Source organism: Spirosoma sp. KCTC 42546, assembly GCF_006965485.1.
GTDB lineage: Bacteria > Bacteroidota > Bacteroidia > Cytophagales > Spirosomataceae > Spirosoma.
The window spans coordinates 2,363,819-2,594,504 of the sequence record NZ_CP041360.1; the positions used below are offsets into that span (position 1 = coordinate 2,363,819).

At 47.0% G+C, this 230,686-nt stretch carries 191 protein-coding genes (2 of these 191 cut by a window edge); 107 read left to right on the forward strand and 84 right to left on the reverse strand.

The window, feature by feature from the left end; translation table 11 throughout:
- Positions 1-132 carry the start of a hypothetical protein gene (locus EXU85_RS09530; RefSeq protein WP_142771857.1) on the reverse strand. Its footprint begins 393 nt before the window's first position, so only the first 132 of its 525 coding nucleotides appear in the window; its start codon is at positions 130-132; its stop codon lies off the left edge, out of view.
- A 62-nt stretch (positions 133-194) separates the two neighbouring features.
- Between EXU85_RS09530 and EXU85_RS09535 the strand changes: the two genes are divergently transcribed.
- Both EXU85_RS09535 and EXU85_RS09540 read left to right on the forward strand, forming a co-directional pair.
- Positions 195-494, forward strand: a complete 300-nt coding sequence (locus tag EXU85_RS09535; RefSeq protein ID WP_142771858.1) for an iron-sulfur cluster assembly accessory protein — start codon at positions 195-197, stop codon at positions 492-494.
- 122 nt (positions 495-616) lie between these two features.
- Positions 617-4,474, forward strand: a complete 3,858-nt coding sequence (locus tag EXU85_RS09540) for a HAMP domain-containing sensor histidine kinase (RefSeq protein ID WP_142771859.1) — start codon at positions 617-619, stop codon at positions 4,472-4,474.
- A gap of 74 nt (positions 4,475-4,548) precedes the next feature.
- On the opposite strand, the gene EXU85_RS09545 is transcribed toward EXU85_RS09540, so the two are convergent.
- Positions 4,549-5,142, reverse strand: a complete 594-nt coding sequence (locus EXU85_RS09545) for an HNH endonuclease (protein ID WP_142771860.1) — start codon at positions 5,140-5,142, stop codon at positions 4,549-4,551.
- Positions 5,143-5,457: 315 nt separating this feature from the next.
- On the opposite strand from EXU85_RS09545, the gene EXU85_RS09550 reads away from it, so the two are divergent.
- On the forward strand, positions 5,458-5,829 hold the full coding sequence (locus EXU85_RS09550) for a CoA-binding protein (protein ID WP_142771861.1): 372 nt from the start codon (positions 5,458-5,460) through the stop codon (positions 5,827-5,829).
- 91 nt (positions 5,830-5,920) lie between these two features.
- On the opposite strand, the gene EXU85_RS09555 is transcribed toward EXU85_RS09550, so the two are convergent.
- The 7 genes from EXU85_RS09555 to selD all read right to left on the reverse strand — a co-directional run bounded on the left by EXU85_RS09555 (position 5,921) and on the right by selD (position 11,576).
- Positions 5,921-6,928 (reverse strand): 3-oxoacyl-ACP synthase III family protein, encoded by a 1,008-nt coding sequence (locus EXU85_RS09555; RefSeq protein ID WP_142771862.1) that lies wholly within the window; start codon positions 6,926-6,928, stop codon positions 5,921-5,923.
- 104 nt (positions 6,929-7,032) lie between these two features.
- On the reverse strand, positions 7,033-7,284 hold the full coding sequence (gene purS / locus EXU85_RS09560; protein ID WP_142771863.1) for a phosphoribosylformylglycinamidine synthase subunit PurS: 252 nt from the start codon (positions 7,282-7,284) through the stop codon (positions 7,033-7,035).
- Between the two features lie 85 nt (positions 7,285-7,369).
- Positions 7,370-8,023 carry a CDP-diacylglycerol--serine O-phosphatidyltransferase gene (pssA, locus tag EXU85_RS09565; protein WP_142771864.1) on the reverse strand — a complete coding sequence of 218 codons (654 nt, stop codon included), beginning with the start codon at positions 8,021-8,023 and terminating at the stop codon, positions 7,370-7,372.
- A 101-nt stretch (positions 8,024-8,124) separates the two neighbouring features.
- Positions 8,125-8,766, reverse strand: coding sequence for an MBL fold metallo-hydrolase (locus EXU85_RS09570; RefSeq protein WP_142771865.1), 642 nt, complete (start codon positions 8,764-8,766; stop codon positions 8,125-8,127).
- Between the two features lie 107 nt (positions 8,767-8,873).
- Entirely contained in the window at positions 8,874-9,575 is a 702-nt protein-coding gene (locus tag EXU85_RS09575; RefSeq protein WP_142771866.1) for an SAM-dependent methyltransferase, read from the reverse strand.
- A gap of 72 nt (positions 9,576-9,647) precedes the next feature.
- Entirely contained in the window at positions 9,648-10,430 is a 783-nt protein-coding gene (locus EXU85_RS09580; protein WP_142771867.1) for an alpha/beta fold hydrolase, read from the reverse strand.
- Between the two features lie 93 nt (positions 10,431-10,523).
- Complete coding sequence (gene selD, locus EXU85_RS09585; protein WP_142771868.1) at positions 10,524-11,576, reverse strand: selenide, water dikinase SelD; 1,053 nt, start codon at positions 11,574-11,576, stop codon at positions 10,524-10,526.
- 325 nt (positions 11,577-11,901) lie between these two features.
- Between selD and EXU85_RS09590 the strand changes: the two genes are divergently transcribed.
- From EXU85_RS09590 to EXU85_RS09600, 3 genes are all read left to right on the forward strand, one after another.
- Positions 11,902-15,306 (forward strand): carboxypeptidase regulatory-like domain-containing protein, encoded by a 3,405-nt coding sequence (locus EXU85_RS09590; protein WP_142771869.1) that lies wholly within the window; start codon positions 11,902-11,904, stop codon positions 15,304-15,306.
- A gap of 76 nt (positions 15,307-15,382) precedes the next feature.
- Entirely contained in the window at positions 15,383-16,261 is an 879-nt protein-coding gene (locus EXU85_RS09595; protein ID WP_142771870.1) for a glycerophosphodiester phosphodiesterase family protein, read from the forward strand.
- A gap of 92 nt (positions 16,262-16,353) precedes the next feature.
- Positions 16,354-17,613 carry a ComEC/Rec2 family competence protein gene (locus EXU85_RS09600; RefSeq protein ID WP_142771871.1) on the forward strand — a complete coding sequence of 420 codons (1,260 nt, stop codon included), beginning with the start codon at positions 16,354-16,356 and terminating at the stop codon, positions 17,611-17,613.
- Positions 17,614-17,621: 8 nt separating this feature from the next.
- Here EXU85_RS09600 and EXU85_RS09605 read toward each other — a convergent pair whose 3' ends face one another.
- The gene (locus EXU85_RS09605) at positions 17,622-18,617 is read right to left on the reverse strand and encodes a patatin-like phospholipase family protein (protein WP_142776659.1); all 996 of its coding nucleotides are present in this window, start codon (positions 18,615-18,617) and stop codon (positions 17,622-17,624) included.
- A 261-nt stretch (positions 18,618-18,878) separates the two neighbouring features.
- Between EXU85_RS09605 and EXU85_RS09610 the strand changes: the two genes are divergently transcribed.
- Positions 18,879-19,853: a polyprenyl synthetase family protein gene (locus EXU85_RS09610; protein ID WP_142771872.1), complete on the forward strand. Its 975-nt coding sequence runs from the start codon at positions 18,879-18,881 to the stop codon at positions 19,851-19,853.
- A 60-nt stretch (positions 19,854-19,913) separates the two neighbouring features.
- Here the strand turns inward: EXU85_RS09610 and EXU85_RS09615 are convergent, their stop codons facing one another.
- Entirely contained in the window at positions 19,914-20,705 is a 792-nt protein-coding gene (locus tag EXU85_RS09615) for a sterol desaturase family protein (protein ID WP_142771873.1), read from the reverse strand.
- 218 nt (positions 20,706-20,923) lie between these two features.
- Here EXU85_RS09615 and pafA point away from each other — a divergent pair, with 218 nt between their 5' ends.
- A complete protein-coding gene (pafA, locus tag EXU85_RS09620; RefSeq protein WP_142771874.1) occupies positions 20,924-22,576 on the forward strand; it encodes an alkaline phosphatase PafA in 1,653 nt (550 codons plus the stop codon).
- Between the two features lie 68 nt (positions 22,577-22,644).
- On the opposite strand, the gene EXU85_RS09625 is transcribed toward pafA, so the two are convergent.
- Positions 22,645-23,412 (reverse strand): biotin--[acetyl-CoA-carboxylase] ligase, encoded by a 768-nt coding sequence (locus EXU85_RS09625; RefSeq protein WP_142771875.1) that lies wholly within the window; start codon positions 23,410-23,412, stop codon positions 22,645-22,647.
- Positions 23,413-23,515: 103 nt separating this feature from the next.
- On the opposite strand from EXU85_RS09625, the gene rsfS reads away from it, so the two are divergent.
- Positions 23,516-23,911 carry a ribosome silencing factor gene (gene rsfS, locus EXU85_RS09630; RefSeq protein ID WP_142771876.1) on the forward strand — a complete coding sequence of 132 codons (396 nt, stop codon included), beginning with the start codon at positions 23,516-23,518 and terminating at the stop codon, positions 23,909-23,911.
- 220 nt (positions 23,912-24,131) lie between these two features.
- Entirely contained in the window at positions 24,132-26,162 is a 2,031-nt protein-coding gene (ftsH, locus tag EXU85_RS09635) for an ATP-dependent zinc metalloprotease FtsH (protein ID WP_142771877.1), read from the forward strand.
- A 55-nt stretch (positions 26,163-26,217) separates the two neighbouring features.
- Here ftsH and EXU85_RS09640 read toward each other — a convergent pair whose 3' ends face one another.
- The 15 genes from EXU85_RS09640 to EXU85_RS09710 form a co-directional block, all read right to left on the reverse strand.
- Entirely contained in the window at positions 26,218-26,709 is a 492-nt protein-coding gene (locus tag EXU85_RS09640; protein ID WP_142771878.1) for a metallophosphoesterase, read from the reverse strand.
- Between the two features lie 99 nt (positions 26,710-26,808).
- Positions 26,809-28,506, reverse strand: coding sequence for a fatty acid--CoA ligase (locus EXU85_RS09645; protein ID WP_142771879.1), 1,698 nt, complete (start codon positions 28,504-28,506; stop codon positions 26,809-26,811).
- Positions 28,507-28,676: 170 nt separating this feature from the next.
- Positions 28,677-29,918, reverse strand: a complete 1,242-nt coding sequence (locus tag EXU85_RS09650; protein WP_142771880.1) for a NupC/NupG family nucleoside CNT transporter — start codon at positions 29,916-29,918, stop codon at positions 28,677-28,679.
- A gap of 229 nt (positions 29,919-30,147) precedes the next feature.
- On the reverse strand, positions 30,148-32,490 hold the full coding sequence (ppk1, locus tag EXU85_RS09655) for a polyphosphate kinase 1 (RefSeq protein WP_142771881.1): 2,343 nt from the start codon (positions 32,488-32,490) through the stop codon (positions 30,148-30,150).
- 67 nt (positions 32,491-32,557) lie between these two features.
- Positions 32,558-34,558 carry a DNA topoisomerase (ATP-hydrolyzing) subunit B gene (gyrB, locus tag EXU85_RS09660; RefSeq protein ID WP_142771882.1) on the reverse strand — a complete coding sequence of 667 codons (2,001 nt, stop codon included), beginning with the start codon at positions 34,556-34,558 and terminating at the stop codon, positions 32,558-32,560.
- A gap of 373 nt (positions 34,559-34,931) precedes the next feature.
- Entirely contained in the window at positions 34,932-35,336 is a 405-nt protein-coding gene (locus EXU85_RS09665) for a hypothetical protein (protein WP_142771883.1), read from the reverse strand.
- Positions 35,337-35,427: 91 nt separating this feature from the next.
- Positions 35,428-36,639 (reverse strand): alanine dehydrogenase, encoded by a 1,212-nt coding sequence (locus tag EXU85_RS09670; protein ID WP_142771884.1) that lies wholly within the window; start codon positions 36,637-36,639, stop codon positions 35,428-35,430.
- A 97-nt stretch (positions 36,640-36,736) separates the two neighbouring features.
- Positions 36,737-37,156: a tRNA (adenosine(37)-N6)-threonylcarbamoyltransferase complex ATPase subunit type 1 TsaE gene (tsaE, locus tag EXU85_RS09675; protein ID WP_142771885.1), complete on the reverse strand. Its 420-nt coding sequence runs from the start codon at positions 37,154-37,156 to the stop codon at positions 36,737-36,739.
- A 186-nt stretch (positions 37,157-37,342) separates the two neighbouring features.
- Positions 37,343-38,725, reverse strand: a complete 1,383-nt coding sequence (locus tag EXU85_RS09680; protein WP_142771886.1) for a RagB/SusD family nutrient uptake outer membrane protein — start codon at positions 38,723-38,725, stop codon at positions 37,343-37,345.
- An 8-nt stretch (positions 38,726-38,733) separates the two neighbouring features.
- Complete coding sequence (locus tag EXU85_RS09685) at positions 38,734-41,934, reverse strand: TonB-dependent receptor (protein WP_142771887.1); 3,201 nt, start codon at positions 41,932-41,934, stop codon at positions 38,734-38,736.
- A gap of 507 nt (positions 41,935-42,441) precedes the next feature.
- Positions 42,442-44,172, reverse strand: a complete 1,731-nt coding sequence (locus EXU85_RS09690) for a RagB/SusD family nutrient uptake outer membrane protein (protein ID WP_142771888.1) — start codon at positions 44,170-44,172, stop codon at positions 42,442-42,444.
- Between the two features lie 85 nt (positions 44,173-44,257).
- Positions 44,258-47,509, reverse strand: a complete 3,252-nt coding sequence (locus EXU85_RS09695) for a SusC/RagA family TonB-linked outer membrane protein (RefSeq protein WP_371731996.1) — start codon at positions 47,507-47,509, stop codon at positions 44,258-44,260.
- Between the two features lie 202 nt (positions 47,510-47,711).
- The gene (locus EXU85_RS09700; protein WP_142771889.1) at positions 47,712-49,469 is read right to left on the reverse strand and encodes a phospho-sugar mutase; all 1,758 of its coding nucleotides are present in this window, start codon (positions 49,467-49,469) and stop codon (positions 47,712-47,714) included.
- Positions 49,460-49,885 carry a PIN domain-containing protein gene (locus EXU85_RS09705; protein WP_168207766.1) on the reverse strand — a complete coding sequence of 142 codons (426 nt, stop codon included), beginning with the start codon at positions 49,883-49,885 and terminating at the stop codon, positions 49,460-49,462. The genes EXU85_RS09700 and EXU85_RS09705 overlap by 10 nt, the downstream gene beginning before the upstream one ends.
- Positions 49,872-50,090: a hypothetical protein gene (locus tag EXU85_RS09710; protein ID WP_142771891.1), complete on the reverse strand. Its 219-nt coding sequence runs from the start codon at positions 50,088-50,090 to the stop codon at positions 49,872-49,874. The genes EXU85_RS09705 and EXU85_RS09710 overlap by 14 nt, the downstream gene beginning before the upstream one ends.
- Before the next feature lie 223 nt (positions 50,091-50,313).
- Between EXU85_RS09710 and EXU85_RS09715 the strand changes: the two genes are divergently transcribed.
- Positions 50,314-51,117, forward strand: coding sequence for an SGNH/GDSL hydrolase family protein (locus EXU85_RS09715; protein ID WP_142771892.1), 804 nt, complete (start codon positions 50,314-50,316; stop codon positions 51,115-51,117).
- Positions 51,118-51,192: 75 nt separating this feature from the next.
- On the opposite strand, the gene EXU85_RS09720 is transcribed toward EXU85_RS09715, so the two are convergent.
- Entirely contained in the window at positions 51,193-52,494 is a 1,302-nt protein-coding gene (locus tag EXU85_RS09720) for a DUF4249 domain-containing protein (RefSeq protein ID WP_142771893.1), read from the reverse strand.
- Between the two features lie 192 nt (positions 52,495-52,686).
- On the opposite strand from EXU85_RS09720, the gene EXU85_RS09725 reads away from it, so the two are divergent.
- The gene (locus EXU85_RS09725) at positions 52,687-53,700 is read left to right on the forward strand and encodes a serine hydrolase (protein WP_142771894.1); all 1,014 of its coding nucleotides are present in this window, start codon (positions 52,687-52,689) and stop codon (positions 53,698-53,700) included.
- A 246-nt stretch (positions 53,701-53,946) separates the two neighbouring features.
- Here the strand turns inward: EXU85_RS09725 and EXU85_RS09730 are convergent, their stop codons facing one another.
- Complete coding sequence (locus EXU85_RS09730) at positions 53,947-54,663, reverse strand: hypothetical protein (protein ID WP_142771895.1); 717 nt, start codon at positions 54,661-54,663, stop codon at positions 53,947-53,949.
- 377 nt (positions 54,664-55,040) lie between these two features.
- On the opposite strand from EXU85_RS09730, the gene EXU85_RS09735 reads away from it, so the two are divergent.
- The 4 genes from EXU85_RS09735 (at position 55,041) to EXU85_RS09750 (ending at position 60,692) form a co-directional block, all read left to right on the forward strand.
- On the forward strand, positions 55,041-57,437 hold the full coding sequence (locus EXU85_RS09735) for a TonB-dependent receptor (protein ID WP_142771896.1): 2,397 nt from the start codon (positions 55,041-55,043) through the stop codon (positions 57,435-57,437).
- A gap of 290 nt (positions 57,438-57,727) precedes the next feature.
- Complete coding sequence (locus tag EXU85_RS09740; RefSeq protein WP_142771897.1) at positions 57,728-58,126, forward strand: hypothetical protein; 399 nt, start codon at positions 57,728-57,730, stop codon at positions 58,124-58,126.
- A gap of 19 nt (positions 58,127-58,145) precedes the next feature.
- Entirely contained in the window at positions 58,146-59,327 is a 1,182-nt protein-coding gene (locus tag EXU85_RS09745; RefSeq protein ID WP_142771898.1) for a DUF4249 domain-containing protein, read from the forward strand.
- Positions 59,328-59,351: 24 nt separating this feature from the next.
- Positions 59,352-60,692: a DUF4249 domain-containing protein gene (locus tag EXU85_RS09750; protein WP_142771899.1), complete on the forward strand. Its 1,341-nt coding sequence runs from the start codon at positions 59,352-59,354 to the stop codon at positions 60,690-60,692.
- A 70-nt stretch (positions 60,693-60,762) separates the two neighbouring features.
- On the opposite strand, the gene EXU85_RS09755 is transcribed toward EXU85_RS09750, so the two are convergent.
- From EXU85_RS09755 to EXU85_RS09765, 3 genes are all read right to left on the reverse strand, one after another.
- Positions 60,763-61,824 (reverse strand): NAD-dependent epimerase/dehydratase family protein, encoded by a 1,062-nt coding sequence (locus tag EXU85_RS09755; protein ID WP_142771900.1) that lies wholly within the window; start codon positions 61,822-61,824, stop codon positions 60,763-60,765.
- Positions 61,825-61,913: 89 nt separating this feature from the next.
- The gene (locus tag EXU85_RS09760) at positions 61,914-63,866 is read right to left on the reverse strand and encodes a KUP/HAK/KT family potassium transporter (protein WP_142771901.1); all 1,953 of its coding nucleotides are present in this window, start codon (positions 63,864-63,866) and stop codon (positions 61,914-61,916) included.
- Positions 63,867-64,799: 933 nt separating this feature from the next.
- The gene (locus tag EXU85_RS09765; RefSeq protein WP_142771902.1) at positions 64,800-66,338 is read right to left on the reverse strand and encodes a TROVE domain-containing protein; all 1,539 of its coding nucleotides are present in this window, start codon (positions 66,336-66,338) and stop codon (positions 64,800-64,802) included.
- Between the two features lie 154 nt (positions 66,339-66,492).
- Between EXU85_RS09765 and EXU85_RS09770 the strand changes: the two genes are divergently transcribed.
- The 8 genes from EXU85_RS09770 (at position 66,493) to EXU85_RS09805 (ending at position 75,332) form a co-directional block, all read left to right on the forward strand.
- Positions 66,493-67,275 (forward strand): FHA domain-containing protein, encoded by a 783-nt coding sequence (locus tag EXU85_RS09770; protein ID WP_142771903.1) that lies wholly within the window; start codon positions 66,493-66,495, stop codon positions 67,273-67,275.
- Between the two features lie 86 nt (positions 67,276-67,361).
- Entirely contained in the window at positions 67,362-68,306 is a 945-nt protein-coding gene (locus tag EXU85_RS09775) for a hypothetical protein (protein WP_142771904.1), read from the forward strand.
- A gap of 5 nt (positions 68,307-68,311) precedes the next feature.
- Positions 68,312-68,914, forward strand: coding sequence for an FHA domain-containing protein (locus EXU85_RS09780; RefSeq protein ID WP_142771905.1), 603 nt, complete (start codon positions 68,312-68,314; stop codon positions 68,912-68,914).
- Between the two features lie 3 nt (positions 68,915-68,917).
- Positions 68,918-69,724 (forward strand): PP2C family serine/threonine-protein phosphatase, encoded by an 807-nt coding sequence (locus tag EXU85_RS09785; protein ID WP_142771906.1) that lies wholly within the window; start codon positions 68,918-68,920, stop codon positions 69,722-69,724.
- Positions 69,714-70,502: a caspase family protein gene (locus tag EXU85_RS09790; RefSeq protein WP_246859488.1), complete on the forward strand. Its 789-nt coding sequence runs from the start codon at positions 69,714-69,716 to the stop codon at positions 70,500-70,502. Before EXU85_RS09785 ends, EXU85_RS09790 begins: the two co-directional genes overlap by 11 nt.
- Positions 70,503-70,533: 31 nt before the next feature.
- The gene (locus tag EXU85_RS09795) at positions 70,534-72,549 is read left to right on the forward strand and encodes a serine/threonine-protein kinase (RefSeq protein ID WP_142771907.1); all 2,016 of its coding nucleotides are present in this window, start codon (positions 70,534-70,536) and stop codon (positions 72,547-72,549) included.
- A 9-nt stretch (positions 72,550-72,558) separates the two neighbouring features.
- A complete protein-coding gene (locus EXU85_RS09800; RefSeq protein ID WP_142771908.1) occupies positions 72,559-73,479 on the forward strand; it encodes a lipopolysaccharide assembly protein LapB in 921 nt (306 codons plus the stop codon).
- A gap of 35 nt (positions 73,480-73,514) precedes the next feature.
- Entirely contained in the window at positions 73,515-75,332 is a 1,818-nt protein-coding gene (locus EXU85_RS09805; RefSeq protein ID WP_246859490.1) for a LamG-like jellyroll fold domain-containing protein, read from the forward strand.
- A gap of 7 nt (positions 75,333-75,339) precedes the next feature.
- Here EXU85_RS09805 and EXU85_RS09810 read toward each other — a convergent pair whose 3' ends face one another.
- Both EXU85_RS09810 and EXU85_RS09815 read right to left on the reverse strand, forming a co-directional pair.
- On the reverse strand, positions 75,340-76,131 hold the full coding sequence (locus EXU85_RS09810; protein WP_142771909.1) for a hypothetical protein: 792 nt from the start codon (positions 76,129-76,131) through the stop codon (positions 75,340-75,342).
- Positions 76,128-76,715, reverse strand: coding sequence for an RNA polymerase sigma factor (locus tag EXU85_RS09815; RefSeq protein ID WP_142771910.1), 588 nt, complete (start codon positions 76,713-76,715; stop codon positions 76,128-76,130). The genes EXU85_RS09810 and EXU85_RS09815 overlap by 4 nt, the downstream gene beginning before the upstream one ends.
- Before the next feature lie 274 nt (positions 76,716-76,989).
- Here EXU85_RS09815 and EXU85_RS09820 point away from each other — a divergent pair, with 274 nt between their 5' ends.
- Positions 76,990-77,415: a hypothetical protein gene (locus EXU85_RS09820; RefSeq protein ID WP_142771911.1), complete on the forward strand. Its 426-nt coding sequence runs from the start codon at positions 76,990-76,992 to the stop codon at positions 77,413-77,415.
- A 126-nt stretch (positions 77,416-77,541) separates the two neighbouring features.
- Entirely contained in the window at positions 77,542-78,861 is a 1,320-nt protein-coding gene (locus tag EXU85_RS09825; RefSeq protein ID WP_142771912.1) for an exo-alpha-sialidase, read from the forward strand.
- Here EXU85_RS09825 and EXU85_RS09830 read toward each other — a convergent pair.
- On the reverse strand, positions 78,858-80,192 hold the full coding sequence (locus EXU85_RS09830) for an Nramp family divalent metal transporter (protein ID WP_142771913.1): 1,335 nt from the start codon (positions 80,190-80,192) through the stop codon (positions 78,858-78,860). The two genes, EXU85_RS09825 and EXU85_RS09830, sit on opposite strands and share 4 nt — an antisense overlap.
- A 182-nt stretch (positions 80,193-80,374) precedes the next feature.
- Here EXU85_RS09830 and EXU85_RS09835 point away from each other — a divergent pair, with 182 nt between their 5' ends.
- The 9 genes from EXU85_RS09835 to EXU85_RS09875 all read left to right on the forward strand — a co-directional run bounded on the left by EXU85_RS09835 (position 80,375) and on the right by EXU85_RS09875 (position 92,559).
- The gene (locus tag EXU85_RS09835) at positions 80,375-81,028 is read left to right on the forward strand and encodes a metal-dependent transcriptional regulator (protein WP_142771914.1); all 654 of its coding nucleotides are present in this window, start codon (positions 80,375-80,377) and stop codon (positions 81,026-81,028) included.
- 91 nt (positions 81,029-81,119) lie between these two features.
- Positions 81,120-82,196, forward strand: a complete 1,077-nt coding sequence (locus tag EXU85_RS09840; protein WP_142771915.1) for an LptF/LptG family permease — start codon at positions 81,120-81,122, stop codon at positions 82,194-82,196.
- Positions 82,197-82,298: 102 nt separating this feature from the next.
- The gene (locus EXU85_RS09845) at positions 82,299-83,225 is read left to right on the forward strand and encodes a DMT family transporter (protein ID WP_142771916.1); all 927 of its coding nucleotides are present in this window, start codon (positions 82,299-82,301) and stop codon (positions 83,223-83,225) included.
- Between the two features lie 14 nt (positions 83,226-83,239).
- Entirely contained in the window at positions 83,240-84,682 is a 1,443-nt protein-coding gene (locus EXU85_RS09850) for a DUF6056 family protein (protein ID WP_246859492.1), read from the forward strand.
- Positions 84,683-84,695: 13 nt separating this feature from the next.
- Complete coding sequence (locus EXU85_RS09855) at positions 84,696-86,447, forward strand: hypothetical protein (protein WP_142771917.1); 1,752 nt, start codon at positions 84,696-84,698, stop codon at positions 86,445-86,447.
- A 745-nt stretch (positions 86,448-87,192) separates the two neighbouring features.
- Positions 87,193-88,767 carry a hypothetical protein gene (locus EXU85_RS09860; RefSeq protein ID WP_168207767.1) on the forward strand — a complete coding sequence of 525 codons (1,575 nt, stop codon included), beginning with the start codon at positions 87,193-87,195 and terminating at the stop codon, positions 88,765-88,767.
- Between the two features lie 34 nt (positions 88,768-88,801).
- Positions 88,802-89,824 carry a glycosyltransferase family 2 protein gene (locus EXU85_RS09865; RefSeq protein ID WP_210422457.1) on the forward strand — a complete coding sequence of 341 codons (1,023 nt, stop codon included), beginning with the start codon at positions 88,802-88,804 and terminating at the stop codon, positions 89,822-89,824.
- A gap of 169 nt (positions 89,825-89,993) precedes the next feature.
- Positions 89,994-91,037, forward strand: a complete 1,044-nt coding sequence (locus EXU85_RS09870) for a glycosyltransferase family 2 protein (RefSeq protein WP_142771919.1) — start codon at positions 89,994-89,996, stop codon at positions 91,035-91,037.
- On the forward strand, positions 91,027-92,559 hold the full coding sequence (locus tag EXU85_RS09875) for an MBOAT family protein (RefSeq protein ID WP_142771920.1): 1,533 nt from the start codon (positions 91,027-91,029) through the stop codon (positions 92,557-92,559). The genes EXU85_RS09870 and EXU85_RS09875 overlap by 11 nt, the downstream gene beginning before the upstream one ends.
- Before the next feature lie 71 nt (positions 92,560-92,630).
- Here EXU85_RS09875 and msrB read toward each other — a convergent pair whose 3' ends face one another.
- From msrB to prmC, 3 genes are all read right to left on the reverse strand, one after another.
- The gene (msrB, locus tag EXU85_RS09880; RefSeq protein ID WP_142771921.1) at positions 92,631-93,140 is read right to left on the reverse strand and encodes a peptide-methionine (R)-S-oxide reductase MsrB; all 510 of its coding nucleotides are present in this window, start codon (positions 93,138-93,140) and stop codon (positions 92,631-92,633) included.
- 57 nt (positions 93,141-93,197) lie between these two features.
- Positions 93,198-94,175 carry a MoxR family ATPase gene (locus tag EXU85_RS09885; protein WP_142771922.1) on the reverse strand — a complete coding sequence of 326 codons (978 nt, stop codon included), beginning with the start codon at positions 94,173-94,175 and terminating at the stop codon, positions 93,198-93,200.
- A 110-nt stretch (positions 94,176-94,285) separates the two neighbouring features.
- Positions 94,286-95,134: a peptide chain release factor N(5)-glutamine methyltransferase gene (prmC, locus tag EXU85_RS09890; RefSeq protein ID WP_142771923.1), complete on the reverse strand. Its 849-nt coding sequence runs from the start codon at positions 95,132-95,134 to the stop codon at positions 94,286-94,288.
- Positions 95,135-95,301: 167 nt separating this feature from the next.
- Between prmC and ribD the strand changes: the two genes are divergently transcribed.
- Positions 95,302-96,363, forward strand: a complete 1,062-nt coding sequence (gene ribD, locus EXU85_RS09895) for a bifunctional diaminohydroxyphosphoribosylaminopyrimidine deaminase/5-amino-6-(5-phosphoribosylamino)uracil reductase RibD (protein ID WP_142771924.1) — start codon at positions 95,302-95,304, stop codon at positions 96,361-96,363.
- Positions 96,364-96,400: 37 nt separating this feature from the next.
- On the opposite strand, the gene EXU85_RS09900 is transcribed toward ribD, so the two are convergent.
- The 3 genes from EXU85_RS09900 to nagA form a co-directional block, all read right to left on the reverse strand.
- Positions 96,401-96,910 carry a hypothetical protein gene (locus EXU85_RS09900; RefSeq protein ID WP_142771925.1) on the reverse strand — a complete coding sequence of 170 codons (510 nt, stop codon included), beginning with the start codon at positions 96,908-96,910 and terminating at the stop codon, positions 96,401-96,403.
- Positions 96,911-96,924: 14 nt separating this feature from the next.
- Complete coding sequence (locus EXU85_RS09905; RefSeq protein WP_142771926.1) at positions 96,925-99,876, reverse strand: TonB-dependent receptor; 2,952 nt, start codon at positions 99,874-99,876, stop codon at positions 96,925-96,927.
- A gap of 908 nt (positions 99,877-100,784) precedes the next feature.
- Positions 100,785-101,963 (reverse strand): N-acetylglucosamine-6-phosphate deacetylase, encoded by a 1,179-nt coding sequence (nagA, locus tag EXU85_RS09910; RefSeq protein WP_142771927.1) that lies wholly within the window; start codon positions 101,961-101,963, stop codon positions 100,785-100,787.
- Positions 101,964-102,167: 204 nt separating this feature from the next.
- Here nagA and EXU85_RS09915 point away from each other — a divergent pair, with 204 nt between their 5' ends.
- On the forward strand, positions 102,168-103,439 hold the full coding sequence (locus EXU85_RS09915) for a 3-phosphoshikimate 1-carboxyvinyltransferase (RefSeq protein ID WP_142771928.1): 1,272 nt from the start codon (positions 102,168-102,170) through the stop codon (positions 103,437-103,439).
- A gap of 165 nt (positions 103,440-103,604) precedes the next feature.
- On the forward strand, positions 103,605-104,408 hold the full coding sequence (locus EXU85_RS09920; RefSeq protein WP_142771929.1) for a phytanoyl-CoA dioxygenase family protein: 804 nt from the start codon (positions 103,605-103,607) through the stop codon (positions 104,406-104,408).
- A 13-nt stretch (positions 104,409-104,421) separates the two neighbouring features.
- Here the strand turns inward: EXU85_RS09920 and EXU85_RS09925 are convergent, their stop codons facing one another.
- The 3 genes from EXU85_RS09925 to EXU85_RS09935 form a co-directional block, all read right to left on the reverse strand.
- Positions 104,422-104,805: a DUF1398 family protein gene (locus EXU85_RS09925; RefSeq protein WP_142771930.1), complete on the reverse strand. Its 384-nt coding sequence runs from the start codon at positions 104,803-104,805 to the stop codon at positions 104,422-104,424.
- Positions 104,806-104,882: 77 nt separating this feature from the next.
- Positions 104,883-105,656 carry a helix-turn-helix domain-containing protein gene (locus EXU85_RS09930; protein WP_142771931.1) on the reverse strand — a complete coding sequence of 258 codons (774 nt, stop codon included), beginning with the start codon at positions 105,654-105,656 and terminating at the stop codon, positions 104,883-104,885.
- Complete coding sequence (locus EXU85_RS09935; protein ID WP_142771932.1) at positions 105,653-106,552, reverse strand: hypothetical protein; 900 nt, start codon at positions 106,550-106,552, stop codon at positions 105,653-105,655. The genes EXU85_RS09930 and EXU85_RS09935 overlap by 4 nt, the downstream gene beginning before the upstream one ends.
- A 231-nt stretch (positions 106,553-106,783) precedes the next feature.
- Between EXU85_RS09935 and EXU85_RS09940 the strand changes: the two genes are divergently transcribed.
- Together EXU85_RS09940 and EXU85_RS09945 are read left to right on the forward strand one after the other, a co-directional pair.
- Positions 106,784-107,833, forward strand: coding sequence for an NAD(P)H-binding protein (locus EXU85_RS09940; protein ID WP_142771933.1), 1,050 nt, complete (start codon positions 106,784-106,786; stop codon positions 107,831-107,833).
- Between the two features lie 83 nt (positions 107,834-107,916).
- Positions 107,917-108,261 carry a DUF4260 domain-containing protein gene (locus EXU85_RS09945; RefSeq protein WP_142771934.1) on the forward strand — a complete coding sequence of 115 codons (345 nt, stop codon included), beginning with the start codon at positions 107,917-107,919 and terminating at the stop codon, positions 108,259-108,261.
- 31 nt (positions 108,262-108,292) lie between these two features.
- Here EXU85_RS09945 and EXU85_RS09950 read toward each other — a convergent pair whose 3' ends face one another.
- Genes EXU85_RS09950 through EXU85_RS09960 form a run of 3 tightly spaced genes read right to left on the reverse strand, consistent with a single transcriptional unit; the run spans position 108,293 to position 110,643 of the window.
- Positions 108,293-109,315, reverse strand: coding sequence for an AraC family transcriptional regulator (locus EXU85_RS09950; RefSeq protein WP_142771935.1), 1,023 nt, complete (start codon positions 109,313-109,315; stop codon positions 108,293-108,295).
- A complete protein-coding gene (locus tag EXU85_RS09955) occupies positions 109,316-109,897 on the reverse strand; it encodes a Uma2 family endonuclease (protein ID WP_142771936.1) in 582 nt (193 codons plus the stop codon). It abuts the gene before it with no gap.
- Complete coding sequence (locus EXU85_RS09960) at positions 109,894-110,643, reverse strand: helical backbone metal receptor (protein WP_142771937.1); 750 nt, start codon at positions 110,641-110,643, stop codon at positions 109,894-109,896. The genes EXU85_RS09955 and EXU85_RS09960 overlap by 4 nt, the downstream gene beginning before the upstream one ends.
- 121 nt (positions 110,644-110,764) lie before the next feature.
- Between EXU85_RS09960 and EXU85_RS09965 the strand changes: the two genes are divergently transcribed.
- The gene (locus EXU85_RS09965) at positions 110,765-111,616 is read left to right on the forward strand and encodes a GLPGLI family protein (RefSeq protein WP_142771938.1); all 852 of its coding nucleotides are present in this window, start codon (positions 110,765-110,767) and stop codon (positions 111,614-111,616) included.
- A 38-nt stretch (positions 111,617-111,654) separates the two neighbouring features.
- Entirely contained in the window at positions 111,655-114,633 is a 2,979-nt protein-coding gene (locus EXU85_RS09970) for an outer membrane beta-barrel family protein (RefSeq protein WP_142771939.1), read from the forward strand.
- Between the two features lie 144 nt (positions 114,634-114,777).
- On the opposite strand, the gene EXU85_RS09975 is transcribed toward EXU85_RS09970, so the two are convergent.
- The 4 genes from EXU85_RS09975 to EXU85_RS09990 form a co-directional block, all read right to left on the reverse strand.
- Positions 114,778-115,020 carry a type II toxin-antitoxin system HicA family toxin gene (locus EXU85_RS09975; RefSeq protein WP_142771940.1) on the reverse strand — a complete coding sequence of 81 codons (243 nt, stop codon included), beginning with the start codon at positions 115,018-115,020 and terminating at the stop codon, positions 114,778-114,780.
- Positions 115,017-115,226, reverse strand: coding sequence for a type II toxin-antitoxin system HicB family antitoxin (locus EXU85_RS09980; RefSeq protein WP_142771941.1), 210 nt, complete (start codon positions 115,224-115,226; stop codon positions 115,017-115,019). Before EXU85_RS09980 ends, EXU85_RS09975 begins: the two co-directional genes overlap by 4 nt.
- A gap of 78 nt (positions 115,227-115,304) precedes the next feature.
- Positions 115,305-116,375, reverse strand: a complete 1,071-nt coding sequence (locus tag EXU85_RS09985) for a M42 family metallopeptidase (RefSeq protein ID WP_142771942.1) — start codon at positions 116,373-116,375, stop codon at positions 115,305-115,307.
- A gap of 85 nt (positions 116,376-116,460) precedes the next feature.
- On the reverse strand, positions 116,461-116,886 hold the full coding sequence (locus EXU85_RS09990) for a helix-turn-helix domain-containing protein (RefSeq protein WP_142771943.1): 426 nt from the start codon (positions 116,884-116,886) through the stop codon (positions 116,461-116,463).
- Between the two features lie 134 nt (positions 116,887-117,020).
- On the opposite strand from EXU85_RS09990, the gene EXU85_RS09995 reads away from it, so the two are divergent.
- The 10 genes from EXU85_RS09995 (at position 117,021) to argB (ending at position 125,803) form a co-directional block, all read left to right on the forward strand.
- Positions 117,021-117,710, forward strand: coding sequence for a ClpP family protease (locus EXU85_RS09995; protein WP_142771944.1), 690 nt, complete (start codon positions 117,021-117,023; stop codon positions 117,708-117,710).
- A 290-nt stretch (positions 117,711-118,000) separates the two neighbouring features.
- On the forward strand, positions 118,001-119,233 hold the full coding sequence (gene clpX / locus EXU85_RS10000; RefSeq protein ID WP_142771945.1) for an ATP-dependent Clp protease ATP-binding subunit ClpX: 1,233 nt from the start codon (positions 118,001-118,003) through the stop codon (positions 119,231-119,233).
- Positions 119,234-119,385: 152 nt separating this feature from the next.
- Positions 119,386-119,982 carry a hypothetical protein gene (locus EXU85_RS10005; RefSeq protein WP_142771946.1) on the forward strand — a complete coding sequence of 199 codons (597 nt, stop codon included), beginning with the start codon at positions 119,386-119,388 and terminating at the stop codon, positions 119,980-119,982.
- A 96-nt stretch (positions 119,983-120,078) separates the two neighbouring features.
- Complete coding sequence (locus EXU85_RS10010) at positions 120,079-120,678, forward strand: hypothetical protein (protein ID WP_142771947.1); 600 nt, start codon at positions 120,079-120,081, stop codon at positions 120,676-120,678.
- 166 nt (positions 120,679-120,844) lie between these two features.
- Entirely contained in the window at positions 120,845-121,465 is a 621-nt protein-coding gene (locus tag EXU85_RS10015) for a hypothetical protein (RefSeq protein WP_142771948.1), read from the forward strand.
- Between the two features lie 23 nt (positions 121,466-121,488).
- On the forward strand, positions 121,489-122,208 hold the full coding sequence (locus EXU85_RS10020; RefSeq protein WP_142771949.1) for an alpha/beta fold hydrolase: 720 nt from the start codon (positions 121,489-121,491) through the stop codon (positions 122,206-122,208).
- Between the two features lie 153 nt (positions 122,209-122,361).
- Complete coding sequence (locus EXU85_RS10025; RefSeq protein ID WP_142771950.1) at positions 122,362-123,504, forward strand: aspartate aminotransferase family protein; 1,143 nt, start codon at positions 122,362-122,364, stop codon at positions 123,502-123,504.
- 18 nt (positions 123,505-123,522) lie between these two features.
- Positions 123,523-123,900 carry a GxxExxY protein gene (locus tag EXU85_RS10030; RefSeq protein ID WP_142771951.1) on the forward strand — a complete coding sequence of 126 codons (378 nt, stop codon included), beginning with the start codon at positions 123,523-123,525 and terminating at the stop codon, positions 123,898-123,900.
- A 49-nt stretch (positions 123,901-123,949) separates the two neighbouring features.
- On the forward strand, positions 123,950-124,915 hold the full coding sequence (locus EXU85_RS10035) for an N-acetylornithine carbamoyltransferase (RefSeq protein ID WP_142771952.1): 966 nt from the start codon (positions 123,950-123,952) through the stop codon (positions 124,913-124,915).
- Positions 124,916-125,014: 99 nt separating this feature from the next.
- A complete protein-coding gene (gene argB / locus EXU85_RS10040; RefSeq protein WP_142771953.1) occupies positions 125,015-125,803 on the forward strand; it encodes an acetylglutamate kinase in 789 nt (262 codons plus the stop codon).
- Positions 125,804-125,898: 95 nt separating this feature from the next.
- Here the strand turns inward: argB and EXU85_RS10045 are convergent, their stop codons facing one another.
- On the reverse strand, positions 125,899-126,432 hold the full coding sequence (locus EXU85_RS10045) for a C40 family peptidase (RefSeq protein ID WP_246859493.1): 534 nt from the start codon (positions 126,430-126,432) through the stop codon (positions 125,899-125,901).
- Positions 126,433-126,701: 269 nt separating this feature from the next.
- Positions 126,702-127,136 carry a cytochrome B gene (locus EXU85_RS10050; RefSeq protein WP_142771954.1) on the reverse strand — a complete coding sequence of 145 codons (435 nt, stop codon included), beginning with the start codon at positions 127,134-127,136 and terminating at the stop codon, positions 126,702-126,704.
- A gap of 93 nt (positions 127,137-127,229) precedes the next feature.
- Here EXU85_RS10050 and EXU85_RS10055 point away from each other — a divergent pair, with 93 nt between their 5' ends.
- Entirely contained in the window at positions 127,230-127,532 is a 303-nt protein-coding gene (locus EXU85_RS10055; protein WP_142771955.1) for a DUF4286 family protein, read from the forward strand.
- A gap of 55 nt (positions 127,533-127,587) precedes the next feature.
- Here EXU85_RS10055 and EXU85_RS10060 read toward each other — a convergent pair whose 3' ends face one another.
- Positions 127,588-129,966, reverse strand: a complete 2,379-nt coding sequence (locus EXU85_RS10060; RefSeq protein ID WP_142771956.1) for an RND family transporter — start codon at positions 129,964-129,966, stop codon at positions 127,588-127,590.
- Positions 129,967-130,275: 309 nt separating this feature from the next.
- Between EXU85_RS10060 and EXU85_RS10065 the strand changes: the two genes are divergently transcribed.
- The 5 genes from EXU85_RS10065 (at position 130,276) to EXU85_RS10085 (ending at position 137,400) form a co-directional block, all read left to right on the forward strand.
- A complete protein-coding gene (locus EXU85_RS10065) occupies positions 130,276-131,499 on the forward strand; it encodes a hypothetical protein (RefSeq protein ID WP_142771957.1) in 1,224 nt (407 codons plus the stop codon).
- An 8-nt stretch (positions 131,500-131,507) separates the two neighbouring features.
- Positions 131,508-132,437 (forward strand): GEVED domain-containing protein, encoded by a 930-nt coding sequence (locus tag EXU85_RS10070; protein WP_142771958.1) that lies wholly within the window; start codon positions 131,508-131,510, stop codon positions 132,435-132,437.
- Positions 132,438-132,554: 117 nt separating this feature from the next.
- Entirely contained in the window at positions 132,555-133,133 is a 579-nt protein-coding gene (locus EXU85_RS10075) for a hypothetical protein (protein WP_142771959.1), read from the forward strand.
- 323 nt (positions 133,134-133,456) lie between these two features.
- Complete coding sequence (locus EXU85_RS10080; RefSeq protein ID WP_142771960.1) at positions 133,457-135,808, forward strand: glycosyltransferase family 4 protein; 2,352 nt, start codon at positions 133,457-133,459, stop codon at positions 135,806-135,808.
- 101 nt (positions 135,809-135,909) lie between these two features.
- Complete coding sequence (locus tag EXU85_RS10085; RefSeq protein WP_142771961.1) at positions 135,910-137,400, forward strand: glycoside hydrolase family 130 protein; 1,491 nt, start codon at positions 135,910-135,912, stop codon at positions 137,398-137,400.
- A gap of 94 nt (positions 137,401-137,494) precedes the next feature.
- Here the strand turns inward: EXU85_RS10085 and EXU85_RS10090 are convergent, their stop codons facing one another.
- The 3 genes from EXU85_RS10090 to EXU85_RS10100 are packed head-to-tail and all read right to left on the reverse strand — an operon-like array spanning position 137,495 to position 142,865.
- Positions 137,495-138,013, reverse strand: a complete 519-nt coding sequence (locus tag EXU85_RS10090; protein ID WP_142771962.1) for a DUF1735 domain-containing protein — start codon at positions 138,011-138,013, stop codon at positions 137,495-137,497.
- A gap of 24 nt (positions 138,014-138,037) precedes the next feature.
- Positions 138,038-139,546: a SusD/RagB family nutrient-binding outer membrane lipoprotein gene (locus EXU85_RS10095; protein ID WP_246859494.1), complete on the reverse strand. Its 1,509-nt coding sequence runs from the start codon at positions 139,544-139,546 to the stop codon at positions 138,038-138,040.
- 22 nt (positions 139,547-139,568) lie between these two features.
- Positions 139,569-142,865 (reverse strand): SusC/RagA family TonB-linked outer membrane protein, encoded by a 3,297-nt coding sequence (locus EXU85_RS10100; protein ID WP_142771963.1) that lies wholly within the window; start codon positions 142,863-142,865, stop codon positions 139,569-139,571.
- Between the two features lie 639 nt (positions 142,866-143,504).
- Here EXU85_RS10100 and EXU85_RS10105 point away from each other — a divergent pair.
- From EXU85_RS10105 to EXU85_RS10120, 4 genes are all read left to right on the forward strand, one after another.
- On the forward strand, positions 143,505-146,735 hold the full coding sequence (locus EXU85_RS10105; RefSeq protein WP_142771964.1) for a SusC/RagA family TonB-linked outer membrane protein: 3,231 nt from the start codon (positions 143,505-143,507) through the stop codon (positions 146,733-146,735).
- Between the two features lie 23 nt (positions 146,736-146,758).
- On the forward strand, positions 146,759-148,306 hold the full coding sequence (locus tag EXU85_RS10110; protein ID WP_142771965.1) for a SusD/RagB family nutrient-binding outer membrane lipoprotein: 1,548 nt from the start codon (positions 146,759-146,761) through the stop codon (positions 148,304-148,306).
- 510 nt (positions 148,307-148,816) lie between these two features.
- The gene (locus tag EXU85_RS10115) at positions 148,817-149,341 is read left to right on the forward strand and encodes a hypothetical protein (RefSeq protein WP_142771966.1); all 525 of its coding nucleotides are present in this window, start codon (positions 148,817-148,819) and stop codon (positions 149,339-149,341) included.
- Positions 149,342-149,374: 33 nt separating this feature from the next.
- The gene (locus EXU85_RS10120) at positions 149,375-149,752 is read left to right on the forward strand and encodes a hypothetical protein (protein ID WP_142771967.1); all 378 of its coding nucleotides are present in this window, start codon (positions 149,375-149,377) and stop codon (positions 149,750-149,752) included.
- 73 nt (positions 149,753-149,825) lie between these two features.
- Here EXU85_RS10120 and EXU85_RS10125 read toward each other — a convergent pair whose 3' ends face one another.
- The 6 genes from EXU85_RS10125 to EXU85_RS10150 all read right to left on the reverse strand — a co-directional run bounded on the left by EXU85_RS10125 (position 149,826) and on the right by EXU85_RS10150 (position 155,929).
- Complete coding sequence (locus tag EXU85_RS10125) at positions 149,826-151,307, reverse strand: sorbosone dehydrogenase family protein (RefSeq protein ID WP_142771968.1); 1,482 nt, start codon at positions 151,305-151,307, stop codon at positions 149,826-149,828.
- A gap of 101 nt (positions 151,308-151,408) precedes the next feature.
- On the reverse strand, positions 151,409-152,485 hold the full coding sequence (locus EXU85_RS10130; protein ID WP_142771969.1) for a plastocyanin/azurin family copper-binding protein: 1,077 nt from the start codon (positions 152,483-152,485) through the stop codon (positions 151,409-151,411).
- A gap of 27 nt (positions 152,486-152,512) precedes the next feature.
- Entirely contained in the window at positions 152,513-153,517 is a 1,005-nt protein-coding gene (gene meaB / locus EXU85_RS10135; protein ID WP_142771970.1) for a methylmalonyl Co-A mutase-associated GTPase MeaB, read from the reverse strand.
- A 137-nt stretch (positions 153,518-153,654) separates the two neighbouring features.
- Positions 153,655-154,335, reverse strand: a complete 681-nt coding sequence (locus EXU85_RS10140; protein WP_142771971.1) for a 2-C-methyl-D-erythritol 4-phosphate cytidylyltransferase — start codon at positions 154,333-154,335, stop codon at positions 153,655-153,657.
- Between the two features lie 71 nt (positions 154,336-154,406).
- Positions 154,407-155,450 carry a tRNA preQ1(34) S-adenosylmethionine ribosyltransferase-isomerase QueA gene (gene queA, locus EXU85_RS10145; RefSeq protein ID WP_142771972.1) on the reverse strand — a complete coding sequence of 348 codons (1,044 nt, stop codon included), beginning with the start codon at positions 155,448-155,450 and terminating at the stop codon, positions 154,407-154,409.
- Positions 155,451-155,581: 131 nt separating this feature from the next.
- On the reverse strand, positions 155,582-155,929 hold the full coding sequence (locus tag EXU85_RS10150) for a hypothetical protein (protein WP_142771973.1): 348 nt from the start codon (positions 155,927-155,929) through the stop codon (positions 155,582-155,584).
- 145 nt (positions 155,930-156,074) lie between these two features.
- On the opposite strand from EXU85_RS10150, the gene EXU85_RS10155 reads away from it, so the two are divergent.
- Positions 156,075-157,064: a gluconolaconase gene (locus EXU85_RS10155; RefSeq protein WP_142771974.1), complete on the forward strand. Its 990-nt coding sequence runs from the start codon at positions 156,075-156,077 to the stop codon at positions 157,062-157,064.
- 106 nt (positions 157,065-157,170) lie between these two features.
- Here EXU85_RS10155 and EXU85_RS10160 read toward each other — a convergent pair whose 3' ends face one another.
- Positions 157,171-157,812, reverse strand: a complete 642-nt coding sequence (locus tag EXU85_RS10160; protein WP_142771975.1) for a DUF1080 domain-containing protein — start codon at positions 157,810-157,812, stop codon at positions 157,171-157,173.
- Positions 157,813-158,081: 269 nt separating this feature from the next.
- Between EXU85_RS10160 and EXU85_RS10165 the strand changes: the two genes are divergently transcribed.
- From EXU85_RS10165 to EXU85_RS10175, 3 genes are all read left to right on the forward strand, one after another.
- Positions 158,082-160,013: an ATP-binding protein gene (locus EXU85_RS10165; protein WP_142771976.1), complete on the forward strand. Its 1,932-nt coding sequence runs from the start codon at positions 158,082-158,084 to the stop codon at positions 160,011-160,013.
- Positions 160,014-160,108: 95 nt separating this feature from the next.
- Positions 160,109-160,981 (forward strand): PE-PGRS family protein, encoded by an 873-nt coding sequence (locus tag EXU85_RS10170; protein WP_142771977.1) that lies wholly within the window; start codon positions 160,109-160,111, stop codon positions 160,979-160,981.
- A gap of 108 nt (positions 160,982-161,089) precedes the next feature.
- On the forward strand, positions 161,090-162,271 hold the full coding sequence (locus tag EXU85_RS10175; RefSeq protein WP_142771978.1) for a sodium:proton exchanger: 1,182 nt from the start codon (positions 161,090-161,092) through the stop codon (positions 162,269-162,271).
- A gap of 44 nt (positions 162,272-162,315) precedes the next feature.
- Here EXU85_RS10175 and EXU85_RS10180 read toward each other — a convergent pair whose 3' ends face one another.
- Positions 162,316-162,627 carry a hypothetical protein gene (locus tag EXU85_RS10180; RefSeq protein ID WP_142771979.1) on the reverse strand — a complete coding sequence of 104 codons (312 nt, stop codon included), beginning with the start codon at positions 162,625-162,627 and terminating at the stop codon, positions 162,316-162,318.
- Positions 162,628-162,708: 81 nt separating this feature from the next.
- Here EXU85_RS10180 and nhaD point away from each other — a divergent pair, with 81 nt between their 5' ends.
- Complete coding sequence (gene nhaD, locus EXU85_RS10185; RefSeq protein ID WP_142771980.1) at positions 162,709-163,995, forward strand: sodium:proton antiporter NhaD; 1,287 nt, start codon at positions 162,709-162,711, stop codon at positions 163,993-163,995.
- A gap of 86 nt (positions 163,996-164,081) precedes the next feature.
- Here nhaD and xrtN read toward each other — a convergent pair whose 3' ends face one another.
- The 6 genes from xrtN to EXU85_RS10215 form a co-directional block, all read right to left on the reverse strand.
- A complete protein-coding gene (xrtN, locus tag EXU85_RS10190; RefSeq protein ID WP_142771981.1) occupies positions 164,082-165,215 on the reverse strand; it encodes an exosortase N in 1,134 nt (377 codons plus the stop codon).
- Positions 165,202-167,865, reverse strand: a complete 2,664-nt coding sequence (locus tag EXU85_RS10195) for an XrtN system VIT domain-containing protein (RefSeq protein WP_142771982.1) — start codon at positions 167,863-167,865, stop codon at positions 165,202-165,204. Before EXU85_RS10195 ends, xrtN begins: the two co-directional genes overlap by 14 nt.
- Positions 167,866-167,984: 119 nt before the next feature.
- Positions 167,985-168,284: a transcriptional regulator gene (locus EXU85_RS10200; RefSeq protein WP_142771983.1), complete on the reverse strand. Its 300-nt coding sequence runs from the start codon at positions 168,282-168,284 to the stop codon at positions 167,985-167,987.
- Entirely contained in the window at positions 168,281-168,916 is a 636-nt protein-coding gene (locus EXU85_RS10205; protein WP_142771984.1) for a hypothetical protein, read from the reverse strand. Before EXU85_RS10205 ends, EXU85_RS10200 begins: the two co-directional genes overlap by 4 nt.
- Positions 168,917-168,956: 40 nt before the next feature.
- Complete coding sequence (locus EXU85_RS10210; protein WP_142771985.1) at positions 168,957-169,325, reverse strand: diacylglycerol kinase family protein; 369 nt, start codon at positions 169,323-169,325, stop codon at positions 168,957-168,959.
- Between the two features lie 15 nt (positions 169,326-169,340).
- Complete coding sequence (locus EXU85_RS10215) at positions 169,341-170,060, reverse strand: DUF1361 domain-containing protein (protein ID WP_142771986.1); 720 nt, start codon at positions 170,058-170,060, stop codon at positions 169,341-169,343.
- A gap of 159 nt (positions 170,061-170,219) precedes the next feature.
- Between EXU85_RS10215 and mazG the strand changes: the two genes are divergently transcribed.
- Both mazG and EXU85_RS10225 read left to right on the forward strand, forming a co-directional pair.
- On the forward strand, positions 170,220-171,059 hold the full coding sequence (mazG, locus tag EXU85_RS10220; RefSeq protein ID WP_142771987.1) for a nucleoside triphosphate pyrophosphohydrolase: 840 nt from the start codon (positions 170,220-170,222) through the stop codon (positions 171,057-171,059).
- Positions 171,060-171,107: 48 nt separating this feature from the next.
- Positions 171,108-171,845 (forward strand): metallophosphoesterase, encoded by a 738-nt coding sequence (locus tag EXU85_RS10225; RefSeq protein ID WP_142771988.1) that lies wholly within the window; start codon positions 171,108-171,110, stop codon positions 171,843-171,845.
- Positions 171,846-171,885: 40 nt separating this feature from the next.
- Here EXU85_RS10225 and guaB read toward each other — a convergent pair whose 3' ends face one another.
- Positions 171,886-173,358 (reverse strand): IMP dehydrogenase, encoded by a 1,473-nt coding sequence (gene guaB, locus EXU85_RS10230; RefSeq protein ID WP_142771989.1) that lies wholly within the window; start codon positions 173,356-173,358, stop codon positions 171,886-171,888.
- A 251-nt stretch (positions 173,359-173,609) separates the two neighbouring features.
- Here guaB and EXU85_RS10235 point away from each other — a divergent pair, with 251 nt between their 5' ends.
- Complete coding sequence (locus EXU85_RS10235) at positions 173,610-173,996, forward strand: hypothetical protein (RefSeq protein ID WP_142771990.1); 387 nt, start codon at positions 173,610-173,612, stop codon at positions 173,994-173,996.
- Positions 173,997-174,471: 475 nt separating this feature from the next.
- Positions 174,472-174,792 (forward strand): hypothetical protein, encoded by a 321-nt coding sequence (locus EXU85_RS10240; RefSeq protein ID WP_142771991.1) that lies wholly within the window; start codon positions 174,472-174,474, stop codon positions 174,790-174,792.
- A gap of 395 nt (positions 174,793-175,187) precedes the next feature.
- Here the strand turns inward: EXU85_RS10240 and EXU85_RS10245 are convergent, their stop codons facing one another.
- Positions 175,188-175,610, reverse strand: coding sequence for a DUF2141 domain-containing protein (locus EXU85_RS10245; protein ID WP_142771992.1), 423 nt, complete (start codon positions 175,608-175,610; stop codon positions 175,188-175,190).
- A 40-nt stretch (positions 175,611-175,650) separates the two neighbouring features.
- Here EXU85_RS10245 and recJ point away from each other — a divergent pair, with 40 nt between their 5' ends.
- Together recJ and lptB are read left to right on the forward strand one after the other, a co-directional pair.
- A complete protein-coding gene (gene recJ, locus EXU85_RS10250; RefSeq protein ID WP_142771993.1) occupies positions 175,651-177,393 on the forward strand; it encodes a single-stranded-DNA-specific exonuclease RecJ in 1,743 nt (580 codons plus the stop codon).
- A gap of 113 nt (positions 177,394-177,506) precedes the next feature.
- A complete protein-coding gene (lptB, locus tag EXU85_RS10255; RefSeq protein ID WP_142776667.1) occupies positions 177,507-178,238 on the forward strand; it encodes an LPS export ABC transporter ATP-binding protein in 732 nt (243 codons plus the stop codon).
- Positions 178,239-178,249: 11 nt separating this feature from the next.
- Here the strand turns inward: lptB and recO are convergent, their stop codons facing one another.
- A complete protein-coding gene (gene recO / locus EXU85_RS10260) occupies positions 178,250-178,942 on the reverse strand; it encodes a DNA repair protein RecO (RefSeq protein WP_142771994.1) in 693 nt (230 codons plus the stop codon).
- 90 nt (positions 178,943-179,032) lie between these two features.
- Here recO and EXU85_RS10265 point away from each other — a divergent pair, with 90 nt between their 5' ends.
- On the forward strand, positions 179,033-179,869 hold the full coding sequence (locus EXU85_RS10265; RefSeq protein ID WP_142771995.1) for a fumarylacetoacetate hydrolase family protein: 837 nt from the start codon (positions 179,033-179,035) through the stop codon (positions 179,867-179,869).
- A gap of 107 nt (positions 179,870-179,976) precedes the next feature.
- Here the strand turns inward: EXU85_RS10265 and EXU85_RS10270 are convergent, their stop codons facing one another.
- Both EXU85_RS10270 and EXU85_RS10275 read right to left on the reverse strand, forming a co-directional pair.
- Positions 179,977-181,068: a 5-(carboxyamino)imidazole ribonucleotide synthase gene (locus tag EXU85_RS10270; RefSeq protein ID WP_246859618.1), complete on the reverse strand. Its 1,092-nt coding sequence runs from the start codon at positions 181,066-181,068 to the stop codon at positions 179,977-179,979.
- A gap of 154 nt (positions 181,069-181,222) precedes the next feature.
- Positions 181,223-181,927, reverse strand: coding sequence for a head GIN domain-containing protein (locus tag EXU85_RS10275; RefSeq protein WP_142771997.1), 705 nt, complete (start codon positions 181,925-181,927; stop codon positions 181,223-181,225).
- Between the two features lie 337 nt (positions 181,928-182,264).
- On the opposite strand from EXU85_RS10275, the gene EXU85_RS10280 reads away from it, so the two are divergent.
- On the forward strand, positions 182,265-182,963 hold the full coding sequence (locus EXU85_RS10280; protein ID WP_142771998.1) for an ABC transporter ATP-binding protein: 699 nt from the start codon (positions 182,265-182,267) through the stop codon (positions 182,961-182,963).
- On the opposite strand, the gene EXU85_RS10285 is transcribed toward EXU85_RS10280, so the two are convergent.
- The gene (locus EXU85_RS10285; RefSeq protein ID WP_142771999.1) at positions 182,928-183,770 is read right to left on the reverse strand and encodes an aminotransferase class IV; all 843 of its coding nucleotides are present in this window, start codon (positions 183,768-183,770) and stop codon (positions 182,928-182,930) included. The genes EXU85_RS10280 and EXU85_RS10285 overlap by 36 nt on opposite strands.
- A gap of 146 nt (positions 183,771-183,916) precedes the next feature.
- On the opposite strand from EXU85_RS10285, the gene EXU85_RS10290 reads away from it, so the two are divergent.
- On the forward strand, positions 183,917-185,359 hold the full coding sequence (locus EXU85_RS10290; RefSeq protein ID WP_246859495.1) for a TolC family protein: 1,443 nt from the start codon (positions 183,917-183,919) through the stop codon (positions 185,357-185,359).
- A gap of 85 nt (positions 185,360-185,444) precedes the next feature.
- On the forward strand, positions 185,445-186,857 hold the full coding sequence (locus EXU85_RS10295) for an efflux RND transporter periplasmic adaptor subunit (RefSeq protein ID WP_142772001.1): 1,413 nt from the start codon (positions 185,445-185,447) through the stop codon (positions 186,855-186,857).
- Positions 186,858-187,140: 283 nt separating this feature from the next.
- Here EXU85_RS10295 and EXU85_RS10300 read toward each other — a convergent pair whose 3' ends face one another.
- From EXU85_RS10300 to EXU85_RS10310, 3 genes are read right to left on the reverse strand one after another with little or no spacing between them, the layout of a single operon-like run.
- A complete protein-coding gene (locus EXU85_RS10300) occupies positions 187,141-188,313 on the reverse strand; it encodes an ATP-binding protein (protein ID WP_142772002.1) in 1,173 nt (390 codons plus the stop codon).
- A 58-nt stretch (positions 188,314-188,371) separates the two neighbouring features.
- Positions 188,372-189,604, reverse strand: coding sequence for a hypothetical protein (locus EXU85_RS10305; protein WP_142772003.1), 1,233 nt, complete (start codon positions 189,602-189,604; stop codon positions 188,372-188,374).
- Positions 189,601-192,069: a DUF2339 domain-containing protein gene (locus tag EXU85_RS10310; RefSeq protein WP_142772004.1), complete on the reverse strand. Its 2,469-nt coding sequence runs from the start codon at positions 192,067-192,069 to the stop codon at positions 189,601-189,603. The genes EXU85_RS10305 and EXU85_RS10310 overlap by 4 nt, the downstream gene beginning before the upstream one ends.
- Before the next feature lie 234 nt (positions 192,070-192,303).
- On the opposite strand from EXU85_RS10310, the gene EXU85_RS10315 reads away from it, so the two are divergent.
- Positions 192,304-193,308, forward strand: coding sequence for an NAD(P)H-dependent glycerol-3-phosphate dehydrogenase (locus tag EXU85_RS10315; protein WP_142772005.1), 1,005 nt, complete (start codon positions 192,304-192,306; stop codon positions 193,306-193,308).
- A gap of 98 nt (positions 193,309-193,406) precedes the next feature.
- Here EXU85_RS10315 and EXU85_RS35625 read toward each other — a convergent pair whose 3' ends face one another.
- Positions 193,407-193,562: a hypothetical protein gene (locus tag EXU85_RS35625; protein WP_198174729.1), complete on the reverse strand. Its 156-nt coding sequence runs from the start codon at positions 193,560-193,562 to the stop codon at positions 193,407-193,409.
- 177 nt (positions 193,563-193,739) lie between these two features.
- On the opposite strand from EXU85_RS35625, the gene EXU85_RS10325 reads away from it, so the two are divergent.
- From EXU85_RS10325 to EXU85_RS10345, 5 genes are all read left to right on the forward strand, one after another.
- Positions 193,740-194,327: an RNA polymerase sigma factor gene (locus EXU85_RS10325; protein ID WP_142772006.1), complete on the forward strand. Its 588-nt coding sequence runs from the start codon at positions 193,740-193,742 to the stop codon at positions 194,325-194,327.
- A gap of 101 nt (positions 194,328-194,428) precedes the next feature.
- Positions 194,429-195,442 (forward strand): S1C family serine protease, encoded by a 1,014-nt coding sequence (locus EXU85_RS10330; protein ID WP_142772007.1) that lies wholly within the window; start codon positions 194,429-194,431, stop codon positions 195,440-195,442.
- 111 nt (positions 195,443-195,553) lie between these two features.
- The gene (locus tag EXU85_RS10335) at positions 195,554-195,835 is read left to right on the forward strand and encodes a hypothetical protein (RefSeq protein ID WP_142772008.1); all 282 of its coding nucleotides are present in this window, start codon (positions 195,554-195,556) and stop codon (positions 195,833-195,835) included.
- 133 nt (positions 195,836-195,968) lie between these two features.
- Positions 195,969-196,217: a MoaD/ThiS family protein gene (locus tag EXU85_RS10340; protein WP_142772009.1), complete on the forward strand. Its 249-nt coding sequence runs from the start codon at positions 195,969-195,971 to the stop codon at positions 196,215-196,217.
- Between the two features lie 39 nt (positions 196,218-196,256).
- Positions 196,257-196,667, forward strand: a complete 411-nt coding sequence (locus tag EXU85_RS10345) for a molybdenum cofactor biosynthesis protein MoaE (protein ID WP_142772010.1) — start codon at positions 196,257-196,259, stop codon at positions 196,665-196,667.
- Positions 196,668-196,758: 91 nt separating this feature from the next.
- Here EXU85_RS10345 and EXU85_RS10350 read toward each other — a convergent pair whose 3' ends face one another.
- Positions 196,759-197,877 carry an endonuclease/exonuclease/phosphatase family protein gene (locus EXU85_RS10350; protein WP_142772011.1) on the reverse strand — a complete coding sequence of 373 codons (1,119 nt, stop codon included), beginning with the start codon at positions 197,875-197,877 and terminating at the stop codon, positions 196,759-196,761.
- 189 nt (positions 197,878-198,066) lie between these two features.
- On the opposite strand from EXU85_RS10350, the gene rimP reads away from it, so the two are divergent.
- The 13 genes from rimP to EXU85_RS10415 all read left to right on the forward strand — a co-directional run bounded on the left by rimP (position 198,067) and on the right by EXU85_RS10415 (position 213,732).
- Complete coding sequence (gene rimP, locus EXU85_RS10355; protein ID WP_142772012.1) at positions 198,067-198,579, forward strand: ribosome maturation factor RimP; 513 nt, start codon at positions 198,067-198,069, stop codon at positions 198,577-198,579.
- An 89-nt stretch (positions 198,580-198,668) separates the two neighbouring features.
- Entirely contained in the window at positions 198,669-199,913 is a 1,245-nt protein-coding gene (nusA, locus tag EXU85_RS10360) for a transcription termination factor NusA (RefSeq protein WP_142772013.1), read from the forward strand.
- A 157-nt stretch (positions 199,914-200,070) separates the two neighbouring features.
- Positions 200,071-203,517 (forward strand): translation initiation factor IF-2, encoded by a 3,447-nt coding sequence (gene infB, locus EXU85_RS10365; protein WP_142772014.1) that lies wholly within the window; start codon positions 200,071-200,073, stop codon positions 203,515-203,517.
- A 254-nt stretch (positions 203,518-203,771) separates the two neighbouring features.
- Positions 203,772-204,125, forward strand: a complete 354-nt coding sequence (locus EXU85_RS10370) for an S-adenosylmethionine decarboxylase family protein (protein ID WP_142772015.1) — start codon at positions 203,772-203,774, stop codon at positions 204,123-204,125.
- 5 nt (positions 204,126-204,130) lie between these two features.
- Entirely contained in the window at positions 204,131-205,432 is a 1,302-nt protein-coding gene (locus EXU85_RS10375) for a DUF4178 domain-containing protein (protein WP_246859496.1), read from the forward strand.
- A gap of 2 nt (positions 205,433-205,434) precedes the next feature.
- On the forward strand, positions 205,435-205,632 hold the full coding sequence (locus tag EXU85_RS10380; RefSeq protein WP_142772017.1) for a hypothetical protein: 198 nt from the start codon (positions 205,435-205,437) through the stop codon (positions 205,630-205,632).
- A 13-nt stretch (positions 205,633-205,645) separates the two neighbouring features.
- Positions 205,646-205,852: a DUF350 domain-containing protein gene (locus tag EXU85_RS10385; RefSeq protein ID WP_142772018.1), complete on the forward strand. Its 207-nt coding sequence runs from the start codon at positions 205,646-205,648 to the stop codon at positions 205,850-205,852.
- A complete protein-coding gene (locus tag EXU85_RS10390; protein WP_142772019.1) occupies positions 205,845-207,392 on the forward strand; it encodes a polyamine aminopropyltransferase in 1,548 nt (515 codons plus the stop codon). The genes EXU85_RS10385 and EXU85_RS10390 overlap by 8 nt, the downstream gene beginning before the upstream one ends.
- Positions 207,382-209,040 (forward strand): NAD(P)/FAD-dependent oxidoreductase, encoded by a 1,659-nt coding sequence (locus EXU85_RS10395; RefSeq protein ID WP_142772020.1) that lies wholly within the window; start codon positions 207,382-207,384, stop codon positions 209,038-209,040. The genes EXU85_RS10390 and EXU85_RS10395 overlap by 11 nt, the downstream gene beginning before the upstream one ends.
- Entirely contained in the window at positions 209,040-210,083 is a 1,044-nt protein-coding gene (locus EXU85_RS10400; RefSeq protein ID WP_142772021.1) for a hypothetical protein, read from the forward strand. The genes EXU85_RS10395 and EXU85_RS10400 overlap by 1 nt, the downstream gene beginning before the upstream one ends.
- Positions 210,080-210,784 (forward strand): metallophosphoesterase, encoded by a 705-nt coding sequence (locus EXU85_RS10405; RefSeq protein ID WP_142772022.1) that lies wholly within the window; start codon positions 210,080-210,082, stop codon positions 210,782-210,784. Before EXU85_RS10400 ends, EXU85_RS10405 begins: the two co-directional genes overlap by 4 nt.
- Positions 210,785-210,959: 175 nt before the next feature.
- Entirely contained in the window at positions 210,960-213,059 is a 2,100-nt protein-coding gene (locus EXU85_RS10410; RefSeq protein WP_142772023.1) for a BatA domain-containing protein, read from the forward strand.
- Positions 213,060-213,210: 151 nt separating this feature from the next.
- The gene (locus tag EXU85_RS10415; protein ID WP_142772024.1) at positions 213,211-213,732 is read left to right on the forward strand and encodes a hypothetical protein; all 522 of its coding nucleotides are present in this window, start codon (positions 213,211-213,213) and stop codon (positions 213,730-213,732) included.
- 11 nt (positions 213,733-213,743) lie between these two features.
- On the opposite strand, the gene EXU85_RS10420 is transcribed toward EXU85_RS10415, so the two are convergent.
- Positions 213,744-214,781, reverse strand: coding sequence for a chemotaxis protein CheB (locus EXU85_RS10420; RefSeq protein ID WP_142772025.1), 1,038 nt, complete (start codon positions 214,779-214,781; stop codon positions 213,744-213,746).
- 285 nt (positions 214,782-215,066) lie between these two features.
- On the opposite strand from EXU85_RS10420, the gene EXU85_RS10425 reads away from it, so the two are divergent.
- Positions 215,067-218,114, forward strand: coding sequence for a CheR family methyltransferase (locus tag EXU85_RS10425; protein ID WP_246859497.1), 3,048 nt, complete (start codon positions 215,067-215,069; stop codon positions 218,112-218,114).
- 176 nt (positions 218,115-218,290) lie between these two features.
- On the opposite strand, the gene EXU85_RS10430 is transcribed toward EXU85_RS10425, so the two are convergent.
- Positions 218,291-218,755: a response regulator gene (locus EXU85_RS10430; RefSeq protein WP_142772026.1), complete on the reverse strand. Its 465-nt coding sequence runs from the start codon at positions 218,753-218,755 to the stop codon at positions 218,291-218,293.
- A 287-nt stretch (positions 218,756-219,042) separates the two neighbouring features.
- Between EXU85_RS10430 and EXU85_RS10435 the strand changes: the two genes are divergently transcribed.
- The 10 genes from EXU85_RS10435 to EXU85_RS10480 all read left to right on the forward strand — a co-directional run.
- Positions 219,043-219,405 carry a hypothetical protein gene (locus EXU85_RS10435; protein WP_142772027.1) on the forward strand — a complete coding sequence of 121 codons (363 nt, stop codon included), beginning with the start codon at positions 219,043-219,045 and terminating at the stop codon, positions 219,403-219,405.
- 77 nt (positions 219,406-219,482) lie between these two features.
- Positions 219,483-220,064 (forward strand): bifunctional nuclease family protein, encoded by a 582-nt coding sequence (locus tag EXU85_RS10440; protein ID WP_246859501.1) that lies wholly within the window; start codon positions 219,483-219,485, stop codon positions 220,062-220,064.
- Between the two features lie 548 nt (positions 220,065-220,612).
- Positions 220,613-221,185: an RNA polymerase sigma factor gene (locus tag EXU85_RS10445; RefSeq protein ID WP_142772028.1), complete on the forward strand. Its 573-nt coding sequence runs from the start codon at positions 220,613-220,615 to the stop codon at positions 221,183-221,185.
- Positions 221,186-221,392: 207 nt separating this feature from the next.
- Positions 221,393-222,442, forward strand: coding sequence for a sensor histidine kinase (locus EXU85_RS10450; RefSeq protein ID WP_142772029.1), 1,050 nt, complete (start codon positions 221,393-221,395; stop codon positions 222,440-222,442).
- Entirely contained in the window at positions 222,439-223,506 is a 1,068-nt protein-coding gene (locus EXU85_RS10455; protein ID WP_142772030.1) for a sensor histidine kinase, read from the forward strand. The genes EXU85_RS10450 and EXU85_RS10455 overlap by 4 nt, the downstream gene beginning before the upstream one ends.
- 245 nt (positions 223,507-223,751) lie before the next feature.
- Positions 223,752-225,083, forward strand: coding sequence for a glycosyltransferase (locus tag EXU85_RS10460; RefSeq protein WP_142772031.1), 1,332 nt, complete (start codon positions 223,752-223,754; stop codon positions 225,081-225,083).
- A gap of 388 nt (positions 225,084-225,471) precedes the next feature.
- Positions 225,472-226,980, forward strand: a complete 1,509-nt coding sequence (locus tag EXU85_RS10465; RefSeq protein ID WP_246859502.1) for a glycoside hydrolase family 43 protein — start codon at positions 225,472-225,474, stop codon at positions 226,978-226,980.
- A 281-nt stretch (positions 226,981-227,261) separates the two neighbouring features.
- On the forward strand, positions 227,262-227,909 hold the full coding sequence (locus tag EXU85_RS10470) for an RNA polymerase sigma-70 factor (RefSeq protein ID WP_142772033.1): 648 nt from the start codon (positions 227,262-227,264) through the stop codon (positions 227,907-227,909).
- Between the two features lie 53 nt (positions 227,910-227,962).
- Positions 227,963-228,961, forward strand: a complete 999-nt coding sequence (locus EXU85_RS10475) for a FecR family protein (RefSeq protein WP_142772034.1) — start codon at positions 227,963-227,965, stop codon at positions 228,959-228,961.
- Positions 228,962-228,988: 27 nt separating this feature from the next.
- On the forward strand, positions 228,989-230,686 hold the 5' end (the start) of the coding sequence (locus tag EXU85_RS10480; RefSeq protein ID WP_142772035.1) for a TonB-dependent receptor. The gene runs 1,785 nt beyond the window's last position; the window shows 1,698 of its 3,483 coding nt (coding positions 1-1,698); its start codon is at positions 228,989-228,991; its stop codon lies off the right edge, out of view.

Sequence of the window (230,686 nt, forward strand, 5' to 3'; positions counted from 1 at the left end):
ATAACGAGCCTGAATGTTGTACCGATGATGATCGGCCTCACGCTCCAGTAATAGCTTTACTGCCAGATACATACCGTATAAAACTAACCCTGCCGGTACAATTAATTTTAGAAAGTCACTCAATAGGTCCATAGAAAGAAGGAACGTTGTTCCGCAAAAATGGGTAAATTTGAAAAAAGGGTTTATAGTAATTTATGCTGATAATCGATAATCCCGTTCGTGTTAGACCCGAAGCGCGTCAACAAATTCTGGACACATTACAAGCCAATAAAATTCCCGGTGAATATGGATTACGCGTCGGTGTTCGAGGGGGCGGTTGTGGGTCATCCTGGTTATTGGGGTTTGACCTCCCTGGTCCCACCGACGAAGTGTATAACGTTGAAGGGGTGCAGGTCATTATTGACCGGAAACATTTACTTTATGTGCTAGGGGCTGAAATTGGCTATGAAACGGGTGGTTATACTGTCGAAAAATCGCCCGCTGATAGCCATTAGGTAAGAGCCATTTGATAAACTTATCACTGCTATTTGTCAATGCCTGTCGACTGGAGCCTATTATCTGAAAACTTGGCATGATTTTAGGGAATGCTTTTGACTAAGACCATACTGCCCATTTAGTGAAGCGCATTGAAAAACATATTTTCCTGCTATTAGCAGCATTAGCCGCAGGCTTGTCGGTCTTGTGCTTTCTCTTGCTGGAACAGAACGCGCCAGGGGCTACTGATGAGCAATATGTGAGTGCTGTTCAGCAACGGGTAAAAGAAGAAATGCAGGTCAGTAATGCTGATTTAGACAGTGTAGCTGGCTTATTACAGCGGAACCCCAAGCCAACGTTCACCAATCTATTTAAGCTTCCAACTCAATATCCTTATTTTGTATTTCAAAATAAACAACTAGTCTATTGGTCCGACTACCGGTTTATTCCAGAATTTGCACAGTTAACTTCTGCAACGACAACACCTAAACTGATTGATTTTGAGCAGGGACGTTATTTAGTTAGCCATAAACGTGTGGCCGTAGGAGCGGAATTGCTGGATGTTTTTTCACTAGTCAACATCTATCGGTATTATCACAGTAATAATGCCTATTTACAGTCGGGCTATAATCCAAATTTGTTTGCGCTTGATCCTCAGTCTATTACTGATAAACGACAACGCGCCTACCAGGCAATTTACGATAATACATCCGCTTTTCTGTTCTCGGTGGAACCTCCCAAGGTAGATGCCTATCGGAACCATTCTACCCCAGTCAATACAGTTATTCTGGCTTCGCTAGCTATGATTTTTCTGGGGATGTACGTCATGCAATTGATGTTTCGTCTAAAGAAGCAACATCAGTATGAATTGGGGTTTATTGGGCTGGCCGTTTACTTATTGCTATTGAGGGCCGTGATGCTCTATTTGGGTGTACCGTTTTTATTCATCGAAACGGATCTGTTTAATCCCAAGTATTATGCCTCGTCTGTTCTGGTACCATCTCTGGGGGACTTACTGCTCAATGCATTAGTGATTGCGATACTGGCATTCTACTGGGTCAGGTATTATTACCGTTCGAAAACCTATATGTTTTTGCTGCACCGACCTCAGTGGCTCAAACTGGTGCTATCGGTAAGCTGTGTTGTGATCAGCTATATGGTATTTTCGCTCTGTTACATTGAGCTAAACAATATTTACGAAAAGTCTCAGTTTACACTCGACATCACGCTTAACATCCACTTTTCGTTTTTAAAAGTTGTGTGCCTGGTGGTTTTTATTACCATATCGTGCATCTATTTCCTGGTGATCCATTTATTGGCTAGCCTTTTTTTGCGGTACAACCGGATTAATCATGTTGGCATTGGTCTCTTGCTTATTGTGGCAGGAACAGCGCTAGGTGGGGGAATTTGGCTTGTTCTGGGGGGGGCATTAGATCCTGTATTTCTCCTGAATGGCGTCTACTTCCTGCTCATTTACATTAGCCAATTGCCGAAAACCCTTTATACATTTCGGTACAAAACCTCAATATACCTATTCCTGGCAGCATTCATTTGTGCTGTAATGACATCTTATGTAGTTTATAATCAGGAAATTAGGAAGCAGCTAAATCATGAACAGGAGTTTGCCACACAACTCCTGGCCGAAAATGATGTATTTGGGGAATTCTTAATGAGTAAAGCGCAGGAGTCCATTCAAAAAGACGCTGAAATTGGGCGTGCTTTACAAACAGATACCTTATTGGTGCGGGAGCGTATTCAGCAACGGGTAAAAAGCCTTCACTTAGATAAGTACTTTGATAAATATGATATTGAAGTGTTTTCATTCCGGGCAAATGGGCGCCCACTCGACATAAGCCCGAATCCTATTTCATTTACAACCTTAACAAATCGGTACCGGAAGACCAACTATAAAACAGAATATCCAGGCGTATATTTTATAAATGAAGTTGATAATCAATTTGTTAAGCAATACGTTTGCTTTGTAGCTATTCGCCAGCCTAGCACTGTGTCAACAGTAAGCCGGCCCTTGAGTACCTCCTCGTCTGATACATTGGGGTATGTTGTCCTGGATCTCCGGCTGCGTAATGAACGGCCCAAAAGTGTTTATCCTGAATTATTGGTTGATACTAAGTTTACGCAGAACCCGGACACGCAAGAATATAGTTATGCGTTCTTTTCCGGTCCGGCATTAGGCCGTTCATCATTTGGGACGGCACAACATCGGCTGCTCTATAGTGGCCCTGGCAGTTATAATTATGATCGGAAGCTGGAGCTATCCATGCTCGATAATCCGGCGCTGTTTTCGACTGGAGTTGCCAGTAATCAATTTCAGCACGTTGCCCAGCGCGGGCAGGATGGGCGGATTGTGGTGGTATCATCACCGGAATATCCGTTCAGAAACATCTTTTCCAATTTCTCCTTTCTGTATTTATTATTGGTTATGACGGTTATCCTGGTCATTTTAGGGTATGCCATCAATTACCGCTTCTCCAAGTTTAATATTAACTACTCGACCCGGATTCAAATTCTGCTGAACCTGGCCTTTTTTCTGCCGTTGATATTTGTCATTCTTATCATCTTGGGGGTCATAAGTTCCAATTATGTTGATAATCAGAAAAATACATACATCAGCAACACGCGGAATATTGCTACGAACTTCCTGGCGTATTTAGATGAGCACCTCGATACAAAAAAGCGTAGTAAAGCATCCATGGAGGAGGAGTTGAGTAAAATTGCCCGCGACGCCGACATTGACATCAATCTGTTCGATACAAAAGGTCAGCTCTATACGTCCACGCGTCCACTCATCTATGAAAGCGGGTATCTTTCCAAACGAATTAACCCGGAGGCCTACATTCATATAATTGAGGACAAAGAGAATCAGATTTTGCTCGATGAGTCACTGGGAAGTAAGCAGTATAGAACAGCCTATGCCGGAATTAAATCGTATGATGGTCGATTGCTAGGTGTATTGAGTATTCCGTATTTCTATGCGCAACCTGAACTCGATCGGAAAATTATTGAGGTTATTGCTACCTCGCTCAGCATATTTACGGCGCTGTTTTTATTCTTCCTGATCCTGTCCTATTTCGCATCACACATGCTGACGAAACCCCTTCGGTTACTGACGCAGAAAATCAGGAAAACCAATTTAGAACTTCCCAATGATCCCTTACCCTGGCAATCTGACGACGAAATTGGTCTGCTGATTCGGGAATACAACCGAATGTTACTCAAACTGGAAGAGAGCAAGCTGGCACTGGCCCAAACCGAGAAGCAGTCGGCCTGGCGCGAAATGGCTAAACAAGTAGCTCACGAAATCAAGAACCCGCTTACACCCATGAAACTTACGTTGCAGCATTTGCAGCGGACGTTTCCAAATTCCAAAGATTCGTCGGCAGGAGCCAATGATCCGGCCCGTCGGATCATTTTGAGAACGTTTGATTCGTTGCTGGACCAGATTGATAACCTGAGCGATATTGCAACCTCGTTCTCCGAATTTGCGAAAATGCCTTTGCCCAAGAAGGAAGTTTTTGAAATGACGGGGGTGTTCAATAAAACAGCTGACTTGTATGCTGATGACAAGCGGATTATACTCCGGCGACAGGTAACGGATGGGCCAGTAATGGCGATGGGCGATCGGCAGCTAACGGGAAGCATGCTGACCAACCTGATTATCAATGCCATTCAGTCGGTTCCCCCCGATCGGAAGCCTGTTATTGATCTGAAGCTCTATACCAACAGCGATGCTGTTCAGATTGAAATTCACGACAATGGCGCTGGCATTCCGGAGGCCATTCAAAGCAAGGTTTTCCTGCCAAATTTTAGTACAAAACGGGGTGGGTCGGGTCTAGGGCTGGCTCTTGCTAAACGGGGGGTTGAGCATGCAGGAGGTACTATCTGGTTCGAAACCGTTGAAGGCGTTGGTACTTCATTCTTTGTATCACTCCCACTAGCGGGCGTTCCTGGACCATTAGTTGGCGAATCGGTTAATTATTGAAGTCAGTAAGTGGCTAATCAGCGAAAGCAGCAATTCAGCCTCTGCAACTTACTGACTCTACTTCAGGTATCAACTTATTCAATGGTAACGTGCTTCCAGTTTTCGCCCGATCGGATACGATTCAGTTGCGTATGCGTAATGCCAAACTGCTTTGCAATCATTTTTAGCCGGTTTTTATCATTAAGCAACAGCTTTTTAATGATTTTGACTTTGCTTTCAGTAAGCTTGTAATTGCGGGTTTGACGAGGTAGTTGGCGGTTTTTCAGGCTGGGGTTATTCCGATTGTGCTCAATCATTTCGTCTTTCGTTACCCAGCGCAGATTTGGATAGTAATTATTCTGCTTATCGTGATCGAGGTGAATAACGAAGGTCTGCTCAGGCTGATCGCGTTTAACGAAGTGTTCGGCTACTAATTTGTGGACGTACCGATTAAACGTTTTCCCTCCTGAACGAATGTTAAGGGACCGATAGCCCTGAATGACAGACCCTTTAATTGGTTTTCCGGCGGCATTGCCAGCTACACTACCAGCAGGCGTAGTAGGAGCAGATTGAAAACTGCGTAGCCTTCCATAATTTGAGACCTCATAGCGGGGAGGATTCTCAATTCCTTCAAACACAATTGGTGTCCACTTTTCATTCCAGAAGCTTTGGTTCCCTTTGGCATCCATGACCGAAGTAATTTTTAATGTTTTTGTTTAGCTGTGAAGTACAATTGAACAGGCCAAACTCAGTTAATGAGTGCTTAACAACCGTATGGCAAAATAGTTGTCAGTTTATTGATATATTGATTGTACTGCCCAGGTGAACCAGTAAAGTAGAATATTACCAGCATAAGCTATTGATACTGACCGGATTTTGCGCAGAAGTAACGTTAATCTTTGATAAATTTTTATCCAGAATACGTTACATCCCGAAACCGCTTGTATAGTAGATTGGTTAAGAATGTATGGGACTGTACGCCTAATGTGCATGCCTATGAGACAATGGAAGCACACACAAAGAAAACCTTGGTTGTTGGAGCCACCGAAAAGGCGGGTCGCTATGCAAATTTGGCCGCCTATAGTTTGCTTCGTCACGGCCACGAAATTGAACTGGTTGGCTTACGGGAAGGCCAGATTGAGGGAAATCCGATTCGAACAGGGCAGCCAGTGCTCGAAGATATCGATACCGTCACGATGTATGTTGGGCCACAAAACCAACCCAACTTATACGACTATATCAAAAGCCTGAAGCCCCGCCGGGTAATTTTCAATCCAGGTGCCGAAAATCCAGAATTTGAGAAACAGCTTCAGGCTGAAGGTATCCAACCCATTGAAGCCTGTACACTCGTCATGCTGTCGGTAGGAACGTATTAGTTAAATGGTGGAGTAGTTGTATTGGTGAAGTATGTGTGGTTGTGATTTTACTTTTAGCACTTACTCCACATACTTCACCAATACAACTACTTTACCATTTAATTAATGCAGATGCCCAGGTAAAACCGCTTCCGAAGGCCGCCAGGCAAACTAAATCACCGGGATTAATGCGCCCCTGTTCAAAGGCTTCGGTCAGGGCAATAGGAATAGAGGCCGCTGTAGTATTACCGTACTGATGAATATTATTAAATACTTTCTCTTCCGGTAAATTCATCTGCTGACGAACATAGTCCGAAATGCGGATATTTGCCTGATGCGGGACTAATAGGGCAAGATCGTCGGATTTATAGCCGTTTGCCTCAAGACTCTCGTTTATTACCTCCATGAACCGCACTACAGCGTGTTTAAAAACGGTATTACCATTCATCGTCACGTTATAGTTGCCATCGGTTAGCGTACTTTCGGTGAGCCAACGCCCTTCCCGACTGCTGCCCGGATCGCGCACATATAGTTCTTCGGCATAGCGCCCATCAGCGTGAAGGTGGGTAGATAAAACCCGGTGCTCAGGGTCTGTCGTGGCCTGTACAACGGCCGCTCCGGCACCATCACCGAAAATGACAGCAACTCCCCGGCCCGCATTACTTTTATCTAAAAATGTTGACTGGATTTCCGAGCCGACCACCAGAATGGTTTTATACATTCCCGTTTTAATGAACTGGTCGGCTATTGATAGCGCATATACAAAGCCCGAACACTGGTTCCGAATGTCGATTACTCCAATGCCTTCTAGCCCTAATTCGCGCTGCATCAGAAAGGCCGACCCAGGGAAATAGTAATCCGGTGTTATAGTTGCATAAACAATCAGGTCAACGTCTTTGGCCACCAGATTCGCCCGATCGAGCGCCATACGGGAGGCCGCCGTTGCCATACTGGCATTCGTATCTTTTCCGTGGGTAAAGTACCGACGTTGTTTAATACCCGTCCGTTCCTGTATCCAGGCATCGGAGGTGTCCATATACTGGGTGAGGTCATCGTTCGTAACAATGGTATCTGGAACGTAGAAACCTAACCCTTTAATACTTGAATAAATTGTATTCATTCGCAGTTAGCAAAATAGTGGGCAAAAATAGTACTTTTTATGGTGTAAATTCTCTCGAATAAACCATGGGTACTACTTATGCCGGAAAAAGACAACGGTTGTCTTTAGGCTGTGTGCAAATCGAATGAGTACTCTTCCATAATCAAATTCGCAAGCAATTGACGGCAGGCTGCATCGACGGTTGTCCGGGCCTGATCTTCGGTTTCCGCATCCACTTCGAGCCGGATATGCTTTCCAATACGAACATTGTCGATGGTGTCCATCTGAAGATTATGAAGTCCCAGTTTAACGGCTTTGCCCTGTGGATCCAGAATTTCCGAACGGGTCATAATGTTAATTTCAGCGATGTATTTCATTGTAAAGAGTGAACCGGAACGCCGGAGCGGAGTGAAAGAGTGGAAGAGCGAATTGGGGAGTGTATAGATTTCACTTTTTCGCTTCTTAGCTCTTTCGCTCTTTGGTAAAAAGTGAAAGAATAATGTAAAGTAGAATAATAAGCGGGATGGCTGCAAACTGCAAAAATAACAGGAGTAGTATAGATGCGATCAGAAAACTGTATTTAATCTGATTATCAGCCCAGCCAAACGACTTGAATTTGAGCGCAAAGAGAGGTATTTCTGTCACCATCATAAACGAGAAGGCAATCATCATACCCAGGCCAATATCGTTTTTCCAGATGGCATCGAACTGAGGCTGATAGCGTTCCATAAGCGGAAACGCAGCAATCAGCATTGTATTAGCGGGCACGGGTAAGCCAAGAAAAGATTCTGACTGGCGGGTATCGATGTTAAAATTCGCCAGGCGTAAAGCAGCCAGAATAGCAATCAGAAAAGCACCGTACGAAATTGAGCCGAGTCCCTGAAACCACCCAAGCTGAAAGACGATTGCAGCCGGTAAAACACCAAAGGTTACGACATCGGCCAATGAATCCAGTTCTTTCCCAAATGGGCCCGATACTTTCACTAACCGGGCTACGAAACCATCCCCAAAATCGAGAACAGCTGCAAGCATTATCAACCAGGAAGCTGTTTCCAGATGCCCACGTAAGGTCATGACCAATCCGATACAACCACACAGCAAATTGCCACAGGTCATAGCGTTAGGTAAGTGTTTGAAGAGAGATTTCAATTATAAATGATGAATTAATTATGAATTATAACTGATGAATTGCTTAGTAGAGATTTACAATTCATCATTTATAATTGTTTAACAAACGGATTTGTTCGCTTTTCGTGGCCAATGGTGGTTGGTTCCATATGACCGGCATATACTACATAGTCGTCAGGCAGTGTAAAAAACTGGGTTCGAATACTGTTTATGAGGTCGGCATGGTTACAATACGGAAAGTCCGTTCGGCCAACACTTCCCCTAAATAACACATCACCTCCAATCACGTACCGTTCTGCATGGTTTACAAAGGCTACATGCCCCGGCGCATGTCCTGGTACAAAGATGACATCTAAAACGGTATTGCCGAATCGAAACTGGTCACCTTCCTTGAGAAAGGCATCGATTTCGGAAGGTTCGTAGCCACGTAGGCCAAAGAGGGCGCAACGCGTTGGGACATCGTTATAGATGACCATATCCAGCTCGTTGAGGTAGGCTTTAACCCCGAATTTGCGCTTTATATAAGCAACACCAAAGACGTGATCGAGATGAGAGTGTGTGAGGAGTAGGTACTTAAGATTGAGTTTATGATCCGTTATGAATCGTGCCAGCGCTTCTTTTTCAACCTGTTCGTAGCAGCCGGGGTCAATGACAACAGCCTCGCCAGTCGCATCGTCGGAAATGACGTATGTATTTTCGTGAAACGGAGAAAACTCGAAAGCTTGAATCATGAACTAGTTGGTAAGTTTGGTAAGTCGATAAGTCAGTAAGTGGCTGACGCCTAAGTAATCTATATGCGTCAGCCACTTACTGACTTATCGACTTACCAACTAATTTCCTACAAAAGTAGAAACACTGTTGGTTTTTTACGTAAATCGGGGACCTGCGATTTCCATTCCCGGATAGTTAGTGTACGAATGAAGGCATCAGGTGCAGTGAGGTTGCTGGCTACGCACAAGCGTGTGTTTGGCTGACAATTGGCCAGTACATCCGCAAATAGTGCATCATTTCGGTAAGGGGTTTCCATGAAAATCTGGGTCTGTTGCCGCAGTTGCGCTTCTTTTTCAAGGTGCCGTACCGTACGAGCGCGGTCTTGCCGGTCAATGGGGAGGTATCCATGAAACACAAACGACTGCCCGCTCATGCCTGATCCCATTAGAGCAAGTAAAATAGACGATGGACCCACAAGTGGCTCTACTCGCCAACCCAACGCGTGTGCCATACCAACAACTACAGCCCCGGGATCGGCTACGCCTGGGCAACCCGCTTCCGACAATACACCTGCATTCCGTCTGCGTTCCGTTAACTCCTGAATCTGTCGGCGAGTGTCGGCAGGGGGAGTGTCTTTATCGAGGTCAAAAAACGTGGTTTCGTCAATAATACGTTCCGTTTTCAACCCGCTAATGAATCGTCGGGCCGTGCGGACGTTTTCGACAAAATACACGTCGGTTTTTTCAATGATCCCTTGTATATGAGCAGGCAACACCTGACCAGCGGTATCGTCGGCAAGTAAAGTAGGGATTAGGTAGAGGGTTGGCATAATATGTTTTAAACGCAAAGGGCGCTAAGGTAAGCGCAAGGTACGCAAGGAAAAGCTTAGCGCTCTTTGCGCTTACTTAGCGCCCTTTGCGTTTAAAAAAGCCATTAATGTCTCCACAAACTCAACTGGTTTTTCGGCTTGTACCCAGTGGCCTGCACCCTGAATGGTTTCGATTTGGGAATTTGGGAAAATACGTTTGATGGCCGGAATATCTTCATCTACAATATAAGGCGACTCGCTCCCCCGGATAAATAAGGTTGGATCCGTCACAACACTTGGGTTGGTCAGTTCCTCACCAATTCCATGCAGTTCGCGTTCGATGACGGGTATGTTAATACGCCAGTCAAATCCCCCCTGCTCGTTACGGTACAGGTTTTTAAGCAAAAACTGCCGTACTGGTACTATTGGCTCATATTGCTGTAAAATGGCATCTGCATCAGTGCGCCCTTTGATACCAGCTAAATCAATGGCTTTTAAACCGCGTAAAATTTCGGCATGGTGAATTGGGTAAAACTTAGGGGCAATATCGACCACAACGAGTCTTGCAAATGTGCCAGGATAGAGCATGGCATACTGCATTACCGTTTTTCCCCCCATCGAATGGCCAACCAGGTTAGGTGTACCCAGGTTTTGATCAATGAGAAACTCGCGCAGATCAGCTGCCATAGCCTGGTAATCCTGATCATTGGCACGGGGCGACTGACCATGATTACGCTGATCGAGGAGAAACACCCGGTAGCCTTGTGCGGCAATAGTTTTGCTGATGGTTAACCAGTTGTCGGAAGAACCAAACAGGCCGTGCAGAATAACGATGGCCGGACCGGTCTCGCCGGTTTGACGGAAGAATAATTTCATAGAATGGAGGAGGGGAGAAAGGGAGGAGGGGGACGAAAGGGTAGGGGCTACTTTCCTTTAGTCCCTTTCTTCTCCTTGCTTCCTTTTCTCCGATTAATTTACATACACCACTTTTTCCCGCTGTTCGACTAATGCACCGAACGATTGTAGGATAAACCCGTTTTCGGAGGCTACTCGTTCAAATTCTTCGGCGCTGTTGGGCTCAACGGCAATGAGCAGACCACCGGATGTTTGTGGATCAGCCAGAATATAGCGTTGCGTTTCGGTTAGTTCACTGATTTTATGCCCATAACTGTCCCAGTTGCGGACGGTACCGCCCGGAAAGCTTTTCTGGGCCAAATACTCCTCAATCATGGGCAGTTTAGGTACAGCATCGAACTCAATAACCGCGCTTAAACCCGATCCTTCGGCCATTTCTGTCAGGTGCCCTAGCAGACCAAACCCTGTTACGTCGGTTAATGCCTTCACGTAAGGCAGTTTGCCTAAAACGGCTCCAAAACGATTCAGTTGCGCCATTTGACTAGGCGCTGTGTTGGCATGTTCGGGTTTTAAAATCCCTTTCTTCTGAGCCGTTGTCAGAATTCCGACGCCAAGTGGTTTGGTCAGGTATAACTGGCAACCTTCAGTAGCTGTATTGTTTTGCTTGAGGTGGTCGATTCGAACTTTACCCGTTACGGCCAGCCCGAAAATTGGTTCGGGGGAGTCGATGCTATGGCCACCCGCCAGGGGTATACCTGCTTCGAGACAAATGGCCCGAGAGCCCTCGAGGACAAGACCCGCAACTTCGGGAGGGAGTTTATCCAGTGGCCAGCCCAAAATAGCAATCGCCATGATTGGTTCGCCCCCCATTGCGTAGATATCACTGATGGCATTTGCCGATGCAATCCGACCAAAGTCGAATGCATCATCGACAATTGGCATAAAAAAGTCGGTCGTACTAATAATCGCTTCGCCATTGCCCAGATCGAGTACGGCAGCATCGTCACGGGAATCGTTTCCGACCAGCAGGTTTTTGTAGAAAGGCTGAACAGACGTTTGATTGGAATGCAGAATCTGATCCAGGATTTTGGGCGAAATCTTGCAGCCGCAGCCCGCACCGTGGCTATATTGGGTGAGCTTGAAAGCTTGTGTGTCGGTTACTTGCATAAGAGGACAAAACTAAGATGTAAATGGCGTTGGGTAGCCAAAGCAGGTGGATATAATTACACATTTATTTACTGAATGACGATGTGTATAGGCGGAGCTATCTAAATGGTTCTCTGAGCTTAACAATATGGTAATGCCTAATATAGAACGTAAGCATTTTAAAATGATATTATTTGTAGAATTTTGTCTATTGTTTTCGGTATGGTGGTACTTTTTAAAGATGCCTTGCTTTTTTGCCTTAAAAAAAATAGCATATTTGTCATTAAATTGAGAAAACGTCTGATGGACGAACGTCTCATTACTTACTAACAAAACAAACACTTCTATGTCTAAAAAATTACTGCAATTTCGAGTGGCTTTCGTGCTAATCGGCAGTATGCTATTGGCGGTGCTCAGCGGGAGCATAGCGATGGCACAGGTAACCACAGCCGTCATTGATGGCCAGGTGACCGACGATAAAGGCGGGGTTCTGCCTGGCGCCACTATTGTCGCTATTCACCTGCCATCGGGTAGCCGCTATGGTACAACTACTAATGCATCTGGCCGTTACACGATTCCTGGCGTCCGTGTAGGTGGTCCTTTCAAAGTAACCGCTACGTTTGTTGGCTTTAAGGATCAGGTTGTAGACGGTGTCTTTACAAACCTGGGTACTTCGGCCGACGTAAGTTTTAAAATGGCTGATAACAGCACAGCCTTATCGGAAGTAGTTGTAACGAGCAATCGGAATGGTATTATTAGCTCGAATCGCACGGGTGCTGCTACCTCCTACGGTCGGGAAACGATCAATACAGTTCCAACGATTGGTCGTACATTGACTGACATTACCAAATACAATGCGTATGGTAATGGTCAATCATTTGGCGGTCAGGACCCTCGTTTCAATAACATCACGATTGATGGTGCAGTGTTTAACAACGGCTTCGGCCTGGGTTCGTCTGCTATCGCGGGTGGACGTACGGGTACAACGGCTGTTTCTTTAGATGCGTTAGACGAAATTCAGCTTAACGTTGCCCCATATGACGTTCGCCAGACTGGTTTTTCAGGTGCTGGTATCAACGCTGTAACCCGTTCTGGTACGAACGATTTTTCGGGATCGGTATATTATCTGTTCCAGAATAACAGCTTAGCTGGTAAAAAAGCTGATGGCCGGGATCTAGCCCCAGTAACTATTGATAAGAAAACATCTGGCTTCCGGTTAGGTGGACCAATCATTCCAAACAAGTTGTTCTTCTTTGTGAATGTAGAACAATTCAAGAGCAGCGTACCCGCTCTGGATTGGGTAGCTAGCCGACCAGGATCAACTGCCGGTAACGTATCGCGCGTAACAGCCGAAGATTTGGAAGATCTGAGCGCGTTCATGAAAACGAATTTCAATCGTGATCTAGGCGCTATCGATAACTTCAACAACCAGGTAAAAAGCACAAAAGGTTTAATTCGCCTGGATTGGAACATTAACGACAACAATAAACTGTCGGTGCGTTATTCTCACCATGATTCTAAGTCAGATCAGGCCATTAGCAACAGTAGCAGTAGCGGCACGGCTGGTAATGGTAACCGTACCGGTTATGCTTCTTCGGGTTATGCTGGTAACCTGGCGCTTTCTCCACAGAATACGGGCTATCAAATTGCTGATAACACCCGGTCTATTGCTGCTGAATTGAACTCTACATTTGGTGGTAAGTTTGCCAACAAACTGGTTGCTACTTATAACAAGCAGATTGAAGACCGGACGTATTTGACGGGCGTATTTCCAACCGTTGATATTCTGAAAGACGGAACTACCTATACTTCCATTGGTTTTGATCCGTTTACCCCGAATAACAAGTTGAATTACTCTACGCTGAACATTACTGATAACTTCAGCTATTTCGCTGGTAAGCACACGCTTACATTGGGCTTGTCCTACGAGAAATATACATCGAACAACGTATTCTTCCCAGCTTCGAACGGTGTATATGTGTATAACTCGATTGCCGATTTCAAAACGGCGGCCCTGGCTTCTATTAATAATCCAACGGCTACGACGTCACCAGTACCAGTACGGCAATATAACCTCCGTTACTCATTGGTACAAGGTGGTGGAGAGCCATTGCAAACTTTACACAGAAGTACCTACAGCGCTTATGTGCAGGATGAGTTTCAGATTAACCCAACCTTCAAACTGACGGCTGGTGTTCGGGCTGATATTTTCGCTTACGATAACTCAACGGCTGCTGCATTCAACAACCCAAAAGTAGCTGGCCTGACTTATAAAGACGAAAATGGTGCTAATTATTACCTCAATACGGGTGTTTTTCCAAAAGCTCGTCTATTGATATCTCCTCGTGTTGGTTTTAACTGGGATGTAAAAGGGGATAAAAAGACGCAAATTCGTGGAGGAAGTGGCTTATTTGTTTCGCGTATTCCCGAAGTATTGGTGTCGAATCAGTTGGGTAATAATGGAGTAAATACAGGCGTATTGACTAGACTAAATAGTACGACTATTGCCTCCGCTACTGATGTTCCCTTCGCTACTGATCCCAGCAAATTGCCTGCCGGTGTCTTGCCCGCGATCAATACTGATGTTACGAGTCTGAGCGGCTATGCTGTTAACGCAACAGATCCGAATCTGAAATATCCTGTGGTTTGGAAAACGAATATTGCTATTGACCAACGTCTGCCCTGGGGCTTGATTGGAACATTGGAAGTAATTTATAACAAGACAATCCAGGCTCTTCGGTATATTGATGCTAACTTACAATCGCCAACCAGCCAGCTTAGTGGTCCTGACACACGTGGTCGGTATCCTGCACTGGGCGTAACCGGTACAGCAGCGATCAACACAGCTCGTTATATCAACTACCCTACTAACACCAACGCGTTTGTGCTTAAAAACACAAAAGAAGGTAGTTCCTATACGTTCACGGCTAAACTTGAGAAACCAACAAGCCGAGGTTTTGGTGGTATGTTAGCCTATACATACGGTCTGTCGCGCGATTTGATGTCGGTTGGTAGTACTGTCGTTGGTAACACACCTACTGTGGCTGGTCAGAACTTCCTAACTACTTCGTTTGGTGATAATGACCTACGTCATCGGATTATCGGTTACCTGAACTATCGACTGAACTACGGTGGTAAGTTTGGTGGTTCGACTACCTTTACGTTGGGCATGCAATCGACTAGTGGTTATAAAGGATCGTACATCTATGGTAGTGACCTGAATGGTGACGGTCAAACAAACGACCTGATTTACGTTCCTAAAACAGCTTCTGAGTTGACATTCGCTCCACTAACAGTTGGTTCTGGAGCTTCTGCTGTAACGTATTCGGCTGAACAACAACAAGCAGCTTTCGATGCCTATATTGAGGGTAATGATTACCTTAAAACGCGTCGTGGTCAGTATGCTGAACGTAATGGTGGTTATGCTCCCTGGTTGACCCGCTTCGACTTCACTGTACTTCAAGAGTTCTACGTAGCAGTTGGATCGAAAGGAACAAAGCACACGATTCAATTCCGTGCCGATATTCTTAATGTTGGTAACTTGCTGAACAACAAATGGGGTGTAGGTTGGGTTTCGACAACGGCTAACCCATTGGCAATCGCTAGTGTTAGTGCAGCAGGTTTACCTACCTACCGGCTTGCTACGCAGAATTTGAACGGTCAAATAATTCTGCTGAAAGATTCGTGGGTTAAAAGCATCACGATCGATAACGTTTGGCAGGCTCAGCTTGGCGTTCGTTACTCGTTCTAATCCCATTAGTAATCGAATGAAAAATCCCCCGCACAGCGATTGTGACGGGGGATTTTTGCTTATTTAGATTTACGCTATGAAAATAACTATTTTCTTTTTACTGGTTTGCTCAATGGCAACTGAAGTGATGGCGCAAGAGCAAAACCGCTTTCATGACAATAAGATGATTGATGCCTTCTTCCAGTATAAACCAGACCGGAAGCGACCACTTATTCTGGCCCATCGGGGAGGGCCGGGGGCGTCGGATACCGAAAATTCGATTATCACATTCGACAAAACAACAAAGGTTCTTCCTGATGCTATCATTGAAATGGATGTGCGTATGACGCGAGACAGCGGCTTTGTGTTGTTGCACGATGCAACCTTAGATCGGGAGTCTGACGCCAAAGGCCCGGTAGCCGAACAGACAATGGCCGATCTGAGAAAAATTAAGCTCAAAACGCTCGCTGGTGAACTGACGAATCAGTCGATGCCCACCTTTACGGACATCCTGAGCTGGAATAAAAATCGCTATATGTTAGCGCTGGATGTGAAGCCCGGAACAGATCCGCTTCGTGTAATGAAGGAGGTACAGAAGTACAAGGCTGAGTACTCTGTTTTTGTCATTTGTTATTCGATGGCCGATGCGCAGCGTGTACGTGACCAATATCCGGTGCTTTGGCTGGCAGTTGGGATAAACAGTATAGCTGACCTTGAGCGACTGGAAGGCAGTAAACTGGCATCATCAGGAAGACTGATCGCGTTAACACCACAGAAGCTTCAGCCAACTACTTACTATGAACGGTTGCACAAACTCGGAATTCCCTGCTCGATTGGTACATATGGTCCTAACCAATTAGATGAAAAGACAATAGCAGAGGCTACGACTGGCTATCGGGACTTATTCCGGCAGGGTGGCGATATACTAACGACTGATCGCCCAGTTGATGTTTCCGTTTTGTTTTTAACTAAGTAATCTTGTGAAAATTTAAACACAGAGACACAGAGCACAGAGATAAAAAACATTTGCATTTAAAATTCTGTGTCTCTGTGTTTAAACCACTTTGTATGCAAGTCTCTCAGCTGTTAGCTTTCACTGTACTGTTCTTGTCGGCGACTAATACGTTCGCGCAACAGGTAGGGGAACCGCTGCCCGTTTGGCAGACGGGACAACTTGATATTCATCATATCAATACGGGGCAAGGGAATGCCACCTTTCTTGTGTTTCCTGATGGAGCAAGCTTATTAGTTGATGCGGGCGCTATTAGCCCGCTTGACTGGCGAACGAACAAGCCTCGAAACATTCCGATAAAGCCTACAAATGAGCGTCAGGCGGGCGAATGGATCGCTCGTTACATACGTACAGCCTTACGCTTTAAAGCCAACCCAGCGATTGATTACGCCATCATCACGCATTTTCATGACGATCATATGGGGTCACCGATAAACGCTGCCAGGCGGGCCACAGGTGGATATGCGCTAACGGGTATCACAGAAGTGGCTGAATACATTCCCATTCGTAAGATTCTGGATCGGGGCTGGCCTGATTACGCCTACCCACGATCTCTGGCCAATGATTCGATGGTCACTAATTACCGCCGATTCCTGAATTGGCAGATTCAGCATAAAGGGGTAGTTGTAGAACCGTTTCAGGCAGGGCGCAACAACCAGATTATGGTAGTCGGGCAATCTAAGTTAGGCCAAGAATATCCGGTTGAAATTAGAAACTTAGCCGTTAATGGAAGAATTTGGACGGGTACTGGTAACGAAACCCGGTCGCTCTTTCCCGACTTAACGCCGTTGAAACCTACAGAGTATCCAAACGAAAATATGTGCAGCATTGCATTTCAAATTCGTTATGGCGATTTTGATTATTTTTCGGGAGCTGATATCCAGGGTGTCCTTCAGTTCGGTACGCCTGCCTGGCATGATATAGAAACACCTCTGGCTAAAGTGGTGGGATCTGTAGACGTTCAATTACTTGATCACCATGGCTATGCTGATTCTGAAAATGGTGCTTTGTTGGCAAGCTTACGCCCTCGTGTGTTGGTAATACCGTCCTGGGCGTCTTCACATCCAGGCCGCGATGTACTCGAACGTATCTTCTCCGAACAGATATACTCTGGAGAGCGTGATGTATTCGCTACTAATTTACTAGACGAAGCCAAAACCGCTATTGGCGATCTCGTTCATCGACTAAAAAGTGAGTCCGGCCATATTGTCATACGCGTTGAGCCCGGTGGCAAATTCTATCGGGTGTTAGTTTTAGATGATACAAACGAGTCGTTTACTATAAAAGCAATCTGCGGACCTTATCCGTCGCGGTAACGGGATGGTCAGGGCAAAACCGTGGGATTGTCCGTTTGCCGATTCCACTTCAACATATCGGTTCCCGCCTGATATCCCTGAACAATCATCTTTCCGATGTCGTCGGATGTAAATTTCATCAGGTTTAAATAAAGAGGTTCCGTCGGTCGAATAATGGTTAGGTTAAGGCTGCGACCATGAAGTTTTTCGCGTTCGGAGAAGCGTTCGGCCCAGGCAATGTCGTTGTTTACCAGTTGATTAACGGTAATGTCTTTTACCCGATCCATTAAGTTCAGTAGATTCCGGTAATTAAACTTCTCGTTGTAGATTTTCTTGGCGTGACAGGCGATACAGGCAATATCGGTAGCCCCATCCTCAATAGCTACACGTAAAGGAGCTACTTCGCGTAGGCCACCATCTAAGAACGCCCGCCGATGGTCGCCCCCAATTTGCACGGCTGGCATCAGAAAGGGGAGCGAACTACTGGCAAACACATAATCTAAAAAATTGGGGTCGTGGACATCGGCATAACACATATCGCCCTGAATAATATCTACCGCGCCAACTTTAAGTGATACAGGCCCGGTTTTAATCGCTTCCAGATCAATATGACTACGAATTAGATTCTGGATAGGGGAGCTATCCAGTAAACCATCGAAACGACTCGTAATCGTGTTGTATCCCATTCTGAACCGCGACCGAATGACAGCTACATCATCGGGTTTGGTAATATTCCGAATCCAGAACTCAATCAGGTATTTTCCTACTTTTTCCCAGTCAACCTTACCGTTTTCTGCATGCTGACGTGCCGCTTCGTTTGCAATAAAGGTGGCATTCAGACTCCCAACGGAAATGCCATATAATTGATCGGGTACAAAGCCGGACTCAAAGAGTGCCATAACCGCTCCAACCTGAAAGGCGCCTTTCAATGAGCCACCGCCCAGCACAAGAGCACGTACGGGAGATTGGGGGGTAGGTTGAACTGTAGTTGATTTTGGAAGTGATGGAGTCGGATTATCAATCATATCAGGCAAAAAATAGAGAACGTTAGCAGCACACAATTCGGGTAAGTTGAGACTTTTTAAGTAATAAACAAACGAATTGATGTACGGATAGTTATGAAAAGGTTGCCCGGTTTTCTAAACGGCTTTTTCGGCGTCTGCTCTTTACTTGCTATAATTGTCAGAAAATTAGTAAGTAAGTTGATAAGTCAGTAAGTGGCTGACGCGAGAGCAATGCATACATCTGCTACTTACTGACATCAATTTACCGACTTACCAACTATAATGCCCCTTACCGTCGCTGATATACAGGCTCCTATTGCTGTCGAAATGGAATTGTTCGAACAGAAGTTCCGGGGGTTGATGAAGAGTGACGTCATGCTCCTCGATCAGATTACGAAGTACATTGTGAAACGGAAAGGCAAACAGCTTCGCCCAATGTTCGTGTTTCTGATGGCGGGTGTTTGTGGACAAATTAATGAATCGACCTATCGGGGAGCCTCTCTCATTGAATTGTGCCACACTGCTTCTCTTGTCCATGACGATGTTGTTGATGAGTCCAACTATCGACGTGGTTTCTTTTCCATCAATGCTCTATGGAAAAATAAAGTAGCCGTTCTTGTTGGCGACTATTTGCTGACGCGTGGTCTCTTTCTGGCCGTTGATAATAATGATCATGATCTGCTTCGGATTGTTACCATGGCTGTACGTGAGCTGAGCGAAGGTGAATTGCTTCAGATAGAAAAAGCCCGGCGATTAGATATTACCGAGGCTGTTTATTACGAGATAATCCGCCAAAAAACGGCTTCCCTGATTGCGGCTTGTTGTGCCGTAGGTGCACAATCGGTCGGTGTTAATAAGACTCTGGTTGAGAAGGCACGGGTTTTTGGGGAAAAAGTTGGAATCGCCTTCCAGATTAAGGACGATCTGTTTGATTACGGTACCGCCGAAGTTGGGAAGCCGCTGGGTATTGACATCAAGGAGAAAAAGATGACGCTGCCACTTATTTATGCACTTAATAAGGCTGGCTTCTTCGAGAAACGACGCATAATAAACATCATCAAAAACGAGAGCGAAAAGCCCAAAAAAGTCAATGAGGTAATTGCCTTCGTCAAGAATTCAGGCGGCATTGAGTACGCGACTCAGGCAATGAATCAATATGTTGCCGAAGCCCAGGAGTTGTTAAACGCCTTTCCTGACTCGCGCTATCGGCAGTCCTTACACCAACTTGTGCAGTATACTATTGATAGAAGTAAATAGTATATAGTATTAGTAGTGAGGAGTTGCTGATGCAACCCAATAACGGGCGTCAGGAACTCCTCACTCCTCACTACTAATACTATTTTTCGTTTTCTCCCCAAATAGTCGATGAAAATCCGGACTTTCTGTTTTCATCCACTTATCCCAAAAAGTGAAGTATAAACCATAGTTGAACCGAAACTGGGTGTGGTGCAGGCTATGGTGCGTCGCGCCGATTAGCCAGCGTCCTAGCCAGTGATTGTCAAAGTTTTTTGGGTAGATTTCAGTATTCAAGTGGTTGACCGCGCTTGACAGGGTCATAATCAATAAAATAATCCCTACTGCCGAAATATGCAGAGGCAACACAAATGTCATTATCGGAATGACAATGGCCTGTAATGTACTCTCAATCGGGTGAAACGAGAAAGCGGTCCAGGGTGACGTTGTAATACTATCATGGTGCGTTCTGTGAACCCATTTATACACGCCCGGTCTGTGCATCCAACGGTGAAGCCAGTAATAATAGGTTTCGTGGATAAACAGAACTAGTATAATGCTGACCGGATACCACAGCAGTGGATAAGCATGAAAGTTTACATAGATTTTAGTATAGCCTGCCTGATAAGCCAGAATGACCCCCATGGCAATAGCCGTAAAGATGAGTGATGTCAGCAGCGACCACCGAATCTCTCGCCAATCCTGACCCGGTTTTCGAGGGCGTGTTTGCACGGCCCTGTGGGCAAACTGGTTTTTCATCGACACCTTGAATAGCCACCAGAATGCCAGCGAAAAAAGGACGTATCGCCCAAAAATAGCGCCGAAAAATAGTAGAGCTGTCAGCCAGAATGTAGCAGAACCAGTAATCTGAATCATACTGTATAAAGAGGATGCGGATATTGAATCCGCTGCTTGTTCAACAGAATCAACACGATAATGTTGAGAAAAATCGCGCTACGTATACACAGATTGTTTTATTTTTTGGATTTGCCCGGATTGGGCTTTACAAAGGCTTTATACCCATCCGTCAATTGCCCACTAATTTGTTTTGTACATTTGTCCGAAAAGTTACTCAATAACCAACGAACGACCTTATGCGTCTGATTTCTTCCGTTTTGCTGTCGTCTTTGCTCACGATAACAGCCTTGGCTCAACCTAAAAAAATACCTTTACCAGCCCGCTCACCGTTAGCTAAACCTAAACTCGTTGTCGGAATTGTAGTCGATCAAATGCGGTACGATTACCTGTATCGGTATTATGCTAAATATGGTACGGGTGGCTTTAGGCGGCTGATGGATGAGGGGTTCAATGCCCGTAATAACCATTATCATTACGCAGCTACGTATACAGGCCCTGGTCATGCAGCTATTTATACGGGATCGGCCCCTGCTCTCAATGGCATTGTTGGTAATGACTTTTATGAGCGGAATATTGGCCGATTACTCTATTGTGCCGAGGATACTACAGTTAGTACGGTGGGTAATACAGGTAGTGCGGGCAAAATGTCGCCCCGGAACTTGCTCGTAACAACGATTGGTGATCAGCTTAAGCTTGCTACCGATGGTCGGGCTAAAGTTGTTGGGATTGCCTTGAAAGATCGGGGAGCCATTCTGCCAGCTGGTCACGCTGCCAATGCTGCCTATTGGTTCGATTCGAAAGATGGTAACTTTATTAGCAGCACATTTTATCAGAAGGAGTTACCTCAGTGGGTACAGGCATTTAACGCCCAGAAACTGCCCGAGAAATTTATTAGTCAGAAGTGGGAGCCTACATTAGCGTTGAACCAATATACAGAAAGCACTTCAGACGATCAATCGTATGAAGCAACAATGCCGGGTGAAGCCAAGTCTGTTTTCCCACATGAATTCGTTGTTCAAACCGGCAGCAGTAAATATGAAGTGCTGCGCACCAGCCCGTACGGAGATCAGATTACGAAAGAGTTTGCGCTGGCTGCGATAAAAGGAGAACAGTTGGGTCAACATGATGTAACCGATATGCTTTGCCTAAGTTTTTCATCACCTGATTACATTGGCCACGCTTTTGGGACGCACGCCATAGAAACCGAGGATAACTACATTCGTTTAGATCGGCAATTGGCTGATATTTTTGCCCAGTTGGATGCAACTGTTGGAAAAGGACAATGGGTAGCCTTTCTATCGGCCGATCACGGCGCTGTTGATGCACCGGGTTTTTCACAGCAATATCGGATTCCGGCTGGTGTAAAGACCTATGGAGAAATTGGCGAAACGGTGAAAGCTACGCTCGAAAAAGCCTATGGCCCAGGGCAATGGATGCTGTCTTATATCAATCAGCAGGTTTATCTGAACCATGCCTTATTAACGGAGAAAAAGATCGCCATGCAGGAGGTTTATGAATTGCTTCGGACTACCTTGCTTAAACAGAAAGCGGTAGTCAACGTGGTTAATTTACATAACTTGGGGGCCGAAGCGTTGCCTCTCTTGCAGGAAAATCTGTTTCGGAATGTTTATCATCCCAATCGTAGTGGCGATTTCTACGTAATGCAATCCCCAGGCTGGATCGAAGGACGGAATAAAGGCACTACACATGGTACTACCTATGCGTATGACACCCATGTACCATTCCTGCTCTACGGCTGGGGTGTAAAACCCGGTCAGACTCTCCGCCGGACACACATTCATGATATTGCCCCTACAATTACGGCGCTACTTGGATTATTAGAACCCAATGGAAGCATTGGCAATCCCGTAGAGGAAGCAATTAAGTAGTGGAGTAAGTGAAATGGGTGGAGTTAGTGCAGTCGATTAGCCTGCTGCACTAACTCCACCCATTTCACTTACTCCACTAAAAAACTTACTTCTTTAAAACTAAAGTATCGTACCTGGCCGTCGATTGCAATTGCAAGACGGCCAGTTGTGTCTATACCAATGATTGTTCCCCGGAAAAGATGCCCATCCGATTCGAACGTATGTTCTTCCTGATACCGATAAAGTAGTTGTAAGTAGTTTATCTTTAGTACGTCACGCTGGCCTGAGCGAAGTTGCAGGTAACGTTGTTCAAGGGTTTCGCAGAGACGGCTCAGTAGACCTGGCAAGTCATACGCATTAGGAAGTGGCGATTGGAGCTGGAGCGAAGTGGCCGTTGAGTAGCCGAATTCGGTTTGATTTATATTCATACCCATTCCCACAATCGACCACTCGATTGTATAACCATGTAAAATATTTTCGATTAGAATTCCGCCTAATTTCTGATCGCCTACGTAAATATCATTAGGCCATTTAATGCGTAGCGTATCGCCAACGAGAGGGGAAAGTGCATCATAAATACCCAGCGAAATGGCTATGTTCAGCCAAAACTGCTCCGTTGCTGCTAAAAAAGAAGGCTTTAGAATCAGTGAAACAGTTAGATTTTGCCCACTTTTTGCTTCCCATTGATTACCACGCTGTCCTCGTCCGGCTGTCTGATTGTCCGTTATGACAAGCATGCCTTCTGGTGGGTCTATTTGGGCAATCAAAGCAGACGCTTCGTCGTTAGTAGACTGACAGCTTGGCAGATATTGGATTATTTGTCCAAGAAAAAGCGTTTTGGGATAGATTTTGTACAAAATATTGTATAGTTTAGTAGTAGAGCTAATAAATGGTGCTTAGGGCCTTATGTCCTTCAGACAAAGTACCCGCTGGTTAGCGTGGCAATGTTAAACCGAAAGCATGAGAATTAACAACAATAAAGACTTTACCGCAGAGCAAATACGTGATTTCGTTGTTCGCGGAATGCAGGAGAAAAAAGGGCAGGACATCGTCGTAATGGACTTGCGGAATGTGAAGAACGCTATCTGTGATTACTTTGTCATTTGCTCGGGTAACTCCGATACACAAATTGACGCCATCTCAACGTCTATTGAAGAAGAAGTTTATAAAGCGAGCAAACAAGATCCCTGGCATAAGGAAGGCAAACTAAACCGGGAGTGGATTTTGTTAGATTATGTAGATGTTGTAGCGCACGTATTTAAAAAAGAGCGCCGATCTTTTTACGATCTTGAACAACTTTGGGGGGATGCTGAAATTCGTTTAATCGAAGACAACGAACTATCAGTAGCTTCCTGAATAACAATCATTGACTAATACGTTTTCTGTAAACAAGTAGCTATCGCTAACAGAATAACCAATAAAACAATGACTCATTATTCATTGCACTTAATTAAAATAGGTTCATAATGGGCCGTTTATCGGACTGACTAACCGTCTGTCCTAACCGTTTCGCGAAAGAAACATTCAATTGCAAAACGGTGTTACTTGTTGAAATCCGTTTGTATAACCTGAAGAAATGGCAGAAAATAATAATAGAAATCCGTTAGTACCTCGTGGAGGGCCTCGTAAGCCTAACTTTCAGGGTTGGATTGTTGCGTTGCTGATTGCCGCCATTCTTGGCATTACGTTCTTTAACAAAAGCTCGGCCACTCGCGAAACAACGCAGAAGCGGTTCGAGGCTATGGTGAAAGATCACGAAGTTGCCGAAGTGACGGTGGTAAATGATAAAATTGCTGAAGTGACACTCACGCAGCAGGCCGCGCAAAGCCCTAAATACCGATCCTTGTTTACCGAAAAGCCTTATTTTGGTAGCGGTCATGGCCCACATTTTCAATTTCAGATAGCATCTGGTGAAACCTTTAAGAAGGATTTAGATGCTATGCAGCAGGGTGTACCCGCTGGTGATAAGGTTGATTATAAATTCGAACAACGCAGCGACTTTGGTAGTATTATTAGCACATGGGGATTCCTGATTGTTATGATACTGGCTATGTATTTCCTGCTGGGCCGAATGTCGGGCGCAGGCGGCCCTGGTGGTCAGATTTTCAATATTGGTAAGTCGAAAGCCGCGTTATTCGATGCGGATAATAAGGTGAAAATCACCTTTAATGACGTAGCTGGCCTGGATGAAGCGAAGGAGGAAATCAAGGAAATTGTTGATTACCTTAAGAATCCAACCAAGTTTACGAAACTGGGTGCTAAAATTCCGAAAGGCGCTTTGCTGATTGGCCCTCCGGGTACCGGTAAAACTCTGCTGGCGAAAGCTGTTGCGGGTGAAGCAGGTGTTCCGTTCTTTTCACTATCGGGCTCCGATTTCGTGGAAATGTTTGTTGGGGTGGGTGCTGCGCGTGTGCGTGACCTGTTTAAGCAAGCGAAAGAGAAAGCGCCTTGTATTATCTTCATTGATGAGATTGACGCGGTAGGTCGTTCACGTGGACGAGGTTCAATGCCTGGTGCTAATGATGAGCGCGAGAATACACTCAACTCCTTATTAGTTGAAATGGATGGGTTTGCCACTGACTCGGGTATTATCATCCTGGCAGCAACAAACCGCCCAGATGTACTTGATTCGGCGCTATCTCGTCCTGGTCGTTTTGACCGTCAAATCAGTATCGATAAGCCAGATATTATTGGCCGGGAGGCTATCTTCCGGGTTCACTTGAAACCAATCAAGTTGTCACCCGACGTTGATCCAAGAGAACTGGCAGCCCAAACACCAGGGTTTGCTGGTGCTGAAATTGCCAACGTTTGCAATGAAGCAGCCCTGATTGCTGCCCGTAGCGACAAGGAAGCCGTCGATATGAAGGATTTTCAGGACGCTATGGACCGGGTAATCGGTGGTCTGGAAAAGAAAAACAAGATTATTTCTCCTGAGGAAAAAGAAATTGTTGCCTATCATGAAGCAGGTCACGCAGTGGCAGGCTGGTTCCTCGAACATGCCGATCCGCTCGTGAAAGTGACCATCGTGCCACGTGGGGTAGCTGCTCTGGGTTACGCCCAGTATCTACCACGTGAACAGTACCTATATCGTACTGAGCAACTCATGGACGAAATGTGCATGGCATTAGGTGGACGGGCTGCTGAAGACCTTATTTTCGGCAAAGTATCGACAGGTGCATTGAGCGATCTGGAACGTATCACTAAACTGGCGTACAGCATGGTGACGATGTATGGTATGAATGATAAGATTGGTAATGTATCATTCTACGATTCAAAACAATCAGATTACGCATTTAATAAGCCGTACTCTGAAGAGACTGCCAAGCATATTGACGAAGAAGTTCGTAAGATTGTTGATATCGCCTATACACGGACGAAAGAGTTGCTGTCTGAGCACCGTGAAGCGTTGGAAATCATCGCTAAGGAATTGCTCTCGAAAGAAATTCTGTATCAAAACGATTTAGTTCGTTTGATCGGGAAACGTCCTTTTGAGCGTGAAACCGTTTATCAGGCCTATAAAAACAAAGGTGTAGCTGAGGAAGTGAAAGAAGAAATCGGTAAAGAATCTAAGCCTGCTGAAACAGAGCCTGAATCGCTGCCGATATAAGTTTTGAGTCTTGACAAAAAAGGGCTTCCCATTCAGGAAGCCCTTTTTTATTGGCTTACTTTTTACCTAGTTCGATCACCTGCATATCTAAAACTCGGCCCGCGTCGAGCGAAAACCGAATGGCAGTTCGCATAACATGAAAGCCCGTTTTCCCGGCCGCGCCTGGATTTACAAAGAGCATATTATTCATCGTTGAATCTCGTGTAACTTTGAGGATATGCGAATGCCCGCATACAAACAGATTAGGGGTGTTTTCCTTGAGTTGTGGGCGAACGACAGGATTATATTTGGGCGGTGAACCACCAATGTGTGTCATCCAAATGGTCAAACCCTCAAGCTCGAAACGCTGGTTAGCTGGTAAATCGCTGCTTTCGCGATCAATGTTGCCCGATACAATTCGAAGTGGTCGAAAGGTTCGTAACTGTTCTGCAACCGATAACGCACCTACATCTCCTGCATGCCAGATTTCATCACATGCCTCAAAGTGAGTGAAAATTTGAGGGTCCAGATAACTATGTGTGTCAGATAATAAGCCAATTCGAGTCATATGAGTTAAACACAGAGGAACGAAGATTTTCACAGAGAACACAGAAAAATAGTCTCTGTGTTCTCTGTGAAAATCTTCGTTCCTCTATGTTTGAAAAAATCACACTGCATGAGTTCCTAAAATAGCGTCCTTCATTTCGCTCCGGATACGCTTTTTGTCAATTTTGCCAACGCTGGTCTTTGGAATTTCCGGCACGAATAAAATCCGGTCGGGAACGTACCATTTGTGAAGATCACCCCGATCTACTTTTTCTTTTAGGCCAGCTTTAATCCCTTCTGCTGTTAGCGTATAGCCTGGCTTTTGAACGATCAAGGCATGTGGTCGCTCACCCCATCGAACGTCCGGAAGCCCAATTACTGCCGACTCCGCGACGCCTTCCACTTGAGAGAGTACGTTCTCCATGTCTAGCGACGAGACCCATTCTCCACCGGTTTTAATAACGTCTTTGGTTCGGTCTGCAATCATAACCCAATAATCTGGTGATATGCTGGCGACATCACCCGTATGAAGCCAGCCACCTTTCCAGAGTTCAGCGCCCCGTTCGGGGTCGTTATAGTACCCTTGTGTGAGCCAGGGACCACGCGCTACAATTTCGCCAAGGGAATGACCATCATGCGGAACGAAATTCCCTTCATCATCCATAAGTCGCATCTCAATGAAGGGAGAAATCCGGCCTGCCCGCGTGCGTAATTCGATCTGTTCTTCCGTTGGTAATGTCTGCTCCTGCTCATTCAGATAGCCAACCGCCATGACGGGCGCTGTTTCAGACATTCCATATCCCGACATAACCGTAATGCCTAAATCGGTAGCGGCCTGAGCTAGCCCTTTCGTAAGCGCCGAACCGCCAATAAGCACTTTCCAACGGCTAAGATTGTCACGGAATTTTTGTGCCGCCGGGCTACTAACGAGCATGTTTAAAATGGTCGGGACACAGTGCGAAAGCGTAACTCCTTCCTTAATCAGTAATTTGAGCAGTAATTCCGGTTCATAACGGCCCGGATACACCTGCTTAGCCGACATCATGGTTGCCAGGAATGGGAACCCCCACGCGTGTACATGGAACATTGGCGTAATGGGCATGTACACATCTGTTGACCCTTTGAAAGGCATCGCTTCATACCCAATAATATAAGCCAACAAGCCCATCGTGTGCATAAACAACTGGCGGTGCGAGAAATAAACGCCTTTAGGATTACCTGTTGTTCCTGTCGTATAGAACGTTGTTGCCCAGGTATTTTCGTCGAAATCCGGGAAGTCATAGTCTGGCGATGCCTCCTTTAATAAGGCCTCGTATTCGCCCGAAAAATAGGCTGGTAGATCGCTAAGGACCTCCAGATCCGTAGGGCCATATACTTTATCACTCAAAACGACAAACTTCTCAACGGTTGAAAGCTGTTCTTTTATAGCAGCCAGAATTGGCAAAAAATCCTCATGAATCAGCACAACCTTGTCTTCTGCATGATTCATCGTATAGAGAATCTGGGCAGGCGAAAGCCGTACATTTACAGTATGCAGAATGGCTCCAACACTCGTAACACCGAAGAAACATTCAAGGTAACGGTGGCTATCCCAGTCTAGTACGGCTATAGTATCACCTGCCACCACACCTAAATTGGCTAGAACATTAGCCAGTTGTCGAACCCGCTGGTTGAATTGAACATAGTTCATGCGAAATAAGTCACGATAAACAATTTCGCGTTGTGGTTCGTATTTAAGCGATTGGGCTAATAGGGACTTTATGAGTAAGGGAGGCTCGCTAGCCTCGGCAGTACGCGGAATTAGTTTTGTCTGGATCATTTTATTCTGGATGGGGTTTAGATCATACATCTGTATGGAAGCACCGGTACTAAAACGTTAGGAATCGAAAGTAGGATTGAATAATGTAAAGAAAAAATAGTAATGAGCAAAAAAGCCCGGCTACTGACGAATCAGAGCCGGGCGGGTATACTATCGAGTGGGCGTTAAAATCAAATCAGTAATCCAGCCAGCGTTGCTGACATATAGCTGGCTAATGTACCACAGATAAGGGCTTTGAACCCTAATTTGGCCAGGTCGCTCCGACGCTTGGGGGCCAACTCACCAATACCTCCCACCTGAATGGCAATAGAGCTAAAATTGGCAAATCCGCAGAGTGCAAAACTAACAATGGCAATTGTTTTAGGGTCGAGAGTGGATTTGACTTTCACTAATTCTAAGTAGGCAACAAACTCGTTTACAACCATTTTTGTCCCCATTAACGACCCCGCAACCTGTATATCTTTACCAGGAACCCCCATTGCCCAGGCAAATACAGAGAATACTTTCCCCAGTAAAAAATTCATGCTTAGGTAGTCTATTCCTAATACATAGAATCCAAGGTGAAACAGTAAACTGTCAATTAAGGCAATGAGTGCAATGAAGCCAATAAGCATGGCAATTACGTTGAATCCTACTTTCAGGCCTTCGCTGGCACCGGAAGCAATTGCATCGAGCAGGTTAGCGTGGACCTTCTTAATTTCAACTTTCACGGTTCCCTGTGTTTCCGAAACCTTTGTTTCGGGCATTACAATTTTGCTGATCACCAGAGCCCCTGGCGCAGCCATGATACTGGCTGCTAACAGATACGGAGCCGGTACGCCCAAGGAGATATAAACAGCCAATACTCCACCGGCTATACAGGCAAAAGAGCCTGTCATACTGGCCAGTAGTTCGGAGTTGGTCATGCCGTTCAAATACGGTTTAATCATGATCTGGGCTTCTACCTGACCCACAAAGGTACTTGCCACGTTCGAGAGCGCTTCAGCTCCACTTACGCCAAGCAGCCACTTCATAGCGCGAGCCATAACGGCAACTACACGCTGCATAATGCCTAAATGGTAAAAAATATTGACCAGAACGGCCACAAAAATAATTGTCGGAATGACCTTGAAGAAGAAAATAAAGTTGTTTTCTGGACCGAAGGCCTTTGTCAGAACATCGGGTTTGACCAGCGATGAGAAAACAAACTCAGCGCCTTTGTTGGCTTTTTGTAAAAGGCGGTCAACATAAAAGCCGAGTGCCTGAAAGAGGTTGCTTCCAAATTCGGTTTTTAGAACAAATAAGGCCAGCCCGAACTGGAGACCTAATCCTACGCCAACAGTGCGGTAATTAATTGCTTTTCGGTTATCAGAGAGAGCGTAGGCGATGCCCAGAATTAAAACAATGCCAATCAGGCCGGTAAAACGATCCATTCAGTGATGATGAAATTACAGTTAGGTGGGCTAAGATACAAAAAGAAGCACACTACGAGTCCACCCTAAAGAGAACAAAATGAAAACTGGCTGATTTAACGAATATTATTCGTTAAATCAGCCAGTTTTCATTAGCCATATTTTGCTTAGATGAGGGTGGTCAGTATAGGCAAAATGTATGACTATGGATTGAGAATCGCATGAGGTCTCTGCAAAATTCATCTGCCCCTTAAATATCCGCAATAGCGCGTTCGGCACCTTCCTGATATTCTTCTTCAATTTTAGCGACCTCTGCTGGTTTAATCTCTGGGTCGAATAGCCGGGCTTCAATTGCCTCTTTCTCCGTCACATCGAAAAAACGCTGGTGCATATTGAATGGCTCACCACCTTCGGGTACCTCGCACTTCTGAAAATCCCCGTCTTCTTTCAATTCGTAGGAATTGACATTGTCGAGCAGGTTGTATTTCAGGATCAGAATAGCTTGCTGTTTCACCCGTAAATCTGCCAGGTAAAACAGCGACTCGATACGTCGGTCGAAACTGCGCACCATGACATCGGCACTACCACTATATACCTTTGGGTCGCCGTTGTTGTGAAAATAATAAATACGGGTGTGTTCTAGAAAATCGCCGACAATAGATCGTACGGTGATGTGTTCGCTCAATCCCTCCCGCTGCGGGCGCAGGCAGCAAATACTTCGCACAATGAGCCGAATGGGTACGCCAGCCTGTGAAGCCTTGTATAATTCGTCAATGACCTGTTTGTCTTCCAGCGAGTTGACTTTAATACAGATACCACTGGGCAGATCGCGTTTGGCATTTTCAGCTTCCAGCCGGATAAGCCGAACCAACTGATCGCGCATATCACGCGGGGCCGTAATCAGGTATTGGTATTCGTTGGGTAATGAGTGGCCTGTGATTACATTGAAAAACTCCGAAATATCGTGTGTATACGTCTCATTGGTCGTCAACAGGCCAATATCGGTATAGAGTTTCGAGGTATCTTCATTATAATTACCCGTGGCCATGTGGGCATAACGCACAACCCGACTCCCCTCACTACGCACAACCAGTAACAGCTTGGTGTGCGTTTTGAAACGGCTAATGCCATAGATCACAAAGCACCCGGCTTTCTGTAAGCGCTGTGCTTCTCGGATGTTATTTTCTTCGTCGAAACGGGCTTTTACTTCGAATAAAACGGATACGTGCTTACCATTTTCAGCCGCTTTCAAGAGGGCTTCGGTGATGCGTGAGCGTTTCGCCAGCCGGTAGACCGTAATTTTGATCGCCAGTACATTTGGGTCTTCCGCTGCCTGTTCGAGCAGTTGCAGTACGGGCTCGAAATTGTTGTAAGGGTGATGCAGTAGTAAATCTCGCTGCTTGATCGTTTCAAAAATATCGTCCGTTTTTTCGCGAGTAAAGCCTAGTGGGAGAACTGGCGCATGAGGACGAGGCATGTCGTCTTTAAATTCCGGGTGACCGATGATTTGCCAGCATGCCGAAAAGTCAAGCAAACCAGCCGACTCGAAAATATTCAGATCGTCAATTTCCCAGCGTTTTTTAAGCAGGTTCAACATCCAGGGCGAATTCGTTCTGGATGCAGTGTTCGTATAGGTTTCTACCTCAACGCGTGTGACACGGCCTAAGCGACGATTCTTGATTTTCTGACGAACTTCATCAATAAAATCGACTTCGTCGTCATCATTTTCATCCAGTGTGAAATCACCGTTACGCGTGATACGAAACAGATTTACCGATAGGATTTCGACGTTGCGGTAGAGCTTTTTAATATTGTGCCGAACGATTTCTTCAATCGGTAAAAAGAGAATAGTATCCTCTCGCTCAAAGGACAGAAATCGTGGTAAATTGGCCGGAATTTGTACAAACGATAAGCGTTGACGGTCATCTTCATCATCTGAATGCTGATTCTGCATATCGATGCTATCGGGACTCTGCGTGACGACTCCGAAGATAAGCACTTTGGCCAGTAACACCGGGAATGTGTGCGTATAATCGTACAACATTGGTGTTAGCGTTGGGTAAATGGCCCGGTCGAAATAATCGGTTGCTTCAGTACGCTCCTCAGCATTCAAATCGTTGTACGTAACTAGCTGAAGACCATTTTCACTAAACAGTGGTAGTAGTTGTTCTGTAAAAACAGTTTGCTGGTCCTGACAGAGTTGATGAGCTGCCGTAAATAAAGCTTTTCGGAAAGGTACTTCACGAAGCCCGGAATAATCGACGCGTTGTTTATGATAATCCAGGTAATTGTACAAACTCCCAACGCGAATCATAAAAAACTCATCGAGATTTGAGGCCGAAATTGCCAGAAACTTCAACCGTTCCATGAGCGTTCGGTGCGGGCTACGCGCCTGATCCAGAACACGTTCGTTAAATTTAAGCCAGCTTAAATCACGGCTGAGGTAATCGCTTTGATCAATTACACTGCTTACTTTTTCACTAACTTTTGCCATTTTATCAGTGACCTGGGCGGTGGTAGTTGACTGACGGTGTGTAAACCGGGAAACTAAATTGCCCAATATAGTTCGGTTCGGATTCAGGGAATAACGCATACTCATTTCAAACTTTGAAGTACAACAAAAAAGCGGACTAAAAAGCCCGCTTTATGTTATCATTCGGTTAAACATCCACTCGGGCATATTTCGCATTTCGTTCGATGAATTCGCGTCGGGGCGCTACTTCATCGCCCATGAGTGTCGAAAACACGTGGTCGGCATCGGCTGCCGATTCCACCGTTACAACTTTCAGGGTTCTTGTATCAGGATTCATGGTTGTGCTCCAAAGCTGCTCGGCGTTCATTTCTCCAAGACCTTTGTAGCGTTGTATACCTACATTCTCTTCTTTACCGCCAGCTGCTAACTCTTTTACCGCTGCTTCGCGCTGGGCTTCCGTCCAACAATACCGCTCCTCTTTCCCTTTTTTGATCAGGTACAAGGGGGGCTGCGCAATGTAGATATAGCCATTGTCGATCAGCGCCTTCATGTTGCGGTAAAACAACGTCAGAATCAATGTTCTAATGTGACTACCATCGACGTCGGCATCGGTCATGATGATGATTTTGTGATACCGGAGTTTTTCCAGGTTCATCACCGTCTCATCATCTTTTTTCTCTAAGCGGATGCCCAGCGCTGTCCAGATATTTTTGATTTCTTCGTTTTCGTAGATCTTATGCTCCATGGCCTTCTCTACGTTTAGGATCTTACCACGTAGGGGTAAAATAGCCTGAAACGCCCGGTTACGACCCTGTTTGGCAGTTCCGCCAGCGGAGTCACCCTCAACCAAATAGAGTTCACATTTTTCAGGATCGGTGTCAGAGCAGTCGGCTAGTTTGCCGGGTAAGCCCATACCGCCCATGAAATCCTTGCGCTCGGTCATGATGCGCTTGTAAGCCAGATCGGCAGCAATCCGCGCCTGAGCCGACACAAGGACTTTTTTAACGATACCTTTCGCCGTATTTGGATTTTCTTCCAGCCAGGTTTCGAGCAGGTCGGCCATTGCCTGACTTACTGCACTGACAACTTCCTGATTACCTAATTTGGTTTTTGTTTGGCCCTCAAACTGGGGTTCCTGAACCTTTACCGAAATAACGGCCGTTAGACCCTTCCGGAAATCTTCACCGCTAAAGGCAACCTTGCCCGAGTTCTTGGGCAATACGCCGGGGTTTTTGTCAGCATAGTTTTTCAATACCCGTGTTAAGGCCGAGCGGAAACCCTGTACGTGGGTACCGCCTTCGTGAGTGTTGATGTTGTTAACATACGAGAGTACGTTTTCACCTGCTTCATAGTTATACACCAGAGCAACCTGTACGGGAGTCGATCCTTTGGTGTTCTCCATGTAAATAGGCTTCATTCCATCAAGGGGGGGGCGTGTTTGGTCGAGATACTCGACAAACTCAACTAGACCTCCTTGTGAATAGAAATCATCATGGCGCACGGGTTCTCCAGCTTCGTCCAGCTCGCGCAGATCGTTCAGGAAAATATGGATGCCTTTATTCAAATACGCTAACTCACGCAGGCGGCCTGCTACAGTGTCGTATTTGTAGACGGTGTCCGTGAATATAGTGGCATCAGGCTTAAAGTGCGTCCGTGTGCCTGTATCCTCGGCATCACCTATGATGCGCACATCATAAAGAGGAATACCTATTTTATATTCCTGCTCAAAGATTTTACCTTCCCGATGAACTTCTACGCGAAGGTCTGTTGAGAGGGCGTTTACACAGGATACACCGACGCCGTGCAGACCGCCGGATACTTTGTAGGTATCTTTATCAAATTTACCACCGGCATGCAGCATGGTCATCGCCATCTGTAGCGCCGAAACGCCCATCTTGGTATTGATGCCTGTTGGGATACCCCGGCCGTTATCCTGTACCGTTACAGAGTTATCCGGATTAATCGTTACCGTAATTTTGTCGCAGTAGCCAGCTAACGCTTCGTCAATGGAGTTATCAACGACTTCCCAGATGAGGTGGTGCAATCCACGCGTACCAACGTCACCAATGTACATGGATGGACGTTTGCGAACAGCTTCCAGGCCTTCTAACACCTGAATGTTATCAGCACCGTAGTTACCTAACGCAGTTTCAACGGGGGCGTCTGCTTCAATTATTTCGTTGGTCATATCAGAATAGGAGCAAGTCTGAAATTTGTTGTTTCAGGCTTAAAAAATAGCCCATTTTTATGTGTCTATACAGATTGTAAAAATACAAAAATAATTCATCTTTTCCTATCGATTTTGGCCCGTATTTACTGAATGTGCTTAAAAATTGCCTAACCATCAGGTAATGGGGTAGTTAATGGCTTTGCACTTGTTTTGATGCCCTTTTAGGCTACTTTGTCAGACGTATTTCGATTGAGTTAGTAACGGGAGAAAATGGAATTTCGCTGTACTTATTTTAGAAAAGCTGTTTCCCGAAAAAGTATTATTAGTAGCTCTAAAACAATCAAGCCGAATCAGATTGATTCGGCTTGATAAAAGGCAGAAAAAGTACTGATTAATCTTCGGGGTATGGAATATACACAAAGCCCGCAAAATCGCCGTGCACGACGAATAAACAGCAATATTCATCAGGCTTTTTATAGTTTTCCTTCCACAAGTCAATTGAGTCCTCGCCGATGAGTTCGCGTTGAATAAACTCATCCAGAAAAGAGGCTTTGTAATTCCATTTATTCTCCAGTTCATCGGCCGCGATGAGCACTTGCCCTATCGGAACATCCCGGCGTGATGCGACAAAAACAGGATACTCTGAAAAGCCGCGCTTACGAATCTGATAGGACGCTTCTTTAAGCTGATCGGATACCTTCACGAAATCCGACGAAATTGTTCCCATCAACTCTTTATTGACATCGTACGAGTTGGCGTCGTCGAGGAGGGTATTTTCGTTGCTATGGTTAATCATGGGAAGAAAGTTTGTAGTTTGACGTTTATAGTTTGAGGTTTGTAGTTAGCAGCAGTTAACTACAAACCTCAAACTATAAACGTCAAACTTCTTAGAATCGGGCGGCCAGCAAGAGGTCTAAATCTTTAAAACGCAGGTTGAACTTGCGGGCGATGTAGGCATTGGTGAGCGTTCCCTTATGGGTATAAACACCTTTCATAAACCAACGGTTCGCATACATCATCTGTTCAATGCCGCCCGTTGTTCCGGTTTCCAGCAAGAACGGTAAGAAGATGTTGCTCAGAGCCATACTCGCCGTGTAAGCAACACGAGCGGCAATATTGGGAACACAGTAGTGAATAACACCCATGTGCTTATAGGTGGGCTGTTTGTGGGTCGTCATGCGCGACGTCTCGAAATTGCCACCCTGATCTATTGACACGTCGATAATAACCGACTCCGGTTTCATCCGACTGATCATTTCCTCCGTAACAACCACCGGACTAAGACCATCCTCAGCCCTCATTGCCCCAATCACGACATCGGCCCGCTGAATGGCTTCGGCCATGGTATCGGTGTCGATGATGGAGGTGTAAACGTGTTGTCCGACGGCATATTTGAGCCGTTGTAATTTGTACAGATGCTTGTCGAATACCTTTACATCGGCACCCATACCGAGCGCCATGCGGATCGCGTATTCGGTTACGGTTCCAGCTCCGAGCATGACGACTTTAGTTGGGGGAACGCCCGTGATGCCGCCCAGAATAATCCCCCGACCATTATCGGCGTTGCTGAGGTATTCACCTGCAATGAGCATGACAGTGCTGCCCGCAATCTCACTCATCGACCGGATAACGGGTAAGCCACCACTCTGATCTTCAATGTATTCGTAGCCAAACGCAGTCAGGTTCTTACTCAGCATTTTCTCGAAGTAAGCTTTGTCGTGCGACGGCAGGTTCAGCGCCGAAATGACTGTACTACCCGATTGAATGTGCTCGAACTCATCCTCGACAAGTGGCTCAATTTTCAGGATAAGATTAGCCTCGTAGACTTCTTTGGGCGATTGGGCAATCTGTGCACCCGCTTCGCTGTATTCATGATCCGGAAATTTGGCTTTTTCCCCCGCGTTTTTCTCCACAATCACATTGTGGCCATTTCGAACCAGAATTGCCACTGCTTCGGGTGTGAGCGCAATGCGGTTTTCCTGAAGCGATACTTCTTTGGGTAATCCAATAAGCAGGCCGTTTCGGCTGGTTTTTACCGCCAGCGGAGCTTCTTTTGGATACAGGGCCGTTTGCTTGGCCAATTCCTCAAATCCAGTCAATGCTTTGATGTTTATGGTTTACGGTTTATCGTTTATGGTGGGCTGACGCAAGAATAACTGATGCGTCAGCCCATCGTAAACGGTAAACCGTAAACTGTTAAACTATGTCAGCTTCAACCATTCGATGACCATCTGCGTCTACCGAAAGTTGAACCTGATAATACATGGAAGGCCAAAGAGACATAATTCGCTCAGGCCATTCAATAAAACAATAATCACCTGATGCGAAATATTCCTCAATGCCGATGTCCAGCGCTTCAGCTTCGTTTCGGAGCCGGTAACAATCGAAATGATACACGGAATGCCCCTCGTGGGTAGTGTACTCATTGACAATTGAAAACGTTGGACTCTGTACCGTACTAACAACCCCTAAGGCTCGGCAAAGAGCTTTAATGAGTGTGGTTTTGCCAGCCCCCATCTCGCCGTCTAGTAACCACACCGGCCGTTGTCGGCCTTCAGCGAGTAGCTGATGGGCTACTGTATCGAGTTCGTCGAGATGGTCAAAATTCAGTGTCATAGGCTTGCGAACGTACTAGCCTGCAAAGATACAGATTTTAGATCGTCTACTTCGTTCTTGTAGGTTGACTTAGTGCATGATTGTACTGATTTGGAAACAAAAACGGGCAATGAGTAAGTCTCGCTTGCTCATTGCCCGTTAGACAACTTCCCGAAAGTTCTAAACTTTCAGGAAGTTCAATGATCGCTAATATCCTTGATTTTGAGGAAAAGTCGTCTTGTTGTTGTAAACATCAATTTCCGATTGCGGAATGGGATACACTACGCGGTAATCAGGCATGGTGATGCCCGTTACTTTGATAGCCGCTACCGCAGTTCCCGTACGAATGAGATCGAACCAACGGTCGCTTTCCAAGGCAAGTTCCAGTCGACGTTCATTAATAACGGCCGTCTGGAAAGCATCTTTCGTGGCGAGTTGCGCACTCGTATAAGCCGTAACGCCTGCCCGTGTTCGTACGCGATTTAACGCTTTAAAGGCGTCACCATCTGCCTGATAACCAACCTGATTGAGTGCTTCGGCATAGAGCAGTAACACATCGGCATAGCGTAAGACCGGGAAATCGTTACCCACATCATTCGTTGACGAAAGCTCGTCATAGAACTTTCTGGGAACGGCATTTATACTACTGGGAACGGGCACCATGACCGTTAGCGGAAGCCGCTTATCACCAGCCGGGTAAGCCGCCCGCAACGATGGCTCAATGGGGTCGCCAATGCTGGTGCCGAACCAGGAACCGTGGCCTTCGCCAATGGTACCACCTTTTTTAAATTTGACAGAAAACAGCAGTTCCGCATTGTTCTTGTTCGTTACCGAAAACACATCGGCAATATTCGGAAGCAGTTGATAGGTAGTCCCATTCGCCAGATCTTTCAGCGTCGAAACGGCCAGATCATACTTCTTTTCGGTTACGTACACCTTGCCAAGCAGACCGGTTGCTGCCCCTGAGGTTGCACGACCGATATCATTGCCTGTGTAGGTTGCGGGTAAACCAGCCGCGGCTGCAATCAGATCTTTTTCAATAGCCGCGTAGATGTCGGTAACTTCATTCCGAATGTAGGAACGAGCTTCGGTAGTTGTTCCCGCTGTGAGAACCAGGGGCACTTTGCCCCATAAACGCACCAGATTGAAATACGACAGCGCTCGAATAAACTGAGCTTCCCCTTTGTAGCGAGCTTTCAGGGCAGCATCCATCGTAACTGCGTCGATCTTGTCCAGAATCAGATTAGACCGGTTAATACCTGTATAAAGGCTGCCCCAGGTATCGCGTAGAACGGTGTTCGTGGTTGGTTCGATGAACCGGTCGATGTTGTACCGAAGTCCCGAACCCGACGACGGGTCGTTATCAAGAACATTATCGCTCCGAGCCTCCACAATTGTATTGTAATCACCACCATACTGGGTTGAGCTTTGGAGTGCATCGTAGGCACCATTCACCGCGTTGTTAAAGTCGGTGGCGGTTTTGTAAAAATTATCGACGTTGGGTTGCGACAGGGGCTTGAGGTCCAGAAAATCTTTCTGGCAGGCTGTCAGACCCACGAAAGCAGTGAGAAATAAGGCTATCTTTTTCATGGTTGCTATTAGAATGACAGGTTGAGACCAACAGAGGTAGTGCGGGCGAGGGGGTAGGTTCCATAATCTTCCCCCGACGATAGGGCGCTATCAGGACGGCTGTTAACCTCTGGGTTGAATCCCAGATACTTGGTAAACGTAAATGGATTTTGGGTAGTCACATACAGGCGGGCACGGCTCAGATGCAACCGACTCAATACCCCAGCGGGCAGCGAATAGCCCAGGGTGATGTTACGAACCCGTACGTACGATCCATCTTCAATATGCCAGGTCGAAATTTCACCGTTCGAACCTGAGGCCAGCCGGTTAGCGCGGTTCACCAGGCTATTGCCTGGATTGTCAGCCGATTGCCAGCGATCCAGAGCACCTCTGAACAGGTTGCCGTTACCCTCCATGTTGTAGATATACCGTCGGATCAGGTTCAGGATTTTATGTCCCTGAACGCCCTGTACAGCTACCGCCAGATCGAACCCAGCGTAGGCAAAGCTTGTGTTAAACCCAAAGGTGTATTTGGGGAAGTAGCTGCCGGTTACGGCACGATCGCTGCTGAAATCAATTTTGCCATCGCCATTGTTATCGCGGAATTTAAAATCGCCGGGACGAGTCGTTGTCGTGTGCGGATAGGCATCGATTTCCGCCTGATTTTTAAAGACACCATCGTAAATCATGGTATAGTATTCGCCAATGGGGTGGCCAATCTGGGTGATAAACTGCGCTCCGGCAACGCCACCCGCTACAATAATCGGATCGCCCGCGGGTCCGAGTGCTTTTACCTCATTGCGGTTGCTGGCAATGTTAGCGCTGGCATCCCACCGTAACCGGCCAAACGTTTGCCGTGTACCCAGTGTAAATTCGATCCCCTGGTTGTTTACTTTTCCGATATTCTGCAACTCCGTACTAAATCCGGAAGCACGGGGCACGGGTACGTTTAGCAGTAAGTCAGAGGTATTGGCATTGTAATAGTCGACCGTCAAGTTTAGTTTGTTGCGCAGGAAACTCACATCAAAACCTACGTCGAGCATCGCCGTTTTTTCCCATTTCAGCTTGTCATTGGCCGAATTACCGGGAGCCAAACCACTCACTACGGTTTCGTTACCCAGAATATAGTTCGAATAGTTGAGCAAGCTGACAGAGCCATAGTTCGGAATCTGGAAATTCCCCGTTAAGCCGTAGCTGGCCCGTATTTTCAGGTCGCTCAGCCAGTTCACTGATTTCAGGAACGTCTCCTGCGATACATTCCAGCCAGCAGATACCGACGGGAAATAACCCCATCGGTTGGCTTTCCCAAAGCGCGAGGAACCATCGGCCCGGATAGCGCCCGATAGCAGATATTTTCCGGCGTAATCATACTGAACCCGGCCCAGATACGACAGCAGCGACCATTCCTGAACGTCGGAACTCCCCGACGTAACCTGACCCGCATTGAGCGTGGTTACTAAATCATTGGGGAAATTGGTCGCCGTTAATTCATTCGCTACCCGACGATCTTTCTGCGACGAGAAACCCGCCAGTGCGGAAATCGTGTGCTGCCCGAACGAGCGGTTATAATTGAGTGTGTTTTCTACCAGCCAGTTTACGAAATTCTGAGCCCGTGAGAAGCCGGTTGGTGTAGAAGCGCCTTTTCGATCCCGTATTTCGAGGGTTGATGGTCGGTAATAATCGCGCTGGAAACTGTTGATGTCGGTACCCACGCTGAGCCGGTACGATAAGCCATCAATGATTTCATACTGCGCATAGGCATTGCCCAGCAACCTGAGCTGACTAAGTTTATCGCTAACCTGATTGGCAATGGCAACCGGGTTCAGGATCGATGTAGCGCCATAACCCCAGGCGTTACCGCCAAAATTGTAGGAACCATCGGCATTGTAGACTGGGAAAAGTGGTGGCATTTGCAGCGCTAATCCCACAACACCTTCGCCCAGATAAGGGCCTTCTGCCTTGATCAGATCATGGTACGAATACGTCGGGTTGAAGTTGATACCCGCCGTTAGCCGACCGTTTTTAACCTCAACATTGGCCCGCATTCCGTAGCGTTTAAAGCCAGAGTTGATAACTACCCCCCGCTGATTCAGGTAGTTGCCCGATAGGTAATATTTGACGTTTTCTTTACCACCAGAGATGGAAAGCGTATGGTTCTGAATCGTAGCCGACCGGAAAATGGCATCCTGCCAATCGGTGTTGGTCAGACCCGCCTGACCGCTTAGATAGGGCACAATTTCGGGCTGGATGAGTGTACTGGGTGCGCCTACGCCCGCATTCCGAATAGTATTCGAGTCGGTTGGTTTCCCGGTTGGGTTTCGATCGAGATAGGCATTGTTTTTGGCCTCGTAGCTCAATTGTGCGTATTCATAGGCATTGAGCATGTCAATCTTTTTCGAAACATTCTGCACGCCTACGTAGGAGTCGTAGTTAATTACGGTTTTACCCTCTTTACCCCGTTTGGTCGTGATCAGTACCACTCCGTTCGAACCACGTGAGCCGTAAATGGCTGATGCAGAAGCATCTTTCAGTACTTCAATACTTTCGATATCGTCGGTATTGACCGTACTCATTACGTTGATCGGGTTATCTGGAAATTGCGTATTTGTACCCCCGGTTGCATATTTCGTATCGCGCGAAAGCGGAATACCGTCAATAACGTACAGGGGATCGTTACCTGCGCTGATCGATCCCGTTCCGCGCACCCGAATGGAAAGTGCTGCGCCCGGTGCGCCTGATGTTTGTGTAACCTGAACACCCGCAATTTTAGCTGCCAGCGCCTGGTCGAAACTGGCAACGGGTTGGTTTGCCAGATCTTTCGCCTTTACCGAGCCAATGGCTGTGGTAATGTCCCGCTTGTTCTGAACACCATACCCCACCACAACCACTTCGCTGAGGGCATTGTCGGTGGCGGTTAGTTTGGCGTTAACAACGCTTTGGTTCCCCACAGCAATCTCAAGAGGCTGGTAGCCGATGAACGAGAAAATAAGCGTTTTTGCGCCCGTGGGTAGATTCAGTTGGTACGTCCCCTGCGCATTGCTGGTAGCACCTACGTTGGTGCCTTTGGCCTGAATGGTTGTGCCTGCCAATACCTCGCCAGTTGTGGCATCGGTTACCGTGCCGGTAATTGTTGATTGGGCGTAAATCAACTGAGTCGACAGAAATAGTAGACCAAATAACACCCATTGTCGGTACCCATGTCGGGTAGATTCTGGTAATGGAGTCATCATAAATGGTAGAATTAGAATTACAGGTTGAATTGATAAAATTGAAAAAGGCATCAACAACTGGTTTGATGACCTACAATAATACTTCGCAAAGCTCGATTTTTTTTAATATAGTATTAATACTTAATGTGAAGAGACATACTGGAGAAGTAGGCCTGTAACGCAAGATAAAGGCATTTTCGAGGCTAAACGGCAGTCTTCTTACGGCTTTTTTATAGATTTTAACTCTCGTTTAGGATAATATATGGATTAAGTAGTTATATAGGGTGTTAGGCGTAGCGCAAGACAAAGCTTTATGTTGATGGTATGGCTATAAATACTAGTAAAGCGAACCCGTTTATCAACTGTATTCTAGACTTTTTTCTTTCAACTACCCAAAATTTATCTCTAAATACTTCCTTATCCCTGATAGATTTATGCCTATGAAGCTTGCTAAGCTGTACTGAGTTGGAACAAAAAAAGGGACTAAGTAAGCGATACTTAGTCCCTCCGAAATAAGGTTGATGACGTTTAATTATATCCTGGATTCTGAGTCAAGGTTTCTTTCCCATCTTTTTTACTGTTGAAAATCTCCTGGATTGGAATAGGGAAATATTCGTGCTGGCCTTTGATAAACTTGACGCCGTTCAGGTAAATCCGTTTAGGAGCTTCGCCAACATAATAGGCGTTTAAAACCTGATCGGCTATTCCCCAGCGCACAAGATCGAACCGACGATGGCCTTCCATGCCGAATTCCAGCCGTTCTTCAAACTGAACGGCTTTGCGGGCCGTAGCCTGATCCGTCCAGGATGCGCTGTACGGTTTAATGACGTAATTAGCTGCAGCTGTTCCATCGGCATTTTTTACAAATCCATCGGGGTTAGCCGCCCGTTGGCGAACCTGATTGACGTAGCCGCGTGCTTTGTTCAGGTCGCCAATTTCCACTTCAACCTCTGCTAACCAAAGCAATACGTGGTCGTAACGAATCATGCGGTAGTTGTTGGCATTCAGGCGAGGGTTACCGGCAAAGGTGTTTGTACCCACATCCGATTTGTACATCACGTGCTTTTTGGGCGAATAAGGGCCACCGTAGGCCTGATCACGAACATAGGCTTTGCCCGGATGAACGCCCCAGTCCAGATAGGGAATACCCCGGCGACCAACCGTCCAGTCCAGCCGTGGATCAACCGGGCCTGCGTAAGGCGTAAATGGCGCTGTTGATTCGACACCCTGATCGCTGGGCAGGTCCGACGCATTAAAGGTGTCTACCAGTGGCAATCCATTGGCATCGGTTTTGAAAGCGTTCACCAGATTTTGCGAAGGCTGGAAGAAACCGCAGCAGGTTGTTACACCACCACCACCATATGGATAGTTCAGGGTAGAGCCAATGTTGCCGTTTTCACCACCTGATGCGCCATCGTTAACTGAATACTGCACCTCAAAAATCGACTCCGTATTGTTGTTGGTTACGGCCTTAAAGTTGTCGTGATACCGGTCCATTAACTTATACTGACCACTGGCCACAATGGCCTCCAGCAGTGGCTTGGCTTCGGCATACTTTTTCTGAAACAAATAAGCCTTGGCGAGGGTAGCACCAGCCGCCCATTTCGTTGGCCGACCAACCTGAGTTTGTTTGGTGGGCAGTACGTCGTAAGCAGCTTTGATATCGGCTATGATATTGGGCCATATGTCGGTGCTATTCGCTACTTTGGTGCTCTCCAGATCGTTCGGATTGTAGATCTTCTCGTCGATGTAAGGCACCATATTGAACATTTTCTTGAGTTCAAGATGGTAGTGCCCCCGTAAGAAACGGGCTTCGGCGATGACTTGGGCTTTCTCCGCATCGGTCATGTCTTTGGCTGCCGCCACAGCCTGTAACACATCGTTTGAGCGGGCGATGCCGTCGTACATACCCCGCCATTTACCCCGAAAATAGATGTTGTCAGACTGGATATTACCCTGTTCGATCAGTGAAATAGGCGGTTGGTCACCAGCAATAGTTCCTTTATAGGCGTCATCACTGGCAACACTGCCATACACCCAGTTATCGGCCCCCACATTGTACGAGCGGTAGGCACCTTCGGCCGTTGCCCAGCCATCCAGAAGGGAATAGGCACCAATTAGTAGAGCATTTACGCCTGTTTTGTTTTGCAGTACACTGACCGCTAAGGCCGCTTTAGGCTGCACATCTAAGAACTTGTCGGAGCAGGAAGTTGCCACTGCCAGACAAAGCGTAGTTATGAATATCGTTAGTTTTTTCATGGCTATGAATGGATAATGAATAATGGAAAATGAAAAGAGACTCTTTGGCCATATTCCTTATTCATTGTTCATTTTACATTATTAATTAAAATGCTAGATTCAGACCTACTAATACCGTTTTAGCGACTGGATATGAACCTCCATCGACGCCGATCTGACGGTCGTTACCAGCCGAATAAGCGCGAAGGTTGATCTCAGGATCCATACCCGAATACTTGGTAACCGTCAACAGGTTTTGTCCCTGTATGTAAACCGACGTAGCGGATAAACCTAGTTTCGACAGTAATCCCTGCGGTAGCTGGTAAGTCAACTGGATGTTTTTCATCCGGAAGTACGAACCGCTTTCCAGGTAATAGGTCGATGGCTGGATACTAACCTGATCGCTTGACCGGAGTTGGGGCAGAACGGCATCCGTTTTGCCGGGACGCCACGACTGATATAGCATCCGGGTGCTCCGGTTTCCGGCGAAGGTTGGGAAATCGGTCCAGTACTTGGTGTAGTTGAAAATCTGGTTGCCGTCAACCCCCTGTCCAAACAATGTTAGTCCGAAGTTTTTGTAATTCAGGCTCAGGTTCAGGCCGTAGGTGAATTTAGGGTGCGGGCTACCGATAATGCTCAGGTCTTTGGTATTGATCACACCATCGCCGTTGATGTCACGGAATTTAAACCGGCCGGCTACGTTCTCTGAGGCTGCATTGCCAAATTGCACAGGTGCAGCTTTAGCTTCCTCGTTAGTCTGGAAAATTCCATCAATCGTATAGCCAAAGAACGAGGCAATGGGGTAGTCCTGCTGGGTTACAACAAAGTTTTGAATCCGCTCATCATTGATCCCAAAATATTGCGTGCTGGGATCGCCATTGGTTTTCGTCACTACGTTACGATAGGTACTAAAGTTGGCACTTACGTTGTAGCTCAAACCGCTACCGCCGAGTTTATCTCCATAGCCAATCATCAGGTCAACACCCCGGTTGCGCATCGAACCGATGTTTTGGAATGGAACTGTAGCAACGCCCTGGGTAAGTGGTGCTTGTACGGGAAACAGCATGTCCGAAGTGGTACGGGTGTACCAGTCGAAACCGATGCTTAGCTTGTTTTTGAGCAACAGCGCGTCAAAACCAATGTTCAAACTGGTTGTGGTTTCCCACTTGGCCTTGGCGTTACCGAACTGGGTCAGCTCGTAGCCTGGAACAGCCGAGGTACGCGTGCCATTGATGTCGTAAAATGACGTAATAGGGTTCGTACTAAACTGCGTGTAGGAGTTGTAGTTGCCAATTTCCTGGTTACCTGTCTGACCCAGACCCGCCCGAAATTTCAGATCATTGATGAGTGTGATTGGCTTGAAGAAATTTTCTTTAGAAACCCGCCATCCCACACTGGCCGCTGGGAAGACTGCCGACCGGAATTCAGGCGCAAAACGAGATGATCGGTCACGACGAACGGTCAGGTCAATCAGGTATTTGTCATCCAGCGCATAGTTAAGTTTGGCAAACTCTGATGCCAACCGCCAGTTCGAAGCGCCACCATTGTTGGTCTGAACGCCTGTACCCGCGCTCAGATAGCGGTTTTCGATGTCATCCACGGCAAAGTTGGTGCGGCTGGCGTCAAAAAACTCAAAGTAGTTTTTAATTGACTCTGTACCGGCAATTAAGTTAAACCGATGCCGATCACCTAGCGACAGATTATAGGTCAGGGTGTTATACCAGGTCCATGTCCATTCATAGTTATTGTTGGTTTGTAGCTGGTTCGACCCTCTGGCTTCTGCCGATTCAATATCGCGGATAGTGTAGTTGCGGTAGTTGAATAGGTTATAGTCGATACCGAAACTCGTGCGAGCAGTCAGGTTAGGCAGAATGTCGACTTCGGCAAATGCATTGCCAAATAACCGGACTTCTTTTTGTACGTTGTCTTTGTTTCGATACAACAGCGCAACGGGGTTGTTTGCGTTGTCGAGGTCACCGCCACGAGTACCGGCAAAATTCCCGGCTACGTCGTACACCGGAATGATCGATTGAATTCGGTAAGCAAACGAAGTGGGGTTACTTTCCGCATTATTCCCATTGGGCTGGCCAAGGCGTTCACCATACGCTACCTGGAAATTCTGCCCGGCCCGAACCCGCTTATTGATATTAAACTCCGTATTTGCCCGCAGTGAATAGCGTTTGTAACCCGTGTACTTCATGATACCTTCCTGGTTGAAGTAGTTGAGCGACATGGCATACCGACCATTCTCATTACCACCCGATACACCCAGCTGATGGTTCTGAATCGGGGCTGTCTGGAAAATCTCTTCCAGCCAGTTCGTTCCTACTTTATTGGCTTTAGTGATCAGCAGGAATTTGGGCGAATTAATATCATTGTTGTAGTTCATATAGGTTCCGTCGGGGTTTTGAGCAACGCGTGGGTCGCTGGCCGAGGCACCCGTTGGTAGAACGTAGTCAGGAATAACAGGAGTTGGTCCATTTCCGAACTGGGAATGGATTGGATTGCCATTAGCACCCACTACCCCCGAGTTGATCCGGGATTCCCAGGTTAGCTGAGCATACTCCTGCGTGTTAAGCATGTCGAGCAACTTGCCATGCCGTTGCGAACCGTAGTAGGTATCGTAGGTGAACTTGGGTTTACCCGCTTTCCCTTTTTTCGTGGTGATAATGACTACGCCGTTACCAGCCCGCGACCCATAGATAGAAGCCGCCGAAGCATCTTTTAGGATCTGCATACTCTCTACATCATTGAGGTTCAGTGTGTTGAGGTTCCCCTTCGTTGGAACACCATCAATAACATAGAGTGGGGAGTTATCATTGATTGTTCCGAAACCACGAATACGAACCATCACGCCACCGCCAGGCGCATTCTCATTGCCAACCTGTACCCCCGCCACACGGCCCTGTAACGCTTGTCCAACGTTTGTGGCCGGAACGGATAGCAACTGTTTGGTATCTACAGTAGCTACTGCACCCGTAATATCGCGTTTCGCCTGAGCACCATAGCCCGTTACGACCACTTCATTTAGGGTTTTAATGTCAGGGGATAAGGCAAGGTTTATAGATGTGCGGGAGCCAATTGTCACATCCTGTGTAGCATAGCCGATAGCAGAGATCGTTAAAATGTCGCGACCCTGAGCCACATTCAATGAAAACTGCCCATTGGCATCGGTAACTACACCGGTTTGCGTTCCCTTTACAACAACGTTAGCACCAGGTAGTGCAGTGTTGTCGTTACCGTCTGTAATACGGCCTGTAATTTTGCGATCCTGGGCAAATGCCCCCACGCACAAGAGCCAGCTAAATAAAAATAGCGGCAGGGTGCGGTACGCTTGTCGTAAAGCGTTCTTCATCATAAGGTTTGGGAGAATATAAGGTAAGTAATAGTTAAAAATACATAGGTACTAATGCTTAAAGAGATTTATAAACAAATTCTAATTAATCTTTAATTAATCTTATTCCTTTATTTTTAATCACAAAAAAAGTCCGCTTGCTTGCGCAATGCGGACCTGGTATTTTATGGATATAGTATAGTCCTAAAGCGTGGTAATGTAAACGTTAGGTCAACTGTAACTCGTCGATTACTCGCTGCACTTTTGCCTTTAACTGAGCGTAGGTATCGTCGAAGGCTTCTTTACTTTCGAGCGGCTCTCGAACACTGACATAGAATTTGATTTTTGGTTCGGTACCCGATGGGCGGGCCGAAACTTTGGTGCCATCTTCGGTAAAGAACTGCAACACGTTCGACGATTCGATTCCCATTTTACCTGCCTCAATGGCCGATGTCTGACCATTCTGCGCATCCAGGCGTGTCAGGGCTTTATAGTCGTCAACGCGAACTACCGGCGAGCCAGCAATGGACTTGGGTGGATTGGCGCGGAAGTCGGCCATCATCTGTTGAATCTCTTCGGCCCCAGATTTACCTTTCTTAGTCAGCGATACCAGTGCTTCGTAATAGAACCCATTTTCCTGATACATCGCCATCAGCATATCGAACAGGCTCTTGCCCTGATCTTTAGCGTAGGCAGTCAGTTCGGCAATGATGGCGCAGGAGGCAATGGCATCTTTGTCGCGTACGAAATCGCCGATGAGGTAACCATAGCTTTCTTCGCCACCACCAATGAACTTCTCTTTGCCTTCCAGTTCACGAATGACTTCGGCAATGTATTTGAAGCCTGTTAGTGTGTTGTAGCAGGTAACCCCGTAATTTTTGCACATCTGGTCGATGAGGTCGGTAGTTACGATCGTCTTGGCTACGAACTCCTTACCAGTCAGTTTACCTGCATCTTTCCAGGCATTCAGCAGGTAATAAATGATCAGACTGGCCATCTGGTTGCCATTCAGCAACTCAAATTCGCCATGATGGTTGCGAGCACCGGCGCCAACGCGGTCGGCATCTGGGTCGGTAGCCATCACGAGGTCGGCGTTTAGTTTATTGGCCAGATCGAGCGCCAGTTGCATAGCCGCCCGCTCTTCGGGATTCGGCGATTTTACCGTTGGGAAATTGCCATCGGGCGTAGCTTGCTCTTCAACAATGTGAACATTATTGAAACCCAGGGCATCAAGTACACGTGGCACCAGCGTGATGCCCGTTCCATGGATTGGCGTGTACACGATGTTCAGATTGGCCTGCCGCTTGATGACATCCGGGTTCACTGCGTTCGACTTGACCCGCTCCACATAAGGCGCATCGATTTCTTCGTCGATCAGGTGAATCCGTTCGGGTATACCATCGAATTTAATCAAATCGACAGACGTGATTTTGTTCACCTCTTCAATGATCGCTTTGTCGTGCGGAGCTACGACCTGACCACCATCGTTCCAGTACACTTTATAGCCGTTATACTCGGGCGGGTTGTGCGAGGCCGTAACCACAATACCACTCTGGCAACCCAACTGCCGAATGGCGAACGACAATTCTGGTGTTGGGCGAAGAGCACTGAACAGATATACTTTGATGCCATTTGCCGAAAAAATATCGGCCACCAAGCGCGCAAACTCCGGGCTCATCCGGCGACTATCATGTGCAATAGCCACGCTGATGTCCTCGCCCGGAAAAGCGGCATTGATGTAATTGGAAAGCCCCTGCGTAGCTGCGCCAACGGTATAGCGGTTCATGCGGTTGGAGCCCACGCCCAGAATGCCGCGCAGACCACCCGTGCCAAATTCAAGGTCGCGGTAGAATGAATCGGTCAGCTCAGTAGTATTGCCAGAATCAATCAGGTGTTGAATCGATTCTTTAGTGGCGGCATCGTAATTGCCGCTAAGCCATTTATCAACGCGTTGCTGAGTAGGGGAGTCAAGGGTTACATCCATTGGTCAAGTGTAATAATTTGGGGTTTATTAATAGTAGACAATCGTTTATCATTAGTAATGAAAACCTCGCATTGGAGAACTACGGTTGCACCGAGTTGCATAGAATCCATTGCTATTAAGCTAAGTAATTGTGTTTGTAAGCTAAGGGCTTCATTGATAATCTCTGCTGTAATGGAAACGACATTCGTATGGGATACCGCAATAAGCTCATCAAATGCGCTTACTACATTCATGTGGTTTGCACGTAAAGGCTTTGTTTTAAACTCTAACCCGGTAAGGACAGAGGTTGTTACGACAACAGCGTGGTTTTGACAATACGTAAGAATGTATTTTACAATAGGTGCAAATTGCAAATGACCTTCAATCAAATAGATGAACGGAGACGTGTCGAGAAAAGCTGATTTAAAACCGTTCATTCGTTCGACTCTCATTTACATATAGCTGGGCATCCTGCTCCCAAATATCCTTGCCTATGCCAATATAGTTGTCGAAATTAGTTTGCGTAGGTACCATGGGTGTAGGTGTGGCCAATATTCGATCTACTAACTGATGAAGGAGTTTTAGCTTTTCATCAGGTTGTAATTTATCCACCTCGTTTAAAATCGCGTCAACGGCTTCCATGAGCTTGATCGGTTTATCGGCCAAAATTACAATTATACTAATACCTCACAAATTCACAGCTCAGATTCGAAGTTATATAGTGCCATTGATCCGTTGCATTGGCGAAGAAAGTCGTAAGTCTTTATGTGTCTTTAATTAATTTTTAATATACTACTTGCAACGCCTTTCAGATGCAAACGTATTAGGTGTAAATAAATGATTTTACATTTTAAATACATCTGTTATGACTATTCTGGTGATTGGTGGTTGTCAGGTCTATGGATACGGACTTACTGATAAAGAGTCTAGTTTTCTAGATCAATTTGTCTATCAGCTTAGCGAACAGGGATATCATCCTGAGGTAACCAGCTACGTTTTTCTTCCATTGGCCGACATTCGCGAAACACTAACTCATCTGGATTTATCACAATTCGATTTACTACTTATTCAGCCTGCCCATTATTACCTGCAGCACCCGCCCACGTTCTGGAAACTATTTAAAACGCCACCCCAGAAAGTGCCAGCACATGCGGGAGCAGGATTACGCATGACTGATCTTGACGCGCTACGAAATCTGCCGCTGTTACCACTCGAAAGAACACCCGCCAGTTGGGTAAAGCGAACAAAAAGCGTTCTTAAATGTTTACTGCTGACTTTAGGCAATCAGGCTGGCCTGGTGAAGCAGTTACTCTACGTGCAGCAGGAATTGACTGCCTTACTAAAGCAATTACAGATCCATCGCCAAAAGGTTTTCTTGTTAACGCCAACCCCGCATCGTGAGCTGGTGAGCCAGTGGTTGCGAAAACAGGGAAGATCCTTAGTCATACACGAAGGCCATCGGTGGGGAATAACTGTGTTAGATACGCATTCGATTATCAAGCCCCAGGAAGAGTTTTATATTTCCGATGATCCGAGTCATCTGAATGCTATCGGCCATGAACTGATGGGGCGGGCCTTATTCGCTTGCTATAACGCAAAACGAAATAGGCTATCTGATGTAGAGCAATCAGTCGAGTTACAGCCTAAACCAGCGATGGAGACTGCTTAGGTTAACAGGCTGTATTTTAAAAACAACTGCTCTGTATTTTTCGGAATACGACCTGTTTTTTCTGATTATTACGAATTAATCCTGCCAGCCAACTGGCTTAAACGGCGTTCGGCTGTCGCTGGGGACACAGATAGCGGTTACCGGTCGGGGAGGGCCGCCCAGGATTCGGATATTGGGGTAGGGGTAGAGCGGTTCGGGGATGGGTTGTCGTAGATTAAGCGAGTAGAACAATTCGGAACCCGGTAATTTAGATTCTCCAGCCGGGTCCGTCTGCCCGAATGGCAGGCCAATAATATCTTTCCGATCGAGCCAATGCCGGACCGCCGACACGGCCGACGCTGTGAAATACCCCACCACCCGTTCCTGACTATTGCTGGTATTCTGAATATTACCCACCGGAGCTGATGGTATGGGATCGGCGATACCGCCCACGTTCTGGGTTTGATCCTGGAAGCGCTTGAAATAGGTGTAGGCTGTTTTAGTCATTGATAATTGCCGGATTTCGACCAGACAGGCGGTACTATCGTAGTAGGGAATCTGGGCAATTTTTCGCTTTGTAATCAACCCACCGTTACTGTACTGGTCATCGAACACGTTGAGCGATGAACTGTACAATATCTCCCAGCATTGGGTACGGCAAGGGTAATCATAAACATATAAACCGCTTGCCAAAGGAGGTTGACTGGCCTCGAAATAATTAGTTGGTACGAAACAGCTTTCAAATGGCTGATCGCCGGATACGTAAAACGTTTTGTCTTTATACACGTGGTCAAGAATGGTATTGACCGCATAAATACCCTGCTGACAACTCCGGCACCAGGATTGTTTTTCCCATAATTTCCACTCCCAGCGGTAATAATTATGCTCCGTGGCCGGGTCTCTCCAGTCGATATACACATCATGCCCGGCCCGATAGCCGCCAGTTAATTGTTCTTCAACGGGCAAACTGGCAGGATTATACTGAGCCGATACCCGGTCAATCGCAGGAACAGCGGGCATAATTTGTGGAGTCGACTGGTAGTGTGTTCCATCGCTGAGGGTAAATCGGAGTTGGTAACTATGGCCGATCTGGCCTTTAAAATCGCTGGGTAACTGGTAACTGCCATCCTCGGTTTCATGACAGGAAATCACAAGCGAGGAATCAACGAGCACCTCAACAGTAGCTTTTGTGATGGGGACGCTGCCAAAACGACCCGTGAGTGGGTCGGCTTTTGAGCGATTGAGCCGAATAACTTGTGGTTCGGGCAGGTTCGTGATTGTTCCATCAACAACCAGCGTGTTCACTGTCCCGTTAATCGTCAGCTCAGCCGGATCAACACAGGCCGTGAGCAGGCGGGTTAAGAGAAAGACAGTAAGGGTAAAAACAAGAAAGCGCATGCGAGCTAAAAAAGGTAATTTAACCAGAATGTTTTGATAAATAACACGCTGGTTTATTTCTGCTCACCGATTAATCTGGAACTCTGTCAAAAATAGTAACCACCCATCTTTCTAAACTGCCAACTGTCAATTATTGACTCTTTACGATTATCGAAAACATAGCTTTGTTAAGCTATCGATCAATCTGTTCCTATGCGTATAAAAAAGAGGTTACTTATCAGCTTAATGCTAATCGGTTTTTTTGCTCGAGCCCAACAAACCCCTGCGTCAAAATCACAAGTTGAAACCTATTTGATGAATGCCCATAAAGATGGTTTGTTCAATGGGAACGTTTTAATCGTTGAAGGCGGTAAGGTTCTTCTGCGAAAATCAATTGGCTTTGCCGATGCTAGTAAACAGGTGATTTTGACTCCAGAATACCGGTTCCATATTGGCTCGATTGCTAAAGAGTTTGATGCGGTAGCAATCATGCTGTTAGTGGAACAGGGAAAATTGACATTGGATGACAAACTCGTAAAGTTTTTTCCAACCTTGCCAGAGTGGGCAAAACAAATCAGCGTCCGTAACTTAATGCAATACACGAGTGGTTTGCCAGAAATAAACTACCAGACAGTTCGTAGCGATGCCGATAATTGGAAAGATCTTATGGCTATCAGCCAACTAGATTTTGTGCCGGGCAGCAGTTATGCTTACAACAACAACAATACGTTCATGCGTCGTCAACTGGTCGAAAAAATCAGCGGCATGCGTTTTAAAGATTTCGTTGAACAAAGGATGCTGAAAAAAGCTGGGCTTAAAGAAGGCATTGTTGATCCAACGGATGCAGATTCGTTGTTGGCCAAATCGTTTAACAATAATTTCAAACAGGATAAGTTACAAGCGCCTATTTCTGGTTGGACCTGTGTTAATCTGGACGACCTTTATAAATGGTCAGCAAGTATTAATGCCTTTACATTGATTAGTCCCGAGTCAACAAATTTTATTTTGACACCTGTTGGACCAGACAGACAAGCCGGCCTTGGCCGGGGAACGATGGACAATAATCGTGTGCTTACCCACATTCACGATGGAGCCGCCTTACGGTACCAGGCACTTCTGATGGTGGATAACGCCAGAGGCAGAACGATTATCTTACTCACTAATCAGAAACATGACAATATATATGACCTGGGTAATGGCATTAAAGCAATTCTGGATAAGTTATGACTAGACCTATTCGCACAAGGTCAATAATTACTGATTATACGTGAACTCAATGGTATTAATGAAGTCCTCACCCCGATACGATTTCATTTGAGAAGTGTACCCATCAGGTTGATACGTGTATTCGTAGCGCCATAACGAAGTTCCTGAACATGATCGTGGATTGGTTAGCAACTTTATAGGAATCACTGCCTATGCAACACAAGTATGTTACTCACACGTACACTCATAGCCTAGCTACTGAGCGCGTTAGTGGCCTTTAATTTTATAAAGCACGCCAAACCGGATTACCGTGGAATTACATTCATTCCGCCCGCCAATCCAGCCACTTTTGTAATTATTCAGGCCATAGGCGTAGCTCGTATAAGCGCCAACCTTTCTATAAAATACAGCCACTTGCACTCGGGGCCTAATATCCGTTTTTATCCCTGTTCGGTCTAAAGAGGTACTGTACGTTTTACCATTATCCGCAGTAGCTTTTCCATGTTCCGTTGAACTCAACAGGTAACCAATATCAAGGCCACCCGTCAGATCCACCGAAATTTGGCGGATTCCTACTCGGTAACCCAGGTAAGGAAACGCATTCAGTTGCTTGTTCGATAGATAGGTTTGCCCGGTGGCTACATCCTGAAAAGTCCCCGTTTTATCATACCCGTTAACGCCCGTAATGGTTGTCTTACTTCGCAGGTTTTCATAGCCTACACTAACACCGGCAATAAAATTACTTCGGGAGATGCGTTGAATCTGGTAGGATGCACCATACGAAAGCCCATTTTTAGCCCCGAATGGATTGTTTGTATAGCCTGTAGTGCCATTAGACGCCAAATTCAGTTGAGAGCTTTTCTCCGCCGAATAGCCCTGAAACGAGAACAAGCCAGAATTTAAGGCCAGGATGGATTCGGTCTTCTGGCCAAAAGTCAGGTTGACCGTTAGGGTTGTTAACAGCAGTAAAAGTAACTTTTTCATAGCAGTGAACTAGATTCTTCTTACTGACCCGCTCTTAGGCTGAATAGTTGGAATGCTAGCGAAGATAGTTTTATGGCCAAACGGCTGTAAATGACCATCTATTCCTAATTCCTGACTGGCTGATTTATCAAAAAAAGTTGAGCTACAGGCCGCCCCGCCGTACGTTAACACAAGTATATAAAAGTTTCGCTATCCTTTATAATTAATGCATGTTGGTTGACTAATATTTTGGTTGAAAAGTACGATACGTGCTAAACGAATCTTAAAATAAAACCAGCTGACAGCGTTTCCCGTCCTTAATACGTCTAGGTTGATAACCAGACAAATTAGCACGCCACGCTAAAGGCAACTGTCCTACACCTTTACCTTTTCTTTTCATGATTCGATCACTACTTGTAATTGTAGTTCTGGCTATTGGAGCGTCGGTAGCCCATGCTCAGATACTGTATACACTTTCCGGTACCGTTCGCGACTCCGCCAGTCATCAGCCCATTGTGCGGGCAGCCGTGGTACTCGACTATGAAAAGTCTACCACCGGTACCTACACAGATGCAGAAGGGCATTTCTCCATTAAAACCCGAATAGGACAGCATATTCTGGTGGTACGAAGTCTGGGCTTTGTTCCGTTTCGGACCACCATCAACCTGCGCGAGAATACCGTCCTCAACGTTCGACTTCCTTCCGTATCCAGTCAGTTAGAAGAGGTTGTCGTCACCAGCAAGGGCTACGACCGAAACGTACGTCAGCCGCTGCTGGGCGTGAGCCAGATTAATATCGCTACCCTCAAAAAGATGCCAGCAGCCCTGGGGGAAGTCGATATTCTGAGGAGTCTGCAAATGCTGCCCGGTGTAACTAGCGTGGGCGAAGCGGCCAACGGGGTCAATATCCGGGGCGGTACCACCGACCAAAACCTGATCCTGCTCGATGATACCCCGATTTTCAACCCGACGCACATGTTCGGGCTTTTCTCGGTCTTTCCGCCCGATGCTGTGGGAGGTCTGGATTTATACAAAGGAAACGTACCGGCTCGTTACGGCGGTCGGGCGGCTTCAGTGCTGGACATTAGTCTTCGAAATCCCGATCTGAATCAGTTTCATTTAACGGGTGGGGTGAGTTTGGTGGCCAATCGGCTAACGGTCGAAACGCCAATTATTAAAGGCAAACTGGCCCTGATGGTATCGGGGAGAGGGGCATTCAACGATTTTCTATTGCGGGCTGTTTCACCTCGTTTTGATAACATCCGGGCTAAATTTGGCGATGGGACCGCCAAGCTATTTTGGCGAGTCAACGACAAAAACACGGTGACAGCCATGGGCTATTACAGCCAGGATTTGTTTCAGACGAATCTACTGGGAAGTCTGGCTAATGTCAATGCTGTAAATACCCAATATGCCCAGCAAACGGCTAACGGTATGGTGCGCTGGTTTCACGCGTTCAATGATCGGCTAAATCTGCAAACAACGGCGCTAGTGGCGCAATACATTCCCCGAATTCTATCGACTGAGGACAGTACCGACAACAAAGTGGTATTGAAACAATCGCTGCTGCAACGACAAGTTAAGTCGAACCTGAACTACCAGTTAGAAAACCAGAAGATCGAGGTCGGTATTAGCGGCACGCACTATCGGCTGAATCCCGGCGAGTTGATACCGGGAAATAGTCTGGCGGTAAACTATCAGAAAACCCCGATTGAAAATGCACTGGAATTTGGGATTCATGCTGAGGATGAGATTAGTTTGACGGATAAGCTGGCCGTATCGGCGGGCCTGCGTTACTCCCATTTCCTGAATCTCGGGCCTTCCGTCGTCCGCCGATACGTGAACGGTGAAGTGGCCGATGCTACAACGGTTGTGGATTCTACGGTGTACGGAGCTGGCCAGGTAACGAAGCAATACGGCGGGCTGGAGCCCCGGCTGGGTTTGCGGTATGCGCTAACACCCAATTCCTCCATTAAGCTGGGCTATAACTTGATGCGGCAGTATTTGCAGGTGATCACCAATACCACCACGCCTTTACCTACATCGCGCTGGAAAACGTCGGATGCGCATATTCAACCCCAGGTGAGTCAGTTGTTTTCGGCGGGTTATTTTCAGAATTCGAAGAATAACATTTTTGAGTTATCGGCCGAGGTATACTGGCGCAGCACGCAGCATATTCTGGATTACAAACCGGGTGCCGATTTCCTGCTGCAACCCTATCCCGAAACACAACTGCTTCCTGGAAAGAGCAAAGCCTACGGACTGGAAGTGATGGTTTCTAAGAAGAAAGGCGAGCTGACCGGCTGGGTCAACTACACCTTTGCCCGCACCCTGAATCAGGTGAACGAAGGGGTTGATTTTCAGCAGCAGATCAACGGGGGCAACTGGTACCGGGCCAACTACGACCGTCCGCACAGCCTGAACATGAGCCTGACCATCAACCAGGGGAAACACCACAGTTTTTCGTTCAACTTCGCCTATAGTTCGGGTCGTCCCTATACGGCACCAGAAGGATTCATTCGCTATCAGGGGCGAACCTACCCGTATTACGACGAGCGCAACCAGTATCGGTTGCCGGATTATCACCGGCTCGACTTCGCTTGGAACATCTACAATCCGAGTATGAAAAACCGGCGCTGGCAGGGGCATTGGACCTTTACCGTCTACAATTTGTATGGCCGGAAGAATGTGTATTCGATCTTCTACCGCACGGAGGGACAGGCCACGAACCCCTACCGACTCAGCATCTTTGGCGCCCCCATCCCGAGTTTGACCTACAATTTCGAGTTCAAGTAACCACTCAACGGTATGCGTCCAATAGCAATACCTATACTGATTTGTTTATGTAGTTGCCTGGGACTCGTTACCTGTGTTGACCCGATGGAATCAACTATAAACAGTTCGCTTAATGTCATCATTGTAGTCCCCATTGATAAGATACATGCTCAGTTTAACCTCAAAAGTCTGTCTCCCTCATTTCGGGGCTACTATACCTCGGGCCATGATGTGTTTATCGAGTTGGAGGACCCCGTCGACCAGCGAAACTACTACCGCTGGGATTGGATTGACTACGAGCCTCAGCACTGGTGTCGCAGAGGTACTTTAAACTCTTTCAGGAGCAGACGCAGAATTCAGGCGGCTTAGCCGATACACCCCCAACGGCGTTGGCTGGAAATGTGCATAATGTAGCGAACATAAAAGAAGCGGTGGTTGGCTATTTTACGGCATCAATGATATCAGAAAAACCGATTTATATCGATCGAAAGGATACCGAGGGATTCCCGTTCGGCAAAGATCCTGCGGGCTATTCGGGCGTGGAGGGCGAAGAACTGTTTTTCGCACTGAACAGTCGCCAGCCCATTCCAGAACCCCGTCCCCCTTATGAGATTCGGATATTCATTGATGGTACACTTCGTCCACCGACTGCCAGTTGCGCGCCTATTGATCAACGAACTCCATTTAAGCCGGTAGGCTGGCCTGACTAACGCACCAACTGACTACATTATGAATACCTTCTTTTCATCATTTCGTCTGTTTTTCTTATTGACTGGCTGGCTGCTGCTGTCCATAGCGGTTTCCTGCGTTGACTCAGTTGAATCAACGGTAAACAGCTCACTCAATGTCATCATTGTAGATGGGACAATTACAGATGTAGCTGAACAACAGGTTATTCGACTTAGTCGCTCACAAGCTGATCGGCTTACCGGTCGATTTGGTTCTGTGCCAATAACCCAGGCCACGGTAACCATTATAGTTGATTCATCGGAAGTTATTTCCTGTCATGAAACCGTAGATGGGAGTTATCAACTCCCCAGCGATTTTAAAGGACAGGTGGGTCATGCCTATCAACTCCAGTTTACATTGAGTGATGATGCACATTATGAGTCGAGTACTGAGGTTTTGCAACCTGTTGCGCCAATTACGCTGGTTCGTGCCCAGTTTAATTCAAACAGCCTGAGTTCAACCCAGCGATTAAACAATGTATATACGGCGGCCCATGACTTTTATGTAGACTTTACTGATCCTGCTGATCAAACCAATTACTATCGATGGGAATGGAAAGACTGGGAACATCAGGAGTGGTGCCGAAATTGCCGGGGAGGACGTTATCAAATCACGAATGACCAGGGTGCTCTGATCGAAGATTGTGTGAATGAGCAGTTCGCGTATCCTGCCTTTGACTACAATTGCCGGACCCAGTGCTGGGAGATTTTGTACAGCAATGACTTAACGCTATTCGATGACCAGTATACCAATGGGAATACCGTTAAAGCCCTGCGGGTGGCCAAGGTTCCCCTCTATTCAAAAGAGCACTGCTTAGTTGAGATTCGACAGACCTCATTATCGAAGCAAGGGTATGCCTATTTCAAACGGCTGAATGACCAGACCCAGAACTCGGGTGGTGTAGCCGGGGCTCAACCCGCTCTGTTGGTGGGAAATATCTATAATCGGGTGAAAAAGAATGAACCCGTAGTTGGCTACTTCAGCGCGTCGGGTGTTTCGTCGATGCGGTACTGGTTAACCCGAAATGACGCAACTGGATTTACACCAGGTCTATTTCAAGCGCTTATGGGCCGCGATCCGGTTAACGAACCAAGTTATTATGGCCGTTATCGCCCACCGTTGGCGGTGTGTGTATCCAGTGAGAGTCGAACGCCGGTTAAACCACTGGGCTGGCAGGAGTAAGTGAATGCCTTTAACACATGTACTATGATTCACACCTCTTTATCAATTCGTCTGTTTTCCCGACTGCTGGTCTGGCTACTGTTCGTTAGCGCTCTGGTTTCCTGCGTCGATCCTGAAGACCTGATACTGCGGGGTACGGTGGATATTATTGTGGTAGATGGGGCCATAACGAACCTGGCTGAAGAACAGATCATTCGGCTTAACCGCTCCAAATCGGACCCCCTCACCGGCCGATTTGGTACCCGGCCCATCACTAAAGCGACGGTCGAAGTGGTGGTCGATTCGGCGCAGGTCATCCCCTGCCATGAAACCGTGGACGGCACTTATCAACTGCCCAGCGATTTTAAAGGCCAGATCGGTCATGCCTATCAACTCCGGTTTACCCTTAGTGATGGCGCCCAATATGTATCAAGTCAGCAGGTTATTCAGGCTGTGCCACCCATTGATAAGGTGACATCTCAGTTTAATCCCAAAAGTATTTTCCCCGCTTTAGCTGGATTTTATACCGCTGGTCATGACCTATTTATAGATACCCGTGACCCTGCCGAAACTCGAAATTATTACCGCTGGGACTGGAAGCTCTACGAAAGACAGGAGTGGTGTAAAACTTGCTACCAAGGTGTTTACGCCATTTTTGGCGATATTACGACCCAGTTAATGGAAAACCCTCCGCCAGCAGGGAACTATTACATCTATACATCCGGCAACAAGAAACTGCTGGAAGACTGTTACTATGAACTGACACCCCCGCCATACTCGCTAAGAAACCCAGTCCCTGAATACAAATACGATTATAATTGCCGGACTAAGTGTTGGGAGATCATTTACAGCCACAACTTTAACCTCTTCAGCGATCAGTTTACAAATGGAGGATTGATCGTAAACCGAAATATAGCCCAAATCCCTTTTTACGACCGTAATCCAGGTTTGGTAGAAATTCGACAAAGTTCACTGACACCTGATGCCTACCGGTATTTTCAACTATTTCAACAACAGACCCAGAATACGGGCGGATTAGCCGATTCTCCTCCGTCGGCTCTGGCGGGTAATGTGCATAATGTAGCGAATAATCGAGAAGCGGTCGTTGGCTATTTCGCAGCTACATCGGTGGCCACGTTTCGTTACTGGCTGGATCGTAAAGATGCGTATGGCGTATCCTTGGGTGGGACTGCTCCAGGTGGTTACTCCGGTCTGCCAGGTGCTGAGCTATTTTACGCGCTTAATCTACGACTGCCTATACCCGAGCCTACTTTTCCAGAAGTGCCCCAGCTTCAGCTCCTTAGCGCACCTTCACGTCCACCAACAGCCATTTGTGCACCCAGCGATACGAAAACTCCTTATAAGCCCGAAGGCTGGCGGGATTAATGGTCAATAAAAAACGCCCCAACTCTAATAGAAGTTGGGTCACTACGTTGCTGCCAACAGAAGTAGCCAGTTACGTCAGAATCGGCTCCAGAGCGGCCCGATTTTCGTTGAGCCAGTCATGAATATCGCTCACAATCTCACGGATGCCGAGTTGGGGTTTCCAGCCGGTGAGGTTTGTTACGTTGGTGTTATCGGTGATGTACAGTCGGATATCGGCGGCTCGGTTTTCGGCAACTTGCGTGATGGGGATAGTTTTGCCCGTTATTTCCTGGCAAATCTGAGTCAATTCCTGCAACGACGCGCTGCTTTCGACACCACCACCCGCGTTCAGAATCTCACCGTTTACTTTGTCGAGGTTGTGTAATTCCCAGTCAATCAGTCTATACAGGTCGGCAATATGAAGCATGTCGCGGGTTTGTTTGCCTGTGCCGCCGTAGCCAATGTAGGCGAGCTTCTGCTCAAAATAGTGTTTGGCAATCCAGAGCACCATAACCCCCTGATCCACCTTCCCCATCTGCCAGGGTCCGGTAATCACCCCGCAACGGTTGATCACCGTTTTCAGTCCGTAAAATTCATTGTATTCCTGAATCAGTAACTCCGACGCCAGTTTCGTAGTGCCGTAAAGCGACCGGGCACCCGTGAGGGGAAAATCTTCGGCAATACCTTTCGACGATACGCCCGGAACGGGTTGGTTGTCGGTCAACACAAAGCGCGTATCGGCCTCTTCGAAATTGAGGGTTTCGATAGTCTTAATCGGATAAACACGGCTTGTCGACAGGAAAATGAAATTAGCTTTATGCTTGAGGGCATAATTCAGACAGTTAACGGTGCCAAATAGGTTGGTATTGATGAGGTAGTCGGGCGTACCATCCAGACCGGCCAGTACCGACGGTTCGGCGGAGGCTTCGATTACGGTATCGACGGCTGGGAGTGCGTCGAAATCTTCTTTGTTCCGAATGTCGCCGTGTAAAAACTCGATACCTGCCGCTTTTAACCGGGCCAGACTCAGTTCCGATCCACGCCGTTTGAGATTATCGAGTGCAAAGATCTGATACTGAGGATAGTTCTGTTTTAATGAAATGGCCAGCGATGAGCCAACAAATCCGGCTCCGCCGGTGATGAGAAGTTTCATATATTGAATGAGTGAATGAGTGAATGAGCGATTGAGTGAATAGCACTTGCATCAGCTATTCACTCATTCACTCAATCGCTCATTCACAATTAAGATGTGATGCGTTTTAGTTGGACGTTTTCTACTGGACGGATAACCAGCGGGACTTTTTCAATTTTAACCGAGCTGCTATCTAAGCCAAACCAGCGGTCTTCGGGCGTGGTGAAGCTTTTGATGCTGAAGTAGATATTCATGATGATCCGCTCACGAGTAGGCAATTCATTCTCGAACGACAGGAATTTCTCCAGCACCACGAAGCGGAAATCGCCGATAACGTTCTGACGGCTAAGTGATTCGTAACGGCTCGTAATATCCACTTCTTTATTTTTTACCATGTCCTCAATTACCTTTCGGAAGAACAGGTTGATCCGTTGCTCGACGCGGAACCCTAATTTAAAGGTCACTTTATAGGCATCGTCAGGCGCAATGGTGTTCACTTTATACTCCATCGTATACGGATCATCGGTTGTATCGACGTGAACGAACCAATAAATATCCGCACGTTTTGGACGTTTCTGGAAGATGGAGTAAATGATCTTCGACTCTATTTCCGACTGCCGGGCCGCATTGCTCATAAAGACAATGTGAGTCGCGTATTTCGGAATACTAATGTCGCGGCTGAGTTCTTTAATGGCTTGTGTGTACTGGTCGATTCGGACGTATTCCGTTAAGCGAAGTTTGATCTGGAACGCCTGTAGCCAGATGTACATGACCCCGGCAATGGTTGCGCCGATTAACACCGATACCCAGCCACCGTGTGGAAACTTGATCAGGTTCGCGACCAGAAAAGAGCCCTCGATACCCAGATAAACCGTCAGGAACAGGACTACCCACCATGCCTGATACTTGTGCGTATAGAGGTAGTATGACATCAGTAGGGTGGTCATCAGCATGGTCAGCGTAATGGCCAGACCATACGCGGCTTCCATATTCGATGATTCCCGGAAGTAAAGGACTACGCCCACGCAGCCTGCCCAAAGCAGGAAATTAACACTCGGAACGTACAACTGACCTTTCTGAACACTCGGGTAACGCAACCGAACTTTCGGCCAGAAATTAAGCCGGATGGCTTCACTAATGAGCGTAAATGAACCACTGATCAGGGCCTGGCTGGCAATAACAGTAGCGGCTGTGGCAATACTGATACCAATGGTCAGGAACCAGGGTGGCATAACCTCATAAAACGGGATACGTTCTTTAAGAGTTTGTCCTTCAATGCTTAACAACCAGGCACCTTGCCCAAAGTAGTTGAGAACCAAACAGGATTTGACAAATACCCAGCTAACCCGAATATTGGCCCGGCCGCAGTGGCCCATGTCCGAATACAACGCTTCGGCCCCGGTTGTGCAAAGAAATACTGAACCCAATAGCCAGAAACCGCCTGGATATTCAGACAATAACCACCAGGCATAATAGGGGTTAATGGCCGCCAGAATTCCCGGAGCCTGCGCAATCTGAGTAACACCCAGCACACCCAGCATCACAAACCAAACGAACATAATTGGTCCGAAGGCAGTACCAACCACACTTGTCCCGAACGCCTGAATCAGGAACAGGATGGTTAGAATCGCAATGACAATTTCAATGATCTGGATGTGGGTGATGGCGGGGTATAATAACCTAAGTCCTTCAACTGCCGAGGATACCGAAATGGGCGGGGTAATAATCCCATCGGCCAGCAAGGCCGACCCACCAATAATAGCCGGTAGCGTTAACCAGCGAGCGTGTCGGCGAACCAGCGCATACAGAGCGAAAATTCCCCCTTCTCCCCGGTTATCGGCCCGCAGGATCAGGATAACGTATTTAACGGTCGTTTGCAGGGTGAGCGTCCATAGTACACAGGAAAGTGCTCCCCGGACTACATCCGCTCGAATCGGATTGTTTGGCCCAACAATAGCCCGGAGTGTGTACAGGGGCGACGTACCAATATCGCCGTAAATGATACCCATTGCCACCAGCAAGCCAGCGGCTGTCACAGTATCTAAATGCTTTTTGTCTTCCATATACTAGGCTTGCGCCTTCTTGTGTACGAGCGGGTAAAAACCGGGCAAAGATAACCTATGTTTGGCTTCGTTAATCGTGGTTTAATCGAAAGTTGCCTATTCGCTAAAATCATAGCAAACTGCTTGCTGGCAGAAAGGAGTGAATGCACGGGCAGAAAACCAGATCGTTCTGGCTACCGTATATATAGAGGCCACTCTCCAATTGGCCGGGTTTTGTTTAATTAGGTGGGTTTTGCAGATGGTCCGCTCATTCAGTGGACCATCTCTTTTTCAGCAATAAACCAAGATATAAAAATGCCAGAAGCTGCATCCATTCAGGACGCAGCTTCTGGAGGTTTCAACTAAAAAATAGCAAGGCGACAAGCGATAAGAGTACGTGGTGCTCTACCTCTGAGCTACATTGGGAAAAGCCCCAATGGCCGGATTCGAACCGGCGTCCGCCCGGTTATCAGTCGAAGTAACTCTAGTCTACGGCACTTGTTAAATTATATGCAGGGCAATTGGTGAACAGAGAAAATGCCTGGGATTCGAACCCAGACTACCCTTGAGGGCTTTTAACCAATCGAACGAAGTAACTCTATTCTACGGCACCTGCATAATGATCAAAAAAGCATGTTTTGGTCTGGAAATTTCTGTAAGTTGACTAAAATGAATACAGGGCAACTATTGATAAGGTACGTGGGTTGCTCTAACCAACTGAGCTACATTGGGTACACACTACCCAATGGCCGGGATCGAACCGGCGACTGACGAAGTAACCCTAGTCTACGGCACCTGTATAATTGGTAAAAAACAGGAGTAACAAGCGGAACGGGAAATGGGGCATTGCTTGCCAGAGTCGAACTGGACCATCTCACTCCACGTTGGAAGCCACATGATTCCTCCCCTTCATGGTGCGAAGTAACCCACTCCTACGACATCCTGTTTAGTCTATCAAAGCGCAATCTGTTCAATTGTGCTTAGCGCCGTTTGACCTTCTTCGAGTGCCTGCAACACATCGAACACTTTGTCCGACCATCCGGCAATCAAATAAACATCGTTCTTTTCTACTCGTAGGGGTGCGTTACCATAGCCCGCCAGATCGAACAAATACAATCGGGCATTGGGGAACATACGTTTGTATGCTGCCCATTTTGCCGATAACGTATTGGTTTGGCTTTTGTTAGCGGTTTTACTGTCCCACAATTGCACATCGGTGAATACCATTACTTTATCTGCCTTGTACCGTTGTTGAATGAGGTCTTCGAGCACCAGATAACCGTTGGTCGAATAACCTACTTCTCCTTCGCGCCGGTAAAATTCGTCCACGTTGGCCAGTACCTGCTGCGTAGGTAGAGCAATGGGTTTCCATCGGTCACCAAACATGCCACTTAGCACGTTCCGGCACTTTGCCTGCAACAGCATCCCCAATAACAAGCCGATATCATATAATAACACTTTACTTTTTGGCGAAATTGCCTTCTGCATTGAACTCGATACATCACAGGCCACAACTACGCTGGTCTGATAGTCGAAACCACGTAGGTTGGCTACGCTGGCATAGATCGCATCTTCGATGGCTTCGAGTACGATGGGTACATGGCCAAGTGGTAACGCCTTCAACTCGCGATAAGCCGACAGAAACCGAAAAGGTAACTGCTTGGCATTCCGAACGGCTTTTTCGCTGGCTAACAACGCGCAAACCGTTTCAACATGCGCCCCGCTGATGCCTGCTTCGAGCATGTTGCGGAGGTTGCGCAACGTGGCCATGTATCCCAACTGCCCACTGGCAATCAGTTCTTCCCATTTTGACCGAACGGAGGCTACTTTCTCCGCTTCCGAAGCAAATTTGGTTTGACCCAGCGCACTTAGCTCAGTTTCCCAGGTGTAGGGCGTCGTCAAGGTTCCCGCTGCGATTTTATCGAAAACAGCTTGCTGAATTTCTGCCTTTGCTTTCGGGTGAACCAGAAACAGCGCATCCCGAAGCTTTACTGCCGTAGTTCGCTCGTATTTGGCAAATTGATATTCATCGAATTTGTTGAACGCCACGGCCAGTCCTTTCTGCATCTGTTTCGAAATGCGGTTGAGTTTTTTTGTTCCGGTACGCTGGTTTGTTAGCTGATAGTAAGCCAGTAATTCCGTAATTTCATCCGGACGCTGAACGGCCCGACCAACGGCCTTTCCCACTAAATCATCGCCATTGTGCACTTTTGCCAACTCACCCAGCAACATAATTGGTGTTGACCGTAGATATAGTTGTTCCCGGACATAAACCGCCAGTTTTGCTACGAACACCGGATTTGCCTGAGCCACCAATGCCTGAATCCGCTGTACTCGCTGATCGGCTTTCTCATACGTGGAGTCGTTCAACATCGTCGTTACCACGGCAGCGTACAACTCCATTTCGGTTGTTAGGGTAAACGCTTTAGCGCCTTCATAGTTGACGCTTTTGATGTCATTGGGATTGGCGCGGTTGAAGATGTTGAATTTCATGATCGTCGATGTTTGTTTTATGAACTTGACGATACAAAGGTTTACCCCATCTGCGCAGTCTTTTTGCGTAGATAAATTTATTTTCAGTTTTTTGAAAAAAAATCAACGGGTGCGTATCCTTTGTAAATTGCTCAACGAATATGTCTTACACACCATGTCTCTTCAATCAACAGCTGCAAACAACGGTCAGTATGAACAACTGATTGATGAGTTAAGCCATTTGCACATGTATACCATTGGTCGGGCGCTGACGAATGCCATCGTTATTGCTAATGGAAAAGTAAGTGGACAACATGCCCGCCTGATTCAGTGTACGCCTGATAGCTTCATTTTTGAAGATCTTGATAGTAAGAATGGCTCGTTTGTCAATGGCATACGCATTACCCGTAAAGTTGTTGATAAGCAGGACACGCTCCGACTTGCTGACAGTGAGTTTACGGTTAGTCAACTAATTGCCCTGTTGGATAGTGAACCCGCAAAGCCAGCAACTTCCGGTTTGCCCGCGGAAGTAGTTAGTAATACTTTTTCTAAACCAGAACAAAATCCTCTGGACTTTACACGATCCTTTGCCGATCTGAAACAGGTATATGAACAGTACCCGAAACTGCGTCGGGATTGCCGGAACCGGGAGAAAATGATTCGGACGGGGAGCGTTATTGTTTCATCCATCGTGAGCGTAAGTGCTGTGTTGTCGACAGGGGGGGCTGCTTTGCCATTGCTTCATATCATGTCAGGTGCAGGGCTGAGTGTATTAATTCCTACCTTGTGTTCTACGCTGTTGTCGACGGATGAGAAATTAGAACTCATTGATAAAGAGTATCGTGAGCGGTATCGTTGCCCCAACCCAACCTGCCGCGATCCATTTGGTACCCGCGAATGGGAACTGCTTGCCCAGCAAAAGACTTGCCGACGTTGTCAGGCTATTTGGGTGCATTAAAAAATACTTTCCATTTATCACTCACCTTTTGCGGTCAGTATCTATTAACTGAAAATAGAACCGCACGCTATAGTCTATTCGCAGCCATGTCGACACCTTCCGATCAAACCGATTTACAAACCGATTCATACAGTATGGCTTCTTCCGCTTCTATCCCCACCAAATCAGGACTGAATACCAAAAAAATGCTGGGTATTTCGGCCGCTACCTTGTTATTGGGAGGGTCGGCCTGGGCTATTAGCCATAAGATTGCAGAACGAAAGGCAACTCCCGCGGACCCGGCCTCGGACCCAACAAGCGGGCAAACTACCGTACCGTTGCCCGAGGACGTTGACGTAGCCGGAAAAACAACCGATGACATGTCGTTTGCGCAGGCATTTGAAACCGCCCGCGCAGAAGTAGGAGTTGGGGGCGTATTTAGCTGGCATGGTCACTGGTACAATACATTCGAGAAAGAGGAGTGGGGGAGTCTTTCGCTGGTGCAACGGCAGGAGTTTACGGAAATGATTACCGGGGAGCACCTGCCCGTAAAACCCTACGAACAGCCTATAGCCCATGCAACTGGCATTCCCTCACAACCGGAAGCCTCTCCTGACCCCACAATTATTGAAGGTTACCTAAATGGGCAACGCGTAATGGGTCTTGATTTTGATCAGGATGGCATTATCGACACCTTAGTTCTGGAAGGAACAGATGGCTATACGTACCGGGTAGTCGATGCCCGTGGCGATGATGGCCTGGATACGCTCCTGCGGTACGATTCGCTTACGGGTGAATTGGTGGAAATGGAACGAATGGATGAGTCCATTATGCTGAGCAACAATCAGTTTAATCAGGGGCTGGAAGCTAGTATGTCGAAAGAAATTGTGGATTCAATCCTGGAAGCAGAGGCTTCTACAGGGCTGCCAGCCGCACCTGTCGAAGACACCGCGCCTGAACTGGCGCATGACCACACGGGCAATTCGGCTGATTTATACGAAGCTGATGATACGTATGTTAATGATGGTGACGTACAGGATATGGATGAATAAGGTGCATGAGTGGATTTAAAACAACGCTAATTAACTGTCGGCAGTGTGGACGACGTATTCTGGTTCGTGCTGCCGACGCCGAACGAGGGTCAATTATGTGTTCACATGTTGGATGTGGAGCCATTAATGAATTACAAAAGCTAGTTCATTACGACGAGTCTATCGTTCAGGGGCTACCCGAGTTTGGGCAGTTAACTTATCTTGGGAATGCTGAATCTAGCTACTCACTCCAGTTTGGACGCAATGTCATCGGTACCTCCGAGACGTGTACGGTTCGGGTGACCCGTTTTGTTCATGAAGGTCGGTGTTTCATTAGCCGTCGGCACTGTACATTGACTATTACGTTTGACAAATGGACAGGTCAACTGCGCTATCAACTTCAGGACGGTGCTATTGATGACACAACTCATACCCACCACTATAGCCTGAATGGTACGCTTCTGAATGGGATACCGCTGCAAAAAAACGAACTTATCGACGTAGATAATGGCGGCATTATTACCCTGGGTGGCGTAGATCGCTTTCGCTTAACCCACTTTCCAATACCACCCGCTATGCTTGATACGTATAAAATAGAGCTAGGTTTTAACCCCGATCGTACTCAGTAAACGATGCAGATTCATCCATCATTGCCCATTGCTTTTTCGCATATCGGTCAACGGACTATCAATCAGGATACGTTGTATCCAGCTAGGCGTACGGCTACCGAGGACACGCAGCTTTTCATTGTTTGCGACGGCATGGGCGGTGCCGATAAGGGAGAGGTGGCCAGCCAGTTGCTCTGCGATTCGATAGTACGTTATGCGACGTCGATGGATTGCCCGATTTTCGATAGTGTCCATATACAGGCTGCGCTTGATCTGGCTTATCAGGCATACTATACCTATCTGAACCAACAGCCACTTGTTAGCCGGATGGGCTCAACACTGGCGCTACTGCAATTTCATAAGCGCGGTGCTACTGTAGCCCATATTGGCGATAGTCGGGTGTATCAGCTACGAGAGGGTAAGATCATTTTTCAGACGCAGGATCATCGGCAGGTAAACGACATGGTTGAGTCCGGAATTATTACCGCTGCTCAGGCACTGACCCACCCCTGGCGGAATCGGTTGAGCCGGGCCGTGGTCGTTAGCGCTGCCGATAAAAATGGACCGATGAACCCGCCGACGCCGGACATTACGGTTCTGACCGACGTTCGAGCAGGCGATTACTTTTTTATGTGTACCGATGGCGTGCTGGAAAAAATAGACGACTATGTACTGAGCACCCTGCTGGCTGGAGATATGCCCGATCAGGCTAAAATAGGATCGTTACAAGCCTTGTGCGATGGGGGGACAAAAGATAACTACTCGGGCTATTTAATTGGCATCAGCCACGTAACACAAACCGAACCCGTTCGGTCAGTCAATGCCTTTTAACACGATGCTGACTCTATTGCTGATTAATATAGGAATGGTATTGGGATATTGGCCATTGCCGGTAAGTGGGCAAACCTATGCGGTTGTGGTAGGCATTGCCGATTATCAGGCTCTTTCCTATTCAACCGGCGATTTACGATTTGCCGACCGGGATGCCCGGCAGGTTGTTGCTTTTTTGCAGAGTAAAGCTGGTGGTAATGTACCTGCCTCGCACATTCGGCTTCTGACCAATCGGCAGGCTACACAAACTGCCATTCAACAGGCATTAATGCTCTTTCGACAGGCGGGGCCAAACGATCGGATTATCCTGTACTTTTCAGGTCATGGCTTGCCCGATAGTTTTGTTCCCTACGATGCCCGACCAGGCAAGCCTGACAACCTGTTAACCTATGCCGCCATTAAAGCGGCTTTTCATGATTCTGACGCGATCACAAAATTATGCATCGCCGATGCCTGTCTATCGGGAGGAATAACCCGACAGCAGGCCAGCCAACGGGCCCTAACGAAACAGGTACGTGACGGAAGCAACGTGGCGATGCTACTGGCCAGTCGATCGACTCAGTATGCCATTGAAGATCGACGCTTAGCAGGAGGGGCCTTTACGTATTTTCTGCTCAGAGGGTTGACGGGGCAAGGTGATCTCGACGGGAATGGAATTGTTACGATTCGAGAGTTACATCGATACGTAGCTCCGCTGGTTAAACAGCGAACGCGAGGCAAACAGACGCCGGTTTTTTATGGTCGATTTTCCGATAATCTGCCTTTAGCGTATCTTTGATTAAGCTATCCACGCTACCTAACCCGCTATTATGAACCAGACGTTTACTTCGTTTCTTGACTTTAAAAAACGCTATCCGATTCGCCCGAACGATGAGGGCACTCTGTTAGGCGTTGGTACATACGGCCGGGTTATAAAGGTTGAAGATCAGCTCGAAACGGAGTGGGTTGCAATAAAAATCAGCGAGTTTAAGGGCAGCGATACCAAGTCGCTAAAAGCCGAAGTTGAACTGGCACAACGGGTGCCCCGGCAGGCAAATATTGCCCGCTACGATGCCTGCCATCGGCTGGAAACCGATACGAGTATTAGTGATTTCGCCATCATGAAATACTACCCGGATGGCAACCTGGCTGACCTGCTTCGGCGCGTAGCGCTGACACCCACGCAGATTTATGATATTACGCGGGGCATCTTACTGGGCCTCCAGCACTTGCACCGCCATCGAATTGTTCACCGCGATTTTAAGCCTGCCAATATCCTGATCTCCCGCGATAATGCTGGGCGGTTTATTCCAAAGATTGCAGATTTTGGCCTGAGTAAATTAGTGAGCGATGACGAACTTGACAGTTCTGATTTCGATCTGAGCGACGGCCGGGGTACGCCATCCTACAAAGCGCCCGAACAAATTGAAGGGAGTCGAGTTAGTTTCAACCTCGATTTATGGGCGTTTGGCGTCATTCTCTACGAAATGATGACGGGCGAAAAGCCGTTCCGGGCCGACTTACGAAACAGCAGCGAGCAGTCGGTGCGACGGGAGGTTGAGAAGAAAATTATAACCGTCGAACTACCGGCTCGCTTGAGTCAGGTTGCCGAACCGTATAGGGCTATGATTCGCCGATGTCTGGTCCGCGACATCCACGAGCGGGTTCGGAAAGAAGATGAATTGCTGGATTTGCTGGACCAGATTCCGCAGTTGATGACGCAGGCCAATACACTACTCAAGCAGGGTGATTATGAGCAGGCGATCGACCTATTTGAGCAGGTGCTGGCTAAGCGAGAACAGCATACCGAGGCCCAGACTAAACTGGACCAATGTACGAAAGCACTTCAGCAGCAACACCTGACTATGCTGCTGAACGATGCCGACAGTTTACGGGAACAGCAGCATTTTGAGCAGGCCAAAAGTCAGTATGAACAAGTGCTTCGGCTCAGCCCAACGAACGAAGTGGCCATTAGGGGGTTAGCTTTGTGCATTGAGCAACTTCGGCCAAAACCGCTGGTTGTTGAGTCGGAGCTGACCGATGTTTATGAGGAAGAACGAACAGATGTTTATGAAACTTCAGCGCTTCTTAGTCCGGCTGTTCCTGTCAATCGAGTAGTTAGCCTACCCATACAAAGCGAAATCTTACCCAAGCCGACAATTCTACAACCGGTTGGTACAACCCCTGTTCAAAATTTTCCCTGGAAGGTAGTTGTCCCCGTAGCAATCGTCGTAGGGGGCTTTATCTGGTATATTAATTTGGGAGGAGCTACCCAGAAATCAGGCCAGAAGCAGGATAGCATCCCAGGGGTGAGAGTTGAATCTCCTGTGGGTAGCCTGAAACCGTCACTTCCCAGCACTAGCGAATCTACGGCCCTAAAGTCAGTTCCGGATGAGTCCCAAGACGCGTTGGACAAGCGGAAACTGCAAAAAAAAGTACTCGCCGAAGAACAGCCCGTTAGCTCTGATCAGCCAAAAATGGCGCTTGTAACGCCTGAAACAGACAAGATAAAACCTGTCGAATCTGTAGAAGAAACCAACGAAAATCGTCTGAAAGAGAAGCAGGATGCGTATGATCAGTTGATTGAGGAGGGTGTTAAAGCTATTTCCAATGGCAATAATAAAGCGAAAGCAATAGCTTCCTTTACAAAGGCCCAGGAACTGGCAAAAGATCAGGACTTGAGTACGACTAAAGCAGATGGCGCCTACACGATCTACCTGAACAAAGCCAATAAAATCTTTGCTACGGATGAGTTTGAGGGGGCCAGCGCCTGGTATCAGGTGGCACAGTCACTAAAAGATACAGAGGAGGTTCGCCGTAAAATTAAACAATGCCAAAACCACTAACTCAACGGTATGCGTAAATTACCCAATCAGTTTATTCTTGTCCTACTGCTATCCTTTATCTGGTCGCCTGCTTTACCGGCAATGGGTCGATCTGCCACAACAACCGCCGTTGTCGATGATGAATATGATCGGTACAAAAAGCGAGGGGATGATTTTTTTAAGGAAGGTAAATACTTCGAAGCCCGCCGACAGTATCAGAACTGCCTCGAAGTCCCCGGTTTTGAAAACGATGCGTATGCGAAAGAACAGATTCAGGAATGCACATTGGGCTTAAAGTTGCGGCAACAGGCCGATGAAGCCATGCAGCAGGGTAAAGGACTGGAATCTATCCGTTTCTTTGGTCAACTCCTGAATCTCAATCCCGATGATGCGCTGACAAAGGCGCAGTTGGCTGATTATTACGAGCGAGAGGGCAATCAGTTATACGATCAACAAAAATATGCTGAGGCCAAAGCGCGCTATATAGAGGCCCTTAAGTATACCACGAAGCAGACAACACTGATGTTACAGATTCGGAACTGCGAAGAAAAAATGAAGCAGATTGCGATCATTCAACGTCCGCCTAAGCTCATTGGGCTAAAAGTAGCTGCGGGCGTAGTTGCGGTAGGAGCCGGGGCTTATGCCGTCCTCTTACGGCATGACTACCAGTCGAAAATGGATGCGCTGAATCAGATTAGTCAAACTGCCGATCCAACGGGCAGTGGCGTCATTGCGAATCCAGATACCTACCGGCAATACGATGATGCCTATAAAGCAGCTCAGGCGGCCCAGCAAAAAAATGGCTTGTTCAAAGCCTGCCTCGGTGTTGCAGCCGTAGCCACCATTGCCGAAATCTACCTGCTGGTTCGCAAACCAAAGCCGCGCATCAATGCGCTGAACTGGAAACCGTCCTCACAATCGTGGGGACTGGCTATTAGCTATACCTTTTGATTTCTCTATCCACCTACTCTTTAATTCTCTTGATAATGAAACGTTTACCTGGTTATATAGCGCTTTTTCATAAAATAAGTCCGGCCTTTTTGTGGTGTCAGATGCTTACATCTGACGCTGCGAGGTTTCTCAAAACCTCATTTGTACATACTGAGTCGGTTTCTCAAAACCGACCCCACATCAAACCATTTTATAAAAAAGCCCTGGTTGGTTATATAAGTTTTTGCCTCCTGATGATGAGCAGCGGAGCGCTCTTGTTGAGTTGCGGTAACTGGGAGATTCCCACGCGTAAATCACAACGGGAATGCGTGAAACCAGCGGGTACGCTTGTTGCGCAAAGCCAACAACTGAAGGTCGATTTTTCAATCAGCGGCAGCACTGGAACCATCGATAAGGTAAACTGGGATTTTGGTAATGGCAGCACTACGGCTACCACCGGTATGACAGTTAGCTACACCTACCCAACCTCGGGTACCTACACGACCAAAGCAACGTTGACAAATTCGTGTAATCAGGAAACCGTGCTTCAGCAGGTGATTTCGGTAAGTAATGCCAGTTTGCCAACCGTAACCATGCAGCCCCCGACCGATATATTGACGACATCAGCAGCGGTGCGAATGACGATCACATCGACAGGTAATTCAACCATTACCCGCTACGGAATCTGTTACTCGGCAACCAATACTGTACCGGACATCAACAAGGATAATGTAGTTGACCAAACGACGGCTTTGCCTATTAATAGCTCAGCACCATTTTCGCTAACGGCTCTCCTGCCGAACACGCTTTATTACGTGCGTAGTTTTGCCGTTAACTCATCGGTATCAACGCCAGGCTATAGTGATGTGCAAACATTTCGGACTGGACAAAACCCCGCTGTTATCGTTAATGGCACGGCTTCAATTGGGACGACAACGGCTTCGGTCAATTTTGTTGTGACGAGCCCCGGTAGTCCAGCCGCTGTGGAGTATGGAATCTGCTATTCGTCGAGCAATAGTACGCCTGATGTTAAAAATTCATCGACGGTAAAAGTGACCAGCCCGGCTCCCAATGCGAATGTTGTGGTTAACCTGAACGACCTGACTCCGAACAAAACGTATTACTACCGCCCGTATGCCATGACTGCTTCTGGCGATGTTATTTATGGTGATGTGATGACGTTCACAACCCAGATAGACGCAGTTACACAGGATTTAGTTGCCTCCGTGTCATTTACCGATCGGTCATTGCTGGATGCCAGCGGGAATAGCAATCACGTCAAATTGGTTGGTGCGCCTACTTTCGTAACTGATCATAAAGGCAGGGCTAACTCGGCGATTTCGTTAAATGGGTCGGGTGATTACTTCTATATGGATGATAATAATACATTAAATCCTGAAGCCCTTTCAATTAGCTTATGGATAAAACCTGTTGCCGCCACTGGGCGGATGCAGATTTATAACAAGGCACGTTTCAGCGATGGCTTGCCGCAAACGTATAGCTCGTTGATAAAACTAGAGAATGATATAGGTCCTGGTCTTACGTTTATAACGGATATTAAGCAAAATAGTAATTGTCAGGGTGGTGTAGGATGGCAGGATTTAATATTTACCAGCCCCGTTACATTGAACACCTGGTATCATCTTGTATTTACCTACAGCGGCCGGTCGGCCCGAATGTATTTTAACAACGTGCTGGTATTCAAAACGGATAATCTGCCTGCCGATAAAATGGATTCGTGCCCAGGTGGCGAGTTGAAATTTGGGGCGCAATACCAATCGCTTCCCTGGTATTTTAATGGCGCTATGGACGATATCCGGATTTATAAACGTGCGATAACGGCTGCTGAAGTTCAAACGTTGTTTAACCAATAAACCCGGGTTACTCTATTTTTTTTACTACCTGTTTTGCCAGCGATTGGAATGGATTGGCCTTGTCGGTACTGATGGTTTTCAGTATCGGCAGGGCCTTTTCTTTTTGCCCGTTCTTCACATAAGCCAAGGCCAGAAACCACTCGGATTTTTGCCGGATTTTTGCGGATGGAGCGCTTAACGCTTTGTTCAATAACGGGATTGCTTCCTTGGGTTGCTTGTTGGCCAGATAGCTTAAGCCCAGAAAATAATTTTTGTAGTGAATTGACTTTTTGTCGGCAGGCAGGGTGCTTAGTTGGGCAATAACCTGGTCGTACTTCCCTGATTTATACGTAGCCAGCGCATCCAGCAACTGGGTTCGGGCATCGGGTGAAAACGTGCCGGATGGAAAATCTTTGACCAACTCATCCGACGAGTCGGGCGAAAAAGTTTCGGCGTAGGCAACATCAGTTTGCCGACTGGTGGTTTGCTGGTAGGTATAATAACCCAGGCCCAGCACTAAAATGACCGAAGCTGCCGCAGCCCAATAACGCCAGCTGATCAACGGCCGAACAGCGGTTTTTGAGTCAGGCGTTGCTTCAGGCGTGGCTATCGTTGCTTTGTACTGCAATTTCGCCCGTTCCAGTGCTCGTTCGATGCCCAATGCCCGGAGCCCCAGCCGGATGTCGCGCTGGCGGTTAACTTCCGCCTGAAGTTCGGCATCGGCCAGCATATCGCTCTCGAACAAAGCCCGGTCTGCTGCCGATAGTTCGTTGGTGAGGTAGGCTTCAATAACCTCGTATTGTTCTTCAGATAAGTTCATAATCCGTTCTTATTAGCCGTTTTCTGATAAAACCCTTTCAGTTTTTCGGCACAGTCGTATCGTTTCGATTTAACCGAGGACTCTTTCATGCCAAGTCGCTCGGCAATTTCCCGCAAGGATAGTTCTTCCACATAAAACCACTCAAGTAGCTTTCGGCATTCATCTTTAAGCTGCTGTAACGACTGTCGAACCGCGTTCACAATCTCCATTCGTTCTAAATCCTTCATGACATCGGCTGTATCAATCGCGTCGAATGATTCAGGCATGGTGGCCCGATTCCGGAACCGGGCCGATTTTAATTCGGTCAGCCACACCCACTTGCAATACTCAAAGACAACCGTAGTGACACGGGTGCCCGCCTGAAACTGGTATTTGCCGGTCTCGATATTGAGCAGGAAATTGAGCAGTCCCTTTTGGAAAGCGTCTTCAGCGTCCATCTCTGTGCCACTGTTGGTCAGCACCCAGTAGCGGAAGGAAGGAAATAATTCTGCGTATACATACTGATACGCCCGCTCATCGCGCCGACGTAAGGCATCGTAAAAATCCTGATCTGTTGCGTAAATAGGTAGTGGTCGGGTTGCCATAAGGTGGTCGAATGGACGAAGATAAACCCCGATAGCATAGTATCTAGTTAACAGCCAATTATTGGTGAATAGGAGATATACTGAAAAGGTAAGTCAAGAAAATTATTTGAGTTTTTTCTACCTAACATGACTCACCTTTTTGTGCTTAGCGCTATAGACTGCCGAAGTTGGGGTACAAACTAACTCAGCGGGTTTCAACACCGAAGTCCTAAAAACTCAGGTGGCGGTAGCCGAAAAGCCAATAGAGTAGGCAACGTTTAAATTCCTGATTACAATGAAAAATTTGTTTCTACTGTCGATGTTAATGCTTGCTCATTCATTTGCCATAGCTCAGTATAAAAAAGATGGTACACCTGATATGCGCTACAACTCCAATCGTCAAATGTATGGTAACAGCTACTGCTCACCCAGCTATGGTACAACAAATCCAAGTATAGACTATCAGAGTAGTTACGTACGGAACGGGACGTATGTTGAACCAAGCTTTCATACGAAATCAAACAATACAAACACAGATAACTGGAGCACTAGCGGAAATACAAATCCACTAACTGGAAGCTTGGGAACAAGAGCAAGGGATTACTCGAATGAGGCCTACAACTATGGTCAGGGACAGGTTATACAAACAGGCCCTCGAGGTGGGCAATACTACCAGAACAGCAATGGTAACCGGACTTATATTCCCAAACGGGAGTACTAGTTAATAGTAGCCGATACGCCCTGTCATCACTGTCCTGACAATAAAAAGCCTAAAGTAAACCAGTTAATGACAGGGCGTATCGGGATTAGCAATCAAAAATCCACACCATTTAATTCTACACCTATCATGGATATTTCGTCAAAATATTTCGCGCAATTCAGTCGCCCCAATCCATATGTATTAAAATATCTCTGGCGGTTTTTACTGGATATTCATCGGGTTGGTAAATTACGAGAATTGCTATCTTTCGTATTGTGGGAAATCAGTCACCGGGTTCGGTTCTATAAGTTTGCCAATCAGTATGTTAGATTCTCGTCTGACCACTATTTGTCATTGGTAGATGAAGCAAATTGCCTGGATGAAAATCCTATTCTTACGTCCTTTTTCGCGAAAGAGGGACTGTGTTTACAACCCGTTGCCATTGATTGGAAGTATTGTTTTCAGGTAGCTGACGGAGCACTTTGGGGATGCCGCTATTCGCATTTAAATGGTCTGTATTGTAGTAAAGACGAAAGCCAGTCGGCTGTGCTTGTTCATGTGTTTGCACAGCCAATCACGTCTTTGTTTTGCAGTCAGCAAGGCGTATTATTTGTCTGTTCTAATGGCACTATTTATCGAAGTGATGATGAGGGTAATTCGTTTACCGCTGTTCTTCAACTCTCTACACCCATCAGTTATTTCTTGTTCAATAACGGAATGACCGAGCTGCCGGATCATACGCTAATGATTGGCGAGTATGGTTCGCTCTGGCATGGAAAGTCTTGGCAAAATCTAGCCTTCCTTTATTACTCGTCCGATGGTGGCATTACCTGGGACGTATCTGATTTTCTGAAGCAGCAAGGCGTAAATAAACATATCCATCTGGTTAAATATTGCACCCGATTAAAGGCAGTGTTACTGACCGATGGTGATAATAAAAAGCAGATGTGGAAGAACGAAACCTTGACTCACTTTGATAAGCAGGCAAAAAAGCAACAGCATGGATGGCAGCTCATCAATAAATACCATCACCAGACAGGCGGATACACGTCGATGGCTGAAACAAACGAGACGGTTCTATTTGGGAGTGATTATTTAGGCGGAACCAATTTTATTGTCAGAACCTCCGACGGTAAACAATTTAAAAAACTGGTATTACCTGATCCTTACCGCCGAAGTCCAGTCATGAACATGGTTGCCCGGCAATCACTGACTGGTCATGAGATTTGGGCTGCCTCCTATAGCTGCCTGTCAGGAGATGCCAAAAGTTTGCTGATGTGTACGAAAGCCGCGGGCAAAACCTGGGCGCGAGTTATTGAGTTTGATGGAACAAAGCATGAAGTACGCTTGCTTAATTCCTCACACAATCCGTCAAGTATGCTCTATGTTTCTGTGACGACGTTTGGGGATCAGGAAAATCAGCACCGGATCTATAAACTGGACTATAAGATACCAAAGGGGTGCTAACCAATCGTATCCCAAAGCAAATACCCATTGAGTCCCATAATTAGGGCGGCCACCGCCCACGACAACGTCTTTAGCCAAACCGGATTGACGAACCGACCCATCTTCGCTTTATCGCTCGTGAACTGCACCAGGGGTACAACGGCAAAGCTGAGTTGGAGCGATAGGATAACCTGACTAAACACCAGCAATTCACTGGTGCCGTGTTCGCCATATAGAATCGTGACTACGAAAGCAGGGACAATAGCAACCAGGCGCGTAATTAACCGACGTACCCAGGGCTTTACTCGTAAATTCAGAAAACCTTCCATCACGATCTGGCCCGCCAGCGTACCTGTCAGCGTAGAGTTTTGACCCGAGGCTAATAAGGCAACTGCAAACAGAATACCCGCCAGCTTAACCCCCAGAATTGGGTCGAGGAGCCGATGCGCGTCCGTAATGTCCGCAACTTGCTGATTACCCGAAAAATGGAACGCTGCCGCCGACAAAATCAGGATAGCGGCATTGATGAAAAACGCCAGAAACAGTGAGACGGTGGAGTCGATAGTCGCGAATTTAATCGCCGACTTTCGCCCCACATCATTACGCCCAAAATCGCGGGTTTGTACAATGCTGGAGTGCAGATACAGGTTGTGGGGCATAACCGTAGCGCCCAAAATCCCGATGGCAATGTAAAGCATGCCCGGATTCGTTATGACATCCGTATGCGGCACCAGGCCCGAAATAACATCGCCTACATTGGGCTGCGAAACCAGCAATTCATACCCGAAACAACCAATGATCAGGAAGATCAGACTGGCCACAATGCGTTCGAGTACCTGAAACCCCTTGTTCTGCAAGTACAGTAGTAATAGGACATCCAGCGATGTAATGAGAACGCCAATGGTCAATGGCAGACCAAACAGCAGGTTTAAGGCTATGGCTGAACCAATAACTTCAGCCAGATCACAGGCGGCTATGGCAATTTCTGCCAGTGCCCATAAGCCAAACCCAACCGGGCGGCTGAAGTGGTCACGACAAGCCTGAGCAAGGTCTCGGCCGGTAGCAATTCCTAATTTTAAGGCTAAGTGCTGAAGCAGGATGGCAAACAGGTTGGAAATCAGTACAACCGATAATAGTTTATAACCATATCGTGCGCCCCCTGCAATATCGGTAGCCCAGTTGCCAGGGTCCATATACCCCACAGCGACCATCAGACCGGGACCTGCGTAAGCCCGCAATGTTTTGAAAAAACCCGCTCCTACGGGTACGTGAACAGAGCTATGTACATCGGCTAATGAGTTTTCACTAGACTCCTGCCGCCAGTTTTTCGTTTGCGTATTGGTTGCCTCCATAGATGTAAGCAATGTTGAGTAGGTTACGAATGGTAAAGCTCACCCATAACGTATCAAATATAAGCATTATTGAAATAAAAATTTAGACTAGTCTAAATTTTTAGAAAGTTTAACATAAAAACTACCTTTGTAAGCAAACTGTTTTGATTTCTTTTGCCGTTCTGCATAAGTAGCCCTAGTCCATGCAATCATTCACCGAAGAAAATTACCTGAAGATGATCTATTCACTTGCCAATCGTAGGCAGGGGGAGGTGAGCACGAATGCATTGGCGGAGATGACAGCAACAAAGGCCGCTTCGGTAACGGATATGTTACGTAAACTTGCTGATAAACAGCTGATTCATTACAAAAAATACCAGGGCGTTCGGTTAACGGAGGAGGGAGAACGACTTGCGCTACAGGTAATCCGGCGACATCGGCTCTGGGAAGTTTTTCTGGTCCAGAAACTCGGATTTGGCTGGGATGAAGTCCATGATATTGCGGAAGAATTAGAGCACATACGTTCAGAAGATTTAGTAGCACGGTTAGATACGTATTTAGGCTGCCCACAGTTTGATCCACACGGCGATCCCATTCCAACGCCCGCCGGTCAGATGCCCGAAACGGGGTATCGTAAACTGTCGGAAGTGGAAATGGGGGAGGACGTTTGCCTGATGGCAGTGCTTGAACACTCGCCTGAATTTCTGAAACACCTCGATCACTCGAATTTAACCCTCGGCTGTATCGTAACAGTTAACCAAATCAACGTCTTCGACAAATCGGTACTGGTTCAGATCACTAGCGGTCAGACGGTGTTCGTTAGCCACGAAGTCGCGAAAAATTTATTGGTGAATTAGTTTACGGTATTCAGTTTGTGGTATTCGGTGGCTGACGCGAAAGCAATACTCATGCGCAAGCCACCGAATACCGTAAACCTTTAAAAGATTTATGAAACTATTAGACGCTTATATACTCAAACGTTTTCTTCAGACCTACATCTTCGTCGTCATGGTGATTGTGCTGGTGGTTGTGATGATCGACTACACCGAAAAGGTGGACAACTTTCATAAGACGCATGCCCCTGGCAACGAAATTCTGTGGGATTATTACCTGAATTTTGTTCCGTACTGGGCCAACTACATCAGCCCGCTAATGGTCTTTATCGCCACGGTTTTTCTCACCTCCCGCTTGGCAGCCCGAACCGAGATTATTGCTATTCTGAGTACGGGCGTTAGTTTCATTCGCTTCCTGTTTCCGTATGTATTGGGGGCATCGGTATTGGCCGTAGCAACCTATTTTATGGTAAACTATGTGATTCCGAAAGCCAACAAAACCCGGATTGCCTTCGAGATAAAATACATCAATGATTCGTTTACTTACTCTGGCCGGAATGTGCATTTGAAAATTGCCCCTAACACCTATGCCTATCTGGAGAGCTACAATAACCTGAGCAACACGGGCTATAAGTTTACCCTGGAGCGGGTAGAAGGCAATCAACTTAAGCAAAAACTCACCGCTGATCACATCGAATGGGATGCCAAGAAGAAGAAATGGGCCATTGTGGATTACAAAATCAGGGATATAAACGGTCTGCACGAGTCCCTAACTCCTGGTACGCGTATGGACACGACACTAAACCTGAAACCCGACGACTTCAGTTCCGATTTTAACCTTTACGAAACCCTCACCCGTCCCGAACTTAACAAGCGTATCGAGTTACTGCAAAGTCGTGGTGCTGATGGGGTTGAGACTTATTTAATTGAGAAATACAGCCGGGATACCCGCCCTTTTGCCATTATTATTCTGACGGTTATTGGGGTTATTATGTCGGCTCGAAAGAGTCGGCGGGGGGTGGGCTGGCAGGTGGCCTTGGGATTCATTCTGGCCTTTACGTACCTGCTGTTTTTTATGCTGGCCAAAGGCATTGCGGAATCCGGTAACCTCAATCCAATTGTGGCAGTTTGGTTGCCAAACGCTATTTTTGCCTGCATCGGGGTATTGCTGTATAATACCATACCGAGGTAATGGTAGTGGAGTGAGTGAAATAAGTGGAGTAAGTATGAGTTGTATGGACTACACTCGTCATACTTACTCCACTTATTTCACTCACTCCACTACTTCACTACTATGCAAAACAAGCCTTCCATTACAGATTATCTGCAACTCCATTTCATTGTCTTGATCTGGGGATTTACGGCTATTCTGGGTAAGTTATTGGCCCCACTCGATGCATCGGCGGTGGTGTTATTCCGTACACTGCTGGCTGTAGTGGGTATGGGATTCGTATTACTCGGACGTCGACAGAGCTTGCTGGTTTCCCCAACTGATCGCTGGCGATTACTGGCAACGGGAGGACTGATTGGGCTGCACTGGGTTATGTTTTTTATGGCGGCTCGCTTAGCCAACGTCTCGGTTTGTCTGGCGGGTATGGCCACCAGCTCGCTTTGGGCTAGTGTGCTGGAACCCCTCGTATTACGTCGGCGGGTGCGAACCATTGAAGTTATATTGGGGGCTGTGGTCATGGCAGGCCTTTACCTTATTTTTCGTTTTGAGTTCGATAAGGTCGTAGGGTTACTGGTTGCGGTATTTTCGGCCATGTTGTCTTCCCTTTTTACAATCATAAATAGCCGCTTTACCCAGCGATACAACGCCCTGGTTATCTCCTTTTACGAGATGATTGGTGCGTCGGTGGGGGCGCTTATCCTGTGGCTGATTGTTAGGGCGAGTGCTCCACCCGATGTGAATCATGTTGTTCAGTATGTACCAGACTCCCTGATGCAATGGGGCTGGCTGCTGGTATTATCCCTGGTGTGTACCGTATATGCTTATACAGTAGGCGTAGGCCTGTTGCGAAAATTCTCACCGTATATGGCTGTATTAACCGTAAATTTGGAGCCGGTTTATGGGATCTTACTCGCCGTATTGATTTTTGGCGATACAGAACGAATGACCCTTGGCTTTTATGGTGGCACACTTGTGATTCTGGTGGCCGTATTGGCGTATCCATTTCTGAATAGCCGATTTACCAAAACACAAGCCACTTTACCCACCTGACTATACCTGTTATTATGCCCGAATCCATGCCGTTGCTGCGTGTCGTTACTAGTTTGTTACTTGCTTTTGTAGGCGTGTTAATCGTACCACTCATTGCTCTGGCAACCTTTAATCACCCATCCCCAACCGACGATTATTGTTTTGCCAATACGGCCATGCAATATGGTTTCTGGGAAGCACAACAGTTGTATTACGATGGCTGGACAGGGCGTTTCTTTCACAATTTTATTGTTCATACCAATCCACTGGTAATTGGCTGGTTTGGGGGCTACAAAGTCGTGCCTGTCATTTTTTTAGCTTTATTGATGGGAAGCTTCTATGCACTCGCCAGCCAATGGCTGTATCGGGTGGCTGGAACAAGTAGTAGGGTAGCCCTGGCTGCTGGACTGTTTATTGGCTTTATGGCAACGTTGGCCAGTATTCCCGAATATTTGTACTGGTATACCGGCTTGGCTAGTTACGGCCTCTCAAGTGCATTGTTTCTATTGCTACTCGCTACCATGCTGGCTCACCAGCGACAGGGATTTAGATTTCAACCGGGTTATTTATTGGTGGAGAGTCTGCTGGTGACTGCCATTATTGGGTCGAGTGAGATGACTATGGTATTGATGCTGTCGGTATTAGGGCTGATAGCATTCGTTGACTTGATTCAGCGTCGGCGGCTGTCCGGGACGATCGTTTGTTTATTTGTAGTAGCTGGTGTATCGGTGTATTACCTGATGAAAGCTCCTGGCAATGCAATTCGGCTGGGAGGCAATCCTAATAGCAGCAATATTCCGTTGACGCTGATTTCTTCATTGCGGTATATGGCTCCTTATATTGCTCAGCAAGTCGTTCGAACACCCTGGTTGCCGCTTTCACTGTTGTACCTACCCCTTGCCTGGCAACTTACAGGGCCGCGGTTGGCCGGGTCATCAACGTCGGGCTTACCTTCTTATCTGCGTGTACACCCTTTACTGGGCATGTTGCACGGCTTTGCCACGATTCTAGCCCTGATCTCATTGCATTTTTACGGTGTTGGAATTGCGCCCATTCCTCGCCTGATCAATGTAGTGAACCTGACCTTTTGGCTTAGTTGGATATATAACTTAACGCTTTGGGTGGCGTTTTTGCGCCCGCGTCTTCAACCCGATCGTTTACTGACAAATGCCCGTTCTGTTGTATATGTCTTGTTGGTCTGGGCACTAGCGTCTGCGTCGGTCGGGCCAGTACTGCCTGTTGTGTACAGTGACTGGCTGAGCGGGCGGGCAGCCCAATACAACCGTGAAATGGAACAACGGTATGCGCAACTAGCCAAGTCCAGTGACCAGACAAGTCTGCTTGCTCCCTTGAGCCACTATCCGGTTTCCTTATTTCTGGAAGATATCCATGCCGATCCCAAGTACCTATGGAATCGTTGCTGGGCTGATTATTTTCACAAAAAAGCGATCATATTGGCGGAGAAGCCCAAACCATAGGCACCGTAATTTTATGAACTTAACGTCTCTACCTAGCTCTCACTTACTACAATCTGATCGGTTGCGAATGTTGGCTTCCGTATTGGTTGGCATCCCCATTCTATGCTTTTGCGTGATTTTGGTAGCCTATGTGGTCAATGTTCCCTGGATTGATGATATAGATGCGTTTTTGAGTTTTATTATCGGTTATATCGATGCGCCTACCCTTAGCGAAAAACTTGACTGGTTAATTCGCCCCAACAACGAACACCGGATTCTGATGGGAAAATTAATCACGCTAGCCCTTTATAAATTGACGGGTATCGTGAGCTATCGTTGGCTGATTTTTGCCGCCTTTACCTTCCTTTTGGGGCTCCTGGGTTTGTTTTACCGCGTATTCCGGTCAATGAATCTACCTCTGATGGCGTTTGTACCTGTCTCATTTCTATTATTTCAACCCCAATATTACCTTACCAGTATGTGGGCCATCACTGCTATGCAGCATCAGGTGGTGATTATGATGTCCTTTTTAACCATTTATTTAGTAGCAAGTGGTGAGCGCAACCGATTTGGAATTGCATTGGGTGTACAGATATTGACATCGCTCTCAATGAGCAATGGGCTGTTTGGGTGGATAGCTGGAGCCGTGTTACTAGCCTTGCAGCGGCAGTGGATTCGGTTGATTATCTGGCTTGTAGTAGGCATCGCCACAATCATCTTGTACTTTCATGATTTCCCGAATGGGCAGGGTAATGAAAACAGTGTTTCTTTCTTTTTAAACTACCCGTATCTGGTATTCTTTGGCTTTTTTACCTTTACAGGTGGCCTATTCGACTTATTTTCCAAAGCCGATATCCTCTGGCGAAGTGTGCTGCCAACGCTGGCGGGTTTCGTTATTATCCTGACTCTACTGGGGCTGCTTTGGAGGATGAATGAACCTTTGCTTGGTAGGCGGATCGGCACCTACGAAACCACAAATCGGGCAACGAAAGCACTTTGGAAACGCCGGTATTTTTTTACAGGCTGCTATATCTTTCTGATGATCAATGCCGTAATCGTAGCCTTTCTACGCCCTCGTTTTGGCTATGATGTGATGCTGATTAGCAACTATATGATTTATCCGGCAGTACTCGTGATTCTGCTCTATCTGAATATACTGAGCGAACGCCGGTCAGAACCAGTAGCCGTGCTCAACCAGTGGGTTTTGCTTAGCCTGCTGATTAGTTTGGTGGTCTGGGGTAACTGGTATCTAGTGAATTTACCGAAAATAGCCTATCGGAAGCATCAGTTGCTAACCTATACCTTTAATCAGAAACACAATAAAACCGGACTTGGGCCAAGCTGGGGGAGTCCTTTTTTAGATCTGGCTCAGCGCACGATGAATGAAACGATTCGGAGGGGCATTTATCAGTATCCTGAAGCCTATTATACGCCATACGAATCACAGCTAATGTCGTTGCCACAAATGAAATCCGATCCAGGCCTAAAACTACACATATCGGGTGGTGGATATAGCTACATAGCGGAAACTGACTACAATGTGCTCCCTCAGCCGATTACTGAGGCTGCGATTGTGCTCCAATCAGCACAGCGGACATACCTTTTTCCGTCCGAACTTCCTTATACGTTTTCTAATTATTATTTGAATCGCCCCATTCGGACTATTAAGGCTGAAATTATTAACCCAACGGTTGCACCGGGGCGCTATCGAGTAGGTATTTTGATTCCGTCGAGTAGCGAACCTGCTATTCGGTTTAGTAACCAAACCCTGACCGTTCCCGAATAACGGAATGCCGAATATACCCTCAACATCAAGAAACTAAGCTGCTACCGATTGGAAAGTATCGTATAAAGCCTCTATATACTGGTAAAGCACTAGTAAAGTAGTTGATTCTCGTTAAATTTTGTAGTTACCAATAGTTACTTCACTTGCTTAATGCCTGTTATTATTAACAGGAAGCTGGGATAGATATAGTTTATTTTGGCACAGCGATGCTCCTCTTCGAAGATTCTTTAAGGCATTTTTAATTCCGGGGTCAAGTTATTATTAAGTACCTTACTGTTCAATTGAGCTTGATGCTCAATTGAACAGGCCTATTGCGTTTATCATACGCTCTAGAGTTTGCCTGGAATCAGTGTTGCCAGCTTATTTTTTTATGAAAATTACACTATGTGGACAACTAATCTGAGCCAATAAGCAGACGAAAGTAGTAGTTATTGACAAGCTTAATCATAGACGATAGATATCAATTAATAAACTAAATAGAAAGATTTTTTTATAAATTTGTGCCCTAAAATTTCAATTTTTTTATTCATCTTGCCACTAATGCATGAGTTCTCTACTTAGCATTGAAATGGTATCCAGTTTTGGAAAATGGTCATTCAAGTAGAATGACTACTATCCTTTCAATACTATGACGTACAAATCCAGGTCGCTTCAGCAAAGTGCCCCTTTTTTAATTCTAGTACCAATTGTTTGTTTTTGGGCTTTTCTCTTTGCATATGCGGCTGATATTCCCTGGATGGATGACATGGAATCGTTCATCTACTTTCAGTTTAGCTTCCTTCGTGCTGATTCCCTATTTACTAAACTAGAGTGGCTACTTAAACCTAATAATGAACATCGCATCCTGTTTGCTAAATTAGTAGCGGCTGGAATGCAAGCTCTGACGGGAAGTGTCAATTTTCGCTGGCTGATTTTGATAGCGTCAGTATGGCTTGTAGGTACTCTCTTTATTTTCTACCGTGTCTTCAAAACCATAAAAGTACCACTCATCGCTTTTTTGCCTGTGGTGCTATTGCTGCTACATCCTCAGTATTACCTGATTACGCTGTCGGCAGTAACAAGCTTTCAACATCAAACGACTGTTGCTTTGGTGTTTGCGGTGGCTTATCTGTTAGCTAAGCCGGGCGCCGGGCGATTAAGTGGGGCGTTATGTATCGAAATACTTGCGTCTTTTTCTATGAGTAGCGGCCTGTTTGGATGGGTAAGCGGTGCTGCAACGCTACTTGTACAACGTCGTTTTAAAGAAGCTGCCTTTTGGATAGGTTTCGGTGCTGTTACTATACTTCTGTATGTACATGGTTTTGCCAACTCACAGGGCAACGACACCAGCATGTCATTCTTTTTGCAACATCCGCATCTGGTGTTTTTAGGCTTTTTTACATTTTCAGGTGCACTGCTCGACTTTTTTCCTTCTGCGCCCATCTTACCCAGAAGCATTCTCCCCACGTTAGCCGGATTTGGACTGACCGGACTATTGCTATGGATGCTAAAACGTATGCTGTTGCCATGGCCCCAGGCAACTACTCAGCCGGATGCAAGGGCTGTTCGCCGTAATTTTCTGGTTGGCGCTTACGGGTTTATCTTGATCAATGCCGTCATTATTGCCTTTCTGCGCCCCCGATTTGGGTACTCGGTAATGCTGATCAGTAACTACACCATGTATTCTTCACTGTTCGCTATTCTGCTATATCTGAACGCATTGAGTGAGTTTAGTGCCTGGGAAATTCAGCGAAAATGGATAACGGCCGGACTAGCTCTTGGGATCACGGTGTGGTGCGCCATGTATTTTCAAAGCTGGACCCGCGTGGCCGAACGGAAGCAAATGTTTGAGGCCTTCTCCTTTAACCAAAAACACAATGGAGTAGGCTTAGGGGCAACCCTGGGAACGCCGTTTGCCCCTGCGGCAAAATGGTGGATGGACAGTGCCGTTGCCATAGGATTCTATAACTATCCTCCTGCGTTCTATACCCCATACGAACAGGATTTACTGAAACCGGTTGCTGGTCATCCCATTCACTCAATTAACCTGCTTATTGATGAACAGCCTGACTTCTTTTCCGTTCAGACAGAGGGGTTGCCGGTGCCAGAACACCTGACGAATGCCTGTTTTATTGCAAAATCATCTGAACGAACGTACCTCTTTCCTGTTCCAACATTATTTAACCCTACGTCTTTTTTTCTGGGGCGTAAAGTGCCTACGTTGAGAGCACAGTTATTGAAAACCTCGCTCTATCCTGGTACCTATCAATTAGGTATTTTAATGACTCCCGTGTCTGGCCCAGCTATTCAATACCTTGATCAACATATTACGATCCGGTAGACTGGGAAACTTACTTAGATAAACTTGTACCATCATGAACGAGATGCCGATGTACTCTTCCTTTGTCTCCGTTATCATTCCCTGCTATAACGAACAGCAGGTACTTAGCGAGACGTATACCCGGCTGACGCAGGTGATGCAAGCCCATTTTACGCGTTATGAATTGATCTTCATTAATGACGGAAGTCGTGATGCGACTCTGCCCATCCTGAAAATCATGGCGGCAGAAGATCCCAACATCTGTATTATTTCGTTTTCCCGAAATTTCGGACATCAACCGGCTGTTTCGGCAGGCATTGCTAACTGTCGGGGCGAAGTGGCTGTGATTATTGATGCAGATTTGCAGGACCCTCCCGAGCTGATTCCTGATATGGTGAAGCTTTGGAAAGAAAAAGACTGTAATGTAGTCTATGCGGTACGAAGCAACCGGGAGGGGGAAACCTATTTTAAAAAACTGACTGCCAAGGCTTTTTACCGGATCATCAATTATTTAGCTGAAGTGCCCTTGCCAGCCGATACGGGTGACTTTCGACTTATCGACCGCAAAATTATTAACGCCTTTAACCAGCTATCCGAGCACAATAAATACATCCGGGGGCTGATTAGCTGGGTAGGTTTCAAACAGGAGCCAATTTATTACCAGAGAGCAGAACGATTTGCTGGAAAGACAAAATACTCGCTGGGCAAAATGTTGAAGTTTGCTCACACGAGTCTACTCTATTTTAGCCATAAACCACTTAGAATGGCTTCATCGCTGGGCGTAATCAGCGTTGGAATAGCTATGGTGCTGTTGGGTTGGGTAGTGTATAATATTATTTTTCTGCCTAATCAGCTTGTGCATGGATGGGCATCATTGCTCATTGTAATTATGTTTTTTGGGGGAATACAGATGCTTACGATCGGTGTACTGGGTGAATATATTAGTTCGATTTTTGATGAAATTAAAAACCGGCCAGAATTTATAATTGACGAACGCATCAATTTTTTGCCTGATACGGTAGAAGAAAAAACGCTGGGTTTGCTAAAAAACCAACCAACAAACTGGCAAGCCATCTAAATCTGGCTATACAAAAATTGACTCTAACCTACCTATCGCTTCAGAGTAGCAAGCTGATTGGTATGCTATTGGGTGAATAGTCTGGCTGATTTTGAGAGTAAGATACCTGGCTAATTTGGCGATCAGATCGTGACCGCTCCTTAAGAAACTAGTGAGTTTTCTCCCCCCAATGTCAAAAAAGCTTACTTTTGCTAATTCTGCCACTGACTCACTAGCTATTGTTTTGCCAAATCCTCAGATTTCAATTATTGCTCCGCTGTTCAACGAAACCGAGTCGTTCCCGCGGCTTGTTGCGCGGCTGAATGCCGTGATGGAGAATTCGCCCCTGACTATTGAAGTCGTACTGATTGATGATGGGAGCCGAGATGATACGGCCGTACAGATGCAGCAACTGGCCCTGACCGACAGCCGGTATCAATGCATATTTCTGTCCCGCAACTACGGTCACCAGATTGCGCTCACCGCAGGTATTGCCAGAGCCTGCGCTACCGAAGCTCTATTTATTATTGATGGTGATTTACAGGACCCTCCTGAATTACTGACGGATTTCTACCAAAAATACAAGGAGGGTTACGATGTAGTGTATGCCGTTCGGAAGAAGCGGAAGGAAAACTGGTTTAAACGATCAGCCTACGCCTTGTTCTACCGGTTTATGCGGTCAATTTCCTACGTTGATATGCCGCTGGATAGCGGTGATTTTTCACTCATCAGTCGCCGGGTGGCCGATGTATTGAACCAGATGCCTGAAGAAAGCCGGTTCATTCGGGGAATGCGGAGCTGGATTGGGTTCCGGCAGACGGGCTTCGAATATGAACGGGATGCCCGCCAGGCGGGGGAGTCGAAATACTCCTTCAAAATGCTCCAGCGACTGGCCTATAATGGAATTTTTAACTTCAGCGAATATCCCGTCAAGATCATCACCCGGATGGGTATGTTTACCTTGGGAATTGCCGGGCTGTATTTGATTCAGACGCTCATCAAACGATTTGTTTACCATGATGTGCCACAGGGCTTTACGGCCCTGTTATTCTTCATTATTCTGTTCAGTGGAATACAGCTGATTGCCCTGGGGCTGATTGGCGAATATGTATTGCGAATATTTTTTCAGGCCAAAGGTCGTCCGCTCTACGTTGTCCGTGAGGTTATTCGCCAGCAACAACGTCAACCCATTCAAGGCTTAAACGGTCAGAAACCGCAGGAGAATGTTATTTAATTCACTACAATTTTTACTGTTCTTTATTGTCGTCACCCTGAGCTACTTCAGCCTGAAGTGGCAAGGCCGGTGGATGCTGTTGTTAGTAGCCAGTTGCTATTTCTACATGGTATTCCAGCCGACCTATATCCTGATTCTGTTTCTAACCATTGTCATAGATTACATTGCTGGTATCTGGATCGAGAAATCAAGCGGAAAAGCCCGCCGATGGCTGTTAATCCTATCGCTGATATCCAACCTGGGTATTCTGGCGTTTTTTAAATACCTCGGCTTCTTTACGGAAAACATTGCGGCCTTGTTCGATGCGTTTCAGATGCCGCACATTGCCGAAACCGTTACCAGGCTGGTAAACCGGGTGTTTGTACAGGTACTACATGTGTTCGGACAAAGTGGCATAGCGTCCTATAAAGACAACATGAGCATTTTGCCCATTGGCCTGTCGTTCCACACGTTTCAGGCTATGAGCTATACTATTGAAGTGTACCGGGGGAATCAGAAAGCGGAGAAGCATTTCGGCATCTACTCCCTTTACGTGATGTTCTATCCGCAGTTGGTAGCTGGTCCGATTGAGCGGCCTCAAAACGTACTGTGGCAGTTTCATGATTACTTCAAATACGATGTTGAGAATGTAAAGGCTGGGCTTATGCAGATGGCCTTTGGGCTCTTTAAAAAGCTCGTTATTGCCGACCGACTGGCTATGCTCGTTGATTATAGCTACGGCAATCCGTCCGAGCAGAATGGCCTGACACTCCTGGCCGCTACGTTTTTCTATACGTTCCAGATTTACTGTGATTTTTCGGGTTATTCCGACGTGGCAATCGGGGCTGCACGGGTTATGGGGTTCGATCTCATGGAAAACTTCCGAACGCCCTATATTGCGCAATCTATTTCGGAGTTCTGGCGACGCTGGCATATTTCGCTCTCGACCTGGTTCCGGGATTACCTGTATATTCCGCTGGGCGGAAACCGCAAAGGTGAATTTCGGCAGTACCTCAATATGCTGATCGTGTTTCTGGCCAGCGGCCTCTGGCATGGTCCCAACTGGACGTACGTGATTTGGGGTGGCCTGAATGGCCTCTACCAGATTCTTGCCGTTCTGCGCGACAAGCTATTGGCAAAAATGGGCTTTTCAATAACACCCCCGAGCCTTGTAACTTCTCCCGTTAATGATACCCTAAGCCGAAAATCGCCGGTGCGGGTGGTTGTTAACACGCTCATCACCTTCGTACTGATTATGCTGACATGGGTGTTCTTCCGAGCCCGCAGCCTGAGCGATGCATTCCTGATCCTGAAACAAATTGCCACCTTGTCTATCCGTGACCAGATTAATAGCCCGATGAATTCAGTGGAAATGTGGTTCAGTATTTTCCTGATCGTATTCCTGTTAGTGAAGGAATATTTTTATCTGACCATCCCAACACGCAGTACCGCCCGATTCGCGATTTTATTCGCGCTGATCACGTTCATGACCTACCTCTTCGGTGTTTTCTCCTCGAACCAGTTCATTTATTTCCAGTTCTGATCAGAATAAACAGGGCACGCAGAATTTCCAATTCGCGAATTGGAAATCTGATATTCTCAGCTGTTATGGCTTTACTTCCCAGGCTCAAACACCAACGCTACGCCATTCATGCAATAGCGTAAGCCAGTGGGCTCCGGGCCATCGTTAAATACATGACCCAAATGCGCGTCACAGACCGAGCAGCGGACTTCTGTTCGATTGCCATCCGCTTCATTATAAACCGCATTTGGGACGATTGGTGCGTAGAAACTCGGCCACCCTGTGTGTGAATCAAATTTGGTAACAGAGCGAAATAACGGGTTGTGGCAGCAGACGCAATCATAAACGCCCTGCCGGTGTTCATCGGTCAATTCACTGCTGCCCGGCCACTCAGTACCCTGCTTTCGGGTAATGGTATACACTGATCTGGGAAGGATTTTCTTCCAGTCCGCATCCGTCTTTTCAACGCGACGGTCGCCGGGTGAGGTTGCACCCGCAGGGCGTTTGTGAGGAGGGCGGGGTTTCGCTATATAAGCCCCGTAGAGCCAAAGCGTTCCGGCTACGAAGGCGGCAATAAGAAGGAAGAGGTACGTTGGTTTCATGAGCGGTTAAAGCATCAAAACCAAAACACCGAACAGGATTTCTCCGTTCATTTGCCTTTACCGACCAATCGCTACTTTACGCAAAATAGAGTCGATGATCTGTAGGGTCGTAACCCCGTCGGCTTCGGCTTCGTAGTTGAGCATAATTCGGTGGTTGAATACATCTGGGGCCACTTCTTTGATATCTTCGGGTAGTACATAATCCCGCCGGTCGAAGTAAGCGAGCGCTTTCGCTGCCAGATTCAGATTAATGCTGGCCCGGGGCGATACACCAAATTGAATATACCGGGATTCATCGCGGAGGTTATATTCCAGCGGTCGGCGGGTGGCGAACACCAACTCGATGATGTAGCGTTCAAGCGTTTCGGAGATAGTGATACCATTGATTTCGTTGCGAATGGCTACCAGTTCTTCTTTCCCCAGTACGGGCTGTACTTCGTAATCGAAATTCATGTTCGACATCCGGCGCATGACTTCCAGTTCATCGTCTTTGTTCAGGTAATCGACAAAGACTTTCATCATGAATCGGTCTACCTGAGCTTCTGGCAGCGGATAAGTACCTTCCTGCTCCACAGGGTTTTGCGTGGCTAGTACCAGAAAAGGGCGATCCAGTACAAAGGTTTCTTCGCCGATGGTAACCTGCTTTTCCTGCATGGCTTCGAGCAGAGCCGACTGAACTTTGGCAGGAGAACGGTTAATTTCATCTGCCAGAATCAGGTTCGCAAAAATAGGCCCTTGTTTTACCTCAAATTCAGCTGTTTTCTGATTGAAAATCATCGTGCCAATCAGGTCAGCGGGTAGTAGATCGGGGGTAAACTGAATGCGTTGAAAATCTAATTCAAGAACCTTGGCCAGCGTGTTGATCGTCAGTGTTTTTGCTAAGCCAGGAACGCCCTCCAGTAAGATATGTCCACCTGTAAATAAGCCAATGAGTAACCGATTGAGCAGGCGTTCCTGCCCAACCACTACCTGGCTCATCTCACTGAATACCTCGCGGATTTTTGTATGGTAGGTGAAGGAAGTGGTTGGCTGCATTAGTTTTTGGTCATTAATAGTCATTAGGTGTCATTTTTGGTCATTAGATGGTTAGTCAATGCTGAAGTAACGAATGACCGTAAATGACACCTAATGACTACCAATGACGTTTAAAACGTTGCCCGGATGCTTCGATCCTTGCCGTGAATATCTTTATAGACCTGAATTTTTGTGAAGCCTCGATCGGCAAACACCTGCCGGGTTGCATCACCGAACCGCTCATTGATTTCAACGTAACAGGACCCATCTTTGGTTAGGTGACGAACGCAGAAATCGGCAACGGCTTTATAAAACACCAGCGGGTCGTTGTCTTCCACAAACAGAGCGAGATCGGGCTCGTAATTCAGTACATTACGATGCATATCAGCAGCTTCTGAACGGGTTACGTAGGGTGGGTTACTCACCACACAATCGAACCGACGACTGAAATCGGTCGGCACATTCAGGATGTCCTGAATCTCAAAGGTAACGTCGGCGTTCAGATGTTCTGCATTTCGTCGGGCCAGTGTGAGGGCTTCATCGGAAACATCCCAGCCTGTTACAACCGACTGTGGCAGGAAACGAGCTAAGGTAATGGCAATGCACCCACTGCCCGTGCCGATATCAACAATGGGTACATCGTCGGTACGGTCGGCAAAGTCGTGCATAATGAGCCTTACTAAATCTTCGGTTTCGGGCCGGGGAATCAGCACATCGGGCGATACCTCGAATTCCAAGCCGCAGAAAATGGTTGTGCCAATAACATGCTGAATAGGCTCCTGGCGGTTCAGTCGCTCCAGAATCTTAAACCAATCGGGTTCGGTACGATTCGGTGGCAGCGGTTTGTCTGTCAATATATCCGTTTTGCGTAGCCCGAAATAATGATCAAGCAACATAAAGGCCATTTCCCGTGCTTCTTCGGGTGGGTAGGCTGTAATATTCTTACTTAGGCGATCGTATAGAGGTTTGGCGGTGGCCATTGGGTTCTGTCGAGTAATTTTGTCAAAAATAGGGAAGTTTACGGTATTCAGTTTACGGTTTGTGGTTTATGGTAGCTGGCGCATGAATAAAAGACGCGTGCGTGCATCGTAGCAATAGCCCAGCGTAAACCATAAATCGTAAACCATGAACGAACTCGCTACAAACTATGAACCAATTCATGCGTCGTGCTCTCGAATTAGCTACCCTTGGTCGGGGTCATGTTAGCCCAAACCCAATGGTTGGCTGTGTGATTGTACACGAGGCTGCGGGCAAAACACCCCGAATCATTGGGGAAGGCTGGCACCAGCGGTATGGTGAAGCACATGCGGAACGAAATGCACTACTGTCGGTTCGACCTGAAGACGTACATCTGCTGCCCGAGAGTACGGCCTACGTAACATTAGAACCCTGTTCTCATTACGGCAAACAGCCTCCCTGCGCGGATCTGCTCATCGAAAAACAGATTGGACGCGTAGTTTGCTGTAATGACGACCCGAATCCGCTGGTAGCGAGCAACGGTTTTGCCAAATTACGAGCAGCTGGTATTCCTGTTGAAACTGGTGTTCTGGTCGAAGAAGGTCGTGAACTGAATGCACGATTCTTTACCTTCTTTGAAAAGAAACGCCCTTACATCATCCTGAAATGGGCAGAAACCGCCGATGGCTTTATTGGCGCAGAAGGTGGAATGCCCGTTAAAATAACTGGTGATTTAGCCAATCGACTGGTTCACCGTTGGCGAAGCGAAGAAGATGGTATACTGGTTGGCACCAACACTGCCCGTGCCGACAACCCCCGGCTAAATACGCGCCTATGGCCGGGCAAGAATCCGACGCGTATTGTGATTGATAATCAGCTTTCGCTGGATAAAAGCCTAAATCTGTTCGATGGCTCTCAACCTACCATTGTGTATCATCAAAGAGAAGGTCAGGTAATAAAAGAGCGCCCCAAGGTCATTCACTCATTCACTCTTTCGCTCGTTCACTTATTACAAGACCTTCACCACCGCCAGATTCAGTCGGTTTTGGTGGAGGGCGGGGCTACGCTCCTGGAGTCGTTTATCGAAGCTGGTTTGTGGGACGAGATGTGGGTCTTCCGCAGTCGAATGATGTTGGGCGAGGGGCGGTTCGCCGATGCGATAAAAGCGCCCGTAGTACACGGTAGGCTGATAAGCCGGGAGATGGTGGGAGACGATGAATTGACGATTTACAAAAACAGCCCTGGAAACTGATCCAGGGCTGTTTTTGTAAATCATAATCTAATGGAAACTAATTCGACTGGGCAACGGGTGCTGCATTCGCCCCAATATCCCCACTGGCCACTACAGTTGTGCCGGATAGTATTTTGACATTGGCGCTGTAGGTAGCAAGCTTGTCATAGAAACCGGCTTCATTGATCGTAAAGTATTTATTACTAGAGAATGAACCCGTAGCTCCACTGATAGCATCCAGTGGTTTGAGGGCAGTAGTCAACTTATCGGCGAGTTTGCCCTGATAAATAGACGAGGTGTAGGATGTTCCTAATGTTGTGTTATAAAGCCCCATCTCTACCAATGTGATTGAAGAGTTGTATTTATAGAACACCACACGCCCATACACTGTGGCACCCGTTGCCGATGTGAGCGTATACGACTTATAGGTCGTTACCGTACCACCTCCCGGCGCAACACTTAAATTCGGTTCGTATTTATTTTGCTCGCAGGAGCTTAAGAAAACAACTGCCGACAGAAGGAGGCCCAGGAGAGGGAAAATGCTTCTTTTATTGAAATATCGATTCATAGCTGGAGTTGCAATTAGAAGTTGAACATCACACGACCATAGTAATAGGCACCGTTAGACCCTTGCTGATTGTTGGAATACAGATAAAAACCCTGATTCTCTGAGCGGAGTATTTGAGGATATTTATCGAAGATATTACTACCGCCAATAGACACTTTCAAATTACGAGTTAGATCGTAGCCAAAGCTTAGGTCAAAAATCGCCTGGCCCGAAAACGTCTGGTCATAAAAATTGCCATCGTTATCGGCAGACACAGACCGCTCTGTCACCGTGCCATAATAGGTGCCCCGGAGCATTGTGTTAAATTTATTGGCGCGAAAAGCAACCGAACCAATCAGCTTTGTTCTTGGGGTTCCCGTTTCAAATTGTCCGATTACATCACGGCTAAGGTATTTTCCTACAACCTGATCTTCGGTCAGATTGGCTACATTCAGGTTGAGCGTCTTCCGGTTGAGTACTGTGTTTTTGCTGAAAATAGCGGCAAGGCTGAATGTGAAGCTTTTGTTGCCTTGTAGATTCATCGTATAATTTCCAACAGCTTCAAGGCCTTTAGAGCGTACATCGGCCCCATTTACGAAAAATTGAGCCTCCCCATCGCCAATTACTTCACCATAGTTATTGCCTACTTCAGACGCGTTGAAATAACTGGTTCTGAAGATACGGTTGTCTACATCAATCTGGTAGGCATCTAACGTTACTTCAAAGCCACGAACCGGCTGATAGGTAAGGCCAAAGCCGTAGGTACGGGATTGTTCCTGTTTTAAGCCTTTAATGCCTAACACCCGGGCCGCTGTACTATTGGTAGGGTAAGTAGTTACATCCAGAGGCTGTGGAATGCCGTTCGCATCCGGCACGAACGCAGTAGCCGTGTGCGTATAGTTTAACTCCTGGAGCGAAGGTGCCCGGAAGCCGCTGGCAATCGAGCCACGGATCGACAGGGTTTTCGAGATCGAATAGCGGGCTGCCAGCTTCCCAATCGTTACACCCCCAAAGTCAGAGTAATTTTCCAGCCGGAAAGCACCTGCCACTAAAAATTTTCGGGTGAGTTCCAATTCAGCATCTAAATAGGCACCCATCGTCGTTCTGAATTCATTTCGTTCATTCTTGGGACCAAAACCGGCAAAGCACTGACAGTTAGACGACAAGGATTTAACAGTGACCTGTTGCCCGGCAAAGACCGATAATGGATTGCCATTAGCATCAACAATAGGTGTGCTACTGGCATCTTCCAGCGGTTTGCCATCGGGTCCAACAAGAAGACCATCTTTGCCTACCGTTAGGACGCCTGCTGTGCCGTAGCTATAGCTTTCTTCCTGACCTTTAATGATTTTATAGTTCTCAATACGCATTTCTGCACCAAAGGCGATATTCAGGCCGTTCATCACTCCTTTGAAATAGCGGGAGAAGTCAAGATTAGTTGAATTCTGGGTGAACTGGTGGGTTCCCAGATTCATGTTCACGGGCGAATTGGAACCCAGAGACGCATTGAACGTATTGACCATGCCAAGCCGCATAGTATTTTTTCCAAACGTATTACTGAAGTCAACTGTGAAATCGCCGATCTTGCTTTTGATACCAACTGTATTGGAAATATCAGACGTGTTTGAGGTCATCTGAGGCCTGAACCCATTGGGATAAAGCAGGTAGTTGAAGCGGTCGGTTTGGGCGGGCCGGCGGAAATAGCAGGAGAAGCCTTCCAGATATTTATACGACATACCGCCAAAACTGTAGAACGAAGTGGTTGGGTTTATCTCAAAACCAGCATTATAAAACATGCTGCCCAGCGTAATGGCTGGCATACCAGCGTATACGGCAAAATCGGCCTTTGTTAATCCGCGTGCGCTCATCAGACCATCTTCTGTTTTCAGCGATGTCATCAGCGAGGTGTTGCCAGCTACCTGGGCGTTTATCAATTCAGGGTTCGTGATGACCGGATTTCCGTTTTTATCAGTTCGGAGGTTGTTCAGATACGTATTGTCGAAGAAACCCCAATCATTTACGAACGGACGCAGTGTGGGTCGGCGCTGAGTGATCTGGCCTGAAATATTAATGAACCCTTTATCGGCAATTTTGAACCCGTAGTTCGCATCAAACTGGTAATTGAATCCATCCGGTTTGCCGTCTTTGGTCAACGCTCCCGCCTGTCCACCCGTATTGGCGTACCCGCCACCCGTCAGGCTAGCCGTTAATTTATTCGTGCCTTTCTTCAGGATGATGTTCACCACACCTGCTACCGCATCTGAACCGTACTGAGCCGCAGCGCCGTCGCGAAGAATCTCCACCCGATCAATGGCTGACACAGGAATCGTCATTAAATCAACCGTAGTAGACGGACTGCCCACCGCCGTTTCAGTAATAAGTAGGGCCGATGTATGGCGTCGCTTTCCGTTAACCAGAACCAATATCTGGTTGGGAGCCATATTCCGTAACTGCACGGGATCGACGTGTGAGTTAAGATCCCCCCCCTGTGAACGGACAGCATTGAAACTGGGCGCCACAAAGGCCAGCATCTGAGCTAAATCAATCTGGGGCAGTGATCCCATTATATCCTTGATCGAAATAACATCTACCGGCACCGGCGATTCAATGATGGTACGACCGACGTTTCGGGTTCCGGTCACAACCAATTCACTTAACTGAGTGGCATCTTCATCCAGCGAAATCGTGAAATTGGTTTCATTCCCAACTTGTATCTCCTTCGATTTAAAACCGATGAAGCTGATCACAAGGACATCGGTGGGCGATGCTTCCAGTGAAAATAGTCCCTGATTATCGGTGACCGCCCCTTTTCGACTATTGCCTTTTACCAGCACATTGACACCCTGTAATAATTCAGAAGTGCCTGTCTGTACCTTACCCGTAATTTTCCTGGCCTGAGCCAATGCGTCCGTTGGAAGCGCAATGGCCAATACAAACAAGGTGACTAGTACTGGTAGTACGTCATGTTTACGTAATTTTCTTTGCATGTTGATTGGGGGAGTTATAGTAGAGAGATTAGTTTATAGATTGGTAATCAGGTAAATATGGAAAAGGGGGTGCTTTTAATCGTTGGTAGGATTGCAGCCATACAGCTATAGAAGTAGCGTACAGCATAGGTAGATGCTGGAAAACTACCTTTCCGAATACAGTAAATTTTTTTGGTTAAATGGTTCAGTGCTGGCTCCCTGGCTGAGGCCTTTCTGTATGATGTTGACGCCCGTTTGGAGCGTAGTGTCGGCCCACTACCGTACGTGTTCCAAACTTGTTTTTTGAGGAATAAATGGGAGAAGTATACAACATAATACCTGGCGTAAAACGTCCTCTTACGGAATTTGTGCTGCTAGTTTCATACTGGTTCATGGCGTAAATGAGATTGATGTTGGATATATATGAATACAGATAAATTTGGGCAATAGCTTAGCTAAAGCCGGTCCTCGGCCTTTGAGTAATTACCCCGTGTATTTGCTTGTAATTGCGTTGCATCCGAGCCCAACTATCGGAACTTGCGGCTTGCAATCTTTCTGAATAGATGAACTCTACTACTTATATTTGACACTAAGAATAGAGAGTATTATTTGTTGTACTTTGTTGAAATAACATATTTAAATAATGAAAAACAAATTATAAGTAAAATATTATACTGATATATTTGAAAAATTCAATATATTAAAGACTATATTCTATTCTCTATAATATACTCCAATGAGATACGACAAATAAAGGCCTTGTTGAGTAATTACATCAAATTGATTTTGATGTAATTACTCAACAAGGCCTTGCAGGGAAATGCGCCGTGGATTTACGCCTTTCAGAATAGATTTTCTTGAGTTGGGTGGTTAGCTTTTGGGATTCCCCCGACTCAATCAGACCCTCAAATCTCTGATTGAGTCAACCGTTAGGCTAGCTGTTTGCCTGATGCCCAGACGCCTTTGGTATGTAGTGTTTTATCTGCTCGAACCAGATTGGCCAGATAACCCGGCTGGATTTTTCCTAATAAGTCACCCAATCCAATAATCTCCGCCGGAATAGTGGATGCCATCCGTAAGGCGTTTGTTAGGGGAATACCCGCCTGCTCAACTGCAATCCGAACGCAATCAATTAGGGTGATTGCCGAACCCGCCAGATTTCCCTCATTATTAACATAACGTCCCGGCCTGGATGGGTCCGGCCCGTTAGGGTCCGGCTCAAAATGGACAACAAACTGCCCTAACTCGAACGTTGGACGAGGTGGATTAGCGAACAACGCGTCTGAAATAAGGAAGAGCCGCTCCCCCAGTAGCCGATAGGCAATGCGGATGGTGGTTGGATTGCAATGGTAGCTATCGGCTATGATGCTGGCCCGAACTGTTGGATGATCAAAAACAGCACCCACCACACCCGGTTCACGGCTTTCGTACCCACGCATCGCATTATAAAGATGAGTTGCTAATGGCATACCATCATTGAAAGCCGCTGTGGCCTGTTGATACGTAGCATTACTGTGGCCAAGTGACAATAGCGTACTAGGGTGTTTGAGTTTCTTTAGCGTTTGGAATTGCTCAGGCGTCAGAATTTCAGGCGCTAGTGTCAGAATCCGAATCACGTCGGCGTTGGTACTGAATAAGGCTTCCAGTTCACCTTCGGCGGGCGTTCGGACGTAGGCCATGCTGTGTGCTCCACGCTTGATAGGATTGAAATAAGGGCCTTCGATATGAATACCTGGAACGCCGAATGGGTTTTCGCTGCGTACAACCTGCACAGCCGCCATCGACTCCTGCATAATAGCCAGCGATGTCGAATGAATGGTAGGCAGTAAGGTGGTGGTGCCATTGCGCGCATGCGAGTCGTAAATATGCCGAACTGTGTCGGGCGTTGGCTGGTCGTTCAGAAATAGATTCGACCCGCCGTACAACTGCAAATCCACAAAGCCCGGAAGGAGGTAATCACCGTTGAGGTCAATAATCGTTGTTCCATTGGGCACAGATGTTGTTTCTGCTGTCGATATTTCCTGAATGCGACCGTTATCAGTACGTACCGACCCGTTCGAAAGCCATTCATCGCCGGTAAAAACGGTGGCGTTAATAAACTGATTCATACGAAAAAAAGCGTTTTCATGCGGGCTAACCAGCCAATGATGACCGGAATCTAGCAGTAATTTCGTTTTTTTGCGAACTATTTCTTTTAAGGATTTTTGGTTTTTGGTATTCGGTTTACGGTAGGCTGGCGCGTTAACAATTCATGCGTAAGCCTTTCGTAAACCGAATACCAAAAACCCAGACTCCTCTAATCTGTTTATCTCTTGAACGCTGTTCGTTTATCTCCTCCCGCTACGCTGACGAAGCCTGGTATTATCCAGGCCACGATTCCCCTCGCTTCGTCGAAAAGTGAAAGCAACCGTGCCCTTATTATCGACGCCCTGACCGGCTTTCAATGTGACCTGAAAAATCTATCGACCGCCCGTGATACACAGACGATGATCCGGTTGCTAAAGTCAGAAGACCAGATCGCCGATGTGCTGGATGCGGGAACGACAATGCGTTTTCTGACGGCCTATTTCGCCGTAACGGGTCAGCAAAAAACAATGACAGGCACCCCTCGAATGTGTGAACGTCCCATCGGCATACTGGTTGATGCGCTACGATCGCTCGGTGCTGATATTACGTATCTTAACAAAGAAGGGTACCCACCCCTACAGCTTAACGGCTTCACTGCGGGAAGCTCGAACCGGATCAGTATTCGGGGCGATGTGAGCAGTCAATATATTTCTGCCCTGGTGATGATTGCTCCGTTGTTGCCGAATGGGTTGACACTGGAGCTAACAGGTGCCATTGGGTCAAGACCTTATATCGAAATGACGCTGGAACAAATGGCTTATTTTGGGGCTGATGTTCAGGCGGATTGGGAGACAAAGACGATCACTATTGCGCCAAAACCCTATACGCCCAAACCGTATGCCATTGAATCCGATTGGTCGGGGGCGAGTTACTGGTATAGCGTAGCCGCATTAGCTAAAGACGAAACGGCCGAAATTACGCTACTGGGGCTGAAAGCCAAATCGTTGCAGGGCGATAGTGCGATAGTCGATATTATGCGTTCCTTAGGCGTCGCGAGTACCTTTACCGAATCCGGTGTTCGGTTAACCAAGGGTAAGGTTAGTGAATCCTTAGCCTGGGACTTCACCGACTGCCCTGATCTGGCCCAGACGGTTGCTGTGTGTGCCGCAGTAAAAGGTGTAATCTTACGGCTTACAGGAGTCGAGAGTCTGAAAATTAAGGAAACCGACCGAATCGCTGCGCTACAGGCGGAGTTGCAGAAAATTGGGGCTGAATTAGTGGAGATTGAGCCAAACCACCTCTACGAAGTTCGTCAATTGCCAACGAGTCATTCACTGCCTGCTACCATCAAAACCTACGATGATCACCGGATGGCCATGGCGTTTGCACCCGTAGCGATGCGTGAGGAAATAATTATTGAAGAGCCAAGAGTTGTGGATAAATCGTACCCAAGTTTCTGGGGGGATATGGCACGAGTGGCCACGGTTAATTTTATACAGGAAGAAGCTATTCGTTAAAATGGGGGTGCACGTGATGTCGGTTTTTAGAAACCGACGTCGCAAGGTTTCTTAAAACCTATACATACTAATTAGAGGTTTTAAGAAACCTCACTAGGTCAGGTTTAAGAACCTGACCTCACAGCAAGATGCGAAAACCTTGAACCTGAAACAATAGAACTAAAAATGACACGCCGGGAGCAATTTGAACAGCAAGGCTATCTTATCGTCCGCAACGTTTTTACACCAGACGAAGTGACTCAATTGCGGCAATCGGCCTACGACTATCGCAATCAGCAGCAGAAACTTGGTTTGGTGGCGAAAGTAAAACAGGCGGCTTCCGTAAAAGGCGATTTACTCAGTAAAGAGAAGCTGGGCTGGGTAATTTACGATCCGCGTATTGTTGCCATTGCCACTGAATTATTGGGCGATACGCCCGTTTACTTCTCGGATAGCACTTACCAAATTGGTACTGGCACCCGAGGGTTTCACCGCGATAATATCGACCGTTACCAGTTCGGCCAGGGTGCCGATTGGGATGGACATTATCCATTAATCCGTTTTGGTATCTATCTTCAGAACCACGATACCTACAGTGGAGGTATCCGATTTAAAAGGGGAAGCCACGAGGCCGCCGACGGTGCCGACGTATTTGCGGACACCCGTGCGGGCGACATTGTGGCCTGGAATATGCGGACGCTCCACAGCGGCAATGCCCGTCGGATGAAAGTGCTGAATAACCTACCACTGCACGTTGGTCTGGAAAATCGTCTGCCCGATTTCCTGTTCCGCGAACAGCAGGGCGAACGTGTCTCCCTATTTTTTAGCTACGGTCTGGAAGGCAAACACCTGGATCGTTATCTGGAGCAGCATATTCAGAAACGGGCTGATATGCAGGAAAACGTACGCTTGTCTGTCTATTCTCCCGAAACGCTCAAAAAAGCTGAGCAGAATAAGGTGAAAGTGCTGGACGTGAAAAAGCTGGTGTAGGTTGGCTAGTGGATCAGACAATTGGAATTTTCTCTTCATAATGCCCGCCTATACCTACGTAAATAACCCGTTTATTGTTACCGGTCAGGATAGCATCGTAGAAGCGAATACCTGATTGAGCAATTTCATTCATAAATTGTGGGTAATCTGTTTTGCCTTCCTGATTGCCCCGAATTGCCTGAATTGTTCCTGCCTGGTCGAAGCGGGTTGCAATGGCTCTGGGTTCCATTATAGTTGGATGAAGTAAGGTCTCACCATCGGCTGATCGGTAGATCATGTTGCCGGATGATACCTCAACAGTGTACGATTGTACACCAGCATCAACGAGTTTCTGGGCTAAATCCGGGTAATTTTGGGCGGTGGCGTAGGCTGCTCTAAGTGATTCTTCGCTTAACATCTTCTCTTTGTTTTGTTCATCACAAAGGTCCGATTTGAGTTTGTGGCACGATTGTAAAAAATCGTTTTTTACTCCTGTTACAAGTCGGGAGAAGCTCGTAGAAATTCAGTCGGAGTTAAGCCTGTGAAGGTTTTGAAGTCCTTAATAAAGTGGGCCTGATCAAAATAGCCAGATTCTAAGCTGATGCCGGTCAGGCTCCTGGTTGTCGAAAAAGCGGCAATAGCCTGTTTCATTCGGACAATGGAGGCAAACCGTTTCGGAGAAGTGCCAACTAGTTGACGAAAGCGCTTTTCAAGTGGGCTTTGGCTAATGCATAATTTATCCGCCAATGAAGTCATTCGGATCGTTCCGTTTGACTGATAGATGTGCTCTAGCGCCAGTGATACAAGTGGATCGACTTTGGGCTTCTGGAGTCTGGAGAGGAGAAAGTGCTCGACAAGTTGAATCCGTTCCTGATCAGTTGTTGCGGCTGCTAACTGGTCTTCGAACAAATCAATATGGGAACGAAGGGCAAAATTGTCCAGTGCCAGACTAGCGTTACCTAGTTCGTGCAAGGGTACATCAAAATACGATGCAGCGCCTGTTTCCGTGAATACAACGAGTAGTGAACTAGTAGCTGGTGAGTTTTTAAACAGACGAAATCCAGTTTGAATACCTGTAATCCCAGATGTGGTTAAGGGCACTTCGGTCGTGTTGTCCACATACGCTAATCGTCCCCGATATTGAAATCCCATCACTACTGACGTGTCAGGTAGCACTTTATACGTCTGCTCATCGCTCACGTCCGAAACGATGAACCGCTTAATGTAAGGCCTTAACTGTTTACCAGGTAGATACTGTTGAAATGTCATGGCTTTTTTACTTCCTGCTGTCGCCCATAGATATAGCGTAGAGCAATGCCAAAGCCCCAGCCTGTTCCATTTGCTGTGATAGACGATTGTGTGTGGGCAGTGCTGTTGACCGTGTAGGCCAGATCGGAGCGTATGGCCTCGCCGAGTCCCCAGTATTTACGCGCATAAACGCCTAGTTCTAACGACGAGGACAAACGGGCAGAATAATCAATTCCAAGCTCCGCAACCCCCGATATAGTTTTGGTTGTGGTGGTATTGTTCAGGTGGAGTGTATCAGCTGTTCGAGGTCTGGTATTGGTATAGTTGTAGCCAATTAACCGGAAATCATCTGCGTTTGCACTACCATTTGGCACAAGCCAAGCGCCTGCCGAGACCCAGAAGCCCGTTCCGTTTTTAGCACGGCTTGCGGAGCCAATACGTCGTTTTACACGTAAAGGTATACCATAGCCGCTATTCTGATAATTGTAAACAAGGGGTCTCGATCCGTTTGCAATCGTGATATTCAGGTGAACAGGCGCAGCGATATAGCCTGTTTCAACTGCCCAGACATTATGGTAGGTATAGCCGAGTAAGGCACTCCAGGTTGTTTTTGTCGATGACGGGTTACTCACCAGTCCATTGAGTGAATTTGTTAGCACACTACCATCATTACGAAATCCACCTTCAAGACTCACATACCAGGTTTGTACCTCTTTGAGCTGATAGGTTTGCAGGTAATCGGATTTGCGCTCCCTCGCAGACCGACGCTCCATGGGGCGCTGATCTGGGTCTTCTGTGAGTACCCGTTGGCGAACAACAGGTGGGGGGGCATAATAATTAGTATCAATCACGATTTCCTGAGCCATTGCTGATACACATAGGCTAAAAAAAAGAGAAAAAAGTGAGATGTGTTTCATGGTAAACGATTGATATGCAAGGATAAGCAAACAGTACGGTTAAGACTATACCAATTACGCAGATTTTTTCGTTTGCGTTGCTGCCCGCCAGAAAGTTCTGACAGAGTTGAGTAACTGGTAGCCAGCTTACCCCACTTTTTCGTAATTGGTCATTCGATTTGCGTAGTTCGTCAGCAACCACCCGGCTGATTCGCCAGACCTTTGTTACGTACTAATTGACGAACAGATCTCATGAATACTACGCCAACAATTCTTGTTCTGGGTGCTACTGGAAGCATCGGTTATGCCGTAACCGCCAATCTGCTGGCCCGCCAGTTGCCGGTAACCATCCTCGTTCGAAACCGGGCTAAAGCCGAAGCATTATTCCCGAATCAACCTACGCTGACGTTGGTAGAAGGCGATGTACAGGATGCCACGTTGTTGAATCGAATTGCTGTAAATCAGGACTTTATCTTTTATGGCATCAATTACCCCTACAATAAATGGTTTGGCAACATGGACACGGCCACCCAAAAGGTGATTGACGCTGCCGCTCAACAGCAAGCGACCATTATTTTGCCGGGCAACGTCTACAATTTTGGGAATACCAAAGCCCCAATCCGGGAGGATAGCAAACCGAATCCCTGCACCCGAAAAGGCCAGTTGCGTGTTGAGATTGAAGCCATGTTAGAGCAGGCTGCCACTGCCGGCAACTGCCGGGTCATGAACGTTCGGTTGCCCGATTTCTGGGGCCCAAACGTACTGAACGAAGGCGTAAAGCCCATCTTTGAAAATGCACTCAATGGCAAAGCACTACCCTGGATTGTAAATGTGGATATTCCACACCAGGCCGTATATACGAAAGACGCGGCTGAAGTTATTGTCCGATTAATGTTGCGGGATTGGGCTACGAAAACACAGTCTTCGGGCATTCAATCGAAGCCGTACGAAGTCTGGAACTATGGTGGAACAACGGTGCCATCCATTCGGTGGTGGTTTGAGCAGATTAACGCCCTAACTGGCAAGCCGTTAAAGGTACAGGTGTACAGTCGCTTTATTGTCAGTGTTCTGGGACTGTTTATGCCTGTGCTACGTGAAGTGAATGAGATGCTCTATCTCTACGAAAATACAATCGTGCTCGATGATCAGAAAGTGCTTTCGCTATTCCCCGATTTCCAGCCTACACCCATGAAACAAGCCTTGATCGAAACATTGACATGGTTCTCTGAGCACGAATTAAAACGGTCGTTTACGGCAGAAGGAGTTTCGGCTTCAGAATTGACACAACTGCCTATAAATTGAATCACCACATCTGTTCTTACAGATTATAAAACTTAGCCGATTCTCTGGAGCGATACTATCAACTCTTGTAAACAAATACGCAAATGAAAACCTTACTAAAATCCGAAGAACTGATCCAATTTCTAGGCGCTATTTACCTGTTCTCCCGCCTGAATTTTGCCTGGTGGTGGTTTCCCGCTCTGATTCTCGTACCTGACCTGAGTATGATTGGCTATATTATCAATCCAGCAATTGGGGCAGTACTATATAACATTGTGCATCACAAAGGACTGGGTATTGTGATTGGTTTGCTGGGCCTGATGACGGGTAATCAGGCGTTAATGCTGGCAGGAGTTATTCTTTTCGCTCACTCCAGTATGGATCGTATGATGGGCTATGGCCTGAAATATTTCGACAGTTTCAAGCACACGAGCTTGGGAGATTTGTGATTAAAGTAGCGTGCGTGGCCTCCTACTTTAATCACGCTACCAGTGCCATTCGATACGCACCCGGTGTTTGGCCCGTCCATTTCTTGAATGACCGAAAAAAGACGCTCGGTTCGGCAAAACCCAGCAGATAGGCAATGTCGGTTGTACTCAGGTAAGGTTCGCGCAGGTGACTGACAGCCAGTTCTTTTCGGGTTTCGTCAAGCAATTGCTGATAGGAGGTGCCTGCCTCTTTTAGGTGGAGTTGGAGCGTTCGGATTCCCATGGCCAGCCGGTCGGCAATGATGGCCAGCGTGGGTTCTTCCCCCTTCATCATCGAAATAATTTCCGATTTCACCCGAGTACTCAACGATGGTAACTTGAGCTTGCTGAGAATGTCGTTCGCATGTTTTTCAAATAGGACCGACAACGTAGGGCTGGCGTTCAGAACGGGCAAATCGAGCAAGCTGGCATCAAGAACAAGTGTCGTTTCGGGTGCATCGAAGGTTAGGCGGGCGGGGGCAAATACGCGCTCATGTTCCCGCGTATCAACCGGACGTGGGTAGGCAAAGTGAATCTCGCTGGCTGAAATACGATGCCCTGTCAATGCCCGCATTGCAGACAGGTAAATCGACAATTCGGAGTTAAGTGCATATTGCGGATAAATAATATCGGCACTGATTATCTGGAGCGATAAGGCAAACTGCTTTCCCGAATTCACAAATTGCCCTGTTGTACGAATACCTTCGCAAACAATATCCTGGTACTGGCACAGTTTATCAAAGGCGCGACCCAATGTAGGGCTGTGCATCATTACATAGGCTAACACACCGATAGCAACCGGATTTACCATTTCACCAAGTTGCAGGGCAATATTGGCGTCGCCCGTGGCCGCTATCACCTCGCGCCAGAGTGCCTGCACCTGCCGAACCAGCACGCGCCCATCGGGATCACGCAGTTGCTCGGGGCTGATGCCTACCGCACGAGCCAGCGCATCAGGATTGGCCCCACGCTGCTGGGCGGCAAATAGAATCAGGTTGATGGAGGCAATGGAGAGGGTGTCGTTGGAGGTTGGCATCTAGCAAAAAATACGTTCGTGGGAAACAAGGAGATCGGGGAAAATACAACTGGGGATTTCGCCCGATTCGTAAACGTCTACTAACGCATACGTACCATTTTCCAACACATACACGTTGACGGCCTTTTCTTTGGGTTGAATAATCCAGTACTCACGTACACCCGATTCTTCGTAGAGATTGTACTTTTCGCTAAAGTCGTTCTTAGCTGTTCGGGGCGAAGTAATTTCAATAACCCAGTCAGGCGCACCTAGACAACCGCTGTCGTCTAATTTAGTTGTATCGCAGATGACACAAATGTCTGGTTGGACAACAGTATGTAGTTGATCTGGTTTGCGCTCATTTCGAATTGGTAAACGCACGTCAAAGGGTGCTGTATAAATCTGACAACCATTGTTGCCCAGATATATGCTAATATCTACCAATAAATGACTTACTGCTAACTGATGCACCCGTTTCGGTGCCGGAGACATCCGATATAATTTCCCTTTGATCAGTTCAACGCTTTCCTCAAACTGCCATTTTAGATAGTCAGCGTAGGTGTACGTTCCGTTGGGGTCGAGTTGGGAGATGTCGGTAATCATACGTTGTTCAGTGCAATTTCGTTACGCAAGTTCCTAAAATAGTCCGACGAGCGCAACAGTCGGCTACCGTACCAGGAAAATAGCTCGCCATCCACGACCATCACCCGTGCCAATGGGCAAATCGCGTTAAACTCTGCCTGGTGTTTTTCTGTGAATGGATACGGTTCCGATGATAGGAAAATCAGATCGGGCTGGGCTGCCCGAAGGTCATCTGTAGTGATTTCAGGATAGCGCGTCTGATCAGCGAAAACGTTGCTAAATCCTGCTATTCCGAGCATTTCGTGAATAAACGTGCCATTGGCCGCTACCATATAAGGCTTTCGCCAGATGAAGTAGGCCACAGAAAGACGTGGAATCTGGAGTAGAGGGATTAGGGAGTCAGTTAGTTGCAAAGCCATCTTCTCCGCTTCTTCATTCTTTCCAACCAGTGCACCTACATCCCGAATCATCGCCAACGCATCTGGCAGTGTTATGATGTCCGTAACATAAACTGGATAGGTTTGCTGAAGTTCTTCTACTTGCTCCCGGTTATTCTCTTCTTTGTTCGCCAGAATAAGATCAGGATTTAATGCCTGTATTTTACTAAGATTCAGGGTTTTAGTGCCACCTACTATCGCCTTATGCTTAACTTTAGTAGCCGGATGGATGCAGAATTTTGTGATGCCAACCAGTTGTTCGTCTACACCCAGATCGAAGAGTAATTCGGTCTGCGACGGAACGATCGAGACAATGCGTTTGGGGGTCATAACGTAGGCATTCGGATGGTAAAAAAACCGACTCAGCGCCGATTTAGCTGCTTTTAACGAGATTTTAGTCGTGAGTTGGAAAATTTGTGCAACGTTTACATCAAGAATTTCTCATTTCACCATGAAACAAGCCATTTTCACCTGTCTCATTACCGGCCTGGTTGCTACGGTATCCGTTGCACAGACCCCTGTATCCGGTAAAATTACGTACGAAGGTATGCGTCAGATTGACCGGTCGCAGATGCGCATGGTCATTAATGGACAGGAAGTTCGACCAGGTGCCCCTGGCGCTCCTGATGCACCGGAAGGGGCACCTGAAGTGATGTCGTTTACGCAGAAACTTGTCTTTGCTGGCACAATGGCCAAAGAAGAACGTGATCGGCCGCAGGGAGGTATGATGTTTCGCCGACAAGGTGCCGATGGTAGCCCCGATGGCGCGGGCGGACCTGGCGGTGGTGATCGGCCCAATCGGGGTGGTGCTATGCGGGCGAATTTCCCATTCGAACAACAGACGTATCTGGATTTAGCCAATCGGCAACGGATTGATGTACTGGTGGTGAAGAAAGATTCTGCCAGCCAGACATACCGCTCTGAAAAACCCATGCCAGCCGCAACCGATTGGCAGGAGAGTGAAAAGACTAAAAAGATTGCAGGCTATGTCTGCCACAAGGCCACTGCTACGCACCGAAAATTGCCTTATACAATCTGGTACACCACTGATCTGCCCTTTACGTATTCGCCCGTTGCCGATCTGACTCCACCCAAAGGTGTGGTATTACTGATTGAATCGGACACGGAATCGTATAAAGCAACAGGAGTTTCAATGGAAGCCGTTGCCGAAGCATCCGTGCAGCCACCTAAAGAGGCTAAAGCTATATCGGCTGACGAAATGGAACAGATCCGGCGAAAAGGCATGGCCGATTTCCGGCAGAAAATGATGCAGAACATGAATATGTCTGCCCCCCGGAATTAAGTAAATACGAATGAATAATGTACAACGTATAATGCAAAATGAAAAACTTACTGACTGTGAAGCCCTTACTCCGAGTTTCGTTATTCATTATTCATTGTGCATTATTCATTAATTTCAGTGCCTCCGCCCAATCTCCGGGTACTATCAAGGGAACTGTAGTCGACTCGGTGACTCGCAAGCCCCTGATGGAGGCATCGGTATCCTTATTACTAGCCCGCGATTCGTCGTTGGTAACCTTTGGGATTACGGATGGGGATGGGAAATTTGAGTTTCCTAAACTGGCCGTAGGTCAATATCGGGTGTTGGTAACGTATGTTGGTTATCGTGGCCGCTCCCGCAGTGTTTCTGTGACCCAGAACGATCCTACAGTCGATGCTGGAACCATTGATATAGTTGCCCAATCACAGACTCTCATGGAAGTTTCGGTGCAGGGCGAACGGGCTCCAATTGCCGTGAAAGGAGATACACTGGAGTTCAATGCAGGCTCGTTTAAAACCCGCCCGAACGCACAGGTAGAGGATTTGCTCAAGAAACTGCCGGGCGTGGAAGTAGACCGGGATGGGAATGTAAAAGCGCAGGGGCAGGCAATCACCAAAGTACTGGTTGACGGGAAACCGTTTTTCGGGAATGACCCCAAAATGGCCACCCGCAACCTTCCCGCCGACATTATCGACAAAGTACAACTCTTCGATCAGGCATCTGAACAATCTACTTTTTCGGGTGTGGATGATGGCGATCGGGAGAAAACGATTAACATCACCACCAAAAAAGATAAGCGTAAAGGCTCGTTTGGCCAGCAAACGATTGGTGTTGGCCCCAAGCCAGGAGACGATGCCCGTTACTCGGGTCGGGTCAGTTATAACCAGTTTAATAATGGTCGCCAGATTTCGATGCTGGGTATGGCTAATAATATTAACCAGCAGGGCTTTACGGCGAGTGATTTAGGGCTTGGTAACAACTTCGGTGGAGCGGGGCAAGGCCAGGGGGGCGGGGGTGGGAGTAACGTGGTACGTGGTGGAGCTGGTGGTGGAAGCGGTAATGGTGCCGGGCAGGTTGGTAGTAATGCCATCACGCAGTCGTGGGCTGCCGGTATTAACTATCGGGATGGCTGGGGTAAAAAGATTGATGTGGTGAGTAGCTACAACGCCAGCAATACCAACACCCTCACCAGTCAGCAAAGCCACCGCGAGAACGTAATTCCCAGTGGTACATCGGGTACAGTGGCTACCCGCGCTGATGCTGGATTTGTTCGTGATCAGGCCAATGGTTCGGATAATACCAATACCAATCACCGCTTTAATCTCCGGCTCGATTACCGACTCGACTCAATGACGACGATTCGGGTGATTCCGAGCTTATCCTGGCTAAACTCAAATTATAATAACAATAGCCAATCGCAAACCTTTACCAATGAGGGTGTTCTGGCCAATTCAAGCCTGACCAACTATAACTCTACCGGTACAGGTTTTACGGGGAATAACTCCTTACTGCTGTTTCGTAAATTTAAGAAACAAGGACGCAGCTTTTCGGTAAACTGGACCATAGGGGCTAATAACCAGGACAATGAGGGTTTTAATAACTCCGTCAATACGTTTAACGGATCATCTACCAGTCTGACATCTGGTGTTATTACGAAAGATACCGTAACGGGGATAACCACACAGAAAATAAATCAGCGCAATAATCAGGAGACGCATTCGATGACCAATACGGTTAACGTTAGTTATACTGAACCGCTATCGCTTCGACAGACGCTTGAGTTTCACTACAACCTGTCGGATAATCACAATACATCAAACCGGGCCGTAAATGATTTTAATGGCACTACAAATCAGTATGATCTGGTGAATTCCAGCTTGAGTAACAACTTTGTAAACGACTACGTAACCAATCGGGGTGGATTGACCTGGCAAACCAAACGACTGAAGTATACCTATGCGTTTGGTGTTGATGCTCAGCAGGCGAGCCTTAACTCACAAAACCTAAGTCGGGAAACAACCTTAAACCGAACCTATTCGAATTTACTGCCCAACGCCTTGTTCACGTATAATTTTGGCAAGAGCCGGCGATTACGACTGAACTACCGCACCCGGCTCAACGCGCCATCGGTGAATCAGTTACAGCCTGTAGCGAACAATACGAACCCGCTTAACATCCAGCTTGGTAATCTCGATCTGCAACCTGAATACAGTCATACGGTATCGTTGAATTATAACCGGTTTGATGCTGCCACGTTCCGGAACATGTTTGTCTTTTTGAATGCGAGCCGGACAGATAACAAAATCGTCAACTCAACGACATTCGACAAATCGGGAGCGCAGACAACCATACCGGTGAATACCAATGGGTATTATACTGTCAATGGATCGCTGGTATTTGGTCGTCCGCTCAAATTAGGAGCGCAGAAAACGAACCTGAACTTATCGACAAACCTGACCTTTAATCAGGGAACGAGTTTTATAAATAATCAATCCAATCAGGCGAAAAACTGGCTGATTGGTCAGGGAGCCACGATAAGTTCAAATTTTACGGAGAAATTAGACCTGAACTTGTCGGGTAACATTAACTGGCAATCGGCCAGGTATTCGCTACAACCGCAACAGAATACGACCTTCCTGAACCAGTCCGTAACGCTCGACGTCTATTACCAATTGCCGCTCAAGTTTACGTTCTCAACCAACGTTTACTACAACCACTACGGAGGTAGTTCGGCCAGCTTTAATCAGTCGTATACACTCTGGAATGCAACGTTGGCCCGGCAGTTGTTCAAGCAAAATCAGGGTGAAATCCGGTTCCAGGCATTCGATTTGCTGAATCAGAATCAGAGTATCGTGCGGAACGTAACAGACACCTATACCGAAGAAGTCCGGAGCCGGGTACTGAACCGCTATTTCATGATCAGCTTCGTGTATAACCTGCGCAAATTTAGTGCGGGCGTTACAGCACCAAGAGATCCATTTCAGGAGCGGAATGGGGGAGGCCAACGGGGGCAGGGTGGCGGCTTCCGCCGGAATTAATTACCAATATCTGTTTAACCACAGAGGCACGGAGAACACAGAGATTTACATTGTTTTTCTCTGTGTTCTCCGTGCCTCTGTGGTTAAAAACTTTGCTTATTTAATATACCGGAAATCCTCCCCGTCTTTCAGCGCCAATAGGGTTTACTCAAACAACTGCTTTGCCAATTCTTCTTTTGTTAAATCGAAATGCTTTGCGATATTTTTCAGGATATTATTTAGAGTGCCTATCTTAATTGGGTCGTGACGCGGAATGGTCTCATAATGTTGACCGTTTTGCATCGTCTGAATTCGGATATGGCTACCCGTTTGCCGAATTACTTCATAACCGAATGGTTTTAGCAACTTTATGAACTCCAGACCTGTCAGATTACGCGGGAACTTCATAGCGCAAATACTTCGTCCTTCACAAAGTGCAGTCGAACCAGTTGCGGCCACTGCGACGGATTGTCGTAGTGACAGTCGACGGCATCCCTAATCATTGTTTTTAGTTCAGCCATTGTATCGCCTTGCGTGAATATGTTCTCACCAACGGCTTGCGCGGTATAGCCGCCTTCGGGATCTTCCTCAACTAAAAAGATTAGTTCTTTCATACGCTTGGCCTGAAAATATGATACAATATAGACAAAAGCGGCTGAATTCTTGTATGGCTGCTTTTGTCTGTTTTTCGGCTATTTAATATACCGAAAATCCTCCCCGCCTTTCAGCGCCAATAGGGTTTCGTACATGAGCTTGATGACGTTCTGCACATCATCCATATGAACGGTCTCAACGGTTGTGTGCATGTACTTGAGTGGCAACGAAATCAAGGCAGAAGCTATCCCCTCGGTTGCATACGCGAAGGCATCGGTGTCTGTACCTGTCGAGCGGCTAACAGCCTGACGCTGGAAGGCAATCTCCTGTTGGTCAGCAACAGCAATCAGGAAATCGAGAACGTTGTTCTGTACGGCAGGGCCGTAGCATAAGACCGGTCCTGCGCCACATTTGAGGTCACCCTGTTCTTTTTTATCGTACTTCGGCGATTGCGTATCGTGGGTTACGTCGGTGCAAATGGCGAGGTCCGGCTTTAGGCGACGGGCAATCATTTCGGCCCCTCGAAGGCCAATTTCTTCCTGAACCGCATTGACAATGTAGAGCGTGAAAGGCAGGGTTACATTGTTTTCTTTTAACAACCGGGCCACTTCAGCAATCATGAAGCCACCCATCCGATTGTCCAGAGCCCGGCCAACAAAATATCGGTTATTCAACTCCATCAGCCCATCGACGAATGTGCAGACGGTACCAACATGAATGCCCATGTCGAGGACTTCCTGCTTGGTTGCCGCACCCACGTCGATGAACAGATCCGTTACTTTAGGGGCTGTATCTTTTGCCAGATCACGGACATGAATAGCTGGCCAGCCGAATACGCCTTCTACCACACCCTGCTTCGTGTGCAGGTTTACCCGCATTGATGGGGCAATAACCGCATCGGAGCCCCCGTTGCGCCGAACATAGAGGTAGCCATCGTCGGAAATGTAATTGACAAACCACGAAATTTCGTCGGAGTGGGCTTCGATTACGACTTTGTAGTCTTTGCCCGGTCCGATAACCCCAACAGCAGTGCCGTAGGTATCCACGATGTATTCGTCGGTATAGGGTTTGAGGTAATCCAGCCAAATCTGCTGCCCTGAGGATTCAAAGCCAGTTGGTGAGGCATTGTTAAGGTACTTGTACAGGAAGCTTTTACTTTGTTCGTTCATTGTGCTTAACTAATGTAAATCCGTTTGCGGTTGAAGGTTATAAAGAATAGTATCTGCGTTCTGTTCCAATTATAAACTAAACGAATCAAAACCCAATCCGTTCGCGCTTCTGCTCAACGCCCATAGAGCGGAGCAATTCCATCGCTATCCGCTCGTCGTATTTGCGTTTCCAGTAGTCCGCTTCCAGGCGAAGTTTGTCTAGCTCGACTTCCTGTTTCTCCACTGTCAGGCGGAGGGTTTCGAGTTCGTGGCTGACGACTGCGTCTGATTTTGGCTCGATGACCTGGGCGGTTACGGCTTCGTCGGAGAGGAGCGTTAGGGGCGAAACGTCCAGAACGCTGGCAATTTGGCTCAGTCGCGAAAGGGTCAGGTCGGTTTTGCCGCGCTCAATATCACCATACGCTGTGGTAGACAGATTAAGCAGATCGGCCATGTTTTCCTGCGATAAACCGCGTTGAAGCCGTTCTAAACGTATTTTTTCGGCCGGGCCACGAGAGGTGATAGTGCTCATATCAAGTAACAACGATAAATTCTAAACCAAAACTGACAGGGTTTTTCGGTAGGATAACGCAATTTTGTAACGAAACGATTCTCGAACTTACACCAATCATTATTGGTTTTCAAATTAACGAAGTAAACCCCATTATGAATAACGAAAAAGAATTCCGCAATTTCGCGGTGCATCACATGGGCCTCAATGGCCTGACAGTAGATGGTTACGTAAAACACACTGTCGAAAATCAACAGGTTGAAAACATGACCCGTTCGGTTATTGAAGAACGGCCAATGAATTTCCGGGAAGTAGACGTGTTCTCGCGCCTGATGGCCGACCGTATTATTTTTATGGGTCTGCCAGTTGATGATAATATTGCCAACATCATTGTGGCTCAGTTATTATTCCTGGAATCGGCTGATCCGAAAAAAGATATCCTGATGTATTTGAACAGCCCTGGTGGTTCGGTCTACGCTGGCCTGGGTATTTACGATACCATGCAGTACGTTCGGCCCGACGTGGCTACGGTTTGTACCAGCCTTGCTGCTTCCATGGGTGCTGTGTTACTGGCTGGTGGCGCTGCCGGAAAGCGTTCTGCTTTACCACACGCCCGGGTCATGATCCACCAGCCATCGGGTGGTGCTCAGGGAACCTCGAAAGATATGCAGGTGACCATGAAGGAAATGCTTGAACTGGAAAAAGATCTGTACCGGATTTTGGCCAGCCATTCAGGCCGTACCTACGAAGAAATCGAACAGGCCTCTGACCGTGATAAATGGTTCCGGGCCGAAGAAGCCAAAGAATATGGCTTGATCGACGAAGTTCTTCGCCGGGAAAAGTAAGCTGAGTTACGAGCTACGGTTTACGACCGCGCGGGCGGCCCCGTTACGATTTTTTGCTGACGCCAGAGTCAAACCGTAAATCGTAGCTCATAAAGCAATAAGTTTGACCGTTTGCTTGCCAGTTAATAACTTTGCTATCGACAAATGGCTCAGGTTCGCCTGAGTCATTTTTTTTCTGCCGAAATTTAGGGTAACAAAGTGTCTTTACGATCTGTTAATTCAAATCGGGTTATAAGCATACCACTCTTATAAATCCGCTAACCCCCAACTTATTCACACTGCAAACGTTCATGCCACAAATTAGTTGCTCGTTCTGTGGACGGCGCAAAAACGAGGTGATGCTGCTACTGTCCGGCATCGACGCACACATCTGTAACTACTGTATCGAGCAGGGGCATCAGGTGGTACTGGAAGAAATGCGCCCCAAAAAGAGCGAACCAACCGAGGTGAAGATCAATCTCATCAAGCCGGTTGATATGAAGCGTCACCTTGACCAATACGTAATTGGGCAGGACGACGCCAAGAAATCCATCACTGTTGCCGTTTACAATCATTACAAACGATTGATGCAGCCAAAAACCGATGATGACGTGACGATTGAAAAATCGAATATCATCATGGTGGGCGAAACAGGTACGGGTAAAACATACCTTGCCCGATCTATTGCCAAAATCCTTGAAGTGCCCTTCTGCATTGCCGATGCTACGGTAATTACAGAAGCCGGTTACGTTGGCGAAGATGTAGAAACGATTCTGACCCGATTGCTGCAAGCTGCCGATTACAATGTTGAAGCGGCTGAACGAGGTATTGTTTATATTGATGAGATCGATAAAATTGCCCGTAAGTCAGATAATCCCAGCATCACCCGTGATGTGAGCGGAGAGGGGGTTCAACAGGCGTTGTTAAAACTTCTGGAAGGGTCGGTTGTGAATGTGCCACCACAGGGTGGACGTAAGCACCCTGATCAACGACTAATCGCGTTGAATACCGAAAATATTCTGTTTATCTGCGGGGGGGCGTTTGATGGAATCGAACGGCATATCGCCAAACGAATCAATACGCGCCCAATAGGTTTTTCCGGAGATCGTCGTTTGAATGACACGCTTGAGAAAGGACATCTGATGCGGTATATTTCGGCCCTTGATCTGAAATCGTTCGGGTTAATTCCAGAACTGATTGGCCGATTACCGGTCCTTACTCACCTCGAACCGCTCGATCGTTCGGCGTTGATGCAGATTTTGACTGAACCCAAAAACGCCATCACCAAGCAATACGACAAGCTTTTCCAGATGGAGGGTATTACGCTTCACTGGGACCCAACGGCATTAAACTACATTGTTGATCAGGCCCTGCAATATGGACTTGGTGCACGGGGGCTGCGCTCTATCTGCGAGTCTATTATTACCGACGCTATGTTTGAGATGCCTTCGCAAACGGGTATAAAAGAGTTAACCGTTAGTCTGGAATACGCTCGTGAAAAATTTGGTAAAACCAGCACGTACCAACTTCGCTCGGTAGCGTAAGTACATACAGATAGCCTCAGAAAACCCTCCACTTCAGAATATAAGTGGCGGGTTTTTTTATGGAATACTGTTTTTTAGAAAACTTGCCTGTCAATGGATAGTTAGTATGTTTATTACGAAAGATTTATTACTTACCATCGACTACATTCCCTATGAGAATTACTACCTGCCAACTTCCTGGAAGTTTGCTATTACTCGCGTTGATTACTTCGTGTAACCGACCAGTTGCCTATTTTCAACCAAACCTTCGTGAGCACAGTGTGGCTACACATACGGCTGCTGAACCTCCGGTTGCCGACCCGACTTCATTGGAACAGGCTCCGGTTGTGGTGGCTAGCCTTGCCCAACAGCCCAGTCAGGCCAACTCTACGCCAAACAGAGTTAATGTGCTGGCTAGCACGAACAAACTAGCTACCCCTAAAACTAGTCAACTGCGACTATATAAGATGCGTACATTATTGGCTTCCACGTCAAGTAAAACAGGCGTTGGCCCTAATGAAACAGCAGCGCCCAGGAAGATGACGTTTGTAGAGCGGTTGATGGTGAAGAAATTGAATACTACAATCAGAAGGCAACTCGCCCCCAATAATCCCGAAAAAACGTGGGCTAGTAAGAGTATCCTGGCTATAGGGGCGGTACTATTGCTGGGGGGTATTTTACTATTGGCCTTCACAACGGGAGGAGGCTTTGCGCTTGGTGCTATTGCAGTAGCTGCGGGTTTAGTTCTTCTATTGGTTGAGCTATTGTAGAGCTGATTTTACTTATTTTTAACAACCTCTTAACAATCGAATAAAGTTGTAGTTGTTGAAGATGATATCTTAATCGTTCACGTTAATTCTCACCTTATGAACACATTCTCCAAACAACTTTTCACGGCACTTTTTGGGTTAGTTATTCTGGCTTCGTGTAGCCGTCCTGTCGCTTATTTCCAGCCCACTGCACGTGAACATAGTGTGTCTACAACTCCTCCAGCTACCCCACTTGTAGCTGATCAAACTCCAGTAGATCAGACCCCTGCTGTGGCTACTAGTCCTGCCCAACAACTTGCCCAGGCAAATTCGACACTGAACGAGGTGGATGCACTGGTAAGTACAAATAACAAACTGGCTGTTAACAAAACAGTGCAGAAACGTCTGAATCGCGTTCGTGCCCTGTTGGCTTCTGCTTCCACTAAAGCCAGCCTGAATCCTACTGAGGTAGCCGCGCCCAAAAAGATGAATTTGATGGAGCGGCTGATGGTGAAAAAAATGAACAAGAAAATCAGCAAGCAACTCGCGCCCAATAATCCTGATAAGGCAATGATAAACTCCGGCACGCTGGCCACGGGTGCTGTTCTCGTTATTGTTGGTTTGCTGCTAATCTTATTAACAACAGGTACGGCCTTTACCGTCGGTGTAATCGCTTTATTAGCTGGAGCAGTTCTTTTGCTGGTTGGCTTGCTGTAACTGGTTTATAATCAGAAGTAGCAGCACAGGATTTTAGCAATAAATCAACTGGCAGAGCAAAAATTTTTGTCTGTAAGCGATTATTTTTTCTTACTTAGTACAACAAATACAAAAAGCTGTAGTTGTTGGGATGATACCTCAATCGTTCAAATTTAACCCCTTTTCTATGAGAGCGCTTTCCAAGTACCTCTTTGCTGCCTGCATGGGCACTGTTATTCTTTCATCTTGTAGCCGTCCTGTCGCCTATTTTCAACCTAGTGCGCGCGAACAGTTTAAATCGACCCAACCTGAAGCAGTTGCTACTGTAACGCCTGTTGAAGCGGTAAAGCCTACGGAAGTGGTGCTCTCGACTCCTGAAGCAACGCCCGCTCCAGCCCCGGCTGAACAGCTTGCGCAAGCTAAACAAGCGGTAAGTCAGGTTGAAGCCTACGTTCGGAATGACAGCAAACTGGCTTCAAACAAAAAACTGACCCAACGGGTGGCTCGTTTGAACCAACTAATGGCCTCAACCAGCGAGAAAGCACTAACGTCGACCAACGTAACGTCTGCCAAGAAACTGACGTTGATGGAGCGGACAATGCTTAAGAAGATGGATAAAAAAATCAAGAGCCATGTTGCTCCTGACCAAGCGAAGGTCATGAATTCCAATGTGCGACTTGGGCTTATTATCGGTATCATTGGCCTGTTGTTGTTGTTACTAGGTGGTGGTAGCGTATTAGGGGTCATTGGCCTTATCGGCTTTATCGTCGGTCTGGTACTTATTCTGCTTGGCGTGATTAACGCATAAAGGAAACAAATCAATTTTTTGGAATGAGCCAATCATCGTCAATTTGTCTCATCCACGGTCACGGCGTAGATGCTTCCATTTGGGATAGCGTCTACGCCGATCTGATTTTGGATGTTCCAGTACTCAAGCCTGATTTCTCCAGAGTAACCAATCATCTGACTATTGAAGCCTATGCGGAGGATCTGTATGGGCATATCAGGACATTACAGGTTGAAAAAGTAGTGCTGGTGGGCCATTCGATGGGTGGTTATATGGCACTGGCCTTTGCCGAGCAACATCCCGAACTGGTACAGGGACTTGTTTTATATCACTCCACCGCCACTGCCGACGATGATGCCCGGAAGGAAGCGCGTCAACAGGCGATTGAGGGTCTGAAAACACAGGGTACGGCTCCTTTTATTCAGAAGCAGTTGCCTAAGATGGTGGCACCCGATTATCCGCCAGAAAAAACGCGGGTATTGGTTGAGCAATTTCTGAGCTTACCGGCCGATGCATTGATTGCCGGTATATCGGCTATTGCCAGCCGCCCCGACCGAACACAGGTGTTACGGGATGCCAAATTTCCGATTTTACTCGTTCTTGGTCGGGAGGATCAACTGATACCCTATGAAAAAACGGCTCAGTTAGCCAGTTTGTCGGATCGTATCCGTGTAGCAACTATTGAGCAGGCTGGCCATTTGAGTATGATTGAGCAGCCAGCTGAATCTGTCCGTGTCCTTCGGTCGTTTTTGGATCGACTCTGAGCGTACAGCAACAAATCATAAAAATGAGGGAGTCTACGGGCTCCCTTTTTGTGTTTTAAGCCCATTTTAAACCGATTATCCGTAAACTTGCAACTCGTTTATGGTCAGGCCCTGATTGAACGAAATGACTCAGGGTATTTAAGCATCAAAAGAATGGCAGAGCTTTTTAACGTTTATCCGTTATACGATATTGAACCTGTTCGCGCGCAGGGTAGCTACCTTTGGGATGTCAATGGCACCCGGTATTTAGATCTCTACGGTGGTCATGCCGTAATCTCGGTTGGACATACACATCCTCGGTATGTACAGGCGCTGACCGATCAACTGCACAAAATTTCGTTTTACTCGAACTCCGTCCGGATTCCGCAGCAACAGGAATTAGCCGATAAACTGGGCGATCTGTCTGGGCACCCGGACTATGCCTTGTTTCTGTGCAATTCGGGGGCAGAGGCTAACGAAAATGCACTCAAACTGGCATCGTTCCATAATGGACGGACAAAGGTAGTTGCCTTCACGAAGTCGTTTCATGGTCGTACGGCGGGGGCTGTTGCCGTTACCGATAATCCGGCTATTGTTGCTCCGGTCAATTACAACCAGCACGTTAGCTTTTTGCCGTACAATAATGCCGAAGCAGCCAAAGCGGGCATTACGTCCGATACCTGTGCGGTCATTGTGGAGGGTATTCAGGGTGTTGGCGGAATTCAGGTAGCCACGGATGAGTTTTTACAAGCGTTGCGTCAGCGGTGCGATGAAACGGGTGCCGTACTTATTCTGGATGGTGTTCAGTGTGGCTATGGTCGGTCGGGCAAGTTCTTTTCGCACCAATTCAGCGGCATCGAAGCCGATATTATTTCGATGGCCAAGGGAATGGGCAATGGTTTCCCAATAGGGGGTATTTTGATCTCGCCCAAGTTTAAAGCCAGTTACGGGCTGTTAGGTACTACGTTTGGTGGGAATCATTTAGCTTGTACAGCCGGTATTGCTGTGTTAGACATCATGAAGGAAGAAGGGCTCCTGGAAAATGCGACCCGAATGGGCAACTATTTCATGGAGGGTATTCGGCAGATTGGTGGCTACAAGGAGTTACGTGGCCGGGGGCTGATGATTGGGATTGAATATGATTTCCCCGTTGATTCGCTACGAAAAACGCTGTTGTTCGAACACAAGCAATTTACGGGGGTGGCCGGTAAGACCATCATTCGCTTGCTGCCATCACTGGCTATTGGTGTGGATGAAGCGGATATGTTCCTGGAAGCGCTGGAGAAATGCCTAAACACAGAGAAAACTGAGGCATAACAGAGCGTACAGAGGAATATGAATGATAACCAGATAACAGAGTCTATTATTGGCTGTGCAATGAATGTACACCGTCGTTTGGGGCCTGGATTATTAGAGTCAGCCTACGAAGAATGCATAGCCTATGAAATGGATAAAGCTCGTATGTTTTTTGAGCGGCAAAAAGCTATGCCAATCGTTTACGACGAAATAAAACTGGATACTGGTTATCGAATAGACTTACTGGTTGAACATAGAATAGTTGTTGAATTAAAAGCAGTTGAAACGCTAACGGATGTTCATCTTGCTCAGATTATGACGTATCTACGATTATCTAATTGCAGATTTGGTCTTCTAATAAATTTTAATGTTACACTACTAAAAAATGGCCTTAAGCGAGTGGTTAATGGATATTGACCTCCGTTTTCTCCGTGTTAATCTCCGTTTCTCTGTGTTTAAAAAATAAATGACCAATTTTCTCTCCCTTGCCGACGTCAGCAATATTGACGCACTTATCCAGTCTGGCCTCGATGCCAAAGCCAATCCTTTTGCCGATCAACTGCTCGGTAAGAATAAAACTATTGGCCTGATTTTCTTTAACTCCAGTCTGCGGACGCGGATGAGCACTCAGAAGGCGGCCCAAAACCTTGGCATGAATGTAATGACCATGAACGTAGGTCAGGATAGCTGGGGGCTGGAAATGGAAGAAGGCGTACTGATGAATGGCGATAAAGCTGAGCACGTTCGCGAAGCAGCCGCTGTAATGGGACGCTATTGCAACATCATCGGGATTCGGGCTTTTGCTGAACTTAAAGATCGGGATAAAGACTATCGGGAGCAGGTGATGCATCAGTTCGCGAAATATGCCAAAGTGCCTATCGTAAACCTGGAATCGGCTACGCGCCACCCTTTACAATCGCTCGCCGACTGTATCACTATTGAAGAAGCGAAACAGAAGTCTTCACTTATACCCGCTCGTCCGAAGGTGGTGCTGACCTGGTTGCCGCATTTCAAACCGTTGCCGCAAGCCGTAGCTAACTCGTTTGCTGAATGGATGAATGCCCGCAACGTCGAGTTTGTCATTACACACCCAGAAGGCTATGAGCTAGCTCCTGAGTTTGTTGGGAATGCCCGCGTAACGTACAACCAGAGTGAAGCGTTTGAAGGAGCTGACTTCATTTATGGGAAAAACTGGTCATCGTATACGCATTACGGGCAGGTACTCACACAGGACCCATCCTGGGCGGTAACAATGGACGACCTAAACCTGACAAACAACGGCCGATTCATGCACTGCTTACCCGTCCGACGTAATCTGAAAGTATCGGATGCGGTGCTCGATAGCCCTCAGTCACTCGTCATTGAGCAGGCTGCCAACCGGGAATGGTCGGCGCAGGCAGTTTTGAAAGAAATTTTAACGAATTTAGGTTAACACAGAGAGACAGAGGATTGCACAGAGCAAGCAGAGCTTAAAATTATTTCTCTCTGTTTACTCTGTGCAATCCTCTGTCTCTCTGTGTTTCAAAAAAACATGGATAACCTTACAGTAATTAAAATTGGCGGAAATGTCATTGACGATCCAACTGCCCTTAAACGGTTTCTTACGGCCTTTGCAGGTCTGTCTGGCTCAAAGCTTCTTGTGCATGGAGGGGGAAAGATAGCTACGCAGGTTGCTGATAAACTTGGTATTGAAACCACTATGGTTGAAGGCCGACGCATAACTGACCAGCCTATGCTCGATGTGGTAACCATGGTGTATGGCGGTCTGGTTAATAAACAGATCGTGGCTAAGCTCCAGGCAATGGATATTAATGCTATTGGCTTAACGGGTGCCGACGGTGGTACGGTTTTGGCCAAAAAACGCCCGGTAAAAGATATTGATTATGGAATGGTTGGGGATATTGAAGAGGTTGACTCGGGCCAGATTCAGTTTTTTCTGCGTCAGGATTTAACACCTGTGTTTGCTCCAATCACCTATAGCGCTGCTGGTGAGTTGCTGAACACCAATGCCGATACAATGGCTTCGGCAATCGCTGTTGATATGGCCGTGCATAACAATGTAACGCTGATTTATTGTTTTGAGAAAAAGGGTGTATTGAGAGATCCTACGGATGACGATAGCGTTATCAATGAGCTTACGCCTGCCCTTTATGCTAACTATAAGACGGCTGGGGCAATTAACAAAGGCATGATTCCAAAATTAGATAATGCCTTTAACGCATTGGGCAACGGGGTGTCGAAGGTAATCATCTGCCATGCGGATGAACTGGCCCAAGCGGTAAATCAGGGGGCAGGAACTACGTTGAAGATAGGGATTTAGTAAAACGTGAAGTGGGTGGAGTAAGTGTAGTACGAACAATGTACCAACTACACTTACTCCACCCACTTCACGTTTTACTAAAAGGAACTAATAACTTATTTCTCTGCCAGCAAATGAGCAACGCGCCGGATGCCCATAAAACGTCGTTGATAATAGCTGGCGTTTAAGTAGTCGTAGCGAACACCACCATTCCAGGCAGAGTGAATGAATTTAACCTGATCGCCAATTACTTCGGTAATTAAACCGACATGGCCAATCCGATTGCCTCCTGCGCTGTGCCCTTTAAAAAGGATCAGATCACCAGGTTGGGCGGCCTCTTTATCAACAGCTTCGCCTACGCTACCTTGGGCAGCACTGGAATGGGGAAGCGAAATTCCAAATTTAGTGAAGCAGAAACGCGTGAAGCCTGAGCAGTCAAAACCGCGGGTGGTTGTGCCGCCCGAGCGATAGCGAATGGAAAGATGCTCTTTAGCGTAGTTGATGACGTCATTAACGAGCGGAATCTGCTCGTAGAAACTTGGCTTGCTTGAAGTTACGGTGGGTACCTCTGTTACGGTAGGTACGGTTTGAGCTTGAACGATGCCAAACGAGACAGTACAAACTACTGTCAGGAGCATTTTTCTCATCATAGAAGTAGGTCAAATCCAAGTTACATAGCATAAAAGTATCGATATAGGGGCAAACTACCTATTCAATGAGGAATATTTTCCACATTTTTTTCCACTTTTTTTGTGCCAGAGTTAACAAGTAACTGACCGTAAACTAATTACTATGATAAATCTTATGTTATTTATTTTACTATCCAGAAAATGCTGACCGTTATCTTAAAATACGTGTGGGTCTATAGCAGTTCATAGACTACAATAGACCCACGGCAAAACGTCATCTGTGGATTGGCTCAGAACCAGCCTGCGCCAATAATACGGAACGGCCAGGGAATGGAAGCCAGAATAAGCAACAGACCCAAGCCATAGAAAATGCCTACCAGACGTTGCTTGGTTGTAGCATCAGAGGCTCGTTTGGAACGGGAGTAGCCAATGGTAATAAGTATGATCGCAATCAACATACCGGTAGTGTGCTCTACACTGTAGAAACGGTAGAGTTTTTCGCTCATCATACTGAAATTCACTTTTGGGCTGATGAACAAAAGAATCAGGCCTATTATCAATTGTGTGTGAATGGAAATTAGGGTGAACAGGTATAATTTGCGGTTGCCATCGGTATAACCGCTACGACCCTGCCACTTGCCAATGGCGGTGATAACAGCAACCAGTAACAGAATAAGGGCTACCCAGCGAAGCCCCGAGTGGGCGTGTACTAATCCAGAATACATAACTTGGTCAGTTTAACGGATAATTTGGTTTCTGAAAGCAAAGAAACAACCAAACCGCCAACTTACCTTGTTGATTGCTTGTTTGTCTTATCTATGATTCTTTACAATACTACCTATAGCGTTGCCAACGAAGTCGCAGAGGATTGGCTTCGCTGGATGAAGCGATTCTTTCTGCCAGCCGCCATAGCCACGAACCTACCCGTCGGGCACCGGGTTTTACGGTTACTGACTGAACTCGATAACGGAGGTACGACCTATTCAATCCAACTTGATTTTGACTCTCTGGAGTCCTACACGACTTATCAGGAGATTCATGCAGATGCCCTGCGCCAGCGGATTCAGCACCGATTTGGCAATCAATTTGTCTCCTTCGATACCTTTTTGGAGGACGCGTAAGAAGAGTGAAGAGTGAAGAGTGAATAATGAAGAATAAACCGAACTCTATTCTTCATTATTCACTCTTCACTCCTTTTCTTTTTTTATCGACCGTCAATAGAAACGCGGGGAGCAGAATCAGATTAGAGGCCATGCCCATCAATAAGGTAATTGATACCAGTATACCCAAGGCAACGGTCCCCTGAAACGTGGAGGCCGCAAAAATAGCGAAGCCGGCAAACAGAATCATGGCTGTATAAAACATGCTGATACCCGTATAGCGTATCGTTTCCGAAATGGCCCGATCCAAGCTAAGCTTCTGATTACGCAGTTCATCCCGGTACTTGGTGATGAAATAAATGGTTCCATCAGACGAGATGCCGAAGGCGATACTGAAAATCAGAATCGTGGATGGTTTAAGGTGAATGCCGCAGAATCCCATAATGCCTGCCGTCACAATCAGGGGTACCACACTGGGCAGAATGGCAATCAGGCTCAGGCGAATGTCGCGAAGCAGAATAATAAGAATGATCGAAACCAGTAAGACGGCTAATACGGTACTCTCAGCAAGGTTTTTAAGCAGGTAGTCATTGCCACGCGTAAACACTACGCTGTTGCCTGTAATGTTCACTTCATACTGTTCATCAGTTGCAACGCGCTTGCCAGTTGCCCGGTCGATATTGAATATAGAATCGGCTTTGGGCTGGAGCTCATTCAACAGTTGCGTGGTGCGAACTGTGCCCACATCGGGCATCTGGAAACTAATCCGGGTATATTGGAACGTAGTATCCATATACGCCTTAAAGGCAGACCCTCCGGCGGCATTCTTTGCGCCTTTCAACTGGGGAACATAGCTCGCTAACTGGCTCAGTTCAAGCGCACCGGGCAGTGCAAAATATTTTGGATCGCCCCCCCGATACGACTGATAAAAAAACTTGATGGCTTCTACCAGCGAGAGTGGTCGTGTAAATTCACTATAGGTATTGAATTCGCGTTCGAGTACCTTGATTTTGGTTAGTGTTTGCGGAGTGAGTACACGTCCGGGGCGTTTTGTATCAATGCTCACTTCAAACGGCATGACGCCCTTGAACCGGCTTTCAATAAACTTTAAGTCGGTATAGATCGGATCGTTCTTCGGTAAATCATCGACTACATACCCAATTGGATTGATGCGTAATGCGCCCACAATGGCAATGGCTGTTAGGATGCCAATGAACGTATATATGGCTGTCCGACGGGTATGAACCAGATGGTTGACCCACGTCAGGAATCCACTCACCTGCCGACGCTCTAAATGCCCGCGTTGTTTCGGAGAAGGAGCGGGTAGATAACTGAATATAATGGGAATCAGAATCAGCGAGACGACATAGGTGGTCATAATGCCAAATGCCGCCACCAGCCCGAATTGCAGTAGGAGAGGGCTACCTGTGAAATAAAACACGAAGAAGCCAATACTGGTAGTCACGTTGGCAAAAAAGGTGGTTTCGCCAACCTTCTCAGTTGCAATAAGTAAGGCCTCGTGCTGGCTCCGCTTTCGATTAAGTTCTTCGTGGTAGCGATTGAGTAGAAAAATAGTGTTCGGGACACCAATGACAATGATGAGGGGAGGAAGCAGACCTGTTAGGAGGGTAATATCGTATCCAAACAAAACGATGTAGCCCAGATTCCAGATGACACCCAAACCCACAACGGCCAGAGCTGCCAGCATGACGGTTAGCGAGCGAAAAAAGTAAACCAGAATCAAGCCCGTCACCAGAAAAGCCAGGCCCATAAACAAGGTCATTTCTTTGCTGACTTTAGCCGAAAATTCCGTGCGGATATACGGCATACCCGACATATGCACCGACCCGTCAGTTCCCAATAATGTATGCTGTCTGCCGAACGAATCGGCTACCGCTTCTACCTGGCGAACCAATGCAATTCGGTTTTTGGTATTCACAACCTTCTGATCGAATGTCACGGCCATCAGATGTGCCCGCCCACTACTGTCGCTTACCAGGCCCCGGTAGAAGGGCAACGAGGCAATCCGTTCACGCAGGCTATCCAACCCTGTCTGTGTTGTAAGTGGGCGTGATACTAAGGGCCGAATCCGGAACGTGTGCGCCGAATCATCGCGGACAATACCAAACAGATTGGCATTCGACACGACATCTTTAACGCCCTCAATTTTTCGGATTTTCTGACTCAGCGTATACCAACTGTTGAAGAATCCAAGCTGGTACATGCTATCAGTTTCAATACACAGCACCATGACACTACCATCCTGCCCAAAACGCGATTTGAAGGCTTCATATCGCTGAAAGTCGGGGTCAGTAACGGGGAGAATTTTAGCTAATTCGTAGGAGAGTTTGACCTTACTGGCCTGATACCCCATAAAGGCCGTACCGAGTAATACGACTACAATTAAGGCTATTCTATTACTTAAAATGTACGATGAGATACGGTGCCAGATCATTCCTGATTAACGCAAAGTAAGTCCGAAAGGTACGCAAAAACACTTTAGCAGATTTTTTCTCATGCGCACAATGGGGTTTTGGGCGTACCTATTCAAGGAATGGTGTAGTAATCTGGCTGACTATTTCGCCGATTTGTCTTAAACTGGATACGGTAATCTTGTGGTATAAACTCATCAAAAGTCTCTTAGTATATACGTATTGGTAATCTAATTAATAAGATCATTACGAAAACGCCTTTTAGTAGAAATCGACTATAGCGAATATTATATAGTGTATCTTGAGTTTTTTAACCAGCTAGCCAGTTATTTATGCCTAAAATCTACGCGAAGCGTTCTGGCCAATTTGGTAGTCGATTTTTCTATCTATTGATCAGTAGTTTAGTTGCTCTACCGTTTGTCGCAACAGCTCAGCTGATTAACCCACCTTTATTTCAGTGTGCAACGGAAAGCCTTTCACCTGCCGACCGGCAGGCCCTTGAAGCTGAAGCTGCCCTGGCTCTTCGCTTAAAACAAGCCTCTGGCCCTTCTTTTGTCTCCCTGACGTATGTGCCCATCAGACCACATATTATCCGAAAATCGGATGGTACAGGGGGCTACAGTATGGCTAGTTTGAATAATGTGATGGCCCTGACCAATAAATATTATCTCCAGAACGGAAATGGCATTCAATTTTATTTTTCAGGTACCACGCCTGATTATATAGACAGTGATGTCTTATATGCTCAGTATCGTCAGAATGCTGATGATGCTACCGTGGCCCCGCGTGATGTGACAAATGCATTAAACCAGTACTACGTTCACCAATTTGACAACGCTAGTCTGGGTGGTTATGCCCAATTCCCCGCGAATACGGTAGCTTCTACCCGTACAATCATTCTGGATGAAGGCTCTGATGACGATATGGGTAATCGATTAATACCCCATGAGTTAGGGCATACCTTTAACTTGTTGCATACTCATGAGCCATTCTATGGGTATGAACGGGTGACGCGTGGCGCCGGGGCCAACTGCACAACCACCGGCGATTTGGTCTGTGATACACCCGCCGATCCCTATGGGCGGTACGCGGGTGCAAATTATGCCTGTATATCTGGATGCCCACCCTCTTATACGTGTACCTTCGTTGACGATCAGAATAATCTCTATACGCCTTCGCCTACCAATCTTATGTCGTATTATTTCCCGTGCGTACATGATTTTACCGCAGGGCAATATGATCGCATTCAGGCTGGTCTGGCCACGCGTCAGAACCACACCGCTTACACACTCGATGCTCCGGAAACAGCCATGGCGGCCCCTTCAACTGTTGTAGCCACTATACAGGGTAGTGGCATCGTAATTACCTGGCAGGATAACTCCAGTACAGAAATGGGCTATTTCATCGAGCGGTCCACTTTGCCCACAACAGGATTTGCCCCAATAGGTGGAGTTGCGCCTAATATCACTACGTTTACCGATAGGTCGTTCACATCCCAAACCCGGTTTACTATCGGATTAAAGCATCTAATACAACTACGGGAAGTATTAGTATAGCAGCTACAGTGGTTGCTCCCGATTGCCGTCCCTCATTTGCGAATGATGGTTGCCCGTATGCAATTAACATAACGGGTGTAACAGTAAACGGCGCAACCTTAAGTCAAAATTCGGGCTGTTCGCCCAGTAGCAGCAGTTACTATACATCATTTACCGCCGTTAGTGGAACCGTTACTGCCGGGCAATCCTCCACCTTTACTGTTACGAAAGGTACATTTAACCCAATGGGTGGCACTATTTGGGTTGATTTAAACAATAATGGCTTGTTTGAAACGAACGAACGGCTCTATCAAATGCCGGGAGTAAATATGGCCAGTACATTTTCGGGTAGTCTGACTATACCGGCCAGTACTACAGCCAGTACGGTCGCCATGCGGGTTGTGGTTGCTTTTTCAACCGTTCCTTCCGACCCATGCGGAAGTTATTCATATGGTGAAACAGAAGATTATGTATTGGTTGTTAAGCCAGCCTGTAGTGCACCCGTTGCCAGCCTCGTTGGAACAACTACTATTACGGCTGGGCAAACGGCTACACTTATGGTCAGTTTAACCGGAGCCGCTCCTTTTTCACTGACTGTTAACTCTAGCAGCAGTCCGCCTATCACCTATACTGGTATTCCTGCGTCGCCATTTAGTTTCACGGTGGCTACAACTGTTAGCACCACCTATACAGTAGAACAAGTATCCATTGGCTGTAGTAGCGGTACCGCCATCGTTACGGTCAACACCTGCACAACAATGTACACCCTTAAAGTAGGTAACTGGGACGATCCCACTGTTTGGTCATGTAACCATATTCCTTCCCAAACGGACCAGGTGCAAATAGGTCATGCTATAGTTGTGCCAACTAGCTTTGTAGCCAGAGCCTTACGTGTTGACTACAGTATCGGGGGACTTTTGACTATTAGTCCAACGGCCCAGTTGCGCTTGGGACCGTAAGCAATGCAACTTGTTTGTTAGGACGATTCCGTGCTACCTGATTACGAGAGAAACTGATCAAGCATCTTTTTACGACATTTGTTGTTAGGGAGTCTATACCCATTAAATGGAAGTACTATGAACATAGCGAAATGGTTTTTCTATTTAGTTGTTGGTTACCTGTCCTGTTCACAATCGTCAACTACCCCCGAGCCAGAAGTAACGATTGATGGACCATACCGGGTAACAGCCACGTTGAATGACTCAACCTGGTATGGGGCCGCTGATGCCTCTAAAACGATTGGGTTAACTGGCGAAACCAGTTGTACCAAAAATAGAATTGACGTTAAGTTCTCCACCGATTTGCCGTTTTCCAATACTACCCCAAAGCAAGCCGCAACCGGTTGTGTAGGCAATTGTGTACCCACTCAAATACTGGTATTTCACAATATTCCGTTGGCTGTTGGAAAGTATCTGGTCTCCGATCTAAACGCATGTGCTGGGGCGGCAGGTGGTGTTTCCTATTTTCTGCTTCTTGGTGGAGACAGCATTATAAAAACATACACCTCTCAGGCAACTAGTATCGGTTGGATTCAGATTACAGGGTATAGTGCAAGCCAACAGGCCGTCCAGGGTACGTTCGAAATTGAACTGACGGATACAACAGCACCTACCGTTCGATTCAAAAACGGTAGCTTCAAAGCCTTACTAAACTAGTAAGCATCAGTTTATTGTACGATTGGAACTTAGCGTTACAGGAATGCCAATTATAGTACACAGTAAGGGGGGACTCTTCTGAAAGACGCTGTCTGCATTCTAGCTGCTACAACTCCTCACTACCTGCCTTCGACTAAAAATTTTATAGGCTATCTTGTAGATTATAGGGAAAAATAAAGTATTAGTTGGATAATAGTTTGTTCGATTGCCTTATTCGGCTCCTAAGCAATTAAATTATACTGTTAGGCCAAACAAAAGGGGGCATTAGCCGATTATAGTTGTAGATTAAATAGCATTCAGTACGATAAACTAACTCAACCGGTATGACAACTCATGTAAACTATAGTGGAATTACGAATCAAGGCGAACCGCGGTTAAAGGTATGGGAGCATAATCCCAAAAATGTAGCGTTTGTCGGTGACTATCTACCCAGACAGTGCGGCATTGCTACATTCACATCGGATCTTTATACTTCATATAATGCATTTATTCCTAATTCCAATGCTTTAGTTATATCAGTAAACGATACCCTTGAGGGCTATGATTATCCGTCAGAAGTCCGCTATGATTTTTATCAGCATGATCAGAACGCGTATCGCAAAGCTGCCGAATTTCTAAATTCAAAAGATGTCGATGTGGTTTGTCTGCAACACGAATACGGCATTTATGGGGGTTCGGCGGGAAGTTATATCTTGACGCTGCTGCGTAATCTAACCATGCCTGTGGTCACTACCTTTCATACCATTTTGAAAGACCCCAATGAAGAACAGTTGGTGGTGTTGAAAAGCATTGCCGATTTATCATCAAGGGTGATTTGTATGAGTGAAAAAGGCCGGGATTTTCTGATTAATATCTACGAGATTCCCGACGAAAAAATCGACGTTATTCCACACGGTATTCCTGATATGCCTTTTGTTGATCCTCATTTTTACAAGGACAAATTTGGCATGGAAGGCAAACAAACGCTATTGACATTCGGCTTGCTTTCGCCCAATAAAGGCATTGAAAATGTAATTCGGGCGCTGCCCCGTATTGTGGAGCAATGCCCCAATGTGGTGTATATGGTGTTGGGAGCTACTCATCCTCATCTGCTCAAACATGAGGGAGAAGCCTACCGCGATAGCCTGAAAAAATTAGCCGCCGATTTGGGGGTTCGGGATCATATCCGATTCTATAACCAGTTTGTTGAGTTGGAGGATTTGCGCGAATACCTTGGTTCTGCCGATATCTACATTACGCCTTATTTGAATCCGGCTCAGATTACGTCGGGGACCTTATCCTATGCTTTTGGCTGCGGGAAAGCGGTGATCTCGACACCTTACTGGCATGCCGAAGAATTGCTGGCCGAAGGCAGAGGAATGCTAGTGCCCTTTGGTGATTCAGAAGCTATTGCTGATCAGGTTATTACGATGCTGACTGACGAACCGGCGCGGCATTCGATTCGGAAGAAGGCGTATATGATGGGCCGTGAGATGATCTGGGAACGGGTTATTCAGTCGTATGCCCATTCATTTACACAAGCCCGGCAGGAACGAATGAGTACCATTAACAGTCAGGTGCCGTATGCAATGGGTGCGCATAGTAATGCCGCATTTAAACTGCCAGCGCTTCGGCTCGATCACCTGTTCCGCTTAACCGATTCAACGGGTATTGTGCAGCACGCACGACATCATCTGCCCTATTACGAAGAAGGCTATTGCACCGACGATAACGCTCGGGCGCTGATTCTGACGCAGATTTTGCAGGAGGCTGGACTAAGCGACGCTAAACTGGCCCGTACCGCCGACAACTATTGTGCGTTCATTAATCATGCGTATACACACGATTATCGACGGTTCCGTAACTTCATGAGTTATGACCGGCGCTGGCTCGAAGAGGTGGGTTCCGACGATAGCACAGGCCGTACCATCTGGGCATTAGGTACCTGTATCGGTCGGGCTACGGATCGGAATACCGTGAGCTGGGCTATGAATCTTTTTGAAAAAGTATTGCCGAGTGTTGTTACAATGACATCACCCCGTGCCTGGGCGTTCTCATTGCTGGGTATTCACGAATATCAGAAGAAATTCAACGATGATCGGCTGGCTAAAACCATTCAGCGGCAATTACTCGATAAGCTGGTGTTTCGTTACACCGAAACCGCCACAGAAGAATGGCCGTGGTTTGAAAACACGTTGTCGTACGACAATGCTGTATTGGTTCATGCGCTGCTACGTTCTGGCGATGAGCGGTTTATCCAAATGGGGCTTACATCACTTCGGTGGTTGATAAACTTACAGACGGCTACCTATGGCCATTTTCAGCCAATTGGCTCAAATGGATTTTATACAAAAGGTCAACCTCGTGCTTATTTCGATCAGCAACCACTCGAAGCACAGAGTACGGTGTCCGTTTGTTTGGCGGCCTTTGAGGTAACGGGCGATGCTGAATGGCAACGGACGGCTATCCGGGTGTTCAAGTGGTTTACGGGCTTTAATGACCTTGGTCTGCCGTTGTATGATCAGCAAACTGGTGGTTGTCGGGATGGGTTGCATATCGACCGGGTCAATCAGAACCAGGGTGCGGAGTCCAGCCTATCCTATTTGATCGCCCTGGCAGAATTGCATCTGGCCCAAAAGAAGCGAGCTGAACCAAAACCGGTGAATGTTGAAATGCCCGCTTTACTGAATGGGTAATTTGTCAACCAGTTGTACCGTTTATCAGTTGGACAGCTACTATATTTGCTCCTATACGAACCGGGGAGTTGTCCGCTCGACTACCTTACTTACTGATACTGATGAGTATAAAAGCCACCCGAACAGGCATTGTTCTGCGGCCCGATCCTACGCGAGTGTTGTTTCGCCCGTTTGAACTGGGCAGCGCTACCCGTACCCTGAAAATTATTGCCCGAGTTGGCAGCATGACCGACGAAGAAGCCGAACAGAAACTCGATGAAGTGATTCGCGAATTCGGTGGGCGTCATTATAAACTCGAACGGTTTTTGTTACAGCGATTTGACCAGATTAAATCGCAGTTATTAACCGATGAGCCACTTACTGAGGACCGAAAGCTGTTGCTAGGGGCGTATTTCACCATGGAATATTCGCTCGAATCGGCTGCACTTTTCAATCCGTCGATGATCTGGCACCCCGATCAGACCAATGTGCCACCCGGATTTAAGCGGTTCATTTTGAGTTTGCGGGCAACGGGAGAGGGGCACGTCTCGTCGATTTCATTCCGTATGGGCTATATCGACGAAAACGGGAAAATTGTGTTACGGAAGCCATCCCGCTATGTCACATCGCCCGATATGGTTCCCAATCATGTCTTTAACCGGTCTGTATTTGAGCGTAAACTCTATGAGTTGCGGCTGGAAAACAGCATTCAGGAAAAAATGATGGCGGGTCTCGGTGATGAATTTAGTCTCCTTGAACTGGAAGCTCAGATTAAACGGGTATCGGCTCAATTTCGCTACAATGCAGAATATGAGACCATTGCGAGCGGACTGTTGGCACTGGCTAAATCGAACTACGAAGTTCACTTTGAGGATGACCAGAGCTTAGATGAGCGGTGCATTTTTCCGACTTCGCCCAATGAAACAAACGGCATTGAGGATGCGCGGTTTGTACAGTTCACGGACGATGATGGTCAGATAACGTACTATGCCACCTATACGGCCTATAATGGAAAAGTAACGTTTCCGCAACTGCTGGAAACCAAAGATTTTACCCATTTCAGTGTGAGTACCCTTAACGGGGCCGAAGTCTCTAATAAAGGCATGGCTCTGTTTCCACGTAAAGTCAATGGTAAATATGCTATGATTTCACGGCAGGACGGGGAAAATATCTACCTGATGTATTCCGATGATTTGTATTTCTGGCAGACGAAAGACATACTGCTCAAGCCGACCTACCATTGGGAATACGTACAGTTAGGCAACTGTGGTTCACCCATCGAAACGGAAGCAGGTTGGCTGGTGCTGAGCCATGGGGTAGGACCTATGCGGAAGTATGCCATTGGCGCTTTTCTCCTCGACCTTAACGACCCCAGCAAGGTAATTGGCCGCACTGCCGAACCAATCCTTAGCCCTGATGAGAATGAACGGGAGGGCTATGTTCCCAATGTGGTCTATAGCTGTGGGGCGCTTATCAACAACGATGAATTGATCATTCCCTATGCCATGGCCGACTACGCCAGTAGCTTTGCCACGGTGAATGTAAAGGAACTTCTGGCCGAGCTAACCGGGGAAACTAAGCCGGCAACGGTTACTAACGAGGTAGTTGCTTAAGCTTTTCGTTCTTCGTTCTCACTCGGCGTAGCCAAGCGAGAACAAAAAAGCCAGTTACGAATTCGTAACTGGCTTTTTTGTTAAAAATCACTCTTTACTTCGTTAGTGAAACGACCAGGATCTGCGTATGATAATTAGCACTAATAACTACATTGCTGGGTACGGTTGTAATGCTAATGGGTATCGCATAAGGGCCACCCGTTGCTGGTACCTGTGTACCAACAACGTTGACGTTCACCGTAGCAATGCGCTGACCGGCTGCCACCGTCACCATAGGATTGGGTAACTGGAACGCAGCTGCTGGTGGAATCGTATACGAAGTTTTATTTGCTGTATTGTAAGCCGTCAGGGCTGCCTGATCAATGGCAACGGTAACAGGAACATCCTGCGATGGCGGATTGGGCGACGCAATATTAATGTCGACTGGAGCTACAAGTGATGTGCTGGTAGCCGAAACCGTTACCGTTTTAAGAATACTTCGGTTGGCCACATAGGGAATTTCGGCTACGTAGCCTGCTCCCGCGAAATCGACAAAGTGTTCGTCGTCTTTAAGGCACGAAGTCAGACCAACTGCCAAACTTGCGGCCACGATAATACTAAATAACTTGTTCATGGTTGTTTGCTTGTTTTGGGTGGCTTACTTTTCCCAGAATATTTTGCTTGTAAACTGATTGATAGTACCTTGAGCGCCTACGTTAAATGCGTTATTGCTATACTCCGAGGTGGGATAAAGCAACCGAAGTGGAATTTGCTTCACTGTGGTGCTTGGGTCCTGCGAGATTGGAATCGTAATGGGTAATCCCAGCCGACGATAATCCGACCAGGCTTCAAAGGGCGCTGTGCTATTTTCCGAAGCCCATTTCTGAGTAATAATCGCTTCGATCTTGTTAGTCGATGCATCCCAGTTTACGTCATTCAAACCCGCTTGAGAGTAATACGCAACTGCTTCAGCTGCGGTACGGCCTACGTTAATGAATGACTCCGTAATAGCTGACTGGTACAAGGTTTTTGGGTCGCCCGTAATCCAGCCCCGTTGTGCGGCTTCTGCCTGCATAAACAGGCTTTCGTGCGATAGTAAAATCGGCGAAGGTTGGTCAACACTCGTTAAAACGCCTGGGCCTATATCCGATACCTGGCTGTTTACCAATACATCGGTAGTGCCAAAGTAGGTGCCATTAAATGTGTTGGTTGTACCCGCAACGGGTCTATAATAGGCACCCAACCGAGGGTCATTTGTACTTTTATAGAACGTGATTCCGTACAGATTTCCTTTGAACTGGTTGTTCAGCGTTGTTGGATTACCATTAATCGCGTAAAATGCCCCGAACAACGGATTCTGCATGTTTTGGGAATTCGTATAGCCTGGGTTTACACTTGCATTTTCGCCCGCGCCCAAAAAGCCATAACCTGAAGCTTTAATAGTGGCTAACTGCGTTTGAATGAACGAAGCGCGGTCGGTTTTTTCCGATTGACGAAGCAGCATCCGTAACTTAAGGGTGTTGGCAAACTTGAGCCACTTATTGATATCCCCCTGGAACATGATATCGTTTGGTCCCGGATTGAGCGTGCCATCACCTTTGCCCAACAGAACTATTGCAGCGTCGATCTGCTTGAACAAGTCGTCATAAATATCCTGTGCTTTGTCGTAAGTAGGTAGAATATTAGCCGTGCCCTGTAAAGCTGATGTATAAGGCACATCGCCGTAGGTATCGACCAAAATCTGAAAATGCAGGGCTTTCATGATTTTGGCCATGCCCTGCAAAAGTGGTTGCCCCAGCGTAGCCGCCTGATTCTCTACATAATTGTAGTTTTTCAGATTGAGGTAAGCGCTTGTCCAGACGCTATTGTTGAACGCTTGGGTGAACTGGTAGTTTTTATCCGATGTAGCAATCGAATAGTTACCACTCCAGTTCCAGTAACCCATCCACAAATTCAGGAAATAAAAGCTACCGGCGGCACCACTAGGCGCATTGCCCGTAAGATACCAACCCGTTGTCGCCAGTGCGTCGGGTAACACCAGTTGTGGTGTTGCCGCTGTTACCTGGTTCGGGTTATTATTAACGTCGAGATAGTCGCTTTTGCAGCCCGCCACTACGGCCAGCAGTACAGCTAGCATGCCAGCTGTTAGTCGTTTTATATAAATCATTGTTGTTTGCTGAATTAAGTTCTTAAAAACCAAAACTGAGCCGGAATCCATAAAGCCGAGTTGGGGGCGTCTGGTATTCGGTTGTGGTACCTACCGCGTTACTGGTATCGTTGGCATTTGAGCCACCCGAAAATTCAGGATCGGTGAATACATTTGTTTTAGGTCGAAGCATAATCAGGTTTCGGCCCGTCAGCGCAATGTTCAGCGACTTAATGAATTTGGTGTAATTCATTATCTTGCTCGGAATGTTGTAGCTCAGCACAACTTCACGAAGCTTCCAGAAGTCGGCACTTGTTACGTAACTATAGGCAGCATTATGGTAGCCAGAATTAGTCCAGAACACGAGATTACCATCTTTGGTAGTCACATTCGTATTTGGGGTGATACTGGCTGTAGTAATGCCATCTGGGTTATTGGTTACAATCACCGAGTTCGGGAACACGAAGTTTTGCCGTCCAGCATAAGTCGACCGGATGCCTGCTCCCGTAAATTCGAGCGCATTTCCCAAAGCGTTATAGATAACAGCACCACCACGGTACTCAACCACAGCTGCCAGAGTCAATCCTTTGAATTTAAAGGTATTGGTTAGGCCGAAGCGATATTTCGGTTGCGTTGTACCCGCATATTTAAGGTTGGGGTCCAGCAGGGGATAGCCCGTTGCGTCAACAACAGGTCGGCCAGTATATTGCCCACTTGCATCGTAGTTAGGGGCTTTCGGATCGGTCGATTGTACTCGCTGGATATCGCTGACAAATAGCGCTGGGTACGCATACCCTTTGGCCGCATATACGTTCGAGGCTCCGCCCGATAAAGTTGGCCGATAGGGGTCAGTTCCGTAAGGAATATTAATGCGGGGTAGATCCTGATACAAGTCCGTTACCTTGCTTTCCAGATACGTGAAGTTGGCATTAACATCCCAGGTAAAACCTCCCGTATTGACTAGCGGTCGGATGGTGCGTAAATCCAGTTCAAATCCCTGGTTTTGCATGGTGCCTGTGTTAATTAATGCCGTGGAGTAGCCCGTTGCCTGCGATATCCCAATCGGAACGGTCTGATTCGTCGTCAGCGTATTATAGTATACAGCTTCGAAATTGAACCGGTCAAACAAGCCTAATTCTATCCCGACTTCCCGGCTGTTCGTGAACTCAGGCTTCAGGTTTGGGTCGTTCTGCTGATTACTTTGTTCGAAACCAGCCTGACTACCAAAGGGGAATCCTGTTCCCGGATTGAACACATTCTGTAATTGATACGGAGCAACGTTAACCTGACCAACCTTTGACAAGCTACCCCGAATTTTGGCGTAACTGAGTACGGTATTGCTTTTTAGGGCTGGAATCACTTCGGTTAGCACAACCGATGCATCAACTGCTGGATAAAAGAAGGAACGATTGCTGGGAGCCAATAAGGAAGTCCAGTCATTACGACCCGATGCATGCACGAACAACGCATTTTTATAACCCAGTGTCAGATCGCCAAATACACCCTGTAACCGGCTTTGGCTGCTGTATTCAGCTAACGTAGCGTTCCCCAATCGGTTGGCAACGTTATACGTGCCTGGCACAACAAGCGCCCCCGCATAGTCGTATGTGGTTCGTAAATATTCCTGCCGGGTCTGTTGGCCAAGAATCAGCTTGGTGGTAAAATCGCCAAAGGTTGGACTCAGGGTAACGAGCAGGTCACCCGTGAAGCGCGTTTTTAACTGAGTAGCATCCTGTACACTGGCATTGGTGTGACCACCTGCCGATGAGGCAATATTGCCCGCTTCCCAGGGATCGCCGGTAGCATAATCCGAGAACGTTACATCGGCAATATGAGCTTTCAGTTGCGAATTATATACCTGACCGCCAACCCGGTACAATACACTTAACCAGTTTGTGAACTTATAGGCTACATCGGCCGATCCCTGAATGGTATACAGGTCCGTAATCTTCCGCGAATTGTCACCCGTTATTTGCCAGTAAGGATTTGGATAATAAGCGTTGTAGTAGCCATTGACATCGCCATAGGGAGAGGTAATGTCGTTGAGTGGATAACTATTCAGCGGAGCCTGTGGCTGCTGATTCAGTACGTTCCAGTACACAGGGCGGTTTTGGTTGAAGTCGCCATTCTCGGTATTCGTATTCTGATACGAAAACTGTACGCCTGCATTGGCGGTAAACTTATCGACCGCCCGACCTCCTTTAATACTGATGTTGGTCCGCTGATACTTATCGTTCGGCACCACCCCTTTCTGATCTACACGCTGTAAACTCAACCCAAAATAATTGAGGTTATCGCCTATGCGGTACGAAATGTCATGCTGTTGCGTAACACCGGTGTTAAAGAAGGCCTTACGGGGATCTTTTGACGGGGCTGAATACGGAATCTTGAGCGTATCGAGCCGAACGTTTCCATTCGCATCCCGAATCTGAACACCGTATCCAAGCGGCTGAATCGAGCCGTCGAACGGGGTTCCAAACTGCTGATTTTCGTAAGGCACGTACGTTCGAGCGTAGTTACGATCATAAAACGGAACGCCTTCACCACCATTAGCGCCAAACTGAGTTTGTAGTCCGGGCATATAGGAAATGCTCTCGAACTGCGTATTGTTCGTGTAGGTAATCTGTGGCTTGTTGTTTTGCGTGCCTCGTTTCGTGGTAATGATGAGGGCGCCATTCGATGCATCGGAGCCGTAGAGAGCGGCTGCGCTCGGTCCTTTTAGTACAGTAGTCTGATCAATATCATTCGGATTAATTGATGTTAAAAAAGAGATGTCTGATATAACGCCATCGACAATCAGTAAGGCCTGATTATTACCGAGAAAGGATCGGTTACCGCGTAAGGTAAGCCGGACGCCCGCTCCTACACCGTTATTGGTTGTATTGATTTGCAGACCCGAAACCTTACCGGTTAATCCGTTGGCCACGTTGATTGGCGCTGCCTGAGTAATTTGAGCATTACTAATACGGGCAATTGATGTCCCGATCTCTCGCTCTGTACGCTGAATACCAAAGCCAGTTACCACAACCTCATTTAGCGTAGAAGCATCAGCAGCTAAAACAACATTGATGGTGCTTTGGCTACCCACAACGATGTCCTGCGATTTGAACCCAACAAATGAGAATGTTAGGGTAGTATTTGGCTCTACGTTGAGCCGGTAATTCCCATTTACATCGGTGGTTGTACCTCGGCTGGTACCCTTTACAACAACACTCACACCTGGCAGACCAGACCCATCATCGGATGATGTCACTCGTCCCGTTACAGCCGCTTCCTGTGCCAGCAATGGCAGATAGGAAAAGAGCGAAAGTAACCAACTTAGAATTAGAACTTTTCTCATAAAGTTGACAGCGTTTAAATTAAGAAAATAAGAAAAATTACAGCCATGTTAACGAAGTGTTAAAATGTAACTAATTGCAAATTAAGTAAATAAATTTAATGCAAAAGGCCTTTCACAACTATGGGGAAGCTTCTAATAAAATTGTATTTTTAGGTGAAAATACTTAGGTAGGTCGATAGAGAATACTTAACCTGTAAAAGGGATAGTAACTAACTAATTTTGGAATTAACTATTTAAACGATATATTATATGGACTGTTTCTGAAAACAACTTATTCTATACTAAGATGGCCATTACCTCATAGCCGTCAGAATCACTAAAAAAAGGCAGCCTGGTACGGGAAAACTAATTTTAGAAAAAATAGGGCGGGGAGATTAATAAATTTTAATTCAATTCTTAATTCAGTACAGTTACTATTAAATTATCATTAAGAAAAGAAAATGTGATGGTTTGGGCCTTATCTACCCTTTTAAGCTATATAGACTTGCTATAACAGAACAATATTTTAGCAATAATTCAACAGACAACTTTTTGTGGTTTGCGTTCTCATATTGATAAAATGGTATCTTTAACGAATTTTTAATACTTTTGGTGTAGTTTTTATACTTAAGTATCACTTCTTAACTTAAACAACGTTCTATGCGTAAATTTTTACTAACACAGCTCCTACTGTGTTTATTCGCTATTCCATTGATTGCTCAAAATCGGGCTATCACTGGAAAAATCACTTCATCAGAAGACGGCTCTCCATTACCAGGTGTTACTATCCTTATAAAAGGAACAACCCAGGGTACAACAACAAATTCAGACGGTACTTTTCAGATTAATGCAGCAAAAGGGGCTGTCATGCAGGTTAGTTTTATTGGCTTTGCAACCGAAAGTGTTAAGCTGGAAAATCAGACCACAGTGAATCTGGCCCTGAAACCCGATGCGTCTCAGCTTCAGGAAATTGTGGTAACGGCTCAGGGTATTCGGAAGAGCCAGCGGGAAATTGGGTATGCTATCTCGAAAGTAGCTACTGAAGACGTAACCGTTGGTCGGTCCCCACAGTTAGCCCAGGCTCTCTCGGGAAAAGTGACTGGTTTGGCTGTTTACAACGTCAATAACAGTGTTGATCCAGCCGTGAAGGTTGTTTTACGCGGATATCGTTCGTTGACTGGTAATAACGAAGCGCTGGTTGTTCTCGATGGTATGCAAACGACCTCGACCATCTTATCAACCATCAACCCAAATGACATTGAGAGTGTGTCCATACTGAAAGGTGGCCAGGCTGCTACCTTGTATGGTTCATCAGGTATCAATGGTGCCCTGATCATCACCACCAAAAGGGGGGCAAAAGGAAAACTGAAAGTGAATTATTCAAACAGCACGAACTTTGAACAGATCAGTTTCCTTCCTCAGATTCAGGATAAATACGGCTCTGGCTCGCACTATGCTACGGCGTTCGGTACAACGGGCTATAAGACAGATTATCTGGAGCGGATGAAAGATAACTGGCGCGCCTACGAAAACCAGCAGTATGGTGATGCCTTTGATGGATCAGTTCGGATTCAGGGACGAACCGCTGAAGATGGTAGCCAGCTTCTTATTCCGTATTCGGCCGTTCCAGATGCACGCCGGAAAGCCTTCAATACGGGTGTTTCGGTGAATAACCAGATTAATTTCCAGGGTGGCGACGAAACCAGTTCGTTCTACATGTCGATTGAGAATCAGTCGGTAAACGGGATTGTTCCAAACGATAAGAGTGTTCGGACGGGTACCCGTCTGTCGGCTACGAAAGAATACGGTAAACTGACGGCCAGCTTTAACGCCGGTTATGTGCAGGGCGTTTATAATCGTACTTCGTTTGATTTCTACAATGGCGTATTAAACCAGCCAGCAAACTTGCCATTGAGCGACCTACGGAACTGGCAGACCAATCCGTTGGCCAACCCAAATGGATTCTATAACGATTACTACAACAACCCATACTTTGAGGCCGACAATGCCCGGCGAAATTATAAGGACGCCAACATTAACGGTAACCTAAGCCTGACGCTCAAAGCAACGAACTGGTTATCCTTGACGAACCGCCTGGGTGTTATGAACAACTCCCGTACCGGTAAAAATACCGTCGGCAAGTTTACCTATTCTGACTGGGCGAAAAGTAAATCATTTATTCCGGCTCCGTTCTTCCGGGATGGTGATGGCACAGGCATTTACCGGGCACTTACCGATACGCCAGGTTCTGTAGAAGACTTTTCAGGTACGGAAAATGTCATTAATAACGAATTCCAGATTCAGCTGTCGAAAGATCTTGGTCCGGTATCGAATCGGTTGATTTTGGGTAACAGCTTGTATCAGCGCACAACGAACAATATTTTGATCGGTTCAAGCTCAATTGTTGTTCCTGATGTCTATAACGTATCGAACCGTCAGGGCATCCTGAGAGGTGGGCAGATTCTTACACAGGAGCGCCGTCTGGGCTATTATGCCGACTATACCGCGAACTATAAAAACTTCCTGATTTTGAACGGTTCGTTCCGTTTTGATCAGACATCGAAGTTCTACAAGCCAAACCGAGATGCTAGTTTCTGGTCATACCCTTATTATGGCGCAGCGGTTTCGTTTATTGCTACCGATGCGTTCCCAAGCATCAAGAGTGAGTTCCTGAACTATTTTAAGTTACGGGCTAACTATAACAAAAACGCCAACGATAATATTCCGTTGTATGGCCTGGATCTGACCTATCCGAACGGAACGAGCTTCCCATATGGGAACACAGTTGGTTTGACGGTTGGTAACACCCTACCCGATCCCAACTTAAAGCCTGAAACAGTTTATTCTTCTGAAATTGGTGGTGAATTTCAACTGCTGAATAACCGCATCAATATTGATGTGTCGGCTTATACACAGAACTCTAAGGGGCAGGTAATTACGGTACGGGTTCCAAACTCGACAGGTTTCCAGAGTTTGTTAATCAATGTAGGCGAGACCAAAAACTGGGGTTACGAAGCTGAACTGAAATACCTGATTGCCAGAGGGGGCAAGTTCTCCTGGGATGCCAGTGTTCGTTATTCCTATAACGATAATAAAGTTATTGACCTGTATCCAGGTATTAATGAATTCCAGATTGGTGGTTTCTCGTATGCAAACACCAACGTAATTAAGGATTCCCGCTTCCCGGTCCTGAAAACAGATGGCTACCAATACGCTCCAGATCAGTCAGGACGTGTTTTGGTAAACGCAACAACAGGCTATCCTTTACGTAATACGTCGTTATCAGCTCGAGGTGGTGTTCTGCCACGGCACATTGCCGGTCTGGGCTCCAAAATGGAATATGGCAACTTCGGCTTTACGTTTAACTTTGAGTATCGGGGAGGTAACGTAATGTTCAGTGATTTGGGCCGCCAGATGACCTTTACCGGAACGGGTAAATGGACCGAAGATCGTGCTCCGCACGTTTTCCCGAACTCCGCTATTCTGAATGCTGATGGCAGCGTGTCGCCTAATACGACGAATGTGCGCGAGGCAGAGTATGCCCTTTGGGTAGATAACTACCGGTTAATCTCTGAAAACTTTGTTACACCAGCCTGGTTCATCAAACTTCGGGATATCAACCTGTCGTATCGTCTGCCACAAAACCTGATGAACAAAACCAAGATTTTCTCTGGAGCTAGCATTGCAATCTACGGACGGAACTTACTCACCATCGTTGACAAGCTGAACTATTACACCGACCCTGAATTTAGTTACCAGGGTAACCCAGATCCGGGTAGTCAGGCTACACAAACTCCCACAACAAACTCATCGGTTGGTATCGGGATCAATACAACGGGCCAGACTCCACCAGTGCGTCAGTATGGGGTAAACATCAATCTTACGTTTTAGTCAACAGCAATATTGAACTTGATATGAAATTCAAAACATTAATTATAGCTGCTTTAGTGACCTTGGCGGGTAGTAGTTGCGATACCAAAAAGTTTCTTGACATCAACACCAACCCGAACCAGTTGCCCACCTCGTTGCCCAACTATGTATTTACCAATGCGCTGAATCAGACGGCGACGAACATAGCTGGCAACACAAATGGACAGGGTTCGAACGAACTCGGTTTCTATTGGTCAGGTCAGTGGTCGCAGGGAAATGGGTATATTATTACGACTACCCAATTTGCCTACCAATTCACCAATGGTGACTTTAACTACTGGGATACCTATTACGACAACCTGGAAGATTATCAGTTTGTAATTAACAATGCTGATGCCAATAACCAGAAGTTCCTGAAAGGACCAGCTAAGGTGATGAAGGCAATGTTATACCAGCAATTGGTTGATCTGTATGGGAACATACCGTATACAGATGCACTAAAAGCTGCGGCTGTACTAGCGCCAAAATTCGATGATCAGAAAGCCGTTTACGCAGCCCTAATCACATCCCTGGACGAGGCAATTGTTGATTTAAAAGCAAATCCGTTTACGGGTGGTTTCGGTACGTCTGACATTGCCTTTGGTGGTAATATCACGAAGTGGGTTCAATTCGCGAATTCACTCAAGATGCGCATACTGATTCGTCAGTCTAAAGTAGCGGGCCTGGAGTCGTACATTAAGACCGAGATCAATAAAATCGTGACTGAAGGTTCAGGGTTTATTACGGGATATGATGCTAGCATCGGAGGGCCATCCTTCTTCCAACCGGCAGCGGGCCAGTTAAACCCCGTTTACGATCGCTGGGGTTACGATGCTACCGGTGCTAAACGGGCCTTGAATAACTACCCACGGCCAACGAAGTTCCTGATCGATGGTCTTAAGGCAGCTGGTGATACACTACGGTTAAAGCGGATTGCCTATGCTACCGGTGGTGAAAACAGTAACACGCCTGGTGTGAGTACGAAAGCTGAAATTGCCGCAAACTATGCGGGCACACCCTTTGGTGCCAGTTCTGGCTACTTACCAGCAAATACCTCCTCTGTAGGGCCGAGCTTGTTAGTGAAAGGTGATTACAATCGTCCGTATATTATCATGACGGCTTCGGAAGTTCAGTTCCTACTGGCAGAGGCTAAACAACGGTATGCGGATGTGACCTTACCAAATACGGCTAAAGCTTATTTTGAAGAAGGTATCGTTCAGTCGTTCCGCGTATTAGGTGCTAACACGGCTGGTGCCGCTGCATTTAAAGGTAGTAAAATTGAAAACTACGACTTTGATTCGTCAACGGATAAGTTAGCGGCTATTGCCATCCAGAAATGGATTGCCTTGACGAACTTCAGTGGTCTGGAAGCCTGGGCTGAATACCGACGGACAAACCTACCGGTTACGCCCCAAAGTATTCAGGTGCCTGATACCAAACGGCCTACACGTCTTTTCTACCCAAATACGGAAGGTGGCTCAAACTCAGCTAACGTGACTGCACAAGGTACCATTGACGTATTTGCTACTAAGTTGTTCTGGGACGTTGACTAACTGGTTCTGTTAGCTGTCTCTTCATAAAAAAGGAGGTCATCATATCGATGACCTCCTTTTTTATGAAGAGAATTGTAGCGTAAGCTGAACTATAGGTCAATCCATCCATAAAAAAAGCGGGCCGATAGAATCGGGCCGCTTTCTGCATTACGCTTTATCCAACTATTAAAATTTTCTTGCTTTAGGAAATCGTATGCAGACTAACAAGGATATATAAGGCAGGATTATAGGAGTGGCCTGATACATACTGTGGTGTTAGGCTGTGGGCAAATACACTTGTGTACTGATTTCTATCAGAAAGTAAACCTTATTCTCATTAAAATCATAGTATGCCTAGACTAATGTATATTTTTCGGTAGGTTTATTAATTTCACGGTAGTAAATCCAATGCGAGGGTACATACTTGCATTGCTTGTGTAGTGGTCTTGTACAGTCGTTGTTTATGCAGAGGTGACACCAAACTTTTTGCCCAAAACGAAGTTATTCTATAAAATTAGCCGACTCAACATCATGAAAGACGAAAAAGATATAGATCGAGACGATGCCCAGCTAAATGGCCGAACGGAAGGCCCATTTAGCACTGACGATACGGATATCGACAGGCCGAATGAGGATAATAGAAACCGGTATCAACAGGAGAACTCGGCCAATGGTACGGATAGCCAGCAGGTGCGTGGTGGCCAGGACGGCCGGAATGACCGGGCTATTGGCAGTACCGATATGGACAGTAAAAATGGCGTACTACGTATGGGCGATAATGCCAATAGTACCCTTGAACTAACGGAAGAGGGATTAAATAGCGCCGTAGCCGATGAGGCTAAAACGAACACAGCTATGGTAGATGTAACAACCCATGGTCCCGATGATTATGCGTCTGCTGATCAGGTACCCGTACCAAAGGCTGAAGAAGAAGCAAAAAAACAGACTGGTAAAAAGGACAGGAAGGAGTTGGCCAGTGAAGAAAAGGCGCGGCAGACTCACGATACTGACCTAGCTGAGACAGGCACCGATCTGAATAATAAACCTACATATTAACTTTTCTTTCTCAACACCTAACAAAGTAACGTTATGAGCGTAAGTAGCAATTCCCGCAAAGAAAGCACTGAGTCATATGCGGCTCAGGCCATGCACAACACCATGGGGATTCCCCCAGCGTTGGCACAACTAAACGACAAAAATCTGGATAACGAATTGCCATCCCGTGTAGCAGACAGTAATGACACCGATGTTCCTGGTGACGTTACCGAAGCGGATGCTGTAATTGCGGAAGTCGACGATGAAAATGGCGCCACAAACGCGGATATCGAAGAATCCAAGCGGGCTTCGTGGGGGCAACCTCCTGTAAATACCGACGAAGGCAACCCGGACTGGGCCACCAGCACAACTGATGAACCTGTTCCGGCAACACGCGCTAATGAGCCCGAGCGGACACTGGGTAACGCATAATAGGTAATTCGATAAGTAACAACAGAATCGGGTTGGTTAAGTCTCTAAAGGCTTAGCCAATCCGATTCTGTTGTTACTTCACCAACTGGTTTAAGGTATAGCATACCAGTCGATTCATGAGCTTTTTTTGTCCATTACTGGCCTGTAAATTGCCAAAGGTAAGTTCATAAATCCGGTTAGGCTTTAACTCGCTTAACGTCAATAATACCGTTTTCCGGTCGTCAGAAAACGCTACGGCCGAAACAGAAACTGTTTGAACATCCATCTGGGGTGACCCATAAGCACGATGGTATTCGTAATAATAACTACGAAAGTGATAGTTCTCCAGGTCACGGGCAGTAGCTTCGTCAACAGGATGGGTAAAGGTCAGGGCAAAGCCAGTTGGAGTTAATTTCATCGCCATTAGGTCCAATGGAACACCGGAACCAGATTTATAGCGAAGCCGCTGAATACCCCGCGTACCAAGCCAGCCATGATCGGTTTGGCCCAGATACAAGCTGCCATCAGGTGCGAAGGCCAATCGATTATTGCCAATCCGCATCGGAACACCATTTGAACCTGCCTTACTGAAAAAGGGTATGCAGGCTCCCTGCATCTGTCCATTCACCTCATCGGGCAGAATACGCAGCAAGTGAGCAAAATCCATATCGCCCACAAACAGTTGATTCGCAAAGGGACCAAATTTGCCGCCTGTATTATCCAATACAATTTGCGTAGGTGAATGCGCCATTAATTCGTGCGGAAAGGCGATACTCTCAACCGTTCGCATACTGTCGAGTGTTTGGACTGACAAGGTCAGTGGGTCGATGTCCGGGAAGCCAGGTCGCCAGACCAGGCTGGTTGGATGGCCGTAAAATTTCCCTTCTTCCACATGATACAGTTTACTGGTGCCAAGCCAGTCCCCCTGATTGTCTGTAACGAATAAACGACCCTGCGCATCGAAACCCAGTCCGTTAGGTGATCGAAAGCCACTGGCAAATGGTTTTAGTTTCCCATCGGGGGTAAGTTTCATAACCCAGCCCCGGTAGGGTACACAGGAATACATCCGTCCTTGTCGTCCCAGCGCATCGTACTGACCCCGAACTTCATCGCGGATACCCGCGCCGTTAGAACCTGTATTCAGACTGATATACAAATTCCCTTTAGCATCACGCACAGGGCCAAACGCAAACTCATGGTAATTACCCGACATGCCAAACTGATCCGTAACAGTCTCATATTTATCCGCTATACCATCGCCATTCGTATCGGTCAGGCGCGTGAGTTCGGGTCGCTGAACAACCAATAACTCCCGATTACTGATCGCTATGACGCCTAGTGGGTCATGTAGGCCTTCGGCAAAGAGTTTCCAGGTTTTAGTTTTAGGCGTATAGAGCATCACTTCGCCCCGGTGGAAACAGGCTGCCATACGCCCGTCGGGCAGAAATGATAAGCCACCTGTTTCGGCCACTAAACCGGGTGGAGTAGGAATCGTTTCTACCTCATAATAATCGGAAATCGTATCTGCTGGGGTGGCCGTGAGCAGCAGGGAGGAAAGTAGGAGGGAGATAAGCATGGGTTAGTTAACAATGTAACATGGATAATGGTCAATGAAAGTGATTGATAGACAAAGGTTTATTAGGGGTAATTATTCATTGTATATTATGCATTATCCATTCAATCTGTTGACACTGTTAAAGTGAACTGACGGGTTCCGGCAGGTAGTCGGATCTCTCCATTCTTTAATTGTCCAACGGATGGCCGAAGCTTTATACCGGGTTGGATCGTCGTAACAAACGTAACGGGTTGTTTACTGGGGCCGACCGAAAACGTTCGTACAAGGCCACGCCCAGTGGGTAACGGTTTAACCAATTCGCGGATTTCCACCCCATTGATGCTATAACGAAATTCAGGGTATCGATTTACCAACTGATAGCCTTTGAACTGGGGTTGTTCCTGGAGGCCAGATCCTATTTTCCAGGGAAAGCCACCCGTGTCCCGAAAATAAATTTCCCCAACGATCTTGGTCAAGCGCTGCCCTTTGCCATCCCACTGTTCGGTATTATCAACGAACCCTCCCGACCAGGCGTAACGCAATCGGCTCTGACCCGCATCAAATACGTACGATTGACCGCCTTCAGATCCGGGTAAGCCTACAGCTATGGCTGCTGGGCCACAATCAGGCATAAAGGTACGGTAAACGGCAGGGAGCTTCAGCGTGTATGGATGGCCCGACATGGCAGGTTGATGGTGCTGATGACCAAAATCGGCCATACGGTCAGGATTCGGGATATTCAAATCCTGATCCGGTGGAGGGAGTCGCTTGGGCTCGTTGGTGGCATAGATTACCCCGTACATGATTGAACCATGGCCGGGATACGTACATACAAAGGGATAGGCCCCTTCGGGTAGGCTAACCACTAATGAATCGACATTGCCGGGTTCAACGCTTATGGTATGCGCCAGTACATCTTCCATGATCGGTACATGATGCTGAGCGGGTCCCTTGTTTCCCAGCGCTAAAGCGAATTCAACTACGCGCAAGCGTGAATTTGGCCGGGTGATAACGAGGTTATGGGCCATATCATCCTTATTTTTGAAGACAAGCTTCAAGTGTGTATTTGGCTTGATAATCAGTCGTTTATGGTCGAATTGCAGGCCGATCGATGTGGAAAGGGTAATGAGCGTATCTCGTTGAGCATGTGCTATCTGAGCAGATAACAGAATACCCACGATGAGTAACAAGTTTGGCATAGGGTTAAAAGCAAAAATCGATTAACTCTAATGATTATTGGTGGATGGGTTGAGCAACATGTCTACGGCGGGTGAGGGGAGGAGTGTACCCGATAGAACCTGGTTCTCAAGCCTGTTGATCAGCTCACGAATACCCGGCTGACTGTAAAATTTCCCTTCGAGTCGCTGCTGTAACAGGGATCGGAACCAGGTCAATTGCTGCTCCTGCCGTCGGCGATTTCCGGCACCGTTTTGGGTTGTCAGTTGATGGTGTTCCTCAATCGTCTGCCAAACGTCGGATATACCGAATGGTTGAGTGTTATGCTCGGGTAGGGCCGAACAGGTTAGTACCGGCGGAAACCAGCCTGTTCCGGTGGGTGGAAATAAGTGTAGTGCATTTTGGTATTCAACGCGAGCGCGGTTGGCGGCTGACCGATTATCACCATCGGCTTTCGTAATGACTAGTGCATCGGCTAGCTCCATAATGCCCCGTTTCATACCTTGTAATTCGTCGCCTGCCCCTGCCAGCATCAATAACAGGAAAAAGTCAACCATGCCATGGACAACGGTCTCAGATTGGCCTACGCCCACAGTCTCCACCAGAATCGTATCGAATCCGGCAGCTTCGCAGAGCAACATGGTCTCGCGAGTTCGGTGAGTGACTCCGCCCAGTGAGTCGCCTGCTGGTGAGGGGCGGATGTAGGCGCTTGGATTCATTGAGAGCGTTTCCATCCGGGTTTTATCGCCTAGTAAACTACCACCCGAACGCTGGCTGGTTGGATCAATGGTAAGCACTGCCAGTCGATGCCCCAAACCAGTAAGGTAAGTGCCAAACGCTTCAATAAATGTACTTTTCCCCACGCCCGGAACACCGGTAATACCTATCCGGATCGAATTGCCTGCTTTGGGTAAAATAGCCTCCAGGACTTGCTGTGCTAACTCCTGATCATCTGCCCGACGACTCTCTACAAGCGTAATGGCCTGACTGAGTAACAGTCGGTCGCCAGCGAGAATGCCGTTAACGTAGTGATGAGCAGGGTGTCGGTGGCGCATTCAGAACCGGGATTTATATGATTAGACTGATTTTTATGATTTTGTTCATTAACTATGATTATAAATCTTATGAATTAAGTATTAATGGCAAGACTCAGATCATTTAAGGCCCGGCAAAATCAGTGGAATCAGTTCAATCATAACAATCCCGGTCGAAGATCCTCAGGCGTTGTAATTTTTATATTTTCGTATGATCCCTCAATGAGTGTTATCGGAAAACCAGCATATTCCATAACGCTGGCGCAATCGGTGAAGAATGCCTGCTCCTCGGTTTTAAAGGCATGCCGGAATGCAGTTAGTTGAAACGTTTGAGGGGTTTGAACCAGACGATACTGACTCCGATCAACAGCCTGACTGACTCCATCGGTCCCAACGACGCGTATTGAATCTTTCACCGGTACGCAGGTTACTGCCGATCCGGTACGGGCAGCCGTTTCGAAACTAGTCAGGATGATTTCTGGCGAAATAAAAGGCCGGACACCATCATGGACTGCTACTAAGCCATCACTCGCTCCAATTGCCTGTAGCCCATTGCGAACCGATTGGAAGCGAGTGGCTCCCCCATTGACGGTCTGGATGGGTGGGTGAAAATTATGGTCTTCACAAAGGGTGTTCCAGATAGACCAGTCGCCTGAAGGAAGAACCAGAATAAGCTGGGAAGCAGGTACTACAGTCAGAAAACGCTCAATCGTATGCTGGAGAATCGGCTTGCCTTTTAGTAACAGAAACTGTTTTGGAATGTCGGATTTCATCCGGCTACCACTTCCCCCGGCTACAATAATAGCAAAAAACGGGTTGTTCACTGGTTGGTGGGTCATAACGAAATGAGGGGCTCAATGGCCCCTCAAAAATAGTAATCATACTGACTTTGACCGCTCTGGTTGTTCGGTTAAATAATCAACATCGCATCGCCGTAGCTGAAGAAGCGATATTTTTCTTTAATGGCAACCTGATAGGCTTCCTTGATGAGTTCATGCCCCCCAAAGGCGCTGGTCATCATGATCAGGATAGACTCCGGCAAGTGCAGGCTTGTCAGCAATGAGTTCGCAATTTTGAAGTCGTAAGGCGGGAAAATAAACCGATCTGTCCAGCCTTCAACGGGCTTCAAACGGCTGTTTGCAGAGACCGACGACTCAATCGCTTTGAGTGATGTAGTTCCGATTGCGCACACACGCTTGCCAGCATCTAAAGCCGTGTTAACGATTTTAGATGACTCTTCGGAAATTTTATAGTTTTCAGAATCAGTTTTGTGTTTGGTTAGATCTTCAACATCCACCTGACGGAAGGTGCCCAAACCAACGTGCAGCGTAATAGGGGCGAAGTGGATACCTTTAATTTCCATCCGTTTCATCATGGCACGGGTAAAGTGCAATCCGGCGGTAGGAGCGGCTACTGCCCCAACATGTTGGGCAAAAACCGTTTGATAGTCATCACGGTCGGCGTCTTCGGCTTCCCGGTTCATGGCGCGGGGAATTGGGGTTTCACCCAGTTCGTCTACTGCTTTCATGAATTCCTCATGATTGCCATCAAACAAAAAGCGGATAGTCCGACCACGCGACGTCGTATTATCAATTACTTCCGCAACCAGGTCACTATCACCGAAATATAGTTTATTGCCAACACGAATCTTACGGGCTGGGTCGACTAGAACGTCCCAGAGTTTCATTTCGCGATTGAGTTCGCGCAGGAGGAATACTTCAATTTTGGCACCTGTTTTTTCCTTATTGCCATAAAGCCGTGCTGGAAAAACTTTGGTGTTATTGATCACCATCACATCGCCATCACTGAAGTAACTCAGCATATCCGAAAATTGCTTGTGTTCAATAGTCTTGGCTTTTCGGTCAACGACCATTAGCCGTGATTCGCCCCGCTCAACTGGGTATTTCGCAATTAGACTTTCGGGTAAATCAAATTTAAACTCGGATAACTTCATAGGATATCAGCACGAAAAAGAACGGTGCGTTTTTTGTAAAGGGCGCAAAGATAGTAAAAAACCCGGAAAAAGTCAAATTTTCCGGGAGATTTTCTTGCAAATATCAGAGAAATGACTATCGAATAGTCATTTTAGTGGCCAATTGGCTGAACAGACCCTTCCGTATTCACATGCGCCCGATCGGTCGTATTAAATTTCGCCATCAATTCAGGAGATACTTCATTCGCATACGTGCCCTGGGCAGATACAAAAACACCTTTCATTCCATTAGATGCTGTGATCGCATATAATGTCATTTCATCACCGGGATCTGAAGTGCCTTCGAACCGGTAAAACTTATCGACATTAAATTCTTCGCTCTTCAGTTTCGTTTCTGTGCTCTTCTCTTCCAAATAGTCTTTTTTAGGACCGAATTCGTGTGTATAGCCTTTTGTGCGGAGATCTTCCATCACTTCGGTCAGGGTGGTCATGTGGTTCATAACGGTAGCGTTTAGTACATTAGTAAAACTCAAAAGAGAGTGGATAGTTTTCGGTCCTATAAAGGCCATTGGCTATGTTGGCGAAACATTTGCCAGAAAAAGGGTATTAGGGATTTATTTCTTCATACGGGATACATAACCAGCTATGATTACTTGCCATCAATCTATCCATAAACTCCTCATACTGACGCTACTTGTTTCTGCCTGTAACACCACCGATCCTGAATTTACGATTCCTGTCCTGCCCCAACGGATTGAGTTTTCGGCTAACCGCCAATATCCGGAGGGAATTGCCTATTCGCCTACGCTCGATCTGTTTCTGATCAGTTCAATAACCCAGGGGAAAATAGGAACTGTGGATCAAATGGGCCGGTATGCCGATTTGATTACTGATGACAAACAACTTATCAGTAGTATTGGGATGAAGGTACGCGGCTCGCTGTTATACGTTTGTAATGGGGATCAGGGTGTTTCGGATAAGAGTACGGAACACACAGCCCTGAAAACAGCCGGATTATTTATCTATGACCTGAGTACGAAACAGAATGTACGTCGAGTCAATCTGGCTGCTCTGCTGCCCAATGAAAATCACTTTGCTAATGACATTGCTTTTGATGCAGCAGGCAGTGCGTATGTGACAGACTCATATGCACCTGTAGTTTATAAAATTCCTGCGGATACAGCGCAATCGGTCACGATTATCAACTCTCCACTGTTTGCAGGTGTAGAAGGGATTAACCTGAATGGAATCGTGTATCACCCCGATAATTACCTGATTGTTGTGAAATCGAACGAAGGAAAGCTGTTTAAAATAGACCTCGCTAACACAAATACGATTACAGAAATAACGGGAGTGAATCTGCCCGGCGGAGATGGTATGTTAGTTTATAACAACGATTTATACGTTGTGAATGGACGAAACCAGGTATCGCAGATTCGAAGTTCAGATGGATGGAAAACGGCTTCGCTAGTTAAAGTCGATACGGTTGGGTATGAGGATGCTACTACGAATGTATTGGTAAACGACAAGGTTTATACATTAAACGCCCGCATTGGTGAGGTCAGCGCAGCCGCAACCGCTAAAGATCCCTCCCAACTTCAGGCAAGTGGTTATAGTATTCAGCAGTTTAAATAGAAAGGAGGAGAGGGAGTAAAGGGAGGAGGGGGAAGAAAGGGAAAAGCAGCATAGCTTCCAATCCCTTTCTTCCCCCTCCTCCCTTTACTCCCTCTCCTCCTTTTCATCAATCCGGCAACACCTTGATCATAATGTCTTTGTAATAAATTTTGCTTTTTGGATCGTGGCCTTGTAAGGCAACGGTGCCCATGCTTAGTTTTTTTGGTGATTTACCGTTACTAATGCTATCAGGTTCAGTGTAATCGTTGATGAGCTTATCATTGATTTTGATCATCACTTTTTTGCCCTGTACAATGATGTGTTCGGTATACCATTCTTCGTCCTTTACAAATACCTCCTTTACATCCTGCACTCCATAAACGCTACCGGTTTTACGCCAGTCAGTATGCGTTTGATTTACCTGAATTTCGTATCCTTTGGAAGGCCAGCCAGTGTTCTGGTAGGCCGTGTGAATAAACATGCCTGAATTGGAGCCGGGCATGGTCTTTACCTGCGCTTTAAACTCAAAATTCTTGAAATTATGATTGCCTACGGGGCCTTCGTAAAACAAGTGAGCACGTGGCCCGGCTACAACGATAGCGCCATCCTGAATGGTAAACGTGCTTGGACTATCTTCAGTGACTTTCCAGCCAGTAAATGTTTTGCCGTCAAAAATACTGACCCAGCCGTCGGCAGATGGGCGAAGGGTGAAACTAAAGCAAAAACCGAGCAGCAGTGTGGCTGCTAACAATGTCAGACGAGTTTTCATACGAATGGGGCGAGTTGTGTTTAGGGTGGCCCAATCACTAAAGCAAACAGACGGTAGAAACTAACGAACATGGCTTGTATATATAGCTTTTGGGGTGAAATCTTTATACCTGGCCTGATTTCAGAATAGCTAGCTGCTAGTAACGGAGTTTATCAATTGGTTAACAAATTGCCTGCTTAACCAATGGCAAATAGCTGATTTAGTGATAAATAATATAAGTTGATTGTTGTAAATTGCCTCCAGTATTACCACCACCCTTGTACGTTAAAATGCTAACTGAACAGTCCACCGATGTCGGATTTGTTGAGCTTCTTGATGCCCTGCCCGATTCGGTAGTCTGGATGCGGGCGTTGCGTAATGAAGCCAATGAAGTTGTAAATTTCCAAATAGACTACGCCAATCAGAAAGCACAAGACCTGACACAAAGTATGTATCAGGTCTGTGTGGGTACGTTGGTGCTGGGCGATAATGACCATATTAAAGCCTTTACGGAGAAGAGTTTTCAGGTCATGTGTCGGGTGCTGGAAACAGGGCAGCCACATGAGTTTGACTTTTTTAACCCACAACTGAACGGCTGGTTTCTGATGAGCCGCTCTAAACTGGGTGATGGTGTCCTTTGCGTTACCCGGGAAATTTCGTCGCTGAAAATTGCCGAACAGGCGCATCGACGGCAAACGAACTTGCTTAATAGCGTACTGGATAGCTCTCTCAACGGAATTATGTCGTTTGCATCGGTACGGGATGATGCTGAGGAAATCATTGATTTTACCTTTCTGTCAGCCAATAAGGCTGCCTGCCGTATGGTCGCTAAACCGGTCGAGGAGATCATTGGGCAGCGGCTCTTATTGATTTTTCCGGGTAATGTCGAATCCGGCCTGTTTGCGAGGTATATTGAAACGGCCGAAACCGGTGAGCCAACACGTACTGAAACCTATTATAGCCACGATGGGCTGGATTTCTGGCTTGATATTTCAGCGGAAAAGCTTGGGGATGGTTTTGTCGTTACATTCACCGACATAACTGTACAAAAGCTCGCGGCTAAGGTTGTAGAGCAGGCGGCTACTGAGTTGCAAACGATTATTGATACATCGCAAACGGGTATTTTTCTGTTCAGCCCGGTTTATAATGACGATGGTGAACTGATAGATTTCCGGTTTCGGGTAGCTAATCGGCAACTGGCTGCTTACGTAGGCCAGCAACCCAAGGCTGTAATTGGTGCATTAGGGAGTACCTGGTTTCCTGAATTCAAAACAAACGGTTTGTTTGATCGATATCGTCAAACCTATGAAACGGGTGAACAAGTACGGTTTGACTTTCACTATAACGGAGATGGCGTTGATGTTTGGCTCGACATTATGGCCACCAAAATGGGTAATGATGTTCTGGTAACCTTTGCCGATTATACACCCCTGAAACGGCTTCAGCAACAATTAGAAAATACGGTTACAGATTTACAGCGTTCGAACAAAAACCTGGAGCAGTTTGCCTACGTGGCCAGTCACGATCTACAGGAGCCGTTGCGAAAAATTCAGGCCTTTGGCGATATTATTCAATCGCAATACGCTTCTGTCATTGATGATAGTGGTGCTGACATGATTCGTCGGATGCAGTCGGCAGCAGCCCGCATGCAGGTGTTAATAAAGGATGTGCTGGCTTATTCTCGTGTTGCTACTATACAGGAAACGCTAAGTTCCGTGAATCTTGGTCAAATTGTCAACGATGTGTTAACCGACCTTGAAACACCTATTTTCGACAAACAAGCCCTAATTACGGTTGATAAGCTGCCAACCGTGCAGGGAGATGCTGCTCAACTGCGACAGCTCTTTCAGAATCTCCTCAGTAATGCACTGAAATTTTCGAAGATAAGCACAACGTCTTCTGTCCCAACGATCACAATTACAAACCGGCGCGTGCATGGACGAATAATGAGCAAAATGGCTATTCCGGCTATCGATGCTGACCGGCTATTCCATCTGATCACCGTAACCGATAATGGAATTGGTTTCGACCCAAATCAGGCCGAGCGGATTTTTCAGGTGTTTCAGCGTCTACACAATCGAAGCGAATACCAGGGTACCGGAATTGGCCTGGCTATTGTTCAGAAAGTTGTTGAAAACCACCAGGGATATGTACATGCCGAAGGCAGACCGGGCCAGGGAGCTACCTTCTCTATACTCTTGCCAGTATCCTCGCAGGCCTGATTAAATTCGGTATGCGTAACTAGCTTTCTTAGCCCATGTTTATCACTTTTGCCTATCTGTTCGTTACTTTGGCAGTTGAATCAACCGGACTATTCATGCGCAATTTCATTTTATTGGTTTTTGGATTGGCACTAGCCTCATGCAAACTCGCTGTTCCCAGCGTGTACGAAGCTCAATTTTCGTCGGATCCAACGTCCGTGTCGGTAACGTCCGGCCAGATTGATGAAGCGTCGGGTATGGTCGACAGTCGTAGCCAGCCCGGTAACCTTTGGATCGAGCAGGATAGCGGTAGCCCGGCCGAATTGGCTTTGTTGGGTTATGATGGGAAAGTAAAAGGAAAAATCAGTATTCCGAATAGTACGAACCGCGACTGGGAAGAAATGACTATTGGGCCTGGTCCGAAGGATGGTACGAATTACCTCTATATTGGTGATATTGGGGATAACAATGCCCAGAATACTCTTTGTCAAATTTACCGGTTGCCTGAGCCCACTTCCGTACAGACGGCCGTATCACAACAGGTTGACCGTATCAACTTCCGCTATCCCGATGGCCCTCGTGATGCCGAAGCGATGTTTGTCGATCCAACGACTAAAGACATTTACATTATATCGAAACGGGAAGAAAAAGTCCATTTATATAGCCTGCCTTATCCACAAAATGTAAATGAGGTGACGGTAGCCAAGGCATATGGCGAACTACCAATAACGTTTGTAACGGGTGCTTCTATCTCTCCTGACGGAGCCGAAATTCTGGTGCGCACCTACACCCAACTCTATTACTGGAAGCGGGATTCTGGCCAGTCGATTGCCGATGCACTACAGTATGGTACCAGCCGTCAGTTGGTTGTCCGCGCAGAGCCGCAGGGCGAAGCCGTTTGTTTTGATAAAGACAACAAAGGATTTTTTACCATCAGCGAACGCGCCAATGCAGCATCGATAAACCTATATTACTACGCCAGGAAATAGTTTATTAGTGGAGTACATGAACGTACGTGCAGTGAGTAGATTAACTATAAAAGGCACATGACCCCACTTCACTTATTCCACTAATCACCTCATTGACTATATTGCTGGATGGATTCATCGATACTGATTATAGTCCTGAGTTTATCGGTTCTGATTTCATACGCTTTTGATTTGTTCAGCAGTCGGTTCAAAACGCCTTCCGTTTTGCTACTCCTGCTGCTGGGCATGCTGACAAGGCAGGCAACCGAGTACTTCAACGTTCAGGTACCTTACGTCAATACCATTCTGCCTACACTGGGTACGCTGGGGCTAATTTTGATTGTGCTGGAAGGAGGCCTTGATCTGGAACTCCACGCCGATCGGCTTAACATTATCCGGCGAACTCTCCTGGCTTCTCTGCTGGCCATTATTGGCGGTACACTCATCATGGCTGGCATGCTGTATCTGCTTCTGAACGATTCGTTTTACCATTGTCTGATTGCGGCCCTGCCATTCTCGATAGTCAGTAGTACCGTAACCGCCCAGACCGCAACGAACTTATTAGGAGGACAGCGGGAATTTGCTATCTACGAATCGGCTTATGCCAGTATCCTGGGAATTATGGCCTATAACTTCCTGGTACTGAGTCGAAATTCAGTGTTGGGGGCTGTCTGGTCGTTCGCTCGTGATACACTGGCAATGGCTATCATTTCGTTAGGCTGCTGTTTCTTGCTACTATACCTGATTGGTCGAATCAATCACCGTATCAAGTTCCTGCCTATCATTTCAGTACTGTTTCTGGTGTATGCGCTCGCAGAAATCAACCATATGTCATCGTTACTGTTGATTCTGATCTTTGGCCTTTTCCTGAATAATACAGATCTGTTTATTCGCGGGCGATTAAGTCAGATCCTGAAAAATGATTTGTTTGAGAAAGAGCTTGATCAACTGAAAAATCTGACGGCAGAAGGGGCCTTTGTGGTTCGCACGTTCTTTTATTTGATCTTAGGCTATGCTGCTGTCCCTCAGAGCCTAATTGATATGGATGCGCTTATTGTCAGTGTATTATTTGTAGCGGCCATTGTTTCCTGGCGCTGGGTGACACTACGGTTAACCTATACCGGGCCTTTAACCCCCTTACTCTGGATTGCACCACGCGGTCTGATCACAATCCTGCTTTACCTGAATATTCCAGAAGACCTGCGTTTGGTGGGCTTTCGGGAAGGAATCCCCATGCTGGTTGTGGTAGTATCCTCGGTGGTAGCCATGATAGGCTTGCTGGGGAATAAATCAGTGAAGAGTGAAGAATGAAAAGTAAAGCAATTATTCTTCACTTTTCATTCTTCACTCTTCACTTAAAGGTACTGCCAGAATTTCCAAAATGGCCGATTGGCAAGATAAGTCAGATCCTGCTCATTGGTAAATGCCTCTCGCTCGAAACTAATATTTCGGTAGGCTTTATAGTGATCCCGGTAGTGAAACCGGCGGATGCAATATTCAATGCCATACCAAATATAGAAGGGCAAAATGCCCAGCTCCGCCTGTTGCCGCAAATGAATTCGTTCATGGTTAAGCAGGGTAGGTCCAGGATTGGCTTGCCGGACTAAAATGAACGGAAACAAAGCCATTCCATCAGGGCGAAGAGAAGGCAGATGAACAACAAACATAGCTTCAGTTTACTTTTACAGATGGCAAACAAGGACAAACGCAAAAGTATTCACTAAGTCCTGGGTTGACAGCTTCCTCTTATGACTTTATTGCTGATTAGTCTCTTTATTATTGGGTACGTTCTCATTACCTTGGAGCACGCTATTACTATCAATAAAACTGCGACAGCTCTCATTACCGGGGTCGTTTGCTGGACGGTGTATGCATTAATGGATGGCCATCCCGAATCGGTTGGGCATCACCTCGGTGAGCACCTTGCCAATACCGCCGAAATCCTGTTTTTCCTGCTGGGGGCCATGACTGTAGTAGAATTGATTGATGCCCACGATGGATTTACCCTTATTACAGATCGGATTGCCAGTCGAAATATCCGGACCCTACTCTGGATCATCAGCCTGCTGGCGTTTTTTTTATCGGCGCTCTTAGACAACCTCACTACCGCCATTGTGATGATATCAGTTACCCGTAAACTGGTGCGTAATACAGAACAACGGCAGATTATAGCGGGTATGATCATCATTGCCTCCAACGCCGGAGGAGCCTGGTCGCCCATTGGTGATGTAACAACAACAATGCTTTGGATTGGCGGACAGATTACTACCCTGCACATTATTCAGTGGTTGATTTTGCCCAGTCTGGTCTCTATGTTGCTGCCTTTGGTCATACTCACTCGCGCTCAGCCCAACACCCAGGTTAAAACAGCATCGCAGGGTATTAGCCGCCCTTATGTTACACCCACCGCCCGGCGCGACCGTCGAACCATGCTGGCCGTTGGGCTGGGAGGGATGTTGTTTGTTCCCATTTTCAAGACGGTTACGCACCTGCCTCCCTATATGGGTATGATGCTGGTGTTAGGTGTAATATGGGTTGTATCTGAATTGATCCACAGCGATAAAGATGAAGCTGAGCGGCAGAAATTCACAGCAGCCTATGCCCTCAGCCGGATTGATGCACCCAGTATTTTGTTCTTTTTAGGTATTCTGCTGGCAGTAGGGGCATTAGAAGCCACTGGCATTCTTCATAGCTTGTCTGAAGCGTTAAATCAGGGAATCGGTAATTTAGATGTAATTGTATTTATAATTGGGATCGTGTCGGCCGTAGTCGACAATGTTCCGATTTTGGCAGCTACGATGGGTATGTATGACTTGCAAACTTATCCGGTCGATGACAAACTTTGGGCATTTCTTGCCTATTGTGCAGGTACTGGCGGAAGCATACTGATTATTGGATCAGCAGCAGGAGTAGCCGTGATGGGGATGGAAAAGCTGGCTTTCGGCTGGTATTTGCGAAAAATTAGCTGGCTGGCGTTAATTGGCTATGTGGCTGGTGCTGTGGTCTATCTAGCCGAATTTGCGTTGGTAAATTAGCCTGAAAATGAGGCTATAAGGGTGTGAAAATAGTTGCTTTTTAGTGTCGTAACAGCTTAGCTTCTAGTATGAAGCGTCCCCAAAACTCAATGCTTTGGGGACGCGGGTTCAAGTATGAACGGCTTGTCAAGGGTTACATTTACTAACATGAATCCAGTTTCGCCCTGTATCATTTTCCCCCGCATGGCGAGTTGACTGACGGTTGTAATCGCGCCGTTACTGAACCACCAGGCGGTATGCAGTACATGCCCTTGTTTACGTAACTCCCCAACATAGGCCGGATGTCCATCAAGTACTGTTTCCCGAACGCGCCCTAATGCATAGCCACTACCGAGCCAACAAGCCATAGGGCTATGATCGGCACTGAACCAGTCCGGCTGAGGTTTCATATAGAGTAATGTGCCCGGTTTCGCAAACTGAATAAACCCATTAGCGAGGGTTTTACGCTGGCAACCTGGCCCATAGTTCCGCAGAATGGAATCTGCTAACTGCCTGGTAGCTTCTGAATCAATTGCCGGTTGGTTCGGTAAAGACGCAAACGCCCTGATACTGATACCAACCACCAATACGCCGAATCCCCAACCTGCCGACTTCACCATATCAAATGGCGATTTTATCGCTGAGGTCTCTACGTCCATCAGACCAGTTTTCTGTACCAGCAAGCGCGCTAATCCCCAGCTAGGCAACCAGGCGTATACGGCAACGCAGGCTAATCCAATACCCTCGTGCGCCCATGAACCAGGCATTGCGCCAAACGCAACCAGCAATACGATCCGAAACAAATTACATAAGATAGTCAGGCTGAAAACGACAGATTCATAGGCTACTACCCAGCTTACTACCACCTTTTTCTGCTGAATGCGCTCCTGCCAAATCAGGGCAAACAAACCAAGCAATAAGGATACACCCGTTAGCTGTAGGCCCATACAGGCTGGATAAACAGCCATTTCAAGAGGCCCCGTATCCGGCCCAGCTTTGATAAGTACATTACCCTCCACCTGTACGTTCAGGCCCGCCAGCCTAAATAGAGAGGCTGCCCAGGCGCTAAGTTGCAGTCGAATTGGAAACGTAAACAAAGCCGAAAAGTAGCGAAGGCCTGGTGAGAGCAGGCATAAAGCAACCAGCCGCCCTGTCCAGCGGTTTCGTCCTGCGTTGCCCGGCCACCAGGCGTAAACCAGGAGCAGAATAGAGAGCAGGGTTGTCAGATCAATGGATAGCATAGTTTTTCTTCCAGACGCCCCAGCCAATCAGACCCGCCAGCATAAGTAATAAAGCCCATTCATGAGGTTCCGGTACGGCTCCTTCCTGCTTAAGGGTTGCGTTGTCAAGCCCCGAATGATCTTTCCTGATCCCAAATCGGTCGTAGTCGGCTTCGGTTTCCAAAACAACCAGACTTGATAAGGGAGAGACGATGTGCGCCTGTTGGGCTTCCTGAATAAGGGCTTCTGTCTGGTAGTTTTTGACAAAATACTGCCGTCCAATCTGATACAATAGATGGTTATAGGTAAACAGGCGGGCTATGTGGTCGGGTGCTACCGATGCCTGAGTGGGTTGACCTGGCGTTTCGCGAATGACAATACCCGCTTCGGGTAAGGCAATACGATCGGGTTCATCAGAGCGACCTGGAAATTGATGTGTTTGGCTATACTTCTGGAGATCGTCTGTATTGCCAGTTGCCATGTTTAGCACCAAGAGTTCGGCCAGTGTTTTCAGATAAGGCGATAACACCAGCTTCGTATCATCCGAAACGAAACAAAAGGTGCGGATGGGTGTCTGCTGTTTCGACAAAAGCCCGAGATTATCGGCAAAGCGGCTTCCTCTTAAGTCACTCAACGTAGGCGACATTGCCGTGCCTTTCGTAATGAGTAGGGCTGATTCTGGATTCGCAATCCGATAAATTGGGAACAGACTAAATGCTTGCTGACTGTGCCGTTCAAAAGCCGCATCAAGATCCCCTTCCGTTAGTTGCTCTAGCCCGTCATCGAATACCCAAATCCGGCAGTGAAGTTGTTTTTTAGCCGCCTGAAAAGCTGCTATAAACTCGTTTTTCGTCCATGATTGATTCACGTCGAGATACACATCCGTAGGTGTAAATGACTCACTAGCTGGTTTTAGTGGCTCTACCTGATACGCTTTCTCGTTCAATAGAAAGGCGTCGGACGATAAAGCGGGCGTCTGGAAACGTAACGACCAGTTGGGTTCATAACTACCCTTATGCGTGAGAATGCGGCCCTGTAGTTTATCGAAAAACCAGGGTGTTTTTAGGTCCGTCGGGGATGATGCAAACTCCACATGTACAAGCTCATTCGCTGACGAAGCATCGGGGCCTTCGATAGTGGGAGTCTGATAAATCAATTGCTTACCCGTCAATAGTAGGGGAGAGGTAATCCCCAGTTTCACGCGCCGATCTTCGCCTGCACGGCAGGGAAACACACGTACCGTTACCCGATTTCCTTCCTGCCAGTACACAACCGACGGATCTCGGGCAACCACCCGGGATTCTACGCCAACAATAGTCCGATACGCAGAATCGGCTTTCGCAACGGTTGTCAGACGAGCGGGTTCTTCCCGGCCATTGACCCATAACGACATTGAGGAAACAACCGAACCCGCGGGCAAGTGAAACGTCATTAGGGCTTCTTCGGTGGCGTTGCGTGCCTGATTTCGAATCCGCAACGTTTGCTCGGTGTAGCTTACCCGGAACTGGGGCCAGATGCGCACCTGCGATACAATATCCTGTGTAGTCAGGTGCCGACCCGTCCATAATTTCTCTTCGGCACCGTGTCTATTTGACGAAAGCACTTTTAAAAGGGCAAGCTGATCGTCATTACTCAAAACATCAGTCGGAAACAACTGCGAGGCAATGACTACCAGTGGGTCGTGCTGGCGAACGTCATCAAATGCAGTTAGTCCGGTTAATCCCCACCCACGTCCATTGAAAAATTGCCCTTGATCGTAAACCCGATTACTCAGTAGCAGGCGATTCGTAATCCATTGCGATACCACCCCGTCGGATTGAATCCGTTGGGCAATCAGAACCCAATCGGGCAGGTCGCTCGTTTTACGGATGGTAGATTCCATATGCGTTTCCTCCATATGGTTGAGATCACGTATCCAGCCACTCAGAAAAAAACCAAGTATCAGGAGTGGTACAGATAACCCGATCCCTACGCCGAGCCGTACATGTTCTTCTCGTTTTGCATCCTGCCATAGGCGTTTGCCCAGGACAACAGCAAATAAAAGTGGTACAAACGAATGGATAGACAACCCCAGACCAATTAGCATAGGTACGCTAATGAGGTATAACGGAATCACATAAATTGCCATATAGGCAAATAGCCACCACCCAAACGCTAATACCGCATAGAGTAGCTGCTGCATTCTGACAGATAACTCTTCTTTCCAGGTGTAAAGAACCATGGCAGCACTAACCAATACCAGCGCCCAGCATAGCCACTCGGTCGATTGCTGAAAAACAGGTATTTCCCGATTCAATGCATAGGCGCTGATTAGCCAGAGTAGCATTCCCATCCATCGGGCAGAACGGCCATCCGGATAGTGTTGCTCACGAAATTTAAGAAACCCATTCATGTATAACACCAGCGAAATGGTTAATGCCAGGCTGTAATGGAGCATGAATAGTATAGTATTGGTGGCGCTTACCTTGGGCGAGTCGAAGAAATCATACAGCAAAAACACGCCAGCCGATATTGAGAGCAGTAATAATCCCAAACCGAATGTTGAGTCACGAAATGGCCACAAAAAGCGGGATCGAACAGAATCTGGCAACGTATACTCGGTGTTATCTGCCTCATCGAGTGCCAGTTCAAGATCAGAGCGCAATTGGTTTTCGTTGATTTCTGTTTTCATGAAAGTACTTTGTTTTGCAAAGTGAAATGATAAAAAAATAGCTATCCGATTGCTCAAAACCGGTTTGAACACTGTCGAACCAGGTTTGCTGTGAAGTTAATTTGCCAGCAGTGCAGTTATTACAGATTCTTAATAAAGGCCTCCAGCGCATTCAGGTGTTCCGAAAATGCCTGTTGCCCTTCCTGGGTTGCCGAGTAGGTGGTATTCGGCTTTCGCCCGATAAACTGCTTTTGCACAGACACATAGCCTGACTCCTCCAGCGCACGAAGGTGCGTGGCCAGGTTGCCATCGGTGAGACCAAGCAGTTCTTTTAGCGCGTTGAAACTCATAGAGTCATTGACCATCAGAACAGACATAATGCTTAGCCGCGCTTTGCTTTCAAAGGCTTTATTAAACTTAGCCAGCAGGTCGTTCTTCATGCAGTAGTGCGTTCATATTTGTAGTACATGGCAAGGCCATACACAATGTGCAGCACCCCAAACCCAAGCGCCCACGTTAATAAGTTATAACCCGGCCAGAACAGCGATAGTAGGCCTAGCACGATTTCGCAATAAGCCAGCGACTCCACATCACGAAGGGTATATTTACTGCCATTTAACAGGGCTAACCCGTAAAAAATAAGCGTTGCCGGAAATGCTAGCCAAATCAGGTCGTAGTACAGCAACGCCAGGCAAAACACTCCTCCCGTTGCCAAAGGAACCACTATAGCCCAAAGTAATCGTTGAGAGGATTGGTTCCAAACACTCAATCCCTGACGCCGGGCTTTACGAACGGTGAAGTACGTTCCTGCCAACAGAGCCGATACCAATACACTAATGGCCACTAGTACAAGAAACTGCCTGACATCATGGTGGTTTCCTTCCTGTGAATTAATGCGAAAGCTGGTGAAAAAGCCCCTTTGCAAACGCATCGAAACAACAACGGCCCCAGCAAGGGCGATTACACCCGCCGATACGCCCGATAAACCACTCAGTGACAGGAATTTGGAAGAACGCTCCATTAGGCTACGGATTTCCGTCAGCGTTTGTAGGTGTTCGCGCGATTCGTGCATGGGTAAAGGTGAATAGAAATTGAGAGAATGAGTTAATCAATTAGGACAATAGGGTTACCAAGTGCCCTCCGAGGATGATCAGACCAACGATTACCGCTATAATGGCCAGAATTAGTACGGCACCTGACGACAAATCTTTGATGGCTTTTATTTGCGGATGCCGACCCGGCGAGACAAAGTCGCATAGTTTCTCAATAGCCGTATTGAACGCTTCTGCCGCCCAAACCAGTCCGATTTGTGTCAGGATAATGGCCCATTCTGTTCGACTCAGCTGCAAATATAAACCAGTTGCCACAACAAGCCCGGCAATCAGCAGGTGTACTTTAGCATTGTTCTCGAAACGAAACAAATCCAGAATACCCTGTCCGGCAAACCGAAAACTACGGACGACTTTGCGGAAATCAATCATTCGGCAAACATAGCATTAAAATAAGCGCACTTTGCTTGTAGGATCGTCTTCATGCTCGGCGTACCAGTAGAAGGCTACGTATAAAACAATCAAGACAAAACCGTAGGCAAGTGTTAGTTTTATACTCAAATGGTCATGGTAAGTATGGGCAATGGCTACCATCAGCGAGGAAGGGTTCGTTAGTATGTCCCAACTGTTCCACCGGCCAATACGCCCGAGGTAAATACCAAACCCCGAAAGAAACTGACTAACTACCAGCAGCCCCCAGAGTTGCCATTTTCCCAGTACTGGTTTAAGCATACGATGGACAATCAGAATGGAGTAAAGGCCTACTAGCAAGCCCGTTAGCGCAAACATGAACAGCGTCATTGTATCAAACCAGATGAGTGGCATGTCGATATGTTTAATATGCGACAAGTCGGTAATGATGTAAGGGGCATTCGGGAAAAAGACTAGCCACGTTAGCAGGCCGCCGATCAATAACCAGCTACTTCGAAACTGTGATGCTCGTAAATCTCGAAGAACAAGAACAACACCGAGTGGAAACCAGGCTAGAAACAGATTCCAGGCAAGCATCTCGAAGAACCACCAGTTGCCTGTGAGTAGCCCGCGGACTGTTACCAGGCTTAGCCCGGCTACGGTTAGTAGGGTGAGTGCCCGGAGGCCTTTCCCCGGTTTCGCATCTCGGGTTAGGGGTAACCCAGCACTATAGGTAGAAGCGTATTGAGTTTGCATTTATAAAAGTACTTTGTTTTGCAAAGTAAACTCTTAAAAAGAATGCCAGTCAAGGAAACTGGCAAAAATATTTCTATCGGTTCAAAATGGCCTCAATTTGCTTTCCGCCTTTTTTACTAGTTTTACCCGAAGCAACGATAGTGATTTATAGCCTTCTGAATGAATTTTAATCAATTAGCTCCCCGCCGTCAGGAACAACTGATGGCATTTGACCGGCTGCTGACCATCATGGATGAACTGCGTGCGCAGTGTCCCTGGGATCGGAAACAAACCATGGACAGCCTGCGCCACCTCACCATTGAAGAAACCTACGAACTCTCCGACGCTATTCTGGAAAAAGACCTTCCCGAAATTCGGAAAGAGCTGGGCGACATTCAATTGCATCTGGTTTTCTACGCGAAGATTGCGTCTGAGACGGGTACCGAATTGTCGGACCGCAGTGCGACTGACCGCTTCGATATGGCTGACGTCCTGAATGGGGTTTGCGATAAACTCATTAGCCGCCATCCACACATTTATGGCGATGTAGTAGCCGATACCGAGGAACAGGTAAAAGCCAATTGGGAACAGCTTAAACTTAAAGAAGGTAACAAGTCAGTATTGGGTGGCGTGCCGGGGTCATTGCCTGCTTTGGTAAAGGCTATGCGCATTCAGGAAAAGGCGCGGGGAGCCGGTTTCGATTGGGACGAAAAGCAACAGGTCTGGGAGAAAGTAGAGGAGGAGATGCAGGAGTTCAAAGCCGAATTCAATGCCGAAGCGAATGAAACCATCAATCACGAACGGGCTGAAGGAGAGTTTGGCGATCTACTTTTCTCTCTGGTCAATTATGCCCGTTTCATTGATATTAACCCCGAAACCGCTCTTGAACGTACCAACAAAAAGTTTATCAAACGCTTCCAGTACCTCGAAGAGCAAGCCCGCGCCAATGGCAAAACACTGAACGAGATGACACTAGCCGAAATGGACGTTTACTGGAATGAAGCCAAGAAAGATATATAATGTATTTTGCTGCCCCATACATTCTACTTTCTAAAGCAGACCTAAACTATGCGTATAGCCTTTATTACTGACATGCACCTCGGTGCCGAGGGCGAAAATCCACAGGGCGTTGATGTTCGGCAGAATTTTTTGAACGCACTGGATTTTCTGACAGAATTGAAACCGAATTGCTTAGTACTAGGCGGAGATCTGTCCAATACGAAAGTTGATCGGTCAATCTATGAGTGGATTAGAAAACAGGTCGATGAACTCCCCATACCCTACTATGTTATTGCCGGAAATCATGATGACCCGGCTATCATAGCCGATGTGTTTCATAAATCGCATGATTTGAATGACAATGAATTATACTATGCGTTGCCGCTGGAGGGTCGTCCGGTTTTATTTCTAGATTCGTCGAAAGGTGAATTCTCTACAGCGCAGTGGGCCTGGCTGCGGGATTATTTAGTGGCCCTGCGCGACACTAATGTGCTGATTATGATGCATCATCCGCCTTTACCTGCCGATGTTGAATTTATGGATACGAAGTACCCGTTCCGGCAAAGTGATGAATTCATTGAATTAGTGCGCGAATTACCCTGCCACGTTACGGTAGTTTGCGGGCATTATCACGTCGAAAAAGTTGTGCAGCGTGGTAATCTGCTGGTATTACTTTCGCCCTCAACGTTCTATCAGATGAAGCAGGATACGCCCGGATTTGCCATCGACAATTACCGCGTTGGTATTCGCGAAGTTAACCTCAGTACACACGGCACGACCAGCGCAGTGCATTATTTGGCTATATGATATAGGAGGTAAAACTTTACCTCCTATATCATATAGCACTTCACCGTGCCGAATAGTTCGGCGCTTCTTTCTGGATAGATATATCGTGGGGATGGCTCTCGCGTGAACCCGCCGTGGTAATTTTAACAAACTTAGCTTGCTGCAAGGCAGGGATGTCAATGGCACCACAATAGCCCATGCCTGCTTTTAAACCACCAACCATCTGGTAAACGATTTCCGAAACTTTGCCTTTGAAAGGTACTCGCCCAACAATGCCTTCGGGTACGAGTTTCTTGATGTCGTCTTCTGCATCCTGGAAATAACGGTCCTTAGAACCATCTTCCATCGCTTCAACAGATCCCATACCCCGGTATGTTTTAAATCGCCGACCTTCGTACAGCACCACTTCGCCGGGAGCCTCTTCGGTTCCAGCCAGGAGTGAGCCAATCATAACGGTACTGGCACCACCGGCGAGGGCCTTTGTAATATCACCCGAGAAACGAATACCACCATCGGCAATCACCGGAACACCTGTTCCCTGAAGGGCTTTTGCTGCTTCGTAAACCGCTGTTAATTGGGGCATACCAATACCGGCAATGATACGTGTGGTACAGATACTGCCTGGGCCTACACCCACTTTTACCGCATCGGCACCCGCATCGGCCAGAGCTTTCGCTCCTTCGCCCGTTGCCACGTTACCGGCCATGACCTCTAATTTAGGGAACTGCTCTTTGATACTCCGAACAGCATCCAGAACTCCCTTCGAGTGCCCATGTGCCGTATCAACGCTGATTACATCGACACCCGCTTTTACAAGCGCTTCAATACGCCGGGTAAGGTCATAAGTAACACCTACAGCAGCTCCAACACGCAGTCTACCTAACTCGTCTTTACAAGCGTTAGGGTGGCTCTTTTTCTTGAGAATATCTTTATAGGTAATCAGCCCAACTAAGTGGTAATCGTTATTAACGATTGGCAATTTCTCGATGCGATACTGTTGCAGAATACTCTCAGCCTCTTCGAGCGTCAGCCCTTCCCGTGCGGTAATGAGTTTTTCGCGGGTCATAATGCCCGTAACTGGCTGCGAAAGGTCGCTTTGGAAACGTAGGTCACGGTTGGTCAGAATACCGACCAATTTGCCTGATTCGTCAACGACCGGAATACCACCAATTTTAAACTCGCGCATGATTTTGAGCGCATCGCTTAGGGTAGCCGTTTCCAGTAGTGTGATCGGATCAATGATCATCCCACTTTCTGAGCGCTTCACCTTGCGGACCTGATCGGCCTGGGCTTCTACGCTCATATTTTTGTGAATGATGCCAATACCGCCTTCCTGGGCCATCGCAATGGCCAGAGCCGATTCGGTAACAGTGTCCATGGCCGCTGAAATAAGCGGGATGTTCAGGCGAATGTTGCGGGTAAGCTGGGTGACGGTTTGCGTATCGCGTGGGAGAACTTCCGAGTAGGCAGGAAGGAGCAGTACATCGTCGTAGGTAAGAGCCTCGTAAAGAAACTTACTGGTATCTAAGCTCATGAGCAAATAGCAGGTTGTGTTATTTGCCGGACAAAGCTACGAAAAAACTTTGACTTTCAGATACTAAATTTGCTAGCGACCTCCATAGGCTTTATTAGCCATCGTTAATTCGCCAGGTTTTGATCTACAGAGCAGAAATAAAGACGTACTCCCATAAAAAACCTTATCCCAAATGGTATAGTTGTCGCTACTGCTTACTGTATATTCGCTTTTCCTCTTTCTAACTTAAGTTTCTCTATTCCAGAACTACTATGAAAAAAGTTAGTTTTCTAATCGCCCTGATTGGGGTAGTAGCTGGCTGCAAGCCCGCAGTTGATGTTGACCTTGCCAGGTTAGTAGAAGGTGTTTATCAGCTAAATGAATATAGTTCACCAACCCGACTTGACGTCCTGCCCAGTGGTACCCTACTTGTTACCAGACTGGATAATGAGCATGTGCGTATTCAAGCTATTGGGTTAACGGGTAAAACCAAAATAGCTTATACGCTGCCCAAAGTCCTGATAATCAATGTGAATCGGACAACCAATGCGTTGTCAGTGAAAGGCAAAGATGTGGGACAGGTAGTGGATGATGGCGCAAGTCGATTTGTAACGATAATGCCTAGTTCAAAAATAAAATTAAGCGCAATGGTATTTTAAACGGTTGTCATTTTCGCGCTGTTTGGGCCACTGTCTGGACAAATCGATTTAGTCGAAGTTTTAGTATTGTTGACGGAAATAAACTCCTTGGCTTAATGAGCGATTGGACAAATTTGGGTTTTAGTTGTAACTTTTGTTAGTGTATTTGTCTTTTCGGTAACAATCCTATTTCTTCGGATCGTTCATACCTTTTCCTGTGTAATTGGAGTATCCCTATTGGCAATCGCCAGTGGGGATTTTTTGTTACATTTAAGTTGTAGCCGAATCCTCCTCACGATGCTGGTTTACCAAGTATTCGTGTTAAAGCGCGATGTAGTTTAGCCTATATAATAATCCAACTAGTTTACTGGCGATTTGCTGAAGGGAGGCTGTTTTGTATGCGTCTGCGCCTTTTTGGTTAAAATTTTATTAGAATAAGGGCCTTTGATAATCCATTTATCATCCTGGTCGTTTTAATAGAAAAACCTTTACCCATATGAGCAACTCGAAATCACGCTTGTTTTTCTTCCCTAACCGCTTCTGTAGTACAATTCCAGTTAGTACCACTGGCTCACTATGGGCGGGTTATGGTGGCTTTCATTATACCGCCTGTAGTTTTTTGCTGACCAAGCTTGATCCTGGTCTGGGCGTTCGAACGCTCCGCGCTGCTTGCCAGTTTATTCCAGTGGGATTTGATTATGTTACCACTCACTATCCATCCCGACACCTTCGCTCCCGACTACGCAAGTGGATACGAATTGATGACTCGCTGCTGGTTTCTAATTTCAGGTCCCATTTCCACAAATGGGCTGCCTAATGATCATTGTTGAAATTTGAATCTGGTTTACTCATGAGGTTTTGTGACTTTTCCTGAAATTTATTTTCTAAGGAAAAGTTAGTTCGTAATGGCGATTGTTCTCATGAAAATCAACAAAAAGTCATTCCCCATCCCTGGCCCCTGGACGCTGGTATTTATTATTTCTGGCTGGCTGTTCTGGCTAGCGATTGAGGCCATCTGGCGGTTATTTTAAGGGCTTAGTAGCTCTTGATAGGTACGCATGGCGGCCATAATTCCTGTGTACTCAAGAAAAGAAAGTAAAAGGTTATTGACCATAGCCTAGAAGCGTGCTTTATACCAGGCATCTGGCGGTTCATTAACTGGCCCACTCCCTGAATACGTATAGCCCTCCAGGAGTCTATATAAGTCTATTCTCACTCTAGCTTAATACTAATTGTCCTCCCAGATGTGCCAACACTAAACTGGCAGTCTTTAAATTTGGGTGCTGACAGACGGGGCCGAAAATTATTACTGAAACCGTAGGGTTCTTTAGGCATACCGAAAATCCGCTTGTCTAGTATGCCGTTCCCGTTTTCATCGTGAAAAACTGCAACTGCGTACTCTCCTGGCTCAATCGAAAATGTTGTTTGAGCATTACTTCCCTTAATGTCTGCCTTTTTGCCCTCCACGGGGTTTCCTTCCGGAAAACCGCTGTCAGGTTTAAATAACGCAATATAGACGGAGCCTTTTTGCGATCGGATATTCTGAATATCAATCGTTAAACTAGTTTTGGGCGACGAAGCTACAGGACTAATACTGGATGAAAGGAAACTGATAAGTGAAACCAAAAAGAGCATAGACAGAGTGTTTTTCTAAAAACGGATTTATCTTGCAGTTATGATAGCCCAGCCGTCCCCCCCGCCTAAACGATGGATCTCCAAACCGTTCCCTGATTCAGACGATCAGCAGCTGGCTATTCAATCGTTAACGCAGTCGTTGGGCATCAGTCCATTTCTGGCAGCTTTGCTGGTCCAGCGTGGGGTAACAACCTACAATGAAGCGCGGGTGTTTTTTAGGCCCGAAATTAGCCATTTGCACAATCCGTTCGACATGAAGGACATGGATCGGGCTATTATGCGTCTTCAAATGGCTATGCTACCCGAACGGGAGGAAAAAATCCTGATCTATGGCGACTACGATGTAGATGGTACGACTTCCGTAGCCCTGGTCTATAGCTTTCTGAAAAATTATCACTCAAAAATAGATTATTATATCCCTGATCGCTATAAAGAAGGCTATGGGATTTCGCGACAAGGTATTGAGTGGGCCGCCGAAAATGGGTTTTCGTTAATTATTGCGCTTGACTGTGGCATTAAATCCATTGAACGGGTAGCAGAAGCCAAAGCCCTCGGTGTCGATTTTATTATTTGTGACCACCACCGCCCAGGTGATGAATTGCCGGATGCCGCAGCCGTGCTGGACCCTAAGCGCAATGATTGTGTGTACCCCTATAAGGAATTGAGCGGTTGCGGGGTGGGGTTCAAATTGCTTCAGGCATTTTGTATGCATAAAGGCATTGAGCTGGATATCCTTTATCCATGCCTCGATTTAGTGGCCATCAGCATCGCATCGGATATTGTACCACTTACAGGAGAGAACCGTGTTTTGGCCTACTATGGCTTAAAATATCTTAACTCGGCACCTCGCACGGGTGTAAAAGCGTTAATCAAAATAGCGGGCTTTTCTCGGGAACTGGACATTACAAATCTGGTCTTCGGCTTGGGACCACGGATCAATGCGGCTGGGCGTATTCAACATGCAAAAGCCGCGGTGCAACTACTCCTGGCCGAATCGGAAGAGGAAGCCGACGAATTTGCCATGGCTATTAACAAACATAATAATAGCCGACGCGAGTTTGATAGTAGTATTACTGAACAGGCCTTAGCTATGATTCGGGAAAGTGACGTACTGACGCACGCTAAAAGTACAGTTTTGTACGATGCCAGTTGGCATAAAGGCGTTATTGGTATTGTAGCCTCTCGTTGCATCGAGCATTTCCATCGACCAACAATTATTCTGACACAGTCCAATAATAAGGCGGCTGGGTCGGCACGGTCGGTACCTGGGTTTGATGTGTATGAGGCCATTGAAGCTTGTTCTGATTTGCTGGAGCAGTTTGGAGGTCATACGTTTGCCGCTGGAATGACAATGCCTGTCGACAACATTGACGCGTTTCGACGAAAGTTTGAAGAGGTTGTATCTCGTACCATCAAGGAGGAACATCTGACTCCCCTGATCGACATCGACCTTCCATTGGACTTTAGCGAGATCAATGATAAACTCGTTCGGATTGTGAAACAAATGGGTCCCTTTGGCCCGCACAATCTACAGCCAACATTTATGTCCGACGATGTATATCTAGTTGGCGAACCAATTATTATGAAGGATAAACACTTGAAAATGAGTGTTAAACAAGGTAGGTCTGGGCATACATTAACAGCCATTGGCTTCGGGTATGCGCATCTTGCGGATCAGATTCGAGTGGGCAAACCCTTCTCGATCTGTTATCAGGTAGAACAGAATTTTTATAACGGAAATGTGTCTTTGCAGTTAATGCTCAAAGATTTGAAATGTAGTTAATGAGTCGGTAAGCGAGTAAGTCGATAAGTCAGTAAGTGGCTGACGCGAAAACAGTACACATGCGTCAGCCACTTACTGACTTATCGACTTACTCGCTTACCCACGAACTTATCATGATTCTTAGAACAGAAAATTTAATCAAGAAATACGGGTCAAGATTAGTCAACAACAATGTGTCGTATCAGGTAGAAACCGGCGAAATTGTGGGGCTACTTGGACCAAATGGTGCGGGAAAAACCACCTCATTTTATATGGCAGTTGGTCTGGTAAAGCCGAACAGTGGAAAGGTTTTTATCGATGATTTAGATGTTACTGCCTTGCCTATGTACAAACGGGCGCGACTTGGGCTTGGTTATCTGGCGCAGGAAGCCTCCGTTTTTCGCGATCTGAGTGTTGAAGAAAATGTGCTGGCGGTTCTTGAAATGACCTCTATACCCAAGAAGCAACAAAAGGAAAAAGTAGAAGAACTGCTGGAGGAGTTCAGCCTGACGCACGTTCGGAAGAGCAAAGGTAAAGTGCTTTCGGGAGGTGAACGCCGACGAACGGAGATTGCACGGGCGCTGGCTGTTGACCCTAAATTTATTCTCCTGGACGAACCTTTTGCGGGTGTCGATCCCATTGCTGTTGAGGATATTCAGAGCATTGTTGCTAAGCTAAAACATCGTAACATCGGTATCCTGATTACCGACCACAACGTAAATGAAACGCTCTCCATCACCGACCGGGCGTACCTGCTTTTCGAAGGAAAAATCCTGAAACAGGGTACCGCTGAAGAACTAGCCAACGACGAACAGGTTCGACGAGTGTACCTGGGGCAGCATTTTGAGTTGAAGCGGAAGGTATAGGTGCGGATAAATTATCCCAGCACTTCCCTCAACACCGGTAACGACTTCACTTCTCCCACCGAATCAATGTGGATTTGGTAGTAGGCTACCAGCGCATCGAGCAATTCATTGCGGGCTGATCGATGCAGTTTAATGGGCGTTCCGAGCGGTTGACGCAGCATGATGTTTAAAGCCGTTTCCATTTCGTTATCGGGCAGGAATGGATAGGAGTTTTCGCGAAGTTGATCCTCGAACTCGCGGGCCGATTCGGGGCCGAAACCCAGGAAGAACGATAGCTTGAGCAGAAAGGCTAGGTGGAAATTTTCGTAATTTGTGTGGGCTTCCTCCAGAAATAATACAGAATCAACCAGAAACCGGAAGAGAACCGGGCTGCTTGCTTCTTCTTTCAACACTTTGTTCAGCATCTCCGTCACAAACATGGCGATCGTTGACTTTGCTACTTCGAACGGCAGGCTCTGAAACGGGTAGCTGGTTTTAACCTCCGACAGCCGGTGCAGATCGCGGTCGTGTTTGTTATAAACAACCATGTCCAGCAACGTCAGTGGCTGAAACAAGGCTATTCTGTTGTTCTTACTTCGGGCCGTTCGGACGCTGTTGACAATGTAACTTTGCAAACCGAACTCTTCGGTGTAGATGCGGGCGATAATAGACGTTTCGCGGTAACGAAGGTAACTGAGGGCAAGGCCCCGGGTTTTTTGCAGCATTTCCTGGAAAGCAGTAAACTATCTAAGATAACGCTTTTTAGTGTAAAAAGTCGCCTTCGTGCACTATAATTGCTGACAAATTCGCCTTCCATGAAACTTTACAAAACCCGCTTCGGCATTGTTGCTGACTATCAAAATCAATTTTATTCCATTCCTGCCGCTGATTGGGACGAATTGGTCAATCGAGATGATTTGCATGATTTTTTAGTAACTACAACGGCAATTACCCCGCCATCGGATGAGGCCGAAGCCTGGACTAAATCCAGCGTACTGGCTCCCATTGGTCGTCAGGAAGTGTGGGCATCGGGGGTTACCTACCTGCGTAGCCGAAACGCGCGTATGGAAGAGTCAAAAAAATCAGGGGGCGATAACTTTTATGACCGCGTTTACGATGCCGAACGGCCCGAGTTGTTCTTCAAAGCCACGCCTGAGCGCGTTGTTGGGCCAGGCGCTAACGTTCGTATTCGGGCAGACTCAACCTGGAATGTACCCGAGCCAGAATTGACCCTGTTTATTACATCGACGGGTAAAATAGTTGGCTATACCTGCGGTAACGACATGAGTTCGCGGAGTATTGAGGGTGAGAATCCGTTGTATTTGCCACAAGCCAAAAGCTACGATGGTAGTGCAGCCCTTGGCCCCTGCCTCTATGTTCCTAAAACACCTATTGCGCCCGAAACACAGATTCGACTGGAAATCATTCGGGATGATCAGGCCGTTTTTACGAATAACATCGCTATTGATCAAATGAAACGACAGCATACGGAACTGGTCTCGTTTCTGTTTCGTGAGTGTTCCTTCGCCAACGGATGTTATCTGATGACGGGTACAGGTATTGTGCCTCCCGATAGTTTTACGCTTCGCTCCGGCGACGAAATCAGTATTAGCATCGAAGGAATCGGAACGCTAACGAATGTAGTAGGGTAGGTTAACCAGTTTTTAAACGCAAAGGGCGCAAAGGTTATCGCAAAGAACGCAAAGTTTTTCCTTACGTGCCTTGCGTTTTCTTTGCGCCCTTTGCGGTTAAAAACTGGTTAAGAAACCACCCGAATTTTCGTTTTCACCTCCGCCACCTTCTCTCGCAATGCATCCAGCGAATCGTCCATGACTGTTACGTGGCCCATTTTGCGGAAGGGTTTGGTGATGGCTTTGCCGTAGAAAAATGGGAATACCCCTGGCATGGCCAGCAGGTTTTCTAAGCCTTCATAAACAGCTGGCCCGGTATGACCATCCTCACCGAGGAGGTTTACCATAGCAGCAGGTTGATAGGCTGACGTATCGCCAAGCGGATAGTTGAGGATGGCCCGCCAGTGCTGTTCAAACTGCGAAGTTACATTGGCACGTATGGTCTGGTGACCACTATTATGCGGGCGCGGAGCTACTTCGTTAATCAACACATTTCCAGACTTATCCAGGAATAATTCTACTGCCAGTAAACCCACAATACCAAAGGCATCAGCGGTTTTACGAGCAATATCCTGCGCTTGCTGATTGATATTATCCGAAATTTCAGCAGGGGCAAAGAGGTATTCAACCAGATTTAGTTCTGGGTGAAAAACCATCTCGACGGTTGGAAAGGTCTGTACCTCACCTTGCTCATTTCGGGCAACAATGACGGCTAATTCTTTCTCGAAATCAACGGCTTTTTCCAGGACACCGGGAGCGTCGAAGGCTTTTCCAACATCGGCAACTGTTGCAATACGCTGAACACCACGACCATCGTATCCATCGCGACCGAGTTTATGGAAAGCAGGAAAAAAGTCGGGCTGATGAATTTCTAGTAAGGCGACATCCGCCCGATTTTCGGTCAGAATAAAATCGGCAGTGGGTAGGTTATGGTCGTGGTAAAATTGTTTCTGTAGTCGTTTGTCCTGGATAATCCGAATGACCGATGGTTGTGGAAAAACACGTTTTCCTTCGCGTTCAAGCGCTTCGAGTGCTTCTACATTAACGCGCTCAATTTCAATTGTCAGCACATCGACCGACTGCCCAAATTGATACACCGTATCGTAATCAATTAATGAGCCTTGAGTAAATTGAGTGCAGAGATGCCGACAAGGTGCTTCGGCATCGGGGTCAAGAATATGAACGCGGAGATTCCAGTCAATTGCGGCTTGCAAGAGCATCAGGCCAAGCTGGCCCCCGCCGAGAATACCAATAGTAGGTGTCACGTGTTGGTGGAGTGAGTTGTAGTATGTGCAGTGAGTGCAGATAGTGCGGCTGCAAAATTACTGCTTTTACCCACTACACCCACTGCACATACTATACTAATTCCAGTATCTAATCTCTCCGCTTAATATCCGAGCCGCCCGACTCACTCTTGGCTAATACTTTAGCGGAGCCGGAATAATAAATGTCTGAACCTCCCGATGCCTTCATGCTCAACTCTTTACTGGCGTTGACATACACATCAGAACCACCCGATGAGTTGGCATTGCAGATGTCGGCAGTTAGTTTGCGGGCATCTAGGTCGGCACCACCCGAACCATTGGCGTTAAGTGTACGAACAGAGCCTTGAAGGATAGCATCTGCTCCGCCCGATGCGGATACGTTCAATTGATCGGCTTTAAGCTCCAGTTTTACATCCGACCCACCCGATGCATCCAGATTCAGATCGTTGAAGGAGAGCCTACCCTGACCAAACACATCCGCACCGCCCGACGCCTGTAAGTTATTCAACTGTTTAAATGTCAGATAGGCTTTCACGTAAGTATTACGACCAAAATTCCAGCCACTGAACCCTTTTCGTTCAATATAGAGTTTCAACGTACCATTTTTGACTTCCGAGATAACCCGATCTTCGTCGACGCCTTTTGCTTCGAGCGTTAGTTTTTCCGAGTTTCCCTGCGTTAAATAAACGTCAATGCCGCTGCTGACACTCAAGCCCGTAAATCCTGAAACAGTGCGATCTTTTTTCCAATCGTCGGTGCTCGCCGAGTTTATACTGGTCGTTAGGATGAAAATTCCTGCAATAATTGCTTTCATTGGTGAAGGTGTTTGTATGATTTAGTAGAAGATGCGAAAAAGAGACTCTATGTTGCATTGTAACCCGAAAAAAGATGTCCGGTTTTAAGGATATCTTTGTCCGGTAACGGACGCCCTATAGCGGGATGCCTACTGTAAAATTCTATTAATCAATGAACTATGAGTTTGGCATGACGCTTGATCTTCGTATATCGAATCGAAAGTAATAGTATAAACGGAAAAGTGAACGAAGGCTTTAATTGCTTTACAATATTTGTTGATACGGATTGCTTTTTGAGCAGTAAACACCCCTAACGATCAATCGGCTTAACTTAACTCCTTACTAAAGTAATTAAATATGATTCAACTCCGCAACGTCTCGAAATTCTACCCCGCTGGTTTCGGCCGGGTATATGTGTTGCGTAACATCAACCTCGAAATAGCTCAGGGCGAGTTCGTATCCATCATGGGGCCGTCTGGATCGGGCAAGTCTACGTTGCTGCATATTCTGGGTTTACTCGAAGAACCCTCCGAAGGGGAATATTTCTTTGATGATCAACCTGTTCAGAAATTATCGGAAAAAAGACGGACTGAGCTACATCGTACCCGGATTGGTTTTGTCTTTCAGGCCTATCATCTTATTGATGAACTGACAGTCTATGAAAACATCGAAACCCCTCTGCTCTACAAAGGCCTGAACGGTTCAGAGCGCAAAAGCCGGGTTGCTGAACTGCTCGACCGATTCAATATGGTGGCCAAAAAGGATTTGTTTCCGGCACAATTATCTGGCGGGCAGCAACAATTGGTTGGTATTGCGCGGGCGCTGGCGGCAGAGCCAAGCGTTATTTTCGCTGATGAACCAACGGGTAATCTGCACTCCGATCAGGCCCGTGATATTATGGAACTGTTCCGCGAACTGAACCAGAAAGATGGTGTAACGATCGTTCAGGTAACGCACTCAGAAGTCAATGCTGAATATGGCTCGCGGGTAATCAGGCTCAAAGACGGCTGGCTGGAAGATTCAGCGCTGAAGCTGAGTGAACAGGGCGTTAAGTAGCGGATCGGTCGTGAAGTCTGCTTTCCTACCTTTGAGTGATAGGCCGCTTATCTGACGCATCGATTGAATCCCCATAACATTCACGCAAAATACAGCTTCAGCATGCACCAGTTCGGCTGGCTTGTAAGCCCCTTCGGCAACGGCAATGCCTATTGAAGGGGCTAACCGAAGTAGTTGCTGCCGCACAATGCCGTTGATGCAGCCGGTTTGCAGCGAGGGAGTAAGCAGGGTTTGGTTACTATACCAGAATAAGTTTGAGGCAAGGCATTCGGCTAGGTTGCCGTTCGTATCGAGCAGAATAACGTCGTCAATAGCATGCTGTTGTTTGTAAAGGCCAGCCAGCACGTAGGGGAGAGCGTTCAGGGTTTTAAAGGCCGAAACTGGCGACTGGGTTAAGCGAAACGCGTCATAAATGCCAACTAACGATTTTTCCGTTATTGAAAACGCATGCCCAGCCCGGGCTGTAATCAAAGTGTAAGCATGGTTGCTGGATGGCGTGTACAGGCCACCGGATTGTCGCCATACTTGAATTTTGATGCGGGCGGGTTGATTTATTAGCTTGTTTGCCGAAAGTAATTGCTGAATGCCCTCAAAAACTGTTTCGGTGTTGAACCCTTCCGGTTGATTGAATTGCAAGGCAGCCATCCCGGCAGTAAGCCGGGCGAAATGGTCGGGCCAGTACCAAACCCGGCCATTTTCGTACCGAATGGTTTCGAACAGACCGTCGCCATATTGGAACGCCCGGTCGTTTTCCGACAGACGGAATTCATTTTCAGAAAGTACATCCGAATTATAAACCAGAAACATGCTTAGTTTGCGCCGTTTATCCTAAAACGATAGCTGCGCCGAAGGTAAGTTTGTAACATTGAACCATCAAAATTATGTGTATGCAGCGTAAGCTTTTTTTAGGAATCGGAATCGTGGGATGTTTGCTGTCCGTAAGCCCGTCAGGCTTGCGCGCACAAAACGCACCGGGAACCGTGTCGCCAGGGGTGGGGACAGCCAAAACGGACACCCTCCCCGTGCTGAGTTTACCGCAATGTATTGATATTGCCCTGAAGAATAACATTACCGTTCGGCAGGGGCAATTGCAGGTACAGAATAGTGCATTGCTATTAAAGCAGTCAAAGCTTAATCAGTTACCAACCGTTAACGGATTTGCTTCGCAAGGTTTCAGTTCCGGTCGAAATATCAACCCGAGTACCAACCAGTTCGTTGATGTAGGGGTACGATCTAATAATTTTCAGCTTTCTGGCTCAGTACCCATTTTTCAGGGCTATCAATTGAAGAATCTGATTCGTCAGAACCAGGTTATTGTTAAGGCCACGGAAAAAGAACTGGATGCGACTGAAAATAACGTAATTCTTAATGTCATACAGCAATATCTGGGCGTATTAACCGGTGCTGAGCAGTTAGCCGTTGCTAAACGGCAGGCCGAGACCTCGCAACTTCAGGTAGAGCGTACGCAGAAATTAGTGAATGCGGGTTCTGCTCCAGAAGCAAACCTGTTTGAAATTAAAGCGACGCTGGCGAACGATGAATTAGCCATTGTGAATGCTCAGAATACGGTCGATCTGGCAAAACTTGCTTTATTGCAGGCTATGAACCTACCGGGCGGCCAGTCTTTTGAGATTGAATATATTAAGCTGCCAGACCCTCGTATTGAAGGGTATTCGGCAACCGCATTGCAGGTGTATGAAACAGCCTTAAGTTCACAGCCGCAAATTCAGGCCGCTGATCTTCGTACTGAAAGTGCGCGTATAGCGGTTGATGTAGCCAAGGCGGGCTTATATCCACGCCTTAGTTTAAGTGGTAATTTATCGTCGCTTTATTCGAGTGTTGGGCTCTCGCGGTTTATTGCTGATGGGTCAACAACGGAGAATAGAACAGACGCTAACGTTCTCATCGGCGGTACTATACAACCAGTTACCATCATCACTACGCAGCCAGGCGGTTCATTTCAAACGTATGGTTTTTTTGAGCAATTAAGCAATACCCTCAACCGTGGGGTGTCGCTTAACCTCAATATTCCTATTTTTACAAACCGGCAGTTCCGTACCAACGTAACAAGTGCTATTATTCAACAGCAGAATACACAACTTACGGCTGATAATACTCGGTTGCTGCTACGCCAACAGATCGAAACGGCATACACAAATCTGCTGGCGGCTTCCAACCGCTATCGAGCCACTGAAGCATCGGTTTCATCTTTAGATCGGGCATTTAAGGCAGCTGAAAGCCGTTTCAATGCAGGGGCGATCAACGCTGTTGATTACAGCCTTGCTAAACTCCGGCTCGACAATGCTCGTGCTCAATTGGTACAAGCGAAATACGATTATGTGTTCAGAACCAAGATTTTAGACTTTTACCAAAATAAACCGCTTAGTTTTAATTAATGGTTGAATGAGAGATTGAGAGAATGGGTTAATAATCTAGCTACTCATTCATTCGCTCATTCATTCAATCGCTCATTCACTCATTATGAAGAAGAAGTCAAATCGCATTTGGTGGATATTAGGAGGGCTCGTTGTTTTGATTGTAGGTGGCTTGGTAGCTGCCAAACAAACGGGTATGATTGGAAAGCCAAAGGCAACAGAAGTTGACTTTGCGTCGGTTAAACGGCTTGATATTACAGAGCGGGTCAGTGCCTCAGGCCGTGTTCAGCCTCAGGTTGAAGTAAAAATAAGTCCGGATGTATCGGGCGAAATTATTGGTTTGTACGTTAATGAAGGTGACCCTGTTAAGGCAGGTCAACTGCTGTGCCGTATTCGGCCTGATAACTACGAGTCGTTGCTGGCGCGGGCGCGGGCAACGGTTAACCAAAGCCGTGCACAGTTAGAGCAGGCAAAAGCTTCTGTAGCGCAGTCGGGTGCACGCCTAATTCGGGCCAAAGCTGACTATGAGCGGAACCGTAAACTCTTTGCCGATAAAGTAATTTCATCATCTGATCTGGAAACCAGTGAGGCTAACTTTAACGTAGCCAAGCAGGAAGTAGAAGCGGCTAATGCCAATGTTCGGGCATCGCAGTTTAACATTCAAAGCGCCGAAGCCAGCCTTCGTGATGCAAACGAAAACCTGCGTAAAACAACGATTTATTGCCCAGTAAACGGAACCGTTTCGAAACTGAATATTGAACTGGGTGAACGCGTGGTGGGTACCTCGCAAATGGCCGGTACCGAAATCATGCGGATTGCCAATCTGCAAAATATGGAGGTTCGCGTCAATGTAAACGAAAACGACATTGTACGTGTGAACCTCGGTGATACGGCCGATATTGAAGTGGATTCGTATACAACCGCTGGCCGAAAATTTAAGGGTGTTGTCTATGAGATTGGTAATACAGCCAATGGATTGACGAGTTCATCTGGAGCAGCCGCTTCGCTCTCCGCTGATGCCGTAACCGAGTTTGAGGTGAAGGTGAAAATCCTGAATAATTCCTACTCTGATCTGCTAGCCGAAAAAGATAAAAAAGGCTACCCGTTTAAGCCAGGTATGACCGCTTCTGTTGAGATCTTAACGGACCGGAAAACCGGTGTGTTATCGGTGCCGATTGCTGCCGTAACCACGCGTGGAGCGGACTCTACGGCCATTGACACCGCGAAGATGAAAGACAATAGCAATGGTACTGTAGAAGAAAAACCAGCCGCACAGGCAGATAAGAAAGAGAAGCCTAAAGAAATTGTTTTTGTGAATGTAGGCGGTAAAGCCGTACAACGCGAAGTGAAAACTGGTATCAGTGATTTTGAAAATATAGAAATACTCTCAGGCCTAAAAGTGGGCGAACAGATTATCTCGGGGCCATTCATTGCCGTTTCGAAGAAACTTAAAAACGGTGAGCTTGTAACCAAACGAGACCCGAACAAGAATAAGAAGAAAGAAGAAGAGAAGGAGTAAATAAATAAACCGATAAGGTCTTGAAGACCTTATCGGTTTATTTAGGATAGCAACAGAAAATGAGGGTGTCCTGAACCATCACTATCCGAATCCAATAATGCATCAGCCAGCTTAACAGGAGTCGCCTAACGTTCGACACATTTCCCAACTGGTGTTGACAACCTATAACAACCGTACGAAAAGCCGGACTAATTATATCCTTACCGAAGGATATGGCAGCGCTAGCGCATAAGTGGCTGAGGGCGAATGTTGTGAGTAGTTTCAAGGAAGCATCAGTCAATTATCAGGCCGTATAAATGGCTGGCAACCGTGCCATTAAAAACTCAGTCAGGTTGCAGACCCAAAGCCCATCGGCCTTTGGATAACTCTCACCTTCGGGAATAACGATGAATGCATAATCCGGATTGATGTCGGCAATACTTTGATAAAAGCCTTTCGATACCGTAGGCGCATTTGATAATTTGATTTCGATGGCTGCTTTTTTGCCATTGGGAGCCACTAGCAACAAGTCGATTTCGGCACCGGCAGCGGTTCGGTAATAGTAGAACGACCAGGCATCTCCCACAACCCGGTGTGTTTGCTCAATGACATAACCTTCCCAGGATGAACCAACAATCGGATGACCTAACAGCGCATCATAGCTAATAACCTGAGCGAGTTGGTGTAGAAGACCAGAATCACGGAGATATAACTTTGGGGCTTTAACTAAACGCTTGCTCACATTAGCAAAATAGGGAGATAACCGATGTATAACAAAGCTTCCTTCCAGCAGGTCAAGATAGCGATTGATGGTTGGTTGAGATACGCCGAGAGAACGGGCCAGATCACTCACATTGAGAATACTACTGTTGATATGGGCAATCATTGACAGTAGTTTGTTGAGTGTGTGGCCAGAAATTTCATAGCCTAATGCCCTAATATCACGTTCGATATAAGTTTGAACAAAGCTTGATAGCCACCGAAACGTGAGCGTTAGACGAGGGGCAAGAAAGGCTTCTGGAAAACCTCCTTTAAGCCAATGCATAGCCATTGAGTCGATTGTCATAACTTCAGGCCAGGAGAAAGGCATTAATTCTATGTAACTAATACGCCCTGCCAGACTTTCTGAACTCTCGCGGATTAGATCTGGAGATGATGAGCCAAGCAGGATGAAGCGAGCTGGCTCTCGTTGCTGGTCCACTAAGGCACGAAGCAGTGGAAAGAGATGCGGCATTCGTTGAATCTCGTCTAAAATCACGCATTTGCTGACGTTTCGTTGCAGATACGTTTGAGCATCTATCAGTTTTTGGGCGTCTGTTGCGAGTTCAAGATCAAGGTAAAGCGTCTCCTTACTCAGTTGTTTGCTTAATTGTTTTGCCAGTGTTGTTTTCCCAACCTGTCGTGGCCCAATGATACTTACAATAGGAAAGAAATCTAAATCTTCCTTAATCCTGGCCGTTATTGCTCGATCTACCATCCTTGCAAATTACTAAGTCAGCTTATAATTTGCAAGGATAAATGAACGCCTTAGAGGTTTATACAGTTTCCTTCTCCATAGCCCGCAACATCCGATATGACAATAGCCCTAATACTACTAACACCAGCCCTAACGCTGGCCAGATAATACGGCTGTCGGTGAAAAACAAAGTGGTCTGTTCGCTACGGATACTATTGGGTCTTACAGGGCCAATGCCAATGATGGGTTGATTCCCAGTCGATATGGGTTTGAAGGGCGTCAGATCATAAGAAGGCGCAACTACATCGTCTGTCGAAAAATGAAGCTGGTAGGGCTGACCAGCTAGTAGGTCAGCTAGTAGATAAGTGGTTAATTGATACCCATGAACATCCTGAATCACAAGCGGTGGACTATCGTCGTTGGCGATAACTACGTATACGTCTTTCGTTTTTAAACCCGGCAAATACACCTCATGGCTATCCGCTGAACTTAGCTCAATGGTCCGAATAACCTCGAACCAGCGGTCAATACGTCCACGTTTCAATTTTCGGGAGTGAAACTGACCTATTTCGGCTCGCCGACTGAAGGGAGCAGATGCCTGAATTGTAATAATGAGTTTATCAAACCGGGCATTACCTGAGCCGACGAGATGTATATAGGTATGTTTGTCACTACTATCACGTTGTGAAAAGGATAGGTTTGGAATCGTAGAGTAAGCACCGGCTGCGGCCTGTTGTGTAGAATGGCCAACGCGCAAAATATTCAACGGAGTACTTAGGGAGTCATTGATCACTAACCGATAATATTCATAATCACTAAGTGGAAAGTTGATTTGTTTTGTTTCCGTTGTGTTGATGGGATTCTGGGTCGGGCCAAGCCAAATTGCATCGTCGATGGCGTACCAGTTATGCGCATCCGAACTCCCACTGAGCTGAGCTGTTTTACCCACGTTTGTATTTTTCAGCACAAGGGACAGGGACGTAATACGGCTTTTTGCCTGGTTGCGTAGGACTAGTGTGGTGGCTACATTTGGGCGCGATTGCTTACTAACGATGTCATAATCCGCAAAAGAAGACACCTGTTCAGGCTGTTGCCGAATTAGCACATAAGGCACCTCTTTTTGTTGTCCGTCATAAAGCCGAATGTCGGTCAGACTTCCGTTCAACTGACCTACTACATTGGGCGGAAGCATAATCCGGTGAAAACCTGATTGCTGAACCGTATTAACAGGGGCCTGAAAACGAAACGATTGCGCCTTGCTTATGAACGTAATCAGGAAGCCTGCCAGAAGCAGGACTAGTAACTTATTCATAGTTCCTCTGGAGCAGATTGTGGTGTGTCAGTGTCGAGAATAAGCCGCTTAATGCGCTGGTACATGAATGAAATGATAAGTAACAGCGCCCCCAGCGAAATAAAGGCTGCAATTCGTCCGCCTTCCGAAATTCCCTGAAGGTCATAAAAGAACAGTTTCAAGAGTGTGAGTGCAAATAAACTGAGCGATATGATCCGAAACTGGCGGTTCCGCCGATTCAGCCCCACGTACATAAACGCGAAGGCACAAACGCCCCATAAGATTGGTAAACCTACTTTGTTGATTTGTTCGAGTAAGGCGTAATAGCGGGTAGCAACGTCAAGTTTTTGGTTAGTTGAGGTCGGAAGATCAGCGCCGGAAAACGTAAAATACACCACATGCGAATACAATTCTGAGCTAGCGGTATAGACCAGTATGAACCCAAGAAACCATGGCCAGATCTTGCCAAATACTGCCGGAAGCGGGTCCAACTGTGGTCGGATGGTATGCAGTAAAACCAACAGGCCTAGCACGCAAGCTAAACTGAGATAATGAATCGGGAACCCAATAAGACTAGTGTCCTGTCCTTGAAAATAAGCTCCTAACAAATCATGCACCGCCGGGTCGAAAAACGTTACGTATAAAAGAAGGAGAATAACACCAAGCACTGAAGTCTGTAGTAACCTGCTGCGGAGGGCAGACCGCCGAGCGATCAGCAGCAGCCCGGCGGCAAAAAGCAAGTTGTACGTACCTAGAAAAATGGTGCGATTAGCGCCAAATCCAAACGCGTGACTAGCCTGATAATCGAGTTCGCAGACACCCGCGAAATAGGTAACGATAACCATCAGGTAGCCGATAATGCGTTGATAGGTCGATACATTCAACTGACCAAGCCAGAACTGAAACGGAGACGCTTGATTTCGTAGTAACCGCTGAGTTAAGGCTAAGCTAGCAATGGCAATTAAGCTGGTAACGAACGCTTTGTTAAACACGATGTGCAGGAAGGGAGGTGTGTAGGCATCCCGGTAAAGTGCCGACCAGTCCATGGTCAGGCTAATCAGCATTAACCCCATCACAATCACGGCTCCTGTTGCCAGCAACGTTAAGCCCGAACGTTGCGACAGCCAAAGAAGTAACACGGCTTCCAGAGCCCAGAACATCGTAATAAAATTACCATCCAGTTGAATAGGAACCGTCAGGCTGGCAAAGGTGACGACCAAGCCAATCAGCAGGTAAATGAGCGTTCGGTCTACCGTCCCTTGGCGGTATAATAACGTAGCAATGCCAAAATTTACGACAGCTAATCCTGCTGTAAACAGTCCCTGATAAGCCCCGTGATTTACATTAGCCAGAATTATCATCCCTGCTGCATAATAAAATGCTGTAGTACTCAGGAGCAAGCTGATTTCAATGGCCAAGAATTTTGCCTGATGTTTCAGATTGTAGATTAGGTTCATAGCCATAAAGACGACATAAAACAGCGAAGCAAAGAGTAAGGCACCGCTATAAGGCCCTTGCTTAACCCCCAGAACTTCGGTACTGAGCCATAGACTGTATAGCAGGACCGTGAATCCATAGGCCACAAAATGAACGATGTTCCATTTCTTGAAATAAGCTAATACCAGCATTCCACAGTCTAGAACAAGCAGATAGCTAAACAGTACAACATAATTACTATGCCCCGTACTCACCATGAATGGAGTAGCAAATCCGCCAATGAGCGACATCACCGCCAGGGCAGATCGGTTGTAGGCAATGGCCAGCAGGACGGCGAAGCCCGTAATAACCACCATTAGCAGAAAAGCCGCTGTTTGGCTGAAAATCTTATAGTCGGAGAAGGCAATGGCAATGGTGAAATAAAGGACAGATAGTCCCCCCGCTACCAATACTGAACTAAAGGCTGTAAACGTGTTCCGAAGGCGGTGAGCGACGCCCAACAATAAGCCACCCGCTAGAATGCCAATTAGTACACGGCCAATTTCGTTTATCCAGTTTTGATCAATGGCAAACTTCACAAAGTAGCCAATGCCCGCAACCAGAATGGCAATCCCGATTTTGTTGATGAGATTTTCACCGATAAATTTTTCGAGATCCGGGTTTTCTGCCAGAAATCGCTGTAAGAAGGAAGGCTTTGGTTCTGACCGAATAAGCGGCTGTGGAGAAAGCGGTTGAACTGGAGCAGCCGCTGGTTCGATTACTGGTTCCGGCACAACCGATTCCACCAAAATAGGCTCCGGCTCTAGGATGGGTGGTGCTGGTGGAACAACCGTGATAACCGGAGTCGGCTCACTGATGGGTTCAATGGGTTGTTGGGCAGGTGGTGGTTCTGTTACCGGACTCCGAAACTCTTTCTGAAACGCGAGCAATTCCGCCCGTAGTTGATTAATAATTGTATTCTGAAGATTAACAGCTTCTTTAACCGCGCTAAATCGGTTATTCCCGACAATGACAAGAATCAGCAGGACAACAAGTAGAAACAGCTCCATAGTAGTGTAAGTGGCAGGTTTAGAGCACTATCCGTGATAGTACTTGGGCAAATATGCAAAAAATAGACGCCTGCTTGATGAAGTAGTTGTCTGTAGGTCACCCAACTTAGCTTTCGGTAAGTAAAGACCATTGACTAGGATTCGATGAGCTATCTATTTTAGGCACAGCCCTAACCGAATCGACTGTATTGGTGGTTTGTATCGAGTCTCCTCCTTTCTTCCTTACTTTGCTTCATGAAAGTAACTCAACCCGTTCGGCTGACAATGGTAGGGGGGGGGAGCTGGGCAACCGCGCTCGTTAAAATCCTCTCCGAAAATAACGTCAGTGTTAAATGGTGGCTTCGCAAATCGTCCGATGCGGACCATATTAAGAAATTCGGACATAATCCTAGTTACCTGAGTGACGTGCAGATTAACACGCGTAAAGTGAAGGTATGCACGAAGATTCGGGAGGCTTTTCGGGATAGTGATTATATAATACTGGCCGTTCCTGCGGCATTTATTGGCGATGCGTTAACGGGTTTAAAACCGGAGAATTTCGCTGGAAAGTCAGTAGTGTCGGCCATTAAAGGAATGATTCCAGGCGCCAATCAGTTGGTTACTGATTGGGTCAGTGAGCAATATAAGGTGCCTACGGAACGGATGGCAGTTATTGCTGGTCCATGCCATGCCGAGGAAGTAGCGCTTGAAAAACAGTCGTATCTGACGATTGCTTCGCAGGACCCGGATTGTGCTGAGCGAGTAGCCGATTTATTACGCTGCCGCTTTGTCCAGACAACACCCGTTGATGATATTTATGGGATAGAGTACAGCGCCGTAATGAAAAACATCATTGCGCTGGCCTGCGGTATTACCCGTGGCCTGGGTTATGGCGATAATTTCCAGGCAGTGCTGGTGTCCAATGCCATGCAGGAAATCAAGCGGTTTGTGGATGCCATTTACCCCAAACACCGTGATCTGAGCGGATCAGCCTATCTTGGCGACTTACTCGTAACCGCCTATTCACCCTTTAGCCGAAATCGCACATTCGGCACCCTCATCGGTCGGGGTTACACCATACAATCAGCTCAGGCCGAGATGAATATGATAGCCGAAGGATACTATGCTGTTAAAAGTATTTATGAAATCAACCGAAAATTCAAGGTCGCCATGCCTATTACGAATGCCGTTTACAACATTCTGTACGAACGGGCTGCACCAACCGGCGAAATGAATGAGTTGAAAGGGTTGTTGATGTAATTGGTGACAAAACAAAAGCCCCCTGATTGTGTCAGGAGGCTCTTATATCGGTATAGCGTTGTCGGCAATTGTTACCGGCAGTTGTGCCTTAGCAAAAATTACTTCGCGCTATCAGCAGACATCGTCGAAGCAGAATCCGTAGCCATCGTCGAATCCGTAGCCATCGTCGAAGAAGAATCCGTCGTGGTGGTGGTCGTTTCGGTGGTTTCGGTCTTTTTCGAGCTGCAAGACGTAGCCAGGGCGATCATAGCCATGAAAAAGAAGGCGGATTTCGTGATTGCTTTCATAGTTTTGGGGATGTTTTCGTTTAAGTGATTACTAACTAATGTCAACGTTAATACTCCATAGGGAAAAAGGTAACCCAAGTTTTTTTAATTATTTTTTTTGGGTTACGTCTCAGGCATTTTTGTATTAAGTAATGACTCGACTCAATGAAGGAAAGTAGGCAGCCCATATTGTCGGATGAGGAGTTGCTGATGGGTTTGGCCGATGGCTCCGACAATGCACTGACGCAGTTATATCGTCGGTACTTTCCGATGGTGCTTCACTTTGTGACCACGAACAGTGGCAGCGAAGACGATGCCAAGGATATTTACCAGGAAGCGTTGATTGTGTTGTATGAGAAAGTAAGAAGTGATTCGCTTGAGTTGCACTGCCAGTTGAAAACGTATCTTTATTCAATTGGCAGACGTCTATGGCTTAAGCAATTAGCTCAACGAAATCGGTTTGTGGTACGTGATGCGGAAACGCCTGTTTCGGATGAAGTAGCGCTGGACCACTTGAATGACGATCTGATCGATCATGAAGAACGTGACCGCCAGTTTGACCTGATGGCAGATTCGCTCGACCGGCTTGGCGAACCCTGCCGGACGCTGTTAGATGATTTTTACATCCAGCATTTAAGTATGCAGGACATTACCGAAAAGTTTGGCTATACCAATGCCGATAATGCCAAAACGCAGAAGTATAAATGCCTGATGCGGCTAAAACGGCTCTTCTTTTCGGAATATAAACAGTGAGATGTTACTGAGTTTGTAGTGACTGGATTATGTGATCGAAAAATATCCATTCTCGTTAGTACTAGCTATTTAGCTCAATAACCTTATAACTCTTTACCGTAATGGACGACGAAAAAGACATTGAAAGCGCCCTGCATGCCTACGGCGACCGAATTCGGTTCAAGCAGCGGCTGGCAAAAATTCAGACTGGTGTCGATATGAACGCGATGCGTCTGGAGGCTGATTCATATCAGTCTGCAACGGAGCAGTCGGGGCAAATTCGTTCGTTATGGCAAACGTACCGTACTACGCTGGCCGTAGCTGCATCGGCGGCCATTATTACTACGTTCGGTTCTATTTTTCTATATCGGTCTTATCAGCAAAGCCATCAGCAAGAGCAGCAATATAGCCAGTTAAGTAAAGAAATTCAGGCGGTTAAGTCATATCAGCGTAAAATGCAGAATGATCTTAATGGCCGCGGCCGTGGCCTAAGTGTTAACCCGGCACAGGTTTCTGGTTCTGGCTTTTTACTAACGGGTGATGGCTATTTTGTAACGAACAATCACATTGTTCGCGATGCCGATTCCGTATACGTGCAAAGCACAAAAGGGGAAGTCTATAAAGCGCGGGTCGTTTATACAGACCAGACGCATGATCTGGCTTTCCTGCAACTCTGCGATGACAGCGCCTTCCGTACACTGCCTCCCGTTCCGTATAGCTTTGAGTCCCGGCCATCTGATCTTGGCGAGCGTGTTTACACACTCGGGTACCCTCGCGAAGAGATTGTGTATGGAGAGGGGTATCTAAGTTCCGGCACAGGTTACCGGGGTGATTCAACTGCCTATCAGGTAGCTATCGGTGTGAATCCTGGTAACTCAGGCGGTCCACTCCTGGACGAAAAAGGAAATGTGATCGGGATTATTAGCGGTAAGCAAACTACGTCAGAAGGGGTAAGTTTTGCTGTGAAAACCAACTATTTACTCGAAGCTCTCAATAACATTCCTGTTGATTCGCTGAAAGGCCAACCGCTGCGCCTGAATAAGAAGAACACACTGGCGAATTTACCACGCAAAAAGCAAATTAAGCGGATGCAGGACTACGTTTATCAGGTAAAAGTATTCAAGCATAAAGAGTAAAAAAGACCATAACCTAATAGGAATGCAGCTAGGTTAAAAGTTTTTTCCACTGGCTAAACATTTGAGTAGGCAGGGGTGTTGTTGAGGACGATAATCACCAACTCAACAACCATGAAAAAGATCATTATGCTGGCCGTCGCGATGGCCTTCTCAACAGCACTCGTATCGGCACAGGATACAAAAGAAAAAGCAAAGGAAACGGCACAACAGGCGAAAGAAACGACAAAAGCTGCTGGTAAGAAAATAGGCCGTGAAGCTGATAAGGCAGGCGATAAAGTATCCAAGGCAGCTAAAAATACGAAGGAAGATGTGAAAGATGGAACGGATAAAGCCCTCAATAAGGCCGACCGAAAAATGAAGAAGGCCGAACGTAAGATGAATAATTCAAAGTAAATTTTGAGGGTTTAAGTAAAAAGGGTGTCACTTCGTAAAACCAGTGACACCCTTTTTATTGGCAGTTCGCGAACTTCGATCAACCTTTGTTACGTTCTTTGTATAGGTTCCGTTTCCGGATTATAATTAACACATGGATTTACCTGTTTCAGTACTTTTGTTTGGGATCACTCGCGATTTGACAGGCCAATCAACTGTTTCAATTACGTTAGATGATGATTCGCGGGTTAGTGATATGCTCAGTAAGCTGCATCAGCAATTTCCTGCCCTCGCCGGTATCCGGTCGTTACTGGTGGCCGTCAATGGGGAATATGCTGAGGCCGATCAACTCCTTAACCGGAATGATGAAATTGCCCTTATTCCGCCTGTCAGCGGAGGGTAGGTAGTCTGTAATATTAATTATTCATTATCCATTATTTTGATGATCACGCTTACTGTTGACCCAATTGACGTTGCCACCGCTTTGGCCTATCTGCAATCTGATCAGGCAGGAGCTATTGATTTATTTTTAGGGGTTGTACGTGATAATACGCAGGAACGTCCGGTTGACCGGCTCGAATACGAAGCCTACGACCGTATGGCGATCACTGAAATGCAAAAAATTGCGGACGAAGCCCAACAGCAATGGCCCATTCTTCGCTATGCAATTATTCACCGCAAAGGCACTTTAACAATCGGGGAAATGGCTGTTTTTATCGGCGTAGCAACCGCTCATCGTGCCGATGCCTTCGATGCCTGCCGCTACATTATTGACACCATCAAACAGACCGTTCCTATCTGGAAGAAAGAAGTTTTTACCGACGGTGAGGAATGGGTGAATGCACACCCGTGATTTTGTGAAGTAGGTGTAGTAAGTAAATTAAGTGGAGTGGATACATCCTTGAATAGACCTACTACACCTAATCGACTAGTATACCAATCTACTACTTTACCAAATACGTTCCCACAATGGGGTAGTGGTCGGAGTAACGGATATAGTTAATTGTCTCGAAGTTTAACACGGGCAACTTGGGATCATGAAACTGATGGTCTATACGAATGAATCCAGGTAGACGGTTGTAACTAAAGCCAAAGCCGCGCCCTGCCTCTTCATATGTATTGGGTAACAGTCGATGCAGTCGTTCATACACCACACTATAGGGCGTGTCGTTATGGTCGCCGGTGACAATTACTGGGTAAGGACTCGTACGAATATATTCTTCAACGATACGGACTTCCGCATTGCGGTCGATAAATCCGGTTCGTAACGCACTCAATACCCCCCGGGTCTCATGCTGGACACCCTTCATTTGCTTCTGTTTCAATACTTTACCAACTCGAATACCCATCGAATGTAAATGTACATTGATGATCCGGATGGTATCGTTCCCTATTTTTATATTGGCCCAGACAAGGCCATTATGGGTTCCAAACGATTCACGTCCCGAATCGACAATGGGGTAAATAGAAAAGATAGCTATTCCAATGTCACCGTTGGCTGTCTGAGCCATTTCGGGATGCAGAAATGCAGAATACGGATAGCCCCCTCGCTGAAACCGCCCGACGAGATCATAATCCGGGACTTTTGTTGAGTTATAAAATTCCTGAAAACATTTGATCGGCGCATCATAGTGGAATACGTAACTAAGTATTCGCCGAACACGGGGTGAGCTCTTATTTCGCTCCCAGGCTTCTTCTTCGCCAAATGCCTGCACATTGTAGCTAAATACCTTAACAGAAGTGCCTTGTGTAGGTTTTTCTGCTGGCTGATGCCAGACGAACGTGCGATAGCCGAATAAAAGAATGCCAATTAATAAAGTCACGCCCGACAGCCAGCTACGCCAGGGACGGGTGGTTAACCACAAAAAAACGATGATCAAATTCAATACCCACACAACTGGTATTGTAATCATGATCATACCGGCTACCCAATGTTCAATTTGCAGGCTGTGAAGCAGCCAATAAGCCAGACACGTATAGGCTGCCAGCACTAAATTGATTGACCACAACAAGGACCGGAAAAAAAAGGCAATGAGCTGCCCAACGCGCATTCTTATCGTCATACTGTCGTCTTGGAGCAAGACAGATACCTTGAAGATGCCAAAAATAACGTATAATGACTGGAATGCCCACTGTTAGCTCAAATCCAGGGCTTGCTATGCACACAGAAATGCATTATCTTTGTGGCACAAAAACCATATGGCATTGATCAAAAAAGGGAGTCGCACTCCCTTTTTTGTTAGCCTTACCTTATGGACGACAAAGCAAAAATAACCGAACTCCTCCAGCCCTACCTAAACAACGATCAACTTTATGTTGTTGATGTTCAGGTAGTTGGTCGTCAGGGTGGCCGCATTAAAGTGACCATTCTGCTCGATAGTGATGCTGGAATTACCATCGAAGAGTGTGCCAATGTTAGCCGTAGGCTGGGTGCACAAATGGATGAACTTAATTTTTTTGGTGAAGCGCCGTTTACCCTCGAAGTTTCATCACCAGGTGTTGATTTCCCGCTGATGTTTCCCCGTCAGTTCGTCCGTAATGTAGGGCGTCAGTTAATTGTAACCCTAGTTGATGGAACTACCCGAAAAGGTAAACTGGAGTCTGTTGCCGATGATCATATCGTGCTGGACATTGAAGCCGAAAAGAAGTCGAAGAGTAAAAAGAAAAAGGAAGCTGATTTAACTACTGAAGCATCACCTGTCGGCCCAACACCGATTGCCTTCGGAGAAGTAAAAAAGGCGCATGTAGAAGTATCATTTAAATAGTTTTCGGTTTATGGTTTACTGTTCCTGGCAATACGTATGCGTTAGCCAACAGTAAACCATAAACCGAAAACCGAAAACTTTCAACAAGAATGACCAGTGGACTATTAATCGAATCGTTTGCTGATTTCGCCCGGTCGAAAAATATTGACCGGCCCACCATGATCGCCATTCTGGAAGAAGTCTTCCGGACAATGATTCGTAAAAAGTATGGTACCGACGAGAATTTCGACGTCATTATCAATGCCGAAAGTGGCGATCTGGAAATGTGGCGTACACGCGAAATCGTAGACGATAACTCCGAAGATATTTGGGATTACGATAAAATCCCCCTTGCCGAAGCCCGCAAAATTCAGGACGACTTTGAAGTAGGCGAACAGGTTGCCGAAGAAGTAAAACTGGAGGATTTTGGACGGCGTGTTGTGCAGACAGCCCGTCAGACATTGATCCAGAAGATAAAGGATATGGAGAAAGAACTCCTTTATCAGAAGTATAAAGATCAGGTCGGCGATTTGGTTGGTGCCGAAGTATATCAACTGCTGAAGCACGAAATCATTCTGGTCGATTCAGAAAATAACGAACTGAGTCTGCCCCGTACGGAGCAAATTCCGAAAGATCGTTACCGGAAGGGTGAAGCCGTAAAGGCGGTTATTAGCCGGGTAGAAATGATAAACGGAACGCCTAAAATCGTTTTGTCGCGGACATCGCCGGTGTTTTTGGAGCGCTTGTTTGAAATTGAAGTGCCGGAAATTTATGATGGCCTTATTTCAATCCGCAAAATTGTTCGGGAGCCGGGCGAACGGGCTAAGGTGGCCGTTGAATCCTATGATGATCGTATTGATCCAGTGGGCGCTTGTGTTGGTATGAAAGGTTCCCGGATTCATGGTATTGTACGTGAACTGGGCAACGAAAATATCGACGTCATTAACTATACCGAAAACCTCGAACTGCTAATTAGCCGGGCGCTTAGTCCTGCTAAAATCAGTACGATGCAGATCGACCGGGAGACCAAACGTGTATCAGTTTTCCTGAAACCTGACCAGGTTTCACTGGCAATTGGTAAAGGAGGTCAGAATATCAAACTGGCCGGTCGATTGGTTGACATGGAGATTGACGTATTCCGCGATAACGAAGGCCAGGAGGACGATGAAGACGTTGACCTAATGGAATTTTCCGACGAAATTGACGAATGGATGATCAACGAACTCCGTAAAGTAGGTCTCGACACCGCAAAAAGTGTACTGGCCCTGAGCAAAGAGGAACTCGTTCGCCGAACCGACCTGGAAGAAGATACTGTTGAAGAAATTGTGAATATTCTGAAACAGGAGTTTGAATAAAGAAAAATGTACAATGAATAATGTAGAATGACGGCGGAGAAACACTGCCCATTTTACATTATTCATTGTACATTATGAAAATGCGGGATTTTTATTGTTGTAAGTGGTGTTCATAAGATACCAACAACCATTAAATTTGCGGAATATAGACCGAAGTATGGCAGAAGAAAAGTCAATGCGCCTAAGCCAAGTGGCAAAAATTCTCAACAAAGGACTCTCCTCTGTTGCGGGTAGTCTGTCTGCCAAAGGGTTTAAGGTCGAAGTTAATCCTAACACCAAAATCAACATGGAACAGTTGGAGGTGTTAGCGAAGGAGTATAAATCAACGGAACTCCTGAACGGAGCTCGTCGAGCCGAACCGCCGGTTGCGGTCGCCGAGCCACCGCGTCGTCAGGAGGAGGATGTCGTTTTGTACCGTCGTGATGACGCGAGACGTCCAATTGTCGAAAACAAACCAGAATCAGCTCCGGCTGAATTACCCAAGGAGGCTCCAATTGAGTCGAAACCAATTCTACAAACTGCTCAGACAGGTTTGCCAGGATTGAAAGTAGTGGGTAAAATTGATTTGAATGCAAAGCCAGTTATACCTGCTCCCCCTGTGCCGCAAGCGAAAGTGACGCCACCACAGGAGGTAAAACCGGTAGATGCTCCCAAACCTTCAGAAAGTTTGGCTCAGCCGGTTAGTGCACCTGCGCCCACACCAGTGGTAGCAGAAGTGCCCAAGCCAGTAACGGTTCAACCACCAGTTGCTAAGCCAGAAGTAGAGGCTGTAAAGCCTGTAGTACCAGCTCAACCTGCTGAGGTGAAACCTGTTCCGGTAGCTCCCGTTCAAGTTACACCTGTTCAGACAAGTACACCAACTGTAAGTGCTCCTCCTAAGGAAGTGCCCCCGGTAGTAACCAATACAAATCCACCAGCGCCAGTACAGGCACCTGTGGCAAAAGTTGAGGCTTCCCAACCTGTGGTTACCCCTGAGGTTCAGAAACCTGTGGCTCGTGCTGAAGCACCGAAGCCAACAGTTCCTGTTAAGCCTAAATCAGAAACCCCACAAGCTAAACCGCCTGTAACTTCTGAGGAAGAGGCACCAACCGAAACTATTCGTGCGGCTGGTAGTCATCAATTAGGCGGGCTGAAAATTCTTGGTAAAATTGAATTGCCTGTTAATAACCCTCGTCAGGGGGGCGGTAACAGCAATGCTGATAAGAAAAAACGCAAACGGATTCGTGGTGGACGTGAAGGTGCTGTTGGTAGCACTGCACAACCGAATCAGGGTGGCGGTGGCCAACAACAAGGTCAGGGTGGTAATAACCGCAATGATCGGGCTCCACGTGAAGGTGATCGTGGTCCCGCAAACCGCACTCCGGGTGATCGTCCGCAAGGTGATCGTAACCAGGCAGGTGGCAACACGGCTCCGCGCGATGGAAATAATCGTCCGCAAGGCCAAGGTCAGGGTGCGCCACGTGAGGGCGACCGGAATCAGGCACCAGCTAATCGCGCTGGTGGTGGTACAGGTCAGAATCAGGGCACCAATACCGCCAATCGTGGAGGACAAGCTGGTGCCGCTTCTGGCAATAACGCCAACAACAATCGTACGGGCGGTGGTAATCGCGCCGGTGGTGGCGGAACTGGACAAGGCCAAAATCGCGGTGGCGGAGGTAACAATGCCAACCGGGGTGGTGGCGGTCGTCGCGAAGCGCCAACCCAAGCCGATGTTCGGAAGGCAATCCAGCAAACCAACGCCCGGATGCAGGGCAATACGCCCAACCGGGGTGCTGATCGCCGACGAGATCGCCGGAGCCAGCGCGAAGAAGATCGCCGTTTGTTGAATGAACAGGAGGAACTGGAAGCAAAAATCCTGAAAGTAACTGAGTTTGTTTCGGCAAACGATCTGGCCTCCTTGATGGATGTGTCCATTAACGAAGTTATTTCGGTTTGTTTAAACCTTGGAATGTTCGTCTCGATCAACCAACGTTTAGATGCTGAAGCGATTACCGTTATTGCCGATGAATTTGGGTATGATGTACAATTTATATCGGCAGAAGATGAAACCGAAGCCGGTATTGATGTTGAAGCCGATGAACCAGACGATTTACAGCCTCGTGCGCCAATCGTTACGATCATGGGTCACGTTGACCATGGTAAAACATCCTTACTTGACTATATCCGCCGGGCGAAAGTAGCAGCTGGTGAAGCAGGGGGTATTACGCAGCACATTGGTGCCTACAGCGTTAAAACCACTGATGACCGTATGATTACGTTCCTGGATACACCGGGTCACGAAGCCTTTACGGCCATGCGTGCTCGGGGTGCTAAAGTAACGGACGTAGTTATTATCGTAATTGCGGCTGATGACAGCATTATGCCACAAACACGCGAAGCCATCAACCACGCACAAGTGGCCGGTGTACCCATCGTGTTTGCTTTCTCGAAAGTAGATAAACCAGGTGCTGATGCCGAGAAAATTCGGGCTGAGTTAGCGTCTATGAATATGCTTGTTGAAGAATGGGGCGGTAAATATCAGGCACAGGAAATTTCGTCGAAGTCCGGTATGGGTGTCGATGATCTGCTCGAAAAAGTTCTGCTTGAAGCTGAACTGCTCGAACTGAAAGCCAATCCAAACCGGCGTGCATTAGGTACAGTTATTGAAGCCTCACTCGACAAGGGGCGGGGTTACGTGTCGACTGTACTAGTCGAAAATGGCACACTCCACCAAGGCGATATTATGCTCGTAGGCGCCCACTATGGTCGCATTCGGGCTATGACCAACGACCGGGGTGAGCGTATCAAAGAAGCTGGTCCGGCAACACCAGTTCAGATTCTGGGTCTGCCAGGCGCACCGCAGGCAGGTGATAAGTTCAATGTAATGGAAACGGACCGTGAGGCCCGCGAAATTGCGAACAAACGCGAACAGCTTCTGCGTGAGCAAACGCTACGCACCCGTAAGCACATTACACTGGAAGAAATCGGTCGCCGGAAAGCGATTGGTACCTTCAAAGAATTGAACGTGATTGTGAAAGGTGACGTGGACGGTTCAGTAGAAGCGCTCTCTGATTCGCTGTTGCAACTCTCTACGGAAGAGGTTCAGGTGAACATCATCCACAAAGCAGTTGGACAGATTTCCGAGTCGGACGTTCTGTTGGCTTCGGCTTCAGATGCGGTAATTGTCGGCTTCCAGGTACGGCCTTCATCAAGTGCCCGCCGGTTAGCAGAGCAGGAGCAGATCGAAATTCGTCTCTACTCAATTATCTACGACGCTATCAACGAGGTACGAGATGCCATGGAAGGCTTATTGGCACCGACGGTTGAAGAAGTTATTGTAGGTAATATTGAAGTCCGTGACGTATTCAAGATTAGCAAAATCGGTACCGTGGCAGGTTGCTACGTAACGGAAGGTAATATCAAGCGGAACAACAAGATTCGTATCATTCGCGACTTTATCGTAATTCATACAGGCGAAATCAGTGCGCTGAAACGCTTTAAGGAAGATGTGAGCGAAGTGAAGTTTGGTTACGAATGTGGTCTGAGCATCAAGAACTTCAACGATATCGAAGTCGGCGATGTGATCGAAAGCTTCGAATTGAAAGAAGTGAAACGGACGCTATAGTCTTAACCGGGATTTATTTGATTTAACTGACTGACTTTGATTTTGTGATAAGGCTTTCGCTGAAAGAAAAATCATAATAATCAGTTAAATCACAAAAATCCAGGTTCTGAATTCTGCCCCAACTGGAAACCAGTTGGGGCTTTTTTATGCCTGTTATCCAGTACAGGAACCGGTGTTCTATTTTTTGAGCGAGGAAATTAACTACGAATAACTTTGTGGCTTATATTTCACAATCGTTCCTGTAGCCTAAACGCATGACTGCCTACCGACCGGGCTTGCATCTGTTGTCAACATTTGCCTCGACACCTGATTGCCTCACAAACGTGGGGGGCTGTCAGGCTACATTCAACCGGCTAATTGACGCGCTAACCTTAACGAAGGTGGGTGAAGTTTATCACGTTTTTCCAAACGGAGGGTTCACCGCTGTAGTCTGCCTAACCGAATCGCACGTATCGATTCATACCTGGCCAGAATTAGGAATCGCTACCTTCGACGTTTTTCTATCAAACTACCTAAAGGACAATACGGCCAAAACCCAGCAGTTTTATAGGGATGTGCTGACCTATTTTGAGGCAACCGAACTCTCTAAACAGGAACTCAACCGATGACAAACATGGCTCTCTCTGGCCATACGTTCCCGTCGGCCACGCTTACTTGCCCCAACTGTCAAACCACGATTACCTATTATGATGTATCGGGTAGTTCATACTATGGCTGTCCAAACTGCCATGCGTTTTTTAAGTACGAAAACGAAGGTCCGCCCGAAATTCTGACTACGTTTCAACCCTCTACGGCAACACCCGTTTTGCCAATTGGCTCAGAAGGCTACCTGAATGGTCAGTTCGTTCGGGTGGTGGGTCTACTGCATAAAAAAGAGGCTGGTTCATTTTACAGGTGGCTAGAATACATGCTGTTGCGACAGGATGGACGCTACAGCCAACTGGCTGAATACAACGGGCACTGGATGGTTATTGAGCCAACGGATCACACGTATTCGCACTACCATGTTGGCGGCAAAACGTATACGATCAACACCGATGAAGGTCAATACTGGCTCTATAACCAATATAAACCTGAACTACTTAACGCCGTAGGGGAGTTCGACTGGAATTGTCTGGAGGACGAAAAGCTGACGATCTCTGAATACATTCGGCCCCCTTCCATGCTCATTAGTGAACAGGGAGCAACTGATTCCAAGTGGTACAAAGCCCGCTATATTTCCCGTTCAGAATTGGCAACAGCTTTTGGCATTGCAAAGGACGTGTTGCCAGCTCCATCCGGTGTTGGGGCTATTGAACCTGCCGACCCTGATGATCGTTCGGGTACGTTACTGGCATTTACAGGTATGCTCCTGGTTGCCGTTTTTGTACTTCAGGTTATTCTCAGTATTGTAAAACCGTCAACACAACTGCTTAAAGAGTCCTATCAAACTGAATCAGATTCGTCGGGTACGATCAAACCAATTATTACGTCTTCATTTGATGTAGATGGCCCTACCGTACTGGCGTTTAATCTGTCGGCCTCGCTTGATAATCAGTGGATTGAATTACCGGTTACGTTAATCAACGAGCAATCGGGCAGAGTTTATGAATTTAGTAAGACGCTGGAATATTATTATGGCGTAGAAGGTGGCGAAAGCTGGTCGGAGGGTAGTCGTGATGATGATGCTGTTTTATCACGGATTCCGTCAGGGCGTTATCATGTAAATATATATCCTGCCAGAGATCTGGGTAAACCAGTATCGTTCAGTATTGGTATCACGCAAAACACCATGCTGGGCTCCAATATTGCTTTGCTCCTTTTATTATTTTCTATTTACCCAATTAGTCTCTTTGTGAATAAGCAATGGCATGAGAGCCAGCGCTGGAGCAATAGTGATTATTCTAAGGTTTATACAGAGGAGGATAAATCATAACTATGAGTAAAGAACTGGCCAAAATAAAATACTATGTAGTAGTTGCGCTCCTTGCGCTTGGCGGATTTGTGTGGGCTGGTCTTACCGGAACACGTTTACTGGGCGACGACAATGAGAGTATTGAAAACAAACAGGGCTACTATGGTGGTTCAGGCCATTCTGGCGGCAGTCGCGGCTATTCCCGATTTTATCATAAATAACCTTACCTCCAACATGGAATACAAGTACATTACGGCCTCCATTGTTTACTCACTGCTGGGTATTGCGATACTGATCATCAGTTTTGTCATTATTGAGAAAATTGCGCCCGAAAATCTCTGGAAGAAAATTGTTGACGAGCAAAATGTTGCCCTGGCCATTCTGGCGGCTGCGTTCATGATTGCCGTTTCCATTATTATCAGTTCTGCCATTCATGGTTAGTGACGAAGAGCGGGTGGCGGTCAGGCCGGGATTAACTTCCCTGCATTGGCTGTTGCTGGTGTCGGTATTTGTTATTTCGACCTGCGGGCTGATTTACGAACTCGTAGCCGGTACGCTCGCAAGCTATCTGCTGGGCGATTCGGTCATGCAGTTTTCAACCATCATCGGGGTCTATCTATTCTCGATGGGCATCGGCTCATGGCTCTCTAAATACCTCGATGGTAACCTGCTTAAGTGGTTTATTCGAATTGAACTTCTGGTGGGTATTGTTGGCGGATGCAGTGCGCCGTTGCTGTTTGTCCTGTTTGATTATGTGGCCTCATTTCGGTTGGTGTTGTACACGTTGGTCGGGTTAACGGGTATTTTGGTCGGGCTGGAAATTCCACTGCTCATGCGCATTCTGGAGAACCAACTGTCGTTCAAAGACCTGGTTTCCCGTGTGTTTACATTCGATTACATTGGGGCACTGCTGGCATCGTTAATCTTTCCCCTGATTCTGATTCCGCAACTCGGCCTGATTCGCACCTCCCTGTTTTTTGGCTTACTGAATATCGGTGTGGCGGGGTTCCTGCTGTATCGATTTGCTGAAACCCGCGCATTCCGGCCTGGATTCACGATCGTACTAGTGGCCTCCGTTATTCTATTAACCGCTGGTTTTATTTATGCCGAACGCATCATGTCGTATGCCGAAGGCGTATCGTTTCAGGATACGGTTATTTACAGCAAAAGTACGCCCTATCAACGGATTGTGCTGACCCGGAACAACCGCGAACTCCGGCTTTATCTGAACGGCAATCTGCAATTCAGTTCGGCCGATGAGTATCGTTACCACGAGGCTCTTGTACATCCGGCCATGCAGGCGCGCCCCAACGCACAACGCGTACTGGTGCTGGGTGGGGGCGATGGAATGGCCGTGCGGGAACTGCTCAAATATCCGGCTATTCAGCACATTCGTCTGGTCGATCTGGACCCAGGAATGACGAGTTTGTTTCAGCAGAATGAAACACTACTGAAGCTTAATCAGCGGTCGTTGTTATCCCCTAAGGTGCAGGTTATCAATAACGACGCGTTTACCTGGATACGCCAGGACACCATCCACTATGACGTTATTATTGTGGACTTCCCCGACCCGTCGAATTATTCAATTGGCAAGCTTTACAGTACCACTTTTTATGCCGAGCTGGAAAAGCGGCTGGCACCCGATGGGCTAGTGGTAGTACAGTCGACGTCGCCTTATGTAGCTCGGAAATCGTTCTGGTGTATCCGGAACACGCTGGCAGCGGTTGGTTTTCAGACCATTCCTTACCATGCTTATGTGCCGTCGTTTGGTGAGTGGGGGTATGTGTTGGCGCTCCGCAATCGGCACTGGCGCGTAGATGGCCCACTGCCGAAGGGGCTTCGCTATACTAATACGGCTACCCTCCGGGATATGCTTTATTTTCCACCCGATATGTCGGAAGTGCCAGCAGCGGTCAATAAATTGAATAATCAGGTTCTGGTACAGTCGTTTGAAGAAGAGTGGGCACCTTATGGACAATAACGCTGACCAATACGAAGGGCCAACGGCCAGCCGACGCGAATTTTTGGTACAGGCAGGCCTTGGCGTGGGGGCCTTGATGATCGGCGCTACTGGATTACCTGCCTGCTCCCCATCACGTTCGAGTAGCCATATTAAAGGTGGGATGGTGGGTGCCAATCATCAGACTGGCCACAAACTCAGAGCAATTCCAGCATTACACAAGTTGCCGATTGCCGGGCAGCTAACGACCGATGTCCTCATTATTGGTGGCGGTGTTTCGGGCTTATCGGCACGGCGGTGGTTGCATCAGCAGGGCGTTCGGGAGGTGATGTTGGTGGAAATGGATACGCAAACGGGCGGCAACGCGGCCTATGGACAAAACGCCGTTTCTGCCTATCCATTTGGCGCGCATTACCTGCCAGTTCCGGATCTTCGGCATAAAGAACTGCTTGATTTCTTACAGGAGAGCGAGGTCTGTACAGGTTTCGATGCGGAGAAACGGCCGATATATAACGATTACTTCCTTTGTCACGATCCTGAAGAACGCCTGTTTATTAATGGTTTCTGGCAGGAGGGGCTTGTGCCGGAAACAGGTGTGCCGGAGATCGAAAAAGAGCAGATTCGGCGTTTTTTTGAAGTGATTGAACACTTCAGGCAGGCGAAAGGTACCGATGGGCTCGATGCGTTTACGATTCCACTCGACCGATCCTCTACCGATGCGCAGTTTCGCGCTTTAGACGCTATTTCATTTGCCGGTTATCTTGATAAAGAAGGATTTACGTCGCCGTACCTACGCTGGTATCTGACCTATTGCTGTCGTGATGATTACGGTGCCACATTAGAAACGACCTCGGCCTGGGCGGGGATCCACTATTTTGCTTCTCGGAAAGGACAAGCCGCTAACGCAACTGCGGCCTCAGTGCTGACTTGGCCACAAGGGAACGGATTTCTGGTCGATCAACTTCGGGCGCAGGCGGATTCGCCGATCCGACATAACCTATTGGGCTACGATCTGCAACTCAGTAGTTCTGGCGTGACGGTTCGAGCCTGCGATGTTGAGACTAATCATACCATCCTAATTCACGCGCGTAAGGTGATTATGGCAACCCCACAATTCATTACAAAACACCTGACTGGCTCTATTGATCCAGAGCGAACCAATCTGGCGGGTTTTCGATATGCCCCCTGGATGGTGGCTAATCTGACTATTTCAGGACTACCGCAGGGGAGAGGTATGCCGCTTTGCTGGGATAACGTGCTCTATAATACTCCATCGGTTGGCTACATTACCGCTAACCATCAGGACCTGCACGATACTCCTCAAAAAGTAATTACGTATTATAAACCACTCACTGATCAGGAACCGGACGCTGCCCGACGAACGGCATATACGACGACTTATGAACAATGGCTGGACCAGATTCTGAATGAATTAGAGATGGCACATGCGGGCATAACCCCTTATGTTTCGCAAGTGGATGTCTGGTTGTGGGGGCATGGTATGATTGCGCCATCACCCGGTTTTATTTGGGGAGCAGAACGCCAGCGGGCTCGTCAACCCATTGACAATCGGGTATTTTTCGCTCACTCCGACTTAAGTGGGATCTCCATTTTTGAGGAAGCATTTTATCAGGGTATCCGGGCCGCTCAGGAAGTTACGAAGGCGTGATGAAACAGCCCTGGATAAAAAATGCCCGCTTCGACGGCCTGTATGTACTGGCTCCGCCATTTCTGGCCTTGCTGGTCGTATGGCTGTTGCCGGAGCGGTTCAAAACCACCAGCGAGATGCCACTTGTTGGCTGGGTGATACTGGTGTTGCTGGTTGATGTGGCGCATGTGTACAGCACTTTGTTTCGTACCTATTTTAACGGCGCGCGTTTCCGGCAGCAGCGGCTATTATTTCTGATGATCCCATTGGGTTGCTATCTGGGAGGGGTCTTGCTGCACAGTGTCAATAGCTTATGGTTCTGGCGGGCACTGGCGTATTTGGCCGTCTTTCATTTTGTGCGCCAACAGTATGGCTTTATGCGCATCTACAGCCGTTTCGACAATGTACCTGGTTGGTCAAGGGGACTGGATACACTGGTCATTTATGCGGCTACAGTATATCCTGTCATTTGGTGGCACCTGACTCCCGGGCGGCATTTTAACTGGTTCATTGACGGTGATTTTGTTCAGCCGCAGCTAAAATGGCTGAAAATTACGGCAACAATTCTGTACTGGCTCTTGCTTGCCTTATACGTTGGAAAAGAAAGTTGGCTATATGCCCGCTCCCGTGAGCTTAACTGGCCTCGTAATTTGTTGGTTGCGGGTACGGTTAGTTCGTGGTATTTCGGGATCATTCAATTTAATGGGGATCTGGCGTTTACGATGCTCAACGTAGTGTCGCACGGTATTCCGTATATGGCGTTGATCTGGGTCAGCGACCGACCGAAACTGACTTTGAAACAGGAAAATTCTACTGGATTATCAATAAACAGGTTTAGTTGGCTTGTTTTTTTTAGTTTACTCGGTATTCTGGCTTATCTTGAAGAGGGTTTGTGGGATGGGCTCGTCTGGCGCGAACACGCTACGGTTTTTGGCTGGTTTCAGGCACTTCCACTTGTAACGGAACAACATCTGCTGGCTTTGTTAGTCCCTTTACTCGCACTCCCACAAATGACCCATTATGTGCTGGATGGTTTTATCTGGCGGAGAAAAGATCGTTCATGAAATTCCTTACCATCAGTGACCTTCACGGAAGAACCGTCTGGAAGGAAGCTAATTTTGACAAGTACGACCAGATTATTTTCCTTGGCGATTATACAGATAGTTATATTGTTGATGATGAAACGATTTATACGAATCTGCTTGAAATCAGTCAGTTAAAGCAGGCTAATCCAGATAAGTTTGTGTTGCTGATTGGCAATCACGATGCCCAATACCTGCATTTTCCGCACTATCGCTGTTCTGGATTTCGGGCTTGGGCGCAACCTACGTTGAGCGACTTTTTTGCCAAACACCAAAATCTGTTTCAAATAGCGCATCAGGAGGGGCCTTATCTGTTTACGCATGCGGGCATTACCAATAAATGGCTTAAACGATTACTGACGGAAACCAACAATGAATCCTTAGCCATAACTCCCGATTATCATTTGGCCGAATTAGTAAATGAGATCCACCAGCGAGAGCCGTGGTTCCGTAATCTACTATTTGAGGTTAGTCCCAAACGGGGTGGCTCTAGTCCGTTTAGCGGACCAATTTGGGCCGACCGTTCCGAAACGAAAACCGATTACGTAGCGGGATTCCATCAGGTTGTTGGGCATACACCCATCCATGAATTTACAACAGTGGGCGATGAGTCTGGGTCAATTACGTATACAGATGTACTGCAAACCAAAACAGCATTTTACGAAATCACAATCCCTGACTAACTTAGGCACTAAAGAAACGAAAGGCCTGTATCAGGTCGTTACTTATAAAATGGACACGTAATTGTTAGTCGTTGTCATACGATTGTCATTGCTAGTCATTGATTGCCTTATACCTATCAAATGACCAGTAATGACAATCGTATGACGATTGACAGACTCTTCTTACTTTGCCTGAATGAACTTCCTTTATCCTACTTTTCTGTTTGGCCTGATGGCCGTGTCGGTTCCAATTGCTATTCACCTGTTTAATTTCCGGCGGACACGGCGGGTATTTTTCACGAATGTTGCCTTACTGCGGAGCGTTCAAACGGAAACCAAATCGTTTCGGCGGCTGAAACACTGGCTCATTCTGGCATGCCGTTGTTTATTTCTGGCCTGTCTGGTGCTGGCGTTCGCACAACCGTTTATCCCCAGTAAAAATAAACTGGGTTTGTCGCGGCAGGGCGTTACCAGTCTGTATGTCGATAATTCGTTCAGCATGCAGAATGAGCGGAATACCAAGCGCTACCTGGATATTGCTACGGGCAAATTAGATGAACTGTTGACACTGTTTCGCAATGCCTCTTCTCTTCAACTACTGACCAACGATTTTTCGGCGGCCGAGCAACAGGCCGGAACCGCCGAATCGGTTCGTGACCGCGTGACCTCCATCCGCTTTGCCCATACGCCCCGAACGCTCGAAACCGTTTACCGCCGACAGCGTAACCTGCTGAGTTCGCTCAATCCGGGTGGTCGAAACCAGTTGTTCTGGTTCTCCGATTTTCAGAAAAGTACCGCGGGTGATTTATCGCGGCTTAAAATCGACACCACCGATCGTTTGTTTATTGTGCCATTGGATGCCCAGGCAACTAAAAACGTGTATGTCGATTCCGTGTGGCTGAGCACGCCCTTTATTCGGGAAATGCAGAACAACAGCATTAACGTTAAGCTCAATAACGCGGGCCGGGAGAATGTCAAGAACCTGCCAATACGCCTGTATTTAGATGATACACAAACGTCAACTGCTTCGGCCGTGCTGCCGCCGGGTGGATCGGCAACGGTGTCACTCAATTTCAATGTGACCTCGAAAGGGTACCACCGGGGACGGATTGTGTTTGAAGATTACCCAATCACCTTCGATAACCAGTATTTCTTTGTCATTGAAGCGTCTCCGGCTGTTCGGGTATTGCATTTGTATGAACAGCAGGCCGGTTCACCAACGCGAACAACTCCTTATGTAGATGCTGTGTATTCAAACGACAGCCTGTTTGTGCATCGGAGTTTCAATGCCCAGAATTTCGATGTGGGCCAGTTGAAAGAAACTGATTTAGTTGTTCTGGAGGGAGTTGCTGATGTAAATGGCACCCTGCGTTCTGAACTGGAACGCTTTGTTCGTCAGGGTGGTAGCTTAACTATTATTCCGCCTGCTGTGCCAAATGCAACCTCGTACGAGCCATTTCTACGAAGTTTAGGGGTTGGGAATCTGCAGGTTTTGGCTTCGCCGGGCGCAGCCCCCACCTCGGTTCCCGTGGCCGATCCTGACCGACGGACTCCATTTTTCCGGGATGTCTTTCAGCAGAGCTATCAATCCGAGCCGCTGAACATGCCAACGGCAGCGCCCGTCTGGCGCTGGAGTGCGGGAGAACGACTCCTAACCCTGCGTGATGGAAATCCATTACTAACTCAGTCCAGGGTGGGTAGTGGCACCGCCTTTGGCAATGTTTATGTGCTTGCCAGCCCACTATCGTCGGCCTACGGGAATCTGGCTGAACACGCCTTATTTGTGCCGGTTATGTATAAAATGGCTGCCCTGAGCGTTCGGGCGCAGCGGACGGCCTACTCATTCGATGATAACCTGTTGACGATTCCAGTGAGCAATCCGTCCGAACGGTCAGTATATAAATTGAAGCGCGATAAACTGGAAATTATTCCGGTTCAGCGTGTAGTTGGCAATCAACTCCTGCTCGAAATGCCCAAGAGTAACGAACTGGCTGCTGGACAGGAGGTGGAAGCGGGCTACTATGCGTTGCAGAACAGCGACGGGAAAACGGAGCGATTGCTCGCCTTTAATCACGGTAACGAAGAGTCGTCAATGGATTTTTATTCAGCCGACGAGCTTCGCCGGGCATTTGCCAATCAGCCTAATGTTGAGGTATTCGACAGCATTCAGGATGGCGATTTTGTACAAGTGCTGGAGCAGGAAAATTTGGGCAAAAGTCTCTGGAAGTACTTCCTGCTGGCGGCATTAGCGTTTTTGCTGGTGGAAGTGGGCTTAGTGCGGTTTATGAAAGGATAAGGCCGTTAGAATAAGACCTACCTAATTAAATCAACTTCCCAAAAACTTTAGAACATTTCTAAAGTTGCTAAGTTGGGCAGGTACATGAATCCTCAGGAAACAGCGCTTAGGGTACGCTGCTAATCGAGAAGACCACTAAACCAGAACAGGTATGACACTCTCGTTTACAGCTTCAACTACAGAGGACCAGTTACGACACTTCAGTTGCCAACTTCCTGAACTGGAGATTGCATTGGATGTGCTAAGTTCAATCACTTTGAAGGGCGATAAAATTCTTAAAGCCTATATTAGTGATGAAGATGGAAGTATGGAGCTTCCTGCAGAAGCTTTTGATGGGGAACCATTCACCGATTCGTTGCATCAACTGGCAGAACAATGGCAGATTGCCCTTGGTGAATCCATCGTCTTGGTCTCGCCCGATAATAGATGGTATATCGAATTAACCCGTCGGCGAATTAAGCTATATGATGACAGAATTGGTCAGCTTCTGTTGACAATAACCAAGTTAGAGCAGTTTCGTGAACGGGTTCATGGGTCTATTACGCAAGGGCCCAGGGAAATAAAAATAATTAATCACTACGACTCGTTACTTATTACTTATCTCCATCAGGTCGATCAGGTCAAAAATGGTCGGCAATTAGCTCAGGAAAGACTTAGTTATTTACTGGGCTAATTTCTTCGGCTCTATACTGACCCTGATTGCATTGGAGTAAACGAGCTTTCACTCAATTGCTCCTGCTGGAAAACAAAGGTATGCGCCTGACGTGCCCGCTCACGGGCTTCTCGGGCTTTCTGAAAAAATTGCTCGGCAGCATTCTTGTTGCCCCCTTCGGCAAACTGTCTGCTGGATTGTTCAAGTAAAATAACCGTTTCTTCCAAGGCGCGAATAGCCTTCCAGAACGATTCTTCCACCACTTTACTCGTATCAGCCAATAACGAACTGGCCGTAAAGGCGTGACCAGTATGGCAGCGATACCGAATGAGCTTCCCTTCTTTGATACTGACCAGGGCTCCCTGACACTCGGGGCAGGTCAATGGCGTTAACTCGCCCATGTCTAAAATTCCCATATCGAATGCATTGTCCTGAGCCGCAATATTTACCTCTATTTCCAGCCGTTTCTGCTCCTCGGGTGAGAGGTTTGGTTTATCTGGAACCGTTTCTCCAATTAAATCACAGAGCAATAAGGCCATCTTGGAGATTGGGAGTGTGTAATCGACATCTACATATTCCAGAACGTGGGTTGGCATACTGGCATACAGAGCCTCCTCGGGTTGCTGGATGATGCATATGCCCCCCAGTCGCTTTACCGACCACATACCCGATGTACCATCATCGAGCATACCTGTCAGAATCAGGCCAATTACCCGGGGCCCGTACGTATAGGCGGCCGACCGGAACAAGGCATCGATAGACGGACGGAATCGGTTTTCTTTTGGTCCTTTTTTTACGATCAGCTGGTCATATTCTACCAGCAAGTGATGATCTGGTGGGGCTACATAAATATGACCCGGCTGGATGAGTTCCCCATCTTTCGGATGGGATGCCGGTATAGGCCCAGAATGGCTCAGAATATCAGGCAAATAGCTCGGAGAGTGGGGAGATATATGCACCACCACAAAAACAGTTGCGTTAAAGTCGGGGGGGAGAGACGCCATTAATTCCTTCAGGGCAAAAACCCCACCAGCCGAAGCTCCAATAACAATAATGTCTCGTTTTGCCATACATTTATCTAACCTAGAACCACTTTCACTAAGCCACGAATAGTGGAAGTTTCTTGCAACAATATGTAAAATTAGGCAACAATAATAGGCTGATTTTCAGGGCAGAATCTAACAGATAATACGCCCGTTTAGCTGGCTTTCCACGCCTGATTACTTAACTAAAGTTGTACTATTTAGTTAGTTAATTAGCGGCAAGCCATATCTTTATAGGACGTTCGAATCCTGCCGACTGTGGTTATAAAGTAAACCGGTACCCTGCCCGTTGGTTTAGTAAAGCCGTAAAAAATGCCTAAGAAAAAATCATCTTCTGACCAGTCGGAATCAACGTCTTCCGCCATTGTTCCTATTGTTGCCATTGGGGCATCGGCAGGGGGAATGGAAGCCATGACAGAGTTATTGGAACATCTGTCGCCAATGACTGGACTGGCGTATGTTTATATTCAACACCTTGATTCGAATTTCGATAGTCAGCTTGCCAGCATTCTGGGACGTGCAACCACCATGCCTGTCAGGCAGGCCAAACATCTCATGCGAATTGAGCCTGATCATGTGTACGTTATACCGCCTAACCAGGATATAGAGGTTGTAGACGGTTTATTGACACTCCAGCCACGCCAGTCGAATGGGTCGCCACATATGCCCATCGATCGGTTCTTTATTGCCCTGGCCGACCGGCAGAAGGAAGGATCTATTGGCGTTTTATTATCCGGAATGGCTAACGATGGAACGCTGGGGCTAAGGGCTATTAAAGTGGCAGGAGGGATTACGTTTGCGCAGGACGAAACGGCACGGTTTCAGAGTATGCCCAAATCGGCAATTTCCGAAAATGTGGTAGACCGGGTGCTTTCTCCCATTGAAATTGCTCATGAACTGGAATTGCTGAGTGGCAAGCCTGAGCTGTTTCGGCAGACGGAACAGGCTGATGTATCGGAAGATGACGAAACCGACGAAGATATAAAGGCGGTCATTTTATTGCTTCGTAGGGCAGTTGGGGTTGATTTTGGGAATTATAAAATTACAACCATTCGTCGGCGTATTATCCGGCGAATGCTGCTTTTTAAGCTTGAAACACTAAAAGCGTACGCTAACTATATAAAACAGCATCCGGATGAAATGGAACTGCTGTACAATGATCTGCTAATCAATGTAACTACGTTTTTTCGCGATCCGGAAACGATGGACTACCTCCTAAAAGTCCTGTTTCCCCGGATTATCAAAGAAAAGGGGGCTCGCGAGCCAATCCGAATTTGGGTGCCTGCCTGTTCAACAGGGCAGGAAGCCTATTCACTAGCTATCCTGTTGATCGAAGCCCTGGGCGATATGGCGTCGAGCATGACGATTCAGGTATTCGCAACTGACTTGAGCGAAGCTGCGGTAGCCAAGGCCCGGATGGGTAGCTATACAAAAAGTGAGGTCATGGATGTATCGGCCCGGCGGCTACAGCGGTTCTTTACCAAAACGGATGATCACTATCGTATAAACCGAGCCGTTCGTGATTTGTGCGTATTTGCGCCCCACAATCTGCTAAAAGACCCGCCATTTTCGCGCCTTGATTTTGTTAGTTGCCGTAATCTGCTGATTTATCTGGGAAGCACCTATCAGCGAAAGGCGATCTCCCTGTTCCATTATGGACTAAATCCAAACGGCTATCTGCTGCTCGGTAAATCCGAAACGGTGGGTAGTTTGACTACGCTGTTCGCTCAGGTAGAAAAAAACTATAAAATCTACATCCGAAAAAACGACGTAGTCAGCCGGGCATCCTTTGAGATGAGTCCCCGACTCGGATTTGATCGGTTGAATCCAGATAATCCGGAGCCCGATCACAAAGGAGAACGGTTCAGTGGGTCCGATGCACCAAAGCGGTCTGAACCGGCTTCTGAGGCAGGTTTCCCGGTTAATGATCTGGAAAAAACAATCGATGATTTACTCCTTCGCCATTATGTGCCTGCCAGTGTAGTGGTCAACGACGATCTGGATATCCTGCGATTTAGAGGGTCAACCAGTACATTTCTTGAACCTTCAACAGGGAAAGCCAGTCTGAACCTGTTGAAAATGGCCCGTCCCTCGCTGGTATTCGAACTACGTAACACAGTTCATAAAGCCCGAAAAGCTGGCCAGCCTGTACGCAAAACGGGACTAGAGGTGAAAATTAAAGACAAAGTGCATCAGGTGGCCATTGAAGTGGTTCCGCTTCGGACGGATACTGAGGAGCGGCTGTATCTGGTTCTTTTTGAAGAGGTGGAAGCAGCCGGGAGCGTAGGGACAGACCTGGCTGAGAAACGCAATCGCCGGATTAAGCAACTGGAAGAAGAACTGGCTACGCTGCGCGAAGATATGCGCTCGATTGTGGAGGAACAGGAAGCTAGCAACGAGGAACTCCAATCGGCCAATGAGGAAATCATTAGCAGCAATGAGGAGTTGCAGAGCATCAATGAAGAACTCGAAACCAGCAAAGAGGAAATTGAATCGACAAACGAAGAATTACTGACCATTAACCAGGAGTTGCAGGTTCGAAATGACCAGTTGTCGGAGGCCAATGAGTTTTCGGAGGTCATCTTTGCGACCATCCGGGAAGCTACCCTGGTGCTTGATGAAGACCTTCGGGTAAAGAGTGCCAACAAGACATTTTATAAATTATTCCGGGTAGATGAAGACCAAACCCAGGGGCGGCTTATTTACGAACTGGGCAACCGCCAGTGGGACATTCCTGCCCTGCGATTGTTGCTGTCTGATGTGATCCGACATAATGTTCAGGTCGATTCGTTTGAAGTGACCCATACCTTCACCGATATAGGGGAGAAAGTATTGCTGGTAAATGCCCGCCGGATTGTTCGGAACCAGGAAGCTATTTTGTTGGCTATTGAAGATATAACCGAACATCGCCGGGCCCAACGCCTGCTGGCCGAGCGCGAAGCCTGGCTCCATAATCTGGTTGAAAATGCGCCTGTACTAATCTGGGTGTCGGATGCCAATGGCCAGTACACATTCTTCAACAAAGCCTGGATCAACTTTACGGGCCATTCGTTAGCTGACTCTATAAAACAGGGTTGGGAAAAAGAAATACATCCCGACGACCAGCAATCGTATTTAGCTATTTACAAAAGTGCATTTGAAAAACGGTTGCCCTTTCAGCTTGAATTTCGGCTGAAACAGTACAATACTGAGTATAAATGGGTATTACTGAACGCCAGTCCCATGTTTTTACCAACTACGCTGGAGAACCATGCGTCCATTGAGGTGGGAGATTCTACAGGTATGGATTCATCCAGTGGTATATTCAATGGCTATATTGTTACCTGTGCTGAAATTGACAATCATAAAACACTACTTTAGGTATTAGACTTCCAGGCTCAGTAGGGGATTAAAAGGTGTTTGAAACTAGCGCATTGGTATTGCATGCCCAGCGGGAGTTAACCAACAAGAAGGTTGATGCTTCCAATGGAGGTTGGTTACTGGTTATTCGTTATTAGCCATCTAATAACGAATAACCAGTAACTAATAACTAACAATCAGGCATACTTGGGCAAGGTAACAGCCTCCCACCAATAGTGGCGGAATGAAGCAATACAATCGAGCCATTTTTCGTACCCCATAGGCTTAACAATGTACGAGTTACTTCGGAGGGAGTAGGATTCACTAATATCTTCAGGATCGCTGGATTGGCTTAGGATAACAACGGGTATTTCCCGGAACAGGTAATGCGCCTTAATCATTTCTAACAGTTGCCAGCCCATTTGCCGCTGGGGTAAGTATAAATCCAGTAAAATGAGTTTTGGCAATTCGCGTACATCGGCTTTACAGGCTTCCAGATACATGATTGCCTGAGCAGGTTCCTGCATCCAGATAGCCTCCACTTCAGGAAAACGCTGTAGTAATGCCCAATGAATAATGAACCATTGATCGGCATTATCTTCAACTACTAAGATGGTTGCCTTTCGAAATTTACGCGATGATGAAGTAGTCAAATTGGTCATAAACGAGTGGGATAAAGAGTACTGTAAAAATACAAAATGCTCTCGTTTTTAATCAAATGTATGTTGTTTTTTTGTTATATGAAGAGGCCGGATAGTAGGCTGGCTTTCCCTGTTCTGAACGCCAATAGCTGATACTGTTCCGGAGTTAACCGGCTATTGATTTGCTGCTGTCAGCTTAAGTGTGAACGAAAAATAGGGGTGATTATAAACCAATTTCGTACTCACAGGTTTAACTAACTGATTGATCCCCTGATTTTTGTTGACAATCGGGATGCGCTGAGATACCTATGGGAAAACGATCATTTTATATAGATAAAGGAGCTTATGCCAATCTCCTTGCTGGTATAGGCAGCCTACACACTACAGAACGAAAGGGGAATCTATCCGATTTTCAGGTATATGCTGACAATACATGGCTAGCCGATACCGTGATTATTGAGCAACTGACCCGCTCGCAGGGAGAGTGGCAGGTTGAGTTGTTGTTTGCTTCGATTCATAATCCGCTTAAATTTTTAAAGCAACGCATGATCGCTAATTCCTGCCCTGAATGGGCAGCTCAACTGGCGCACGTTAGGCGTAAACTGGCAGCCAATGATCGGCGGAGGGACATAACCATGTCAATCGGGCAGATGAATATCTGTTCGAATTGAGACTTGGAAATGGCTAAAATACTACTAGGTCAGTATATTAACAAGAGTAACGGCTTTGACCCTGGAGTTAATGCTGGATGTGTGTTCGTTTAGTCAATGAAACCAATCAGATGGAAGCGATTGAACTTACTATTGTGGCCCTGTCAGAAAGCCTGTCACAACCGGGTAACTACGCGCTTATTCTGGAAGATATGGTCAGTCAACGTCGTGTTCCGCTGATTATTGGTCCTGCTGAAGCTCGGGCTATTGCTATGGCAATAGAGAAAATGACTCCCTATCGACCGCAAACCCACGATCTGTTTTTTCAGACACTCGAACGCCTGAACACGCATCCAACGAGCGTTGAGATTCATCGGGTTGGCGAAAACAGTGTATTCTTTGCCTATCTACACCTCAATACCCCATCTGGGCCAGTAAGTATTGATGCCCGACCTTCCGACGCCATTGCATTAGCGGTCCGGGCGGGCTGTTCGATCTTTATGAACAAAACGGTTCTGGATATAAGTGGCTACTATCCCGACGATACTGCCCGCGCCCTGGATGGCTTTTACGCAGCTTGTACCCTCACCGAACTCGACGATTTGCTCGATAATACCCTGAAAAAAGAAGATTACGAGAGCGCAGCCCTTGTGCGTGACGCCATTGAGCGTCGAAAATAAGCCATAGACTAGACTACCCTTCACATTCGTTTGCCATCGTGGCCCCATATTCTTAGCGTAGGAATATTGGATTTACCCAATTTTACGTATTTTGGTAACAAGATTTGTTATCGAATGCTTTTCTTTGCCCAATTATTGCCTTGCCGTTTACATGTCGCCTGATCAAAAGGCTACTAGTAAAAAGCCCTTTAGGAGGCATAAAGGCACGTTATAGCACAATGAACCTATAGAAAGCTGCTGATAACGAGGTAAGTATCGCTGGATTTATGCGACTATCAGCCTTATCAGTTCTATATTTTATAGTGACCAATAGTTTATATTTGGTGATGTATTGCTACTGTAGTGACTAGCGTATTTGGGTGGACGTGTATTGACGGTAGGTCAATGAAACCAGAATAGGATAGTTTTTAACTAGTCTGAGTTCGATTTTTTGGCGAGGGGAAGAGCGGTATTTGTGAATAGAGGAGCTATTAAAACGAAATCAGGCGGTATTCGTAATTCAACTTAGAACCCATAAATGATGTTTTATAAATTTGATCCTCTTACGTATGCTAACTTTATTCACCGATGAAGAAGTAATTCTCCAATTCTCAGACAGCCACCCCAGGCAATGCTTCGAAACCCTGTATAAGCGGTATTTCGGCAAAGTGTATCGTCGCTGTTTGTCCATGACCCGAGATCATGAACTCGCTCAGGACTTTGCCCACGACATCTTTCTGAAGGTGTTTGCTAAACTGGACGCTTTTCAGCAACGATCTAGTTTTTCGACCTGGCTTTATGCCATTTCGTACAACTACTGTTCAGACCAGCTTCGACTCGCGAAGCGGCTTAAGTTTGATTCACTGGACAATCTGTTGAAACAGGATATACCTGATTCGGATTTTGCTCAGTTACACGAAGAGAAGCTCCAACTGGTGAGGGATGCACTGGCACAACTGACAATGAATGAGCAGGCATTACTTCACTTGAAGTATGAAGATGGCTTAACGGTTAATGAAATTGCAGGGTTGTATAGTCTTAAGGATTGTACTGTGAAAATGCGGCTCAAACGAAGTCGGGATAGAATGCATAAATGGTGTACTCAGCAGTATGCCTATCCTTCCATACCCACGTATTCATAATAGCCAAGACGTTGGCATTTTCAATCACAAAGCCCGCTATGACACTTCATGGCGGGCTTTTGTCGGTTCATCGCCCGAATGGTTGATGTTAACTGCTCCGTCAACTACTTTTGACCCACTAGAGAATGAATGTTGATGCGGTGTGCCAGCCCAAAGGACGGCCGCAACCTGCTATATTTACAAAGACGAAATCAACCTCAACGGGCTTTGAAGACCTTTAATGACCGGCCGTTACGAATTTTTGGTCCACTCACCCTGTTTGTAGTTGGAACCGTATTTTTTCGCCTGAACTGGTACTTTGAGCAACCCTTCAGCAGCGTACTCCGAACCGATCTGATTGCCCTTAGTGCGGGATACTTTTGTTGGAATCTGGCCCGCTGGGTGGTGCTTTCCTTACAAAAATACTATCCAGGTCTGGCCAATACCCGCCGTCGTCTGCAGTGGATGGTGCTGGCCCTTCCCGTGTTGGTCAATATTGGCTGGCTTGTCCGGCAGGTAGCTCACATCGCTTTCAACGGGTTAACTACATTCGATACGACACTGCCTGCCTATACCTACTCACTAGGTATTCAGCTATTTTACCATGCTATCTATTTTGTTATTTACGAAGGCAGTTATGTGCTACTAGCCTGGCAGCAGGCTTATGAGCGAAACGAACGACTCAAAAAACGAAAGCTTCAACTTCAGCTCGATACCCTGAAAAGCCAGATCAACCCGCACTTTCTGTTCAATAGCCTCAACTCGCTCTCCTCGCTGATTTACGACAATCCCGGTCAGGCCGAAAATGTTGTGGATGAAATCAGTAGTGTGTACCGGTATTTGCTACGTGCCAATGATGGGGAATTAACAACTCTTGGCCGGGAGTTGCAGTTTATTCAGTCCTATTTTCACCTGTTGAAAACCCGTTACGGGGCATGCCTTGATTTGCGGATTTCTGTTCAGGAAGCACAGCTGGAAATGAAGCTTCCGGCACTAACCCTCCAGCTGCTGCTGGAAAATGCTGTTAAACACAACATTATGTTGCCCGAACGACCGCTCCGGGTGGTTATAGAGACCCAGGAACAGTGGTTAATTGTGCGCAATAACTTGCAGCGGAAGAGTACCCCTGTACTGTCCAATCGGATTGGGTTGACCAACATCGCGACCAAATACCGATTACTGGGTGAAGGCGATCTATCTATTCTGGAAGCGGATGGACAGTTTGTGGTGACTTTACCCTTACTGGCTCATCAATATGAAATGCCGGTTCGTTCATGAAACCACTCAATGACACCCGCCTGCGTTTACTTGGCCCGGTTGGGTTGTTTTTGTTTGTTGGCCTTTTTTTTCGGCTGGACTGGTATCTCAAACTGCCTTTTAAAACGACACTGTTCAATGACGCCATTGCGCTGACGGCAGGACTAGTCTGCTGGCAAATTGCCCGCTACGTAGTTTTACAGATTCAATACCGGTATCCGGGCCTTGTCAATACCCGCCGGCGGTTACTGTACTTATTGGCAGCGCTGCCTGTGCTGGTTTTCTTTGCCTGGCTGATGCGTCATTGGGTGCGTTACCTGATTGATGGTAAATTCTTATACTTTACCAGTGCGGTCGAGCTTAGCCGGACGCTTGGTATACAGGTTTTCTATCATATCATTTATTTTTCGGTGTACGAAGGCTGGTACATTCTGCGCCAGTGGCAGCGTGAAACGGTAGAAAGCAGCGACCTGGAGAAGATGTCGCTACAAAGCCAGCTCACGTCCTTACAGAGCCAGGTTAATCCTCATTTTTTGTTTAACAGTCTCAACTCGCTTTCCGCACTGATCCGGGAGAATCCCGATTCTGCCGATCAGTTTTTAGACGAGCTTACCAGTGTGTTTCGATACTTGCTTCAGGCTGGGGACCAGCACTTGATTCCCTTACGCGATGAACTGAGTTTTATTCGGTCGTACTTTCATTTATTACAAACCCGATACCAAACCGGGCTACTCCTCAAATTAGCCATCGATGAACCGTTGCAAACGATGTTCATCCCTCCGCTTACCCTTCAAATGCTGGTTGAAAATGCTGTGCGCTACAATGTCATCCTGCCGGAGCAGCCCCTGCACATATGCATCAGCACAACGCCAGATGGCTGGCTACGCGTTGAAAATACCCTACAACGAAAGCCGCTTCGGGTGGATACAACGGGAGCCCGACTAACGAATCTGGCAACTAAGTATGAGTTATTAGGCCAGGAAACTGTGCTTATTGAAGAGAGAAGAGGTTGGTTTGTTGTAACTGTCCCCTTACTGAACGAAGAGTCGTCGATTAACTCGCCCAAGTTGCTGTTCAATAAGTAGTCATTGATGGTCATTGATAGTCACTCATGGTTTTTACGAATAATGACCATCAATGACTACTAATGACTATCAATGACCACGTAGTTAAGCCTGAACGATTGATGCCCCATCCTGGCGGTTTCACCGATAAAACCTATCGTTTCACCGAATACCAGCTTGAGGTATAGCTACTCTTTCCTGCATCTTCGACTCACGAACGGGCGGTGCACCCTTCTATACCTTTCTCTTTTTTACCGAACAACATAATGAACACTAAACGTATTCTATTCGCCAGTATGCCCTTAGAAGGGCACTTTAATCCACTAACAGGGCTGGCCGTTCATCTGCAACGGCTTGGCTACGATGTTCGCTGGTATACGGGGCCTTCGTATGCCGACAAAGTTCGTCGGCTTGGTTTACCGTTTTATCCGTATCAGCAGGCCATCGAGCTGAATCAGGATAATTTCGACGAGATAATACCGGAACGGAAGCAAATAAAGGGGGCTATTGCCAAGCTGCGATTCGATATTAACCATGCTTTTCTGTTGCGGGTACCGGAGTTTGTTGCCGATCTGACCAGTATTCATCAGGAGTGGCCGTTCGAGTTGCTCGTTTGCGATGTTGCCTTCACCGGTGCGCCCTTTATCCGACAATTGCTCAATGTGCCGGTGGCAGCAGTGGGTGTAGTGCCGCTCATCGAAACCTCCCGGGATTTGCCCCCGTCGGGGATGGGGCTAACACCAATGCGTGGGGTGCTGGGTAGACCCATACAGGCTTTACTGCGTTACCTGATCACGCATCACCTGCTAAAAACATGCACGGATCAATATAATCAACTGCTCCAGGCGTATGGCTTACCCAAAACATCCAAATTTCTCTTCGATGCCATGATTCAGCACTGCGACGTGTTACTGCAAAGCGGTGCGCCTGGGTTTGAGTACCCCCGTTCCGATATGAGCGAGACTATTCGGTTTGTTGGTCCCATGCTGCCTTATACTAATGGCGTAAAGCGCCCATTCGCGGACGTAACTAAAGCCCGGATGTATGAGCGTGTAGTTCTGGTAACGCAGGGAACCGTTGAGCGCGACGCAACGAAACTGATTGTTCCAACACTCGATGCCTTCAAAAACGATAGCCGAACGCTCGTCATTGTAACAACCGGGGGCTCACAAACCGCTGAATTAAGAGAGCGCTACCCCCAGGAAAACGTCATTATCGAAGACTTCATTGACTTCAACTCCGTTATGCCGTATACGGATGTATACGTGACCAACGCAGGCTACGGTGGTGTAATGCTGAGCCTTCAGCATGGTTTGCCAATGGTGGCGGCCGGGGTTCACGAAGGTAAAAATGAGATTGCTGCCCGTGTTGGGTATGTTAATGTGGGGGTAAACTTAAAAACTGAGCGTCCTACGGCCCGCCAGATTCAGACAGCCGTAGAAGAGGTGCTGACCAACCGGGACTACAAGCGGAATGCGCAACGCCTTCGGGCTGAATTTAAGCAGTATAATCCCAATGCACTTTGTACAAAGTACATTACAGACTTGCTGGGAAAGCAGCCAGTCGTGTGCGAGCCTGTCCTGAACCCTGTGGAGTAATTCATCAACCAAACTAATCCTGTTTCAGCGGATCATCATGAAAATTATTCGTTGACCCTAATAATAGTACGACGAATTCGATTCGGGTTGTTTTTCGGGTGAAGAAAGTCTGAAGATAAGTTTACGTAAAGTACTCATCGAACCTGTTTAAAGTAAATCCTTGGACAGGTTCATTCTTTTTAAGTTGATTCGTTCCGATCAAAATACCTGCTTAACGTTTGAACGGTAGATGCTACTTAGGAAGATGCTTTTAGGGTTAATGATACGGTCATTACCTGATGGCGCAGGGCTCCTGCCTTGCGCCATCGTTTAAGCCTGAATTAATCTATTCATGAAGAGTCTCATTTTCCTTAGCGTTTTTACGTGTAGTCTACTTACTCAACTGTGTTTGGCACAGCAACCGACCAAGCCGGTTGTTACGTACCGAAATCCAGTCATCTCGGGCGATTTTGCCGATCCATCCATTATCCGGGTTGGTACCACATACTATGCAGTAGGGACTTCCTCGGAGTGGGGGCCACCGTACCCCATGTATACATCCACCGATCTGGTTAACTGGGCGTACCTTGGGCCAGTTTTTAAGGAGATGCCCGCCTGGACGATGGGCAGCTACTGGGCACCGGAGCTTTTTTATCGGAATGGGACGTATTTCGTGTATTATACCGCCCGCCGGAAGTCGGACAAGCGCTCGTACATCGGCGTTGCCTCTACCCGCGACCTGCGGAAGGGCTTTACTGACCACGGTTTATTGATTGAATGGACGACCGAAGCTATCGACGCGTTTGTGCTGGAAGACCAGGGGAGGTTATACATTACCTGGAAAGCTTACGGACTAGACAAAGGAAAGGCTATTGAGATATTGGGTGCCGAACTCGCTGCCGATGGTCTTAAGGTGACTGGTAAAGCGTTTACGCTCCTGACCGCTGACAAAAACAACTGGGAAAGTGGAGGTGCAGAAGGGCAGGCTATTTTCAAACGGGGGCGCTATTACTACATGACTTATTCCGGCAATGCCTGTTGTGGGGCCCGCTGTAATTATCAGGTAGGTCTGGCCAGGGCCGAAAAGCTCCAGGGACCCTGGGAAAAGTACGCCGGAAATCCGGTGCTGGTCAGCGATAGCATCTGGAAATGCCCTGGCCACGGAACAGTAGTCACTACCCCCGATAACCGCTATTTTTACCTGCACCATGCGTATAACGGAGTCGATTTTACGTCTGTGGGCCGCCAGGGTGTACTCAGTGAATTAACCTGGGATGACAAAACCCAATGGCCTGCCTTTCGATACGGTACTGAAATGCCCGCTGTGGCTGAATCCCCAATGGGCGTCAGCCAAACGATGCAGCCTGGCCTGAAGCTGGACTTTGGAACCAACAAAACTGAAATGCCCTGGGTATGGGATGTAAGTTTGCCTAAACCTACGTTTACTGTTCAGGAAGGCCAGCTTCAGTTAGTAAATACGGCCTCTGGTTCAATAGGTAGTTTTCTGGGATTCGTTATCAAGCGAGGAACGTATACCTTCTCGGCAGCCATTCGCCCGCAAGTGGATGTCCTTCAAAGTATATGCCTGTACGGTGACGCATCGAATGGGCTTGGCTTGGGTGTCCGGAAAAGCCAACTGGAACTTTGGCAGGTGAAAGATGCCGTTCGAACGGTACTGGAAACACAGTCGATACCTGAATCGCTATCATCCATTAGCTTGCAAGTCCATACTGCTGCCGGACAATTTTACACATTTAGCTGGTATACGGGTGGCACAAACCCACAACTCCTAACAGCCGGACCACTCAATGGATCTTCCGTGCCCCGGTGGGATCGCGCCCCACGTATTGGGGTTAGCGTATCTGGGACGGGTAAAGAGAAGAGTCATATCCAATCCATTCAACTGAACTACAACTAAGCAGGCTGATTTTTGCCTTGATATTTAGTAGTAAACCGAGCCATTTTTCGCTTCTTATGGGGCAGAAATAGGATCAGTTATCTTATTCGTTCTAAACGGCCTTTTCAACTGCCTATAAACAGACAGCTGAAAAGGCTTTTTCGTATTCAGCACTATACACCTTGGCTCCACGTTTAGTAATAAATGTAATTACGCGAAGTTTTATTTTTACTTTTTTTTGCTGACGACTAAGGGTAAATAGGGTTGAATTCGTCACCCTATTAAATACTCATCCTTAGCCAATGCGCCCAGTCGAAAACTTTTCAGTTTCAGAAACTCCCTTTCACAAAGGGGGGATTCACCGGCATGATGAAATGCAGTCAGTAGTGGTAGATAATGAACATCTGATTCGGGTAGCTTTTGCAGAGTCGACAAACAAGGGCTTTGAAGCACTCTTTCGAGTCTATTATCAGGCCTTATTCAGCCATGCAGTTCGCTTTGTCTATACCAAAGAGAAAGCGGAAGATATCGTGTGCGAAGTCTTTCACGATTTTTGGAAGAGCAATAGTTTCAATTCCATTAAGATCACTTATCGGGCTTACCTGTATGCGGCTGTTCGAAACCGGGCCTATAGCTACATCCGCCACGAACTCCGGGAAGAGCGCAGCATGACCTCCCCAGAGCTGTCGGAGCAAATGCCCAGTACCGAAAGCCCGCAATTACTGATCGAATATGATGAGCTCTATCAACGGATCGAATCGGTTATTCACAACATGCCCCCCCAGTGCCAGCGTATCTTTCTGCTGAGCCGGTTCGAAGGAAAAAAGAACCACGAAATCGCTACCGAATTGGGCGTAGCCTTGAAGACCGTTGAGGCCCATATGGCCCGCGCATTAAGCCTCCTCCGTAAGGTCGTCCTCGCCCTGGGCCTGCTTTTTCTGGTTAGTTAACTAAGGGTAAAACACACCACCATTGTCAACCTTACTAAATGATGGATTATCATATGGAAGATATACTAGATAAAAAAGTAGTATTCGATTATTTCTCGGGTCATACAACCCCGCTTCAAAAAAAAGCAGTTGAGGCCTGGTTACAGGATACCGCTAATCATGAGCAATACTATCAGTGGTTGCATGAGTGGGAGTTATCCCATTTGCAGGCCACGGCATCCTGGCAGGATGCGTTTAATCGGACGCAGGAGCGAGTGAACCAGGAAATCCCCGCGAGCAGTCCCTTTTTGTCCGTATCCTATAATCGGAGCTGGTGGGCATTTTCTAATCGAAACATGGTGGCAGCCATTGTTCTGGTTACGCTGATTGGTGCTTCTTTATTCGGACTAAAGGATCGTATTTTTTATAAGACCATTCAGGTTGGCTATGGACAGACAGAGCAGGTTAAACTGACTGATGGATCGCTGGTCGTATTGAATGCCAACTCGTCGATCCGATTCCCGAGGTTTGGTTTTGGCGATGGTACCCGTACCGTTGAACTAACTGGCGAAGCCGATTTTCAGGTGCAGCATTCCCCAAAAAATCAGCGCTTTGTGGTGGTTACGCCCAAAGGATTGCAGGTAACCGTGTTAGGTACGCAGTTTACGGTTTTTGCCCGCCAGCGACGATCTCAGATAACACTACGCACGGGTAAAGTTGCGTTGCAAATGAGTCAGACGCCTAAAGCGCCTTCTATCATTATGAAGCCCGGCGACCTGGTAACCCTGGATAATTCGGGCAAACTAACCCGAGCGCATACGACTAATCCGGAAGTCCAGTCGGCCTGGAAGCATCAGCGGATTACGTTAGAGCGGACCTCGTTGAAAGAGATTGCCGCCATACTACAGGAAACGTACGGTTTTCAGGTCGAGATAAAAGAGCCTGAACTAGCTGATCGTACGGCAACGGGTTCCTTCCCCGCCCATAATGCCGATGAAGTTCTGGAAATGATCACTGAGCTGTTCGATATCAACTTTACCCGCCAGAATAATAAAATCGTTTTTAAAGACTAATTCCTACCCTCTAAATCCCGTTAAACCATGAGATACTTTTTACGGGTAACTCGTAAAGCATTACTACACAGTGGTTTGTTGTTTGTGTGCTATCAGGCACCGGCTCAATTGCTAGCCAGCACAAAAATTAACGCAGTGAGTACGCATGCTGTGCAGGCAACCACCATTTCGTTACGAGAGGTCCTGATTCAATTTAAAGCCCGCTATCATGTTGATATTCTGTTTGAAGATCGACTGGTCAATCAATCCGTGAATTCGTCCGTCATTGAAACAACGGCAACGCTGGAAGAGAATCTGACGAAGGTGCTTCAGCCGTATGATCTTCGCTTTAAAAAAATAAAGGACGGTGTTTACGTGATCGTGAAAAGCCGGAAGGCACAGAGCACGGCTAGTCAGGGCTTACCAACGGGCTCTGAGACGACAGACATCCTACCCACCACTCCGCTGAACCGGACTAGTCTGCAACCCTACAATTCGCTGGAAATGCACCTTCCGGCTCCGGCAGATATTCCGGTTCAGGGTAAAGTGATCGATGATAAAGGGGAGGGTTTACCCGGTGTCAGCATTGTTATAAAGGGTACACAAAAAGGAACAACCACCGATGCTGACGGAAATTATAAACTGGATGTTCCCACAGCGGCTGCCATCCTGATATTTAGTTTTGTAGGTTACCTGCCGCAGGAAGTCAACGTGGGCAATCGTACGGTTGTGGATGTTACACTCAAAACGGATGATAAAACGCTCGACGAGATTGTGGTGGTCGGGTACGGAACCGTCAAGAAAAAGGATTTGACGGGATCGGTTGGGGTAATCAGCAGCAAAGAAGTAAAAGATTTAGGCGTAACCCGGATTGAACAGGGGTTGGCTGGACGGGTAGCGGGTGTGCAGGTGAAAGCCGTTTCCGGCGAACCGGGTGCCGCACCGCAGATTCGGGTGAGAGGTATCGGTAGTATTTCGGCAGGAGCCGGTCCCCTGTATGTGGTCGATGGGTTTCCGACGGATAACATTCAGACCTTGAACCCAAACGATATTGAAACCCTGGACATTTTGAAAGACGCTTCGGCTACAGCTATTTATGGATCGCGAGGATCGAACGGTGTGGTTATAATTAATACCAAACGCGGCAAATCTGGCAAGGCGAACATTACGCTGGATACTTACTACGGCTGGCAGAAAGTATCGAAAGTGCCTATCATGAAGAATTCGCTCCAACAGGCTCAGTTCTTCTATGATGGCATGCGGAATAAAAATCTGGATGCTGGTAAAGACGTAACAGGACCACCTACTGCCTGGTTTACGCCAGTTCCCGCCATTATCATGGACGTAATTGAAGGCCGGAACACTACCGATGAAAACTCCCTGGATAAAGTATTGATTACAGCACCCCAGCGCCAGATTCAATTAGCTGCAACAGGAGGCTCCGAAAATATTCGCTATGCGGTAAGCGGTGAGTATTTCAATCAGGATGGGATTATCATCAACAGCGGGTTCAAGCGGTATTCGTTACGAACGAATATTGACGCCCAACTCACAAAACGGTTATCGCTGAAGCTAAATTTCAACCCATCGTATACAGATCAGCGTTCGCTGCCGTCGACCGGAGTTAGTGGAGGTACGGCCAGTACGCTGGGGATTGTAGCCTCTACCTTACAGATTCATAATTTTCGGCCGTTGTTAGATGCCAATGGCAACTATTTCAACTACGCTGGTCTGGCCGATATGGCC

What these genes read in the sequence shown, in the direction of transcription:
- EXU85_RS10200 (WP_142771983.1), bottom strand. Translation starts at nt 168,284, where the DNA reads ATGAAGAACGACCTGCTGGCTAAGTTTAATAAAGCCTTTGAAAGCAAA.
- EXU85_RS09870 (WP_142771919.1), top strand. Translation starts at nt 89,994, where the DNA reads ATGTCAAAAAAGCTTACTTTTGCTAATTCTGCCACTGACTCACTAGCT.
- EXU85_RS09580 (WP_142771867.1), bottom strand. Translation starts at nt 10,430, where the DNA reads ATGAAATTATTCTTCCGTCAAACCGGCGAGACCGGTCCGGCCATCGTT.
- EXU85_RS10455 (WP_142772030.1), top strand. Translation starts at nt 222,439, where the DNA reads ATGAAACCACTCAATGACACCCGCCTGCGTTTACTTGGCCCGGTTGGG.
- EXU85_RS10280 (WP_142771998.1), top strand. Translation starts at nt 182,265, where the DNA reads ATGATTCAACTCCGCAACGTCTCGAAATTCTACCCCGCTGGTTTCGGC.
- EXU85_RS10035 (WP_142771952.1), top strand. Translation starts at nt 123,950, where the DNA reads ATGACCAATTTTCTCTCCCTTGCCGACGTCAGCAATATTGACGCACTT.
- EXU85_RS10380 (WP_142772017.1), top strand. Translation starts at nt 205,435, where the DNA reads ATGAGTAAAGAACTGGCCAAAATAAAATACTATGTAGTAGTTGCGCTC.
- EXU85_RS10140 (WP_142771971.1), bottom strand. Translation starts at nt 154,335, where the DNA reads ATGACCCACCAACCAGTGAACAACCCGTTTTTTGCTATTATTGTAGCC.
- EXU85_RS09875 (WP_142771920.1), top strand. Translation starts at nt 91,027, where the DNA reads ATGTTATTTAATTCACTACAATTTTTACTGTTCTTTATTGTCGTCACC.
- EXU85_RS35625 (WP_198174729.1), bottom strand. Translation starts at nt 193,562, where the DNA reads ATGGCTATGATCGCCCTGGCTACGTCTTGCAGCTCGAAAAAGACCGAA.
- EXU85_RS09550 (WP_142771861.1), top strand. Translation starts at nt 5,458, where the DNA reads ATGGAAGCACACACAAAGAAAACCTTGGTTGTTGGAGCCACCGAAAAG.
- EXU85_RS09970 (WP_142771939.1), top strand. Translation starts at nt 111,655, where the DNA reads ATGAAAAACTTACTGACTGTGAAGCCCTTACTCCGAGTTTCGTTATTC.
- EXU85_RS10080 (WP_142771960.1), top strand. Translation starts at nt 133,457, where the DNA reads ATGACAACTCATGTAAACTATAGTGGAATTACGAATCAAGGCGAACCG.
- EXU85_RS10010 (WP_142771947.1), top strand. Translation starts at nt 120,079, where the DNA reads ATGAACACATTCTCCAAACAACTTTTCACGGCACTTTTTGGGTTAGTT.
- EXU85_RS10115 (WP_142771966.1), top strand. Translation starts at nt 148,817, where the DNA reads ATGAAAGACGAAAAAGATATAGATCGAGACGATGCCCAGCTAAATGGC.
- EXU85_RS09975 (WP_142771940.1), bottom strand. Translation starts at nt 115,020, where the DNA reads ATGAAGTTCCCGCGTAATCTGACAGGTCTGGAGTTCATAAAGTTGCTA.
- ftsH (WP_142771877.1), top strand. Translation starts at nt 24,132, where the DNA reads ATGGCAGAAAATAATAATAGAAATCCGTTAGTACCTCGTGGAGGGCCT.
- EXU85_RS09770 (WP_142771903.1), top strand. Translation starts at nt 66,493, where the DNA reads ATGTCTCTTCAATCAACAGCTGCAAACAACGGTCAGTATGAACAACTG.
- EXU85_RS10215 (WP_142771986.1), bottom strand. Translation starts at nt 170,060, where the DNA reads ATGCAAACTCAATACGCTTCTACCTATAGTGCTGGGTTACCCCTAACC.
- clpX (WP_142771945.1), top strand. Translation starts at nt 118,001, where the DNA reads ATGCCACAAATTAGTTGCTCGTTCTGTGGACGGCGCAAAAACGAGGTG.
- EXU85_RS09545 (WP_142771860.1), bottom strand. Translation starts at nt 5,142, where the DNA reads ATGGATGCCAAAGGGAACCAAAGCTTCTGGAATGAAAAGTGGACACCA.
- EXU85_RS10405 (WP_142772022.1), top strand. Translation starts at nt 210,080, where the DNA reads ATGAAATTCCTTACCATCAGTGACCTTCACGGAAGAACCGTCTGGAAG.
- msrB (WP_142771921.1), bottom strand. Translation starts at nt 93,140, where the DNA reads ATGAAACCAACGTACCTCTTCCTTCTTATTGCCGCCTTCGTAGCCGGA.
- EXU85_RS09590 (WP_142771869.1), top strand. Translation starts at nt 11,902, where the DNA reads ATGTCTAAAAAATTACTGCAATTTCGAGTGGCTTTCGTGCTAATCGGC.
- guaB (WP_142771989.1), bottom strand. Translation starts at nt 173,358, where the DNA reads ATGAGCTTAGATACCAGTAAGTTTCTTTACGAGGCTCTTACCTACGAC.
- ribD (WP_142771924.1), top strand. Translation starts at nt 95,302, where the DNA reads ATGAACCAATTCATGCGTCGTGCTCTCGAATTAGCTACCCTTGGTCGG.
- EXU85_RS09805 (WP_246859490.1), top strand. Translation starts at nt 73,515, where the DNA reads ATGAAACGTTTACCTGGTTATATAGCGCTTTTTCATAAAATAAGTCCG.
- EXU85_RS09855 (WP_142771917.1), top strand. Translation starts at nt 84,696, where the DNA reads ATGAACTTAACGTCTCTACCTAGCTCTCACTTACTACAATCTGATCGG.
- EXU85_RS10315 (WP_142772005.1), top strand. Translation starts at nt 192,304, where the DNA reads ATGAAAGTAACTCAACCCGTTCGGCTGACAATGGTAGGGGGGGGGAGC.
- EXU85_RS09680 (WP_142771886.1), bottom strand. Translation starts at nt 38,725, where the DNA reads ATGAAAAAGATAGCCTTATTTCTCACTGCTTTCGTGGGTCTGACAGCC.
- EXU85_RS10175 (WP_142771978.1), top strand. Translation starts at nt 161,090, where the DNA reads ATGGATTCATCGATACTGATTATAGTCCTGAGTTTATCGGTTCTGATT.
- EXU85_RS09830 (WP_142771913.1), bottom strand. Translation starts at nt 80,192, where the DNA reads ATGGAGGCAACCAATACGCAAACGAAAAACTGGCGGCAGGAGTCTAGT.
- EXU85_RS09665 (WP_142771883.1), bottom strand. Translation starts at nt 35,336, where the DNA reads ATGATTAACCATAGCAACGAAAATACCCTCCTCGACGACGCCAACTCG.
- EXU85_RS10310 (WP_142772004.1), bottom strand. Translation starts at nt 192,069, where the DNA reads ATGGAGCTGTTTCTACTTGTTGTCCTGCTGATTCTTGTCATTGTCGGG.
- EXU85_RS10430 (WP_142772026.1), bottom strand. Translation starts at nt 218,755, where the DNA reads ATGACCAATTTGACTACTTCATCATCGCGTAAATTTCGAAAGGCAACC.
- EXU85_RS09535 (WP_142771858.1), top strand. Translation starts at nt 195, where the DNA reads ATGCTGATAATCGATAATCCCGTTCGTGTTAGACCCGAAGCGCGTCAA.
- selD (WP_142771868.1), bottom strand. Translation starts at nt 11,576, where the DNA reads ATGCAAGTAACCGACACACAAGCTTTCAAGCTCACCCAATATAGCCAC.
- EXU85_RS09950 (WP_142771935.1), bottom strand. Translation starts at nt 109,315, where the DNA reads ATGCCAACCTCCAACGACACCCTCTCCATTGCCTCCATCAACCTGATT.
- EXU85_RS10385 (WP_142772018.1), top strand. Translation starts at nt 205,646, where the DNA reads ATGGAATACAAGTACATTACGGCCTCCATTGTTTACTCACTGCTGGGT.
- EXU85_RS10095 (WP_246859494.1), bottom strand. Translation starts at nt 139,546, where the DNA reads ATGATTTATATAAAACGACTAACAGCTGGCATGCTAGCTGTACTGCTG.
- EXU85_RS10475 (WP_142772034.1), top strand. Translation starts at nt 227,963, where the DNA reads ATGGAAGATATACTAGATAAAAAAGTAGTATTCGATTATTTCTCGGGT.
- EXU85_RS09735 (WP_142771896.1), top strand. Translation starts at nt 55,041, where the DNA reads ATGATTCGATCACTACTTGTAATTGTAGTTCTGGCTATTGGAGCGTCG.
- EXU85_RS09980 (WP_142771941.1), bottom strand. Translation starts at nt 115,226, where the DNA reads ATGAAAGAACTAATCTTTTTAGTTGAGGAAGATCCCGAAGGCGGCTAT.
- EXU85_RS10285 (WP_142771999.1), bottom strand. Translation starts at nt 183,770, where the DNA reads ATGTTTCTGGTTTATAATTCGGATGTACTTTCTGAAAATGAATTCCGT.
- EXU85_RS09790 (WP_246859488.1), top strand. Translation starts at nt 69,714, where the DNA reads ATGCCTTTTAACACGATGCTGACTCTATTGCTGATTAATATAGGAATG.
- argB (WP_142771953.1), top strand. Translation starts at nt 125,015, where the DNA reads ATGGATAACCTTACAGTAATTAAAATTGGCGGAAATGTCATTGACGAT.
- xrtN (WP_142771981.1), bottom strand. Translation starts at nt 165,215, where the DNA reads ATGCTATCCATTGATCTGACAACCCTGCTCTCTATTCTGCTCCTGGTT.
- gyrB (WP_142771882.1), bottom strand. Translation starts at nt 34,558, where the DNA reads ATGACCAACGAAATAATTGAAGCAGACGCCCCCGTTGAAACTGCGTTA.
- EXU85_RS10110 (WP_142771965.1), top strand. Translation starts at nt 146,759, where the DNA reads ATGAAATTCAAAACATTAATTATAGCTGCTTTAGTGACCTTGGCGGGT.
- EXU85_RS09600 (WP_142771871.1), top strand. Translation starts at nt 16,354, where the DNA reads ATGCAAGTCTCTCAGCTGTTAGCTTTCACTGTACTGTTCTTGTCGGCG.
- prmC (WP_142771923.1), bottom strand. Translation starts at nt 95,134, where the DNA reads ATGGCCACCGCCAAACCTCTATACGATCGCCTAAGTAAGAATATTACA.
- EXU85_RS10270 (WP_246859618.1), bottom strand. Translation starts at nt 181,068, where the DNA reads ATGCTCTTGCAAGCCGCAATTGACTGGAATCTCCGCGTTCATATTCTT.
- EXU85_RS10300 (WP_142772002.1), bottom strand. Translation starts at nt 188,313, where the DNA reads ATGGTAGATCGAGCAATAACGGCCAGGATTAAGGAAGATTTAGATTTC.
- EXU85_RS09860 (WP_168207767.1), top strand. Translation starts at nt 87,193, where the DNA reads ATGGAATCGTTCATCTACTTTCAGTTTAGCTTCCTTCGTGCTGATTCC.
- EXU85_RS10060 (WP_142771956.1), bottom strand. Translation starts at nt 129,966, where the DNA reads ATGATCTGGCACCGTATCTCATCGTACATTTTAAGTAATAGAATAGCC.
- EXU85_RS10130 (WP_142771969.1), bottom strand. Translation starts at nt 152,485, where the DNA reads ATGCCAAACTTGTTACTCATCGTGGGTATTCTGTTATCTGCTCAGATA.
- EXU85_RS10375 (WP_246859496.1), top strand. Translation starts at nt 204,131, where the DNA reads ATGGCTCTCTCTGGCCATACGTTCCCGTCGGCCACGCTTACTTGCCCC.
- EXU85_RS09995 (WP_142771944.1), top strand. Translation starts at nt 117,021, where the DNA reads ATGAATAACGAAAAAGAATTCCGCAATTTCGCGGTGCATCACATGGGC.
- EXU85_RS10020 (WP_142771949.1), top strand. Translation starts at nt 121,489, where the DNA reads ATGAGCCAATCATCGTCAATTTGTCTCATCCACGGTCACGGCGTAGAT.
- EXU85_RS10030 (WP_142771951.1), top strand. Translation starts at nt 123,523, where the DNA reads ATGAATGATAACCAGATAACAGAGTCTATTATTGGCTGTGCAATGAAT.
- nusA (WP_142772013.1), top strand. Translation starts at nt 198,669, where the DNA reads ATGACCAGTGGACTATTAATCGAATCGTTTGCTGATTTCGCCCGGTCG.
- EXU85_RS09745 (WP_142771898.1), top strand. Translation starts at nt 58,146, where the DNA reads ATGAATACCTTCTTTTCATCATTTCGTCTGTTTTTCTTATTGACTGGC.
- EXU85_RS10050 (WP_142771954.1), bottom strand. Translation starts at nt 127,136, where the DNA reads ATGTATTCTGGATTAGTACACGCCCACTCGGGGCTTCGCTGGGTAGCC.
- EXU85_RS09800 (WP_142771908.1), top strand. Translation starts at nt 72,559, where the DNA reads ATGCGTAAATTACCCAATCAGTTTATTCTTGTCCTACTGCTATCCTTT.
- EXU85_RS09695 (WP_371731996.1), bottom strand. Translation starts at nt 47,509, where the DNA reads ATGATGAAGAACGCTTTACGACAAGCGTACCGCACCCTGCCGCTATTT.
- EXU85_RS10340 (WP_142772009.1), top strand. Translation starts at nt 195,969, where the DNA reads ATGGATTTACCTGTTTCAGTACTTTTGTTTGGGATCACTCGCGATTTG.
- EXU85_RS10435 (WP_142772027.1), top strand. Translation starts at nt 219,043, where the DNA reads ATGGGAAAACGATCATTTTATATAGATAAAGGAGCTTATGCCAATCTC.
- EXU85_RS09885 (WP_142771922.1), bottom strand. Translation starts at nt 94,175, where the DNA reads ATGCAGCCAACCACTTCCTTCACCTACCATACAAAAATCCGCGAGGTA.
- EXU85_RS10370 (WP_142772015.1), top strand. Translation starts at nt 203,772, where the DNA reads ATGACTGCCTACCGACCGGGCTTGCATCTGTTGTCAACATTTGCCTCG.
- EXU85_RS10335 (WP_142772008.1), top strand. Translation starts at nt 195,554, where the DNA reads ATGAAAAAGATCATTATGCTGGCCGTCGCGATGGCCTTCTCAACAGCA.
- EXU85_RS10225 (WP_142771988.1), top strand. Translation starts at nt 171,108, where the DNA reads ATGCGTATAGCCTTTATTACTGACATGCACCTCGGTGCCGAGGGCGAA.
- recJ (WP_142771993.1), top strand. Translation starts at nt 175,651, where the DNA reads ATGATAGCCCAGCCGTCCCCCCCGCCTAAACGATGGATCTCCAAACCG.
- EXU85_RS10005 (WP_142771946.1), top strand. Translation starts at nt 119,386, where the DNA reads ATGAGAATTACTACCTGCCAACTTCCTGGAAGTTTGCTATTACTCGCG.
- rimP (WP_142772012.1), top strand. Translation starts at nt 198,067, where the DNA reads ATGGACGACAAAGCAAAAATAACCGAACTCCTCCAGCCCTACCTAAAC.
- EXU85_RS10055 (WP_142771955.1), top strand. Translation starts at nt 127,230, where the DNA reads ATGATTCTTTACAATACTACCTATAGCGTTGCCAACGAAGTCGCAGAG.
- recO (WP_142771994.1), bottom strand. Translation starts at nt 178,942, where the DNA reads ATGCTGCAAAAAACCCGGGGCCTTGCCCTCAGTTACCTTCGTTACCGC.
- EXU85_RS09835 (WP_142771914.1), top strand. Translation starts at nt 80,375, where the DNA reads ATGCAATCATTCACCGAAGAAAATTACCTGAAGATGATCTATTCACTT.
- ppk1 (WP_142771881.1), bottom strand. Translation starts at nt 32,490, where the DNA reads ATGCGTTATTCCCTGAATCCGAACCGAACTATATTGGGCAATTTAGTT.
- EXU85_RS09900 (WP_142771925.1), bottom strand. Translation starts at nt 96,910, where the DNA reads ATGAATCGATATTTCAATAAAAGAAGCATTTTCCCTCTCCTGGGCCTC.
- EXU85_RS09925 (WP_142771930.1), bottom strand. Translation starts at nt 104,805, where the DNA reads ATGTTAAGCGAAGAATCACTTAGAGCAGCCTACGCCACCGCCCAAAAT.
- EXU85_RS10150 (WP_142771973.1), bottom strand. Translation starts at nt 155,929, where the DNA reads ATGAACCACATGACCACCCTGACCGAAGTGATGGAAGATCTCCGCACA.
- EXU85_RS10345 (WP_142772010.1), top strand. Translation starts at nt 196,257, where the DNA reads ATGATCACGCTTACTGTTGACCCAATTGACGTTGCCACCGCTTTGGCC.
- EXU85_RS10180 (WP_142771979.1), bottom strand. Translation starts at nt 162,627, where the DNA reads ATGTTTGTTGTTCATCTGCCTTCTCTTCGCCCTGATGGAATGGCTTTG.
- EXU85_RS09755 (WP_142771900.1), bottom strand. Translation starts at nt 61,824, where the DNA reads ATGAAACTTCTCATCACCGGCGGAGCCGGATTTGTTGGCTCATCGCTG.
- EXU85_RS10045 (WP_246859493.1), bottom strand. Translation starts at nt 126,432, where the DNA reads ATGATGAGAAAAATGCTCCTGACAGTAGTTTGTACTGTCTCGTTTGGC.
- EXU85_RS09945 (WP_142771934.1), top strand. Translation starts at nt 107,917, where the DNA reads ATGAAAACCTTACTAAAATCCGAAGAACTGATCCAATTTCTAGGCGCT.
- EXU85_RS09865 (WP_210422457.1), top strand. Translation starts at nt 88,802, where the DNA reads ATGAACGAGATGCCGATGTACTCTTCCTTTGTCTCCGTTATCATTCCC.
- EXU85_RS09650 (WP_142771880.1), bottom strand. Translation starts at nt 29,918, where the DNA reads ATGGATCGTTTTACCGGCCTGATTGGCATTGTTTTAATTCTGGGCATC.
- EXU85_RS10205 (WP_142771984.1), bottom strand. Translation starts at nt 168,916, where the DNA reads ATGCACGAATCGCGCGAACACCTACAAACGCTGACGGAAATCCGTAGC.
- EXU85_RS10065 (WP_142771957.1), top strand. Translation starts at nt 130,276, where the DNA reads ATGCCTAAAATCTACGCGAAGCGTTCTGGCCAATTTGGTAGTCGATTT.
- nagA (WP_142771927.1), bottom strand. Translation starts at nt 101,963, where the DNA reads ATGAATCAGTTTATTAACGCCACCGTTTTTACCGGCGATGAATGGCTT.
- EXU85_RS10330 (WP_142772007.1), top strand. Translation starts at nt 194,429, where the DNA reads ATGGACGACGAAAAAGACATTGAAAGCGCCCTGCATGCCTACGGCGAC.
- EXU85_RS10090 (WP_142771962.1), bottom strand. Translation starts at nt 138,013, where the DNA reads ATGAACAAGTTATTTAGTATTATCGTGGCCGCAAGTTTGGCAGTTGGT.
- EXU85_RS10305 (WP_142772003.1), bottom strand. Translation starts at nt 189,604, where the DNA reads ATGAATAAGTTACTAGTCCTGCTTCTGGCAGGCTTCCTGATTACGTTC.
- EXU85_RS10415 (WP_142772024.1), top strand. Translation starts at nt 213,211, where the DNA reads ATGACACTCTCGTTTACAGCTTCAACTACAGAGGACCAGTTACGACAC.
- EXU85_RS10395 (WP_142772020.1), top strand. Translation starts at nt 207,382, where the DNA reads ATGGACAATAACGCTGACCAATACGAAGGGCCAACGGCCAGCCGACGC.
- EXU85_RS09935 (WP_142771932.1), bottom strand. Translation starts at nt 106,552, where the DNA reads ATGAAACACATCTCACTTTTTTCTCTTTTTTTTAGCCTATGTGTATCA.
- EXU85_RS09795 (WP_142771907.1), top strand. Translation starts at nt 70,534, where the DNA reads ATGAACCAGACGTTTACTTCGTTTCTTGACTTTAAAAAACGCTATCCG.
- EXU85_RS09845 (WP_142771916.1), top strand. Translation starts at nt 82,299, where the DNA reads ATGCAAAACAAGCCTTCCATTACAGATTATCTGCAACTCCATTTCATT.
- EXU85_RS10165 (WP_142771976.1), top strand. Translation starts at nt 158,082, where the DNA reads ATGCTAACTGAACAGTCCACCGATGTCGGATTTGTTGAGCTTCTTGAT.
- EXU85_RS09810 (WP_142771909.1), bottom strand. Translation starts at nt 76,131, where the DNA reads ATGAACTTATCTGAAGAACAATACGAGGTTATTGAAGCCTACCTCACC.
- EXU85_RS09605 (WP_142776659.1), bottom strand. Translation starts at nt 18,617, where the DNA reads ATGATTGATAATCCGACTCCATCACTTCCAAAATCAACTACAGTTCAA.
- EXU85_RS09815 (WP_142771910.1), bottom strand. Translation starts at nt 76,715, where the DNA reads ATGGCAACCCGACCACTACCTATTTACGCAACAGATCAGGATTTTTAC.
- EXU85_RS09705 (WP_168207766.1), bottom strand. Translation starts at nt 49,885, where the DNA reads ATGAACGGTTTTAAATCAGCTTTTCTCGACACGTCTCCGTTCATCTAT.
- EXU85_RS09575 (WP_142771866.1), bottom strand. Translation starts at nt 9,575, where the DNA reads ATGCCAACCCTCTACCTAATCCCTACTTTACTTGCCGACGATACCGCT.
- EXU85_RS10295 (WP_142772001.1), top strand. Translation starts at nt 185,445, where the DNA reads ATGAAGAAGAAGTCAAATCGCATTTGGTGGATATTAGGAGGGCTCGTT.
- EXU85_RS10425 (WP_246859497.1), top strand. Translation starts at nt 215,067, where the DNA reads ATGCCTAAGAAAAAATCATCTTCTGACCAGTCGGAATCAACGTCTTCC.
- EXU85_RS09640 (WP_142771878.1), bottom strand. Translation starts at nt 26,709, where the DNA reads ATGACTCGAATTGGCTTATTATCTGACACACATAGTTATCTGGACCCT.
- EXU85_RS09645 (WP_142771879.1), bottom strand. Translation starts at nt 28,506, where the DNA reads ATGATCCAGACAAAACTAATTCCGCGTACTGCCGAGGCTAGCGAGCCT.
- EXU85_RS09595 (WP_142771870.1), top strand. Translation starts at nt 15,383, where the DNA reads ATGAAAATAACTATTTTCTTTTTACTGGTTTGCTCAATGGCAACTGAA.
- EXU85_RS10015 (WP_142771948.1), top strand. Translation starts at nt 120,845, where the DNA reads ATGAGAGCGCTTTCCAAGTACCTCTTTGCTGCCTGCATGGGCACTGTT.
- EXU85_RS09920 (WP_142771929.1), top strand. Translation starts at nt 103,605, where the DNA reads ATGACACGCCGGGAGCAATTTGAACAGCAAGGCTATCTTATCGTCCGC.
- EXU85_RS10350 (WP_142772011.1), bottom strand. Translation starts at nt 197,877, where the DNA reads ATGACGATAAGAATGCGCGTTGGGCAGCTCATTGCCTTTTTTTTCCGG.
- EXU85_RS09685 (WP_142771887.1), bottom strand. Translation starts at nt 41,934, where the DNA reads ATGATGACTCCATTACCAGAATCTACCCGACATGGGTACCGACAATGG.
- EXU85_RS10100 (WP_142771963.1), bottom strand. Translation starts at nt 142,865, where the DNA reads ATGAGAAAAGTTCTAATTCTAAGTTGGTTACTTTCGCTCTTTTCCTAT.
- EXU85_RS09955 (WP_142771936.1), bottom strand. Translation starts at nt 109,897, where the DNA reads ATGATTACCGACATCTCCCAACTCGACCCCAACGGAACGTACACCTAC.
- EXU85_RS10195 (WP_142771982.1), bottom strand. Translation starts at nt 167,865, where the DNA reads ATGAAAACAGAAATCAACGAAAACCAATTGCGCTCTGATCTTGAACTG.
- EXU85_RS09615 (WP_142771873.1), bottom strand. Translation starts at nt 20,705, where the DNA reads ATGATTCAGATTACTGGTTCTGCTACATTCTGGCTGACAGCTCTACTA.
- EXU85_RS10390 (WP_142772019.1), top strand. Translation starts at nt 205,845, where the DNA reads ATGGTTAGTGACGAAGAGCGGGTGGCGGTCAGGCCGGGATTAACTTCC.
- EXU85_RS10245 (WP_142771992.1), bottom strand. Translation starts at nt 175,610, where the DNA reads ATGCTCTTTTTGGTTTCACTTATCAGTTTCCTTTCATCCAGTATTAGT.
- EXU85_RS10120 (WP_142771967.1), top strand. Translation starts at nt 149,375, where the DNA reads ATGAGCGTAAGTAGCAATTCCCGCAAAGAAAGCACTGAGTCATATGCG.
- EXU85_RS09930 (WP_142771931.1), bottom strand. Translation starts at nt 105,656, where the DNA reads ATGACATTTCAACAGTATCTACCTGGTAAACAGTTAAGGCCTTACATT.
- EXU85_RS09785 (WP_142771906.1), top strand. Translation starts at nt 68,918, where the DNA reads ATGCAGATTCATCCATCATTGCCCATTGCTTTTTCGCATATCGGTCAA.
- EXU85_RS09700 (WP_142771889.1), bottom strand. Translation starts at nt 49,469, where the DNA reads ATGGATGTAACCCTTGACTCCCCTACTCAGCAACGCGTTGATAAATGG.
- EXU85_RS09760 (WP_142771901.1), bottom strand. Translation starts at nt 63,866, where the DNA reads ATGGAAGACAAAAAGCATTTAGATACTGTGACAGCCGCTGGCTTGCTG.
- EXU85_RS10170 (WP_142771977.1), top strand. Translation starts at nt 160,109, where the DNA reads ATGCGCAATTTCATTTTATTGGTTTTTGGATTGGCACTAGCCTCATGC.
- EXU85_RS09825 (WP_142771912.1), top strand. Translation starts at nt 77,542, where the DNA reads ATGGATATTTCGTCAAAATATTTCGCGCAATTCAGTCGCCCCAATCCA.
- EXU85_RS09905 (WP_142771926.1), bottom strand. Translation starts at nt 99,876, where the DNA reads ATGCAAAGAAAATTACGTAAACATGACGTACTACCAGTACTAGTCACC.
- EXU85_RS09985 (WP_142771942.1), bottom strand. Translation starts at nt 116,375, where the DNA reads ATGAACGAACAAAGTAAAAGCTTCCTGTACAAGTACCTTAACAATGCC.
- EXU85_RS10125 (WP_142771968.1), bottom strand. Translation starts at nt 151,307, where the DNA reads ATGCTTATCTCCCTCCTACTTTCCTCCCTGCTGCTCACGGCCACCCCA.
- EXU85_RS10155 (WP_142771974.1), top strand. Translation starts at nt 156,075, where the DNA reads ATGATTACTTGCCATCAATCTATCCATAAACTCCTCATACTGACGCTA.
- infB (WP_142772014.1), top strand. Translation starts at nt 200,071, where the DNA reads ATGGCAGAAGAAAAGTCAATGCGCCTAAGCCAAGTGGCAAAAATTCTC.
- EXU85_RS10445 (WP_142772028.1), top strand. Translation starts at nt 220,613, where the DNA reads ATGCTAACTTTATTCACCGATGAAGAAGTAATTCTCCAATTCTCAGAC.
- EXU85_RS09715 (WP_142771892.1), top strand. Translation starts at nt 50,314, where the DNA reads ATGACTATTCTGGTGATTGGTGGTTGTCAGGTCTATGGATACGGACTT.
- EXU85_RS09710 (WP_142771891.1), bottom strand. Translation starts at nt 50,090, where the DNA reads ATGGAAGCCGTTGACGCGATTTTAAACGAGGTGGATAAATTACAACCT.
- EXU85_RS09990 (WP_142771943.1), bottom strand. Translation starts at nt 116,886, where the DNA reads ATGAGCACTATCACCTCTCGTGGCCCGGCCGAAAAAATACGTTTAGAA.
- EXU85_RS10470 (WP_142772033.1), top strand. Translation starts at nt 227,262, where the DNA reads ATGCGCCCAGTCGAAAACTTTTCAGTTTCAGAAACTCCCTTTCACAAA.
- EXU85_RS10240 (WP_142771991.1), top strand. Translation starts at nt 174,472, where the DNA reads ATGAGCAACTCGAAATCACGCTTGTTTTTCTTCCCTAACCGCTTCTGT.
- EXU85_RS09965 (WP_142771938.1), top strand. Translation starts at nt 110,765, where the DNA reads ATGAAACAAGCCATTTTCACCTGTCTCATTACCGGCCTGGTTGCTACG.
- EXU85_RS10275 (WP_142771997.1), bottom strand. Translation starts at nt 181,927, where the DNA reads ATGAAAGCAATTATTGCAGGAATTTTCATCCTAACGACCAGTATAAAC.
- EXU85_RS10160 (WP_142771975.1), bottom strand. Translation starts at nt 157,812, where the DNA reads ATGAAAACTCGTCTGACATTGTTAGCAGCCACACTGCTGCTCGGTTTT.
- EXU85_RS09940 (WP_142771933.1), top strand. Translation starts at nt 106,784, where the DNA reads ATGAATACTACGCCAACAATTCTTGTTCTGGGTGCTACTGGAAGCATC.
- EXU85_RS10235 (WP_142771990.1), top strand. Translation starts at nt 173,610, where the DNA reads ATGAAAAAAGTTAGTTTTCTAATCGCCCTGATTGGGGTAGTAGCTGGC.
- EXU85_RS09730 (WP_142771895.1), bottom strand. Translation starts at nt 54,663, where the DNA reads ATGAAAAAGTTACTTTTACTGCTGTTAACAACCCTAACGGTCAACCTG.
- EXU85_RS10210 (WP_142771985.1), bottom strand. Translation starts at nt 169,325, where the DNA reads ATGATTGATTTCCGCAAAGTCGTCCGTAGTTTTCGGTTTGCCGGACAG.
- purS (WP_142771863.1), bottom strand. Translation starts at nt 7,284, where the DNA reads ATGAAATACATCGCTGAAATTAACATTATGACCCGTTCGGAAATTCTG.
- EXU85_RS10420 (WP_142772025.1), bottom strand. Translation starts at nt 214,781, where the DNA reads ATGGCAAAACGAGACATTATTGTTATTGGAGCTTCGGCTGGTGGGGTT.
- EXU85_RS10085 (WP_142771961.1), top strand. Translation starts at nt 135,910, where the DNA reads ATGAGTATAAAAGCCACCCGAACAGGCATTGTTCTGCGGCCCGATCCT.
- EXU85_RS09850 (WP_246859492.1), top strand. Translation starts at nt 83,240, where the DNA reads ATGCCCGAATCCATGCCGTTGCTGCGTGTCGTTACTAGTTTGTTACTT.
- EXU85_RS10105 (WP_142771964.1), top strand. Translation starts at nt 143,505, where the DNA reads ATGCGTAAATTTTTACTAACACAGCTCCTACTGTGTTTATTCGCTATT.
- EXU85_RS10400 (WP_142772021.1), top strand. Translation starts at nt 209,040, where the DNA reads ATGAAACAGCCCTGGATAAAAAATGCCCGCTTCGACGGCCTGTATGTA.
- EXU85_RS09750 (WP_142771899.1), top strand. Translation starts at nt 59,352, where the DNA reads ATGATTCACACCTCTTTATCAATTCGTCTGTTTTCCCGACTGCTGGTC.
- EXU85_RS09780 (WP_142771905.1), top strand. Translation starts at nt 68,312, where the DNA reads ATGAGTGGATTTAAAACAACGCTAATTAACTGTCGGCAGTGTGGACGA.
- EXU85_RS10410 (WP_142772023.1), top strand. Translation starts at nt 210,960, where the DNA reads ATGAACTTCCTTTATCCTACTTTTCTGTTTGGCCTGATGGCCGTGTCG.
- EXU85_RS09840 (WP_142771915.1), top strand. Translation starts at nt 81,120, where the DNA reads ATGAAACTATTAGACGCTTATATACTCAAACGTTTTCTTCAGACCTAC.
- lptB (WP_142776667.1), top strand. Translation starts at nt 177,507, where the DNA reads ATGATTCTTAGAACAGAAAATTTAATCAAGAAATACGGGTCAAGATTA.
- EXU85_RS10025 (WP_142771950.1), top strand. Translation starts at nt 122,362, where the DNA reads ATGGCAGAGCTTTTTAACGTTTATCCGTTATACGATATTGAACCTGTT.
- pssA (WP_142771864.1), bottom strand. Translation starts at nt 8,023, where the DNA reads ATGACCTGTGGCAATTTGCTGTGTGGTTGTATCGGATTGGTCATGACC.
- tsaE (WP_142771885.1), bottom strand. Translation starts at nt 37,156, where the DNA reads ATGACACTGAATTTTGACCATCTCGACGAACTCGATACAGTAGCCCAT.
- EXU85_RS09720 (WP_142771893.1), bottom strand. Translation starts at nt 52,494, where the DNA reads ATGCGCTTTCTTGTTTTTACCCTTACTGTCTTTCTCTTAACCCGCCTG.
- EXU85_RS09725 (WP_142771894.1), top strand. Translation starts at nt 52,687, where the DNA reads ATGCGTATAAAAAAGAGGTTACTTATCAGCTTAATGCTAATCGGTTTT.
- meaB (WP_142771970.1), bottom strand. Translation starts at nt 153,517, where the DNA reads ATGCGCCACCGACACCCTGCTCATCACTACGTTAACGGCATTCTCGCT.
- queA (WP_142771972.1), bottom strand. Translation starts at nt 155,450, where the DNA reads ATGAAGTTATCCGAGTTTAAATTTGATTTACCCGAAAGTCTAATTGCG.
- EXU85_RS09820 (WP_142771911.1), top strand. Translation starts at nt 76,990, where the DNA reads ATGAAAAATTTGTTTCTACTGTCGATGTTAATGCTTGCTCATTCATTT.
- EXU85_RS10075 (WP_142771959.1), top strand. Translation starts at nt 132,555, where the DNA reads ATGAACATAGCGAAATGGTTTTTCTATTTAGTTGTTGGTTACCTGTCC.
- rsfS (WP_142771876.1), top strand. Translation starts at nt 23,516, where the DNA reads ATGAGAATTAACAACAATAAAGACTTTACCGCAGAGCAAATACGTGAT.
- EXU85_RS09570 (WP_142771865.1), bottom strand. Translation starts at nt 8,766, where the DNA reads ATGATTCAAGCTTTCGAGTTTTCTCCGTTTCACGAAAATACATACGTC.
- nhaD (WP_142771980.1), top strand. Translation starts at nt 162,709, where the DNA reads ATGACTTTATTGCTGATTAGTCTCTTTATTATTGGGTACGTTCTCATT.
- EXU85_RS09690 (WP_142771888.1), bottom strand. Translation starts at nt 44,172, where the DNA reads ATGAAAAAACTAACGATATTCATAACTACGCTTTGTCTGGCAGTGGCA.
- EXU85_RS10265 (WP_142771995.1), top strand. Translation starts at nt 179,033, where the DNA reads ATGAAACTTTACAAAACCCGCTTCGGCATTGTTGCTGACTATCAAAAT.
- pafA (WP_142771874.1), top strand. Translation starts at nt 20,924, where the DNA reads ATGCGTCTGATTTCTTCCGTTTTGCTGTCGTCTTTGCTCACGATAACA.
- EXU85_RS10325 (WP_142772006.1), top strand. Translation starts at nt 193,740, where the DNA reads ATGAAGGAAAGTAGGCAGCCCATATTGTCGGATGAGGAGTTGCTGATG.
- mazG (WP_142771987.1), top strand. Translation starts at nt 170,220, where the DNA reads ATGAATTTTAATCAATTAGCTCCCCGCCGTCAGGAACAACTGATGGCA.
- EXU85_RS09610 (WP_142771872.1), top strand. Translation starts at nt 18,879, where the DNA reads ATGCCCCTTACCGTCGCTGATATACAGGCTCCTATTGCTGTCGAAATG.
- EXU85_RS10460 (WP_142772031.1), top strand. Translation starts at nt 223,752, where the DNA reads ATGAACACTAAACGTATTCTATTCGCCAGTATGCCCTTAGAAGGGCAC.
- EXU85_RS10440 (WP_246859501.1), top strand. Translation starts at nt 219,483, where the DNA reads ATGTGTGTTCGTTTAGTCAATGAAACCAATCAGATGGAAGCGATTGAA.
- EXU85_RS09960 (WP_142771937.1), bottom strand. Translation starts at nt 110,643, where the DNA reads ATGACCCCCAAACGCATTGTCTCGATCGTTCCGTCGCAGACCGAATTA.
- EXU85_RS09775 (WP_142771904.1), top strand. Translation starts at nt 67,362, where the DNA reads ATGTCGACACCTTCCGATCAAACCGATTTACAAACCGATTCATACAGT.
- EXU85_RS09555 (WP_142771862.1), bottom strand. Translation starts at nt 6,928, where the DNA reads ATGAATACAATTTATTCAAGTATTAAAGGGTTAGGTTTCTACGTTCCA.
- EXU85_RS09765 (WP_142771902.1), bottom strand. Translation starts at nt 66,338, where the DNA reads ATGAAATTCAACATCTTCAACCGCGCCAATCCCAATGACATCAAAAGC.